Source organism: Armatimonadota bacterium (assembly GCA_029907255.1).
Lineage (GTDB): Bacteria > Armatimonadota > UBA5829 > DTJY01 > DTJY01 > JAIMAU01.
This window is the reverse complement of sequence record JARYMF010000001.1, coordinates 57,672-288,357: the sequence shown is the minus strand read 5'-3', so window position 1 is coordinate 288,357 and position 230,686 is coordinate 57,672. Positions and strand designations below refer to the sequence as shown.

The window sequence follows — 230,686 nt, the reverse complement described above, 5'->3', positions numbered from 1 at the left end:
AGTTCTCCCATGTACGCCTACCATGTTACTGGATTATTCCTTAACTAACTGCTGAGGCGATATTGTAACGCAGAAGACTTTTCGGCCAACCGCGAAAAACACCAGAAACTAGCTCAGCATTAAATAGCGTTGATATTGTATTTTAAGGGTTCTTGCTTGTCAAGGTTGCTAAATGCCTCTACACGGCGACCGCCCAGCTGCTAAACATCTTGTTAATCGAAGATTAAACCAATTAGCATTATTCGCTAAGAGCCCAAAATACGCTCTTGTCGCACTTTTTCATAAACTAGGATTCCAAAAGAAACACTGACGTTCAATGAAGACACCATTCCAACCATAGGGATATTTACAACATAATCACACCGTCTCATAAATTCTTCGGACAACCCCTTACCTTCGCTTCCAAGGCATAATGTAACTGCCCCTTTCATATTAACCTCAAAGTATGGAATTTTCCCCGATGCATCGGCCCCAATAATTGAAATTCCATGGGTCTTAAGCATCTTTATGGCAGAGTATGTGCTCATTCTTATAACTGGAGTAAAGAAGTTTGCTGCCATAGAAATCCTAGTAACTTCCGGAGAAAAAACAGATTCTGTTCCCCTAGATAACACAATCGCATGGACACCAGCAGCATTTGCGGTTCGTATAATAGCACCAAGATTTTGCCTATGCTGGATTTCCGGTATTAAAACAAGGAATGGGTCTACTTTTTTCCTATCGCATTCCTCTATGACGTCAATTAGCCTTGTGGGAAGCTGTGGAGCATTTGCAGAGGCAATTATGCCCATGTGCTCACCTGTAAATGACAGCTCATCAAGAGCACGCCGAGGTTTCTTTATTACTCGAACTCCTTGTTGTTCGGCAAGTTCAAATATGCGCCCCAGCCTCTTATCAATACGGGCATTTTCATCCACCAGGATTTCCCTGACAAGGCCTCCTTGCTTTAAAAGCTCAAGTACAGCATTCCGTCCCTCAACTTGGACCTTTGTCATCTCAAGAACACCAACCTTAACATATCGGCAAAATTAGGTTTATCAGGTAAATTTGAGCACATTATAATACATCCATCGCCAAGCCTGCGAACTTTGATTGCTTTTAATTCAATCTCAAAGCGATAGTAGTGTTCTTAATTGATTAACAATACCTGCCCCTGATGCGCATTGCTTACATTTTATTAAAACTTTACAAAATCTTGCTGACCTCAAAGCCTTGGCGGTATAATGCACGCTAAGTTAGAGCTCCGCCAAACAATTTCAGCAGTATACTATGGGGAAAAACAGGAAAGAAATCGCGAATACTATCTATTGCACCGATTCACCAACTTACAGCTCAGTCGAAGGTCGCCCAATAGAAGTACTTATTTTCGGCGCTGGTCCAAATACCATTCTGCTAATGGCAGGGGTACACGGTGACGAGAAGTCCGGCGTCCGATTGGTTAGACAAATAATCAGAAAAATCAAGAAACGTGACCCATGTTCTCTGACCAATCGCATCGTCGTAATGCCGCTAGTTAATCCCGATGGCTATAAAGTAGGGACCCGCAGAAATGCAAGAGGAATAGACATCAACCGCAACTTTCCTACTAGCGACTTTAGCGGCGGAGAAGGTGCCCCTGGTGGAACAAAACCTGCATCTGAACCCGAAACCAAGGCAATAATTGACGTTGTATCTCGCTTCAAGCCAAGCCTTATTATTACGCTCCACAGTTCACTTAATTGCATTAATTATAACGGCGACTCGGCAATTGAAATCGCTAACCAGATGTCGGAAATCTGCGGGCTTGAAGTTAAAGGTGACATTGGCTACCCATGCCCAGGGTCCATGGGAACTTACTATGGTTGGGAACGCGAACTGCCTGTAATTACCCTCGAACTTCCACCCGATGGCTCAGATTTAAAGCCAATCGAGCAAGCAATACTTAATGTGCTCGAACTATAGGGAAACACTAATTATCACTTTCTCTTGATTCGAGAACATAACGCTTAGTTGACCCTGCTTCTGCACATAGTTACAATAAATCTGCAAAACATAAAATTGTTTTCCATGTAAATACTTCCAACAGGAGTGCGAAGTTGAGTATTCTCCAATGGGATAAGCAATATGAAGATTTCCTCCACGACGAATCCAGACTTATAGGAGTCGCCGATTCAATTTCATTTCCCAAAACTGAGGCCGAGGTCATTGAAATTGTTCGTGCAATTTTCTCGCAAAAAGGGTTCATCACAATACAAGGTGCTCGTACGGGCATAGTTGCAGGAGCTGTGCCTCAAGGCGGCCACATCTTGAATCTAAGCCGCATGAATGAAATCGGCTCAGTCAAACGCACTAAGGATGGTGGAACTCTAACTGTTCAGCCTGGCGCAATCCTCGAAGAAATCCGAAAGGTAGTCGAAAAAGAAAGCCTCTTCTTCCCACCTGACCCCACCGAGACAACATGTTCAATTGGTGGGATGGTTTCATGCAATGCATCCGGAGCCCTCACTTTTCATTATGGACCAACCCGCAAATGGGTCGAGGCAATTCGAGTGGTCATGAGCGACGGCGACACAATTTGGCTGCGTAGAGGAGAATGCAAAGCTCAGGGGCGCTTGTTTTCACTAACAACAGAGAGCGGTCGAGTAATCAAAGGACAACTACCCTCATACTCTCTGCCTAATGTAAAGTCAGCAGCAGGCTACTATGTTAATGATAATATGGATATGCTTGACCTTTTTATTGGAATGGAAGGCACTTTGGGTGTAATCACTGAAATTGAACTGAGATTGATTCCCAAACCCAAAGCTATTAATGGCCTCACAATCTTTTTGCCGAATGAAGAGTCTGCCATAAAATTAGTCAATGTACTTAGGAATAGCTCAATACGTCCAGTAGCCATCGAGTTTTTTGATGCTAATTCGCTAAATCTATTGAGAAGCATAAAATCTGAATCATCTGCTTTTGAGAAAATCCCTGCTCTCAAACCACACTATCATTCAGCGATATATCTCGAATTTCACGCAGACAACCAGGATATTATTGACGAAGCCGTAATGCAGGCAATGGAGGCAATCATCGAACTTGGCGGAACCGATGAGGATACTTGGTATGCAACAAACGAACGTGAACTAGAACACCTTAAGGCATTTCGTCACGCCACGCCCGAGGCAGTGAATCTCCTTATAGATAAAAGAAAGAAAGAATGCCCAGAGCTGACCAAGCTTGGCACTGACATGTCAGTTCCTGATGAACGCCTTGAAGAAGCAATAGCGATGTATCAAGCTGGAGTTTTAGAGCATGAGCTTGAATCAGTAATGTTCGGGCACATCGGCAATAACCACATTCACGTGAACATTCTTCCACATAATAAGGAAGATTACGAAAGAGGCAAATTACTTTATCTCTCCTGGGCAAAGCAAGTGGTCAAATGGGGTGGTTCAGTCTCCGCTGAGCATGGGATTGGCAAACTCAAGGTGCCTTTTCTTGAGCTTATGTACGGAGCCAAAGGAATTGCCGAAATGCGCAGCCTCAAAGCTGTTTTCGATCCTAATTGCGTGTTCAATCCTGGAAACTTATTTAAACAGGCTTGAACTTTCAACACCAAATTCACTTTCAAGTTTTGTTGTACTTTTATTCGCGTACAGTTGAACAAATCAATAACCTCTTTCGTCTATTTGGAATGCAGCGAAAAAAAATACAATCATGCAAATTCCAGAAAGAAGGGAGAAAGGAATGCCGAGAAAAAGAATACTGATATCACTTATAACCTTCATAAGCGTTTTTATTTTGCTGATACTTGCGTTCGCGGCATCGGCGGAAAACACAAAAGAAGCAACAAAAATAGATCGGGTCTGCGGATTCGAAAAGCTTGCTCAGCGTTTAAACCTCACCGAGGCTCAAAAAACCGCCCTTAAATCTATCCAAGAAGATCGTCGCTCCAAAATAAAGGCAATCCTAAGCGACAAAAATCTCTCAAAAGAGCAAAAAAGGGAGAAGATTCGCCAAGTCTTGGAAGAGAGCCGTGCCCGGATTAAAAGTCTGCTTACACCGGAACAAGAGCAAAGATTAAAAGCCAATTTTCTTCTCTTGGACGCAAGATCAAAGCAATTGATGGGGCGCGCTTTTGACCCCAGAAAATCAGATGCTTTGAAGAAAAGAGCTTTGCTTTTCCACAACAAAGCTCGCCATGCAACGACCAGAATAGCAGATGCTTTGAAATTAACAGAAAAACAAAAAGAGCAGATTCGTGCGATAATGCAAAAAAATCGCGAGAAAATAAAAGCAATAATGCAAGACCAGAATCTCCCTGCGGAACAAAAGAAAGCCAAAATTCGTTCCATACGGGAAGAGTCAAAAGCTGAGATAAATAAGATTCTCACTCCTGAGCAACAAGAAAAGTTGGCAAAGTTAAAGCAAAATGCAAAAAACAAACTTCTAAAGCATAGGCTTTCAAAGAGATCGAAAGCATAGGATTCGTTATCAACAAAGCAGGCTAAAGCAAGCAGAAGTCTAAATTAACAATGCTTTAGCCTGCTTTTATTTTCAATGACCTAACAATTTGGTGCGAGGTACATTAGCTAAAATAGGTCCAATACTCCCTGCCCTGCCGCTTCTGCTTTCTTTATCCGGCTTCTTATACTAGGCTTGGGAAACAACAAGTCGAAATCATCCCCGAACGCTTCACGAAGGCGGCAAGCAAATTTGTAAAGTTTTTCAAGAAGGCGTTGGCGATCCTCATCCCCCTGATACTCTTCAATAAGGCCAAGGGAGCCATCGTTCCTTTCATATACTGTTACATAATCGCCAATTTGAATTCCCTGCGCAACAGCGGCCATTCGCTTCCTCTGCGCACTATTGAAAGTCTTCTCAGTCACGCGCTCTCGTCGTGCAAATTGCTCTACCGAAAGCAAGCCATTCTCTATTCTATGAATTAATTCTTTATAGATAAGGCTCACCCCACGCTTGTCATCGCGCAAAAGGAGATCTACGGCTTTAGAAATAAACTCCCGCCCAAACAATTCGTCAGCTCTAGAACGAACTGACGCCCCTCGAAAAATTTTCTTTCCTTCGTAGTCCACTAGGATGTAATTTTTCACCTTAAGAGATAACATTGCCGCATAGCGGCCGTCATGTACAAGATTAATACCTGGCGGAAGACTGCGTCCTATTTCTTCAACAAGCTCCTTCTCCATATCCTCGTTGGTAATTGATGGAGGCACCTGGAAATAAACGCCATCGGTGTCTATTTCAATGACGCTTCCTCCTGCTTTCTCAATTGACTCAGCTATTTGCTTTACAATCGCCTGGCCGGATGTGGTGATTTTTTCTGCAGCATCATAGTCATTGAAATTAAAAGGTGCCCCTAGGTAGCCATAAAATGAATTTATCAGTACCTTGAATGAAGCTTGCAAACCATCCCAATATGCTCTCTCACTTTCTGAGGATGATTTTGCCTTCGACTTTGCTTCAATGCGACGTTTGGTAAGCTCTGCAAGCGCCGGAAGGAATACGTCAAGCACATCGGACGCTGGTTTGATTCCTTGACTCAGCATTATGCTAGGATAAAGACTCTCGACGTCACATTTAACAACATTGCGAATAAGCCCTGCTCTCCGAAGCTCGGTATACCCACCGGGAATATCCTTAGGCGGCTTGGGTTTAGGAATTGCGCACCCACAGCGGAGGTACTCCCTAATCAAAATCGAGTTTATCTTCTCCCCCGTACCAGTAGTGGCAACTGACTGGTAAGTATCTGGAGTCATTTGTGTTAGGTAAAATTCAGGCGGACAAACAAGTGCTGCCAATCTTTGAGTTTCGCGCACGTCATGACGTGCATAAAGCTTTACTGTTTCTGGGTCGGTGGTCCATAAATCAGCAATACCATCGCCAGGGAGATAGACCCTATTTGGCTCAGAAAGACCCAATGTGATGGCACAATCTTTCAGCCCATGGCGCTCGAGGATACCTCGCGAGATGTCATACCGCTGTACAGAGAACATTGTATCTATGATGTGGCGCCCCTTGATAAACGCCGGGGTGAAAGGACGAGTATGTCCACCAATGCTACAATTTCTCTCGGGGCCAAATGTCAATTCTGTCCCATCTCTGCCAATTGCAAGTGATATACCGTACCTCCTGCACCTCGCCGATATAAATGGGAGATCAAAACCAAAAATATTATGCCCCTCTATTACATCTGGATCAATTTCATAAATCAGCCGAACAAGTTCCCTCAAGATTTCGGGTTCTTCACCCTCTATGATTTCCTCAAAACCACGGTTGTCGGATACAGCGACAATGAGAATCCTACTCGCTTCAGGCTCGGAAGAAAGACCGGCAGTCTCTATATCCACCTGCATTCGATGGACATCATTGAAAGTCATACCCTTGAACAGCGTTTTGCCGCTTAAAACAAGGAACTGTTTCTCTGCTGAAGGATATGCAAGATGGTCCACACCCTGCATGCGAAGCAAGTTACGTGCATTATTGAACTGCTCCCAGCTTGGAAATTTTACGAGGAATCTGTATCCCTCTCCCGATAACTCTACAACTTCACCCCCATTGGGAATATCCTCTTTGTTGCACACAATAAGCCATGGTGAAAATGGTTCGGTATACTTTTCGACAACGCCATGCCGCCGAATATAAAGCTCAACTTCTGTTTCGCCTGCTTCGACTGCAACAATGCCTTCTGTAGAATCAGAGCCAAACAAAATTGTTTGCGTATCTACCATCTTTAAAACTTTCAGCGCTTTTCTCGAAATTTATCAAACTTTCCTCAAGTGCGCAGCGCAAATCGATTTAAGCACTTGCAAAGACAATGTTCTAATCACATTTTAACACAACTTCAAAACACTTAGTAACCAAGGAACTAAGGCTGGAATTTGCTTCAACCCATTTTTGAAAAATAAGATTAGGGTTAAATGGCTAAGTTTATTATTGATAATAAACCCAGCCAAAGCAAGTTTATTTTCCCCCATATCTAGGGTGTTAAAGAATGCTCTAGCTCTAGACCATTTGTGGAAGCGATAACTTTGAGCTAGGAGGAATTTTTAGTTTCATGTTGAATGACCATATAAGAAACATTAGAAAGGAAGCTAACTGTGGAAACCACAGAAGCGCTTTCTCCAATTCTACGATATGGGCTAATATTTCTTTTTCTTACATACTATATCGCCAGCTGGATACTCTCTACTCTTATTGGTGAATGCGAGGTTCGCCGCCGCATATTACGTTGGGCATACATTCCACTACTGATTGTTGGAGCTATATGTGGTGCTTGTCTCTACTTTAAATGCGCCCAAGGACCGCTGGTGTTAAAAGCCTTCCTCATAACTGTCGGACTCAGTATAGGTGGTGCAATTCTTTTTAGCATATGGCTACAACGTGGCGGCGGCAAAGAAATGCTTTATGTACCAATAGCTTTTGCAAGATTTGGAATCGATAACCCCGGTGAAGTAACTTATGCAGTTTCAGATTTGGCATCTGGAAAACCTGATTTTAGGCGTGATTTCGTACTCTCTCTACTACCTGCGCTATTCGCCATAATGACCATTATTCTTCTAATTTGGGAAACCTCGAGGCCGTTGAGCAGTTAAGCAAAAGCAAAGTTGATTTTTAAAAACTATGGATTTGGCTGCATTTCTTGATAACTTTCGCAAATCCCACAGCTATCAAGGCCAGATAGTACATATTCACCGCGTTCCAAAACGAGAAGCTGTCTACTGTGAGCTTTCCAATCCTCTGCCTGATGAACTTGCCTCCGCATTGAGGAAAATAGGAATCTCAAAGCTTTACTCTCACCAAGTCAATGCGATTGAGAATGTCCGTAATGGAAAAAGCATAGTTGTCGTAACAGGCACTGCAAGTGGAAAGACACTTTGTTATAACATTCCGGTGCTCGAGACATTACTTAACGAGCCTACCGCAAAGGCGTTTTATATTTTTCCTACCAAAGCTCTCGCCCAAGACCAGCTTCGTGGACTAAGAAGATGGGCAGAGCTCGAACCGACTCTTGCTCAAATTATGAAGACTGGCACTTATGATGGTGATACGCCGCCGACAACTCGTCGAAAACTTCGAGACGAGGCAAGCATCATCCTCACTAACCCCGATATGCTTCACCAAGGAATCCTTCCATATCACACAAGATGGAACCGTTTCTTTGCCGACTTACGCTACATAATCATCGACGAAATTCACGCATATCGCGGTGTATTTGGTTCGAATGTCGCCAACGTTATCAGGCGGCTAAATCGAGTTTGCGATTTTTACGGCTCAAAACCCCAATTTATATGCTGTTCGGCGACAATCGCCAATCCGACAGAACTTGCGCAGAAACTAACGGGCGTCTCAATGAAGCTTATTGACAATGATGGCTCGCCACGGGGAGAAAAGCTATTTGTATTTTGGAACCCACCAGTAATTGACGTGGGGGCAATGGAACGACGAAGTTCCAACATTGAAGCACAACTTTTAATGACAGAGCTTATTAAAAGCGGCATTCAAACAATTACATTTGGCAGAGCACGCATTGTCGCCGAATTAATGTACAGATATGTGCGAGATTCTTTGAAGCGAAAAAAGCCCGAACTCGCAGACAAGGTTAGGCCATACCGAGGCGGTTACCTGCCTGAAGAACGCCGCAAGATTGAGCAGCAATTATTTTCCGGCGAACTATTGGGGGTAACGAGCACAAATGCTCTGGAGCTTGGCATAGATATCGGTAGCCTAGATGCTTCAATAATTGTCGGCTTTCCAGGAACGATTGCCAGCACATGGCAACAAGCAGGACGAGCAGGTCGCGGTTCAGAAGAATCGCTTGCTGTATTTATAGCTTACAACGACCCAATAGACCAATACCTTGTAAAACACCCAGATTACTTCTTTGGTCAATCGCCCGAAAGTGCCATAATTGACCCGCAAAATCCTTATATTCTTGCCAATCATCTGCGATGTGCCGCTTTCGAACTACCGCTCAAGCAAAATGATTCGCTCTATTTTGGCACCCAAATGCATGCGATTGCTGAAGCCATCGAAGAAGAAGGAAATCTAAAGAAGATTGATGGTGCTTGGTATTACGCCAGTACCGAATTTCCTGCAAAAGATGTAAATCTCCGCACAATATCTGAAAACACCTTCACCATTGTAGAGCTACCCACTGCAATTCAAAGTAAGAGATTGGACGATGTAGAGTTCACAACATCCGGCATATATCCTAGTTCATCCCAAACCCCCGAACAGCCTCGCGTTATTGGCGAAGTAGACTCGATTAGCGCTCCAGAAATCCTTTACCCTGAAGCAGTATATATGCATGAAGGCGAAACGTACTTGGTGGATGAGCTAGATTTGCAGGGCAAGGTCGCCTATGTGCGCCGCGCTGAAGTTGACTACTATACTCAAGCTATTCTCGATTCCAGCATTAGAATAAATAATACGACAAGTGAATCACTTGATTCCTTTCCTCTTAAAAAGGAATGGTCCAAATGCCTGGTATATTATGGCCCAGCAATTGTTACTTGGGCAACGACCGGCTTCAAGAAGATTAAGTTCTACAGTCTTGACAGCATTGGATACGGTAAAGTAAACCTGCCTCCCCAGCACTTGGAGACAATGGCACTTTGGATAATACCGCCTAAAGATTTGCTTGATGAAATTCAAACCAGGGGACTTAAACCAGTTGAGGGCCTTGTTGGAATACGAAATCTTGCTGTGCATGTCCTACCTCTTTTTGCCATGTGTGACAAGCAAGACATCGGTGGTATAGTGGACAGTTCGAATACCGGATTACCGACAATTTTCATCTACGACCGATATCCTGGAGGGCTTGGATTCGCCGAGAAAGGATACAAAACAATAGAAGATTTAATGTATTCCTGCCTGGAAGTAATTAATGGGTGCGAATGTGAGGAAGGTTGTCCTTCGTGCGTTGGCATTCCAATTCTCCGCCCACCAATTCATACTGACCCAGATATATTTGGCGCCTCGCCAATTCCTAATAAAGAAGCTGCGAAGGTGATTTTAGAGAACCTGTGCAATTCTTGAAAGCAAAACTAAAATCAATTATGAAAACTGAATTCATTTCGAGGACGCCGTCTAGGATAAAAGCAGGAAAAGAGTTCTGCTTTAGCGAAAAGGGAGCAATAACTATGAGGAATCTATTCGTGATACTAGCAATGATTCTTTACTTAGCCCTTACTCCGAGCCATGCGCAAGTTTCTGCGACCACCAAAGCGAAGCCTAGGCGACCAATAGTTGTAGCGAACTACTACACCTGGTACACAACCCCATGGGGCGCAGGTGGCCAATGGGGTCATTGGGCATGCAACAAGCCAAGTGAGATACTCCCCAGAGCTAGCGATCCGAATATACTTTTATTTCCGCCGGCAATCCGTGAGATATGCTCTGCTGTTTACCCGCTTGTCGGTCCTTATGATAGCATGAACAAGGATATCGTTCGCTGGCACATTCGTCTTGCCAAAGCCGCAGGAATCGACGCATTCATGGTGGATTGGTGGGGACCAGCAACCTGGCAAAAACCATCCGGATGGACACATGACGTTTTCGTTAAAACAATTTTACCGATTGCAGAGGAAGAAAATTTCAAGGTTTTCCTTTTTGATGAAACGCCTCAATTCGTCGATGATTTTGAAACTATCAAAAAGTGGACAGCACAATATCTCAAACAATTCAAAAACAGCCCTGCCTGGTTTCATATTGACAACAAGCCAGTTTGGGCAGTTTATCAGCTTTGGGAAGGGAAGCTCACTGCAGCGCAAGGAAAAGAACTAATAGAGCACGTGGAGAAAGAAGTTGGCCCAGTTTACTGGATAGTGGACAAAATGCGCGGTCGCATGGGAGAGAATGGCTTCGAACTTTTTACACCAAACGACTGGCTGGCAATTCCACAAATCGACTGCATCATGGGATATGCAATGTTCTCAACCTGGCGCATGCACGAATATAAAGAAATTGCACCAGTTTACAAGAAATATGCTGAAACGATTCATAATGCCGGCAAAAAAGTCATGCTTCCAGTTCATCCAGGCCATGATAACCGAAAAATAGCTGAAAAATCCTACGTAATGCCAAGGAGAAATGGACAGACGCTCAAAGATTTCTGGAGAGCAGCTTTGGAGGCAGGCGCTGACTTTATAGAGATTACGTCATGGAATGAATGGCCTGAGTCCACGGTTGTGGAGCCAGCGCTCACATGGGCAGACCCGTACTTATATCTAAAAATTATCTCCGCTTTTCAAGGTAAGAAGTTCAAAGCTCCACCTCTGCCGCCGTTTGAATCGCTTGACCCAGCAATGCAAGAATACCTACAGGCAAAAGACATCCGTAACCAGTAATAATACCTGATTTGAGCAAAAAATTATTCACAAACTGATAAGTCGGAAGTATAATAGATAAAATATAAATAGAGTCCTTGCCAGCTCGATACCTATGTACCCCACAGCAACCCAAAATTGGCAGAACTCCTGCAATTAATCTTATGGGGGGTGCTTATACATGAAACGCCTAGGACTGCATGCACTCACTATCCTACTCGCAATAGCCGTTCCCCTAGCGTGCGTTGGCTCGCCAAAATTTGACGATGACACCAAGGGCCATCCTGATTTCGATAGAATGGCAACGCAAAGAGGCGGTCGTTGGCAGCGGCCACTGATGCCGCTATTCGAAGAAGCAGCTGCACGCCATGATGTCCCCTTGCCTTTGTTGCTGACCCTAGGATACTTCGGCAGTGCATTCGAAAACCGCGGAGATGCTCCGACTATCGAGGGAGGTTACGGAGTAATGGCACTCCGCGAAAACAAAACAGGCGGAAAATCACTTGCCGAGGGAGAAGAACTCACCAAGACTCCAAAGGAAAAGCTAAAAGTAGACCCCAAAGAAAATATTAACGCAGCAGCGGCAGTATTAGCCCACTACGCAAAAAAACAAGGGATTGATAAAAGCAAAGGTCTGGAAGCCTGGCTCGGACCAGTAATTGAATACGCAGGCTTGGAAGAAGAATTCAGCCGCCTGTTTGCGATGGAAATATTCCAGAAGCTTCAAAGTGGGCTGGATTGGACCAACTCGTCTGGAGAGCGATTCTACTTCCCTCCTCAGGACATCGGTGCAGTTGACCTAAATTCACTCATACCTAGAGAAGCGGTTCGGATAACGAACATAAGTGATGCTACACCAGCAGCAGAATTAGGCGGCGATATCCCCCCAATTGTTGGTTCGAGCGATTATCCGCCGGCCATATGGTACCCAGCCGCAAGTTGCAATTACTCCGCATACTATACCGCAAAAGACACTATCGTTGTCCATACCATCGAAGGAACTGCAGCAGGTTGTCTTTCATGGTTTAGGAATTGCAACGCCCAAGTTTCCGCTCACTATGTGGTCTCAGAAGCTGGCACAGTTTGGCAATGCGTCGACGAAGACTACGTAGCATGGCACGTAAGCTGCTACAATTCGCGCTCTATTGGAATCGAACACGAAGGCTATGCAGCATCACCAAGCCATCCAAAAAGTCTCTATGACGCATCAGGATTGCTTGCCCGCGATATTTGCAATGATTGGGGCATTCCTAAAGAAAAACGAACAGTTGGACCAGGAATTCTTGGCCACATTGACGTCACTCGATGTTGTTGCGGCACGCATACCGACCCAGGCAACGGCTGGGACTGGAATTACTACATTAGCGTAGTGCAAGGCGTACCAACCTGGGCTGCTAGTTTCCACGCGCAATCTTACCCATCTACTATGACTGCAGGCAGCACCGCAATTGCTTGGGTCGAGTTTGTAAACACCGGCACGGGTGCATGGCATCACAGCGAAACCTATTTAGGAACATCGAGTCCCCGAGACCGAATTAGCCCCTTCTGCAACCCAAGCAACTGGCCTTCTTGCAATCGTCCGACCGACGTAGACCAATGGGAGGTAACTCAAGGTAATATCGGACGTTTCACATTTATATTAAAAGCACCAACAACCCCAGGCACATATGTTGAAAAATTCCAGCTAGTTCGAGAAGGCATAACCTGGTTTGGCCCGGAGATTACATGGACAATTACTGTAACCCCAGCAAAAGGTAACCTAACAGGCACAGTCCGCAACGCCGCAAATGGACAGCCAATTTCAGGTGCAACTGTTGCCATATCCGGAGGACCATCAACTACCACCAACAGTTCGGGTGTATATACCTTTAATGATCTTGACCCTGCAACATACACATTAAATGTTTCAAAGGCCGGCTTCAACCCCGCCAGCGATACAGCCATTGTGACTGCTGGTCAAACAACCACAAAAGACTTCAACTTAGTCTCAACGGATACCACTCCGCCCTCCGCGCCAACAGGGCTGACAGCAACCAGTATATCTCCGTCCCAAATCAACCTATCATGGAATGCTTCAACAGACTCTGGCGGCGCTGGGCTAGCAGGATATATAATCTTCCGCAACAATGCAGAGGTTGGCAGAACATCAGCCACCACTTACCAAGACAATGGCTTAACGCAGAATACAACCTACAGCTATTATGTCAAGGCATACGACAACGCCAACAATGTTTCTGGTCCATCAAACACCGCTGTCGCATCAACTCAACCTGGCACGGTTGCTATTTTCCAAGATGGTTTTGCAACAATAGATCCAAATCTTTGGACAGCTATCGTCCAAAGCCCAATGCCCGGACCATACCCTCCTGTTTGGGATGGAAGTGTTAACCACGGTACATTCCCTGGCAGCGGTTCGATAAAAACGCTAAGCTCTAGCGACCCTAATCAAGGCTGTCTGCTAGGGCACACTTTCAACCCGCCTTTCCAAGCAGCAAAATTTGAAAGCTGGTTTTATGATACCTCGGCAAACAACAACAGCCGTCAAGGCCTTGAAATACGATGCCACGATAACTCCGGCGGAATCAAAGCGATTTATTACCTAGGGACATACTCTGCTTCGCCGGGCTCGTTCAGCACATACAGCGCTGGATACTACAAGGTGTGCGGAACGGGATGCACAGGTTGGTATTGGCCAGGAGCCGCCTGCAAACCACGATCGGTCGGCTGGCATAAGTTCACAATTGAATTCCTGCCGTATACGGGCAGCGGCGATGTTAAATATTATATCGACGACACTTTGGTCTGCACCACGGACCGTACATTAGACACTCAAACATATGGCTTGACAATGGTCGCATATGGATACCACTACCGTGTAAACCAAGAAGGCTGGTTTGACGACTGCGCTATGTATGCGTCAGCTCCATATGCTCCAACTATGGGCACTCCTGTCGCCCTTTCCACCAATTCAATAAGATGGGTATTGACTGATAATTCTAATAATGAAACAGGATTCCTGATAGTCGATTCAGCACAGACAGTTAAAGCATCAGCACCTGTTCAAAATGGCACTGGCGGAACAGTCAATATCACAGAAGGTGGCCTATCTCCAAATACTCCATACACACGATACGCCAAGGCATACAACGGCACGCTAAACAGCGTTTCTTCAGCGCCAGCGACACGATGGACCCTTTCCAACCCACCAACACCTGCCAATGTCGTGTGCAACCGTACAATTGGAACATGGTACAATACGCCAACATTTAGCTTCACAGCTGTTGGAGGGTTTGGTCAAGGAACTGTAAGCGAATATAGATATGCCTGGGACACTAGTCCCACTCATACGTGGACCGGCTCTGAACCAGTATGGAATTCCGGCAACCTAATTCTCACAGCGTCAACACCTGGCAGTTACTACTTGCACATAAAAGGCTTCAACGGCGAGGGAGTGGCAAATGGTACACTCGACCTTGGACCGTTCATGTTTGACGATAATCCGCCGTCTAATCCAATATCAGCTTCGGAAACACACGGCGCACAAAATGGAACATGGCAATCAACGATTGCTGACCCAGCGTTCACATGGACCGGTGCAGAGGATAGCGATTCTGGCATAGCTGGCTATTTCGTCTACTTCGGCACTTCCGAACTTGGAACATCCGACACCATAGTCAGTGAAGCATCTTTCGATCCACCTGCCGTTGATACCGGAACATATTATCTCAGGATTCGCGCTAAGGACTTCGCTGGAAATACTGCGGATGAATGGAAAACGCTTTTCATATTTAAATATGACTCCAATCCTCCAAACACACCTATCGTTGAAGATGATGGACAATATAGTGGATCAAGAACGAAGCTCCATGCAACCTGGAGGTCCACTGATGCTCACTCCGGCATAGCTGAATATATGTATGCTGTTGGTACTTCGCCAGGCGATACCAGCATCGTTAATTGGACTTCGGCTGGTGCAAGCGATGAAGCCATCATCACCATTCCCAGCCCTGGTCTGAGTATCGGCACCACATATTATATTTCTGTCAAAGCGAAAGATTCAGCAGGCAACTGGAGTAACATAGGATCATCTGATGGAATTCAAGTTGTTGCTGAATCTCCCACAATTGCATATGCTAAAGGATTAGCCAATGCTACACCTGTAGCGCTAACAAACAAGATAGTGACCGCAACATTTGCAAACGGCTTCTATATCGAAGAAGCTGACCGATCATCTGGCATTCTTGTTCTCGGCCCCGGTCCGAATCCAGGAGCTCTTGTGACAGTGGGCGGAACGCTTGGGACAAATGCGTCAGGCGAGCGGGCAATAGTGGACGCAGCGACAATAGTGGAAGCCGAGCCCGATCCAAACCGCATTCCCAAACCACTCTTTATGATTGGCAATGCTCTTGGCGGCGATTGGTTCAACGCCGAAACGCCCGGCGTAACAGGGTCAATCGCCCTCAATAACATTGGGCTGCTAGTGACTATCTGCGGCAGGGTTGAATCCATTGGCGAACAAGAGTTCCTAATAAATGACGGCTCCACTGCGTCTCCAATAAAGGCAATAGCGTCAGGGATTAATGTAGGCAGCCTAATCGCTGAAGATGATTTCGTTGTTGTCACTGGAATCTCATCTCTCGAACTCGATGACGGCGTCTTCAAGCCGCTGCTTCGCGTTCGGACTGCGGAGGATATAGAAAAGAAAAATTAAACGTAAATACCAAGCAGTACGATAAATTGACAAGAACCTAAAGGCTAGATAGTCTAACCACTTCGCCGGTTTCGATAGAACGAAGAGCCGCAATGCTCACGGCAAGAGCAATCCGGCCATCCTTACCGGTGACTTCAGGCTCTCTGCCCTCACGTACTGCATCTACCATGTCATTTATGCGCACAGTTGAACCTGGGGGATTTGGCGGCAGATCGCAGGTATTCTTTTCTGAGCCCGAGATTATCTCTAGCTTACTGCCCAGCGGGCGCACGGCAAGATTTGGACCAACCAAAAGCTCACTTCCCAAGCTAGTAAATCCTTCTGGCATTCCCCAGTTTACAAGGACATTCAATACATGACCACCGCTCATCTCTACAATAATGTCAGCCGTGTCTATTGCTAGGTCATCAATCCCCAACAAGCGCTCTTTACCTTTACCAAAGATATGTCCGCGTGCAAAAACACTAACTGGTTCCTCTCTTGTAATCCACCGCATCAAATCGAAAAAATGTCCAGCCATATCTATTATTGGTCCGCCGTTCATTGAGCACCTATGCATTGCAATCTTAGGTCGTACTTCGCGAATATCTTCAAATCGAGCAAAAATAGGCCCACCAAATGCACCCTGCTGGAAAATTTCTTTGTATCGAATATTTTTTGCTAATCCACGATATTGGAACGAGGTGGATAAAAATACATTGTTCTTTTTTGCAATGCGAATCATTTCATCCGCCTGCTCAAGCGTCAAAGCAAGTGGCTTCTCGCAAAGAATGTGTCTACCGAATTTTGCAGCAAAGCATGCAATTTCCGAGTGAAAGCATACTGGCGTGCAGATTGAAACAATATTCACGCCTTCATGAAGAATTGCATCTTGATAATTTTCATAGGCAACAGCGCCAGTCTTTTGAGCAAGCGAATTTCTCCTCTCCTCGATTGGGTCGCAGACGGAAACAACTCTCACATCGCCGCGGCTCACCCACCCAGCCGCATGTTGATTCCCCATTTGCCCACATCCTACGATGCATACCTTTATTTCCATAACTCACTCCTTACCGAAAATGCCCTTTAAATATGCTGCATTGCTTTTAGCTGCCTCACTAGGAGGGATATCTGCACGGTCTTGCTCAGCTATAATCCATATATCTTGTGTGTTCTTTTTAATCCAATCTGCGGCTTCTGCTAGAGGAGCAATGCCCGTACCCAATATTACTGTGTCGCATTCTGAGCTTCTAGTGGCAAAGTCTTTGAAATGAACCGCACCAATCCTTCCCTTAGTCCGATTAAGGAATTCGAGGATATTCCATCCACCTTTCATCACCCATCCAATGTCCGGACAGAATCCCAGTGCATCACTACTTTTGCTTAGAAGGGCTTGAATCACACGACCGTCATCCGCAAACTCCCAGTTGTGATTATGATAAAGGAATCGAACACCTTGGGACTGACACTTTTCAGCGGTCCGATTTAGGATATCAAAATCACGGTCGAATTGACCGTCAGATACATATCGAAGACCTGAATAAATAATTAACGAGCATCCTACAGCATTAAGGTAATCGAGTACCTCATCTATAATGCGACGTTCTGAATCTGCCTGAGCCGGGTCTAGAAGACTGCCACCAATGTGTATGGCAGCCAAACGAAGCCCTCGATTATCAAGCATTTTCCTCAGTTCATTCGCCGCTTTTCCCCGCACGTGACGAAAGCCTATTTCTACCCCTTCATATCCTGCTGCTACGACATCGTCAAAGACCTGTGAGAACCGCTCACGCTGATTTTCTCCCCATGTGATTGTCTGACAACCAATATGAAAGCCCATTATGATTTCACTCCCATCTACTTTTAACCTAATGCATCACAATAAAATACTATCTCATATAAGATAATTCCTCTATTTTGCAATAAAGCTTTTGGCTTAATGGCGCTGTTGTATTGGAGAAATGAGCGGCAATACTAAATAAAAATAAAGCCGAAGTTGTACACTCCGGCTTCACTTTTGCAGAGAGGGCTTTATTTAGCAAGCCCGCATATTCCAAACTTGCTTTAGTTCATTTTCGCACAAAGGAGGTTACACCTCCTTAACAAATTGCGCCACCATATCACCAACTTCACTTGTCGTGTAACCCATCTTTCCCGCCGCCAATGATTTGAGTTTTTCACCGGTAACTTTTGCAATGGCTTTGTCTACTAACTCGGCAGCCTTCTGTTCACCAAGGTTCTCCAACATCATCTGGAGCGCACCTATTGCCGCAAGTGGATTGATTACATTCTTTCCTGTGTATTTTGGAGCTGAGCCCCCAATCGGCTCGAACATTGAAACGCCTTCTGGGTTAATATTTCCCCCGGCGGCAATTCCCATTCCGCCCTGCGTCATTGCGCCAAGGTCGGTGATTATGTCGCCGAACATATTGTCAGTAACAATTACGTCGAACCACTCTGGATTCTTAATCATCCACATAGTGGTTGCATCCACGTGCGCATAATCCGTGGTTATATCTGGGTACTCTTCCCCTACTTCGTAGAAAGTTCTCTCCCAGAGGTCAAATGCATATGTCAACACATTTGTTTTTCCAACTAACGTTAGCCGCTTCGCTTTATTGCGCTTCCGACAGTATTCGAAGGCATACCGGATGCACCGCTCAACGCCCTTCCTTGTATTAATTGATTCCTGAATAGCAACTTCGTCTGGGGTGCCCTTTTTCAAAACGCCACCTGCCCCAGCATAAAGACCCTCTGTGTTTTCGCGAACTACAACATAGTCAATGTCCTCCGGCTTCTTGTCCTTTAGCGGTGTATCCACCCCTGGGTAAAGTTTGACTGGCCTAAGGTTAATATATTGGTCAAGGCCAAATCTTAGTGCCAGTAAGATGCCTTTCTCTAGAATTCCAGGCTTAACATCAGGATGGCCTATTGCACCCAGGTAAATCGCGTCATACTTCTTCATTTCCTCGATTGCGTTCTCAGGGAGCACCTCACCAGTCCTGAGATACCTATCGCCGCCCCAGTCATATTCCGTCGTTTCGTATTGGAACCCTGCAACTTCCGATACAGACTTTAAAACTTTTAATCCCTCGCGGACGACTTCGGGCCCTGTGCCATCGCCAGGGATAACTGCTATTTTGTAGGTCTTCAACAGTGCGTCATCCTCCTTACAACGGTTATCCGAAACAAACTAGAGTATAGGAGATTCGGCCCTGAAATGCAAGTAGCAAAGCGGAAACAAAGCCAGATAGCATCCATGATGCTCTATCACGAGTTTGCAAGCCGCAATTCTACAAATACACTAATATACCAAATGAGTGTTACTTCGGCTGCTTAACCCACGTATGCCAATCAGGACCTAAATCACCACGTTGCTTATAGCGATCCATAAGGTGCGCACAGCCGCAACTGCGTTCTTCCCCTGCCAATATGCCGGCTATTGCAGAAATGATCTCAGGAAACTTGTCAACTGCACTTTCAACTAAGCTTTTCTCCTCCTCCGAGATCAATCCTTCAAACAGTTCACCAGGCGAAAACTTTGCTTCTCTAACCCCTTCTGCGTAGTTTGTTATATAGCAAATGGGTGCGTAGCACATCTCGAGTTCTTTGGCTAAAAAGACTTCGGGCACAAGGGTCATTCCCACCATATCAGCGCCAAAAACCTTGAACTTCTTGATTTCAGCTGGAGTCTCCAATCGAGGTCCCTCTGTGCAGACATACGTACCGCCAAGGCGAACATCAAGCCCTAGTTTAACCATTGCTTTGAGAGCTATGTTTTGCAAATTTGGACAAAATACAGGATTCTGCCGCACAAAACCTACTCCCATTCCCTCAAAAAATGTATAGGTGCGCCGCTTTGTTTCATCAATAACATCATCGGGGAGTACAAACTGCCCCAATCTCAAGTTCGTATTTATTGCCCCAGGGCCCGACCATGCTATAACCCTAGTGGCTCCCAACTCCTTCAAAGCCCATATGTTCGCACAATAATTAACAAACGACGCCGAGATGCGATAGCCCTCCTCACCATGTCTTGATAGAAACAGGTAATAGGCGTCTCCAGCCAAGATTTTATATATTGGTTGAGAATCTCCAAAAGGCGTTCGAACAGGGCCAAGCTTCTCACCAAAGATGCGGCCAGTTTTAATTAAAGTATATGCCTGGCTTCCACCTATAACAGCAAGTATTTCCTCCATGCAACCCCTCTCCCACCGAGTGTTTTAGAAAAACAACGACAAAAGACCATCACAACGCTTTGAACAGCCCCAAGCGATCATAAGCACATCAAGCAATAATAAACGAGCTACATAGACAGCGCTCCAGCAACAATAGTTAAAATGAATTATCTGCAAATTAAAAAAGTAGTTTATAGCATATCCCAATGGGTAAAAACACTCTAAATACACACGAGCAAAGAAACTAATTTAAACGTTTAATGGGCTGACGAGTCCGCCCACTCATCAGCCCTGCTAACGACAAATGCCCATGAGTACGGTCATCGGTCGCCAGCAATTTCAATTATACCACATACGACTGAAGCAGTCAGCACTAATGTGCGCTTGCCAAGCGATCGTTTCCCTCATTATGGTTTCTTTCCAGCAGTGGAGGAATAATCAATGGATATCTGGACAGTTTACCGCATACTAATGAAGCACAAATGGGCTATCATTTTATCTACCGCTATCACGGTTGGAGTAGCTCTATTCGCATACTCCCTTTTACCTATTTACTATGAAGCAACCGCCACCATGATGCCATCTGATAGAGTATTGATGCACCCTACTACAATTGGCACCGCCATTGCCCCCTTAAGTGATGAACAACGCGATGAACGTGTATCAACCTTGGCAGCAATGGCTCAAAGCCGCACAATATGCGCCATTGCCTGCAAAAAGCTGAACCTAAAAATTTCTCCATCTGAGCTTCAAAGCAAACTTACAGTAAATCGAGTTATTGATAACCAAGATGGCCGACAGACAAATTTGCTTAAACTAAAAGTCCTAATGGATGAGCCCGAAAAGGCTGTCATAGTCGCCAATACGCTGGCGGAAAGCTTCTGTGATTTCTACGACAAAGTCAGCCATAAAGAAGCCACAGAAAACCGTAAGTTCCTTGAAGAACAACTGCAGGAAGCACGCCGCAAGCTTGATCTCGCAGACGAACGCCTGCGAAGTTTTCGAGGGCACGCTCGCATTGCGAATCTAAACACTCAAATTGAGGCTGATTTGAAAGTCTTAGCAGATCTTAAATCACAACGAGACTCTGCAATGGCACAGCTGTCGGAAGTTACTGGGAACCTAGCGGCCGTATCTAGACAAATTGCTCAGATGAGTAGTTCTAAGACCACAGTTGAAATGACCTCTGAGGGTAGCGCAACTGCAGACCTGAAAGCACGAATCGCTCAAATGGAGAAAGACCTAGCACTTCTTAGAAGCCGTTATACTCCTAAACATCCAAAGATTATTCAGCTTGAGACAACTTTAGCACGTGCGCGCGATGAACTAAATCGCACATCGAACCAAATGACGCAAAGAATTGTAGTCACCGCAAATCCTGAATATGAAGCACTCCAATCACAGAAAAGAGATCTCGAGGCTAAGCAGGCAGCAGGACAAGCTAGGGTCGCCGCTTTAGACCGTGCTATTCGCGAGCGAGAAAAACAACTCTCAAAATACCCTAGCACTGACGTTGAACTTAGTAGACGAGCACTGGAAAGCAAGACAGCACAGGAAGCTTACAGCTCGATTCTTGCCCGCTGGAATCAAGCAAGGATTGACGAAAGTCTTACAACTGAAACCGGTGCAATCCAAATAATTGACCATGCTGAAAAGGCAAGCGGACCAATTCGAAAGGGACCTGACCGAATTCAACTTATTATCGCTTCGATTTTGTTCGGCATCGCCATTGGCGCAGGTTACTCTCTATTAACAGAAAAGCTGGATGTATCCATCCGTACCGTAGAAGACGCACGCTCGCTAATTGACCTGCCAGTTGTAGGAGTTATTCCAACACTTGAACCCGCAGTTTCGGCGACTGATGCGCCTAGGCTTACGGATTTAAACCCCGTTTCACCTTACGCGGAGTCTTATCGGTTCTTAGGAACAGATTTACTCCTTTCGGCAGAGCAAGATGGAATCAAAAGCATAATGATTGCCACTGCAAAACCTCATCAAGGCGGGACTGTAACAATTTGCAATCTTGCGATTACTCTTGCGCAAGCAGGCAAGCAAGTGATACTTGTCGATGCAGACTTCCGCCGGCCCCAGCTTCATCGTGTATTTACGGTCGCCAACAAACCTGGCCTGAGTGACGCATTGTCTAATGGCATGCCAATTTCAGAAGCTCTGCACCAAACCCACATTCCAAATTTGAAACTTATTCCATCGGGAACAAATCCAGATAACCCTTGGAAATTACTTAGGTCACAGAGATTTGTCGAAATCATGGACGAGCTTAAGGCTATGAGCGATTTTGTACTGTTTGATTCTCCAAGCGCAATGGTCTTCGCAGACGCAATTACCATTTCCTCACTAGTTGATGGAGTAATAGTTGTAATTCGTGCTAATCAACCTCCGAGGGGCAACGAGCTTCAACTTAAACACTTACTAAATAAAGCAAATGCTAATATCATCGGAGTGGTGCTAAACGCAGTTTCCCCACATTTAACAGATAGTATTTGCTTTCATGATTATTATTACTCGTCTCCTAGCCAAGGAAAATCAAGGCTCGCCATTAGCGGCAGTCAAGGCACAAAAAATACTACGGCAATCATACCAAAAGATGAAGACAAACAGGCTTGATATAGCACCAAGGACATTACTTAAAAGGTAGCAGGATGAAAAGCATTGTCGGTTCGCCAGCAATATCTGAATTAAAAACACAACCTTTGAAAACTTCTCGCAGCCTGGTGAATCTCAGTTTAGTTTCGGCATTAGCGGGGCTTCTTCTTGTATTTGCCCGCCCAGGAGCATTAATGCGAATATCGGCAGCAATTGCATGCGCATGGATTACCCTAACTTTTCCCTTCGCAGGATTGATACTTTATCTACTCGTTGAATATATGCGCCCTGGTGATGTAATGCCAAGCATTGCTAGCTGGCGGCCTGCACTTATTGTAGCGGCACTAACAATGATTGGATTGGTTATCGCAAAGTCAAAAGACCGCTCGCAAGAGATAGTATGGAGCAAGCAAAGCTGGATGCTAGCGGGCTTTATATCAACCATGCTGGTATCAATAATCACAGCGATTTGGAAATCCCAAGCGCTTCAAGTAACTATCGACGCAGCGAAGATTTGGATAGTCTTCCTAATTATGACAAATTTGATAACCACTACTCACCGCTTAAAGCAGTTCATTTGGGTTATGGTCTTGCTAGGCTTCTATCTTGCAAGCCGGTCTGTATTTATGTATCAACGGACGGGTGACTTCGCAACGGGGCCGGGAGAAGGCTTCCTGGGGGACCGCAACGACCTTGCAATGGCAATGCTTGTCATACTCCCAATAGCAGGCTCTTTGTTTCAAGCCTCCGAGAAAACACTTGAAAAGACAATAGCTGGAGCTACATTTGTTGCTCTTATAGCAGGAATCATCTCAACATTTTCGCGCGGTGGATTTGTAGGACTCTTATGCGTCCTCTTAGGAATGAGCTTGCTTGCGAAGCGACGGACAATCGCGTTTTTAACACTTTCGGCGCTTTTAGTTATAGCTTGGTATGTATCACCTGATTCCTACAAAGAACGTATTATCTCAATTTCTCACTACCAACAGGACGAATCGGCTCAAAACCGCCTTTATGCTTGGAAAGCAGCACGGGCAATGTTTCACGATCGTCCGTTCTTTGGCGTTGGACCAGGGAATTTCGAAACAGCATACGGAAGGATATATCGCCCTCCAGGCGCACCCGGGATTTGGCGTGCACCCCACAGTATATACTTTGAATGCATCGCGGAATTAGGAATCGTAGGATGTATATTCTTTGGCTTGCTAGTAAGTCTGACGTACCTTGATTGCCTAAAAATATACTTATCTCGCACAGTTGCGCCACCTACCAATTGGGAACGCCGAATGGCTGCAGGATTTATGCTAGGCATGACTGGGTATCTGGCTAGTGCTACATTTCTATCTGCATTACTTTACTCTCATCCATATTATCTCGCCGCGCTTACCGTAAGCATGGCAAACATAATAAACTCAAGGCAACCAAAAACCGGAGGTGAATCAGTATGAGAATACTTCAAGTCGTCCCCACCTCCGGCGCAGGCGGAGCAGAACAAATAGTACTCTCGCTTGCTAAATCGCTTAAAGAAAACGGTTCAGATATTGCCGTGGCGAGTCCAGGCAGCGACCCCTACCTATTCCAAAAGCTCAAAGAATCAGATATTAAGGCTTTTCCGTTGGCTACACAAGATAGAAAATGGCAGATATTCGAAATCGCAAAAGTAATCAAAACTTTCCGCCCGGACATCATCCACAGCCATATGTTTGATGCAAACTTACCATCCACATTGGCAAGTTTAATTTCACACACGCCAATAATTCTCACCATTCATTCAACAGTGTATGAGTTGGAAACATGGAAGCGAAAACTCATCAATGCACTTTTAAGTCGATGCGTCTCTCAAATTGTGGCTGTATCAAAAGCAGTCGCACTTAAGCTTAATAGCGCAGGTGTGCCAGCAAACAAGATTATATGCATATACAACGGAGTGGATGTCTCACAATTTATGGGAGATTCCAAGAATAAGTTTCGACAAGAACTTTGCATTCCGGATGACTCGCGTCTAATGGGTATGGTGGCAAACCTCCGGCCGGCAAAAGACCATGAGGTGGCAATTAGAGCAGCAGCAATGGTGATAAAAAAAGTTCCCAAGACCCATTTTATGATGGTTGGCGATGGTGTAGATAAAACCGCACAAGCACTCATGAGGCTAAGAGAATACTTAGGCGTAAGCAGAAATGTGCATTTTCTTGGATTCAGAGAAGATATTCCAAACGTACTTAAATCTCTCGATTTATTCGTGCTGGCAAGCAAAGTTGAAGGTCTCCCGGTAAGCGTTATTGAAGCTATGGCGGCAGGATTGCCAGTCGTCGCAAGCAATGTGGGAGGAATTGCAGAACTGATCGAAGAGGGCATCACGGGGTTTCTCGTTCCGCCAGGCGATTATAATCGCCTTGCAGAAAAAATTGAAGTTATTCTCCAAAACCCAACCTTGGCTAAAAGTATGGGAATCGAGGGCAGAAAAAAAATTTTAAACAACTTCAGCCTTGAAGCAATGAAAAATGCATATTACAGCCTTTATTTAAAGTTTGGCAGGGTACAACAATAAAGCATATCAAATGAAGCTGGGGGCTCGACGGGTGGTATTTTTAACGTTCCAGACAAAAGAGGTAGGAAAATATGGAAGCGATTTTCTGGATCAGTTTTGCATTGCTTTTCTACACCTACGTCGGCTACCCATTTTCGCTGATGATTATAGGCTGTTTTCGCAGAAAACCTGTATATCGCAAGCGAATACATCCAAAATTAAGCATCATAATAGCTGCTCATAATGAGCAAGCAGGCGTTAGATTGAAACTTGCAAATACCCTATCATTGCATTATCCTAAAGACCGGTTAGAGATCATCCTAGTATCAGACGGCTCTACGGATCGCACTGCAGAGATTGCTTCAGAGTTTGAAGCAGCTGGCGTGCGATGTCTAGTGATAAACGAATGGGTGGGTAAATCAATAGCCCTAAATCATGCAGTTCGGTTTGCAAAGGGTGAGATACTAGTATTTACGGATATTGGCGCACTAGCTGAGCCAAATTGTCTAGAAGAGCTTGTATCAAATTTTGCAGACCCAACGGTTGGATGTGTCTCTGCTGAGAATCACGTTCTCGCACAAGGAAGCGGTGCGAGCGAAGGTACATACATGAAGTATTTGATGTGGCTAAGACGGCTAGAAAGCAGGATTGGCTCTTGCACGTGTGTGTGCGGTTCATTTTATGCAATTCGCAGGGAACTTTGCCCAATATTCATACCTCATGCTGCAACAGACCTACTCTCTGTTCTTGAGACGGTCAAGCGGGGGTACAGGACAATAAGCGACCCCCTTGCCCATGCCAACATAGGCGCAGTTCGCACCCAGCGTGAGGAATTTCAAAGAAAATTCCGTACTGTTTTGCTTGGAGTCGCTTGCCTGCCCTACATGCTTCCCCTGCTGAACCCAATTCGCTCTGGACTTTTTTCTCTCGAGCTTTTGAGTCACAAAATTCTGCGCTGGAGTGGCGCAGTATTTCTGGTATCTTTGCTGAGCGCGAATGCGTTCATTTATGGAATATCTGATTTGTACAAGGTTGCATTAGGGATTCAACTCATTTTTTACACTTTGGCATTTCTTGGCGCCATATCTGAGGGACTCGCTGCCAAATTAGCAATTGTTCGCATCCCATACTTCTTGATACACACGCATTTCTCCGCTCTTGTAGCATGTTGGAAATATGCCCGTGGTGAGCGCATATCAGTTTGGCAGCCATCAAAGCGCCCGCTTGAAGGAATATCAACATGAGCGCCGTGCGGCTTCTGATGATTCGAAGTACGAAATCTTATGGAGGCCCAGAGCGCCAGATTGTTGGATTTGCTCGACGGCTTAACCCTAAGCTGTTTTGTCCAATAATCTGTACATTTAGCGATATGTTGGGCTGGAAAAACCCCTTACTTGAAGTTGCCGCGAGCTTTGGGCTTAAAACTTGCTTGATTCCGACTGAACGAGCTTTTGACAAAAAAGGCGTGTACGCGCTGAAGCAAATAATAGAAGAACACAAGATAGATATGCTTTGCCCGCAAGACTATAGGGCAAACGTTTATGCTTTCCTTGCTACTAGAGGCCTCAACATTCCGCTAGGGGCAACCGTGCATGGATATGCTGGCAATACTAATAAGGTGCGTTTATACGAGTTTCTTGACCGGATTGTCCTAAGAGCAATGCACAAAATTGTTTGCGTCTCGGATGCACTCAGAACTCGACTGCGTCGATATGGATTATCCGATAGAAAGCTCAACCGAGTATACAATTCCATCGATCCCGAAGAGATATTACCTGTAGCTTCAAACGGCGGTGGGAAGTCGAAGAGTCATATAGTTTGTAGCGTTGGAAGGCTAAGCGTCGAGAAAGGACATCGCTTTCTTTTGAATGCTTGGCGTTATGTCGTGGAGCACTTGAAAAATGCCCAGCTTGTATTAGTAGGCGACGGCCCAGAAATGCCTAAGTTGTTGAGGCAAGCACAGGCCTTGGGTATTGAATCGTCAGTCAGGTTCATAGGTCATACTAGCAGACCGCTTGACTACCTAAGGGAATGCGATGTTTTTGTTCTTCCCTCACTTACCGAAGGCCTACCCATTGCACTCTTGGAAGCGTGCGCGATTGGCAAGCCAGTCATCGCATCCAACGTTGGAGGCGTCGGCGAGGTAGTGATTCCAGGATACAATGGGTTGCTTGTTCGCTCCAAGCAACCCATGGAAATAGCCAGCGCCATTATAGACATTCTCACACATGCTGAAGTCGCAGTGGCAATGGGCGCACATGGAAGGCAACTCATCGAGGAAAAATTTTCATTTAAAAGAAACGTGCCTCTACTAGAGGAAGTTTATCTTTCTTGCATTGGAGATTCAGTAACAGAAGAACTGCTTGCTGCGTGATTTATTTACTAAAATGAAAATCTTAGTGATAACAACACGAATGCCGTTTCCACTCGATAACGGCGGAAAACTGCGAACATATAACCTGCTTCGACGGCTTTCGGAGAAGCACTGGATTACATTAGTAACTTTCGAGCCGGAGGAAACTCCTCCGCAAGCGTTCATACAGTCGATTTGTCGAAAATTGATAACAGTCCCAGAACCTAATAACAATACAATGGCTTCTTTTTGTTTCAATCTCCTATCCGCACCGTTCTGTAGCGACCCATTAACAGTAAGGAAATACACATCTGATCTTTTAGCAAAAGCAATTCGCGACCATCTAAGCCGCGAAACGTATGACATAATCCACTGTGAGTCAACGCCATTAGCACGAACAGCTCTACAAGCAGCAGGCAGTCCTGATTGCGTTGGCACGCAAAACGTCGAAGCTCAAATCTGGCTGAGATACGCTGAAACATCGGTTAATCCGTTAAAACGGTTTTTTATGTTTAACCAATATCGAAAGATGTTTAAGTACGAATCGGAGACATACCGATATTTTGCCAGGGTTTTGGTTGTTTCCAATGATGACCGGCGATTAATGGTAGATTGGTATAGACTCGGCTCGGTGGTGGTGCCTAATGGAGTAGACACCGAATATTTCCAACCAGGACTCTCCGAGCGAGACCCTTCAAACATCGCTTACGTTGGAGCAATGGACTGGCGGCCAAACCAAGATGCCGTACTTTATTTCTTGCACGAAATCTGGCCAATCGTGAAAGCCAAAGTACCCAAAGTGACATTCTCAATTGTTGGCCGGAAGCCACCAAAGAGCATTCTTAAAGTAGCCGCGCTGGATAAAAGTATCGAAGTAACCGGCACCGTCAAAGATGTGCGGCCCAATCTATGCCGCGCCTCCGTATGCGTTGTCCCTCTTCGAATCGGAGGAGGTAGCAGGTTAAAAATCTTAGAGGCGCTTGCCACGTGCACACCTGTAGTCTCTACAACCGTGGGTGCTGAAGGACTAAAAGGCATCGAGCCTTGGGTGGCAATAGAAGATAACCCTAGGGCATTCGCCGAACGAGTAATTCATTTGTTGAAATCGCCAACTCCAAAAGAAAAAATGCAAGAAGCAAGAAAGTTTGTCGCTGAACAGTACAGTTGGAAGGCGTCGGCAGAACGCATTGAAAGTGTTTGGAATGATTTGCTAAAAACTTCGCGCCCGGAGTTGTTTCAACATGCGGCTTAGACTTTGCTTATTAAATATTGCATATTCGGGAGCAAATCCGCATCTCATACGCGAACTATCGCGTCGCGTTGATTTGGATGTTGTGGATGTACCGTTTCCTAAGCTTACTGACTTAACGCTCAAGCTGAAAACATTCCATCCACGACTAGCCGTGTGGAAGCGTCGTTATTCGCGGGCTTTGAACCAAGCATTCAAAAGCTATCAAGTTTTCAAAGCCCGCAGCCGACTAGCAGCTCAGGGAATTTCGAAACTTCCAAAAAAGCCTGATGCAATACTGCAAATCGGCGGGCTTTTCTCGCCAGGCCGCACTGATATCCCTTATGCAACATACAATGACTTCACTACAGCACTTGCTTCGAGGGAGTATCCCCCATGGGCGGATTTCAAGAACATAAAATCTGCTAATCGTTGGTATGAACTTGAGACAAAACTCTATCAGCAAGCTGGAAGGGTTCTTACCCTAAGTGACTATACTCGAAAGTCCATCATCGTCGATTATGGGGTGTCTGAATCGAAAACAAGAACTGTGAGAGCAGGCATTAACTTCTCGTCTATCCAAGAGCGCACTGATGGCTATGACTGCAGAACAATCTTGTTTGTCGGTTATGACTTTGTGCGAAAGGGTGGTCCGACGTTGCTTGATGCCTTTACGCTTGTGCGAGAAGAGCGTCCAGATGCCCAACTCATCATAGTCGGCCCACAAATTAACGAACAACCTGGGGTAAAATGCTTGGGCCAGATTACTGACAGAAAGCAATTAATAGATCTTTACCATAAAGCCTCTCTGTTTGTAATGCCTAGCATTTGTGAACCGTTCGGTTTTGTCTTCTTGGAAGCCATGGCTTCCAAGCTCCCATGTATTGGCACTACCTGCGATGCGATGCCCGAGATTATAGAAAACGGACGAACAGGATTTGTTGTACCGCCTGGAGATCAGAAGGCCCTTGCGGAGGCAATCCTGAAACTACTTGGCTCACGTGAGCTTCTCACCACGATGGGTGAGCGCGGTAGAGAAAGGGTCAGTAAGCTTTTTACATGGGAACAAACTGCTAAACATATAGTGGAGGAGGTAGAAGCAATGCTATAAAGACGTTTGCAAATCAGAAACAAAAATTCATTTCTATTCGAAAAACATTCAAAAAATTAACAATCGGCCAATAGGCCAACGAAAAGAAAGGGGTTTTATGAACTTTGGGGCACAGTAAGGTACACGTATTAAAATTGGCGTTTGTTATCATTCTCATCGCTTGCGCTGTAGAATGCGTGACTGCACCTGTCAAAACATCAGATTATCCTTGGATTAATACAAATGCAATTGAATACCTCCAGCCAACAGATGCGGTTGCTGTGCTGGATGCTCAACACTTTGACTCGGCACTTAGTCCAGAACGATTTAATAAGGTAAAAACCGAGCGCCCAGGGAAACTATGCTTGAAGTACCAAATTTGGCGCGATACATATGTCAATGAATGGGCTGCATTTGAGCGCCAAAAGCAAGAAACTTGGGCACGGAATAATGGTAAGAATGCGGAAGACTTTTGGTGCCATTATGCAAATGACGTCACTGTTTCTTTATCAACTGGCAAAAAGGTAATTCCTGGCTGGAATCCAGCCAATGACGCCAACCGCGATGACATTCGAGACTACAAGAGTGATTATGGGACAGCCACTGCAGTAGGAAATGGCTATCTACAAGATACAACAAAAAACTGGACTCCCAATGAATGGGCAGGCCATATTCTCGTTGACCGCTTAGGAAACCAGTTCACTATAATAAGCAACACTGCCACTCAGATTAATGTTTCAGGAACTCCGGCATCTGGGCGATATGGTCTATCACATGTAAACTCGGCAGACCACAAAGCGACCGCCAGGACACGAGCCGAGGCGCGCGTCAGGGTCCATGCATGGGGAGATGCTTCATACCCCGATGCGTGGGTGCAAAACTACTCATCTCAAGACTATTGGGCATATCGAAGATATGATGTACAACAACTGATAGTCGAGGGCAACACAAGCTGGGACCCAGGCGCCGATACCCGTTGGGACGGCATCTTCGTGGATTCTACCCTGCCCTACTATGATTGGCCAACCGTTGTTGATGGTCAGGACCGCGTTCTCGAATATCCAAATAGAGACCCTGCAATATACAAGCAACACACCATCAACTTGATAGCTTACGTTAAGGCTGGAATTGGCAACAAATTAATATGCCCAAATACATGCGGTTTATTCCCTGAAGCCGGAGACGCTGGCGGCGCGGTGTACGAGGAAAATACCATCAGCTTCACTGGAGCTCAAGGCCCATCAAAGTGGGAACAGTGGCGCACACGAAATGCAAAAGGTGTCTACTGCTTCACCGGCTACTTCTTTAGCTACTCTGACCGAGCGCGCGAGCAAATTCACTTCTTGGCTCATCATTATATCGCGCAGGAACCTTATATCTACTTTGGAATATACGGCTTTGGATATACACCGGTTCAGTGGTTTGCAGCAATGGAAAAGGATGTAGGCACTCCAACTGAACCTTACTCAGTCTGGAAGAGCGGCACAGACCCAGTCGGCCAATCCTACGTCATTTACAAGAGACAATATACAAAGGCTCTCATTCTTTGTCGCCCAATGAACCCTGCAGGGCAAAGCAATTTCGGCGACGCATCAAGAGTGACATTTACGCTTCCATCATATACTACCTCTGATGGAGGAACATCAAATCGCTACTACAGCCTGCGAGCCGATGGAACTCTCTCAGAAGCAATCACATCAATAGGTCTTCGAAACGTGGAGAGTGCCATACTTTTCCCTGCAGATACAGCTAGTCAACCTCAAACTGATACTACGCCACCTGTCATTTCAGGTGTATCAGTCACTAACATAGGTCCAAACAGCGCAACCGTAACTTGGACAACCAATGAAAACGCCACCTCAGTGGTGGAATATGGTACGACAACTTCTTACGGCACCACTGTTTCCAACGAAACAGTCCTATCTACTTCTCATAGCATTACGCTAACAGGTCTTCAGCCTTCGACAACCTATCATTACCGTGTACAATCCAGAGACTCAGCAGGAAACAACGCAGTCAGTGCCGATTATACGTTTACTACTTCAGCAGATGTAACAGCGACTGCGCCATTTATTAGATCATGGCTAGTATTGGGGCCGTTTAATAATACGAATAGAGATGGGTATAATCTAAATTTAATTGGTGAAACGGATGTTTCACCAACATCCGGAGACGTAGCCGGCGGGTTGACATGGACTCCACATCAATCTACAAGCGATCTCATTGACTTTGCATCCATCTTCAATCCGAACGTCGACACCGTTGCTTACGCACACATTTACGTGAAATCTCCATCGGCTCAGAACTGCCAGCTGTGGCTAGGCTCGGATGACGGCATCAAGGTGTGGATAAACGGCACCCTGGTACATGATAACTTCGCGTACCGCCCTGCAGTAAAAGACCAAGACAAGGTTTCAATTAGCCTTCAAGCTGGTTGGAACAAGATGCTAATAAAGGTAGACCAAGTTGCGGGAGGCTGGGGCTTTTATGCACGCATATGTGATTCGAGTGGAAAAGAAATACCCGGACTAGAGTATGCGCTTGACAATCCGCAGAGCCCTCCACCAGATACAACGCCACCAGTAATATCTGCCGTGTCTGCAACCATAACATCTTTCAACCAGGCTGCGATTACCTGGGAGACTGATGAGCCAAGTACTTCTGTGGTTGAGTATGGCCCAACAGCCGCATATGGCAGTAATGTATCAGATACAACATTGGCAACCCAACACTCAATTATATTAACCGGATTATTGCCGGGCACCACATACCACTACAGAGTGAAATCTGCAGATGCATCGGGCAACCTTGCGATTAGCGCAGACCTAGTGTTTATCACGCCAACGCCACCCGATACTACTCCGCCAACAATTTCGGGAATCTCAGCTCAATCGGGGGCAACTGATGCAGTAATCAGCTGGCAGACCAATGAAGCAGCAACTTCAACGGTTGAATACGGCACGTCAACATCATATGGTTATGAAACAACCGACCCAACGCTGGTAACACAGCATACTGTGAGGCTAACATCGCTCTCGCCAGACACACTATACCATTACCGTGTCTGCTCAACTGATGCATCGGGTAATGAGGCAGTAAGCCAAGACTACACGTTTGCTACCCTGCCAATGACTACCACCGGGCCGGCACCCTACATTCGAGAATGGCTGGTAATTGGCCCGTTTAACAATACAAATCGTGCTGGATTATCAACCGACTATATTGGCGAGGCTACAATTACGCCATCAGCAAACAACATCTCCAACGGTTTGACGTGGTGGGCGTACAAATCGCCTATTGATGTCATTGATTTGAGCGCCATACTGTATCCAACTGATTATTCCGTGGCGTATGCCCATCTATACATCAATTCACCTTCCAAGCAAGCGTGCGAACTTCGCCTTGGATCCGATGATGGCGTGAAAGTATGGTTGAATGGCACGCTTATCCACGAGAACGCCGCCTGGAGACCCGTTATCAAAGACCAAGATAAAGTTCCTATTACGCTAAAACAAGGCTGGAACAGACTTTTAATTAAGGTCGACAACCTCACAGCTGGCTGGGGATTCGCAGCTCGAATCTGCGACACAGCCGGCAATGAAGTGCCAGGCCTTGTCTATCAATTGGATAATCCCCTTGCAAAAGACACGATTCCGCCAAGGGTAGTCTCCGCTAAGGCAATAGACCGCTATACAATAATTGTATACTTTGACGAGCCAGTTACAGCCGAGACTGCGAATGTTATCGCAAACTACAGTACTACTGCTAAGGTGAAGTTCCAAAGTGCTAAACTTCAAGCAGATGGCATGAGTGTTCTATTGAAAACAACTCGTCACCTCCGAGGAACTTACACCTTGAAGGTCATCAACGTATCTGACCTTGCTGGCAACAAAATACCATCGGTGGGAGCAGTTAATAACACTGCAACCTACACTGTATACTAACATGCAGGTTGAGTCCAGCTAAGTTGATACGTTAATAAAGGGGTGCCATAGGGAATTTCAATAATCGTTAATTCTCATGGCACCCCTAATTTTAAATTTCCCACTGGAACCAACATCCGCCAAAATTAACTTTCCACAGCATGCGCTCCATAAAAGGGTTAAAGCAACGTAAATTAGGTTATAAAGTCATTAAGAAAGCTAGCAGAGTCTATCGAAAAAAACCTGTTGCGGTGAGCAATTTTGAACAGATTCCCACGTAAATTACTTTTAATTATAACCCTCAGCGTAGTACTCATCGCCATTGGTCATTCTATTGTCATCCAGCGGAAACCTGATGGATTATCTCCCTGGACACGCTTGACGCCTGATGCGCTTCAATATATATCTATGGCAAGTGGGTCAATGTCTTCGCCTCCGTTTTCGTACAGAGTTCTCGTGCCATATCTAGCCTCACTTCTGCCGATGCCTCCAGACCTAGCGCTTAGATTAATTACTTACTTATGTCTTGGCACATTATATTTTTCGAGTTTATTTAGCCTTACTCGGCTTGGGTTTGCTTTTCCAATTAAACTAGCTAGCATTCTTTGTCTTTTCGCCTCAACTGGGCATCTTTATATGTACTCGAATCCATACCTGACAGATGCTTTTGGGCTAATGAGCCTTTCCATTATGCTTTATGCCCTCTTTGTTGGAAATTCCACACTTTTCGCAATCACAACCGGAATAGGAGTCCTAGCGCGAGAAACCACGCTTTTTCTCGTACCCGCGTTTCTCATTACCAAACAATGGCGAACTTTTATTGTTATTGTTTTTATTTCCTTCGCTGCTTTTATAACGCCAAGATTACTTATAATTGACGATGGTAGCCATCAGAGTTTTGTATTCCCATCAAATTTGACTTACTTCGTACAGATATATTTGACATTCGGGGTGCTCTGGATACCAATGTTCTTGGGACTAGCCATGTGCAATAGAAACGCTTTTCCCGCCATCAGTACATCCTTTGCTTGCCTGTTACTCGGTGCTTTACTTACAAGCACGTTAGCTACAGACACCATACGGATGTTTGCCATTATGCTGCCGATTGGAGCACTATGTTGGGCTTATTATTTTGAAGGATTATGGCATCGGTGTCGTGGATTGGCTCTTATACTCTTAATATTCGTTCTTACAGGCATTCCGCTAGCACTGCCAACTTCTTTTCTTCCAAAAATTGCAAATGAAATTATCAGTTGGGAAGATTTCTACTTTCGACTGAAATATCCTGTTGCGATATTCCATGCTATTGGCTTTACACTAGCCATAGCAAGTGCTTTTATTCTAAAACAAGAGCTCGCAGCTGGCACTCATGAAAAGCTTGACTTGCTTTGGTCATCTCTTTGTATAAAATCAACCAAAAAGCTGCGGCTTGGCAAAAGGTTGAGCAACAAACGCCCATAAGAACACGAACCAAGCATGTTTTGCCGCCAACTCCCAAGGGAATACTAATTTGTCAGCTCTTTGCGCAGGAGGTCTGCCATGCTGAAAAATATCTTATGTCTGACACTCATCGTTCTCCTTTGTACATGCTCATTCGCCGCAGAGACACAAAATGAACACAAGCTTGGGCGAGGTGACCATATTAGGATAAACGTCTTGGACGAGCCAGAAGTTACGAAAGAGACCGTCATTGGCGACGATGGATACATCTCGCTTGCGCTTATAGATAGAATTAAACTCGAGGGGATGACCTGCGCCGAAGCAGCCGAAGCAATTCGAAATGCTCTTAAAGAGTACATCGTCCAACCGGAAGTTTCGGTGGAGCTAATCGCTGTTGGAAAGAAACGCGTATTTGTCGCTGGCGAGGTACAAAAGCGCGGTGTGCTAATGCTTGAGCCAAATGCAAGACTTATGGAAGCTCTGGCAGGAGCTGAATATCTAAATACCGCAGACCTTTCAAATATAACCATCCAAAGAAAATCACAGATAATAAACACCGATCTTACGCTCTTCCTTTCTGGCAAAGACCTTACACCAAACATACTTCTTGAAGATGGAGACACGATAATTGTGCCACGTCAGAACTTAGCCGACGCAGTACTTGTCCTGGGTGCGGTGAACAAAGCAGGCACAACGGCCCTGAAGCCTGGGATGACAATTCGAGAAGCGATTGCTGCAGCTGGGGGCGTCACTCCGGATGCAGATACCTCAAAGATAACTCTTAAGCACGACGCAAGCCAGGAAGCAATCCCCATAGATTATGAACGAGCAATGGCTGGAGATCCAACCGCTGACTTAACTGTCAGTGCAGGCGATACGATCTTTGTTCCAAAACTTGATGACGCATATTTTGTCATACAGGGCGGCGTCAAAAATCCCGGGCGTTATTCGCTAAAAGGTAGAATGACGATTGAAGAGGCAACAGCAGAAGCCGGAGGACTGACTAAAGACGCCAAAATTGATCAAATTGAAGTTGTACATACGTCGGGCGGCATCGTCAGGTCAGAAAAGGTTAACCTTGACAAAATAAGAAAGGGCCAAAGCCCAGTTGTTGTCATCCAACCCGGTGACAGCATCATTATTCCAACTAGGCGAACCTCCCCTGATTTCCTGCAGATTTTAAGTGTTCTGGGAAGTCTAGGCTGGATTCTGGTGCGCTAAAAACATAAGCGCCACATCACCAAGAGGCAAACACTAAGCGCAGTGCTAATTTGCAAGTGATAAGGCTCTTTCAAGTATCGGATATAGTTGTTCCCAATCAAAGGTCTGTTTCCCGTAATCGAAAGACTCCTGTGCAAGCTTTTGCCCCAACTCAGGCGACCGGAGTAACTCCACGCATCTTTCAGCAAGCATTTCAGGTGTGTCTCCAATGAGAAGATGGACGCCGTCTTTAGCGCCAAGACCTTCACAACCAATTGAAGTTGAGACAACCGGCAGCCCCTTTGCCCATGCTTCAAGTATCTTGATTCTAGTGCCGCCAGCAATCCGCAAAGGAACAACGAGAAACGCTGACTTTTGGATAAATGGCTCTAGATTCTCTACAAAACCATGCATTGTAACGCCTTGCACTTTGCTAAGTCTAGCCAGCTCATCTGGATAGCTCCCAACAATATCCAATCGAGTATCGGCATCCATTTTTATAATCTTAGGCCAGACGGAGTCGCAAAACCAAGCAATACCATCGGCACAAGGACCGTAGGTCATACACCCAAAGAAGAGTATACGCTTCTCTTGGCGGTAGCGAATATTTGGAGCTTTAAAATCGAATCCATTTGGCAAGACAATAACCGAGGACTTTGCCTTCCCATCGAGAACAGACAAATCATTAGGGTTAGACACCAACACAACATTTGCGCGCCTGAGCATCGCCCATTCATCTCTTGCAAAAGGTATAGTGTCCAAGGTTATCACAAATCGCATCCAAAGCTGGCTATGCCGAGCTAACTGAGAATACTTGCGGGACTCGAAGTCATCCATATCATAGACGCGCGGAATATCATTAACACAACCGGCCATCCACAGCGGCGTCGCTTGATAATACCAGGTAACATCAGGCTGAACTTTGTCTATAAGCTTGAGCAGCGATTCCCTGAAAACATCCTTATGTGCAGGATGCATCACCATTCGATATCTTGTCCACAGTCTGCTCAATAAGGACCGACTGAAGGTTGTCGCTTTGCGATTAAGCATTCGCAAGCGACATTTAGGCCATTGGTCAGACTCAGGCTCTTCGCCTTCGGCTGGGTTATCCGTTACAAGGGCAATGGTTACATCGTGGTTACGTGCAAGACCTTTGATTACGTGGTAGCTTCTTATTCTCGAACCGACAGTTAGAGGCCATGGACGCTGAGTTGCGACGTACATTATTTTCATTGCCGTGCATCCACGTCCTTTGTTAAACTTGCAAGTAGGCTCTCACCGGATGCAAACTCCAGCCTGAGATGCTCCATCAATCCAACTATTGCCAACCACCTCGAAAACATTGCTGACCAGCGAAAAGTCAAACCTAACCAAAGCCATTCTGCAAAGTGCTTAATAATATTCTTTCCTACCCAGCAATTACGTCTCAACAATCTCCAGAATGGCTCGGAATTACGAGAATATTCCTGAGGATTCCAAAGGCGAATACTTGAGCGGTATATTTTTGCCCAATTTACATAATACTTCTTGCTCGCACGGTTGCCGTGGACCCTGTGGTACAACAAAGCTTTCGGAAGATATACAACTATGTGGCCTTCTTTTTGAAGCCTTTGAACTAAAACCGTTTCTTCGCCGCAAACGATTGAATCCCCATTTCGGCCCATCTCAGTTGGAAAACCCGGGGTTTTGCTCAGGACTTCTGTGCGAAAAGCCATGTTGCATCCAAATGGACATAGCGACATTGGCCCTTCGGGGAGGTCTGGTTCAAAATGTGAAATCATTCCACGCATTGTGTAGGGCCCATGATCAACAAACCACCGAGGTTTCGGAAAATCCCAATGCGCCACTGCTTTGCCCCCAAAAATTGACGCATTCGCCCAACGATTTGCCCCTTCCCACAATTCTTTCAACCAGTAGGGGGAAAACAATACATCATCATCTGCATATGCTATGATTTCCCCCTTGGCTTCCAAAATAGCCCGATTTCTGGCATTGGAAAGCCCCTGACGCTCTTCAAAAACATATCGAACACCTGGGCGACTTGAAAAAAATTTAGCTACTTCCGGCGTGTCATCGGTGGAGCCATTATCAACCAGTAGCAATTCGTATGGTATGCTTTCTAGATGCTCCTGTTTAAAAAAGCTGTCAAGAGCATCCTTCAACATATCACCCCGGTTGTATGTACAAATTGCAATAGTAATCATAATAAACCCAAGTTCAGGCAACCATGGCAGCACGGTTTCCAAGCACTTCGTGGTAAACCGCCTCCAAAGAGTCAATAGATCGTTCCCAAGTAAAGTTCTTCTCCACATAGTGCCTGCCGAGCATGCCTAGCGTTTTTCGACGCTTACTATCACGCATAAGGCAAACTATTGCCTCCGCCATTCCATTAGGGTCCGACGTAACAATAACTCCGTTCTCCTCGCAAGCCCCAATTCCGCCATTCGCGGCCGGCGTCATTACCACCGGAACACCCATTGCCAAAGACTGAAGCACTTTATTCTGCATTCCAGAAGCAAATCTCAAAGGAGCAACCGTTGTAGCACACCGCCAGATATAAGGACGGACATCATCTACAGTGCCGGTAACGACAATGCCGTTCCGACCGTGAAGTTTCTGAACCACAGGCAAAGGATTCTTCCCAACAATGTAAGCCTTTGCAGATGGGGACACTTCGCGCACTAATGGCCATACCTTACTTGCAAAATATACAGCGGCATCTACGTTAGGAAGGTAATCCATTGCACCTACAAAGCACACCATATGCCTGTCATACATTTTCTCACATGGTTGGTAATATTCCAGGTCAACACCATTTGGCACAACGGCTATTTTTCTACGAGGGCAGTTAATCGCCGCTGCATCTCGCTCAGAAATTACCAACACCTTATCTGCAAACGAACCAATGAATACCTCCATCTCCCGATAGCCCTTCAGCCACCACCGTGACCTTAGCCAACCACCATGTAAAGGCGACTGAAGCGACACTGCGTCGCAGATGTCAACCACCATAGGGATTCCCTTAATTCTAAAACAGTGCCTCGCAGTGGGCATATTAGCATGTATAACGTCCGGCTGGAAATTTTCGATTGAACGTATTAATGCCTTTTCAAAATCATAATCAAGCCACCAAGGTTCCACATTAAACGACAAAGACCAAAGCATTCGATTCGTAAACCTAGTTACTTTTGAAGCACATGGCGGCTTCAACTGGATGACCTCGATTCCGTTAACGAAATCCTCAAGTCGCCGAATATCCTCGCTTGTCCAAGTAATTTGGCTCGTACACACTAATAGCCGCACCAAATTTTTTCTGGCTAATCCCTTTAGAAAGCGGTAGTGCCTTAGGTCTCCAGTTGTCTCCGAAACAGGCAGAATATGGCTTAAATACAAGATTCTCATGACATTGCACTCCGCAGAGCCTTTATAAAGCCATATACTCCTGGCATGTAAAGGCGAAAAAGATGCTTCAATATATTCTCTTCACCATCGTTGAATGATCTAGTTGCCAATCTATAAAGAGCATACTTCTTGGCTTTGGATAGGTTGCCAATCTTCTCAAAATGGGTTGATAACAAATAGTATCTTCTTGAAACTGCGGGCCGAATTATGGACCTATATCTGCCGTGAAAATAGTTATCCAGTAACCTATAGATTTTCAGCTCACCTTGAAGAAATAGCTCACCCTTGGGACCGAACTTTGCCGCGCCACCTGCTGTGGCCGCCTCAGTTCGTCTGCGATAAGCACCCATAGTCTGATTGATGTAGCCAATTTTTCCAAATTGAGAGAGAATGATAAAAAATGGCCAATCACCAAACGGCAGGTCACAATACCAGTCTGGGAATTGCCGAATGAAGCCATTCCTAAAAACTACGGATGACGTGGGGATGAAATTGTCCTTTAAAATATCCTCGATATCCATCGTCTCAGGTCGCTCGTTTTGGATATAAACTGGGGAACCGGTACAATCCTCAAAAATGTTCTCAACATCATGAAAGCACATGATATACTCCGGATGGCTATCTAAGTAATCAACCTGAGTTTGCAGTTTTCTAGGCGACGTCCAGTAGTCATCGCCATCCAATAAAGCTATATATTGACCTCTGCAAATTACCAAAGAACGAGTAAAGTTCCTGTTTGCACCGATATTTCGCTCGGCACAAGGCGCCACCATTTTGTTGGGATACCTTTGGATGTATTCATTGATTATTTCTCGCGTCCCATCGGTTGAGCAATCATCGCCAACTACAATTTCAAAGTCGAAATTTGTCTCTTGAGAAAGCACGCTATCAATTGCCTTCCTGATGTATTTCGCATGATTATAAGTAATCATTAAAACGCTTAAACGCATATCAACACCAAAGTTGTAATTTCCGCCTCGTATCAGGCAGCCATGACAAATTCCCCTAACAAACGCTCCTTAATCTCTCCCCCGTTTATTACAGCAGTCTGGATGATCTCGCATACCTTGGCAATCTCTTTTGGCCCAACAGCAGTTCCAGTTGGGAGAAGAAGCACTCTCCGGCATAATTTTTCCGTCTCTGGCAGCACAAGTCCAGCGTGCGGGAAATACGACTTATAAGGCTCCATTCGGTGGCAACCAGGATAAAAGTAGCGGCGTGCGATGACGTTTTCCGCATGTAAAATTCTCACAAGAAGGTCTCTATCTATTCCTGCTTGTCCCTCGTTGATTTCCAGCACGATGTACTGGTAATTGCATTTTTCCGACTCATCATAGGTAACCATGGTTACTCCAGGAATTCCAGCAAGCTGTCGCTGATACAACAAATAATTACGCTTATTAATAGCTATAACTTCTTCCATACTCTCAAGCGATGTTAAGCCCATAGCTGCCGATATTTCGCTCATCTTGCCATTCGTGCCAATATAAATCACATTATCATACCCAGCAAACCCGAAATTTTTCATAAGTCGAATTTTATTAGCAAGTTCGTCGTTGTTAGTAGTAACCGCACCACCCTCAAAGGTATTCAAAAACTTGGTGGCATGAAAACTGAATACTTCTGCTTCTCCGAAGTTGCCAATCATCGTGCCATTGTATGAGCAAGCGAATGCATGGGCGGCATCGAAAATTAACCTGAGGTTATGTTTGTCGGCTATGCTCTGAAGGGCCTCAATATCACAAGGCCTACCCCAAATGTGAACTCCAATGATGCCTGTTGTACGAGGCGTGATCATATCCTCTACCCTATTCGGATTAATGTTATGGGTCAGCGGGTCAATGTCACAAAAGACGGGGGAAATCTCTTGCCACTGAAGCGCGTGCGCAGTAGCTATAAATGTAAAAGCAGGTACAATTACCTCTCCCTTCAAGCCAAGCGCCTTGATAACTATCTCTAAGGCAACCGTGGCATTACACATCGCTATGCAGTGCCTTGCGCCTGTCAATTCCGCAATCTTTTGCTCGAATTCCTCAACGTAGGGTCCATGATTGGTTAACCATCGTCTATCTAGCATTTCTCCTATGCGTTCTAGTAGGCGCTCACGATTGCCAATATTAGGCCGACCAACATGAAGCTTTTCGCTAAATGCCGGGACACCGCTAAAAATCGCCAAAGAGTCAACCCGCGACTTCATTTGCGCCTCCTTACCCTTTCCTCAAAGCCCAATCATTAGAGCATATTCCCATAACAACGACGTCTTTGAATGCACCGCCCTTGAACGCATGTTGTCGAAGCCTGCCTTCTACTGCAAACCCGCATTTTTCATATGTCCTGATTGCAGGCTTATTGTCTGCCAAAACGAACAAGTAAACCCTATGGAGTCCTAGATCTTGAAACGCGTGCTGGAGCACCTGATTAACTGCTGCAGTTCCATACCCATTTGAGCGTTCGTTCGGTTCACCAATAAAAATATGAAGCTCAGCCCTACGTGAAACCCAGTCAATATTTCTGAGGTAGACATTGCCAATATGTCTACCGCCATTAGTCAAGCAAATTGCCAGATTTACCTCGTTAGCAGAATAAGACGATGCTTTTCGAAGCCACTCTTCCTCACTAGCTCTGCTAACATACCTAAACACGCCGCCCAAAGACTCATATAGCTTAGGGTCATTGTGCCACTTATAAGTCCTCTCCAGATCATCAGGCTCAAGGCATCTTAGGTAAACGGACACATCGCTCACCTTAATTAGAGTTTTTTTATTTTGTTTTCTACCCAAATTCACCAAGACGATAAGCAGGAAAGTAATCTGTGTGTGCGATGCCTTTTGCATCAACAATCTGCCTATATTTAATGGGAGCCAAAATAGCTCCACAAAAATAAGCCATTCGCGTACCAGATGCCCAACCTCGCTTGAAAGCAGCAAGTCCCTCTGACGCACCATCACAAACGCCTGGAACGCCCCCCATATCAACCCATCGGATTTTTTCCTTGGACAGATGCTCAAAGGAAGCCCAAGTCATTGCATAGGAGGCTCTGGTCTTATAGCCTATTTCGCTCATTGACATCAAATGACCATAAGCAATATCCCCATGCACATAGTAAGTCTGAAGGCCAACTGTAATACCTTGATATACCGCCCGAAACATTTTGAATCCTGGAACTCTAAATTGGTCTGCAAATGACTTCTTGGAAAATGCTTTTATACCCGTCAGCCTCTCACGCTCAACAAGACCCCCATAGAGTTTCACCCATTCATCCAAATGCTTAAGCGGGTCCTCACACAACTCCACTTTAATCTCTCTGAGTGCCCGCCTTGCCCAGTAGCGGTGCTTCTCTGCAACAAAACTGGCTAATGGCTGGCTTAGGTCTGCAATAAAGTGCTCCTTAAAAGGCTTAACAATGTCAAAGCATTCTTGGAGGTAGGAGATATCATAATCACCAAATGGGTCTGCTACGAGTGCTATGCTAACCAAGTCATTCCTTAGGTTCTCAATATCCTTTTTTAAGCTTGACCAATCACGACATTGGAAAATCGGATAACAACCCATAGCGTCTCTCTCGGATGTGCCAGGAATCTGCCGCTCTAGAACCCATGCGCCACATTCTGGAAGCTCGCGCGGAACCCCGAACTCCGAAAGTGATTTTGCATAATCCGGATGGAGGTAACCAGTCACCGGTAAACTTCCTTTCTAATTATGCTAGCGACACGATTCATATCATCAGCGCTGTATCTTTGATCGCATGGTATCATCATAATATCGCCAGCTAGTCGGTGGCTCTCCCGAAATTCTTGCGGAACAATACCCGCTATTGGCCAGTGAACAGGCGGATATATATTCTCAGCAAAAAGAGCTTCCCTAAGGCTGTCGCGATTTCTGACCCTTATCGGAAACCCAAGTGGCACGATGCCTTTTGCGAGATTTGGAAACATAGCAATCTCACCAAGATACTCAGCAAGCACATGATAGTTTTCAATTCGCCGTCTGGCGATTTCTTGGTAGTTGAAAGCATGCATCAACAGAACTCTCGAAAGTTCGCTCATCGAATAGCGTGCGGCTTTATTCTCAGCTTCCACCTCTTTATAAAGTTCGTACCATTCGCGAGAACCACCGCAAATGTCAAACTGCCATCTAAGTATTAGGGAGGTTACTGACTTCATCCACCAATCTGCAGGCGGGCGCTCAAGTTGAATATCAGAAACACTTATCTCCTGTGTATTGATGTTTAAAATTCCACCGTCGGGTATACCTAAGAACTTTCTTGGACTAAACACTACGAAGTCCGCCAGCTTTCCGACACCATTTGTTAGCAACGCCTGGCAGGCATCCTCTAAAACCCATGCTCCCCTACTCTTAGCACGAACTATATATTCTGTGCTGAAATGCCATCCAAAGTAATCAATAAAAATAACCAAATCGCCTTCTTTTACTTCATCTATCCAGCCATCATGGTCGGGTTGTAAGTCGTAGTTCACAGGAAAGAATCGAACTTTCTGCATTTTTATCCCACTTAGGATAGTGTGGCATAAATACGATGGCACCCAAATATTAGCTGGCAATAATAAATCAGCTAACAGCGCTATGCATGACCGCGCGTTTGACATAAGAATGCTGTCATCCTTCATGAAAGGAGGGAGACAACTTCGTTCTTGAGCAAGTGGGAAACTAAACATACCTCCAATTATGCTCATATCAGCCCAAAATCCCTGGAAATGAAATCACAATCTTATACAATCGAAGCAGCATCGCGAGATGGCAACCCTGGAATCACTAAATCCGTTGTCCAGTCGAGTTTAGGGCGCACTACTCCTTCGACCTTGCCCCGCCATTCACCTCGAGTCTCTGGGTCATCAAAAATATCGAAAGCTAATATATCCTCATGAGTGTAGATTACCTTCCCACCATCTTTTACAACCATGAGGTTAACGCGATACGTGTTGTCGTTCATTAGGTCACCGGGTATACAGCAGATGGTGCGGAAAAGACCTACCGGGAACGGCCGCCCATGCCAAACCGGCTCATTGACGGGCGCTGGATTTATCACCAGGACCCCTTGTGCATTATAGATATGCAGACAAAGGTGAATACGTGCATCAGGTTCGAGGTTCCAGTAATCAAACTCAAGTCTGAAAGGCGTATGAACGGTTATTTGTCCGCCTCCGTTCTCAGCCCGCACACAAGCACGGCAAATTCGCACCTTGTCATTTCCTGGGGCAGTCGAAATATCATCCCAAACCTGTTCGGTTAGGAAAGTTGCATCTGCTTGGAGGTAATCTGCCACGACTTTTGACGCCTCTCCAATTTCAGCTATTCGGCCGTGGTCCAACCAAATGGCTCTTCCACAGAGGCTCTGCACTGCTGCCATGTTGTGACTCACGAAGATTACTGTACGTCCACTTGTTGTCACTTCACCCATTTTGCCCAGGCATTTCTTCTGGAAGGCAATATCACCAACCGCTAAGACCTCATCCACAAGCAGGATTTCTGGGTCAAGGTGAGCAGCAACGGCAAACGCAAGGCGAACGTACATTCCTGAGGAGTATCTTTTGACTGGTGTATCAAGGAACCTTTCGATTTCAGAAAATTCAACAATGTCATCAAATTTTCGCTTTATCTCGGCCCTGCCCATGCCGAGAATTGCTCCGTTGAGAAAGATATTTTCCCGACCAGTTAGTTCAGGATGAAAGCCAGTGCCAACCTCCAATAAGCTTGCAACTCGCCCATGTATTGTAATCTTCCCAGTGGTAGGGCGAGTGATTCGACTGACGATTTTGAGTAGGGTGGATTTACCGGCACCATTTCGTCCGACAACCCCAAGCCTCTCACCCTGCCCGACTTCAAAATTGACATCTTTAAGTGCCCATAATTCATTCGAAAGCCCATCTTGCTTTGGGGTGCGTCCATTTAAACGGCAAAGCGCCTTCCGTGCCGCATCCCAAATGATATCGCGAAGGGTGTCGTAACTTTCCCTGTCCGGCATCCGGCGGCCTAAAACATATTTCTTTCCAAGTCCTTCTACTTTTACGATGCTATCCATAATTTTCAAATGATATCTGCAAAATCTCGTTCCATTTTTCTAAAATGACGAAGCCCGGTAAACAAAACAAGTAATGTCAAAGCCACAGAAAGTACAAAACCTGGCCAGTAAAGATTAACATCACCCCCAATGATTGCCCATCGGAAACCATCTATTACTCCAACCATAGGGTTGGCTGAATACAGCAGTCTCCATTTTTCAGGAATGATATTGCTGCTGAAGCCAACAGGTGAAATATATAAACCCATCTGCGTAAGGAATGGGACAATGTACCGAAAATCACGGTACTTCACATTTAGAGCCGACGCCCACAATCCAACACCAAAGGCTGAGAGCACCGCCAGAGCTAGGAAAGCTGGCAGAACAATTATTCGCCAACTAGGAATAAAATGGTAGAAAACCATTAAAAAGCAAAGAATCACGAATGAAAGAAAGAAATCGATAAGGTTTACAATTACTGTGCTTGCAGGAATTATTACACGCGGAAAGTAAACTTTTGTGATTAAGCCAGCACTCGCAACTACACTCCCGCTGCAATCATTGAGTGAACCAGCAAACAACTGCCATGGTAGCATGGCGGTAAAAACGAGAATTGGATATGGCACGCCCCCGGAAGGCAGTTTAGCAAGTTTCCCAAAAATTATAGAGAAAACAACCATTGTCAAAACTGGTCTAAGTACACTCCAAGCAACTCCTATTACCGTTTGCTTGTACCTAACAAGAACATCTCGCCACGATAAAAAAAAGAAAAGCTCCCGGTAGCGCCATAGGTCAGCCCAATAATGGTGCTCTTCACGTCCCGCCTCAATTACCAGTGTATGCTGGAACTTATGAGTCAAAGTTTACTCCAACCGAATTAGAACTTTGCTTGCAATGGCCTTGCGGTAACAAACAATGCCCAGAGAAGTACGCTTGGTGTGCTTATAAACCTTTACCCCTAGCCTTTACTACACAAAACATATATTGCAAAGCGAATTTTAAATGTTTTCTATCCATTAACTGCTACTTTTAAAACAAATGGGTAAGCATTTTGATTGGAGCCTAACAACAACCAAAAGGCGTCAATTACTTGCTTATTCAATGTTTCCCTATTTTTCAATGTGGGAATATCAATTGAAAATTAAACCAGCGGGAGGCCTAGTCTGAGTAGGTACTATAATCGGAAATTAGCAAGTCTTGTATTACTCCTCATTTTATGTAGCCTAACTCCAATCGCGCTTAATGCACAGCGAGTATTGGTAGTTACAACGGAGCAATATTTGCCCGAGCAATGGGCATCACCAATTTATAATGGCGAATTCATAATAGCCGACCTTGTCGGAGCAGGATTACCATTTGATGTAGTCACATATGGCAGATTTGTAAATATGGATTTAGGCGACCATGACATAATCTTCCTCAGCGGTCATACATCACCCACAACAGTCAGCGAAGTTTATGCAAAATGCCAAGCTGCATTATCCGAAGGTCGAAAGATATTTATAAACGGCGAACTGCCGTACATGCGTTTTTCAACGGAAGGAGTACTTCGGGAATACATAAGATTTGGCTTAAATCTTTTCGACGTGCAAGATGGTGGCCTTCAATCGCTATCTGGTACACCTACTGTGCCACCGATGATAGAGAAAGACCCAGTCGTTACTGCGGTCTCTCTGCCGCCTACTCAATTCAACACATTTCTTTTTACTACCCAACCCGATATGACCGTAAAGTTTGGGGAACATGCAGTTGGATTCCTTTACCCACAAGGAGGAGCCATAGATGGTTATAGTGACCATACCTTGCATTTGTTAGACTATGGGAAGATTGCAAACTATCTTCGTTATGGAAATCGTCCTCCAATAGGATTTGCAAATGACCGTATAGAAGGCACTCCAATCGTATCCATTGAAATCCATGCTGATCTCACAAACAATCTGCCCGCAATTGATGCTTTGGAACAAATAGCAACCCAGTACAATATAAAAATGACAGCGCTACTTGTTTATAATTTTCTAACCCCTGAATCAATCGAGAAATGGAATAACATTAGTCCACTTTTCAGCATTGGCTCACATTCCAGATCGCACCATTGGGATTGGACGCCGCGCGATATTTATGTCGAAGTCATAAGCGCCGTTGCCGACCAACGAACACTAATTCCTAGAACGATTGACTACTTTAATTTTTCAGGAATGATGAATCCTACTTTACAACAGATTGAACAGCTCTACCCCACAGGTATACTTTTTGGAGCCCGCGGTGCCGACCCCAGGAACTGCAAGCTCCCCTCTGGCGAAGACATGATTCTTCAGGGAATTCCAATCAAAAGGCATTGGTTTCAAACTCTCGCGCAATCCACTACTGTACCGTTTTGCCTATCACAAACGATGCCAGACGACATCACACTTTGGCTATATGGATACAACTACTATGACGAACTGAGAAAAGTTTACCAAGCAAACCTAAAATACGGCTTATACACATACGGCTTTATCCACGATTTAGAGTTCGCACCAGACAGCAACTACTACACTGATGGCGTCCCTCTAGCGGATCTCGTTAGAGCCGGTATTGCATATATGGTTGACCAAGGCGCGAAGTTTATACCCACAGAAGACCTTGTCCGCAGGCTTCGGGACTTCATTGGGGGACGCATTTTCTATACCTCTAACCCCGATGGAAGCGTAACAGTTACCGCAATCAGGCCGGAAGGAGTTTTAAATGAGATAAAGGTAGGCGTTAATGGTGACCGAATACCTTATGCCTACGGAGAATCTGTAGTGTCTCAGCATCAAACAGAAGAGCGAGTTTATATTACTCTAAAACCAGAGACTACCAGTACAATAACTATCCGATGGTTAAAACCTGGCACACCGCCGCCCCCCGTTGTTACCGCTCCCAAAGGATATATATCTAATGCGTCTGTTGCAGAGTGGGAAGGAGACGAGAAACTAGGTGCAATTGATGAATACCAATATGCCGTTGGAACTCAACCTGGCAGCACAGATGCGCTTGAATGGACTTCTGCCGGAACCTCAAATTCCGCCGTGCTGACCGACGCAAATTTAACCCATGGCGAAACTTATTATATATCTGTAAGAGCTCGGTATTCAGAGGGTAACTGGAGCGACCCTGGATCTTCAGAAGCCCTTATAGCTGACCTAACACCACCGCCACCACCTTCAGTCACCGACGATGGCGTAGAACAAATCTCCACTTCTCGTCTTCGTGCAACCTGGACAGCTTCCGATTCTGAATCCGGAATATCATGCTATCAATATGCTGTTGGCACTTCGCCAGGCTCGACAGATATAAGAGACTGGACACTGACCGAAGAAACCCAAATTGAACTAACTGATTTAAACCTTACGCCAGGTGAGACATATTACATTTCCGTCAAGGCATGCAATGGCTCAAACCTCTGGGGATTGCCTGGAGTTTCTGATGGAATATACATTCTACCTTGTGAATCCGTAACAATTGGCACTGCTCGACGATCGCCAGATGGAAGACCGGTACATCTTTCAAATGGCATCGTTACAGCAGTATTCCAAGATGAATTTTACATTGAGGATTCCGATAGGGCTGCAGGAATAAAAATACAGTCCAATGCGCCTGTAAGCGTAGGTGATATTGTAGAAGTCAGAGGGAAAGTAGCAGGAAATGAAGTGGAACGGTTCATAACTAACGCCGAAGTAACACCTATTGGCGCTGGTGCCGTCATCGAACCAATTTTTATGTGCAACTATTCAGTGGCGGGAGCCGCCGGTGAAATAGTCCCCGGTGCAACTGGCAGCATAAGTCTGAATAATGTTGGCTTATTGATAACAACTACAGGGCGAATTAAAGCAATAGCTTCGGACCATATTTATATTTCCGACGGTTCCGTTCCCAGGGAAGGAGCAACGCGGTCAGGAATAAAGGTACTAGTATCTAATACAACCAACTTGGAGATAGGAATGCTAGTAGCAGTTACAGGCATTAGTAATCTTGAAAAAGAAGGCGAAACCTTAAAGCGAGTAGTTCGTGCCCGTGCGCCTACAGATATAGCTATCCTTGCACCCTAAGCGTTTTTATGAAGAATATTCGGTGGTTTTTCGAGAAGACGATAATACGTATCTCTTTTGCAAGGTATAAAGCCAGCTTCTTGAATTGCCGACCGAATCTCATCCTCGGTTACCCGAAAGTTAACACCTGCCGCAGCCACAACATTTTCTTCAATCATGGTGCCACCAAGATCATTTGCACCGAAAAACAGTGCAACTTGTCCAATTTTTAACCCTTGCGTAACCCATGACGCTTGAATGTTAATAAAATTATCCAAAAACAGACGAGAAATTGCGAGGGTCCGAAGATAGTCATGACCACCTACACCTGAGCCATTCAAGGCGGTGTTCAATGGTTGAAATGTCCACGGAATAAATGCTGTAAAACCGCCAGTTCGGTCTTGCAAATTGCGGATTTTTGCCAAATGCTCGATTCGGTTGGCATATGTCTCGATATGGCCAAACATCATTGTAGCTGTCGTAGGCATGCCAAGCAGCTGGGCTGTTTCCATCACCTTAATCCACTCATCAGCAGTGCACTTATTGGGGCTTACCAAAGCTCTGGGACAATCCGCTAGTATTTCAGCCCCGCCGCCTGGAAGCGAATCTAAGCCAGCATCCTTAAGGCGGCGAATGGTTTCTTCAATGCTTATATCCGAAATCCGCGCTATGTGCACAATCTCTGGTGGAGAAAAGGAATGCAAGTGGATATTGAATCGCTCCTTTATCCTGCGGACGAGCGACTCGTAGTATTCAATCTTTAGCGCTGGGTGCAATCCACCTTGCATAAGGATTTGGGTCGCACCTAGTTCAACTGCCTCCGCAATTTTTCTGTGGATTTCATCTTCGGAGAGCAAATAAGAATCTGGTGAATCAGCACCCCGAAAAAAAGCGCAAAACTTGCATTTCGATACACAAATATTTGTGTAATTGATGTTTCGATCGCAAACATAAGTCCTGTATGGTTCCGGATGCATTCGCCTGCAAACCGCATCGGCAGCTAAACCCAGTTCTGCAAGAGAAGCCTTCTCAAAAAGAAGATTTCCCTCTTCGCAGCTAATTCTGTTTCCCTCAACTGCCTTATCCAAAATTGCTAGAACAGCCTTCATATGGTTAGAGCTCCGTTGCGTCACCAAAAAGCTTTATTGGAACTGAGGTAATATTCACTCCCAGCTGGCGAATTTTCCCCCGGAAAACCTCTAAAGACTCCAGATGTTCCCTAGTAAGATTATAATCCATAATCTCACTGAGGTAATGATAGCATTGCTCATAAGACAGCCCTAGTCTCCGAGATTCCGATTCAGCGATTGTGCTCAGTGCATCAAGCCCATTCCGCTTAGCTCTCTGCAGGATTTTTGTTAGCTCTGATGACGCCATTTCAGGATTGACAGCCCAAACAGCAAATACAAAAGGGAGACGGGTTAGCGAAAACCATTCTGAACCCAAGTCTATCTCAGCCCAACGTCCTGGCGGAACTTTCATCGTTGTATCGCCAATGACTACTGCCGCATCACAAACACTCAGCATTTCATCCACCTGTGGCCGCATTGGTATAAATTGGGGCGTCAGATTATATCGTTCACGTAGTATAACCTTCGCAAGCAAGACAGATGTAAGCGAGCTTGTGTCGAGTGCAACCTTCCTGGCTTTCTCGATTTTATTCTTGTAGAAAATCTTGACACTTTCTGCTATTCCGCGACATGAAATACTTATTTGAGGTACGATTTGCAGGTTTGGATTCATAAAGCAAGCAACCGATGACACCAATCCCGCAGCAATTTCATGTTCCCTGAGCATATCTGCCAACCTGGATGGAACATCAACAACAAGTTCAATCTTCGATTCAAAATCCAAACCATTTGTAAGAGGTTTGCCATTTAAATATGGAATTGTTCCTAGCCTAAATTTCAATGCCTTACCTCATTGTAAAGCGTATCACGCTCCACAGGAACCGTGTCTGTCTCGGAGATTAGCCGCGTAATTTCGGCCACCGACAGTCCCTCAGGGGTTTCAGCGCCAGCCGAATGAGTGATTTTTTCCTCAACAACAGTGCCGTCGAAGTCATCAGCTCCGAAGCTCAGAGCAACTTGGGCAAGTTTTAACCCAAACATAATCCAGAAAACCTTAATATGCGGGAAGTTATCGAGCATCAAGCGCGACACTGCTATGATTTTTAGGTCCTCAACGCCCGACGACCGCTTGCTTTGATGCTCAAGCTCAGTACCTTTTGGATGGAATGAAAGAGGTATAAATGCCAGAAATCCAGAGGTCTCGTCTTGAAGTTCTCGAAGGCGCATCAAATGGTCGATTGTTTCTTCTGGTGTTTCAACATGATGATAAAGCATGGTTGCATTGCTTTTAATTCCTAGTTCATGCGCAGTTCGCATTACACCAAGCCATCCCTCTGCGGGCAGCTTCTCAGCACATAACTGAGCCCGCACACGTGGCGAAAACACCTCGGCCCCACCCCCAGGAAGCGACCCAAGCCCAGCATTACGAAGTTTTATTAGAACATCCCTTACACTCAATCCAGATATACGCGAGAAATGCTCAACCTCAACTGCAGTAAATGCTTGCAGATGAACATCCGGCATTCGCTTTTTTAGCTCAGAAAGCATCGTCAGGTAGTAATCAAAAGGCAAGCTGGGATGGAGGCCACCAACTATGTGCAATTCAGTAAAATCAACTTCGCGTTTGGCAACCTCAGCCTTTTCTATTACCTCCTCAATTGTAAGTGTATATGCTCCGGGCTCGCTTTCGCTTTTCGAGAATGCACAGAAGCGGCAGCGGTTCTTGCAAACATTCGTGTAATTGATATGGCGATTGACAACATAGTAGGTTCGATTTCCGTTTAGCCGCCGCCGCACGATATCTGCCATCCAGCCGATTACAGGAAGATTGCTAGATTTTAGTAACCGCACACCGTCGTCGAAGCTGAGGCGCACCCCCTGCTCTACTTTTTCAACAATGTCGCCAATGTCAGATTTAAGTGCCAATCTTCTCACAGCATGCCCTTTCTAATTAGGAGATCAAGCACTGTGAATATCAGAAGTCCAATGCTAACCAAACCATTAGTATTGAAGAAAGCTATATTAACTTTGCTGATATCATGCGGTTTTACAAGGCTCTGCTCATATATTAATAACGCTGCTGCCGCTGCAGTCCCGACATAATACGCCTCCCCAAGAGACATTACGGCACCAAATACAACAAGCAATGTAATTGCAGCAAAATGGAAAAGTCTTGACACCATGAGCGACCGACGAATACCCAAAAAGCGTGGAATTGAAAATAATCCTTGTGCCCGATCAAATTCAATATCCTGCAGAGCATAAATTATGTCAAAGCCTGCGGTCCAAAACATTACTGCTGCAGAAAGCACGATTGGCGCAAGATTAAACTGACCTCTAACAGCAATCCATGCGCCAACAGGAGCAATTCCAAGCGCTAAACCAAGTACAAGATGCGTAAGCGAAGTAAAACGCTTTGTATATGAATATCCTAGGATTACGATAAGAGCGACCGGAGAAAGTGCAAATGCAAGCGGATTCAGCATATACGCAGCAAAGACGAACGCCGCGGCTGAAAAAAGCGTGAACAACCATACTTCGCTAAGAGTCAAAACACCTCTTGGAAGCGCTCTATCCGCGGTGCGTGGGTTCAACCTATCGTATGTAATATCAGCAATGCGATTGAATGCCATTGCTGAACTACGCGCTCCAACCATTGCTACCAGTATCCAGAAAATAACCCTGCCTTCAGGCAAGCCATCAGCTGCAAGCACCATGCTTATTAAGGCAAAAGGGAGGGCAAAAACTGTATGTTCAAATTTTATCATCTCTAGGATTGTCTTTAACTTTCGCAATCCTCGAAATGCGAGGGACTTCATTTGCTTGCTCTCTCCCACTCAGGAAGCGCCACGTGTGTGATTCCCAATTGACGCATCACGCGGCAGACAACAAAAGAAACTAGGTCTTCAATTGTCTTTGGATTGTGGTAGAATCCCGGAGCCGCAGGAAGTATGGTAGCCCCAGCTTCCGCAAGCGCGGTGAGGTTTCTCAGGTGAATTAGGTTAAGCGGGGTTTCGCGAATCACAAGGATAAGCGGCCTCCGTTCTTTCAGACACACATCCGCCGCGCGCGTTACCAAATCATTTGAAACACCGCTAGCAATTCGCCCTACAGTGCCCATCGAACATGGAATAATTACCATGCCTTCGTGTTTTACCGACCCACTGCAAGGAGGAGCGGCAAGGTCAGTTGGAGAAAAGATTTCGACTTTCTTGTAATATCCACCTAATAGCGATTGAGCATCTACTTTATCGGTCGGAAAATCAATTCCAAGTTCAGTTTTAATAACAGCAGCAGCATTCTCGGTCAATGTAAGGTAAATCTTCTCATAATATTCTAAAACTGCTTCAAGAAAACGAACAGCGTAGATGCTACCACTTGCACCCGTTATCGCCATCACTAATTTTCGCTCGTTTTCGTTTGCCATGGTTACAATCCCAATTGGTCCCATAAGTTGTTTATTTTTGCAACTACCTGTGGGTCCATTTGTATTTCATCTGGCCACTCACGATCAAACCCTTCGCCAGGGAGCTTCTTCGTAGCATCTATACCCATCTTGCTTCCATAACCCAAAAGCCTAGATGCATGGTCGAGAATGTCAACTGGGCCCATTACAAACTCAATATCTCTTTGAGGATCGATATTATTCCCTACCCGCCAAAGTACTTCGTTGAGGTCGTGAACATTTACGTTGTCATCCACAACTATTATTATCTTTGTTAACGCCATTTGCCCTATTCCCCAGAGCGCATGCATAACCTTTCTGGCTTGCCCGGGATATTGCTTGCGGATTGAGACGACCGCCAAGTTGTGGAATACGCCTTCGATTGGGAGATTCATATCAACAATTTCTGGAACTTGGAGACGAATTAGCGGAAGGAATATGCGCTCTGTTGCCTTTGCCATGAAACAATCTTCTTTGGGCGGCTTACCAACTATTGTTGCTGGGTATATAGCGTTTTTCCGTCGCGTGATGCACGTTACATGAAAAACTGGAAACTCAGCCTGGAGAGAGTAGTAGCCAGTGTGATCTCCAAACGGCCCTTCCATTCTTCTTTCGCCTGGTTCTACGTAGCCTTCTATAATTATTTCAGCATCTGCCGGAACTTGGATGTTAACTGTTTTGCATTGGACCATTTCCACTGCCTTCTTGCGAAGGAAACCTGCAAAGAGCATTTCATCAAAATTATCTGGAAGCGGTGCTGTTGCTGCATAAGTAAGCGCCGGGTCGCCGCCAAGCGCCACGGCTATTTCCATGCGTCGTCCCAGCCGTTCATACTCCGCATAGTGCTTTGCGCCCACTTTGTTTGGATGCCAGTGCATCCCAGTTGTTCGCTCGTCATAGACATGCATGCGATACATTCCGACATTGCGAACACCAGTATATGGGTCAACCGAAAAAACCATGGGAAGGGTGATAAAACGCCCTCCATCGCCTGGCCAACATTTTAAAATTGGCAGCTCATATAAGGAAGCATCGTCCGTTTGCACCACTTCTTGGCAAATGCCTGACTTTACAATTTTTGGTGCATAGGATGCGAGCTTGCCATATTTAGGAATCATCATTAACTTTCCGAGGAGGGTTTCAGGAACTTCTGGCTGAAGAAGGTCGGCAATCTCATATCCTATATCATCCAAGTTTGCTACACCCAAAGCAGCGCACATTCGCTGCTCCGTTCCAAAAGCATTAATGAGCACGGGGATATCGTAACCCAGAGGCTTCTCAAAAATTAACGCCGGGCCACCCTCACACATTACACGGTCGGCGACCTCCGTAATTTCAAGGTCGGTACTTATCGGAACGAGGATGCGCCTTAACTGACCTATCTTTTGCAGGTGTTCAACGAAATCATGCAGGTCCTTATATGCCATCGAAGTTACCAATCCACATGCATTTTTGAAGATTAAGCACATGTGGAATGCGGCTGTATCGAACAACTCTAATTTAGAATATTGCTACAAGATTATTCCTTCCGCCGGGCAAAGATGGTGTTTGCTTCTTCTTCGAATTGTTCAATCTGTTCCTGAGAATCCAATACGCCAATTTCTAGGTGATACTCACGCACTTCGCCCGGCTGGAGGAACTGAAGGGTTCCGCGCTCACGCTCTTTCGCACGCCCCTCCACTGCGCAGTTTGCTGGTTCAAGCCCCACGACATACGTATCTTCGGCATTCATTTTCCATTCAGCAAACCTTGGGAGTTCACGCTTAAAGTATCTAACATAAACGCCAAACCCACGTCCTCCATCAAAGTTTGGATTAACCAAAGCAACACCAACAGTTCCGTCAGCTCCCTCAGCTATATCAAGGTAGTATACCCGCTCCTTGAAACCTGGAGTGGGAGGAGGAAAACTTGCGTAAAGTTCTTTCTCCACCTCTGCATCAGCATCTCTAGGTTGGTAACTTATAACTGGTGCAATCAACTTGCTACCCGCGTCAACAACGGGGAAACCAAGGTTTATATGATAAAGCATCATGTGTTCAGTCTTTTGATGGCCAAGATTACGCACCATATCATGGATTCTGAGCCTAGATTCGCCCAAAACAGCTGATATTCGGCGCATCATTTCGATATTTTCGCCAAACACCGAAGTTTCACGAACTCGGCCTTGAACCCACATAATATAATCATCACCATTCCATTCGCCGTCGGCGTATACATTAGATGCCGGAATATTTGATACGCGGCCATGGAGACCAAGCGGCTTACCCTTGTCAACGCAAGGAGCACCCGCGTATGTTAACCCACACGTGACAACCAAACCACCATAGAAACTTCTAAGCCACCCGAAGCCAGGCTCTTCAAAGTAGGCTGGTGAAGTGTCCCCCGTGGACGATCTCCACGCAAGAGGCCTCCCTTTGTACTCGGCAGTTGAGATATCCAATCCCCTGTCTACAAGCACGTTGAAGTTGAATCCTGTGCCAGTGCGAAACTCAACCGCTCGAACGCCACGTTCGGCACCATCATTTAGCATGATAGAGCGCACTCCACCAATTTGTGAGATATCACCAACTCTTGCAAGCAACTGCTCACGGGTATATTCGGTTCCAAAGAGCTTTGCCATTCCTAATACCTCCTGCCTCTTAAGGTTATTAATAGCCTACTTCTTTGAGCCAGACTTAGGCGCAGCTTTAGGTTGTGCCTTAACCTCTATGATTTTCGTCCCCTTGGGCAGCGTGAACTTATCGTCTGAGACGCTTGCGTTTAGTCTGATTGTCTTTATTTCTCGAACTTCTGAATAACCATTTGCCGCCGTTACGCTCTGCTTCAAGACGATTGGAAGTCTAGGGTCGACACACATCCAAGCTTTCCCAGTGGCTTTTTTGTCTGGAGAAGTCAAGGTGTAGACCTCGCACTTATATCCCCTAATTGTTTCCGTTCCTGTTTTTTTCGCCCCTTTAACTTTCTTCATTCTGTCCGCTTGCTGAACCAGAATCTCAATTATACTTGGTGTGTTCACTTTACTTTTTGCGGCTTTCTTTTCAAGAGGTGAATATGTGTATATTGCATCGCCGGTACCAATAGTTATCATCAATCTGTCACCAACCAGCGTTTCCATCCGCCACCTCTTGTCCTTCCAATAGAGCTTGCTATTTTGAGACTTAGAGACCCCAGCGTTTGTAATAGTCCCTGTTTGCTCCATATAGCCAGACTTCGCATACGTAGCCGCCTCTGCAGTTTGCAATACCAGCACTAGCAGCCCAGCCAAAACCACCAGCAGTCTTACTGTTTTCATTTACTCTTCCTCCTCTAAAATCTTTGAGCCACTTTCATATGCCTCAAGAACCTTCTTTGCTCTTTCCGCCTCCTCTTCCGGCACTAAAATATCGCCCCAAAAGCCTTCTGCAGGTTTCATAATGCTATCCATCCAAGGTACCTGGTGCGAATGGATGATTACGTCAATATCTTCTGCTTCAAGAATGCCCTTAATCAAATTCGCCGTCAATTCGTCTGGTGCTTGGAAAACAGAAACATAACCTTCGTGATTCATGAATTTCTCCTTTGATAATTTAAACTTCAAGCATTCGAGCCTCAGCTACCGCTATCACATCGCCCGAGCTGTTTCGCGCCTCCGCCGAGCACTCCAGCAAACGGCCCTTTTTAGAATTTATCCGGCCGGTTACAATAAGCTCTTCGCCAGTTGGCGCCGGCTTTCGAAGCTTAATGCTAATCTCAGCGGTTACCGCCCTATACCCCTTAACATATACGTATCGTGCCATCACCTCGTCGAGCACTGTTGAGATTATACCGCCATGGGTAATTCCAACAAAACCTTGATGCTCCTGGCTTGGGGTGAAGCGAGTAATGTATTCTCCATCCTTTTCGGCAAATTGAAGCTTAAGTCCTATGGGATTCAAAGGTCCGCATGCAAAACATCTTCCGTCGTCACGCAGTTCCAACTGACTCCTCCCATTGTAGACGCCTATTTCCATACTCACATATTGGAAGCAAACAACAAGTCCAACACATGGGACTTTGTGCCTTGCAGACTTTTCTACCATGCGTCACCATATTAACGTGGAATGAGTAGACGTCCTCGTTTTTCAGCATTCCTTGCAAAATCTTGTGTGCCGCTTCTGCGCTTACGTCGGAGCCTATGAGTCCCAAGCGCTTCGAAATCCGATGAATATGTGTGTCAACTGGAAGCACCGGACGGCAAAGGGAAAACATGAGGACACAAGATGCTGTCTTTATTCCAATTCCCTCAAACTTCATTAAACAATTGAGTGCTTCTTCATCGGTCATATTCGCCAGAAAATCTAATGATAATTCACCGTAAATATCACAGATTTCGTTTAGAATTTTCTTAATGCGCGCTGCTTTTATCTTCGATAAACCACCAATGCGGATTGCGTCTTCGATATCTGCCACCGGAGCTTTACGCACGTCATCCCAGGACTTGAACTTCTCTTTTAGATTGTTGAATGCCTTAGTATAATTTGCCGCTGATGTGTTCTGGGAAAGTATTGTAAATATTAGCTCCTCAAGTGGGTCGCGCCTAGGTTTGCACTCGGGTCTCCCGTAGGTTTTCTCAAGTAATGTACAAATTTGTCTAATCTTTTCCATTAGCCAAGAAAAAGTATATCACAGTAAGAGAGCACCCGCAATGCGAAGACACTATTGGCTCACGATAAATAACCAAACGAAGTTATTAATATTTCATAGAACACCATAAATCTCAGTTAATAACGGTGCGACGTACCCTACAAGAGCATAAAATGCCAGAGAAAGCATGCAAATAATGACGAAACCAGGCGCGAATTTTCTAACGCCTGATGGAAAAACTTGCCGAATGCCAAGAACCCAAAACAGCGATATTGGTATCAGAGCGGGGTATAAGTATCTTCCTTGTGCCTGAAAGTATTTGAAATTGAATGTAATGAAAGCAACTAATACAAGCACCAGTGTAGCACCATAGAGCATTAAAGAATATTTAATTACCTGCGACGTCCTAACTTCTTCCCGTCCTTTTATACAATAGGAAATGGCTGGTGCAAGCGCAATACCTGATGCCAACGTTGCCAAACCTAAGAGAAAATAGATCCAGGTTGCCATAAAAACCCTCATATGGCCGAAAACGCCCCAAAAGCTCGCAAAAGTCCAACCACAAACAAGCAAAACATAATTCCCAAGAGACAGCCCTCGCTCGTGGAGCCAATACTGCGGACGGGCAGTTTGCTCAAATGCTTTTGCAAACTCTGATACACCAAAAAAATCGCCATAAAGGAGCTTATTCCGAAGAAGCCACCAGCCTCCAATTATAAGACTAACGCCAAATATGCCAGCCAATTGCCACATGATATGAGAATCTTTCTCGAGACGCCAGGCAAAGATATATGTAAGAACCGCAAGCGGAAAGAGAATAACACATGTTGTTTTGGTCAACAAACCTAGTCCCAGCACACACCCAAGCAGGAACATGTTTCGTGATGTCGAGCCTGCCGTTAATATGCGTGTCATTAAAAGCAGCCCAACACCAAACAACAATTCCGTCAGCATATCGTTGCTCACTGAGACACTCAATGTTAAATGCATTGGGAGAAACGCAACAAATCCAGCGCATGCGATTGAAAGCCCTTCATCTTCGGGAAATAGCATTTTCACAACTCTGTAGGTTACCAAAATTGAAAGAGCACCTAGAATAAGTGATAATAGGCGGACCGCCTCAATAGGATTCTCGCTTCCAAATGACTTTGCTGTCTGATAAAATAGCACGCCAAGCAAATAGTACAAAGGCGGTTGATGTGCTTCATAATTTTCCCGGTCAGCCGCACTAAAAACAGGCAGCCTACGCTCAGCAACTATGCTGTGAATGTAAGCGCCATGCGCCTTTTCGTCAGGAGAAGCTCCAAAAGGCGTGTAATACCAATACAACGATCCTAGAACAATGTGAAGTATGATTATACCACCGAGGTATAAATGCCGTTTGCCTCTTCTAGTCGAATTCGCCCCTAAAGTTCTTTTGTTGCGTTGCTCTTGCCCTCTCATTTTATCTCATAGACGCTGACGCCATTTGAGCAATAGACCTCAGCTAAACGACCAGATCCAATCGCTTGCAATATAAGTTTTTGGTAACCCGCCTTCGAACCCAAGGAGGAAAACCGCCAATTAATGAGAGCATGCGTGAAGCCTTGTCTACGTAGCCAATCAACAAGCTGGTCTCCCGTTTTGAAAGTTCTATAGGGAATCATCTCGTGGTGACCAGGATTGCCCCAAATATACGGCCGGTCAAGGTAGAAACCCCGAACCTCGTCATATAGTATGATCTTTGAATTCTTCGGCGTTGAAGTATTGATGAAGTTTTCCGCATCATATACGTCAAGACTTCGAGATAGGTATTCTTCAAAAGGTTCTAATCCAAAAACCACAGGACCACACCAATAACCCATGACAGCAGCCGGATATAAGCCTATCAATATGCACCCTGCAACAAACATATTGACAATATGTTTGGTCATCTTCCAATCGCTGTTTGCTTTTGCTACTGCAGCACCAGCAGCAACGCTCAAAAGCGGAAGTATGCCTATCATGTACCGTGCACTTTGCATCAGGAAAAACCATGCAATTATAAACGCCCCCGCAACAAGCTGTAGTTTGATTGCAACTTTGCTTATGTTTCTTTGAAATACTTGAACACCAAGTATTCCCAGAAATGCTGGACCGATAATTCCAAAGAACACAGGGGCACCCTTATCATAGAACTTACTTCCATGCATTGTGATATTCCAAGGGAGAAGAACAAAATCAAGTAGACCGCGCCCCATTCCAAACTCAAGCTGTGCCTGCCGATAGCTTCGAGCCGCCTCCGCACTCCAGTATTTCCCACCAAAAATGTTGTAGAGAAATGGATAGACCGGATTGCCAGTATATATGAAAGTCTTGACGTACCATGGCGCAGCTATTAAAAGCAAAATTGCGCCTAAAATAGATGCTGATTTTATTCCTTCGGATATCCCTTTCATTCTAAATGCAGATACGAACACCCAAATACATAATGCAAGAACCGGCACCGCCGCCAAGACTTTAGTACCTAAGGCAAATCCGCCCATAATTCCACCCAGAATCAGCCACCCGCGTTCAAATTTCGCTTCCCAATTCACCACGCAATAGGTTGCCAAGAGCACATATAGCGCAGTCGAGATGTCAGAATATGCAATCCCCGCTTCCCAAATGCAGAGAGGCACGCTCATGAACACCAATGCCCCAACGATACCAGCCACCGAATTGATATGTTTGCGTCCCAGCGAGAATATCCCAAGGGCTGTTATAATATACATGGCAAAGTGGAAAAGCTTTGCAACACCTATGCTTCCTAATGCTAAACCAATTGTATAGAGCATCTCGATAAGAAACGGGAAGTTCGAGTGGGAAATGAACGGAATATAGTAGATCTTGTGTGCCTTAAGGTACATTTTGGGAACAGCAAGATGATAAGCTAAGCCATCCCAATCACTGAAGGCTGGCGGTGCCAAAGCTGAGATTAGCACAAAACCCCCCATGAGAACAGCAGCAGTTAGAATGAGTACATATAGGGCGCTTATTCTCTTCCTCGACATTCGCAAGTGGTTATAAATGACGCATACAAATGCTCCTATTTCTTTTAGGGAGGCGACTGCTAATATCAGAAGCAAAGTAACTAGCACCCAGGCATACAAAATATTTGCAAGGCCAACTGCCAACACTAGATATGCCAAAACTCCCAACCCCAAACCAGTAGCGAAAATAGAACACTCTAGGTCATCAGAAGCCTTAATGCCCAAATGTTTTAGAAGCATTCGACCAAACGAGATGGCGATTAATAAAATTACAATTGATACTGGGAGTGCAGTCAACGAAATCTTAAACTCCACTAGATAGGCGCCTCCTTAGCTTCTTAGGTCAACCAGCGTATTTGATATCTCAATCCCTTTTCGCCCAATTATCAACTCAGCTTTGCCAAGATACTGACCCCACCATCCTGAATGGAGAATTTTCGTGTTTCCAATGACAATCGGCTCAGTTGACGCAATATGCGTGTGGCCGCCGATTATAAGGTCAATGCCCTGCGTCTCCAGAGCAATTTCCTTATCAACCTTGATTCCAACATGTGTTAGCGCAATCACGACATCAGCTTTTGCTCGAAGAATAGGCACTATCTCCATGCTTACTTTTACGGGGTCTTCAAACCAATATGGACTAACTAACCTAACTAACATCTGGCGAGTAATCATTGGCACGGTTAAACCGAATATTGCCACTTTTACCCCTGCAGACTCCAAGATGGCACTGGGGAGAATCATTGGCTTACACAAACTACCTTTGCACCTGAGATTAGCACTGAGAATGGGAAACTGAGCAAGCGATACTTTCGACTTAAAGCCATACTGAAGAAAATGGAACTCGCGGTTTCCTAGCGCCATTGCATCATATCCGATTTCACTCATTCTAGCCAAAATAGGTTCGCCACCAGGTCGCCAATAGATATTACCTGAGGGAACAGCATCACCTGCGTCGAAGAGGAGGCAGTTGCCGCATGCGGCCTTCTCCGCTTTTATCCGCTCAGCCACATTCGGACGGAGCTTGCCATGAAGGTCACCTGTGTAAAGGATAGTGAGATTTGGCATTTAAGCCTTTCCGGCACTCTCAAGCTCACGAAGATAGCATTCGACCGCAGAGGACCATTTACCCTGAGCCTTCAGGATCATCTCGATTACCTCGCGGATGGCACCATTTCCACCTGAGCAATTTGTAATTATATCAGCATGTGCTTTTAAATCATCAGATGCATTCGAAACCGCAATTCTCAACCCGCTTTCCCGAAAAGCCGGAATATCGTTAATATCATCCCCAACGAAGGCGATTTCATCAGCTGAAAGGCTGAATTTAGAACGCAAGTTTCGAATGGCGGTGCCTTTGTCTTGGCACCCATCACACAATGCGGTTACTTTGAGTTCCTTCGCTCTACGGGCAACCGCACCGGATTTCCTACCGGTAACAAATGCTGTAAGAAGACCAGCATGCCCTGCAACTGTGATTCCGAGACCATCCATGATGTTGAAGACTTTGTATTCGGCGCCGTCGTCTTCATAAATAACGTCACCTTTTGTTAGAACCCCATCAACATCCATTGCCAATAGCTTTATTCGAAGCAATCTTTCTTCAACCATTATACTATACCAGCCTTAAATAAGTCCTTTAACATCAGCATACCGATTGGCCTATTCTCGTCATCAAGTACTGGCAACTCACCTATCTTGAAAACTTCCAGGATATGCATTCCTTCGGTAGCAAGTTGATTGGGTCTTACAAATTTCGGGTTTACCGTCATAATCTCAGACGCTCGCTTGTAAAGGCAGCGTTCATCTGCAAGCATATGCCTGCGCACGTCACCATCAGTTATGATTCCGACTAACCGACGCTCGCCGTCTACAACTGCTGCCGCACCTGCCCCTGCGCGAGTAATCGCAAACAGGACATCACGAACCAGATCATCCTCTGAAACTATAGCCACACGGTCGTCGGTGCGCATGACATCGCAAACGCGAAGCGTAAGCCTGCGCCCAAGCGTTCCACCTGGATGAAAGAGAGCATAATCCTCCGCCGTGAATTTTCGCGCTTCCATTGCAGCCAGTGCAATTGCATCTCCAAGAGCTAGCATAGCGGTAGTGCTTGCAGTTGGCGCTAAACCCAACGGACATGCTTCGCGCTCGACCGAGGCGTCAAGCACGACATCGCTATTTGCTGCCAGTGCCGAGTCTTTTTTACCCACTATGCTGATTAGCTTTGCGCCAATTCGCTTGATTATGGGAACTATAGACATAATTTCTTCAGTTTCGCCGCTGTTGGAGAAAGCGATTACTACATCCTGACCAGTAACCATACCTAAATCGCCGTGGACTCCCTCAGCAGGATGTAGAAACAATGCTGGGCTTCCTGTGCTTGAAAGCGTTCCGGCGACTTTTCTTGCAATTGCGCCAGATTTTCCCATACCTGTAACGACAACTCGACCTTTACACTTCAGAATCAACTCGACAGCATCAACAAAACTTTTGTCCAGTCTGTCTCTTAACGCAAGGATTGCGTTTGCCTCAATCTCAAGAACATTCTTTGCTCGCTCTAGCATTCGAGCCTCCATTACTAGCCCTTGTCCTTTCTAGCTGTTAGAATTATACCAGTGCGGCGCATTACCCGCAACAAACATTGGACTCTATCCTGAGCAAACTTTTAAATAGCTAGAAAAGGGTTTACCAAGTGTTTGGTTTAATATTTCAAATGTTAGGAATTTCAGAGGAGGTAGTTATGTCACCAGTATTTGAGAAAAATGCAATTGTTCTTTTTCAAGGCGACAGCATTACGGATGCTGGGCGCAACCGCGAAGTAGGCGAGGACCTAGGCCGTGGTTATGCAATGATAGCGGCAGCATGGTTTTCGGCAATGTATCCAGAGCTTGGTGTTCGTTTCCTAAACCGCGGTATTAGTGGCAACACGGTCATGGACCTCAAAGGAAGATGGAAAGCAGACTGCCTCGACCTAAAGCCAACATGGATTTCTATAATGATAGGAATAAACGAAGCTGCAAGACGTTACACCCAAAACAACCCAATGCCGCATGAGGTCTATGAAAACACATATCGTGAAATCCTCACCGAGGCAAAGGAACAGCTCAATGCAAAGTTTATCTTGCTAGAACCTTTCGTTCTCCCAATCCCCGAAGACCGAATTCTATGGCGTGAGGATCTTAACCCAAAGATTGAGATAGTACGAAATCTTGCAAGGGAATTTGGAGCAATACTCGTTCCAACCGATGGCATCTTTGCTCAAGCATCGGCGCGCAGGGAGCTAGCATTCTGGGCACCCGATGGCGTTCATCCCACTCCTGCAGGGCATGCACTTATGGCACGCGCATGGCTTCAAGCAGTCAACGCGTTGTGATGGTTAGCTATGAAGGAAACGGAAAAATACGCCTTCATATGGACCAAGTTCAAGCTGGATGCCTTTAGCTGAATCTAAAAGCTTGATTTCGCCCGTAGTGGGATTCCAAAGCTCACCCTTTCTGGCAATCGAAAAATTAATCGTGCCATTCCAAGGCTTTTCGCCGTCGTTAATCAGGAAGTAAACATCAAAGCCGTTGATTAGTCGATGTGCAAACCTAATCGGTGAATTTGCTGGAACTTCCACGTCGGGTTTCGTGGTCGAGCGAAGAATATCTAGAAGTTTTTCTTCGGCTCCAGCATCTAGAAATATTGTTTTGCCATTTGGTGTGTTAGACTGCGCAAACAAAGTTTTCGCCAATTCTCTAACTTTGGGAGACGGGAATTCCTTTTCGCTATTGGTTGGGAGCGCTCCTATCTCGATAATGACGCCGCCGTTCCTGTAAAAGCTAACTAAATTCTCCCATGCCTTCATCGGTAGTGTGTCTACACAAGGCAGAATGACCACTTTCCAACGAAGTTTACCATGCACAAGAGCGCCTCCTTCTACGCGCGCCCTCGATAGAGCCTGACCATCTATATAAGTAAAATCTCGGCTAGACTCCCACAACAACTGGCTTACCTTGTTGAAAACATCTTCGATTCGTTTAGCATCCTGTGAGTCTGTTGCATATTGATGTGCAGGAACAAATTTAGGCCACATGCTCTCAATTGGATAGACCACTGCGATATCTGCCACTTGGTGGCCGCCCTTGAGCATTGTACAGCATCTACCAATGTACGTGTTTAAGTTCCTCAACTGGTCATTTGATAGGCCAGAGAATGAGTAATAGCTTGTAATGGTAGTAATTCCATTTAACATCAGGCGGTTACATGTGCCCCTTATCTCCGCCTCGGTAACATCGCGAATAGGCCTGGCATCTCCCTGAGGTCGGTAGCGCTGGATAAAATCGGATGTCTCACACATAGTCAGTGATCTTTCCTCAAGTTCGGCAACACTGCTGACAAGACGGGCTATCTGCCATGGAACTTCCGACGGTATGCTTGTCAGGCAGTCTATGCTTGGGGCATCCAGTCGCCGAATGCATCGAAAGAAATCGCCATAAAACGAAACATGAGCTGCTAGTGATTCTTCCATCAGGAGATGGCCGCCGGATGGTATGTTATGTTTGCGACAGTATGTTTGAATCTGACCGAAAAAGTTTTCTGAAACAAGCTCGCCAATTGTAAGCCAAAAATCATAGCGAACCTTCTGTCCTTTTTCACCAGCATCACCAACAAGCATAGGTACAACCGGCTTTAGCGCATATCCTCGGCGTTTCTCGAACTCTACAGGCAAGTTGGGCGACCAAGGTATTACACGATAGGGCATCTGATTGAACCAAAAACTCATTAATGATGGTTCATCGGTAAACGTTGCAATGAACCACTTGCCAAGATTAGTACCAAGATGCTTTGCGTAAGCACCGTAGGTAACGTCAAGAAAACGAGCGGTCGGCTCTGGCATCAAGAGGTTTATGTAGTGTAGTTTATCTGCAAGGCTAATTTGAGCATGCGTAGATTCATAAAGGAAATCCTCTGTTACTGCAAATACATGCCAAACACCTTCAGGCACATTCCAGCTAAGTGTTCTCTCATGAATATATGCAGACAAATCTACCGCATTATCTGGTATCATTCGCCCTTGTACTATTGGATATGCAACCGCCATAAATAACTTGCCAGGTGGGAGGTCGATATTAACTAAACCACTCTCACAAATCTTTTCAGCAATTAGAAGTCCGCGCGCTTCCCACTCCGGATTACCACGCATCGTGATACCGCCGGCAGTACCTGAGGGGTAACCCTTCTCGTCGTAAAGCCATAGTGACATTCCCGCCTTTTTCGCCGCCTTTACCGCGCGAACAAAGGCAGCCCATTTTTCCTCACTCTCTAGGTATTGGTCGAACGAGACATTACACACCACTCCGCCAAAACCGGAATTGATTAGCTTTGAGATTAAGTCGTCTTGGGCATTTGGGTCGTCTGGCCAAGAATGGATAATTTTTATTATGCGCGATTCGGCAGGTGGATTCATAAACCGTTCTGAAAGTGAACGGTCAGATTGTGGAAGTTTCACCGAAGCCTCCGTTTTGTTGATAATAAGAAAACAGGCAAGTAGTAAATATAGCATTTTCACGCCTAAACGTACTCCGCCAAAGTTCTGCCAAGTTTCCTGCTTTGATTTTCTACATCGCCTCCTGGAGCGCCCTGACAAACAACTGCAGGAGCGATAATCTCCAAATTAATTGCCCGAGCTAGGTTTTCAAGGCTAGCGATGCCCTTCCCACCGCCTCCATGGGTCATAAATAGCACGCATGGCTTGCCTTTGACGTGTTTTCCAGCAAGAGCAGCGATATAAAGGTCATCAAAAAACTGCTTTATTCCACCCGCGACATATGAGTAGTAATCTGGACTACCTATCGCATAGGCATCGGCCTGCTCGGCAGTGTTCATATCAACTCGCGACTCGTTTGTGTTTACCAGCATGACTTCTACATCTGGAACTTGGCGGCAACCTTCCGCCACCATTTCCGCCATTCTTCTAGTATTGCCGTATTCTTGCGAATGATAGACAATCAAAATACGTTTCATAACGCCTCCTCCTTACCCTTAATTAGAACCTCTTACCACCAATTTAGAGCTGGCGCAGCTCCTTCAACAATTCGCTGGTTGTGAAACGGAATATATCGCCACTGCTGTGACCATTCATCAATCTGCTGAAGGTCTTCCGGAGCAATCTCAAGATCTAAGACGCTATAAATGGGTTCGAAGTGTTCTGGTTTGCTTCCACCCATAAGAACCGTCGTTACATATGGCTTTGAAACAAGCCATGCAATTGCTAGTTGGTTCATGCCTATATTGTATTTCTTGCACAATACCTCAAGCTTCTCAAGCAAATCGAAAGTAGCATCAGTAATCTTTGCCTGATAGTTCTTCAGTCTTGCAAGACGCGAACCAGGAATCGGCTGATCGCCCCGATGATAATCACCAGAAAGTATACCACCGCTGAGGCCGCCATAAATCATTGTCGCTATATTGAACCGCTGGACAAAGTGTACTATCTCATTTTCGATAGCGCGGTCGATTATGTTGTAGCGGCACTGCACAGAAATAAGCGGCTCCCAGTTATGCAAGGCGCTTACTCCAAGCATATGTGCCATCTGCCAAGCATAATGATTTGAAACACCATAATAGCGAATCTTCCCTTGCTTAATCAGATTGTCGAGTGTGGAAATTGTTTCTTCAACTGGAGTATTGCTGTCAGGATGATGAAGCTGGTAAAGGTCAATCCAATCAGTCTGAAGTCGTCGCAAGCTGTCTTCCAAAGCGTTTATTATATGTACCCTTGAGCAACCCCGGCCATTGGGACGATCATACATCTTTGCCCAGAACTTGGTAGCAAGGATTACCCTATCCCGTTTGCCCTTAAGTATGCGTCCAAGTACTTCTTCTGCACGGCCTTTTTCATATGTGTCAGCGGTATCGAGGAGATTCACTCCGTGATCCAGTGCAGTATCAAGCACCCGCTGGGCTTCCGATTCATCAAGTCTTGTGGGAAAATCCATGCACCCCAAGGCAAGCTTGGACACTTCGATGCCAGCGTTTCCAAATTTCACATACTTCATACTTACCACCTATATCTCGAAATAATTGATTAATAAAAATGCTCACAAGCCGTTTGTTGTGAGCCACTCCCGCACAAAATCATCATCGTTCAGGTGCGGATAGCTTTTATATACTCTATCAATTTCTTCACTTTGCCCAGGGCTGAGACATTCCTTTGGGTCAAGGCACCAAATGCCCTCTAGCAATCCCTGCCGGCGAAGCACTTCATGAATGCCAGCAATGCACCCTGCAAAACCATTTGCGACATCAAAGAACGCCGCGTTAACATCTGTCCATTCCACCGCAAGACGCATCATTTCAGCTGGCACATCTCCGCCCTTGGAAACAACTTCATGGCATTTCTCAAGTAACTGTACTGCGCTACGAGTCCATACCGACCATTGGCCTAGCAGTCCGCCTACAATTCGGCGTTCAACTTTCTTGCCGTTTACGGAAAAGCGATAAGGCGTAAGCAAGTCGAGCACAATGTTATCATCATTTCCAGTATAGAGTGCAATGTCATCACGGCCCGACTCAGCTATTGCACGAATTACGTCAATTGTTTGGTAGCGATTGAAAGGAGCAATTTTAATAGCCACAACATTCTCAATTTCAGCAAATCGCCGCCAGAAACTATATGGAAGTATTCGACCGCCAACTGCGCGTTGAAGGTAAAAACCAACAAGAGGAATTACCTCAGCAACAGTTTTGCAGTGAGCAATAAGTTCGTCTTCATTAGCGTCGCTTAGCGCAGCCAAGCTCAATAATCCTGCATGGTAGCCAAGCTCACGTGCAAGGCAAGCTTCCGCTACTGCCTGCTCCGTCTTTCCACACACACCAGCTATCCGCACAAAAGGCTTTTTGATGTGTTTCATCTCCTCGGCGCCCAGCTCGAGAAGCGGTCTGAAAAGACCAACCTCTGGCTTCCGAATAGCAAATTGGGTTGTATGAACCCCTATTGCCAAACCACCTGCTCCTGCAGCTATGTAGTACCGCCAAAGTAATCTTTGCCGGCGCTCGTCAAGCTTCCGCTCAGCTGTCAACGCTAGCGGGCTTGCGGGAATGACCACTCCCTCATCTAGGATTTTCTTGATGCTGTTCTCCATAGCGCACACAAATTTACAATACTCTTTCTAGGTATTAGATTCTTCTGACTTCTCGCTGTGCAAGTAAAATCTTATCTTTAATGCTATTAAAACTTGCCATCTCTTGTTTCAAAATGCGTAGGCTTTCCAAGAGTTTCTCCCCCGCGCATAACCCAATCAGCAATCCATCGTATCATTTGTTGTACTGGAACCCTCGGATACCCAAAGAGACGATGTCCTAGCTGTCCATTGCTAAGCAGCGCATCGGGTGATTCCGCACCGGAAAATTCAACTAGTTTATCCATTAATCCGGCAAAATCCCATGCAATTCGCCGAACGCTTAGGATTTCCGGACCGGTTATGTTTATTACAAAAGGTGGACTAGCCACATAGTCAAACGACTGCAAAGCCATTGCGATGGCATCGCCCTGCCAGATTACGTTCACATTTCCCATTGTAAGGTCAATTTCCTCGCCCGACCATACCTTTTGGGCTATGTCAACTAGAACACCATATCGCATCTCGACCGCATAGTTAAGCCTGATAATTGCTATGGGAATGCCGAAATTAAGGCTGAAATGCTCAAAAATGCGTTCGCGCCCTAGAGCGCTTGTTGCATACTCGCCCTCAGGATTAGGCGGCGCTGTTTCTACTGAACCACCCAGAGTCACAGGCGAAAGACCATAGACATTTCCTGTTGAAAATACAATCATCCGGCTGTTCTTATACTTCTGGCATACCATGCCAGGCAAAAATGCATTGACAGCCCAAGTTAACGCCTCTTGGCCGGTCGTGCCAAATTTCATGCCAACCATGAAGACAACATTAGAAGCATCGGGGAGTTTAGCCAAATCATCGGGGTCAAGCAAGTTGCACTTTATTGTTTCGATACCAACCTCACGAAGCTTCGATTCCTGCTCAGATGATGGAAAAATGTCTACACCGATTATCCGACGGCTCACCCCAGCAGCATCCGAAGCACGCTTTACCATTCGCGCAAGGCTTGGGCCCATCTTGCCGCCAACTCCAAGGATGAGAACGTCCCCCTCCAGCCTTGCAAGTGTTTTAATCACTCCTTCAGTTGGCTCGCTAAGCATATCTTCGAGCTGCTGAAGGCTTTCAATTCTATCAATCAACAAAAATTTGTTGCCTTCTGTGCACATAATGGCTATCCTTTCCGAAAATAATTAATACTATCTTGTTTAATTTTGTCCTTCGTGATTTAAAGTTCAACACAATTTGGGGAATTGCCTTCGCGATAATTGAAGAATTGTCCTCGTAAGGCAAAGATGCAGGAAAAAGTTTCTAAAGATTTGCAAGCAACTAGATTATCCGCCCAATTCCGTACATCGACAGCCAGAAATCCGTGCGCTTGTAATATTTGTACAAATCATGTTAAACTTTTCACACCAAATAAGTAGCAGATATCCTTTCTATAACGAGGCAAACAATGAAAAGGGCTGTACTAATTATTATATGCATCGTCCTTTTCGCTGGGCTTATAGCCTACTCCGCATTGAAAGCTCGATATAATGTTGATGGAGAGCTTTTAGGCGAGCCGGCTGTAACAGAACTAAGCGAAACCCATAGCGTGGAACGCGGAAAAGACGGGAAGCTTACTAAACCTGGTAAAGAAAAGAAAGAAACACAACCAGGCAAAGGAAAAGCCTGCCCCACTTGAATTTGGTAGACTAAAGATTATGGGTTCCATAATCAAAAAAATAAGCAAAACAAGGCTAATTACCCAAATTTCTTTCCTGGTTGTGCTAAACATCCCTTCCATTGGGTTGCGCTCAATATGCGCACCAGTATTAAATTGCCACTCATGCCCTCTGGCAGCAATGGCATGCCCTATTGGAATCCTTGTTAACTTTAGCACTCTTCGGCTGATTCCATTCATCACAATTGGGATTTTGGGATTTTTCGGCACACTTGGCGGCAGATTGGTCTGCGGCTGGATTTGCCCTTTTGGTTTACTTCAAGACATCCTACATAAAATCCCAACGCGGAAGATTACCCTACCACGCCAGCTTAACTTCGTGAAATATGTTCTCCTTATCGGATTGGTATTCGCCATACCATTCTTTTTGCCAGGGCAGCCATATACCTACTGCAATTTTTGCCCAGCTGGGACGCTTGAATCGGCAATTCCTTGGGCTTTTATGGGCATAAGCACGGGATCATGGTGGAGTTTCGCCACTAGGATTACCATACTAGTAGGCGTGCTAATTTTTGCTATAGTGGCATCAAGAAGTTTTTGTCGCGTTCTTTGTCCACTTGGTGCATTATTCGCCTTATTCAATCGTTTTTCGCTATTCCGACTGAGGATTACCACCGAGGCTTGTAACGGATGCGGACTCTGCCGCAAGAAATGCCCAGTTGAGATTGACCCTGTTAAGGAGATAAACACTGCAGAGTGCATTCGCTGTCTTGAATGCACAACCACAGACCACTTAAAGCTGGGAACCAGCTAGTTTTCCTTTAATCTCCCATGCCGGAACGTTTAAAGAGATCCTCGAGGCGCTTCCGCTGGCGGTATTCCTTATACCATTTGAGAGGATTGAATGTCCGACTTCGGCTATATCTAGGACGAATGCGGATGACATTATCCTGGACGCGATGGCGAGATGTGCCAAAATGAAATTCGGTACCACTTTTAGCATACCAATAGGCAGCTCCACAGCCTGCAAGCGCAAACACCCCAAGGATTAGATTTCGTGAGCCATACTCGATAAATACTATCCCTACACTAATTAGGGCTACCCATTTTAATCTAAGAGGTATAAAAAACATAAACAATATTTGCTGTTCAGGGTTCAGCATGGCCCACGCAACAGTCACTGCCGCAATTGGAAGCCATAATCCGGCGGCACTAGCCGAAGTGCCAATCAGCATGCTTCCCACATACAAGCCAAACGCTGTCAGGGCAGAAGTAATAAAGAAGAATGCGGCATACGTCCGGCTTCCCCATGACCGCTCTAGACTCCCGCCTGCAAGCCACAGCCAGTAGATAGCAAAAAGCATATAAATAATGCCACCAAATATCCCCACAAGTGGATAGGTTACTACAGTCCAAGGTTTTGCAAGCAATTGGGAAGTATTGAAAACAAAGTATTCCTCAATTATTCGCATTCGAAATAGAACCATAGCGAGGAAAGTTACAATGTTAGCTATGATTACTAATTTTGTCACTGGTATACCATCATGGAATATCCAACGTTCTATTTTGTATTGCAAGTCATCAGCTCTCATATATGTCCTCCGTTGCTCCAAAAACCAATTCTCCCACAACCTGTAGATTCTAACACCTAATATCACAAGTGTCGAGTGGGGAATATGCATTAAGAATTTGCAAAACCAAGATATTCAGAAACCCCGGAATTTTGCTGTTATCTAATAAAAATACTCCAGTAATCCCCGCTATGCACCGATAATTTGAGTAGAAAGCACCATCTTTTTCTCCTTTCCGGTCTTGCCCCGGTCTGCCGACAACCGGGGTATTTTTTTATGCCCACTTTTTAAAAACGCCCATCTTAATTGACACCACAAGCGTATTATGGTATACCAATTCCAAATGCGCTTGTGGATAACGCGACACTGGAAAGGAGAATAACCGTATGGCGGATAGGATAGACGTAGAGGAACTTTTAAACAAAACTGTAGATTTGAACGCCTCCGATATGCACATGCTCGTAGGAGAGCCTCCCACACTTAGAATCCACGGCAGGCTTCACAGACTCGAGGAATATGGTCCACTCAAGCCAGAGCAAACAGAGCAATTTCTGCAAGATATAGCTACGCCCAGAGCACTAGCTGAGATGGAGGAAGTACAAGGAGCAGACTTTGGTTACACATTCGCCAGAGCTCGCTTTAGAGTCGCAGCCTTTATGCAAAAAGGGACCGTTGCCATCAACATGCGCCTTATTCCATACAAACTACTAACGTTCGAGGAGATTGGGCTTGATACTCGCATTCAGAGGCTACTCTATGCACCACGAGGGTTGATATTGGTAACTGGGCCAACAGGATCTGGTAAAACTACCACGTTGGCAACGATGATAGACTTCATAAACCAACACCGAGACTGCCATATAATAACTATTGAAGACCCAATTGAATATTACCACGAGCCCAAAAAGTCCATTATCTCACAGCGAGAGGTTGGAAACGACGTCCCAAGTTTTGCCGTGGGGGTTGTCAAGGCTCTGCGACAAGACCCAGATGTTATCCTTGTGGGTGAAATGCGAGACCTTGCGACTATTTCAGCAGCGGTTACTGCCGCTGAAACTGGCCACCTTGTATTTTCAACCTTACATACAACCGGAGCAGCTAGAACAGTTGACCGAATTGTAGACGTATTCCCATTTGACCAGCAAGAACAAATCCGAACACAGCTCAGCGGCAACCTCATTGCAGTTATATCGCAACTTCTCCTACCTAGAAAAGACGGCAATGGCCGAGTAGCAGTATTCGAAATCATGATTGCTACTCCGGCAATTCAGCACCTAATCAGAGAGAAAAAGACATATGCCATATTCTCCGCTATCCAAACCGGCCAGCAGCTTGGGATGAAAACACTTGATCATTCGCTCTTCGAGCTTTACTCGAGAGGACTAATAGACAGAAACGAAATGCTTCGTGCTGCTGAAAAACCAGAGGAAATCCTCGAAAAGCTCGGCGAAAGGAAAGCAACAAGGGAAATACAATAGCTGGTAGAATGCCCTTTTAGATTCAAGTGCCTGGCGAGAGTTGAATTGCCAGGCACTTAAATATTTGCACAGCATTCTATGGTGGCGGAATTATAAGCTCGAGGCAGTTGCCATACGACTGCAGCCAGTAACCCCGCCATGGCTCAAATTGAGTTGAGTCTGGCCAATCGTCTGGCAAACCAGCGGTCTTCAGCGAACAGGTTGCAGAGTCCCACCACCACAAAGTAGCTGAAATCCATCCCTCTGATATTGCCTCTTCTATGGAACGCGTCTTGGGCTCAACCGCGTTCGGATTGAATACTTCACAATTGCTTATATCCTGAGGGGTCGTCCACGGATATCCAATGATAGTCCATGGGGACTCTAAAGGAGCCGCTTGCGCCAGCTTAATGTGACGAGCAACCGTAGGCTGAGCACCCATGCATCTGATTGTAGTAGGTTCAGTTGCGTAGTAGAAATACCCTTCGTCAGCGCTGATATTCCCAAACGCCCCAGGATCCCAAGAGCTATACACAACCCATGTAGCTGTGTCCTTATCCCATCGGAAAAGTTTTGAATCTATGTCCTGGTGACGGAAGACTATATGAGGACTTGGATTAGCCGGCTCAAGAGGAATTGAAATCAAATTCCAACCAGGGTTAATTGTACCCTCTGGACTTACTACTTCTTCGGGTGCAATGATTTCCGGCACTGTGACTAATTCGTAACCCCTATTTCTTAGTTCGCTAATGATTGTAGGCATAGCAGCTTCGGTATTGGCCACAGTGCAATGATAAAGCATAATGCACCCATTGGTTGCCGCATTCAGCGTACGATTAATAATCTCCTCCGTTGACGCATTCCATGATGCATCACCACAATCTTCTGTCCAATATATGCTTCTAAAGCCTGCATTAGCCGCTGCAGCCAGAACATGCGAATTGGTATATCCATAAGGTGCTCTAAAATACGAATGCGTATGATGACCCGTAATGCCATACAAGATGTCATCAGTAACGCTCAATTGCCACGCAATCTGTTCGTCGGTACAGTCACGCAAATCCGGATGGTCGTATGTATGATTGCCAATGTGATTACCGTTTGCAGCAATCTGGGCTACTTGCGAGGGTTGTGTTTGAGCAACTAGACCAGTGATAAAGAAAGTGCAGAAAACCTTTTGGTCTTTTAGGAATTGGATTAGACTAGAACGAATTGATGCCGTGCCTGCGTCGAATGTCAGAGCCATTTGGCGGCGAGAAGTATTGCCAATAGATACTTCTGTGAAGTCCTTACCTGGTGTAAGTGCCCAGTCCTCATTTGACGGCGTGGAAACTCGAGTGGCATCATAAGCCCGTACACGATAATAATAGTTTGTCGCCGGGTTCACACTTACATCAGAATAAGTAGTTACCCCTGCATTAACTATGGCTATCTGCTGGAAGAGGCCATTCGGCCCTACCATTCGTTCAATCCTAAAGCCTAATTCATCCGGTGACCTATCAGTCCAAGTAAGGTCGACGCGAGTTTCTGAAATGGGCGTCGCAACAAGGTCGGTTGGTGCTGCAAGGCCAGGAGTCGTAACCAACGCCTCATTCGAATAAGCAGAGTTTCCAGCTTCTTGATAGGCACATACACGGTAGTAGTAAGTTTGACCTGAGCTGAGCCCAGAATCAGTATAGGTTGTCACACCCTCACCAACATTTGCAATAAAAGCGTAAGCACCTCCAGCGATCTTGCGTTCAATACGGAAGCCATATTCATCGTTTGAATTATCCTGCCATTGCAGTTGAACCTGAGTCTCCGACAAGGCAGTTGCCACAAGATTACTCGGTGGATTTGCAGCAGGAGGTGTACCTCTCAAATTGCCATAAACATATCCGTCAAAAGAACCAATAACAACACTTCCATCAGCAGCAATTGCTGGGGATGAGTAACCACTTCCTCTCATTAAGAAGTGCCATTTTTTCGTGCCATTCGAGTTTAAAGCCCAGACATAGCCATCAAATGTACTAAAAATGATCGTGCCATCGGCGGTAACCGCCGGCGAAGATCGAATGTCCGAACCCGTTTCGAAATGCCAGATTTCCGCCCCGGTTGCTTGGTCAAGTGCATACAGCGTGCCATAATTCGAACCTACGTAGACTGTGCCATCAGGACCAATGGCTGGTGAGGAGGTAGTACTGCCATTCTTATAGCCTGCCAAGAACTTCCATATAAGGCTACCATCCGAAGCGTTGATAGCGTAACAATAACCATCATATGCACCAAAAAATATTTTGGAGCCATCTGAACTAATAGCTGGCGAACTAAGAATGCCATCGCCCGCGGAATAATTCCACAAAATGCTGCCATTAGTTGGATTTACTGCATACAATTTCGAATTACTGCTACCAACATATATTTTTCCATCTGGGCCTACCGCCGGCGAAGACATATGCATGTCGCCCAATGTACAGGACCACTTTCTTGTACCGTTTGGATTAAGAGCATAAAGTTTTCCATCCCTCGAGCCAATATATATCGTGCCATCGGGGGCAATAGCAGGAGAACCTGTAATGTCGCCTCCCGTTAAATAGCTCCATTTCAATGTCCCATTTGAATTAAAAGCATACAGCCTATCGCTGTTGCTTCCAATGTAGATTGTTCCGTCGGATGCTATCGCTGGAGATGAACGTGTAGAGGACCCTATGGACGCCGACCATTTAAATGTTCCATTGCTGTTTAGAGCATAAAGCGATGAGGTGCCGCCGATATATATTGTGCCGTCTGGACCTATTGCCGGCGATGAAAGCCCACCACCAACACTATATTTCCAGTAAGTACCACCCGGAGCAGGATCATGGCTCGGGCTCGCACCCGTATGACGAAGGTCATGGCGAAACATCGGCCAAGGGGAGTTTGCCAGCTGTGCCATTGCGCTAGCCGAACAAACAACCAATATTGCAACTAAAAATATCTTAATAGGTTTTACAAAACTTGCTTTTACCATCTTCAAACCATCCCTTTTTCAAAAAATGCAAATACTCTTATGGCTTTGGGATTATAAGATCCAAGCCATTTGTGAAAGATTGAACCCAATATCCACGCCAGGGCTCTAGCTGCGTTGTGTCAGGCCAATCATCCGGCAAACCTACTGTTCGAAGAGAACCACAGGCCGAGTCCCACCACCAAAAAGTGCTCGAAATCCAGCCAGCCGCCGCAGCCTCTGCAATTGGCAGTTCTTTGGGGTCCGTAGCATTTGGATTATTCACCCTGCAGTTGCTTATTGGCTGAGCTATTGAAAACGGATAGCCTATTACCGTCCATTTGACAGGAGATGGCGATGTCTGGGCAAGTTTTATGTGTCGAGCAGCTGAGGGTTGGGCACCGGCGCACTTTATTGTTACCGGCGCGGTGGTATAGAGCCAGTAGCCTTCGTCTGGACTAACGGTACCGAATGTTTCAACATCCCATGAGTCAAAGGAAAAGTAGCTCACAAAATCCTTATCCCACCGGTATAAATTACCGTCAATTTCCACGTTACGAAAAACGACAAGAGGATTGGGGTTGGCAGGCTCGGTAGGAATCGAAATCAGATTCCAGCCAGGGTTTATCAAGCCATTTGGACTTGTGACGACTTCTGGTGCAAGTATCTCAGGAACGGTAACAAGCTCATAGCCTCTATTTCTCAGCTCAGTAATTATAGTTGGCATGGCGATTTCCGTGTTTTCCGGGCTACAATGGTATAACATAATGCAACCATTTCTTGCGTTGCTAAGCGTATTGTTGATAATTTGCTCCACAGTCCAGCCACTATAATCTCCCCCACCCGCTGTGCATGCGATATCTCGATAACCCACGCTTTGCGCAAGCGCAAGTACCCGCGCGTCTCTCTTGAGACTTGGCGCTCTGAAATATGGCCTAGCATGGTGGCCACATATCGAATATAACACGTCATCTGTTTTCGTAAGTTGATAGATAACTTCCTCGTCGCTACAGGTGGTGAGGTCGGGATGGGTGTACGTGTGATTGCCGATGTAGTGCCCATCAACCGCAGCCTGGACAACATTCCATGGCTCAGCTTCGGCCACTTTGCCAGTGATGAAAAATGTACTATAGACTTTATACTGCCTCAAGATATTAAGCAAACCTGGACGGATTGGCGTTACCCCAGCATCAAACGTCAGCGCCATCTGCTTCCTTGAGGTATTGCCCAAAGTTACGTCGGAGAAATCCATACCATGAGTTTGCGCCCATGCTTCGTTAGAGTATATAGAATATCTTACCGCGTCAAAACTCCGTATGCGATAGTAATATGTTTCTGCGCGAGCAAGGCCCGCGTCGGTATAGGACGTCACGTTAGGACCAACAACTGCAATTTGGCGAAAATGTCCGTTTGGACCCGTCATTCGCTCAATCGCAAAGCCCAGCTCGGTTGCAGACCAATCTCTCCAAGTTAGACTTACCTCTGATTCTGATATACCAACTGCTACCAAATCAGTTGGGGCGGCCAATCCAGGCATAGTGACGCACGCTTCGTTTGTGTAGCCAGAGTTGCCGCCCTCCTGATAGGCGCATACCCGATAGCAGTATGTCAAACCACTACCCACGCCAGAATCATCATAAGAGGTAACGCCAGCTCCAACTACTGCTACCAAAGTAAAGTTAAGGTAAGGTGCAAGCCGCCGCTCAATCCTAAAGCCATATTCATTGTTGGAGTTATCTTGCCATTGAAGATGAACCTGGGTTTCAGAAATTACGGTAGCAGTAAGGTTGCTCGGCGGATTGGTGGCGGGAGGTGTTCCCCTCAAACCGCCATACACATAACCATCAGTTGCGCTAACGACAACAGTACCATCTGCAGAAATTGCCGGGGAAGCATATATACCACTTTTGGCAAGAAACCGCCATTTTAGAGTGCCGTTTGGATTGAGAGCATACAGGTAGCCATCCCATGTCCCAAAATATATCGTACCATCCGCACTAACTGCAGGCGACGAGCGAATATCTGACCCTGTTTCAAATCGCCAAATTTCAGTCCCAACCGAAGAAATTGCATGGAGCGTTCCGTAATTCGACCCTATATAGATTGTGCCGTCAGGGGCGATAGCAGGAGAAGACGAAGTGCTTCCAGATTTAAGGGCAATAGGAAATGTCCAAAGCAGTGTGCCGTTTTTGTTAACTGCATAGAGCTTTCGGTCCCACGAAGAAAAATATATAGTGTTTCCATCTGCTGTAATTGCTGGCGAGCTCAAGACTTCGGCACCGGTAGGAAAACGCCATTTTTCAGAACCATCTGGATTGATAGCGTAAAGGTTTTTGTCATAACTGCCTACGTAAATTGTCCCATCAGGCCCGACTGCCGGCGATGAAGTATGTACACTAGTGCCGCACTGCGCCGCCCATTTTAGCGTTCCATTGGGATTTATTGCATACAACTTGCCATCCCTTGAACCAACATAAACAGTTCCATCTGGCCCGATTGCCGGAGAACTTGTTACATCGCCCCCAGTTAGATAACTCCATTTTACGGTGCCGTTGGGATTGACAGCATAGAGCATGTCATTGGTTGAGCCAACATATACTGTTCCGTCTGCCGCTATTGCTGGACTTGAGCGATCTACGGTGCCAATTAAGCATTTCCACTTTAGCCTGCCATCTGGGTACAAAGCATTTAGATACGAACCAGCGGCAATGTAAATAGTGCCATCAGAGCCGACTGCACAAGAGCTGTAACCCCCGCCCGTATAATATTTCCAGAAGGTTGAAGCCATAGGAGGATCATGGATTGGACTTGCACCCGTGTGTCGAAGGTCATGGCGAAACATCGGCCAAGGGGAGTTTGCTAACTGTGAATAGGCAAAATTAGCGAAAAACAACAATAACATGCAACTAACCAGGAAGGGGAGCAACATCTTAGCGTGGTAATATCTTTTGCACATCGCCTAGCTCCTTTTCTTTGAAGGAATTGCTACCCTGCGCCAAGCCTTCCGCGGTATGGTCGAGGGGCACAATAGAAGAAATTGTTTATATATTATTAAACATTTTCTCAGTTTTGTCAAGAGCCGTTGCATGCTTAAACCACTGAGTCATAGTCAAAGCATGCTTGAACGTTTAGTAATAAAAATGGGGCAGAAGCCAAGGCTTCTGCCCTCAAATATTCTGCGACCGCTTTATTCAAAAACAACTGCAAAATCCTCTTATGCCGCCATCCTGTTATCTGCTTTCCTTCTGTCTAATATATTAATGAACAGCTCCACTAGATTCGGGTCGAATTGTGTGCCTGCACACCGCCGCAGCTCTTCCTTTGCTTCATCAGGTGTCATCTTTTTGCCATGCACTCTGTCCGTCATCATTGCATGGTAAGCATCAACAATTGCAATTATGCGAGCTATCAGGGGAATCTCTTCACCCTTTAAACAGTTTGGATAACCGCTACCATCCCAAGCTTCGTGATGATAAAGAATTCCAGGAAGCATTGACTTCAGATGAGGCGACTTTTGAACAATAGCATAGCCTAAGGCCGGATGACTTCTAATGACTCGCTTTTCTTCCTCGGTCAGATCCCCATTCTTCCTCAAAATAGAAGCGGAGATGCCAAGCTTGCCGATGTCATGCAACAAGCTTGCAATCTTTACATCATTTCGTTCTTGTTCCGATAAGCCAAGCGCTTCTGCAAGGGCAACAGCATCTTGCATCACAGCACATGACGTACCAGGTTCTCTCTGCTCCTTTGCATCTACTGCTGCGGCTATGGCCTCGATTGTACTAATATCAGTAGCATGAAGCAGTAGATAAAGTCGGTATGGGTCAGCAGACTTGTCCGTTGAAAAGTCACTACTAAACGCAACTACGCGGTTTCTGCCCATAGACTTCGCCTGGTACATGGCTAAATCAGCAGCCATTATCAAGCCTTCGCGCTCAGTACTGTGGATAGGGTACTGCGCCACCCCCAAGCTGATGGTAACGGGGATGCTTTGACCATCTTTACCAATGAAGCAATGCCTCCTTACAGCTGACCTGAGCCTTTCTGCAACGGCAACAGCCTCAGACGCCTGGGATTCTGGAAGTATAATAGCGAACTCTTCGCCACCATAGCGGCTGACTACGTCAATATCCCGTACCGAGCTAACAAGCAATTTTGCAACTTCTTGGAGCACAACATCACCGAAAGGATGCCCATGCGTATCATTCAGCGCCTTGAAGTGGTCAATATCCAACATAATGATGGAAAGTGGTCGGCCATAACGCTCAGCCCGACTTAACTCCTTTCCTAAGCGCTCCTGAAAATAACGGTGATTATAAAGATCCGTAAGTCCATCAGTGTTAGCACGCTCAATTAGGCGATCTCTGCTTTCTTTAAGAGCCACAACCATATGGTTGAACGCTCCCGCAAGCTCCCCAATTTCATCAGCAGATTTTATAGGTATTGTAACATCTAAATTACCAGAAGAAACAGCTCGAGCCGCTGCGGTAAGCTGCCTTATTGGCCTGCTAATTGCCCTCGCCAATGAGATTGTTCCTACCAACCCGACAAGAAAAGCTACAGCAAAAACGCATAACAATCGCGCTTGCAAACCCTCAATAATCATATCAACCGTCTGAGTGCCAAAACCGACTCCAATCGTGCCCATTTCCCCAGGCTTAATCATTGTCGGAATGTTCACAATTTGGAAGTTTTTACCTCCTGAAAGATCAAGTGTACGCAGGAAGCGTAGAAGGTTTGAAGACTGACGACCAAATAGGTTTTTCTGATTGTAATCCTTAGACAGTCGGCTTTGGGCAAATAGAGTCTTCCCACTTGATTCGCTTATAACTACAAACAAAATGTCAGCATCCGCCTTCATAAATCTCTCAGCAAATGCCCTGTATTTGTTCATATCGCCTACTTCAGTTATAGGAGAAAACGAAAGAGCAAGAATTCTTGAAAGTACTTGGTATTTATCGGTTTTTTGGTCATTGAGAGCTTTTGATTGTTCCGAGATAACTAAATGCCCCACAGCAAGGAGTAATGCAAAAAGCAATCCTGAAGTCAAGATACACAATCTTGACTCAAGATTGCCTTTTAGTTTTAACTTCCTCATACTACCCCCACCAAAACTTACTTGCTTTGCAAAAGCTGATAATCTTTGAACTGTTTAAATTAATTATTGGATTTCTTGGCGAGATTCCTAGGGTGAAACAAGACTAAAAGAAATTGGTTTCCGCTTGTTTTTTCAATATTTGGTGAATATAATGACTAAAAGTCAGCCTCAAAGGGAGGTACTTAGAAATGACAAAACAACCAGTTGTTACATCACGTGCCCCTGCTGCAATTGGTCCTTATTCACAAGCAATTCGAGCCGGCGAGTTTCTATTTATCTCCGGTCAATTAGGGGTCGACCCAGCTACGGGCAGATTTGTAGAGGGAGACACAGCAGCCCAGACAGACCGGGCTTTGCGAAATATTATGAACATTCTCGAGGATTCTGGAGCAACGCTTAACGACGTGGTAAAAACAACAATTTATCTAGCTGATTTGAATGATTTTGCAATCGTAAATGAAGTATATGGTAGATATTTTGATACCGAGCCCCCGGCACGAGCCACCGTTGAAGTCTCCAGATTGCCAAAAGATGCCAAAGTTGAAATCGAAGCGATTGCCTGGTTAGGTCAATAACAAGGAGGGTAATATGCCAGTAATTCGCACGTCTGAAAAGCCAATGGGTGAGGGAAACAGACCTGAGTGGTGCAAAGTTACAAGTGCCGGGATATTCGGCGTCCCTCGAGAAAATGGAAGATTTGATTGCCACTTTCATGACTGCGATGAATATTGGCTTATATTTCAGGGTAAGGCAAAAGTAATGTCCGAAGGGCATGAGTATTATGTCAAACCTGGAGATATTGTTTGCACTCGTGCCGGCGACGAACACGACGTTATAGAAGTTTACGAAGATTTGTGGGCATTTTGGTTTGAGGACGCCACTCCGAAAGGAGGGCGCATTGGCCACCTTCATAAGGATGAAGAAAAAAGCAAAGGCCACCCAGTGCCTGCCAAACCATTGCCAAGTGACTTTCCAACATAAAAAGCGAGAGGTTAAGGAAGAATGGTTTATCAATCTGAGATAAACATCAACACTCGTGAAAGCCACGAAATGCATGATATCACAAGCCAAATTGCAGCAATTGTCCGCGAATCAGGAGTAATCAAGGGCATCGTCAATGTTTTTAATATTGGGAGCACTGGAGCTGTCGGCACGATTGAGTTTGAACCAGGGCTTACCAAAGATTTGCCAGCAATTCTCAACAGGCTGATCCCGCCGAGCCGCGATTACGCCCATGAAAAAACCTGGCACGATGGAAACGGCCACTCGCATCTTCAAGCTACGATTCTCGGACCTTCGCTAACTGTACCAATTGCGGATGGAAAGCTGGTCCTCGGAGCTTGGCAACAGATATTCTTTCTCGAATGCGATATCAAGCCCCGTCGCCGCACAATTTTTGTGACGGTATATGGAGAATAGAGAACCAAATGTCAGTTTACAGACAAAACACTTCAAAGGGGAGCCAGCGGTGCGCATAGCGCTTCTTTTTGGTGTACTTTGTATTATGATGTCCTCACTTGCATCAGGGAACAACGATATCCAAAAGCCCAAAAAATTCATTGGAATGCTTCAAAATGGGAAGCCTTTCATTGCCACCATGTATTACGAACGATATTACAATTTTCCAGATGAATACTACCTAATGGACCGCGACCTAGAGGACATAAAGGCAAGGGGTTGGACAATCGCATTCACCGATTATACCCATCTGTCTTTGAGTGAGGTATGGGACCATTATTACGAAAAAGCAAAAAGCCTGGGTATTTATGTCATGCCAGATCAATGGAATGCTTGCTTCCACGCCGGCGGCCCATTTTTCTCGCGTGTCAAGCTCCCAATAACTGAAACAGGAGGCCCACCCACGGGATTCGCTATTGGCGCTCAGGTGCGGTTCTGCGACCAATCGTTCATTGATGCTATGGTCGAATACCAATCCCAAGTGCTTTCGCGATACATTAACCATCCCGCCTTTCCTCGAATCCTAGGACCGGATGGCAAACATCATCCAGTGATGCTAGTTATATATGAAACCGGCATGGCAGACTATGATGGCCATTGGATAGATTATTCACCAGATACTGCGGAGCAGTTTGTCGAATACCAAAAGAACCGCATTGGCAAAGTCCTCGTTTCCAAGCCACCCATGCCGTCTGAAACAAACAAACAAGAAGCCCTAGTGCTATGGAACGATTTCCGAGCAGAATATCTCTCGAACGGCTGGCGTGCAGTTGCTCGGGGATTAAAAGCAAAGTTTCCAGGACTTTATGCAATGGTCTGCTTTCGCCAACATGGCTTGCTAGAGGGAAGCAAAAGCGGCGTCAACCAAGGAGGCATCGGTAGAAGAGCAATCCGTCCAGAGCTTTGGAGGGACTTTGATATAGTATGCAGCGAACACGACGGCGACGATGGCATCGAATATCTACTTGCAGATGCAGACTTAATAAAATCAGCAGCTGCGGGACGAATTGGCGCTATTGAGTATTATCTCGACTCAGGATACAAAGCCTGGAGTGCACGTCCTGTCGAATTTCACCGCCCGTGGGGACAAGCGGAAATGCTGGGAATAGCATCGCTTCGCTGTCTGCTGCCCCTTCACTATGGATATAATGAACGAGATGATCGTGCAGGTATAGCCAGCATTGGCCGCAGAGAAAAGGATGCCCCACTCTGGCAAGAAAAGACGTGTGCTGAGGCAGCCGAAGCCAACGCAATATTCCAGGAAGTCGCCCCTTACATATACGCTGCTAAGCCAGCTCCTGCCAAAGCAGCTATTGTGATGCCTTATGAAGCATACGCACTCTCCAACGATGACGAACTCTCCCTCGACCGCTGGCTTGTAAAGTTACACAATCTCTTTATTAAGAACGATATTACGGTAGATTGGGTTTTCACAAGTGCAAGGGAAATTGGGCAATACCGTTTTCTTGTTGTTCCAAATGCTCCTTACTCAAAAGATTTTGAGAAAGCAATTAGTCAGGCAGAGAAAAAGGGAACAAAAGTCATCCGGGTGCAATTGAAAGACAACTCATGCCTGAGCAAACTTGAAAAGCAGATAGTATCAAGAATCAGCGAACTGCGAATTTCGCGACTACCTAGACATATGAATGTTGAAACAGGATTATTAATTGGTAATGGGTATGAAATTGATATAGCGGTCAATCATGGACATATTCCTGTTCACTATTCGGAAGTGAGCAATGCGCTCGTGTTTCCAAAAGAAAAGCGCAGGACAAATGTAATAGTACTTCGCCCCCACAGCGCGATATGGATAGTAAGGTCTGCACGCCATTGACAAACCTTATGGCGTATGTTACAGTTGACGCGCTACGATGCTTTTGGCAGGCGGCGTACTTTACGCCCAGAGTCAAACCAACCTGCATGTCTGTTGAAAGGAGTTCACAAGCAGATGCGAGTAACCGTCAAAGGGAAAAACATGGAAGTGACGGACGCCCTGCAGAGGTATGCGGAAAAAAAGATAGAAAAGCTTGGCAAATATTTCAGCGAAATTAAAGAAGCAATCGTCACACAAAGCGTGCAACGCAACTGGCACATCGTCGAGGTTATGCTCGAGGGTGATGGCATAGTTCTCCGAGGCGAAGAGCGCTCAGACAACATGTACGCATCAATAGACCAAGTTGTTGAAAAACTAGAGAAGCAAATCAAGCGATTCAAAGGCAAGCTTTACGACCGTGTGCATGAAGAACCCCCAAAGGAAATAATCAAGCCAGTTGCTGAAGAGGAAGAAGAGGAAGAAATCCTGGAAGAAGAGGAAGAAGAGGCGCCAGAGATTGTGCGAACGAAGAAGTTCGCGCTCAAACCAATGCTTCCCGAGGAAGCCGCGCTACAAATGGAGCTATTAAACCATGATTTCTTCGTGTTTCTCAACGCCGATACAAATGCAATCAACGTCTTGTATAAGCGAAAAGACGGACACTATGGTTTAATTGAACCTGAAGTTTGACATGTAAGAAATTAGGTAGAAGCTTAGCGATAAAGAGCTTTTTATTAAAGAAAACAAATTTACCGCTTCATCCCTATCATGCCTGACGTTGTCTGCCTTGGCGAAGCATTAATAGATTTCATTCCGCTTGAGAGCGGAGTGCCACTAATGGAAGTCACAGCCTTCAAAAAGGCACCCGGTGGCGCCCCCGCCAATGTAGCTGCAGGGCTTTCAAAGCTAGGCAATCCCAGTGCATTCGTAGGCAAAGTTGGCGATGACCCTTTTGGCCACTTCCTTGAAAAAACATTCCGAGAGAATGGCGTTGATACTAGCCGACTGATTTTTGATAAGACAGCGCTTACTGGCCTTGCTTTCGTTGCTCTAAGCGCAGAAGGCGTCCCAGAGTTCATGTTCTACCGCAACCCCAGCGCCGATATGCTGCTTAGACAAGATGAGCTTGACATGCAATTCATCAAATCCGCCAAGGCTTTCCATTTCGGCTCCATAACTCTCATATCCGAACCGTGCAAATCTGCAACCGAAGCAGCAATAAAATGCTCAGTTGAAAGCAACCTTTTAATCTCATACGACCCCAACCTAAGAAAACCCCTTTGGCCAAGTCTAGACCAAGCCAAGAAGCAAATGCTAGCGGCAATGATTTATCCACATGTAGTTAAAGTAAGCGAAGAAGAATTAGCATTTTTGACCAACAAGTCCGACGTATCCGAAGGGGCAAAAGAATTAATTAGCAGTTATCCGAACATTGCCCTCCTAGCGATTACCCTTGGCGCTGAAGGTTGCTATTTCAGAACCACGCGACTTGAAGGATATGAGGCTGCTTTAAAGGTCAAAGTAGTTGACACCACGGGCGCTGGTGACGGTTTCGTTGCTGGAATGCTATCTTGTCTCTTGGCGTTAACCACAAATCCAAACGAGATAGCTAGTCTTGAAAAAGATGAAATCCATAAAATATTTAAGTTTGCAAATGCTGTAGCCGGAATAACAACGACCAAACACGGAGCAATAACTGCGCTCCCCACTCGCGCTGAGGTCGAAGCAATCATTAAACAATATTGTTTATAAGAAGGTTGCCATAGACCTATATTTGATAGTCTAATTGCATCTGGCAGAACACTTTTGCAAAAGTAATTTCTTCATAACGAGAACAATACTTGCCAAAAATCGGATATATCCGCTAAACTATTTAGGAACTAATTATCCGCTTCCAACTCAGAGCAAACGAACTTAAGAAGCTCTGAGTAAAACTAAGCTATAAGGAGTTAAGGTAAATTATGATTGTCACAACAAAAGAACTTTTCCAACACGCATATGGCAAGTATGCCCTTGGCGCCTACAACATCAACAACGCTGAGCAGACGATGGGCCTTTTTAGGGGCAACATAAACTCCAAAGCCCCGTTCATTATTCAAATTTCGAAGGGCGCAAGGTCATACACCCACAAGCTCTTGCTTGAAGCCATGATTCGTGCAGCAAACGAAATCTTCCCTGAGGCAATTTTTGCAGTTCATCTTGATCACGGCGATGAAGAGACATGCTATGATTGCATAGAATCTGGCTTCTACTCTTCGGTAATGATTGATGCAAGCCACCTACCATTCGAAGATAATGTAGCTGTCACCAAGCGAGTTGTAGAAGCAGCCCACGCAAAGGGCATCAGCGTTGAGGCTGAGCTCGGCCAATTGGGTGGAGTAGAAGAAGACATCAGTGTTGACGAAGCGAAAGCCCATTTAACCGACCCGAAGCAAGCAGCCGAATTTATCGAGCGGACTGGCTGCGATAGCCTAGCATGCGCAATTGGCACAAGCCATGGAGCCTTTAAGTTCTCGGGCACCCAAAGGCTCCACTTCGAGGTCATCGAAGCAATACAGAAGCTAGTTCCCGGCTTCCCATTGGTTTTACATGGTTCATCCTCTGTACCTCAGGAAGAAGTAGAGCGAATCAACGCAGCTGGTGGAGCGTTAAAAGGAGCAAAAGGCGTAGACCCAAGCCAATATTTACCAGCAGCCAAGCTAGGCGTATGTAAGATTAACATTGACACTGACGGCCGACTGGTATGGACAAGGGTGCACCGGGAGTTCTTCCGCGACCATCCTGAGGTCTTCGACTTTCGCCCAATTGGCAAGATTTTCATGGAAGAGTACGCCAAATTCATAGCTAGCCGAAACGAGCTTCTGGGCTCTGCTGGCCAGCTGGAAGCCGTACGCGAAGCTTTGAAAAAGTAAACTCATGGCTCAGAGAGATTACGGGGAGAGGGAAATGGAACTCCTGGGCGAGGTTATTCGCTCAGGACAGCTTGGAGCGCTGAATGGGCCTTTTACCACGCGCTTTGAAGCCGAATTCGCCGCGATGATTGGCGCGAAGTTTGGCGTAGCAATGAACTGCGCCATGAGTGTGCTACACGCGTCGGTCATATGTGCAGATGCAGGAGCAGGAACCGAAGTAATCTGTGACCCTGTGTTTATATTTGGGGCGCTAGCTAGTCTTTATAACAACGCAATCCCCAAATTTGTTGACATAGACCCGGACAGACATACTCTCGATCCATCGAAGCTGGAAGAGGCAATCAACGAGCGAACAAGAGCTGTTATTGTGACACATGCCTGGGGCCTCCCAGCGGACATGGACCCAATCATGGAAATTGCGCGCCGGCATAATCTTCTTGTGATTGAAGACATTGCCCACGCTATTCTAGCAAAATACAAAGGCCGGTACACGGGAACACTTGGAGATATAGGCTCATTCAGCTTCCAAGCAAGCAAGCAGATGTCGCTTGGCGATGGCGGAATGGCAACAACAAACAATGAGGAGCTAGCCAAGAAGCTTGATCTCCACGCCGGCGCGCCAACGTTTTATTCGGTCGCATACGGCTTGCATTATAACTATCGAATGAATGAGCTGACATCTGCTGTTGGAATTGCGCAGTTAGAGAAACTCCCCAAACTCATAGAAGGTCTAAAGGCAAACGCAAAGTACTTCGACCAAGCTATCGCTGATTGCAAATGGCTTTCGCCACAATGCGCACCGAACGCCGAGTCCACATACCATTTCTGGGCAGCTAATTTTAGGGGCGAAGAGTATGGCCTCAGCCTGGAAGAATTCCGCAAGGCAATTGAGGAGTCAAAATGCGGAATAAATTTGGGTTATACAGGGATGCCAGCATATAAACATCCAGTAATAAAAGACCGCCTTGCCCATGCGTTTCACTGTGGTAGCGTGAAGGAAAAGGTCGAGTACCCAGATGGCCTCTGCCCAATTGCAGAAAAGGTTATACCACGAATGGTTTTAGCCTACACCCTAGTACCTGAGGACACTGCCAAAGCCTCGGCTGAAAAGTTACATACTGTAATCGAGAAACTACAAGGCTAAGCAATCACTCCTGCGCCAATGACTTGGAGAAAGGCAGAATGGACCTCCTAAAAGCCGCTTATGTTATTGACGAGGCACAATGGGAGAAAACAAACGGTGAAGGCAAAACCTACTGGTGGGCCTATATCGAAGAGATACTAGATCGCATAGGACTAACTGCCGAAAAAGTCCATGCTGCCGACCTTCCAACAAAACTCCATGACTTCAGCACACTTTTCATAGGCAACATTGATGCTAGCAGCCTAGCTTCTAATCTTGATGCGTGGGTTCGCAATGGCGGGACACTTTTTGCATGTGGAACCAGTGGGCTGGATGGCATATGCGGAAACAGATTCATTAGGCAAATTCCACAGTCGAACGACGAATTCTCAATAACTGGTGAACTTCACTTAACCAAAGGCATACATAAAGAAATTCGCTTTCCAATATATGTCGGAAAGCCCCTTCTTCTTGCTGGTGCAATTCGTCTAGTCAATGCTGAGAGCTCCACTGTGATTGCCACCACCCAAAATCACGCCGTCATAACAAGCCAAAAATACGGAGATGGTTGGGCTTTTTATTTTGGATTTGACCTTGCAAAAACGTTCTGGGTGATTCAACAAGGGAGACCGGTGGATTCGGATTACGACGGTGATGGATATCTTCGCACCGGAGATGCATTGGTTACTGGAGATTATGAACCAGAAATCCCATATACAGATGAACTGATGATTCTCCTTGAGCGTTTTGTAGGGTTATCAGGCATTCCTCTTATCCACCGTCTTCCGCCCGTTAACGATAAAATCCCCGATGTTTTGTTATTTTATGGTGGGGATGATGAAGGTAGTACCGGCGTTCAAATTCCAGCTGCCGAGTTTATGGCAAGTCGGAAACTTCCATATCATATCAATTGTATGCTCCTCGACGGAAAATACGGCTTGAATCCTGGCGAAATTCGTCGCCTCGACGAATTGGGCACCGAGCTTGCTCCTCACTTTGACTTCATTAATGGCTTCGCTCACCCAACTGGATTTTCTCGTGAGGACGTTCTAACACAAACAAAAGCCTTCATTAAGCATTTTAACAGACAGCCTTTTACATCAAACTGCCACTGGTGCCGATGGACAAGTTACCATGAACCAGCTCTTTGGTTAAGCGAAGCAGGCATACGAGGCGACAACTCATTCGTTCATAGGCGACTTGATGTACTCAACCCAACAAACACTATTGGCTTTGCGTTCGGCACGGCGTTTCCTTTCAATATATATGCCAATCATGCCTATGGCAACCGACGAACTGGTGTAGTTGAGCTCCCAATTACTGCCTATGAAGTTGGATACACCGCTGGCGGCACCGACTTTCCAACGCTTGAACGAGCACTAAAACTTGCCATCCACTATGGCTCTACAATGAACTTCTTTTATCATCCCGTATATATTTCCCAGCAAAAAACTTGTCGCAATGCAATCGACAGGCTGCTCTCATTGATTAAAGAATGGGGAATCACGCCGGTGCATTCTACACCCGATGCACTTGCGAAATGGTGGATAGACCGCAACGACAGCCAGATCAAAGACATCAGGAAAACAGACGGCAAGGAAACATTTACCATTCAAACGCCTTCCGAGTTGGGATGTATTGTAAAACTAAGATATTTCGGAGCTCCACCTAGTATCTCTCTTCCTTATCGCACTATCAAGCTGGATAAACAATCTAGCTGGCTAATGATTGCTGTCCCCCCAGGCGAAACAAGGGTTGAAATTAAATTTGAATAATAACTTCGATTAGGAGTAGTTTATGCAAGTCATTCTAGAAAAAGAACCCTTTGAAAACAACAGCGCACACTGGATGAGGCGTGGCGATTGGCCCGCCAAGTGGATAAGCCACCCAGCAGTACGAGGCACAGAACCATCCGTCACCGCTTTTCGCAAAGAGTTCAATTTAACAAAAAGGACAAAACTTCGCATTCATGTGAGCGCCGACGAAAGATATGAGCTATTCCTTGATGGCAGGCATATTGGGCGTGGACCACAGCGCGGTGACCGCGAAAATTGGTTCTATGAAACCTATGATCTTGATATCCCAGCTGGCAAACACATGGTTGTTGCCAAAACGTGGTGGCTTGGTCCAAATGGACCTTCCCCATATGCCCAGCACACAGTTCGGCCTGGTTTTCTGCTCGCCGCTGAAGGTGTGGATGAGAAACTTATAAACACAGGCTTAGCACGTTGGGAATGCAAAAGGCTTGGTGGACACAAGTTTATTAATCCCGGCATGGCATGGGGCACTGGTGCAAAGTTAAATATCGTCGGCTCAGACTTCCCATGGGGCTTTGAAAAGGGTGAAGGAGATGACTGGACCCAAGCTGAGGTCGTTGGCGAAGCAGCGAACGCCTCAACGGCAAATGAATTTCCACCCATTTGGATGCTTCGACCTGCTATGCTTCCAGCAATGCTCGAAGAGTATATAACGGTGGGAGTTGTGCGCCATATCGAAGCAGTTGCCACTGAAGATACGCGCCCAATTCAAGTGAAGGCGGATAAACACCTTGTGCATGAAGCAGAAGGATGGAATCGGCTTCTAGAAGGAAAAATGACGCTCACAATTGCCCCAAATAGTATGCGGCGCATAATTATTGACCTTGGCAATTACTACTGCGCATACCCTGTCTTGGTCACCACAGGCGGCAAAGGTTCAAAAGTTCGAATCCTATGGGCAGAAGCACTTTATGAAAAGCCCGAAGGCGGACCAAAAGGGAACCGAGATGTCGTGGAAAACAAGTATTTCATCGGCGTCGGCGACATATTCGAACCAGACGGCGGCTCGAAACGCGAGTTTTCAACGCTTTGGTGGGAAGCCGGCAGATATCTCGAAGTGCTTGTTTCCACAGCAGATGAACCATTGACTATCGAGAAATTAGGCATCCGCGAAACCCATTACCCCTATGAAATGCAAATGGAGTTTGCATCTGCCGACCCACGCCTAGAAGAAGTTGTCCCCATTGCCCGACGAGCACTCGAAATGTGCTCACATGAAACATATATGGATTGCCCCTACTATGAACAACTTCAGTATGTTGGCGATGTCCGTCTTCAAGTCCTAGCCACATACACATTTACACGGGATGACCGCCTTCCAAGAAAGGCAATTTTGCAATTTGATCAATCACGAAAAATTTCAGGAATTACTCAATCCCGTTATCCAAGCCGCATAATGCAAATTATACCGCCATTCTCTCTGTGGTGGATTGGCATGGTCCATGACTATGCCATGTGGCGGGATGACATTGAATTTGTCCGCGACCGCATGCCAGGTGTCCGTGCGGTGCTCGATGCTTTTAGACGCTGGGTAAACAATGACAACCTTTTGGAGGCACCGAATGGATGGAACTTCATGGACTGGGTGCCTAGCTGGGGAAATGGAATACCTCCCGATGGCGACAAAGGCGTGAGCGGCGTTATAAATTGGCAATTCATTCTCATTCTCGGCCTTGCGGCAGAACTCGAAGAAATGCTTGGTGAAACAGAGCTTGCCAAGCGAAATCAAAAACTTGCATATCAGGTTAGGAAATCTGCCGAAGAGGCATTCTGGCACCAAGACCGAGGAATTTTTGCAGATAATTTGGCAAAAACTCGGTTTAGTGAGCACACCCAATGCTTGGCTCTTCTATCGGGAAATATTGACGAATCAAAACGCAATAGTGTTATCCATGGGCTACTTCACGACCCCGATCTCGAGCGCACAACGATATACTTCACTCATTATTTGTTCGAGACTTACCGTCTTATTCGCCGCATGGACCGATTTTTTGAACGCATGAGCCTATGGTTCGACTTAAAACGTCTAGGTTTTAAAACAACTTTTGAGCATCCTGAGCCAAGCCGTTCTGACTGCCACGCCTGGGGTGCTCACCCAATATATCATTATTTCGCTTCGGTGCTTGGAATTCGTCCTGCGGAATCAGGCTTTAGGAAAGTAAGGATTGAGCCACAAATTTGGCCACTTACCTGGGCAAAGGGCAAATTACCTCATCCAAAGGGCTTTATTTCGGTTGACCTCACAATAAAAGACAACAAACTTTATGGCTCAATTGAATTGCCAGAGGACACATTTGGAACGCTTACATATAGCGGCATGACTTTGGATCTCAAACCTGGGAAGCAGGAGATTTAGTGCCGCTTAAAATCATTCTTCCGAATGCAATGGTAATACTCTTTGCCAACAAACCTTGACCACCTGCGCCGATTCTGCTAGACTCTGCCGAGTAAACAGCCATAAGGGAGTTATGATGTCCATAGAAAATTGGATACGTTTGGCAAAAATAGAAAATCCAAAGAAAGCTCTTGCCCTTGTAGAACATTTCGGCGGTCCCGATGAATTGTTCCACGCTAGTGCTAAAGAACTCATGCATGTTGGCGATATTCACCCTAGGACTGTCGAGCGCATACAACAAGTAGCTGTGGAACCGGTAGACAAAGAACTTGCCAGCCTAGAAAAGGTTGGCGGCAAGATTATCACCTATTGGGATGAAAACTACCCAGCGAACCTCAGGCAAATATTCGATCCGCCGCCCGTTCTATTTGTTCTTGGCGAATTACGTGAGGAAGACAGGTTTGCAATAGCGGTCGTCGGAACCCGCCGCCCCACAGAATATGGCCATTCGATGGCAACAAAACTCAGCCGCGACCTCGCACGCAGGGGATTAACGGTTGTAAGTGGCTTAGCGCGAGGGATAGACACAATTGCACACACTGCAGCAATCCAAGCTGGCAGAACAATTGCTGTTCTTGGAAGTGGAATTGACGTGCCCTACCCTTACGAAAACCGAGGTCTAATGAAGAAAATTAGCGAAAACGGAGCCATAATCTCGGAATTTGCACCCGGCACCCAACCAGAGTCTTGGCGGTTCCCTGTACGCAACCGCCTTGTTAGTGGTCTAGCGCTTGGAGTAGTAGTTATTGAAAGCGGCGTTGAGGGAGGCGCTATGATTACCGCAACGCTTGCGGCTGACCAGGGTCGTGATGTCTGGGCTGTACCTGGACCTACAGACAGCGCCACAAGCCAAGGAACCCATAAACTTATCAAAGAAGGAGCAAAGCTCATCGAGCATGCTGAAGACGTTTTAGAAGACCTTGGAATTGAAGCCGAAAGCACAGGGCGAGACCGGCAAGGCATACCTAGCAACCTAACAACCGAACAGAAGGCTATTCTCCAAGTTCTCAATCTTCATCCAAAACATGTTGATGAGATTATCGGAGAATGTAAGCTAACGGCAGCTACTGCTAATAGCGCCCTTACTATTCTGGAAATGCTTGGCCTTATTCGTCGAGTGCCAGGAAACGCATATGTTAGAGCGGTCTAATTTCGATTACTGAGCCAACGCTCATCGTTGCACAACAATCATATTTATGATTAAATGTTTTGCTTTAAGCAATGCGAGGTCGAAACCGAATATCTATATAGGAATTGACACAACAGATTAGCGACATTATAATTCTTTTCTCGTAAGTAGCAGGGAATAATATTTGGAACTTTCGGGAGCGAAATCTGGTCTTAAGTTACTGACCACCGCTCCCGATAATCGTGTCAGCAAAGTAATATCACTGGGGGTGGGAATAAGCAAACGCGCAAACTAAAATCCAGCGTTTGCAACTCAATTAACCGCCTCGTTTGATAACAAAAAATTTTGGCTATAATTAAGTGCCAACATAGGGAAGTATTATCGCTTGGTTAGACCAATTAGAAATTTTTCGCCTAATTGGCAGGTTTTAAAATAAGATGTCAAAAGCACTTATCATTGTTGAATCACCAGCAAAAACTAAAACTTTAAAGAACTTCCTTGAGGATGAGTTTAACGTCGAAGCTTCGATGGGCCACGTCCGCGACCTTCCTGAGAAGGAACTCGGAGTAGACATCGAGCATGGGTTCAAACCCAAGTACGTTATAATTCCGGAACGGAAGAAAGTTCTTGCTCATCTAAAGGAGCAAGCAAAAAGAGCGGGGCAAGTTTATCTAGCCACTGACCCTGACCGTGAGGGCGAGGCAATCGCATGGCACCTTGTTCAGGTCCTTGACCTTAAAAATGCCAAGCGCATTGCCTTCAACGAAATCACTCGCAACGCCGTCCGTGATGCACTAGCTCATCCTCAGGAGGTAAACGAGCGCCTTGTAGATGCCCAGCAAGCACGCAGAGTTCTAGATAGGCTTGTTGGATATAAGCTAAGTCCACTCCTTTGGCACAAGGTAAAGAGACACCTAAGCGCCGGCCGAGTACAATCAGTCGCTGTGCGCCTCATATGTGACCGAGAGCGCGAAATTCAGGCATTCGTCCCAGAGGAATACTGGTCTCTAACTGCATTACTCACAAAGCTTAACGATGAAAAGCAATTTTCAGCAAAGCTTGTCGAAAAAAATGGCGAGAAGATCAAACTAAAGAATGAATCTGAGGCAAAACAGGTCCTCAGTGACCTTGAAGGCGCAAAATACATAGTTGTTAGCGTCAAGGAACGTGAGCAGAAACGGAATCCTTCACCGCCGTTTATCACAAGCACACTCCAACAAGATGCATCGCGTAAGCTTGGTTTTTCTAGCAAAAAGACAATGCTTATAGCCCAAGAACTCTACGAAGGTATAGAGCTTGGGCCGGAAGGCTCCGTCGGCTTAATTACATACATGCGAACAGACTCCACCCGAGTTGCATCTGAGGCAATAGCCCAGGCACGTAGTTTTATAGAGTCGGAGTTTGGCAAGGAGTATCTGCCTGCAGACGCAAGACAATACAAATCAAAGAAAACGGCCCAAGACGCACATGAGGCTATACGCCCTACCCTTGTCTCACGACGGCCCGAAGATGTAAAAAAGTATTTGACCGCAGACCAATTTCGCCTTTATCAACTTATCTGGCAGCGTTTCTTGGCAAGCCAAATGGAATCTGCCGTGCTAAAAATCACTACTGTCGATATTTCGGCAAAGGACTATTTGTTTAGAGCAAACGGCTCAACAGTAAAATTCCCAGGTTTCACCATACTTTATACCGAAGGCAAGGACAACGGAAAAGATGAGGAAGAAGACCAAATTCTGCCAAGACTAGCGAAAGACGAAACCTTGCGCCTAGTCAAGATGATTCCAAAACAACATTTCACCGAGCCGCCGCCGAGGTACACTGAAGCAACGCTCGTAAAAGCGCTTGAGGAAAAAGGAATTGGCCGCCCAAGCACATATGCGACAATCATTTCGACAATTCAGGAAAGGAAATATGTTCTACTAGAGGACAGGAAGTTTGTGCCGACTGAGTTAGGATTCGTCGTAAATGACCTTTTAGTAAAACACTTCCCAGATATCATTGACGTGGAGTTTACCGCTGGTGTCGAATCGAAACTTGATGAAATCGAAGAGGGCGAGCTCAACTGGGTCGACGTACTAAATGAGTTCTGGAACCCGTTCAAAAGCGCATTGGAAAACGCAGAAAAAAACATGGAAAAAGTGAAGATTTTCCCAAAGGAAACAAATGAAAAATGTCCGAATTGCGGACTTCCGCTATTTATTTGGGAAAGCAAATTTGGACGATTGTTCTTGGGATGCTCAGGCTACCCTACATGCAAAACAGTCGTTTCTAAAGGAATCGGCGAACCATGCCCAGTTCCAGGATGTGGTGGAACAATTGTTGAAGCCAGCGCTGGAAGTGGAAAATACAGATGCAGTAATTATCCAAAGTGCACATACACTTCCCACGCAGAGAACAACACGAACGGCAATGGTGGTGAGGAAGTCACAGACCAAAATTGTCCGCAGTGTGGAAAACCGCTTGTAAAGCGCACAAGCAAGTATGGAAAGTTCCTTGGCTGTTCTGGATATCCAAAATGCAAATACATTGAAAACATTCCACAACCTGTTGGAGTCGCATGCCCAGTCGAAGGATGCACAGGCGAAATCGTAGAGAAACAAACTCGAAGGGGAAAAACATTTTATGGCTGCAATCGGTATCCCGAATGCACTTTTGTATCATGGGATAAGCCGATTGGTCGCAAATGCCCAAAGTGTGGTTCGATGTTGGTTGAAAAACAATGGAACGGTAATCCTCGAAGCATTGAATGTATAGCAGAAGAATGTGATTATAAGGAATCCGTAACGGAAGAACCTAAAGAAGAGGTAATTGTCTCTCAAGTTTAAAAGCTCCTGCTGATGACAAACAAGCCGGTTTGGGGTAGAATGCTTTTGAAGCATGCCCAAGCCGGCTATTTATTTTTGGAATTATTTTAAAATCGGAGGAAAATATGGCAATACGAATTGCGTTTATAGGATTCCGCCATTCTCATATTTTTGACCTTTACTCGCGCGCCAATGCGTCCGCCGACTTCGAAGTAGTTGCGGCATGCGAGGAAGACGACGAAACGAGAAAACAACTCAACGAAAGCATGAGGGCGCGGATTACCCATGATAACCTCGACAAAATGCTTGACGAAGTTGAATGTGATGCAGTAGCAGTCGGCGACTATTACGGAAAACGGGGGAGCATAATCATCAGAGCACTTGAAAGTGGTAAACATGTTATTTCCGACAAGCCAATCTGCACAAGCTTTGATGAGCTCGACAAAATCAACATGCTCTCCATCGAAAAGCAACTCAAAGTAGGTTGCATGCTCGACTTGCGTGATAAAGGGCAATTCATCCGCGCTCACGAACTTATCCATACGGGCGCAATTGGCGAAGTTCATGGCGTTATTGTTTATGGCCAGCATCCGCTACTGTTCGGCACACGACCAGCCTGGTACTTTGAAGAGGGAAAACACGGCGGGACTATCAACGACATTGGAATACACGCCTTTGACCTGATTCCCTGGGCAACCGGGCTCGAGTGGTCACAAATTGTTGCCGCCAGAAGTTGGAACGCCTTCGCAACTCAGACGCCACATTTCCGCGATGCCGGACAGTTTATGCTCAAGTTGTCCAATGACGGAGGAGTAATCGGCGATGTTTCATATTTCATGCCGAATTCGCTAGGCTACACACTCGACTTTTATTGGCGAATGACTTTCTTTGGGCGCGAAGGCATAATTGAAACATCCAGCGCTGCTAAATCAATAATGCTTGCGAAAGATGGGAATAAAGAACCCGAGATGCTCCCACCTGCAAAAGACAACCCAGGTGGATATCTTAGGTCCTTCGCAGAAGAGGTCTTACATGGAAAAACTGAAGGGCTTTCAACAGAGGATGTGCTCCGGGCTAGCTATGTAGCACTTTTGACACAGCGCGCAGGCGACGAAGGGTTATTTGGCATAGAGATATGATTTAATCTGAAAAGCACTGAGGCCTTTATCAAATTTCTAAGAATTATCAAGCATATGCCTAATAATGGTGAATTGACAATAATCGGAGGGGGACTAGCAGGAGCAGAAGCCGCTTGGCAGGCAGCACAACGCGGCATAAAAGTTTGTCTATATGAAATGCGCCCCAAAAAGCAAACACCCGCGCATAAGACCGGTCTCCTTGCCGAGCTTGTATGTAGTAACTCCCTTAAATCAAACCTCCTCACAACAGCCTCTGGGCTCCTGAAGGAGGAGATGCGCATCCTAAATTCAGTTGTCATTGCCTGCGCGGACGATAATCGCGTTCCAGCTGGGGAAGCTCTAGCAGTTGACCGTGAGAAGTTTGCCGAGTGTGTTACCGAGCGCGTGTTATCTTTATCAAATGTTACTTTAATTCGAAAAGAGATTACCAAAATTCCCCGAGAAGGCACAATAATCATTGCTTCAGGACCTCTGACATCTGATGCCCTAGCTCGGGAAATCAGTAAGCTCACTGGGCGAGAGCACCTCTATTTTTATGACGCAGTCGCCCCCACTGTCACCGCAGATTCCATTAACTATGACAAAGCTTTCCGCGCTTCGCGATACGGCAAAGGAGAAGCAGCTTATCTTAATTGTCCGATGACTGAAGAAGAATACAATGCCTTTTGGGAAGCTTTGGTATCCGCTGAGCGGGTACCCCTTGCTGAATTTGAACCCTTGAAGCTTTTTGAAGGCTGTATGCCTATTGAGGAACTGGCATCAAGGGGAAAACAAACGCTCCTCTTTGGACCGTTGAAACCAGTAGGTCTAATAGACCCCAGAACAGGCAAGCGCCCCTTTGCTGTTGTTCAACTTCGGCAAGAGAACATAGAAGGCACACTTTATGGCCTTGTGGGCTTCCAGACCCGGCTAAAGTGGGGAGCGCAAGAACGGGTTTTCCGCATGATTCCGTGCCTTGAACATGCAGAATTTGTTCGGTTTGGCGTAATGCACCGAAATACTTATATAGACTCGCCACGCCTCTTGCAACCCACCATGAAGTTCGATCCCCAAAAAACTACCCACCAGCCTCAGGCAAAGAATACTCAATCTGCGTTAAACGTGTTTTTTGCCGGGCAAATTACAGGCGTCGAAGGCTATGTGGAATCGGCAGCAATGGGGTTGGTTGCTGGTATTAATGCATCGCGACTCCTAAAAGGCGAGGAACTTCTTACCTTTCCCCGCGAGAGCATGATTGGCTCACTAGCAAACTATATCTCTTCACCCGCGATAACTAATTTTCAGCCAATGAACGCAAACTTTGGCATTCTTCCAAAACCGGAGCCGCCAATTCGAAACAAGCGAGAGCGTCAACGCCGCCAAGTCGAGGTTGCAATTGAGTCAATTCGAAAGATGGCCCTTGTGCTGCAACAACATGTTTGTTAGAATCGAATTATCAACGCTATTCCTTTTCGCATAAAGGACAGTTAATTTTAATTAGCCTTGACTTCCATTTTGTTGGTGGCAAATAATGCTTTCGCCTGATTTGCGACGCAAGCTATCGAAATTTAATCTAGAGCGCAATGAAACAGAAAACCTGGAATACCACATCACTCCTTTAGCAACGACACTTGAAAGCGTCATCCCTGGCCGCGTTCATGTACATGAGTATGGCGAATTGTACATAGTCGAACGCTCGGCTAGTGATTTCGGCATCCTGCCCCAAGAGGAGCTTATTAGTAGACTGACCGTACTCACTACTTTAGGCTATACACCTGAGGAGGCACTGTTCCTGGACATCGAAACCTGCGGCATAGCTAGTCGTCCTCTTTTTTTAATAGGAATTATGCGAGTGTGTGACGGCGAATTGAAAATAGAACAGTTCTTCGCAAGAAACTATGCCGAAGAAAAAAGCATCCTCGCCCATGCCGCCGACACTATCGCTAAACATAAAATGCTAGCAACGTTTAACGGCAAAGCCTATGATATTCCATATATACGCGACCGCATGCTATACCACAAGCTAGAGGCAAAGTTTGACGTCGAGCACCTCGACCTCCTGCATCATGCGCGGCGAAAGTGGCGTCGAATACTTCCAAACTGCCAACTTAAGACCTTGGAAGAGAATATTTGCGGTCGTAGGAGATTTGGTGATATTCCCAGCGAAATCATCCCTGAGCTTTACCATGCATTTGTGCGCACCGGAAATGCCGAGCCCATCGAGATCATCTTTCGCCACAATGCCCTCGATTTGATAGCGATGGCAGAACTCCTGCCCCATATCGGGTTATAAGGCTGGAAAGTTATTTACAACCCCCTAGCGACTCAAAATTATCAAAACAACCCTGTTATTTTACCTATCAGAGCTTTATCCCAGCTTATTTGGCATTCTTCTTGCATTATCCCCCATTGAACCCCGTAAGGGGTAAGGTGGGACTTGCAAAACCATCCAATCGATGGCAAGAGCAAAAAAATTAAAATCCAAAGTTCGATTGGCATGATAATTGCAGGTACCTCTATTGGAGTGAAGAGCAAAGCACGCCACTGATGAAAGAGAGAGAAATCTCTAAAGCAGGTTAATAGCTCTCACTCTCAAAGAACGGGATTTAAAATCCGCGGAAGATGTGATTGGAGCTGAATGGCGGCCAGCTGCAATCAACAAAGCCGCGAAATTTTCTGAAAGGAGTAAAGAAAAATGAAGAAGGTTCTGATTCTCTCTGTGGCTGTCCTGATGGTGTTCGCTATATCCGTAACCGCACAGGCAGCCGAAAACAACTGGCGGTTTAAAATCACCGCCGACTTCGGCACAGGTGAATACATGAGCTCCACTCAATTGGGTATGTACCCGACGTCTTTGGACGGCTATGACAGCCAGGATGGCGCGGCTCAGTTCCTCCCTGACCCGTATGGCATGACGTATGCGGCTTGGCTTACCACCATAATCCCAGGCAGAACTGAGGCAATGATGAAGGATATCAAGGCTCCGTTTGCTACCAATGATTTGTCGCTTACCAAGACTTGGGATGTTCGAGTGTTTGGATTGAGAGATGCTCCTGCTCAGTTCAATACTATTAGATTGCGCTTCTATCCATTGGGTTCGGCTGTCGCGCCACCTAGCACATTCAATGGAAAGCAGTATGGCACAGACTGGATTTACTACATCAAGATGATAAATAACCGCGGTGTAGCGGGTGCGCCAGCAAACGGCACAGAGTGGCAGATTCCAATTCCAACCACTCCGGCAATAACAACTGTTGAGTTCTTCACGCTTACTCTACCTATAATAAGACTAACCGCTAGCACGCCGGCAAATGCGGAATCAGAGGGCTATGTAATGGAATATGGAATTAAGCCCTTGCAACCAATACCCGAGCCTAGCAGCCTACTGGCGTTGGCTACCGGATTGAGCGGACTCGCTGGATTCGTGATTCGGAGAAGGATGTCGTAAAGACACTAGATAAATGACTCGTTACTGGTGTGCGATTTAGCCGCCAGATTAGTAAAGATACTAATCAAAAAGCACACCAAATCGAGGGCCATCCCAAGAAACAATAAGGATGGCCCTCTTACATTATAAAGAGAGCATCCAGCTAACTTGGCTTGCAAGGCCATCATGAAGCGAAACTTTAGGGCTATAACCTAAACTCTTCCTTGCCGCAGAGATATCCGACAGCGTATGCCGCATATCCCCCAATTGGTCTTCAACATGCCGAACATTCAAGCTGCGCCCAACAAGTTCGCCGATAGCTTCAACGACTTTATTTAGGTCAACATGCGACCCACCACCAATGTTGAAAACCTCACCCTCAACCTCTTTCGCCTGGGCCGCCAAAAGGTTGGCATCGCATACATCGCTTACATAAGTAAAATCGCGAGTCTGCTTGCCGTTGCCGTAGATAATCAATTCTTCGCCCTTGATTGCTGCCCTTATGAAGCGGTGGAAAGCCATATCAGGACGCTGGCGCGGTCCATATACAGTGAAATAGCGGAGGGAGACCACGGGAAGACCGTAATTTACAAAATAAAGGTGGCAAAGGTTCTCTGCAGCAAGTTTTGTGACTCCATAGGGCGATACAGGCTGTGGCTTAGCCGATTCCCTGAGTGGAAGTTCGGGCGAGTTGCCGTATACCGAAGATGAGGAAGCATAAACCAAGCGTCGAATATTCGTGCCGACCGCTGATTCCAGCAACCTTTGCGTAGCAAGAATGTTGTTGCGCACATATATGTCAAAGTTCGCACCCCAACTCATGCGCACACCCGGCTGGGCGGCTTCGTGGAAGACCCAATCAACCTCCGATAAAAGGGGCTTTAAATCAAGGGCAAGCAAGTCGCCCTCAATGAATCGAAACCTTGGGTGGCTAAGAACAATGCTGAGGTTTAAAAGCTTGATGTCTTTTGAATAATAATCGGTGAAACTATCTATTCCGACAACGTTGCATCCAAGTGAGAGAAGCTTCTCTGAAAGCGTTGAGCCTATGAATCCTGCGCAACCCGTTACGAGGCAGTTCATCTCGTTTGTTTAACTCCTCCGTTGTACCCTTTATTGAGAAACATAACAAAACTGGGGGCAGCGCGTCGTTTTCTCGCGCACACCGCCCCCTAAAACTTGCTGTGCGTAACTAGTTTTACTTTCCAATCCTGTACATCGTCGTGCCGCAGGTAGGGCAAGTACCCTTGGTCGCCGGCTTCTTATTCTTCATAGTCGTTGCAACTGGGTTCTTCATTTCTTTCTTTGCTTTGCACTTGACGCAGTATGCCTCCATTTATCTCACCTCCTCTGCCTTTGGCCTCGGCGCTTGAATTTGACTGCTTTCTACTTCTCAGAATTCGCTCTCCCCTTGCGTGAGAGCTCCTCAAGCGCAGAAAAACTTGCAATTCCAGCTTATATATTCTACTACTTAGCGAAAAAATCCTTCAAACACAAGCAATTTTTCATGCTTTAGCAAGTTTCTGCAAAGCCTCAAGCTGCTTTGGGGTACCAAGGACAACAAGGACATCGCCCTCTCTGATTTCGACATCTGGAGACGGACTTGGGGTTAAAGCACCTTCTTTAGTTTTCAGTGCTATTACGTTTGCACCGGATTTCTCGCGGATGCCCGACTCGCGCAAAGTCTTGCCAACAAACTCAGAATCAGCCGAAACAGTAACTTCGCTTATCTCAAGCTCGTATTCCTCGCTATATAAAGCGTTTTCCAGAAAATCCACTACCGTTGGCCGAAGAGCGGCCCAAGCCATTCTCTTTCCTCCTAGGATATAGGGTGACATAACCCTATCCGCGCCAGCCCTTCGAAGCTTTGGCTCATCTTCGACCTTAATAGACCTAGCAACGGTGTATAGGTTAGGATTCAATCCCTTTGCCGTCAAGACTATGAAGGTATTGTCGGCATCGGTAGGAGCGACTGAAATGAGTCCTCTAGCCCGTTCAACTCCCGCGGCGAGAAGCACCTTTTCATCGGTGGCGTCGCCTTCTACGAAAAGCGCTCTCTCAGCAACGAGCTTGGGTAACTGCTCTGGGTTATTTTCAACAACCACAAATGGTATATTTCGCCGTCGAAACTCAGACGCAATGGCTTGACCCATCCGCCCATATCCACAAACTATATAGTGATCCTTTACGGAGTTAATCGATTTTTGCATCCTTCTCCTCCAGAAAAGATGTTGCATTCTTTCAGTTGCAGCAAACTCTATTGCATTGCTTATCGTCCAAAACACTACTGTGAAAAGAGTTGAAACGCCGGCAAGAATTAAGACAATGGTAAAAATTTTCCCATCTTGCGAGAGGGGATGCACTTCACGATAACCAACGGTTGTAATGGTTATCACGGTCATGTAAAGAGCATCCAACAGCGGCATGTTCTCTATATACGAGTAGCCAAACGTACCCAGAGCAATAAGGGCAAACACGACCAAAACAGCGAACTTAAGCTGTCTAATTGGGTCCATAGGATATTTCCAAAAACATAATTGCACTAATATGTATTTTGGATTAATTACACGGCGAGCGTACTAACTCCTGCTTTTTCAGCTGCAAACCTGTGAGCCACCCGAATGGGTTCTGGAAGCCTATGCCTAGGCGCACAATCCAAAACAATCTTTACTGCAGAATCAAAGCTAATCTTATGTCCTGGTGAAACGAATACCGGCTTTACGCTGGTGCGCGTGCGGACAACGTTTCCAATCCGTCTGCCATCCAAATCAAACAAGGGCGTGCTGGAACCTCGCTCAGGTCCTGGTTCCTCATACACCCCATAAAGGTGAGACTTCGCGCAACCAATGGTTGGTATGTCAAGCAAAACACCAAGATGAGAAGCTATTCCGAACCCCCGTGGATGAGCGATTCCATGACCATCCACTATAACCACATCGGGAATGTGCTCAATTGCTAAAAACGCCTGAAGAATTACCGGACTTTCTCGAAAGGAGAGAAAACCAGGAACATAAGGAAACTGCAGTATGCGAGTAGCCTGACGGACTTCAACCAAGTTTAAATCTGGAAAAGAAAGGACAACCACAGCAGCATGGCCCTGGTGGCTCGCCTTTGAAATACTCATATCCACACCAGCAATTAAGTTTAGGTCGCGAAACCCATCCTCCAACGACACTCGGCTTTTGAGGGTGCGCTGAATTTCAGCTGCTTCTGCAACCGAAACTTCCCATTTGTGAAGTTCAATGAACTTCATACTCCTCCTTAACAAGCGGCTCGCTGGCGATGGTATCCAAATCTAAACCATCAATTTCGCCTCTCAGCAGATGGTAATAACCTGCACATGCAATCATAGCAGCGTTGTCGGTGCACAATCTAGGAGGAGGATACGTTAGCCCAATTCCCCGTTTTGCTGCCTCTTCGCGCATCCTCCTCTGAAGACCAGAGTTCGCCGCTACTCCGCCTGCGAGCGCTATATGCCGGACGCCAGTAAGTTCAGCGGCTTTCATTGTGTTCTCAACAAGCATGTCTACTACTGCCGCTTGAAAGCTAGCAGCTATATCTTCTATCCGAAAATCTGAGCCATGTTCCCTAAAGAACCGAATGACCGCGGTCTTCAAGCCGCTAAAGCTGAAATCAAGCGTTCCCTCAAGCTTGGCACGCGGGAAGTGAATAGCCTCCGGATTGCCTTCTTTTGCCAATCTATCAATGACTGGACCGCCTGGATACCCCAAACCTAGAACCCGAGCTGACTTATCGAATGCTTCTCCAGCGGCGTCATCCCGTGTTCGCCCCAGCATTTTGTAGTCTCCGTGCCCCTTGACCAGCACTAAATCAGAATGTCCGCCAGACACTACTAGGCACACGAACGGAAACTCTAACTCGGGATTGACCAGGAAATTTGCATAAATATGTCCTTCGAGATGGTGAACGCCCATCAGTGGAATTTCCATAGCGGCGGAAACAGCCTTTGCGGCAGATACGCCAATTAGAAGCGCCCCAAGAAGTCCTGGGCGGTTTGTTACAGCGACCGCGTTTAAATCTGAGAAGCAGACATGTGCAGTATCAAGCGCTTCTTTTATTACTGGATTTAATAGCTCGAGGTGCTTGCGAGAGGCAATCTCTGGCACTACTCCACCAAACTTTGCATGCAGGTCGACCTGAGAAGCTATTATGTCGGAGAGTATCTCCCGTCCATCGCGAACAACAGATGCCGCTGTTTCGTCACAGCTAGTCTCAATACCAAGTATTACCATTCGGCTTCTCTTAGTTTCTCCCTGTTGATGCGCAGATTGCGAAGAAAATTTTCATCCCACAAATCATCAATCCACATAACTAGTGCGTTTTCATTATTGTCGGTGTAGTAACCTCGGCGAATCGCTGCAACGTAGAAACCATACTTGCGATAAAGATTCTGGGCTATTAAATTGTGCTCGCGAACTTCCAATGTTGCCCGCCTAGCGCCACGGTGTATCGCCTCATCGAGTAAATTTACCAGCATGCGCTCGCCTATCTTCATGCCTCTAAAATCAGGATCAACACCTATAGTAGTTATGTGAGCCTCCTCCATCACCAACCACATTCCCGCATATCCCACTATCTTACTGTTGTGTCTAGCTACAATGTAGTAGGCGTTGGGGTTGTGAACTTCGGTTGAATAGGCGCTGACAGACCAAGGCGTAGGAAAGCATTTAGTATCTAGCTCTGCTACTGCCTCTATGTCTTCGGGCTTCATCTGCTCAATTGTAATTTGGATTTGCTTATCGGCGGATTTCTTCGCAATCATAGTGTTATCTCCACGGCAGTCTAACATAAATATTTTTGGAGTGTCAAACATAATCCGAAGAAAACATACCCCCTGAACCCAAATGTAAAAACTAGCGCGTGCCCTCAAACCGATTACTTTCACCAATCCAGGCTCAAAAAACTCTCTAATTATAGAGAATATTGAAGGAAAAAGTCTTACCTGCAACGAAACTTGAAAGAAATCCAATTTGAGAGAGGTGATAAACTTGTTTTACTATTCGCTTTTCGCTGGGATTATCCTTGCGTCTCTGATGTCGCTTTCCTTCTCTGAAAGCTCATTTGCTGCAGTAATCCCATCTGAGCCAAAATACGTGCAATCGCTCGATGGTATATGGCGCTTCAAACTCGAACAAGGTGCGGTTAAAAACAAAGGGCAAAAGCGAAAACTCAACGCAAAGGACCCAATCACAACACCAGCGACATTCGAACCATTTTACGAACTGGACTACAAGGAAGACAAAGCTTGGCATGACCTTGTTGTACCCGGCAACTGGGAAATGGCTGGCTTCTCACCCGCAACTTATGACCAGCCAGACAATGCATCAGGATTCTACCGCAAGTGGTTTGAGGTACCAGCTTCTTGGAAAGGCCGGTTGGTATTTGTAAATTTTGACGGCGTGCAGAATGGCGCCGAAATATGGCTAAATGGGCACCCTGTTAACGTTAGCGAGCCGAGTTGGAACCGTCCAAATTATCACGAAAGCGGCTGGACCGCCTGGCAGGCTGATCTTACTCCTCACATTAGGTTTGGCGAACGTAATCTTTTAGCCCTACGAGTGACCAAGAACACAAAATCGGCAGACCTTGACTCGGGCGATTATTTCTTCCTGGGCGGCATCCATCGGCCTGTAACTTTATTCTCTGTTCCGCAGGTATACATTAAAGATATTACAGTACAAACGAGACTCCTTGAGGGAGGAAACGCAGAAGTTAAAGTTCTAATCGCCATTGGTGGAGAGCAATCTGACAATGCAATTGCCTGCATGCACCTCAGTGAACTCAAGGAGAAAATAGAATCGCGAGTTATGGGAGGAAAAGCAGAACTTGTGCAAATCGTTTCAAACCCGAAACTTTGGTCAGCCGAACATCCAAATCTCTACAACTTAACAATAGAGATTAAGGACACAAATGGAAAATCAATTGAGAAGGTCGTCCGCCGCATCGGCATTAGGGAAATATCAATAAAGGATGGAGTTTTCTTGGTCAATGGGGTCCCTGTAAAACTTGTCGGAATATGCAGACATGATGTCTATCCATCGAAGGGTACCGCAATTGATGAAGAGGTCTGGCGCAAAGACTTAACCCTAATGAAAGCCGCAAATTTCAATGCTATTCGTACTTCACATTATCCGTATGGCTCTAAGTTTTATGATCTTTGTGATGAAATGGGTTTCTACGTGGTAGATGAGCTCCCATACTGCTGGTGCCCAACTGATGACCCTGAAATGACTCCCGCATGGCTTCAGAGGGCTAGGGAAACCATTGCTCGCGATAAAAATCATCCATGTGTGGTAATCTGGGCAATCGGAAACGAAAACAAGGAGGGACGAAACCAGAAGATTACTGCGGACCTAGTAAAGCAGCTAGACCCTACACGGCCAAGGCTAAACTCCTGCCGCCCTGCAGACGAGAATAATGTGGAGTTCGACGACCACCATTACACCCGGCCAGAAGTAATAGCTTCACATGCAGCCAATAAAGAGCGGAGGGCGAAATGGCCCCTCATCTATACGGAAAACCCAAACGTCTGGGATGTACGAAATGGCGCAGATTATGGCTGCCTTGACCTCTGGGCCGCTGTCCACAAACGCACATGGGAAGTAATATGGAACTCCGAGGTTATTGCAGGAAATTTCCTTTGGGAATGGCAAGACAGAGCTGTATCCGACAAATATCCTCTCAAATACTATGAATACGACCCAATAACCGGCATACATTACGTTAAAACAAAAGGGGTAGTGGATGGCTGGCGTAATATTCGACCTGAGTATTACCACATTAAAATGGTTCAAACGCCGGTGCTCCTCGATTCCCAAGCCGACCTTGAAACAAAGCCTGGGTTTGCCGTCATAAACGTAACTAATCGATACTCATTTACTGACCTTTCAGAGCTCAAGACGACATACCATCTCCTTAGAAAAGGCAAAGAGATTGCATCCGGCGCTATCAAACCCAGTCTCGCCCCTATGACCTCGGGCAAGATTGAAATCCCTCTGCAAAAGGATGCTGATACTTTGCGTGTAGAATTCAACCATCCTGGCGGTTGGAACGTAATCAGCTATCAATTTAATATTGCAAAGCAAGAACAACCTCATCTGCCCACGGTAAACGTGAAGCCACCAAATGAACTTACATTCCCAAAGCTCAACCTCATTAGAAACATCACAGGGAATAACCCATACCGCTGGAAAGTGTGCAAAAGATACCGAGGCAAGCTGGTAAATATAGTCTCGACGCCAGCTGTACCAGACATTTATTCGACTCCACTAAGTAAAATAAAATCTATAGATGCTGATATAGTATTAGAACATATACCAAAGACGGTTGTAGGCCACCTTCATGCAGAATACGAAAACGGCCTGTTTAGCTACCGAATAGAATGGAAATGGCAAAAAGCCGATATCCAAGAACTCGGTTGGACTTTTGAGATGCCCCATGAATACAATCGGTTTTCATGGAAACGGCAGGCACTTTGGTCGGTCTATCCGGAGACACACATCGGCCGTCCGAGTGGAACAGCCTTACCCGATAGCGCAAATGTGCACCTAACAAATATCAGCAGACCTGACGCTTTTGACTTCAACTCGACGAAGTATAACTGCGATTGGGCATCACTTACGAATTCGCAAGGTCACGGCTTAAAAGTTGAGTTTGCACCTGACCAGCGACATCATTGCAAAGGCGGTTTCGGCGAGAATGGAACATACCAACTCATCGTGAACAAACAATGCAGTCCGCCAAGGGATATTAGCTCAAATGTGGTGCCAGATTTTTACCTTGAGCTGTCGAAAGGCAACGTTATCGAAGGAAGCTTTTGGGTAGGCGCAGCGAAGACGACTAATAAATAAACTAACTTAAGTGCGAATTCTAAAACCTGTTTGAATGCCAAAGATGCCGGTAATTAACGCAAGCGGCAGGTATTCTACCTGCCGCTTGTCTTCCTTTATCGAAGTTTCTAGCACTAGATCTCACATCAGTGATTTCTTGCCTTCCTCGATTAGCCTTTTTACCTTTTGACCGCCCTTGCGACCTATTTCCTCATAAAAGCTGTGGCCATACTTCTTGGCAGTTACTTCACCACCTTTTTCGCCACCCTTTTTTCCTGCCTCACTGACAGTCATCTCGCCTTTCTTTTGAGGAGTCACAATGACACCTCCTCTCGATTATTCTCAGCAAACCCATTAAACATATTCTACTAAGGTAAGCAACCTCACAAGGCAAATGTAATACAAGCACTTCCTACCTAGTCAAATGATTTTAACTATAATTCCCCAAGGGCTTTCTTTCCAGCCTCGATTAGCTGCTTGACCTTTGGACCGCCTTTAATGCCTCCCTTATGGCCGATGCTCTGATAGAATTCATGGCCATGAGTTTGCGAGGTCCGCAGGCCGCCCTTTCGACCAGCCTCTCTGACAGTCATTGGATTTCCCTCGCGCTTTCGCATGGCAGTCCACCTCCTTTTTGTGATTCTCTCTTTGGAAATTCCCAAGCGGCGAATCCTTTAAACCCACTCCAGGGTTTTCGTCTTTTTATGCGTTCAATACCTGTCGGCATACAAAATATGGGTTTATGCACTTCTTCGGGGATAATTTGTGTTACTTGAAAGAAAAGAAATATTAAAAGGGTGGCAAAAATTACCTTAGATTCCCAGATACACATTTCGCCAGAGTATTCCAATCATCGCCGCTGAGTTTGTCTGCAGGCACAAATAACCACCCATCTGCGCCGCCTTTTATAGCTGCCTGGGCAAGTTCCATAAGCTCATCGGCAGGCACATCTTGTGGCGGAGGACTGCCCAGCCCGCAGTTGAGCAAAGCTACCACTTTAGACTTTTCTGGGACGCGGCGTTTCCAACTCTGGCAAGCTCTGGTTATCTCCTCATAAGATTCAAGTGTTCCTGCGACTCTTGAGCCAAACAACGCAGGCGCGTGAATATCAAATATCGCACCACAATACTCCGGTTCGGTGCCAGCTCGCCCAGCGCACTGTCCAACCCAGAAATTTCTTTTATTTTTCGAGGCAACTTCTCGTGCAAACTTGACGAGTTCTTCGGCAATGTTGGTGCGAATTTTCATTTTTCTGTCCCACCATGCCGAGACAATGCTTTCGTCATAAAGAATCTTAATAGCAAGTTCGTCTCTAGTGAACTTCTTTCCAATTGAATCGCAGAACTCCCGAACGCAAGTATCGCAAAAACAAATCCTATCATTTTCGGTGCCCCAATCAAAAAAGTTCAGCAAGACGCCATCAAAGCCTAACTGAATTCCTTTCTCGATGCACCGCTTAATCTGAGGCACACGGGTTGCGCGGCTTGCTGCCATACAAAAGTATTCCTCGCCATAAGGATTTCCTTTGCAGTCCCGCCAAGCAAGTTCCTTATTTCGCTTTTGCTTATCAAGAAACGTATTAATGCAATAACTAACGGTCAAACCTTTTTCGTGTAGTTTGGAGACAAGCGCTTCTATTCGAGAATCTACGTCGGAGTCATAAAAGAGGAGTGGACCAACAAGATTAACATGATTCAAGCCAGCTTCCCTGCAACGGTCTGCTATCTCGAGTGCGGCTTCTAATTCCCCCGCTTTCGCCAGAGGATGGTTCTCAGGATAAACTGAGACATAGCCAACCCCATAAATTGGCTCTTTCGGCGCACCTGTGGCAAATTGGGAAAGCAAACCCAAAAGAACAAATAACAGTAGGACTAACCTCATGCTAGTTGAATATTCTATGCATTTTGGCTAAATCCTGCAAACAACCGAAAATAAAGAGGAAGTACCCGGGCTTAAGATGAACTAATTAAAATGTCAATTACTTTCAGTAACGAGGCACGAAAAATGATTAAACGAACACTGATACTCTTTTCGCTCATCATCCTATTAGCAACAACTATCATTCCTGCTTGCTCAGCTCAAGCGCCGAAGAATATCATTCTCATGATTGGCGATGGGATGGGAATTGCCCAGATAGCTTTAACTAGAATGACATTGGAACGCGAACATACCGCACTGAAAATGGACTCTATGGCGCACACAGCACTAGTTAAAACCCATTCGGCAAACTCCACCGTAACCGACTCTGCTGCCGCGGGCACCGCATTGGCAACTGGCTTCAAAACAAACAACGGAATGGTTGGAGTTCTTCCAAACGGCAAAGTGGTGCAAAATATACGTGAGGCAGCAGCAAAACTAGGCAAAGCCACAGGATTGGTAACGACCACAACTATCACTCATGCAACCCCAGCATGCTTTGGCGCTCATATTGCAAAAAGAGGCGAGGAAGCTGACATTGCACCCCAACTCATTGAGAACCGCATAGATGTTCTCCTTGGTGGCGGGCGCCAGGTTTTCATCCCACGGTCCGCTGCCGGAAGCAAACGCAAGGACGAACGCGACCTCATCGCAGAAGCAAAGTCCGCAGGGTATGCCGTTGTTGAGAATAGAAAAGATTTGCTTGCTATAAATGCAGGAAAGCTACTCGGCTTGTTCCAAATGGGGGCTCTAACTACGGAACCACCAGAGCCAAGCCTTGCTGAGATGACTGCTAAAGCAATTGAAATCCTCTCGAAAGATAAGGACGGCTTTTTCCTCATGGTCGAGGGTGGCCAAATTGATTGGAAATGCCATGCGAACGATACTCAGGGCATGATAAAGCAACTGCTCGACTTCGATGCTGCGGTAGGAAAAGCGCTAGAGTTCGCCCGCAAATACAAAGATACCCTGGTAGTAGTCACTGCCGACCATGAAACCGGCGGTCTCTCAATCCTAGGTTCAGAAGAAGGCAGTTTGAATTTTACCGCCAATTGGGCGACAAAAAGCCATACGGGTGTGAACGTTTTGCTTCTTGCCGACGGACCCGGTGCTGCGTCCTTCCGTGGTTTATTAGATAATACTGACGTTCCAAAGATTCTTGCAAAGCAATGGGGAATTAAAGGATTCGCAATAACTCGGTAGTTGGCTAGCTTTTACCTTTACGCTATTGACCAGCAAATATGAGCCAATGCAGCAACTATATCTCTGGCTTAGCATGCAATTCATCTTGAAGGTCGCTGAACAATCCTTCAATTAGGTCCCTGAAACCATCCTCTGGTGATGATATCGCCAGTGATTTTTCCGCCATTAGCAAGGCTTCTTGGTTTCTTCCAAGCATTTGGAATGTCTTAGCCAGTGTAAAATATATTGCAGGTGCGTTGGGATCAATCTTTGCTGCACGCTTTAGGTACGGAAGAGCTTGCAATGGGTTATCAAGGGCAATGTAAGCATTGCCAAGTGAGAAAAGCGCATCTACATCAGCATCATCACGTGAAATGGCTTCTTTCAGAAGCTGGAGCATTTGCTGTTCTCTTTCTTGAGCCAGCTCCCTGTGGTGAAGATAGCTTCCAAATGCAGCCTGTCCTAGCGCAGTAAAAAGACCAGGATAGTTTGGGTCTTGTGCAGCAACGGCTAAAAGTTCCTCCATCGCAGTATCACATTGATTATTGAGAGAATACGCAATCCCAAGATTAAAGCGAGCTGTCAGGTGATTTGGATTCAAATTTAGACAGTCACTGAACAACACAATGGACTCCTCAAGATTGCCAGCATCGAAAGCCGCCATTCCCGCCTTGAAGTAGCGGTCCGAATCGGTTTCCAGCGGCCGTCCACAAATTGCACAAATCGTCGTATCATAGTTAAAGTCTATTGAGCAAGCAAAGCAGCGCATTGAAACCGACCTCCTCAGTCTCCCCCAACTCAAAAGGCAAGAATAAAACTTAAACCGTGTTATGGGAGAATACTCAATTTTTGTATACCCTTGCTAGTTTAATTCTAGAATGGCGCTCGTAATATGTCATATCGCCACATGAGAATTTTTGAAAAAAGATAGAATATAATTGCTTCGGGAAGTAAGTCTTGACACATTAGCAAGCTACGCATACCATTTAAGACTGAAGCGCTCCACATCCGAGGTATGAAAAACTATGGAAGCTTATAGCATTGAAAAGTTTCTAGACTGGCTGAACAGCTACTTGTGGGGACCTCCAATGCTGATTCTCCTAATTGGCACCCACTTGTACTTAACTTTCCGCCTTAAAATCATCCAGAGGTTCACTCCGCTAGCAATCAAACTATCTTTATGCAAGTCGCGAGAAGGCGAGGGAGACGTGAGTCAATTTGGTGCGCTAACAACTGCACTTGCGGCCACTATTGGCACAGGAAATATCGTTGGCGTCGCAACAGCAGTTGCCTTGGGCGGTCCAGGAGCCATTCTTTGGACCTGGTTGACTGGCGTGTTCGGCATCGCAACAAAGTACTCAGAGGCTCTGCTTGCTGTTAAATATCGCGTTCGGACCCCTGATGGAAGGATGATTGGCGGCCCAATGTACGCTCTGGAACGCGGTTTGGGAATGAAATGGGCTGCAGTGCTCTTTTCCATATTTACAGCAATCGCAGCCTTTGGAATCGGAAATATGGTCCAATCTAACTCGATATCACATATGGCTAATGAGGTCGCGGGAATACCATTTTGGATTACCGGAATGATTCTAACAATTCTGACAGGAACTGTAATTTTGGGGGGCATAAAATCAATTGCCCGCGTATGCGAAGCACTTGTACCATTCATGGTAATCTTTTATGTACTTGGCTGCATAATTATTCTAGGGATAGGTTATTCTAATATACCTAGCTCAATCGCATTAATAATCAAATCGGCATTTACGGGAAAAGCGGCGGCAGGAGGATTTGCAGGGGCTACCGTAATGATGGCAGCAAGATATGGTGTCGCGCGGGGCCTTTTCTCAAACGAATCTGGGCTTGGCTCCGCACCAATAGTGGCGGCCGCGGCACAAACAAAGAACCCTGTGCGACAGGCTCTTGTCTCTTCCACTGGTACGTTTTGGGACACGGTCGTCGTATGTTTGATGACAGGCTTGGTACTCGTAAACACAGGAGTTTGGCAAACTGGGCTCCAGGGTGCAGCACTCACAAAGCAATCCTTCCATCACATCCCTATAGTCGGACCAATTGTATTGACTGTTGGCCTATTTGTTTTCGTATTCTCGACGATTCTTGGGTGGTCATACTATGGAGAGAAAGCCGTGGAATATCTTTTTGGCAGCCGAGCAATTTTACCGTATAGAACATTATGGGTTGGAGCCGTAATGCTAGGATCGGTAACAACACTCAAGGTTGTATGGAGTTTTGCAGACGCGGCAAACGCCCTAATGGCAATTCCAAATCTTGCTGCTCTTATTCTCTTAAGCGGTGTGGTGGTTGCTGAGACACGGAAGTATTTATGGGAGAGAAACCTAGAATTAGTTGCTGAGGATGAACCTGCAGTATCGTTAGCCGAAATCAGTGCAAATAGTTAAGGCGCCAATAGTGGGTCATTGACTCCAGCCTCACGAAATCCCTCGGCACGCAGGAGGCAAGAATCGCACCTGCCACAAGGCTTTTCCTGGCCCAGATAGCAACTCCAAGTTAGCGAATAGTCAACCCCAAGCTCAACACCACGTCTTATTATTTCGCCCTTCGTCATATGAAGAAGAGGAGCATAAATGCGAAACCGATGGCCCTCTCTGCCCGCTTTCGTCGCTAGGTTCGCCATCTCCTCAAACTTCCGCAGATAGTCCTCTCTACAATCTGGATAACCGCTATAATCAAGCTGATTAACACCAATTACAATTGTATCTGCCCCAACTACTTCGGCATAACTCAAAGCGAAAGACAAAAATATTGTATTTCGCGCCGGAACATAGGTAATAGGAATCTCTGACAACATTTCAGGTTTTTGACGGTCGAGTGGAACCTCAATATCATCTGTTAGGGCACTTCCACCCCATTGGCGCAAGTCGAATTCTATTGTGATGTGGCGAACGCAACCAAGTGACTCGCCGACTTTCTTTGCACTTATAATCTCCTTCGAGTGGCGCTGGCCATACGCGAAAGTTATGCCAAAAAGTTCATAACCCTCCGCTTTTGCAATCGCCGCTGCTGTTGCGCTATCCAAACCACCTGAAATGAGAACCACTGCCTTGGGATTCTGGAAATTGTTTGGGCTCATGTTAGATTTATTTTAGCCGAAATTGTGGTTACAAATCTAGACGCGCTTTTGGCAAATCATTCCAACCAAACTGCGTCGTTGCCAACAATTTGTCGAATTTCGGTGAGTAGTTTGGGGGTGGGTTCAACTTTGTTTTTGAGGAAATATTTTTTTATTCCGCCGTTTGCCTTGATGTGGAAAAAGACCGGGTTCTCGCCTGGAGACTTTTGCAATAATTCCTGGAGCATTCTTAGGCTCTGTCTATCTAAATCGGCAATCTCCACAATGACCGATTTAGGTAGTTTGCCATTATTATTACCATTTATTCCATCAGATAAGGGAGTGATGCTATCACAGATGACTCCGACCTGCTCCGAAGAAGTTTCCTCATCTTCCCTAATACGTTCCCTGCGATTTGCCTTGCCTTTCACTACAACAATTCCATCGTTTACTAGCCATTTCTTATACTCTTCGTATACCGACGGAAATACAGTAACATCAATTGCTCCAGCAAAATCTTCTATAGTAACAAAAGCCATTGGTTCATTCTTTTTCGTTCGAACTTTCCGAATGCGGGTAATAACTCCGCCGACAACTACTTCTTCTTTTTCGGATTTTTCCTTTAATTGCTCGCTACTGACAACACCAAGCTTCTTAAACTTCTCCTGAAATTGCAGCAATGGATGGTCGGACAGATACAAACCAAGAAGCTCCTTCTCCCATGCAAGTATGTCATTCTTGGTAGCCTCTTTTACCTGTGGAAGCATAGCCGGCTCCATAAAGGACGTTTCCTCATGTACTGCGTCGGAGCCAAAGAGTGAAACCTGACCAATTCGCTTATCTCTTTGGGCTTTAGCTGCCACCATAAGGGCATCCTCTAAGATGAAAAGCAACTGCGCTCTGTTCTTGTTGATAGAATCGAAAGCACCAATCTTAATTAGGCACTCAATAGCGCTTCGTGTCACTGTAGAATCGCAAACACGACGGCAAAACTCATGCAGTGAAACGAATGGTCCTCCCCTCTCCCTTTCAGCGATGATTACGTCTATCACACCACGGCCCACGTTTTTTACAGCTCCCAAACCAAAACGGATTGCTCCATTCTCTACTTCAAACTCGACACCGCTTGCGTTAATATCTGGGGGCAAAATTTCGATACCAAGCCGCTTGCAATCCTCTATATATACAGCCAGACTATCCTTGTCGTCCATGTTTGCCGAAATAAGCGCCGCATAGTATTCCACGGGATAGTTTGCTTTCATGTATGCAGTTCTATATGCGACAAAGGCATAGCATACGGCGTGGGCTTTGTTGAAAGCATAGCCGGCAAATGGCTCAATCTGGTCATAAATTTTTGCTGCTATCTCCGCATCAATTCCATTGTTCTTGGCGCCCTCAATGAACCGTTCGCGTTGTTTGTCGAGAATCGTGCGATTCTTGCTTGACATCGCTTTTCTGAGCACATCAGCTTGACCAAGAGTAAAACCAGCTATGGCCCGAGCTATATTCAGAACTTGCTCCTGATAGCAGATGACGCCATAGGTTTCTTTTAAGATTGGCTCAAGAAGTGGGTGAAGATATTCAATTGGCTGTTGGCCAAACTTCGACCTAATAAATTTGGATATCTCTCCCATTGGGCCTGGGCGATATAGGGCAACAATGGCAGCCAGCTCTCTAACAGAGTTTGGTTTGAGTTCCATAACATTTCGCCGCATACCAGTACCTTCTAGCTGAAAGACTCCATTTGTATCGCCCCTGGCCAGCATTTCGAAGGTTTTTTGGTCGTCGAGCGGTATTTTCAAAATATCTATATCAATACCCCGATGGCGCTTGACGTTCTTTACGGCATTTGCCAGTATTGTAAGGTTCGCCAAGCCTAGGAAATCCATCTTTAAAAGGCCAACCTTGGCTATATCTTTCTTTGCCAGCTGAGCGACTACTTCACCTTTACTGCCATAGTGGACAGGCACGTGATTTGTAAGCGGCTCATCAGAAATTAGTATTCCAGCTGCATGAATACCAACATTGCGGTTAATGCCTTCCAGCGTGCGCGCAGTATCTAACAAGCGAGCTACTTCCCGATTATTCTGATACTCCTCTGCAAGCTCTGGATTTTCCTCGAGCGCCATGTCAATGGTCATGCCAACTGGGACAGTGGGGATCATTTTCGCTATTCGGTCAACCTCATGTGGGTCCATACCGAGTACGCGTCCACAATCACGAACGGCCGCTCGAGCCTTGAGGCTGCCAAAGGTGGCTATTTGGCCTACTCTGTCCTTGCCATACTTATTTATCACATATTGAATCAACTCTTCTCGACGGTCATCTTGAATATCAAGGTCAACATCGGGCATCTCAGCCCGCTCAGGATTTAGAAATCGCTCGAACGTTAGACCGTATTCGATAGGGTCTACATCCGTAATTCCGAGGGCATAGCAAACCAAGCTTCCTGCTGCTGAACCACGAATTCCAACGTAAATACCTTGCTCGCGTGCAAAGTTGGTGAAGTCGCGAACAATCATCATATACTTCGCAAAGCCACACTGCTTAATGACATCACACTCATACCTAAAGCGTTTTTCGTAGTCTTCGGGTACTTTACCGCCAAACTTTGCAAGCAAGCCAGCGCGCGCTTCAGCTTCCATGTATTCTCCTGGGTCAACCCCCGCGGGAATACCAGGGTCTGGAAGATTAAGTTGGCTGAAATCAAAACTGCAGTTGCACCGTTCGGCTATTTCTAGGGTATTTTTGAGCGCATCCGGCAGATGGCCAAAAACACTAGCCATTTCCTCAGGGCTCTTTAAGTAAAATTCTTCCGACCCAAACCTTAAGCGATTTGGGTCGTCAAGCGTAGAACCAGTTTGGATACACAGCAGGACGTCGTGCGGCACTGCATCTTCTTTGGCGATATAATGAACGTCATTCGTGGCAACGACCTTGAGGTTCATGCGAGCAGCCATCTCAACTAGTGCCCGATTGACAGGCTCCTGCTCGGAAAGACCATGGTCCATCAGCTCCAGGTAAACATTCTCTCTACCGAAAATGTCTACGTAATCTCCAAGGGACTTCTCTGCTTGAACAATATCTCCTTGTAGTATGTGGTATGGAACTTCGCCTGCTAAGCATGCAGTCAATGCAATTAGGTCGCCGCTGTATTGGCTTAAGAGCTCTTTATCAACGCGTGGTTTGTAGTAGAATCCCTCAGAATGGGCAAGGCTTACCAGCTTAATGAGGTTCTTATAACCTTTTTCTGACTGCGCTAGAAGCACGAGGTGATGTTGGTCTTTATCCAGCCTTGGGTCGCGACGCGTCCTTGATTCCTTTGCAACATAAACCTCGCATCCTAAAATAGGCTTGATACCTGCATCCTTTGCCTCGCAATAGAAGCTTATGTTGCCATACATGACGCCATGGTCGGTAATAGCAATAGCCTGCATGTTCATTTCTAATGCTCGTTCGATTAGCCCTTGGATGCGACAAGCACCGTCTAGCAGGCTGTATTCAGAATGAACATGCAGATGCACAAACTCAGGAGTTGACATTGCCGGCTTCCAAGTAAAAAAACTTTCAATGTTTGAGTTCAATACCGAACCATATGTTACCTGCAGAAATACTAACTTTTCATACAAATGACTGCTTGGCAAGCAGACTGGATGTAATTTTCAGGATGGTTGTGTTAGAATGTTGAGGATAATGTGCATTCCCTTTGCCATTAAATTCTACCCTAGCTGCCAATCAAATGTCGAAGAAAAAAATTCTAAATCTTATACCCTCATTTGTCACAATTCATCAATTACTTAACATTTCGGTATCCAGCCCAAACCTAATTTTTGATCGCTATAGAATGACATAAAACCGGCTTATCCTTTTAAAATTGAAGGAGTAAGCCTTGCAATCAGCGAAAAGAAAGAAAGGTTCACACTAGTTTAATGTAAGGTTTAATGAAGGCAAACATTCTCTTTCTACCAATTGTATTTATACAGGTGCTTACATCCACAGTATTACTTGTTCCCAAAGGGAATCCCGCTGTTGAAAATCTCCCAGATGCTGGTGGATGGATCAACTGGGAACGCCTAATTATCAAAGCCATTGGCGTTTGCAACCTCCCCGGCGACGTTGAGAGCGAAGCTGAGGCATTGGAGATAGCTCGCGCCGCTGCAATCGCACGTGCCTATCGAAATCTTGCTCTAGTAACAAACTCTGTGCGCGTTTCAGGAAATACATACGTCAAAGATCTCGCTAGCAACTCTGAAGAGATACGGCTAAAACTCGAAGATTTTGTGAAGAATGGACAGATAATAAGTGGAAAGCAACTTTGCGACCGCTCTTATGAGATAATTATTCAGGCAACCCTGTGGGGCAAAGACGGCATTGCAACTATTATATCTCCCAAAACGCCCAATGAAAGAGTAGCTAACTTAAACAATAAGCTGCCGCCAGGATTAGTTATAGACGCACGTGGCATTGACTTGAAGCCGTGCCTGTTTCCTGTAATATTCAATCCTGAAGGTCAAAAAATTTTAGACACGGCAGAAATGGGCATAGTAGCCTACTCAAACGACGCTAAGCAAGCTTTAAACCCGAAAAAAAACAGGGCTCATCCAATTGTTATAAGAGCATTAGGAAAGAATAAGAAATCGCCAACCGACATAATGGTTAATACTGAAGATTCTGCCCGTATTCTGGAAGCAAAGCGCCAAACTGGTATTCTCTCGAATTCCCGTATTTTGGTTCTTATAGGTTCTCCAAAGTAACATTCAAACACATAAGGCAAGCAACACTTTACAATCACATCGCTCAGGTGTTACAATGGTTGTGCGCATATATAGAACAAATGTACGATTTCAGAACGAAGGATAGACCAATTGGCAGCCCAAAGTAACGAAAGTCTTCGCATACTGGGAGTTGATCCCGGGCTAAACGTTACCGGATATGGAATTATTGAAGTCATCGGCGATAAGCCGGCGCTCGTTGAAGGAGGCGTAATCCGCATATCTCAAAAACTACCTTTAGAGAAACGACTGTCTACAATCTTCTACGGAATTGAGGAATTGATAAAAGACTTCAGTCCCCAAGCACTTGCGCTGGAAGAGATTTATACGCACTATGATAGACCTAGAGTCGCAGTTATGATGGGACATGCGCGAGGTGTTATATGTTTAGCGTCGTCTTTGAACCAGATCCCTGTCTTCAGCTATGCCTCGACTCACATAAAGGGATCTCTGACGGGCAATGGGCGAGCAAGCAAAGAACAAGTTCAGCGCATGGTCCAGGCACAACTTAACCTAAAAACTCCACCGGAGCCGCTTGATGTGAGTGATGCGCTTGCGGCAGCGCTTTGTCATTTCGTTAGGCGAGGCAAAAATCAAGACCCGATTCAGGGACTTTGACAAGGAATAAAAAAATGATCTCGTATATCCGAGGAACTCTGATTCCAAAAAGCGAATCGGAAGTTATAATATGGTCAAATGGCATAGGCTATGAAGTTATGGTTCCCTCGCCTGTGATGAAGGGACTACTCAAAAAGACCGATGAGGAACGGAAAGATATCACGCTTGTAACTTATCACTACTTCGAAAACAACCAGTCAAAGCTCATTCCTCGTCTAGTTGGTTTTAACAATGAGATAGAGCGCGAGTTCTTTGAGCTTTTTATTACGGTTACGAACATGGGGCCAAAAACCGCCGTCCGAGCACTATCTCGTTCGTTTCATGAAGTAGCAGAAGCTATTGAGAATGGCGACCACAAAGGGCTTGCAACACTACCTGGAATTGGTGAAAAAAAAGCACGTCAGATTATCGCAACCCTTCAAGGAAAAGCCGGCAAATTCGCATTGATAAGAGACGAAGCCCTTGCTGCTGAACCGCTGCCGAAGGAAGACATCCAAGCCGAAGCAGTAGAAGTGCTTCTTCAACTAGGCTACAAACGCTCTGAAGCACAGCAAATGGTGGAACAGGCAATTGAGACATCGCCCTCAAAGCCGAAGACCTGCGAGGAACTAATTCAGCAAATTTATGAATTAAAGCTGATGAGATAGCAACTACCATGGCACGACAGAAAACGATAAGCGCGAAGGATAGCGCAGAATCGCAACAAAAAGCAAGCATGCAAAATCTGGGGGAAGAGGACCGCAGTTTATGGAACCTGCGGCCACGCACGCTGGACGAGTATATAGGCCAAACTGCAGTGGTAGATAATATGAGGATTGCAATCACCGCTGCACGGAATAGGCGAGAGCCATTGGACCACGTACTTCTTCATGGTGCGCCTGGTCTCGGCAAAACAACCCTAGCACACATAATCGCCGCCGAGATGGGAGCCAGCATTATCGCCACGTCCGGTCCAGCACTTGAAAAGCCAAAGGATGTTATGGGTATACTTTCAAGCCTAGAGGTCGGCGACGTACTTTTCATCGATGAAGTCCACCGTCTGTCACGCGTAGTCGAAGAATTCCTTTATTCCGCAATGGAAGACTTTCAAGTTGATTTTGTTTTAGACAAAGGTGCTTATGCTAAGACAATAAAAATTCCGCTAAAGCGGTTCACCCTAGTGGGAGCAACAACTCGAGCAGGCATGCTGTCTGCGCCATTGCGAGATAGGTTCGGCATATTTGCGCATATGGACTACTACTCGCCCGAGGAACTGACTAGGGTTGTTCAGCGGTCAGCGAAGCTCTTGGGTGTAAGGGTCGAGCCAGATGGTGCTGAGGAGATTGCCCGCCGCTCGCGGGGTACTCCCAGAATCGCCAACAGGCTCCTCCGACGCGTACGGGATTATGCCGAAGTCGAAGGCGACGGCATCATAACACGCGAAATCGCTGACATAGCCCTAACAAGAGAAATGGTTGATGCAATCGGACTAGATAAACTCGACCGAAGCTATCTCCGAACGATAATCGAGTACTACAATGGTGGACCCGTCGGAATCGAAGCGCTTTCGGCAACCCTAAATGAAGAAACTGATACACTAGTTGATATGGTTGAGCCTTACCTTCTCAAAATAGGTTTTCTAAATCGCACTCCTAGCGGAAGGAAGGCAACCCACCTTGCATATGAACATTTGGGAATCCCATTCAAAGGACCCGAAGCTAACGGACCCCAACTCAAACTCACACCCTAAGTACGCGAGCAAATTCTGCACTTAAAATCGATAAACGGCATCAAGCAATTAATCTAGCATGAGTTTTTGCTCTAAAAAGTTTGGGGCGGGAGCTATGCCCCCACCCCAAAAACATCTCTCAATATCTTAATTTTACTATTGTATTGTGAAAGCACCCATTTGATCCCAGCCGTCGCGTGTGTTTGCATCATCGTATACAAGCATCCAAGCCTTACAGCTTTTGTTTGCCATTGTTGACTTAAATTCAATTCGCCAATTTACGTCTAGGTATGTCTCTCTGCGAACAATAGTGGTTTCAGAACAATAAAGCCTACAATAGCTATTTTCAAGCACAACTGACGAGCCGGGAGCCGCACCCTCTCCCCAAGTGGTGTTCGCATCATCCTTCACGTATAGTTTGTTTGTATTTGCATCGTACCTGACAAATACTGCATTTGCCTGGCTAAGCGTTGTGTTTAGCAACAGATAGCAATTAGCCAAGTTTCCATAGCCATCTGCATCTGAATATCGGCTCACCAGCGTTTGCTTTGTTCTTATCGCAAGCGTGCCTGTTGATGGAGACAAGCTCACATTTACAGGCGCACGACTTACCATAAAGCTGCCCATTTGATCATAACCATCGCGCAAGCCGCTATCATCATAACAAAGCATCCAAGCTTTAACAGTCTTGCCATTCATTGAAGGCTTCAGCTCTATTTTCCAGTTAACAATCACCGTAGCGCCGGCAAATGATATTGTTGTTTCTTTACAATAAAGCTTGCAGTAACTGTTTTCGAGAACAACCGACGAACCGGGAGCCGCCCCCTCTACCCACGTGGTGTTCGCATCATCCTTCACATACAGTTTGTTTGCATTTGCATCGTACCTGACAAATACTGCATTTACCTGGCTAAGTGTTGTGTTTAGCAACAAGTAACAATTAGCAAGATTAGCATAACCCTCATTGTCCGAGTATTTACTTGTGAAGGTAGTCTTGACACCAACCGCAATGCCGCCGCTGCTTGGCGTCAGACTGAGGTTCTCTGGAGCAAGCGGCCTGTATTCGTCAGCTCCAATGTCGACAGTTTCTCCGCTAATGCGCGCTTGATTATCTAGATCCTTCCATCCGTCGCCAACAACGCCATTGCTACCAGCGTTTACGCACGGTGATGTTGGAATTATGTGATAGTTGCCGCCAACTCTATCCACTAGCAATGGATCCACTAGAATATCTCTCACTGGGTTAGTAATCCCCGAGTAGTCATATGCTCCATTCGAATAGAGACAGTTCGTCTGCATATACACTGATGAATTGTATGAATATACACCCGACGAACAGAATGCAATAATATTATTCACAATGCTCGCGCCGCTTCTTTCGACGCAACCGATGCCTCCGCCATCGCTGGATGCAGTGTTTCCAACGATGGTATTGTTTGCGATAATCGGGCTTGAACCGAAGTAGCAGTAAATACTACCTCCAAACTTAGAAGCAGTATTATCAGCAATAACGTTGTTCATAATATTCGGTAATGAGTCAACCTCGCATGCAATGCCACCGCCGCTAATCTTCGCGCTGTTCTTTTTGATTGTGTTGTTCGAAATAGTTGGCGAACATCGATAGCAGCTTATACCGCCACCATCTGTAGATGTCGCCTTATTCGCAGTTAGCGTATTGCCAGAAATCACTGCATCTGAGGTATAGCAAAAAACTGCTCCTCCTTGATAGGCGGAGTTCTCCGCCATTGTGTTCCCTCTAATTGTTGCTGCGGACGAATAGTAACAGCCAATAGCCCCGCCGCCGTTAGTAGCTGTGTTACCATTAATCTTGTTGCCAGTAATAGTAGGCGTGGACGAGTAATAGCAACCAATGCCTCCGCCGCCATGAAGTGCAGTATTGTTAGTGATTGTATTTCCAGTGATGGTTGGCGATGCTTGATACTGGCAGTGGATTCCACCGCCTCCATAGGAAGACGTGTTACCAGTAATGACATTATTAGCTATCACTGGCGAGGCGTAGTAACAAAAGATTCCGCCGCCCCCAACCGTGGAACTGCCGTTCCTAATGGTAAATCCATCTATACGGCCGTTCTCGCCAACGCCGGGCAAGAAGGTAACCACACTGCCCTCTTTGCCGCCATCTATGATTGTTATATTTGTGCTGGGTTTCCTTTGTGCGAGCGAAGTCTCGGTACCCGCAAATCCACCATATAATTTAATGCCGGCCCTAATCGTAAGACGTTCCTGATAGGTTCCAGCGGCAACCCAAACTTGGTCGCCATCTATGCATTTGCTAAGCGCATCATTGATAGTGAGAAATGCCTTTTCCCAAGTCGTGCCGTCATGCACTGTTCCAGGCGCATTGTATTTGACGCGGAAAATTGTCGGCTGACGAATAACAAAATATGCTGAACTAATCTCACTCGGCTCGTAATTGCCTTTCCAAGCCTTTGCCTTAAGGGTCAATGTCCTATCAACAACTATTGGCCCTTCGTAAACTGTGCCATTAGTCAGCGTTGGGTCAGTTCCATCCGTAGTATAGCGTATCGTAGCACCCGCTGTGCCACAAGTTATAGTAACATTCTGCGGCGTACTGTAAGTACCCCCGTTAGGAATAATTACAGGAGTTTCGACTTTGCCAAATCTTACTGTAAAACTGATTGTGCTTCCGGCGCTTCCGATGTTGCTTATCTTTAAGCCACCTGGACTACCATCCGCTAGAAAACTCGAGGGGTCAGTGGTATCATCAATTTGAATTCTGCCTTCTTCTAAGGAGAAAGCAGCGTCATCAGGGTTTCCATTTTCTTCGATGGTGCCTCCAGGTCGATAAATATATACTTCATCAGGTGGTCCGAAAGCATTTCCCATTCCATCGCATTCGGTGTTAATTCGATAGACAAGCAATCCTGACCCGGGCAGCATGCTTTCAAACGTCGGTCTGTTATTGTTGCGGTACTCCACGACAAAATATTGTGTATCAGAATAAGGCGAAGCTATTTTGTAGCAGTTATTTGTTGGAGAAGTTATTGGTTGAATAGAATAAGTGCCAGCTTGAACGATTTCTGGGATTTCTTCAATCCACCTGGTATACCGCCACTTCATATAAGCGCCCATGTGTTGCGGCGGATCGGTGTTATATTCCATAATATCCCAGAGCCATACAGGATAAAGCCCGTCGAATTCGTAATGATAAAGGTCCGGCATGCCAAGCGAGTGATTCATCTCGTGGCAAAGCACGCCGACTCCTCCCGATTCGAGAAGATAACTCTGCAATTGGAAATTATAGGTTCCCACGGTCTTCCCATTGATTTCTGGCGGAGTGACACCATCGAACTCAGGGGTAAACGTCCACATATGTGGCCACAGGAGGTCACTCCAAGCGCCCGGCGAACCGTAGACAATAAAGCATACGTTATCTACATATCCATCGCCATCTGAATCAACAACCAAGTCGGAAGGAATATATCTTTTTACTGTGTTTATAGCGCTTTTCAAGAGGATATGCTCTCTTGTAGCCATATCCAAACCATCATCTTCATAAGGGTCAGTATAGCCAATAGGATTTGATTCGCTCTTGGGCTGGTAGTAGGCTCTAGGATTGTAGTCCTGGTATGAGACAACGGTTTCTCCTGGAGGCGGATAAAAAGTTGTGCTTACCGACAGTTTATTATATGAAACTTCGGTGTAGTAATTACGCATCGAGTTTGCCAGAGGAGCTGTGAGATTGAACATATTGTCATAGGTAGAAATCTTGTCTGTAAACTCGTTTTCGTCTGAAAATCTAATAAAAATGACAATATTATTGACGGTCCCAGTGCTGGGTGCTGGCCGAACAGGCCGAATCCTACTCGGCATGAACAATGCATATGGCTTTCGCATGCCCCGCAAGTTCGGCATTACTCCCCTTTTCAATCCTACGGCAGCTGGGTTAACCTTCCCGGCTACATAGCGTGATGGTAGAAGCTTGCCACCTGTCTCAAAAGCGTACGTATAGAAGCCAGTTTTGGGGTCGCGGACGATAACGTATCCATCCGCATCATGTAGCCACCTGTAACGCTCATCCCCACTGCAAAAGCATTTGAGCACTTCTCCGTTTGGCTGCACCAGGGTTTGCGGCACATTTCTCAGAAAAGCACTGCAAGCAAATGAACTAATCAAAATTGTCAATGGAATTGATAGTGCAACCGCCGCAAGCCAGAGAGGTAAACGTCTTTTTTGGTCTTTCATAACTTTTCCTCTTTCTGCATAATGAATGTATAAATCAGGAAGACCCCTTGCAATATTCGCCGGTGGTCAAAGGTTCGGGGGATATCTCATTGTTTGACCTAAGTACACTCTACACTTGTTCCCATTGAAATTGAACTAACTCAAAAGGTTTTATCACTGAGTTTTGTAACTCAATAAAACCTAGGATATTCTAACCTAGAGAGAGTTTGATGTCAACCATTTGGAGTAATACCGCATATTTTCAAATAGAAAGAAGTGAAAAGCGCTTATTCTATGCACAACAAGCACTTATTGCGTTGTGCAGCTATTGAAGTTTTTGTAATTGCTTTGCCATATTAGATTTACCCCGAATCGTCCGCATAACTTTTAATAAAACCCCATTTCTCAAGCAAACCTTTCAATCGAATATAAGCAGGTTTTGGAGAGCAGTCGCCCCTCAGCAATCCACCATATGGCCAAAATGAAACAGCATCCGCCAAATCCCACCAACAAATTGCCTTTATATAGGGTTTCGAATAGCAAATTGTATAAATAGCTTCTACCCATTCTGCCTGCATTTCCTCTGTCCAATCTCCATGCCAGCCTGCTGAAGCTCTCTTCCTTTGGCTATTCGGGTCAATTCCTGGCGATGAAGAACAACCCATCTCAGTAATGTGGATCGGCTTTCCTAACTTTGCATAACGGTCAAGAAGGCGGTCAATCTCAAAAAGGTCGTACTCAGGATAGTACATTTGCAAACCGATTATTTCAAAATCAACACCATATCTAATACAATCTCGGAGGTACGCATAGGGTGATCGCTTAGGTGGACCCGTTTTAGGTGGCTTTGCCGCATATTCGCCCCAAAGGTGACAACAATTAATTATGCGCTGGACATTTGGGTCACCTTCGCGTGCGGCTTTGGAACACACCTTAGCTAGATTCGTCAGTTCCTCTGGCTTGAGTCGCAGGGAATTTGAATAATCATGCGCCTCATTCATTATCTCGCAAAACTGAACCTTCCCAGCATATCTTGCACAAACTTGTTTCACAAGATTGTATGCGGCCCGTCGGGTATGAGAATATGGCTTGTTCTTCAGCCACTCTGGAGTCACACTAGCCGCAAGGTAAAAAGGTGGGCACAATTTTATTGCCATGCCCATTGAGCTTAACCAATTGACCTCTAAATCCGTCCTATCAAAATTACGTACAGTCTCCGTGGGCGCATAATGACTAAGGTAAAGGTGTGCTATACCAAAGTTGAAAATTTCCTTGAATCTCTTATCATATTCATATCCCCTCGCCGGATGTCCAAATGAGTTGCACCCAAAATAGAAACCTCTTCGATGAACACCCATTTTCTCTATTCTGTGCTTAGAAACGGCAAGTGTGAGTTCCTCACCAGCAGCAAGCGTTACTGCCAAAGATTTGTATGGTGGTGCCTTCTCCGCGTCAGCCAACTTACGGTAAAACTCATTTGGCATTCGAATGCCCTCATGTTCAGCACGCTTAAGAGCTTCTCTTACCCGCATCAATCGAGTAGCAGCGGCTTCCTCTACAAAGTCTATGTCACCTGGCTTTGAGTATCCCTTGCCCTTACCATCCGCATAGATAGTAACCTCTCCAAAACCAGGAATTTTAATCAAAGCACAAACTTGGATGGGTTTATCCGGAAGCACCACAGTCGCATATCCATCATGAACATAAGTGCGCGTTGGACATGGCTCGTCCGACAAGTCTCTGCAATGGAAGCGCTGTATAAAATCCTTTGACAACCTTTCGCCTTGGACATCGCGAAAATGTACACGTAATTTTCGGACCTCATCAGCTAACAAGCCGTTGATATGGGTAAGATTAATCAAACATAGAAAGAAAATTATTAGCTTTCTCATGTCTCCCCCCATGGTTTGTTAAAAATTATATAACCACTTGTAATGTTTTGGAAATAGAAGATGAACCATAGTGCCCAAAATCATATTGTTCATGGCATGCCAGGGGTACGTCCTGTGTCCGACAGGCACGCAGCGCATAATATAGAATTGCTCAGGCGCAAGTTCTGGATTGCGCTTATTTTAACTATTCCTGTGTTGGTTTATTCTAAAGATGTCCAAGAGCTAATTGGCTTCCGCCCACCAGCATCCCACTGGTCGGAATATATATCGTTCTTTTTTGGAACAATCATTTTCTTCTATGGAGGAATCTTTTTTCTTAATGGAGCAGTTGGTGAACTAAAAACTCGCCAACCAGGGATGATGACGCTTGTTTCTATTGCCATTACGGTTGCATTCGTGTATAGCGCCCTCACAACCTTTCGTCTTGTACTAGGCAAGGCACTTTATTGGGAGCTCTCCACATTGGTTACAGTAATGTTGCTTGGCCACTGGATGGAAATGCAGGCAGTAGGAAAAGCAAGAGGTGCGCTTCAAGAATTAGCAAGACTTATGCCCGACGAAGCTGAACGAATTAAAGATGACACAATAGAACGCATTTCGGTAGGCGATATTCAGAAAGGTGATTTGCTACTAGTTCGCCCTGGTGCAAAAGTTCCAGCAGATGGTGAAGTTGTGAGCGGAGAATCCAGCGTTAATGAGGCAATGATTACTGGTGAATCCACGCCTGTGCGCAAATCTCCAGGGTCGAAAGTCATCGCTGGAACAGTGAATGGCAATGGTTCGCTAAGGGTGCGGGTGACAAAAGTTGGAGAGGAAACTATGCTTGCGGGAATCATGCGTCTAGTTGCGGAAGCTCAAAGCTCACGCTCGATGGCTCAAAACCTTGCCGACCGCGCAGCATACTGGTTAACAATAATCGCTATCAGCGCTGGAGTACTTACGTTGACCTTCTGGACCCTCTCGTCACCTCCTCAGCCATTCGCAAACGAGCCACGAGGTACCTTCGCGATTGTCCGGGCAGTAACTGTCCTTGTTATTGCCTGCCCACATGCACTTGGTCTGGCAATTCCACTTGTTATTGCCATTTCAACCTCACTAGCGGCGCGTAATGGGCTACTGATTCGTGACCGTCTTGCTCTTGAACAAGCAAGAAATCTTGATGTGGTTGTTTTTGACAAAACCGGCACGCTTACCAAGGGTGAGTATGGAGTTGTCGCTATCTATCACGTTGCAGGCTTAGACGAGAATGAGGTTCTAGCAAAAGCTGCAGCAGTGGAAAAGGACTCAGAACATATACTCGCGCAAGCAGTGGTGCGCTCAGCCCAGGCGCGTAATCTTAGTATTCCTGATGCTGTGGACTTCAAGGCGCTACCTGGGCTTGGCGTTGAGGCCAAGGTAGGAGGACGAACCATCCGGGTTGGCGGGCTTCGCCTGCTAGAATCACTTGGTCTCAATATCCCAGAAGAACTAAAACATTCAATTGACCAATCCCGCAGAGCTGGTCAGACTTTAGTGTTTGTCTTAAATGAAGATGAAATACAAGCGGCAATTGCCCTAGCGGATGTAATACGCAACGAGTCTCAAGAGGCGGTGAGGGGGCTCAAAAGGATGGGTTTGCAAGTCGCCATGATGACCGGCGACAGCTGGGACGTCGCCAGATGGGTTGCTGAGGAGCTTGGAATTGATGAATACTACGCCAATTTGCTGCCTGAAGACAAGGCGAAACGCATACAACAAATACGCCAAGAAGGACGACGTGTGGCAATGGTGGGCGATGGCATTAATGATGCTCCAGCACTTGTTTTGGCAAACATCGGAATAGCAATTGGCGCAGGCACAGACGTTACCATTGAATCCGGTGACATCATACTCGTTCGCAACGACCCTAGAGATATCATAAAGATTATCCGCCTAAGCCAAGCAAGCTATCGAAAGATGGTTGAGAACCTCTTTTGGGCTACTGGTTACAATGTTGTTGCTATGCCGCTAGCTGCTGGCGTTTTTGCCAATAAAGGAATCATCTTTTCACCAGCACTTGGGGCGCTATTTATGTCTATTAGCACAATAATTGTAGCTGTGAATGCGCAGCTACTAAGAAGGCTAAAATTAGGAAGTCTGCGATAGAAGTATCCGCGTTGATATTTAATTAATCAAAGAAACTTTCGCACGACGCTATGTATTTTGCCTAGCTTCCAACTCCATTCTAACCATCCAAATTAAAGGAAACGCCATGTATAAAAAGGTTGTCGTCGCCATCACGATTCCCGAATCATTCGTAGCCATCCCTACCACTGCTCCTGCAAGCATCCCAGCAAACGCAGCATTCATAATTGGGTGTTTGAGAAGTGTTCGCTTAAGGATGCCCACAGGTCTAATGAACAGGATAACCATTCCCACGATTAGGCAGAAAAACATGTAGGTCCAGAATGAGTATTTAATCAATCTTAGGTTCATTGCCCATTTCCTTAATGCTAACTCTGCCAGTATGTGGGGACCTAAAACCTTTGATTGAGTTATTGCCCTTCCAATGTGTGTTTTATGTTCAGAGTCAACCATTACGTTTGCAATTATGACACCCACAAACAATATGATAGCAACCGCAACAACCAAAATAACCATTCTAAGCCTGGAACGAGAACTATATGCTCGGAATATCGAAAAGCCAAAGCCAGCGAGCATCGCGAGCGTTCCACCAAAGTTCGTACCAAAGTTGGGTGCACCTACCACCAATACTACTGCCATAAAAAGCAATGCTATTGGCACTATATACTTCCAGTCCACAAACTTTCGGCGGTCAAGAAAGGAGAAAATACCCAAAATAAGCGCACCCATAAGTACGCCAACGGATTCATTGCCAATGCCGTAGAATCTGAGGCCTATAATAGGGTCATAACCAAAGATCGAATGCTTCGATAACGGTGACTTTGCCAGCATATCGAACATGAAAACTGCGGCCACCCCTACCCCAGTAACTCCAAAGACGGTACGAGAATCTCTAATTAGGCTTAATACCAATGCCAAAATGAGAGAAGATACCACAAAATAGACTAAAACAACTGAAAATTTGAAAAGATGAAATGCAGGCGCAAGCAGCAGAATTGCTGGAGAAATTAGACAAGCAAGCATGAGAAATCTCAATCGCAAAGGATGAAGTATTGACCGCAATATTGGCAATCCGGGATTCTGCCAAATGACTCCTAGTATACCCATCGCCGTCACGATAATGACAATAGCTATATAGGTAAGAAGTACTGGCCTTCGACCATTAAAAACTTGCGTTGTCTCTTCATTTAGCTGTTTAACTTGCCCAATGGAATCAGCAATAGGCATTGAAACTATTGGCTGTCCAAGCATACTAGGGTGCGGTTTTATACCAAAAAACTTTAGAACTGTGGGAGCTATATCGAGATTCGTTATCAAACCTTCTCTTTTTGTAACGCTTGAAGTAACAACTCCGGGTGCCACGTCTGTGCCAACCATAATTATTGGAGTCAAACGGTTACCATTTGCATATGCGTCCATATTAGGCGCTGGCACAATAAAAATAAGAAGGTAACGCTCTGTGGAGGCCTTTAGATACTTGTTTAAATCAACGAGGAAATGGGCGCATTCAGCCGCTGCCAATCGCTTGTAGTACTCAAACCTGCTAGGCATGAGGTCCGCGCCTGCTGCTTCAACTCGCCCTCCATCACCAGCCTCGACAACTACGAACTTATTTCCGTTAAGCTCCCGAACACGACTTAAAATATACGCATAGTTCGTACGCATTCCAAACGGCCAATGCCCATCACGGCTGGTTACTTTTTTGCTGACGTCCCCAGTTGAAACCACACCTCGCTTGTTCATGGCAATCATTACGCTTGGGCGGAATGGAGATGAGCCTCGGTCGGAGTTGCCGTAAACAGCCGTTTTCACACCTGCGCTATAGAGAAGTTCGCCGAGAATGCCGGGAATTACATCATAATTGAGACCAGAATTGGCGGCAATAACAGCAGCTATTTTAGTTTGGAGTACTGCTGCAGGCTCTTTGAGGCTAAAGCCAGTGTTCCTTTGCCAAATTGTCGCGGCAGTTTCGCCACCCAGTTTTTCATCTGCATTTGCTGCGTACTTTGAAAAGGCATCAATCGTTGGACGCTCGAAACCCATTCCACGTGTGCCTGCCCCAATGGTGACAGCGTTATCCTCGAAGTTTTGACACGCCGCTGTTTTATTATTCATCAGCCCAATGGCGCCAATGCGAATCAACTGCCTAAACTCTGGAATATCCCATCGGAGCATGTCGTTTAAAGACAGTCCTTCGAACGTAACAAGGACGACAGCTTTCCCCTCTGATTGTGCTGGGTGCACACTTGCAAATAGCAATATAATTGATAACCAAACTAGCCTTTTCATAGGATTTCCATATACAATTTCTGCGTTTCTTTGATCATAACCTCGCTACTGAACCGTTCACGCACCAGCCTTGACCCCGTTTCGGCAAGTTGGCGTGCTAGGTTGGGGTCTGCAAGCAGACGACAAACTTGATTTGCAATTTCATGAGGATTCCCTGGCTCAGCAAGAAGTCCGCTAATCTCATTATCAACAATCTCCACGATACCACCCGTCCGAGAAGCAACAACAGGGATTTCTTGAGACAGTGCCTCGACCAAGGTCAGACCAAAGCTCTCCCGTGTAGAAGCTAGGACAAAGACATCGAATGTTCGCACGATATCAAGCGCATCTCTGCGGAAACCAAGAAATTCAATCTTATCCCGTATGCGAAGTGACTCTGCAAGCAACTCGAGAGACTGTCGTTGAGGCCCGTCCCCTACTATACAGAACCTTGCCTCCGGAAACTGTTTGGCAATCAACGCTGCCGCATGGATAAAGTAGTCAACACCTTTTTGAGGTGCAAGCCGTGATACTGTGCCCACAAGCATTCCATTCTTTATTTTGCGTTCGACAGGGGCAAATGTGACGCCATTGTAAATTGTTACAATCTTGGAAGGTTCAATCTTCTGTTGGGAAATCAACTCATTCCTCAGCGCATTTGAAACGGTGATGATTTTATTAGTGAAGCGGGAAAAGAACCACCCCATGCCACCAATCAAAGCTCGTTTGAGATTTGTGGTACGCTCGTCAAATATGAAAGCATGCTCCGTTAGAATGAGTTTCGGACGCCGGGCGATAGAAAGCGCAGCTAATCGGCCGATTAGGCCTGCTTTAAAGCTATGCATGTGAAGAATATCTGGCCTTAGATCTCGGAGAATCCGCCTAAGTTTTATTATTGCAAAAAAATCCTTCGATATGCTTATCTCTCCGATTATGTCCAATGGTATCGCTGGGATTCCTTTCTCTTGTACTTCTGCAAAAAGGGAAATTCTAGGTGGACAAATAACAATTGGTTCAAACTTCGACCTATCGAGCCCCGATAAGAGTGTTAAAAGATGTACCTTAATTCCGCCCTCAGTCGGTCTGACAAGATAGGCTATTCGGATTTTTCTTCCACCCATGAGCTCTCCGTTTCCCATAGCTTTCTCTATTATATCAGGTATTACCCTTTGTCTTTCATGAATAAGCTTAACCTTTAAGATAGCTCGATTTCCTGGGGAGAGTTTTGTGAGGAATTTAGAACCTATTCAGCAGAAAGGTAGTTATCAAATAAAGCAGTTGAACTTATTGAGAGTGGCAGTTTGCCCAATAATTCGGAATATTAGCCATAGCTGGTTGATGTTCGGAAGGTCGGAGGCTCATCTCAACAGCAACCGTGGTCCCGCCGTGGCCAGTAGCCAAATATACTTTGTCTGCAACAGTTAGAACAGCTTTATAGCCCATTCCCAACGTCCCAGCAGTTGAGTATCCTTTTACCAGCGCTACTTCAGGGAGAACTAATGCTTCTATGCCGGGGCCACGATCAGCGACCACAAACATTAGCCTATCATCTAACCTATGGAGCGATGCTGTACCTGAACCCGCATGTTTGAGGGCATTGGTTGTCAACTCACCCACACAAAGAACAAAGTCATAAATTCGAGATTGGTCCATCCCCTCAGTCTCAGCCAATTTGGCCACTTCATGTCTAATTATTCCTAAATCCTTACCACTTTTTATTTCCCACGATGCAATTGGTTTTCCAGCAATCTTTTCAATCTCTTCCTTTTCCGAGATTACAAGTTTTCCTTGGGTTGCTGCCAAAATAGTTTTGCGGTAGAACTCCCTCTTCTGCCTCTCCAATTCAAGCCGTCGCTCCTCTGCCTTTACACGCTCGGTAATATCAAGCAAGGTGCCGATAATCGCAGGCTTTCCTTTAAATGTGGTACGCGTCCCATATACTTCAACATCTATGATACTCCCGTCTTTTTTTAGGCCTTTAAATGTGTAGTGGATGCTTTTCACTTCGCCTCTTATTCGCTTGCTTATGTTTTCTGCAACGAGAGCCCTACTCTCTGGAGCCGTTAGGTCCAAAGCGGTTTTCTTTTCAATAACTTCATCAGGGGTATAACCAAATATTTCTGCAGCCCTTGGATTTACATATATTAACTTTCCGTTTTGGATTATGTAAACTCCAACTAGCGATTCTTCAACCAAACTCCTATACTTTGACTCGGCTTCCATAAGTGCTTCCTCGGTCTTTTTCCGATCGAGCGCATTTGCCAGTATTTCGCCCAAAATTTTAAGAAGCACAACCGAGTCCTCAGACCATGTCTTTTCCTCCTTAACAGTCTCAAAACCTAGAAAACCAATGCTTACACCTTGAGATATCATGGGTAAGGCAATAAATGACTTGACATCTTCTGATTCGAACACTTCCCTTTCTTTCGCATACTCTGGTGGCATTTCGCTAACGCGTGGTATAATGACCGGCTCATACCCTGCCAATCCTTTTTTCATAAGTGGGTAATCCTCAATCCTCATATTCTGAAAAAGATGAATTGTAGGCTCTACCCCTTCAGCACACCACTCATACACATTGCTTACAGTCTTGCCATCCTCGCTTATCAAGAATACAAAACTGCGGTCAGCACCAATAAAACTACCAATTACTCCCAAAGCTCGGTTGATACCTGCGTCAATCTCCTCAGGCGGAAGGTTTATGAACTTCGTGGATAACTCTACAATGACACGTTCAAGCTCCATCCTATATTTCAGTTGCTCTTCGACTTTCTTCCGCTCCGTCATAGCTCGGGAAATTCCACGCAACCCAATTACTTTGCCATTTTCATCAAACATTGGCCTAGCATTCGTCTCAAGAAAGCGAATCGACCCATCTTTATGAAGAAATCTTGTTTGAACGCTTGTAATTTCTCTATTTTCTCGAATGGCTGATAGAAAAATTTGCTCAACATGTTCCCGGTCAGCAGGAATAACAAAGTCAAAACCAACGCGCCCTATTATTTCATTTGGCTTGTAACCTAATATTTGTTCCACAGCGGGATTGGTAAACTTGATTCGTCCATCGACGTCGATTTCCCATACCCAATCTGAAACACCTTCGACGACTTCGCGATATTGGGCTTCGGAGACTTCAAGAGACTTTGTCGCCCGCCAGGTTGAAGTGTAATCTTCATGTTGGACTACAACATTGCAAACCTTATCTTCGGCATCCTTAATGGCAAAAACAAACATTCGGAGAATTTTGCGGCCTGGGTGAACAGGAGAAATGTGTCGAACCCTAGCAAGGTCGTATTCTATTATAAACTCAATGGACCCACCATCTTCAAAGACTTGCCTAATTTTAGACGCAAAGCCCTGTCTAATGATCTCATTGTCTTTGAAAATGTTGTATTTTCCAACGACTTCTTCATCGCTTTCAATTCCTAAAAGTCGCCTGCAAGCCTTATTTTCAAAGATTAGCGTACCTTCTTTGTCCAGTATCCAAATGCTTATCGGGCTGTTGATTAAAACTTCAGAACAAATATTCTTAATGACGTCACCTACATTGGCTAGTTTGCACTTGTTACTTTTCTCGCTCATAAGGGAACAACTCGATTTCAGAATGTCTGCGCAGGCGGACTTTATAATTAAATATACCCAATTTTGACACCATAAATGCTTGATTTGTCCGCTGAGATGAACCGAAAGCCCTAAGGACGACATGACTAATATTTGCTATAATTTATGGGCAGCTAAGAAAGCTCAAATGAACACCCAGAGTACAAATCCGCAAATGCAGAGGCTCAGAATTACTGTAAAGGGTATCGTCCAAGGGGTTGGATTTCGACCATTTATATATCATCTTGCGCGCAAGCATGGCTTAGCCGGTTGGGTTTGCAATACGAATGACGGCGTTTTAATTGAAGCAGAAGGCAACGAAGACAACCTCCGAGGATTTATGGAATCGGTCAAAACCAACGCCCCACCGCTTGCCTTAATTACAGATGTTTCTGCCGAACCTCTGCAACCTATTGGTGAATGCGAATTCATTATTCGCCACAGCCTGAGCAACTCCGAACCCCAAACAACCATCCCACCAGACGTTGCTACATGTGCAGATTGCCTTGCAGACATCTCAAACCATGCTAACCGAAGATACCACTACCCTTTTACGAATTGCACAAACTGCGGCCCTCGTTTCACAATAATTGAACGAATACCCTACGACCGGCAAAATACAACAATGGCGGCTTTCGACATGTGCCCAGACTGCCTGGCCGAGTATGAGAACCCCAGCGAACGGCGATTTCACGCCCAGCCAAATGCCTGTCCTGTGTGCGGACCCCACCTTATCATAGACGGTCATAAATATACCAACGACTCAGAAGCCATCTCCAAAGCAGCCGAGATACTTCGCCGTGGAGAAATCCTTGCAATCAAGGGTCTTGGAGGATTCCATTTGGCTTGCGATGCCAGAAATACCAAAGCGGTCGGCATGCTGAGAAAACGCAAGGGAAGAGCAAAGAAACCATTTGCAGTAATGTGCGTTGATATCGATGAAGTCCGCCGAATTTGCGAAGTAGACCCAATTTCCGAAAAGCTACTTTTGTCGTTTGAACGGCCAATTGTAATCATGCAAGCGCGCACAAATAACGGGATATCACCCGAAGTTGCACCAGGAAATAATACGCTTGGTGTGATGCTTCCATACACTCCACTCCACCATCTTCTACTCGCACAAAGCCCCCCAACGCTAGTAATGACTAGTGGAAACTTAAGCGAGGAACCAATAGCTTACAAGGATGAGGATGCCAACCTCAGACTGGGTCATATCGCCGACCATATCCTAATGCATAACCGTCCCATCCACATGGCTTGCGATGATTCGGTGGCGCGAGCATTTTGTGATAAACCTATGCTGCTCCGCCGTGCAAGAGGTTACGTTCCTCAACCTATTAAAATAAACTTTAAAACGCCAATGATATTAGCATGTGGAGGTGACCTCAAAAGCACATTTTGTCTCACAAAAGGGGAACTTGCAATTCTAAGCCAGCACCTTGGCGATTTGGAAAACGCGCAGACAATCGAACACTATGATTCAGTCGTCAAGCACTTTTGTGAGTTTTTTGATGTCAAACCAGAGATAATAGCTCACGATTTACATCCTGACTATCACTCTACAAGATTTGCCGAGTCGCTTCGATGCGGAAAAAAGATAGCGGTTCAGCATCACCACGCTCACATTGCAAGCTGTATGGCGGAAAATAATATATCTGGCAAAGTAATTGGAGTCGCTTTCGACGGCACAGGATACGGAACGGATGGCCAGATATGGGGAAGCGAATTCCTAATTGCAGATTTCAAAAATTTTCAGCGGGCGGCTCATTTGGCATATATACCCATTCCGGGCGGCGAGGCAGCAATCAAAAAACCTTGCAGGATGGCGGCTGCATACCTTTTAAAAACCTTTGGTGATAGCGGCGAAAAAGTGGCTACCACAATAATGCCGTCATTCACATGTAAAGAAGCGCAAGTTGTTAAAATGCAAATAGATAGAAATCTCAACGCACCGCTTACCTCAAGCATGGGAAGGCTTTTCGATGCAGTCTCGGCCCTTCTAGGAATATGCACGGAGGTTACTTACGAAGGCCAGGCGGCTATTGAGCTTGAGGCAACGGCTAGCCCTAATAGCGAACCGTATAACTTTGAGCTTATAATTGGTAATGAGGACACCATTGAAATTGATGTTCGGCAAATGCTTAAACAGATAGTATTTGAAATAGAAAAAGGAACGCCATCTAGCATAATATCTAGTCGTTTTCATGCAACTATCGCTGAAATCATAAGCACAGTTTGCACTAAACTGCGTGACTGCACAAATCTAAACCGCGTTGTTTTAAGTGGTGGAGTCTTCCAAAATATGGTGCTACTTGGACTTTCAACAAAGAAACTCGAAAAACAAGGATTCGATGTATTTTGCCATGCGCTTGTCCCACCCAATGATGGGGGCATCTCGCTTGGACAGGCTGTTGTAGCAGCCGAAAGGTGGAATTGCCAATGTGCTTAGCAGTACCAATGAGAATTACCGAGATAAGCGGAAACACGGCAGTGGTCGAGCAAGAAGGAGTGTCTCGCAGAGTAAGAATTGACTTTATACCCAATCTTCAAGTAGGCGACTACGTCCTAATACACGCTGGAATTGCGATAGAGCGACTAAAAGCAGAGGAAGCCGAAGAAACACTCAAGGTAATTAGGACGTTGAACAAATGAGATACGTTGACGAATTTCGGGATTTTACATTAGCTCGAACTATAGTAGAAAACATCAACAGAATTGCCATAAGGCCTCTAACGCTTATGGAAGTCTGCGGCACCCATACAATGGCAATCGCCAGGTTTGGAATTAGAAATCTCTTACCTCCGAATATTAAACTGATTTCCGGTCCTGGATGCCCCGTGTGCGTTACTCCGCAAGCACTAATCGACTGCTTCATCGAGCTAGGTCGTGCCCCCAATGTTATCTTGGCAACCTTTGGGGACATGATTAAAGTTCCGGGTAGCCGAACAACGCTTGAAGCTGAGCGCGCACGTGGAATTGATGTTCGAGTAGTATATTCTCCGCTCGATTCTGTCATAATTGCCCGCGAGAATCCCGAAAAGCAAGTGGTATTCTTTGGTGTTGGCTTCGAGACGACAATCCCTGCAGTAGCACTTGCTGTTCTGGAAGCTAAGGAACTTAGACTGAACAACTTTAGCATCCTATCAGCGCATAAGTTGATACCGCCAGCAATGGTGGCTCTCGCATGCGACCCAGAAGTTGCTATCGATGGATTCATTTGTCCGGGTCATGTGAGTGCAATCATCGGAAGTGCAGCCTACGAACCCATCACCAGCAAATATGGCATTCCATGCGTAATCTCTGGCTTCGAACCGCTCGATATCCTTCAGTCAATTTTCATGTTGACAAGGCAAATAATTGAGGGACAAGCTGAGGTGGAAGTTCAATACTCAAGAGTAGTAACGCAAGAGGGCAACCCAGCGGCGATTAAGTGTCTCAGAGAAGTTTTCGAGCCGGACGATTCTGAATGGCGAGGATTGGGGATTATTCCTGAAAGCGGCCTTCAACTCCGAGATGAGTTTTCAGAGTTCGATGCATCAAGGTTTATCAATAATCAAATCCCCCAGCCTATAGAAAACAAAGCCTGCGAGTGCGGCTCAATACTTAAAGGATTGAAAACCCCTTCCGAATGCCAAGCATTCGGCAAGAAATGTACACCAGAGCACCCTCTAGGCCCTTGCATGGTCTCAACTGAGGGCGCATGCTCAGCGGAATATAGGTACGCAACAAGATGAACGACAACATGATTCTTTTAGCCCACGGGGCAGGTGGCAAAAAAAGCGCAGAACTTATTCAAAGTTTGTTTCTCCAATACTTTGATAACCCGGTGCTCAATAACCTAGGCGACTCGGCAATCTTAAATGCAAGGCCAGGCCAACTTGCGTTTACAACCGATTCTTTTGTAGTTGACCCTCTTTTCTTTCCTGGCGGTGACATTGGGAAGCTAGCCGTTTGCGGCACCGTAAATGATCTTGCGGCAGTAGGAGCGCGCCCCATAGCCTTGAGCACCGCCTTCATTCTCGAGGAAGGTCTGAAGTTGGAAACTTTGGAGCAAGTTGTGGCCTCAATGGGGGCAGTGGCGGGCGAACTCGGCATCCCAATAGTTGCAGGCGATACAAAAGTTGTACCTCACGGCTCGGCAGACAAGATGTTTATAACCACATCGGGCATCGGTTATCTGTCAGCAAACCAAAAACCTCCAGCGCCCAACCGCGCAAAACCAGGCGACATAGTTCTAATCAGTGGAACAATCGGCGAACATGGCATGGCTGTAATGCTGGCAAGAGAGGGAATCGAGTTTTCTACAAACATCCAGAGCGATTGTGCGCCACTCTGGGGGTTGGTGTCTTCCATGCTAGAAACAGCGCCTGACATCCACTGTCTTCGCGACCCAACACGTGGCGGACTGGCGGCTGCCCTAAATGAACTTGCTGTTCAGTCGGGTGTTTGTATCGAAATCGAGGAATCGGCAATTCCGATAAACGAAGACGTTCGGGTAGCTTGTGAGCTTCTCGGGATTGATCCCCTACATGTTGCGAACGAAGGCAAAATTGTTGCTATTGTCCCTGAAAATGATGCAGAGGCAGTATTAAAAACGATGAAAGCCCACCCTCATGGCAAGCATGCTAAAATCATCGGCTGCGTTAAATCTTCCCCAACCGGGCGTGTCCACCTTCGAACCCCAATGGGAACTCTACGCATCCTCGACATTCCCTCGGGAGACATCTTACCAAGAATTTGTTGACAGTCAGCAATAATATTAGGCTGCGCAGCAAAGTCAGCCATTTATTAGCCGCAGTAATTACCGGCTTAAACAGCAATCAATTATCGAAAATCCACCTTATATCTTTTAACAGCAGAAGAAAGCTTAGGGCGCGGTACGGCTGTGGGTACTTGTAATACCTAGCGCCTCCGACATATGAAATATATCGCCTGGGGCAGGATGATTGATATCCACGGCCGCTTTAATCTGGTCCCGCTTCTCCCAATATGCCTGGATAAGCTGGGAATCCAACATATTTTCAAACACGCTAGCAAACTCGTTTTGCGTCTGCGATTTGAAACAAGTAAAATAATCACATAACGCCAGGGTCAAGAGATACTCATCCGGGGATGATTCAACCTGGGGAGATGCTCGCTGACTACACAGTGCTTCAACTAGACGAGCAAATGCACTGTCGCAGGTCCGATATAAGCTTGGATTTACTTGCTGAATTGCCTCAAACACATCGTCAAAACTGGTATACAAGCCGTGATTGTATAGGATTAAAGCAATAATTCTCTCATTTTGCTTAATTATATCTGCAGGTAGACTTCTAATCCTGAATATCCCATAGGTGCTAGCCACGCTTGAACCATATAACTTTTTAAAGTACTCAAAATCTGCCCCGCTAGTTATCTCAGGTACGCCAGCTTGCTTCAACATAGAATACAAAAACAGGTTGGATGAATAACCAGGTGGGACAGTCTTTTCGACTATTATAAACCCATTTCTAGTGAACCATGAAATCGCTTGCTCAGCCCACCTACCATAAAAATAGAAGCCAACCATATTTGCTATGCCTTCTTTGTAGGTCATTGACATGTCGGGGATAGCTTCGATGAAATAATGATTTTCATCTGCACCATAATAGTAGTTGCCATACATATGTGTGCGATCTTCCGACAAATCCTGAGCATGCATCAATTCATGGCAAAAAGTCGCAAGAATCGAGTTAAAGTCCGGAAATTGCGAGGTGTCATTTAACCAATATGAACCGAAAGTTATGCTGGCTGGGGTGGTATCCGTGCCTGCATACGAACAAGGCCAAGCATGACCACTATCCAGGCAAGCATCATACCATGTGGGGCTTGTGTTTGTAATCGAAGTATTCAAATCGTCAATGAAATAAATGGTAACAGTCTTTTCCGTAATACGCAGAAGCCTCTCGATAATATTCCTAAAATGATTGCAATCCGCCCCTGGCACGGTGCCTCCGCAAGCCGCTTTTATTATTTTCCTAAACTTATCACAAGATTGGCCAGTATAAGGTGCGCCCGATCCGCTTCCATCCAACACCTGCTGAACGTTGATACGCTGCGCAGTCCCCGTAGTTGAATTCGGGTTTGCAACAAAACGGAAATCGAGTTTGCTCTTTATGTATTCCACATCAGCAGCCTGCACACCATTCGCAAATACCACAATTAAGCAGGCGGCGAAAAGAACCCTTGAAACTGTTGGCATGTGTTTTTTCATGATATGCCTCCACTCCTTTGTGCAGCTGCTTGGGTGGGCAATTCATCGCAGAATATAAAGTCGTCGGTAGCGCTCTTGCGGCCTGAAGTTATCGTTTGGCCACCCCTAAGCCGCCAAGTTATCTCATAGCTATACTGAAGCTGGTCCGCGGGGCGAATGTATTCGAGAGTTTGCGAAAGCTGGCCACTCGCCGGATTAAGCGTTGCTTGCTTTACTTGTTCGACATCGCCAAGCTTATAGAACAACTTGACTGTGATTAGCCTAACCCCTGTCTGTTGAATTATATTTGGGTCTGCTTCCAAATGTATCGTCCGCTTAAGATAAGGAGGTGTAACTGTAATGGCAAAATTACTGGACTTTCGCCACCCCATGTCTACCTCCTTGCCCCCGTGGAAACTCCAAACTGTGTTATACTCATAATCCATCCACTTGTCGCGGTCCTTGTCGTCCTTCCAACCATACATGAGCCTAAAGTAATTGCCATTCTGGTTGAAATTTGTGCGGTCAATGCGAATCTCGTCGTTAGTCTGAGCGCCTCCTTCGTGGATTTTTCGCAACCTCACAGCAACATAATTTACATAATTTGCGAAATCGGAGGCGTTTTGGCCATCCAAATAGACGCTTATCTCACGCTGCTTAAAGACAGGATCGTCAAGGTTTACTTCAAAAAAATGTTTGCGGTCATTCATAAGTTTGGAAAGGTTCCCAATGTTTTCGTCAAATCTAAGCTGTAGAGTATCGGACATGTATTTTTTAAAACTCATTTGGAACTTGCCAGTTCTGCGAACCTTCTTCATAGTATAGGAGGCAATCAACGAGAAAGAAGGCTCACTTTGTTGTGAGCTTCGCGCTGACTGACCGTTTTGCGTCTCCCTATCTGATACTGGCACAGGTCGCTTTCCCCTTAGGTCTTGGCTTTGGTGTGGCCTAAACGGCCCTGGTGGACGAGCGGGCTCTTGCTCATCGGAAGAAGTTGCAGTAGAAGTAGCTTGCTCACTTGCAGAACCTGCTTCAGACGTTTCTGAAGACACTTGTTCACTCTCGGGAGACGACTGGCCCTGTTGCGAACGTTGCCCACCTTCATCTCCAATGCCGTTCCACTTGTCCGCCCTAGCAGCAATCATTGTTCGAATCCAATCAATTTTATTGGGAAGCAGATTTGCGCCCGAACTCCGAGACTGTTGCCGTTGAGTTCTGAGAAATTCTGAAGCCTTGTCAAGCAATCTGGTCGCACTCCCCTGCTCCGATGCGCTTTCTTGAATCTTGTCGAACATTGCCTCACAAATCTTACCGTAAGCCATTCCGACTAGCGTATCCATCCTAGCATCTTCGCCTTTGACCACAAGTTTGATAGCACCAGTATCCCTTAATTCGTCAAAGGCATCGCGGATTTGAAAGCCTAGGTAACTGCTAGCGAAGGCTGCTGAGAACTCTCTGTGGCTATATATTTTCTCCCATTCAGCCTCCAGTGTTGCGTCGTAAGGATTCCGGTAGCCTGCCAACTCCATCTCAAAGGTAAAGCTAATGTCTGGAGTAGCCGTTTTGAAACTTTCCCAGAGCAATGTTGCCCCCAGTTTGGTAAGCCTAATACTGACTGCCGCTTTTTCACCATCAAGTATGGGTGCGTTGCCTAGCCCAAGTACCTTGGTTGTCCAATCCCCATTTTCTTGTTGAAAGCTTGAGACTATGCCAAACTTTCCGGACTTGAATATGACCGGTCCTGCTATATTGGCGCCTGGGATTTTACGCCTTAGCTCGGCTTTTGCCTCTGCAAGCTGCTCCTCGGTTGCCCCAAGTTGTACCAAGCAGTGAAGAATTCCACCGCCTTCACCTTCTTCTGCTTCAGTTCCGCCGGGAATGCCTGCAACGTTTTTTACAAACTTAATAAAGCTAAACTGCGGCTTGCCATCGTCGCCCACAGCCAAACGCGCTTTGTCCGGTACATAGTAATAGGTTTTAGGATCGTTGAAATCCTGAAATAAGGTCAACTGACCTGCTTTCACGCTCTTATCTAGGAGAATCTCCTGCCCACAGCCAAACCCAAAAGCCCCAAATACGCCAACTAGAATTGGAACAATACGAAATATTACTCTCATATACCTCAACTCCTTCCAGGTTCCCAGGGGGACATTCTTACATTCCAAGCTTCTCTAAAACTCGCTCAATTGCCCCTGTAACAAGACTTTCTGCTCTCTTTTTGTAAAGCTCCGTGATTAACAGGTCATCCGGTATTGTGGCATAGATATACTCATCACTGACGTTTGCCACCCATGGGCACACTAGCTTTCCGGCTGTCTTGTGGTTGAAGATAAGCCTATAAGCGTAGTTTTTCTTGTCGCGGTCCATGAATATCTTCGCAGAAACCAGTGGCTCTTTCTTTGCCGGCGATAAATGGATGTTGGTTTCAACTTCTTTACCAAATTGATAATAGTGCAATTGAGCCGTACACCTGGTAATATCTTTCTCCTTCAATGCATCCAAATCGCCCTCGAACTCAATAGTTATAGGGCGGACAGGCGGCGTGAGAGTAACACCTTCCCAGCTTCCTTGCACCCATTGTGGGTTTGCAGGATAGATGTTGCCGCCCTTGAGACTCCATTGCGCTTGGTATTCGTATACATCGGGATTGGAATCATCCCCACGGGCGTATGTAACAGAAGCTGTTACACCATTGTTTTTAAGATAATTTGCATCAATGGTTACATGGTCTTCAAAGTCCCGACCGCTTGTTCTCTTTTTCCGAACATTAACGGTCACATAATTAACAGCCTCATCAAAAATCTCTTTGGCATCAAGGTCGAGAATGAATTTTATGTCTCTGTGCGTGAAGAAAGGATCGTTCAAGTTTACTGCAGCAACACACTTTGGATTATTCCTAACGCCGTCATACCACTCAGCAAGATTTGCCGTCAGCTGCAAAGTTTCACGATAAGGAAGGCTGTATTTAAGGTACCAGAAGCGGTCCTTCATTTGTTCCGATTTTGCAAACTTGTAATGACTCATCCTATAGCTGTCACCGCGTACCGCTGGTGCTTTCGGGTCACTGTCGCCCGACTTGTCTCTATCCTCTTCATTCAGCATTTCTTCTGGGCTTACTTGCTCACTTTCTGCAAAGCTGTTGAGGAAAAATTGGAAGAACGCATCGCGGATTTTTGCCGTACGCTCATCGGAGATCTTTTCCTTGAAATTCATGACTATAATTTCTTTTTCGCATAAAAAATCAAACATTTGGCGGGTTTCATTGTAAGTATATTTATGATTGCTATCACTGCACCAAAATAGGAAACACTTTCGCTTGTATTTGTGCTCGTATTCAACCGCGAGACTGTCTGCTTGTTGCTGGAGCTTTGACCAATGGAAATAGATTGTCCCTTCAACAGCAGGCATCATGGTATAGTATGCTAGGTTGAATGAAAGCGATATGTCGGTTATACTTCGCGATTTTTGGAATGTTGCATCTAGCAATTGCGCGCCATTTGCGGTGAGCCTCGCTGCCGCAGCCACCCTCTGCCCAGGCATAAGTGGCGCTTTGCCCGATGTTATGAGAGATTTCGTCAAACCCTGATCTGTCAGTGTTGCAGATGTAATCTGAAAAGTACTTGTTTCACCATCAGGCACAACAGGTGCCGCACCTAGTATTTCCGCCTTTGGTTCTTTCTCCCTAACAAGCCTCAAGAGCTCTGCTTCCTGGTCTTTCGTAAGGCCAAATTCCATTAGGAAGTGTAGAAGCCCGCCGCTTATTCCCCCTGCTTCCTCCCTTTGTTCTGTTGTAAACTTTAAAAATAGAAATTGGGGCGTGCCATCTTCCTTTGTTGCAAGATGCAAGTTCGTTGGCAAGTAGTAGTACTGCGGTTTCATTTGAGTTGAAGACTCCGATTGTAGCAGTGTTACCGCTGTTCCGTCCGAAAGGGTTACAGTTTTTCGCCCTTCGTACATCATCCCTGCGGAACACTGCAATGCAACAATCAAAATAACCAAAACTGTAATAAGCCCTGCAAACAGAATCTTTGTTTTGCTCATTGTTTTCCATCCTTTCCTTGTGGACTATATCAGAGCAATCGCTCTATTTCGGCAACTCGTCTACAAATATAATGCCGCTAGTATCGGCTGTCAGTGGCTTTGTTACTTCACTTCCGTCGTTTAACCCCCACCTAACCTCATAATCATAGCGATATTCCCCTTTAGGTTGGATTACCGCAATCCTTTCCTCAATCGGCTCGTTCTTGACCCTAATTAACAGTTGCCTACTCTTCGGTTTGCCAAAAAAGTCGTATATCAACTTAACTACACAGTACTTAACCCCTGTGTCCCTCATTGCTTGCACATCGCCTTCAATTAATATCTCACGCCTTTCATAAGGAGGCACGACATTTATCATAGGAGAACTTGTTTTGCGCCATTCATCTTCCAGCGTTGCGCCATCACGAAAACTCCACTTTACGCGATACTGGTATTCAAGCCACTTAGCTCTATCATTATCGCCGTTCCAGCCGTATACAACCGAGAATTTGTTTGCCTTCTGTGCGAATGTATTCCTATCTACTACTACCTCCCCCACCGTAGAGTTGCCGTTTTCATGTTGCTTCTCGATTGTCACAGTAACGTTGTTAATATACTTGTCAAAGTCATCAAGGAGGCTACCATCAACGCTAACAAACACCTCTCTCTGGGAAAACATTGGGTCGGCTAGATTGACTGCTTTGAAGTATTTTTCATTCCCGCCGTATTTCTTGTAGAGATCACCTATGTTAAAACTAATCAGCGCTGTTCGCTTTGACACTGCTTGGTGGCTGAAATTGAGCACAGTATGACCGCTTGAAGATATCTCTTTCAGCCTGTATGAACCTGTTAGCGAGAAATAAGAAGAACCACTGCTTGACCCACCTGTGATTAGCTTCATCAACGAATCAAGAGCATTTTCCTGTTGAGAAGGCGGAGGCGGCTCTTCGACTCTTGTAAAAAGTAGATCAAGCAGTTTGCTGTAAACAGTATTCAGTAGTGCCTCAGTTGGGGCATGTTCTCCTTTGCTAATCAACTTAATTGCATTGTTTCGCATCAGACGCTGGAAAGCGAGGTCTACTTCGGCACCAATACAATAGACTTTCGCTCCCGCTTTGAATTGCTGATCCTTCTGCACCTCGCTCCAATCAATATCAACCGTGGCGTCATATGCGTCGCTGAGACCCTCAAATTGCATTTCAAAAACAACTGAAACATCGGGGTTAGCCATCTGAAAGCTGTTGTAGAGTATTTGAGCACTTTGCTTATCCAAGTTGAACGAAACCGCTATTTTGTTCCCCTCAAGAACTGGAGCGTTTCCTGTTGCAATCATTTTCCGCTTTGCGTTATTTTCGCCATCCGGCACATCAACCATTGCTAAAGAAGAAATTATTGCGTATCGGCCGGAGGTGAATATTACCGGTCCTCTCAGCCTGACTTCTTCATCATCAAGAAGCTTCCTAAGCTCAGCCTCCGCTTTCAAAACTTGTTCTTTTGAAGTTCCGTATTCTGCAAGGAAATGAAGAACGCCGCCGCCTGCTGCTTCGGTGATTGTGGTTGAGTCCTCTGAACCCGACTTTACGTTTTCGACATAGCGCATGAAGCTAAATTCCGGTCCACCATTGGTGTCAGTGCTTAAGCGACCATCGGCTGGGATATAAAGATATTCCTTCGGATTCGTAACGAGTGGAAAGCACCATAATCCAGCTACTCGAACCGCCCTATCAATTAGTATTTGCTGGGCATGGCATGCGGTTGTAGTAATTGCAAAAATAACAACCAGATAAACCAATAAAAAAAGGCGTCTAAAAACATAATTGGAAGTGCCGAAAACTTTAACTTTTCCCATATTCTAACTTTGGGCCTCCTGCGAAGGCGGAATAAGCACAAAGTAGGTTTCTTTTGTTTCGCCGAGATCCTGCACAACCTTCCCACCATCTTTGAAGTACCAGGTTACTTTGGCCTTGACTTTTGACCCCTGATCCAAATACAGGGTGACTTGCGAAGTACTCTCGGTATCTCTTGCTCGAAGAGTAACCCTTGTTCTCTTTGGCTCGCCAAGAACAAGATATTCGAAAACCAGATTCGCGCTAATAACGCCTTTATCGTTGAATAAACCGCGGTCGGCATCTACTTCGATAAGTTGCTTATCGAATGGTGGTACCAAGCTAATTGCCGGGTCGTTGGCTTTTAACCACTTAGTTGGATCAGATGGAATGCTTATGGTATCGCGATTTCGCACACTCCACATAACTTGATATTCATAATCAAGCCAGCTTGCATCTTTTTCCCCTAACCGAGGATATGTTACCTCTTGCACTAGCTTTCCATCCTTAACGTTTTCATGACTAAAACGCAAAGTGCTTGTAAACTCAGGATTGTCACCTAGTTTCTTTCTTACATTCACCGCAACAAAATTGATGGCGTCACTGAAACTACTTGCATAGTCGCCATCAACCTGAAAGTAAATTGTTCGGAACTCGAAAGCTGGGTCTCCGAGGTTTATAACGCGGAAATACCGGGGGTCGTCTTTTAATGCATCATAGAGTCCTCTAATATTGCCGGCTGTATTGACGGGCACTTTCACAGTGGAGTTCTTTGTAAGGATTACTGAAAAGGTATTTTGACGAATATCCTCACGTTTCTTCATCACATATTGATTGTCCGTATAATATTTCTGGTCACCCGTTCCTGTGAAAAGCCTTGCAAGCCACCCCTTCGATTGACGACCTGCAATTTGGCTCTGCTCTACAGCAACTTCACGCGGCGGATCTGCCGAGAATCCAGTTTTTGCATCAAACATTAGTTCAATAATTTTGTTTGTAATCGTATCAACTAACGCCTGAAGATCCCCAGCCTTAAGGTCCAAAGCCTTTGTCCTATCAAGCACCTCAACTTTTATGGTGCCGTTCCGTCGAAGTTCATCAACAATATCGCGAATTTGCCGCCGGGTGTAATCTTGCTGGACGTTGATTACCTTGGAGAAGTGGTTATAGACGGTAGTAACGTCAGCTGTAACACGAGCGTCAAAGCCTACTACTGCCGCCTCGTAGTATGCATTAATGCCAATCGAGACATCTGATGTGGGGCCGGATAAAGAATCCCACAAAAGAGTGGCACCTTGCTGATTTAAAACTGCCGCTACAGCCGCACGGCTGCCAGGCGTGATGGGAGCTTTTCCACTTGTAACTACCTTTCGAGTAAAACCGCCTACATCGCTCAACACCGCCGATACCACTTCGAAGCTACCTGGTTCATCCTCTCCCTCAGCAGGTTCTGCCTGCATTAGCGGGACAGGACCCACAATTCTCGCGTCCGGGATGTTTTTCTTCAGCTCTTTATCGAGTTCAGCGACCACTTCGGCCGGCAGGGTAAACTCGACCAATGCATGAAAAAGGCCGCCCCCTGTCTTGCCTGCCGGGTCAACATACTTTAGACACAGAAAGGCTAGCGTCCCATCCTCATTCACGGCAATTCGGGGATAAGTAGGCACATAATAGTATGACTTTGGATCGGCATAGTCCTGAAGTAATTGAACCCCATTAATCATCATTCTGCCTTCGTCCATTTTTACCAAGGCATAACCAGAACTACTAACAATCACTAATACAGCTACCACAAGGCAAAGTGTATGGATTTTTGTCATTGTTCGTCTCCTAAACTTGAACTCTCGGAAGGCTTTGGTAGTTCTTCCGAAGGCGTCGTAACGTCTAACATCTGTGACCATGGCTTGCCAGGTTGCCAAGGTTTGATTTTCTCTTCGCCGCTCATTGTAATCTCGCGAATCCTGTAGGCATAAGGTTCCTTTAGGGAAACAGCAAATTTAAAGCGAACTGTGGCAGAATATATATCTGGAGTTGATTTTGAGAAAGTTACCGTAGCGGTTAACGGCTTTCCTGTAATAGATTTCGCTTGGATTTCAACTATTTTCTCAAAGAGGTCAGGGCGAAGCGAATTATTGAAATCATAGCAATAAACAGAGAGTGCTGCATAATTAGCTGGCACGCTTTCGTTGATATCAATCTGCTTGAATATGTTTGGGTATTTCACAGCGTCAATGGTTACCGACACCGTATCTGCTAAAACTACGTAGGGGTTGGGCTTTGGCTTCTCAGCCTCCCTTGATTCTTCATCGTGATTAATGTCAACATTTCCCTCAACCTGCGCGGTTTCTTGTTCCGAAGCGATGCCTTCAGCATAAAAAGCATAAGACAGGCTCAGTATCACTCTTCCCGCCTGCAATGCATCCCCAAGGGCTTGGCTAGTCAAATCATCAGGAGCTATTGTAAAAAAGCGCTCGCTCCAATAACCCTCCCTAGGAGCCGTGCCTTCGACATTTTCCAACGAACCAGCCCCAATAACTGAGGGTTTAGAATCTGAAGCAAGCTCTTCGCGAGGTTGGTCAACTAAACGAGTATAGTTTAGCAGGGTTTCTACTTTGCGAATTGGCAGTGGTCGAAGATTTGGCACAGAAGCGCCTTGAGTTCTTAGCTTTGCCTTCACCAACGCAATTCTTTTTGCTTCGATTGACGCCATCTTGACTCGAAAGCTGAGAATGCTTTGGGTGCGGAACTCCCCTTTGTCGCCCGAAACACTAGTGCCCATATACCGCATTTGCAGAAAGCTAATCTCGGGTGCTCCATTCGCATCAACGGGTATTAACAACTTCCCCGGCGCATAATAAAAGATTGAGGGATTCACACTATCTGGGTAGATTCGAACTCCCTCAATTTCTTGCGGCCTCCCAAGAAGTGGAACTGCCACCGAACAGGCATCCGAGATCAGCAAAAGAAGAATGGCTAAGAATGCACTTAGGCGTCTTATTATCCTGGGGTAGCTGGTTGCTCGGCAGGCGCAGGCGATTCGGGCGTCGTTGGCACTCCTATAATTGAACGAAGCTGTGCCGAACCCACATAAATCGTTAGGTTGTTCGATTCCGTCCACGTTGTACCTTCCTTTGTGGTGCCATCGGGATTGACAACCGTCAGCTTATATTTAAACAATGGATCTCCTGGTTTTTCTTCGCCAGGTTGTCGGTTTACCAGGTAAACTGGGCCAACTTTGAAGCTTGCTCCATCTTGGGTCAATTCAAGAGTCTTCACTATTTCACCCGATGCATTCGGGTCAAAATACTTAGAAGATACGCTAACAAGCACTAGCGCTACCCCAGTGTCAGCCAACGGAGTCAAAGTGCGGAAAGTAATCTCAGACTGAGCAATGGAAGTCACGCCGCCAGTTACAGCCTCAATTGCTTTTGCGATAGCATCCTGGTCGTCTGCAACCAAGGAATAATCCACCCACATTTTGAGCGCCGATGTATCCAGCCACGATGGCACTTTGTGAGCCTCAATAGTAGCGCTTGCCCTGCTGGGAACAATTGTGTCCGCCAGTTCATAACTGTAAACAGTGGGTGACTCTCCTGGCACAAGAACGTTGAGATACTTTATTTTTGCAGGAAAGAAAGACGCATTCTTAAACTTCACACCACGAGCGAACTGCCTAGCTCCAAAAGAATGTTTATCTGCAAACTTTATGAGAACTGGAATGGTAACCTCAAGTGAACCACTGCCTGAGCTTGACGCCGATTGATATGTTACCGTTCCGCTTATCCCAAGGCCTTGGGTTAAAACCATTTGCAAGTTTTCTTTTGTGACTGGGTCTGTGGTCATGGAGATATCAATCATACCGGCAATATCACTAATTCCAGTTACGCTTATTCGCTCTGGTGGAATATTATACTGCCCCAAATCGCCTTTCAACGAGACTGACATACTGCTGAAGGGGAATGGTTTAAGATCCCTAAACTTTCGTGAAGTGCTTTCGCAATACTTCTGAAGCAATTTTCGAACAAGAGCAATATCCATTGGGTCCACGCCCGATGTGATGCGCGCGGCTATTGACACAACATTTGCATTGGACTCACCGGTTGATACTCCGTAAAGCATGCGGAGTGCGTATCCTGTGTCTTCATCCCAATAAAGATAGTAACCACGTGGAAGATAATAGAAATAACCCGAATCGGGATTCGCATCCTCGTAAATATTGGGGTGTAAGTCCATTATATCCTCAGCAGTTAGCCCAATGTCGGAAGATAAAGTATCAAAAAGACGTATAGCATTGGTGCTTGGGCCTTGCCCATTGTTGTCTTTTACATCTTTCGGCAATCCCATAACCAAGTTTGCTGCTTTCAATCCAACAAGGGAAGGGGTTATCTTTATTACTGATGTGGTGCTCTCAATACCACCAATATTTGATGGTAGACGCGGAGTCACATCTTTAGAGATTGTTTGTACCACAGGTTGAAGCTTGTCGACTGTAATTTTGGGACCTGACGAGCGCCCATCGCCAACCGGTTTGAGCACCGGGTTTGCTGTTACAAAAACCTTTGGATTGAGTACAAGGCTCGGTCCGCTTCCAGCAGTAAGCGATTTGCTTTTCCCAATCGGCTCTGCGACTACCTTGATTATCATCTCTTCGGGTGCAAGGCTCTTCTCCCATTTTTTATTGCACTGGAAAACCTTGATAGCAGCTTTCTTAAAATCACCTTCCTTGCCTATCAAGACCACGAGAAACGATTGATCAAATTGTGTTCCCCGGGCAACGTTTGCCCCTATTTCCAGCCTTACTGTAATTTCTCCTTCAGTTGCGGTTAGAGCTGTTTTCGACGTGTCTACTTCTTTTATAGTCCTTCGTTTGCCATCTTCAGCGTTGACTATTAGAAACATAGCCTCAGTGGTTTCTAAGTCTTTGTAGGCTACTCTCACTACTAATGATTCTGCTCGGTCTTCAATAACTTGGACGCCCTCAATTTTCGCTTTCTTTGTTGAAAGAAGTTCACGCGCAAGGTCCGGAAGCGCTGTGCTTTCCTTTAGAGTTACTCCTTTCAACCCACTGAAGTTGTCAGGGGGAGCACAAGAAACCCTGGAGCCCAAAAGCGCAAAAATGATTCCTAGGAAAACACAGGGAGCTGGGGAACGGAAATACGACGGCATTGGGCTATACCTCCTTGCTTAGCATGCCATACTCTCAACGGTAACGGCTCACTCACCCAAGTGGTGTCTATGAAACCCAATTTGCGCTAATCCAATAGTGGCAAGTCCCAACACCGCCGAGAGAGGGTTTTACCTTGCAAGAATAATTATAGGTTGGTGAAAAATAAATGTCAATTAATTTTTAAATAGCCAACCTGGTTATCTATCAACAAGACCCTAGACTCAACAGACAGACTATGTTAGGATTGGTTAACCAATTGTTGTTAGGGAGGATTCATAGATGCCGGTACATGGGCAAGAATTGCCTAAGACAATGAAGGCCGTTGTTACTTACGGCCCGGAGGACTATCGTCTAGAGGAGCTTCCGGTTCCTCAAGCAGGCCCTGGCGAAATAATCATAAAAATTGACCATGCTGGAGTTTGCGCAAGCGATACCAAATGTTACTTCGGCGCTATTCATTTCTGGGGCGATGGGAAGGTTGAAGGTTACTGTAAGCCTCCTTGCATTGCCGGTCATGAATTTGCGGGCACAGTAGTCCAACTAGGCGAAGGAGCGGCTGAACAACATGGGCTTGATATCGGAGATATGGTTGTTTCCGAGCAAATCGTCCCTTGCGGAAAATGTCGCTATTGTACAACAGGTCGCTACTGGCTTTGCGCTGTGCACGACATCTATGGCTTCAGGAGATGGATGCCTGGTGCATGGGCAGAATATATGAAACTCCCAGCAAATTCGCGCAACTACAAACTTCCTAAGGAAATGCCTAGAAACCACGCAGCGGTTGTCGAACCACTCGCGTGCTCTATTCATGCCGTCAAACGAGCACAAATCCAGCTTGGCGACGTAGTTGTCATTGCAGGCGCAGGTCCGCTTGGGTTAGGCATGGTTGGGGTTGCACGCCTACTAAATCCATCGCTTCTAATTTCAATTGACCCTCGAGATTACCGCCTCAAAGTAGCAAAAGAGCTTGGGGCTGATCTTACAATGAATCCTGATAAAGAGGACGTTGTAGCTCGTGTATTGGATCTCACCGACGGCTATGGATGCGATGTTTATATTAATGCAACAGGATATCCTGAATCTATTTTCCCCGGCTTGATGATGCTCAGAAAGCTTGGCACTTTTGTAGAGTATGGCGTTTTTCTGGCGCCTGCAACAATTGACTGGACGATTATAGGCGACAAGAAAAACCTAAACATCCTTGGAGCTCACCTTGCACCGTATACTTTTCCTCTTGCAATTGATTACATAAACCGTGGGCTAGTTGACGTCTCACCAATAGTCACTCATGAGCTACCGTTGGAAGATTTTAAAAAGGCCCTGCATATGGTTCGAGAGGCAAAGGAATCAATCAAAGTTCTCCTGAAGCCTTAGTCTTGCATTAGGTATTCTTGCCAGTTTTTCTTATTTAAAGTTGACAATCCATCCCCTGATGCTAAAAATGGAAGCGTATTAAGAAGGTGTCTCCAATGCTCCGCGGGCTAATGGTGTGTCTTCTCATAACCGTTCTTTTTTCAACCCTTTCGTTCGCCCAGCCCAATGATTTTCGTTCGATATTAGTAGACGCTTGGTACTGGGGCTCTGGATATGCAATCATAAGCCCTGAAGCAGTCCAAGAAACCGTAAATCGCATCAAGTCGTGGAACTGCAATGCTATACTAATGCAGGTCCGAAAAAGATGTGATGCGTATTACAACTCTTCATTAGAACCATTAGGTACAGACCCCTCGCCAAACCCCGGATTCGACCCATTGGCCGATATGGTGAGCAAAGCTCATCAAGCCGGCTTGGAAGTTCACACGTGGGTTGTGCCATACCGAGTATGGACCTTGCCTACCCCTCCACCCCACAGCATGCCAGAGCATATCTACTACCTCCACCCCGAATGGTTCAGCAAGTATGCAAACGGCGACAAGCTTTGGGATGGACGCTACACAAGCCTTGATCCAGGACTACCGGAAGTGGAGAACTACCTAATTCAGGTATTTTTAGACATAGTAAGTAGGTATGACATAGATGGTTTTCTATTGGATTACATTCGTTATTACGACATTGGCTGGGGTTACAACCCTGCCGCGGTTGCGAGGTTCAATTCTGAATATGGGCGCACGGGGCTACCCTCAAGCATGGACCCTCTATGGCAAGAGTGGCGGCGCAATCAGGTATCCAACCTTGTCAAGCGCACATATCTGGAAATTAAAGCGATAAAGCCCCATGTTAAAGTAGGAGCTCTTGTCTGGCGCACAGCGGCTTCCGGACGCGCAGAAGTTCTCCAGGATTGGGACAGATGGATGGCAAATCACTGGTTGGATTATGCATCCCCTATGAATTACACAACAGACAACCAAACGTTTTATACTAATGCCCTTGACAGTTTGAGCCGCAGTTACGGGCATCACATCTACATGGGCATAGCCGGAGAAATGAATAGTATCTCAAACAGCATTTGGCAAATAGAGAATGCACGCAACGCAGGTTTCCCGGGGATGCATTTATATAGCTATGCTCACCCAAACGCTGGCGAACCCAACCAAGATGGTTTCAAAGCTGCCTTACTTGCAGGTCCATACCCAACGCCAGCGACCGTGCCTGCAATGCCGTGGCTTAATAATCCAACTAAAGGCTACCTCAAGGGATTCATTCGCAACGAGGCAGGCAATGCTGTTTACCCAGCGACTGCAAAAATCCTGGAGCTTGGACTGAGTGATAAGAACTCCGGCACCGGGTTCTATGGCTTTTCTGAAATCACACCTGGAACATATACCATTTGCGTAGAAGCACCTGGATACACTGCCATCCAAAAAACAACCACAATTTTGGCCGGTCAGGTCGCCTGCCTAGATTTCACTCTTCAACACGAGACAAGCCCGCCTACGATATCTAATGTTCGTGCCGAAAATATCCATGCCACGCATGTACAAATCAAATGGGACACGAACGAGCCTGCTACTAGCATGGTGGAATACGGCATTAGCCCAACCTATGAAAACTCTTCCGCGGAAGACATGGCGCAAGTAACATCCCACACCGTTCAGCTTTCCGGCCTGAAGCCGCTTACTACGTATCATTTTTCGCGTGAAATCATGGGATGCGGCAAGAAACATGGCTTGTTCCTCAGATTATATTTTCACAACTGCCGCCAACGACGAACCATACGAAATAATTATCGATAACCTTGATGCTGGATGCTGTGCTTATGGAGATTGGTGGACGGGAACAATTGTAAGCCAAAAATATGGCGCCAATTACTTCTACACCACAACCGCCGACCCTCGAAGATTTGCTATTTTTAGGCCCGAGATTTTGATTCCTGGATTGTATGATATCTATATTTGGTACACCACAGGAACAAACCGCAGCACAAAAGCTAAATGGCGAGTTTATTATGACGGCGGGGTGGAGGAATTAAGAGTTAATGAGCAGATTAATGGTGGAAAATGGAATCTTCTAGTTGCCGGCAAGCCATTTGCCAGGGGAAACTCCGGCTACGTTGCAACTTACAGCGACACCGGCGACACTTCCACGATGGTAATCATAGCAGACGCTGTTAAGTTCGTGCCATCTGCTATTACAACAGCAGACGCAAAGAACCGCCCTGATGGCATGCCGGTTGTGCTCGCCGGCAAAGTTGTGAGTGCTGGGTTTGGCGACCATTTCTATATATGCGAGAGCAAAGAAGAGCAGGTGTCAGGTATTCGCGTAAACGGCATTTCGCCAGCAGAAGGAAGCTACGTAAACGTTTCGGGCACATTGGATACGATAAATGGCGAGCGCGTAATTATGCTATGGAACATAAACTCGTATCCGGGCCCAGGAACACCAAACCCCTTGTTAATGCTGACCAAATGCGTGGGAGGCGCAAGATTGAACCAATACACCCCAGGCGTAAGTGGAGGCATCGGCACAAATAACATAGGATTACTTATCACTATTGCAGGCCGAGTTGTTCGAACGGCGGACGGTTTCAAAGTTGACGACGGTTCAGGCACCCCACTCGAAGTTGATTGCTCAAACCTAACAAGTTTGCCAGATGAGGGAAGCTTTGTCCTAGTTACTGGGATAAGCGGAACAAAACAAACTGAAGACAAAATACTTCCACTCATAAAGCCCAGGCGCGACTCAGATATTATTAAACCCTAGCCCCGAAAGAGATTCCCCATAATCTACTTTTTTCCTCTTCCTGCAAAAAGCACCTCACCCAGGTTGTGCTATGTTGACTCAAAAGCGCTCAATGGAATATTATCTATTCGACTAAAATGATATTCTTATAGGAGTGAAACGATGATTGACGGAAAAGACCTGTATCTTGCGCCTATGCCGAAAAAGATAAGCCGCAGCAGCGGCGTCTTTAATATAGAAGGAAAACGTTACATTGTCTTAGACGCCAAAAACCCGCAGTCGCTGATTCCTGCTGCGAAGATGACAGGACTTGACCTGGAGATCACAGCTAGCCCAAGAGTCCCAAAACAACTCATAGGGGCAGTAATTCGCTTAGATGACATATCGCTGGCAAAGATAGTCACTCACGCAGGCAAAACCGCCCCCGAAGGATATAAGCTAACCATAAGCCCAAAAGGGATAGAAATTACCGCGCGCACACCCGCAGGCGCATTTTACGGCGCTTGCACGCTAGCTCAAATTCTTCGCCAATCTCAGGGTGAAAATTCTAAGGCTCATAATCAAAAATCAAAACCTAAAAATGCAATTCTACGATGCCTTTCTATCTCAGACTGGCCCGACTTTCCAGCCCGCGGCGTAATGCTCGACATAAGCCGTGACAAGGTGCCGACGATGGAAACCCTATATCATATCGTGGATTTGCTGTCTGAGTGGAAGATTAACCAGCTGCAACTCTACACCGAGCATACATTCGCATATCCTGCGCATCCCACAGTCTGGGAAAAAGCAAGCCCAGTGACTGGCGAAGAAATCATGGCTCTTGACGCATACTGCCGCGAGCGATTCATTGAACTAGTGCCAAACCAAAATTCATTCGGGCATATGGAGAGGTGGTTAAAACATGCAAAATATCGGCCAATGGCCGAAGCTCCACGGGGATGCGATACCGAATGGGGACATTTTGATTACCCGTTTAGCCTCTGTCCGAGTGATAAACGAACTATTCCATTCATTAAAGGACTCTATGAGGAACTCTTACCGCACTTTACCAGCAAAATGTTCAATGTTGGTCTAGATGAAACCATAGATCTCGGCTGTGGCAGAAGTAAAACCTTATGTCAGGAGCGCGGAACGGGGCGAGTATATCTGGACTTCGTCTTGGAAATATACCGGTTGGTCAAGGAACACGGCCGAACAATGCAGTTCTGGGGGGACATAATCCTTAAATACCCTGAGCTTATCCCTGAACTACCAAAGGACATAATCGCACTTGAATGGGGCTATGAAGCCGACCATCCATTTGCCGAGCATGGAGCAAGATTCCGCGATTCGGGCATCCCATTCTATGTATGTCCTGGAACATCAAGCTGGAACGCTCTGGCGGGCCGCACAACAAATGCAATCGAAAATATTGTAAACGCGGCAACTAATGGCAAGAGACTAGAAGCAATTGGGCTTCTAAATACAGATTGGGGCGACAACGGCCACTGGCAACCGCTTTCAGTGTCGTATCTTGGTTTTTTGGCGGGAGCAATGGTTTCATGGAACTCAACAGTTGACCCAAAGAAAACAATAGTAGAAAACCTTTCTATTCATGCCTTCGGAGACCGCACTGGGAAAATGGGGCGGGCATTCTATGACCTTGGTGACATTTACCGCTGCTTCAAGAAGAGAACGTTCAACTCAACCGTACCTTGGCAAATGCTATTCAGAGATATGAACGATCCCAAATTCGAAGAGAATCTATCACTCGAAGAATTCGTAGAAATGGAGCGGCGACTAAAGGAAATAGCAGACGCCGCAAGGGGAGATGATATGCATGCTGTAGATGCGGAGATTGTGCGCGAAGAGTTTGCTCAGGTTATAAAGATGCTCCAACTAGCTGCAGACGTTGGAAGAATCAGGCTCGGCACACCAAAACCAAGAAACCTTGCCTCACGGATAGCCGAGCTCAAAAAGAATCAAGAGCGAGTTTGGCTTCTTCGCAATAGGCCGGGAGGATTGCAAGATAGTTTGTCTAAGATTAAAATAGGATAAGAAACCACCATATTTAGCGAGCGTTAGTTGGATATATCCTAGCATGGTATCCGATAATCACGCGCACGGTGGATTCCGCTTATAAAACAAAATAACAAAAGGCTCAATGGTGAGCTGAAGAAACTACTCCAAAGGAGGAGAACAGTTCATGGACGAAACACGTCTGGCGTTGACGCCCAACAAGATCGCTCGTTTTCTTAACAAACCCCCCGCAGAATTTACAAAACAAGACCTCATAGCCTTTATAGAATCCAACAACATCGAGATGGTAAATTTCCGTTATGTTGGCGGGGATGGGCGCCTCAAGACACTTAATTTCGTAATCAGTAGCCCAGAGCACCTCGACCAGTTGCTTTCGGTTGGAGAAAGGGTTGATGGCTCAAGTTTGTTCCCATATATTGATACGGGTTCAAGCGACCTCTATGTGGTGCCCAAATATAAAACTGCCTATGTAAACCCATTCGCACCCATTCCAACCGTAGATATCCTCTGCTCCTACTATACAAGCGAAGGCGAACCTCTCGCTATTGCTCCAGAAAATATTGTCCGAAAAGCGCATGAGTCGCTGAAGCGCGCCACTGGACTAAGCCTTGACGCATTAGGTGAGCTGGAATATTACGTCCTTTTCGAAAAGCAACCCCTCTATCAAACCCAACCACAGAAAGGCTACCACGAATCACCTCCATTCACGAAATGGGAAAACCTGCGAGTTGAGGCAATGCAAGCAATAGCACAGGCTGGCGGCAAAATCAAATATGGGCACTCGGAGGTTGGGAACATCCACGATGAAGACTTAGAAATGGAACAAGCCGAGATTGAGATGACACCAGCTCCCATTGAGGATGCAGCTGACCAACTCGTAATAGCTAAATGGATTCTCCGAATGATAGGCTACAAATATGGAGTAACAGTTACGTTTGCGCCAAAAATCATGGTTGGCCATGCGGGCAGCGGACTCCACGTTCACATGCGGTTATTAGATAATGGTAAGAATGCGATGGTCCAAGATAACAAACTAAGCGATGCCTGTCGTAAAGCTATTGCTGGTTGCCTCAAGATGGCACGCTCACTAACAGCATTTGGTAATACTGTACCTACATCTTATCTAAGGCTTGTCCCACACCAAGAAGCACCAACAAACATATGCTGGGGCGACCGAAACCGGTCGGTTTTAATCCGCGTACCTCTTGGATGGCTTAATGTAAAGAACATGATTAGAGATGCCAATCCGCAAGACGAAACTTGCGAAACAAAATGTGTTGACGCACAAACCATAGAGTTCAGAGCCGGCGATGGATCGGCAAACATTCATCATCTGCTAGCTGGCTTAGCAGTAGCCGTGCGACATGGCTTTGAAATGAAAGACGCCTTGGAGCTTGCCAATAAACTTTATGTGGATGTAAACATATTTGCGGAGGAACACAAAAAGATTCAAGAGAAGCTTCCTCAGCTTCCAGCTTCTTGCTGGGAATCAGCCAACTGCCTAATAGAAGATAGAGCCATCTACGAAAAAGATGGCGTCTTCTCGCCATTAGTGATAGATGGTATTGCTAAGGCCCTCAAATCCTATGACGATAAGGACCTAAGCGAGCGTCTCTATGGCAAAGATGAAGAAATCAGGAAACTCGTAGAAAAATACTTGCATTGCTAAGACAGCTGTTATGTTCAATAATTTTGGCTAGCTGATGCAAGCAAACTTGGCAGAGATTCTCCTGGCCGGAGAATCTCTGCCGCAAGTGAAACCTGAATGCCTAGGATACCTTAAGACGACTGTGCTTATTCATTTATTGATGAGTAACTTATCCGTATCTCCTATAAACTTTTGGGAATGGCAATATTGAAAGGCTAATAATAAATTCTTTGCTAATCGCAGAACTCTAAAGTGCAAATGCGGCTGGCACACAAAACAATTGGACTAAAAGCGCTTTGACGAATCCAGACTTTGGGTATCTTTGTATAGCAATATAAAAATGCCCCTTCAAAATGACTGCACGCGCCAATAGACAAAGCACCTAATTCCCCAACGTGGCAATACCCAGATTATACCTAAGGGCTTGCGTATTATCATATCAAACAAGATTCGCTCTTTAGCTAGTTGAAAACCTACTTTCGGTTCGGTTATAATACCAACAAACGACGCAGAAAGTTCGCAAACCCCCATTGCCGTCGTATTGTTGAGGAGGCAAACGTGACCAACGGGCTTGAATCAGCCACAGAAACTTCACGATGGGTGATGCTGAAACAGCTCACCGGCTTCTTCAACTTTATTGGCGAGGCAACCATAATCGGCCTTACTTCGATTCGCCGCATAATTGCGGGAGATATCAACATCAGCGATACAATCAATCAGATGGCTCTAATTGGTTTCAATTCACTTCCTATTGTTATAGTAACTACTGCTTTTTCAGGAGCCGTTCTCGCACTATACACTTCGCAGTTGATGGTTCAGTGGGGCGTTGGGAGTCTAGTTGGCGGAGGAGTTTCAATTTCAGTCGTACGCGAACTTGCCCCTGTTCTAACTGCAATCGTGGTTGCCGCCCGTGCGGGGTCAGCCATCGCCGCCGAAATTGGCACTATGAAAGTTACCGAACAAGTAGATGCGCTACGTTCATTAGGAACAAGTCCAATCCAATACTTGGCTGTACCTAGATTCCTTGCGCTGGTGCTCATGCTACCAGTACTCACCATGCTAGGTGATATTGTTGGAAGCTTCGGTGGCTATGTTGTAGCAATGGCAAATGGCGTTTCATCAGCATCATATCTGAACTCGGCACGGACATGGCTTACCATTGAAGACATTACTAAGGGACTCTTTAAAACCATCTTCTTTGGTGCCTTTATTGCCATTGTGGGCGTCCAACAAGGATTGTCAACAACCGGTGGAGCAGCCGGCGTTGGCCGCAGCACTATGAATGCAGTTGTCATTTCGATGATACTTATCTACATTTCGAATTATTTTTTGGCGGCCATCCTTTTCGGCGGCCGAACACCAGGATTCTGATACGGACGTGATAACTGCGCGGCAGGTTAACTACAAGATAGGGAACAAAAATATCCTACGGGATGTGAATTTTCATATCCCCCAGGGAGACACGGTTTCTATCATGGGGGTGTCGGGCTCTGGCAAGACAACTCTGCTAAAAATTTTGGCAGGATTGATTCGGCCGTCATCGGGCCAAGTATTCATTAACGGTACAGATATCACAAAACTTTCTGAAGATGAGCTAAATCGTATTCGGCATAAAATAGGCGTAGTGTTTCAATATGGAGCGCTATTCGACTCGCTGACCGTTTTCGAAAACGTCGCATTCGCACTTATAAGGCATACTAGTTTAACTCGCAAAGAAATAGAAAATATAGTAGAAGAAAAATTGGCACTTGTCGGCTTGCCAGGGACTCAAAACCTAATGCCCGCCCAATTGAGCGGCGGCATGCAAAAAAGAGTCAGCCTTGCACGAGCCATAGCTATGAACCCAGAAATTCTCTTTTATGACGAACCGACAAGCGGTTTAGATCCGATAATGGCTAATGTCATAAACAATCTTATTACTGAAATGCGAAACCGCCTAGGGGTAACCTCTGTGGTTGTCTCGCATGACATTGACAGCATATTTCGAATATCCAATCGTGTGGCTATGATTCATGACCATACAATCATCGCATATGGTACTGCCGATGAAATTCGACAATCAGACGACCCTAGAGTAAGGCAATTCATTGAAGGCAAAGCTGAGGGCCCTATTCAACCTGGCATAACCGAATAAATAAAAAGTACGCCTGGAGTTACAACATGACGTATAGTCCAGCCTTAAAAGTAGGAATTTTGGTTTTTCTCGCAGCTCTGGCTTTCGTCCTAGTTTTCTGGTTTCTCGAATATTATCAACTTCACCGAGAAATGTACTACATTAGTGTTATATTCACTAATTCCCTTGGTATAATGGAAGGCGACCCAGTGCGGATGGCGGGCGTTCCCATCGGCAGTGTGCGTAGCTTGAGTCTCACCAAGGATGCGAAAGCTAACGTGCTCCTTGGCATAAACCGGAAGTATCGCATTCCCAAAAGATCGCAGTTCATTATTAGGGTTGGCCTGCTTATAGGCGAAAGGTACATTGAAATCATACCGAATCGGAAAACAAAATACTATTTAGCTCAGACGCTGTCGCCCCCATACCCCACAATTACCGGTGAAGTTCCACCAAGAATCGAAGATTTGCTTCCCAACGCCCAGGCTCTTTTAAGCAATCTATCTGAGACCTCCCAAAGCTTGAAAGCGTTGCTCGGCGACAAAACGCTCCAATCAAACATCAAGGAAACAGTAGCGAGCATTAACAGGTCTGCCCAGAAGCTTGAAGCAACAATGGCTACTCTTCAAAACACTGTTGTAAGAAATCAAGACGACGTAGATGCCATAACAAAAAATATCAGCGATGCAACAGAAAACGTCAAGGAGATAACCTCAGAGCTAAACAACCTTGCCAAGAGTAACGAACTTAAGGGAGACATAACAGCAACCGTTCACACTGCAAGGGAGACCGTAGAAAGCCTAGATCGCACCGTTGCAAGCCTGGAAAAACTAGTGACCGCGCCTGAATTCCAAGAAGACATTAGGAAAACAGTTTCTGGAGCCCGCCAAGCAGTTGAAGAAGCAAGACAAGTCATCGACAAGGTGGGCAGGATATTTGGCGGCACGTCGAGATTAAAAAGCAAGATTTCAACACAAGCCTTAAATTTAGATATGCTATATAATCCCAAGGGTGACCACTTCCGCGCCGAGCTAACTGCAACAATACCCACAGGGAAAGAAAAATTCCTAGAGCTTGGCATGTACGACGCAGGTGCAGGTAGTAAGCTTATCCTTCAGCCAGGACAGGAGTTAAATCCGCAAACAAGACTCAGATATGGATTATATGCGTCGCGCCTGGGCTTGGGTCTAGACCATGCTTTTTCATCCAAGGCTTTTGGGAAACTTGATTTGTTTGATCCATATGAACCCAAGTTAAACATCCGAGCAGGCTACAGAGTAACTAGCGATTGGGCAGTTTTGTTAGGAATAGACAACCTTTTTGGCGAAAACCAAGCAGTTTTGGGAGTGAAATTAAACAAGTAGGAGGATACCAGCAAATGAAAGTAATTCTTACTCGGGAGGTAAAGAGTCTCGGGAAGGCGAACGACATAGTCAACGTAGCAGAGGGTTACGCACGCAACTATCTTTTCCCCAGAAAGCTGGCCGTCCCTGCTGATAAAGCACATCTCGCTGAGCTTGAAAAACGCAAGAAAGTCGAGGAAATAAGAGGCGAGAAGCTTCGCGAGGAAGCAAAAGACATAGCAGAGCGATTGAGCGAAATCCAGATAACTGTGACAGGAAAAGTTGGTAGTGGAACGAAGCTATATGGCTCAATTACGCATGCAGATATCGCCGACGCACTTGAGAAACAAACTGGAATTAAGATTGATAAACGCAAAATAGAGCTTGAAGAACCAATCAAGTCTCTGGGCACATACGATGTCCCTATACGCCTCCACAAGGATGCTGTTGCTCATGTAAAGGTGGAAGTCATAGGCGAACAGCAGCAATAAAAGCAATGGACGAATACTTTCATGTATAGCGGCGGAGACTTATATGGATAATCTCTCATTACTTAGCAAGGCTCCTCCACAAAATCTTGAGGCTGAGCAGTCAACTCTAGGCTCAATGATGATTGACCGCGGGGCTCTTGAAAAAGCCATAGATATACTCAAACCAGAAGACTTTTATCGTGAAGCCCACCAAATCATCTTTGAAGCATTAGTATCCCTTGCAATCCAAAACGAACCGGTAGATATAGTTACGGTCCAAGAAGAACTCCGAAGCAAAGGGAAGCTTGAAGCAGTCGGCGGTACAGAATATCTAATGGCACTCATAGACAGCGTGCCGACAGCGGCAAACATCGAGTACTATGCCAGAATTGTCGAGGACAAGGCGATCCTGCGCCGCCTAATAGATGCTTGCATGCAGATAATCAGCTGGACTAACGAATCTGGGGAAGATATAGACTCATTAGTAGATGACGCAGAAAGATTGCTTTTTACGGTATCTCAGCGGCGAATGGGACGCTTCTTTGTCCCACTTAAGGAGCTTGCGCACCAAGCATTCGAGCGAATTGAAAACCAATATAAAGAGAAGGCGCTGGTATCAGGGTTGCCTACTGGATTTCGAGATCTCGATATAATAACCTCGGGCCTCCAAGCTGGCGACCTCATCATCGTGGCAGGTAGGCCCTCAATGGGGAAAACTGCTTTTTGCCTTGATATCGCGAGGCACGTCGCCATCCATGAAAAGAAACCCGTTGCCATATTCAGCCTTGAAATGTCAAAAGAACAGCTCACCCTCAGACTAATCTGCTCACAATCGAGAGTAGACTCCCATCGCTTGCGAACTGGCTATATCCAAGCAAACGAATGGCCGAAGCTCGCCGAGGGAGTCGGGATGCTTTATAACGCACCAATCTTTATAGACGACAGCACTGATATGACACCGCTTCAGATGCGCACCAAATGTCGCAGACTCAAGGCGGAACATGGACTTTCACTTGTAATCATTGACTACCTCCAGCTCATGCAGGCGCATAGACGAGGAGATAACCGAAACCAAGAGATTGCAGAGATTGCCAGAATGCTTAAAAGTCTAGCACGAGAGCTAGACGTCCCAGTAGTCGCTCTATCTCAGCTGAGCCGTGCGGTAGAACAAAGACAAGATAAGCGGCCAATTCTCTCAGACCTGCGTGAAAGCGGTTCGATTGAAGCAGAAGCCGATTTAGTTGCTTTTCTCTACCGGCCCGACTACTACAAACACACACCAGCAATTGAGTCGGTGGATGACATGGATGATGAAAACCCAATGGTTCAATCAGGTGAAACCCTAGTGCATAAAACAGAAATTATAGTTGCGAAACAGCGAAATGGTCCAACGGGTACTATCCACCTTGCATTCCTGCCAAAATTCGCAAGCTTTGAAGACTTGGAGGAGGAAAGAACGGAGATCTAATGAGAGTACTAATCGTTGGCTCAGGAGGCAGAGAACATGCTCTGGCATGGAAAGTAGCCCAAAGCCCCTTGGTTACAAAACTTTATTGTGCCCCTGGAAATGCGGGCATGGCCATGTTAGGAGAATGCTTTAACATAAAGGCTACTGACATTCAAGGTTTGCTGGATTTTGCTAAAGAAAAGAAAATTGACCTTGCCATAATTGGACCTGAATCACCTCTTATCGCCGGAATAGCTGATGTCTTCCGTGAGGAAGGAATTCCAACTTTCGGCCCAAGCAAAACTGCCGCAACCATTGAGGGAAGCAAGGTTTTTACAAAAGATCTTCTTTCCAAGTATGGCATTCCAACTGGAGAATACCGCACTTTCTCCAGCTCCAAAGAAGCTAAAGCATTCATAGACCAAATTTCCAAAGGACAAGAAGAACTTCCAATTGTCATAAAAGCAGATGGAGAAGCCGCTGGAAAAGGTGTCTTTGTATGCGACAAGAAGACGCAGGCGATCAAAGCAATAGAAACTATTATGGATGAAAGGGCATTTGGTGCTTCTGGCGACAAAATCGTAATAGAAGAGCGCCTCGAAGGTCAGGAAGCCTCGCTTATGGTAATTACGGACGGTGAGGAAATCATTGCGCTACCACCAGCCCAGGATTATAAACGTGTTAACGATAATGACCAGGGGCCGAACACTGGCGGCATGGGATGCTATTCTCCTGTTCCTGCTGTAACTCCAGAAATCTATGATGAAGTATTAGAAACAGCAATTCGGCCTACAATCAAGGCAATGAAGGCGGAGGGCAGGCTTTACACGGGTTTGCTTTATGCCGGGATAATCCTTACTAAAAATGGACCTAAGATTTTGGAATTTAATGCGCGGTTTGGAGACCCAGAAACTCAAGTAGTCCTGCCGCTTCTAGAAAATGACCTCGTAGAAGTAATTCAAGCCTCGCTAGCTGGCTCCCTCGACTCTCTGGAGTTAAAATGCTATAATGGATGTGCGGTTTGTGTGGTCATCGCATCGGAAGGTTATCCTGGCAACTATGAGACTGGTAAACCAATCTCCGGTCTAGAGGCTGCTGGGAAGATGGAAAATGTGATAATTTTCCATGCAGGGACAAAACTTCAGGATGGAAAAGTCGTTACCAGCGGCGGTCGGGTGCTAGGAGTAACTGCTCTCGGCAAAACCTTCAAGGATGCGGTTGAAAGGGCATACTCCGCGGTAGGAAAGATTTACTTTGATGGAATGCACTACCGAAAAGACATTGGTGCTAGAGCAATAAAGAACAACTGAATTTGATTATTTCTATTTCTAATTTATTGCGAAGGAGGTTAACGTGGCCGCAAAAGTTGGCATTCTCATGGGAAGTGACTCCGACCTCCAAGTTATGCAAGAGGCAGCAAAGATACTGGATGACCTCGGCATAGAGCACGAGGTCAAAGTTATCTCGGCGCACCGCAGTCCTAGGCTGGCAATCAAATACGCAGAAAGCGCAGAAGACATGGGAATCGAAGTCATAATTGCCGGTGCTGGAGGAGCGGCACACCTTCCCGGTGTGCTCGCCGCACTTACCCCCATTCCCGTGATAGGCGTGCCAATTAAATCTGCAAGTCTTAATGGCTTGGATTCTCTACTTTCGATTGTGCAAATGCCCTCAGGTGTGCCGGTCGCAACAGTCTCAATAAACGGTGCAAAAAACGCTGGAATATTGGCTGCCCAGATTCTTTCGGTCAAATACCCAGAGATTAGAGAGAAGATCAAGGAATACAAGGCAAAGCTTGCCGCCGAAATCGAGGCAAAGAACATCAAGCCGTAAAATTTACTGCGCGCGCTGTATTTTAGAGCCACTTTGCAAAACAAAATAGGGAACAGAGGATGAAATGATAGACAGATATTCGCTCCCAAAAATGAAGGCCATTTGGGAACTAGAAAACAAGTACCAAAAATGGCTTGAAGTTGAGATAGCTGTAGCCGAAGCGTTAGCCGAATATGGCTATATTCCCAAGGATGCACCTTCAAAGATCAAAGCCAAGGCACGCTTTACAGTTGAGCGCTGTCTTGAAATCGAAGAAACTACTCAGCATGATGTAATGGCTTTCGTCAAATGTGTCGCAGAGAATGTAGGCGAAGAAGGCAAGTATGTTCACTACGGAATTACCTCATACGATGTTGTTGATACAGCTTTAGCGCTCCTCATGCGAGAGTCGGCAGATTTGATTCTCGAAGACCTCAAACGGCTAGCGGAGGTCGTGCGAGCCAGAGCACGCGAACATAAGTACACACTCATGATTGGCAGAACGCATGGCATACATGCTGAGCCAATCACATTTGGTTTTAAGCTTGCTGGTTGGTATGCTCAAATCCTTCGAGACATCGAACGCATGTCGAATGCCCGCGAAGCGATAAGCTACGGGAAGATATCTGGAGCTGTCGGTATTTATGCAAATATAGACCCACGAGTTGAACAATACGTTTGCAACGTTTTGGGATTGAAACCTGCCGAGCATTCTACTCAAATCATTGCTCGCGACCGCCATGCGCAATTTCAAACAACGCTTGCAATCATCGCCGGTTCACTAGAAAACTTTGCAACTGAGCTTAGGAACCTACAGCGCACCGAGATTTTGGAGGTCCAGGAATACTTCGCCAAGGGCCAGAAAGGGTCGTCAGCAATGCCACACAAGCGCAACCCAAGGCTTTCAGAACAGATTGCCGGCTTAGCCAGAGTGGTTCGCTCGAACACCATTCCAGCACTAGAGAATATCGTTACATGGCATGAGCGCGACCTAACCAACTCTTCGGTTGAGAGAATCATCATTCCAGATAATTGCATATTAATTGATTACCTGCTTAATACATTTACTCGCGTTGTAGAGCGGTTAGTGATTTATCCTGAAAACATGATGCGCAACTTAGAAAAAATGGGCGGCCTTGTGTTCTCCGAGCGAATAATGTTAAAGCTCATAGAGAAGGGTCTCTCGCGCGAAGACGCATATGTCATAGTGCAGGAAAACTCTGCGAAGGCATGGGAAGGTGAAAACTTCAAAGAAGCGCTTGAATCGGACCCACGAGTTACAGCTTTCTTAAGCAGGGACGAACTTGAAGAAATTTTCGACTACCACCACCATGTGCGCAACGTGGATGTTATATTCGAGAGATTGGGAATTTGACTCCAATGTATTCTAAAGAGGCTAAACAATTTACAAACAACGTCCTCTGTATGAAGTCACCAACAATAACTTCAAGCTATAAAATGGATTTGTACTATGTGTCAAAACTTTGATCGTCCACACGAAGAATGCGGCGTATTTGGCGTCTATGCAGAAGGTGAAGACGTTGCAAGGCTAACGTACTTCGGCCTATTTGGCTTACAGCATCGCGGCCAAGAAAGCGCTGGAATTGCAGTCTCGGATGGCTCAGTCATCCGCGTTCACAAGGACATGGGCCTTGTGAACCAAATTTTTACCGAATCAATCCTTGCAGAACTGCGTGGTCATATTGCTATTGGCCACAACCGATATTCCACTACTGGGTCATCCATCGTGCAAAATGCTCAGCCTATAGTTTGCGAATCAAAGTTTGGAACAATCGCGATTGGGCACAATGGAAATTTAATCAACGCTGCAGAACTCCGCTCCGAACTTGAAGCTGATGGCGAAACTTTCACTTCAACAAGCGACACCGAAATAATCGCCAAGCTAATCGCCCGCAGTGATGCCTCCTCAATCGAAGACGCAATCACCGAAACCATGCATAAGATTAGTGGCGCATACTCACTAGTTATTCTCACGCGCGATAAATTGTTGGGTGTTCGGGACCCATACGGGATACGTCCACTCTGCATTGGAAGATTCAACCACCAAAATTACATCCTTTCATCAGAAACGTGTGCCTTAAGCCTTGTGGGAGCAAAGTTTGTCAGCGAAATCGAACCCGGTGAGATAGCAATCATCGACAAGTCGGGTTTGCGTGAAGTTCAAGCTATACCAACGCGCAAACACGCCCTCTGTGTGTTTGAGTTTATCTACTTCGCCAGACCAGATAGCATGATGTATCACAAGACACTGCATCTTGTGCGCCAGAGGATGGGCCACGAGCTCGCGCAAGAGCACCCAGCACCCGATGCTCAAGTAGTTATCCCAATCCCCGATACCGGCACACCTGCAGCAATTGGATATGCAGCGGCATCGCGCATTCAATATGGCGAGGGCGTAATCAAGAATCGGTACATTCATCGAACGTTTATTGAACCCAATCAAAGGATGCGCGACCTAGGCGTGCGAATGAAATTCAACCCTGTAAAAGAAACATTAGCAGGCAAGAGAGTGGTAATGGTCGAAGACAGCATTGTTCGAGCAACAACCACAAGACCAACCGTCAAGATGCTTCGTGACGCTGGTGCAATAGCAGTTCACGTTCGAATTAGCTCACCGCCGATTAAATACCCATGTTTTTATGGAATCGATATGGCAAAACAATCCGAATTAATCGCTGCTAACATGTCGGTTGAAGAGATTCGCCAGCATATCGGTGCCGACAGCCTAGGTTATTTGAGCATCAAAGGGCTTGTTCAAGCAATCGGGCTTCGGCGTGATAAGTTCTGCCTAGCCTGCTTTGATGGCAAATATCCAATCGAAATTCCGCATCATATCAAGGTTTCCAAGTTTGCGTTTGAACCAGAAGAGGAAAAGAAGCGCGAGCACGAGATATTTGCAGGAAGGAGCGCGCGATGAAGGAAAGAACAACCTATAAAGCCGCTGGAGTGGACATTGATGCCGCTAATGAAGCGGTTCTCCGAATGAAGGAATATATAAGGTCAACCTTTACACCAGGCGTTCTGACTGACGTGGGTGCTTTTGGAAGCATGTATCAATTAGACCTGAAAGACACACAACAGCCTGTGCTTGTTTCTAGCATTGACAGCGTTGGCACTAAACTCAAAATTGCCTTCATGCTAAAAAAACATGATACAGTTGGCCACGATATCGTCAACCACTGTGTTAATGATATCCTTGTCCAAGGTGCGCGCCCTTTATTTTTCCTTGATTACTTTGGCACAAGCCAACTCAATCCCGAAGTAGTTGTTGAAGTCGTAAAAGGCACTGCAGAAGCGTGCAAGAACGCCGGGTGTGCGTTGATTGGCGGCGAGACGGCAGAACTCCCCGGATTCTACCTTCCTGACGAATACGACCTAGTGGGCTGTATTATTGGCTTGGTAGATAGAAACAAAATTGTTGATGGCTCAAAAGTGCTTCCAGGCGATGTATTGGTCGGAATAGCCTCTAGCGGATTACATACCAACGGATATTCTCTTGTCCGCCACATCTTCTTTGATATGGCAAAAATGCGAGTTGACCAAGACATCCCAGAGCTAGGAACAACCCTGGGCGAGGCTCTTCTAATTCCTCATAAAATCTATCTAAAACCCGTGCAAGTTTTGCTCTCAGAATTTGATATACACGGGATGGCACATATCACAGGAGGCGGATTCTACGACAACATTCCGCGGGCCCTTCCTGAGGACTGCCAAGCCATTGTATATCGGCAGGCATGGGAAGCACCGCCGATATTTAGGCTAATTCAGGAAATGGGGAACATTGCCGAACCCGAGATGTATCGCACATTTAACATGGGCATTGGCTATATTCTAATCGTCCCACGCGAACAAGCGATGAAAATTGTTGCCAGGCTTAAAGAACTAGGTGAAAATGCATATGCGATTGGAGAGGTGCGAAAAGGCAGTCGCGAAGTCCAGGTTATCTAAGCTTTCGCAGATGCAGATTATCCTCGTGAGGAATTGAGAGCAATAATCAAATGACAAACAACCCGAAAAGTATCAATATTGCGGTAATGGTTTCTGGTCACGGCCGGGGGAGCAACATGCAGGCAATAATTGATGCCTGCAAGGAAGGCAGAATAACTGGCAGGGTCGCCGTAGTAATCGGTGTAAAAGATGATGCACCTGCCATGGAGCGTGCTAGAAGTCAAGGCATTTTGGCGGTTGAGATTAAACCAAAAGCATACGAAAGCGACGAAGCATATGGCAAAGCCATTCTTGATGTTTTAGCTGAACACAAAATAGACCTCCTCTGTCTTGCCGGCTATATGAGAATACTTCCCGCCAATGTTGTAAGCGCCTACCGCTGGCGGATAATGAACATTCATCCTGCGCTCATCCCGATGTTTTGCGGGAAAGGAATGTTTGGCGAGCACGTTCACCGCGCCGCACTCGAATATGGAGTCAAATACTCCGGTTGCACAGTCCACTTCGTCGATGAGGAATACGATACCGGGCCAATAATACTCCAGAAAGTCGTGCCCGTCGAGGAAGGAGACACACCAGAAACGCTGGCAGCGCGGGTGCTAGTCCAGGAACACAAAGCATATCCTGAGGCAATCCAGCTTTTCGCAGAAGGTCGTCTCTCAATTGAAGGCCGTGTCGTGCATATCCGTCCTGCACAAGAACTGCAAAACGATGAAACTGTCCGAGAATAGCCAATTGCTAAAACCAGCCCACTTATTGCACTTCCAAAATAATTTTTTTATTCCCTGGCATTATCAATATGGCATTCGACTAGGAAGCTCTCTTTCTTCATTCAAAAGAATATTAAACAATTTCTTGTTTTGTGCTTGGAGATCTATTGACTCCACTTAAAGCGTTGCGGTAATCTTTTTGGGTATGGCTATGTCTATTGAAGATTCAAAGACGTTTACAATATCCGCAAAACCTATGCCAGCGTTAGAAATTGTGCGCATGCTTGAGGCTGGAGGACCTGCAATTGACCGATATCTAGGCGAAGAAATTTACGCAAACTCACAGCCCGACTACATTGCAGCGCAAAGGAAGCGGCTGGCAGAAGTTGCAAAGTTTCATGCAGAGCGAGTTGGCAACCGACCTACTTTCCTAATCCGTGCACCTGGACGACTAAATGCGTTCCTTGAGTATCTCGACATGTGTGCTGGAGACCACATGTCAACCACGATTGACGGTGATGTGCCCGCCTGTGTTTCACCAAGAGAAGATAACACACTAAACCTTGCGAACATTAATCCTCTTTTTCCTCCCGAAGAATTATCCATCTCGGCGGAGTTTAGACGCTTTGCAGATGAGCCTTTATGCCGACATGCAAGAATGGCTGATAATTGGGACAACAGAACACTGGTAATTCCACACTTCGGCAGACCACAAGGCAAATGGACGAACTACGTTATTAGTCCCTATCTTCGAGTGATGTGGGACTCGCCTTCGCTGGAACTAAAAGGTGCTGACATATCCTTCGGGCGTGCAACCGCACCATTCCGCGCGGGAACAAGCTCATCATCGGCAGTCGTTGTACTCTCATTCCTAGCGCTTTATCTCTCAAATCGTGACCGCCTGCCATCATGGGAAGTGCCAGAAATATGCAAAATGCTCGGCGAGGCAGAGTGGTATGTCGGCACACACGGCGGCGCAAATGACCAGACAACGATTTTGCGGAATATGCCAAATTGCGTACTCTACAACCGGCACTCACGGACACCGCTCGAATCCACTCCCCTGCCCTTCTTAAGGGGAGTCCACGTCGTGTTGGCAAACTCGCTGTGGGAGGTAAATAAGTCACTAACAGGCAACCAAAGCTTCAATATGAGAAAAGGTTGGATGGAACTGGGCGATGAATTAATGAAGCTGATTATAGCCGAGGTAAAGGACGCACGCAACCAGGGCAAAGCTCATGGTTCAGGCTGGCTGTCCAACCTAATTAAAAAGCGCTTTGGCTTCGAGGTTGAGAATGAACCCCATCTTTTGGAAACACATCCTGAATATTGGGACAAAATCGAGGCAAATTATCACAAATTCGGCAGCCTAGATGAAGACATCTTGGGCATTCCCAATGCAGCCATCGAGGAGCTAATTCTTCTCCTGCCAGTAAAAATCACCCCTGATGAGGCAGCACGTATCCTTGGGAAGGATAGAGAAACTATTGAACAACTTTATACCAAACCAAAAAGGTCCATCGGCGGGTATCACACGCGCACAACGGCAAGGTTTTTTTATAAGGAAAATATAATTGGCAGAAAATTGGAGAAAATATTCCTCGAAGCTGAGAATCGGTTGAAACGAGGCGAGCTCACTGTAGATTCGCCTGAATATGACCGATACCGCGTAATGGTGGGCGAGCTCGTGGAGCAACTTCAGCATATCCTTGCATTTGATTTCAGAGTTTCGAACTCCCAACTCGACCGACTGATAAACATTGCAAGGCGCGGGCCTGGATATCTTGGAAGCAAGCTTACAGGCGCAGGCAAAGGCGGATGCGTTTCAATTCTCGTACGTGAGAACCAATCCCAAGCAATGTGCGAATACCTTGATGAAGAGTACTACGGCAAACGCGAAAACTTCGAGGAATATCGCCAGATTCTTCAAGATGTCCTCCGATACTACGAACCGGACTCATTCGAACGCGCATCGGCCATCGAGCAATTGGAAAACCTAGAAAACGCCCTAGCATCCATAAAAGATCAGCGCCGTGTCGTTACCTTTAGCCGTGGAGCATGTGTGGTAGATTTGGAGGCATTGGGATAGCAAACCAAAAACGAAGACCTGAAGCAAAATGCCGTTTAACCAACATGGTTTTTGCTCATTGGTAAAGCTTTGAACCATCTGGTAGTCCAGCCCTCACCTGGGTGTTGGAATCAATACACCAGCCATTCGTGTTACGCCCAATAAAACATAGCGCCGGTATTTCATATTCCTGGCTTGGGGCAACATCATAAAAATAAGCCGTTATTCTTCCATCGCCGTTCTTATCCACAAACCCCGACTTGAGATTGGCCGCATCCTTGAGAATTATCTTGCCACCTTCAACGTCCGCAACGCGGTGCCATGACGAGAAATCCTCATTAATAAGCCATGAATCCTTGTAGCACCCCGAAGCCGAAAAGTATAAAAGATTCTTAGTTGTAAAAAATCCGCCTTTCTCATCAAACGAATCTAGAACAACTTTGCCAGTCCGAGGACTGTACTCGCCAAATCCAAGTATCAACTTTTTGGCTTTCCTATGTGCATACTCAATGCGATAGTTCGAGCGTCCAAAAAGGATTGTTTTTCCAATAAGACTGTTAGCCTCCAAATCAGCCTCAATAGTAATTTCGTTCTTTTCAAAATCAACCGACAGAACGCGACCCTTCTGCGACGGACCGGTTTCAACGGAGAGCAAACCTTGACAAATTTTGCCGCCGCCTGCTATAAAAATTGACTTTAGCTTATGCTGGGCATCCATTCTAAGCACAACACACGAACCGCTAACCAAAAGCCCACCAACCTTGACTTCTCTTACAGGATCCTCCGCAAGGTAAACATAATCAACACCATGCTCGCTTTTTATTCTTATGATGTCGCCTCCTTCAGTTTTGATTCGGCGAACTTCAAGCGGTTTGGGAAGCTTTTGTTGTACTTTGAATGGCTGAAGCACACAAATAAAGCGACTATGAAGGCACTCATTGCCTGAATTCCGAATAAGAACATACTTGAGCGACTCCGGACTACCTGGTCGTTTTGGAGGATTGCCATCAGCCACAACGACTTCGGAAACATCTTGCAACGGAAAAATAGCCCGAATGCCAACTTCATTATCAGCCCACGTCGCCGACCATGTACGCGATGGAATGCCGCGCTGGACATTATATAGGTAGGAATAGCCGCTTCCTTTATAAGAATGATAGGACCTGGTTTTGTCAGGCTCTTCCAATTCCAAATCGTCATAAAGAAATCCATAAGGCACATTTTCTCCTGCAAGTGTACCCTTAACTTGCGGTGCGGAAAGTTCTATGCCCTCGGTTGCAATTGAGTCTGTAAAGCCATGAATGCTGTAATCGTGAGACTTTCCTCCCTTGACGATAAAGAAATCAACAAAATATGGATTTTCATCTTTACTCCCGATTAAAAGTGTTACGCGCCGGTATTCGTCCAAATGCGGGTAGGCATCGGGTGCAGAGATATCGCTCATGCGAACTTCGGGCGTAACAGCAAATTGGTTTAAAATCCCTTTCTTTTGAGTTGCTTGACGGGATGCATCAACAGTCACGGTGTAGTGGCTGAGGGTATTTCGCTCCCAAGCAGGTGGATCCTTTGATTCTGCAGCGAATTGTGGATAGCCAAAGTCTGGAATTAGCTTTTTCCCATAGCCGTAAACTTCCATGAACAGTCTGTCAAAATGTGCGTGACCAGCGCATGCGGGACCGTAATATATTGCCGCACCCACGCCATCTCTTTTCTTGCCCACTTCTAATATAGCAAGGCCATATCCGCCTAGATTCCGACTGCCAGAATGCTTCTCTGCTGTTTTCTCAGCAATTTTTCTTAGCTCGTTCTCTTCCAAAGGCGGATATCGCAGGTCAAAGTAGCTTCCGAATGACTTTTCTCCGAAAACTCCTCTTTCCAGAAGGCTTCGAGCGAACTCTGGACTGCCAAAAAGCTGTAATCCTTTCCTAGCTATTTGTGTAGGCATCTCGATAGCGCCAGAACTGACGTCGCCCGAATCACCAATTGCAGGCGTAAACATACTAAGCACCTTGAGTTCGTTGTAGGCGGCAAACATACGCTTGAGTTTGGAATGGGAATAGATATTCACTCCAAGCCTGTCCAAATACTCCGCCACCCAATGCAAATTACTACACCAACCCAGACAGTAACCTGGTGCCGATTCGAATGCTATCCCTTCACGAAGTATGAAGTTATCTAACGCATAGCTGTATCCTTCATGAGCTAAACGACCGTCGTTGTTGTTCATGATGTAATCAGCCACACGCTGTTTTAGTTTTTCGTCTTGAAGTACAAGTGCTAGAATAAGGAGGGTGCGCTGGTGCATTCCATAGTTGCCCTGAATCTTACCAGCAAATACAGCTTGGACTGCCTCTCTGAGCAGGTTCTTTTCAATATTCTGACGAATTTCAGCGTTGGTTTTTCCGGTTAGCGGGGAATCGGAATCGTTAGCAACAAATTGTCCTTCAGCAGCAAGGATATCGAAAACATTGTCATAGGCTATAGCCAGCTGCGACACAACCCCAGTCTCCCATATGCAATTAAGAATTTTCCCTTGGTATTTAGGGTTAAACTCCGTAGCATACCTGGACTGCTTGTTGTGGTCCATAGAAGGGTAGAGTTCGGCAATCCTGTCAAGCATTAAGATTGCTTTCCGAGCATACTTTGCATCGCCAGTTATTTGATAAGCAAAACTAAGGTTTTGAACCGCGGGAATTATATATTTATACCAGAGCCAATGGCAGTAATAGCCTACGAACCAATGTTTATATTTATCGCCTGGTTTTCGCCAGCCCCAACCATCATCCGGGTAATCTCCGGTAAGCAAACTCCTATCTTTTGTTTTGTAATAAGCCCAAAAATCATTTGATGGATATTCCTCACCACCGACAGGACAAACAATCTTCCAAGGTTTGTTAAATGGGTCCATTTTCCAGGAGTAATTGCCAAATTTGAAGTACTCCTTTCCATGGACAGGGCATCCCTCAAAAGAAGAGTTAAAAGCACGTGGAATATCGGAAGGTGGAATCATCTCCCAAACATAGCGGTCTGATAATGCAACCCATTCATCAGCTGCCTTTAAAATTTGACTCGCAATTTCCTTAGCCCTTTGGTAATTCGCTATGTTTTCGCGAATTTGTCGAATTTCGGCTTCCGAGGTTAGCGACCGACTAGTCTTGCTTGGAATATCTGATTCTGCGCATAATTTATCAACCATGTTAAAAAGTCCAGCGATAACTAGCAATAGTAGTAGTAAAGCCTTACTTTTATGGTCCCACTGCCTCGTTCGCATTGAAGCTAGATATTGCTTTTTCAAGATTTGCAATCGCCTCTTTCTCCTTTTCGAGCGCCGCCCTCAACACCTCAATTTGTTTTGCACGCAGTTCTGCGGTCCATCTCACCTCGGATTCATTTTTGGAAGGATAAGGTACAGCTTCCCGTCCATCTTTAAGGAGCTTGACCTCTTCATCATATAGATTGGCAGCTTCGTTGAGGTGTTTTGCTGCATCACCCTTCAGTAGTTTGGCAGCCCACCTAAGATACGCCACGCCAGCTGTCCGGGCATCCACCAAACAGCTATAGAGCCATGCGTTGATGTGTTGAAGGATCTCAAGTTGCCTACCTGTAGTCTGTGCAAGTTCGGAGGACTGAAGCGCATCTGCCCAAGCATCAAATGCTTTTAACCCGGATTCAAACCTTGAATCCGATGGTCTTTTCTCGCCTTTGGCAAATTGAACAGCCAATTCGACCGAGCGCTTGAGCAATTCATCGGTACTTGGGGGCTCGCTTTTCTGGCCAAGAATAAGCATGGTTGGCGGAAGTTTCGCCGCCTTGGAGTAATCCGCTCCTTTGTCATGATAGGTGCGGCAAACCCAAATATCGCCACCCCTGGAGTATCCTACAATCAGCCCCCAATCCAAATAGTTAGCCAATTGCATAGCAACCACAGGGACACCTCTATCAATACTGTCTATTACCAACTGCTGGGCAGTCTGCATCCCTGAACCTATCCATTCATATGAATAACCAACAGCTTGTAAAGCAGCTTTTGTATGGTCTGGTACGACCGTTGGATCAGCAGATAACACAGACCAATCTTTTCGGAACCTGGTTGCGAATGCGGCCCCAGACACGCCCATTAGGTACTCATAAGTCACTTGCTCTCCCAGATGGCATAGGCAAGTACTTAGTGCACCAAAAAAGGTGCAGTCTCTCCCTTTTCCAAAGTGAAGTTCGGGGATACCATCTATCACCATTCCACTCGTTGCCAACTCTGCAGAAGCATTGCTTGTACTTTCTTCTGGTACTTCTTGAGCTGCTACTGAGGAAATGATTGCGCAAAGAACTAGAGGTAGCACTGCCACTATTAAAATTATGCGCATCCTTGCCCTCACTAAATAATTTTCGCTGTAACAAGAGTAGATTACACCCTTGGAAAGCAAGTGTCAACGGAACATATTGACTTTTTTATCAGTGAGTAATACTATTGTTGAGGTTTCCTTTCGAATTGTCCCAATAAAGGCTAGCAAGATAGTTCTAGTTTTAGAACCAACGGGCAACAAAAAGAAAACAAATTTAAGGAGCAAAAATATGGACGAAAGGCAATTCTTCTTAAATCCCAAGGACCTACCAAGGCAGTGGTATAACATTCAAGCTGACCTCGACGAGCCAGCGCCCCCACCCCTCCACCCGGCTACAAAACAGCCTGCCGGCCCGCAGGACCTGGCGCCAATTTTTCCGATGTCGCTAATTGAACAAGAAGTCAGCCAGCAGCGATGGATAGACATCCCTGAGGAAATTCTTGACGTCTTGAGCATATGGCGACCCACCCCACTAATTAGAGCAACCCGATGGGAAAAAGCACTCGGCACCCCCGCCAAGATTTTTTACAAATGGGAAGGAGTTAGCCCAGTTGGAAGTCACAAACCCAACACTGCAGTGGCTCAGGCATACTTCAACAAGAAAGAAGGCACAAAGAGAATCGCCACTGAAACAGGCGCTGGCCAATGGGGAAGTGCCCTTTCCATGGCATGCTGCTTTTTTGGCCTTGAATGCACCGTCTATATGGTTAAAGTAAGCTTCGAACAAAAGCCCTACCGAAAGTCTTTAATGCAAATGTACGGTGCAAAAATATACCCAAGTCCAAGCACACAAACCCAATTTGGCAGGAAAATCCTCGAACAAGACCCTAATTGCACAGGTAGCCTTGGAATAGCAATTAGTGAAGCCCTCGAGGACACTGTCACAAACGAGGGCGTGAAATATTCGCTAGGCAGTGTTCTAAACCACGTGCTTATGCACCAAACAGTGATTGGTCTCGAAGCAAAGAAACAAATGGAGATGGCTGGGTGCAATCCAGACGTTATCATTGGTTGCGTTGGTGGCGGAAGCAACTTTGCGGGTCTTGCATTCCCATTCATGCCCGATAAATTCAACGGCAAAAACATTAAGTTTCTTGCAATCGAGCCTACAGCATGCCCAACACTCACCACGGGTCAGTATATGTACGACTTCGGTGATACAGCAAAAATGACTCCACTTCTAATGATGCACACACTTGGCAGCGATTTCATCCCACCAAGCATTCATGCTGGTGGATTGCGCTATCATGGAATGGCTCCACTTGTGAGCTTCCTGGTCAAGAAAGGCCACATCGAACCAAGAGCATATCCACAGCTATCTGTGTTTGAGGCTGCCGTAGGATTCGCTCGAAGCGAGGGAATCATACCAGCTCCTGAAAGTGCGCATGCTATCAAAGCTGCTCTCGACGAAGCAATAAGCGCCAAGCAAGAAGGTAAGGAAAAAGTAATCCTATTCAATCTAAGCGGCCATGGTCTCTTAGATCTTGGTGCATACGATCAATTCTTTGCAGGCAAGCTTCAAAACGTGTAAAACACGCTAAATGTAGCTTAGAAAAACGCCGGCTTTATTTCCATAGCCGGCGTTTTTATTTAAAGCCCTTGGATAGTTTGACACTCTAACCAATGCAATTTTATAATCTCATAGCCCATAACGGTTAAGGAGTTGGTAACATGAAAACCATTTACCTCATATTAATTGCAACCCTGCTTATAATGCCAGCGCGGATTTACGCAAGCGGCGCTGCTGTCGTCTATGACTTTGCAAAGCACTTTGAAGATGCAAAAATATTCAATGCTCTATCTGCAGGCACAGGAGCAAAGGCATTTACTTCAGGCAAGGTAAGGAAATACTCAATAGCCCTTCACCCTACCTCGGGGGAGGCAACAGCCACCTATAACATTACATTACCGACGATTGGAAAAGGCGAGCGCCTAGTAATGATATTTAGCGCCGGAATGGCAGATGGCTTTGTTACTAATGACCCAGACCATCCCTCGGATGGTGTAAAGTTTATACTCCGCATTGACGGCCTTGAAGTTTTCACTAGAGACCTAACTACCACAGGTTGGTCTTACGGAGCAGCTGATTTAACAGAAAAAGCCGGCAAGAAAGTTAATATTGTATTTGTCACAGATGCAAAATCAAACTCCAACTATGACTGGGCGGCTTGGGGAGAACCGCAAATTTTGCGCCTAGGAGCAAACCAGCTAGGCAAAAATGGCCTTGCTACCGCATGCGCAGGCATTGTCACTGCCAAAGCATCTCAGGATGGAGTTTCACTGGAGCTAATACCTATCTCCAAATCTGGTTCGCCCAGCGGAAAGGGCATAAAAATTCCATTAACGCCAAAAAGCCTAACTGCCGTTGAATTTGACCTTTGTTCCTCGAAGCCCTCAGCAGTACAAGTAAAAACCGTTGGCGGAAAAGCAGAACAAATTGGAATCTTCGCCTTTGAACCCCAACTCCAAATACTATCTTTTAGTCCCCCAAATGCTCTTATCTTCGGCGATAAGCCCCTGGAAATGCGATGTGTGGTGAAAAACGCTGGTAAAGGACTGTTAGGCCAAAGTGCCAATGTCAAAGCTCAACTAACAATAAGAAGTATTTCTGCCTTAGCAAGCGCAAAGACTAAAAGCATTTCAAAAGCTTACGCAGTTCAATCTGTCGGGCCCCTCTATCCTGGAGAACAAAAAACCATCGTTTGGCGTAACATAAGCGTACCTAAGGCGGACATTATCGCAGCTACAGTCAAAATACTTGAGAATGGTAATCCCATAGCAGACAAGACAATCGAACGAGCTATTTCAGTTCGCCCTACCATCTCAATTCCTGAACCAAAGAAAGCCGAATGCAAAAAATTGCAAGACGGAACAATAGTGCTCCAAAACCCATTCGTCCGAATGACTTTTGTAAAGAACAATGCGGGGTACACGGGATGGATGCTCAGCGTTCCGCGGGAAAAAGGATGGACACAGGTAGCATCTGGCGCGCCATTAGGCTTTGTGCAGTTGCCGAATATGCCGTCGTCAAATGGCATAGCACTATATCCGAAGAATGCGCAAACCGAGATGCAAAATGGCAAGCCAACCGTGATATTCACAGCGACTCAGAATCTCGGTACATCCCCTTGCAAGTTCCGATGGAGTTTCACCCTCGATACCCTCAAACCGATTATAAACGTCTCGCACTCCATGACAGCAGAAAAGAACATTGATATTGCATGCTTCCTCGGGCCAACGGTTTATGTCGGGGATGGCGGTTTCGGTAGCAAGAAAAGCGACGGGTTATTCCCTGGCCTAGAGTATCTTCTCACCGAGGCCTCATCGGGCACGGAAAATGTAAGCCCTCCGGCAAACCTCCGTATAGTTCCACACCCGAATAAAATTACAATTCCCTTTATGGCAATACGATATGGCAGTGTACTTGTAAGCCTCGAGTGGGATCCTTTACAAAAATGGGACGGCGTTTCAAATCGCCCAGCGGCTGTATTTGCCTCGCCAAACTTTATAGACGGACAAGAAAACCATAAAATTGGCCTTTTCGTTCCATCAGTTCCAGAATGGACCCAAGAAAACAAACTCACTGCTGATAAACCTTATAAACTAACTGCTGGAAATTCACTCACATTAAGTGCAGACATCATCGTGCGAACGAACAGCACTTCAATTATAGATGCAGTGGATGAGTGGATTAGCAGGCACGGCATTCCATCAATTACTCCAATAGAAAAGAAGCCCAGCGACGTTATGCTGCTTTGCGATAAGGCTTTTCTAGAGACTATCTGGGACCCCGAGGCAAAGGGGTGGAAGCACACTAATACAAGCCCACCTTCGTTTGATTCTCGAATTGCCAACTACCTGCTTCGAAAAACCATGTACGTTATGGACCCTCAAAGGAAAAAAGCCTACTCGGACGTAGTCCAAGCCGCAATCGAAAAAGCAGGCAGGGAGAATATGGATTTAGAAGTGGCCCTGCTAGCAGGTGAGGTTGAATCTGCCCTCAAAAGAATGGCTGAGCGTGCGAACTTTCTGATGTCAAAACAACGGCAAGATGGATCTTGGCCATTCGAACCGGATGAAAAGCATAGTGTCTTGGGCAAGGCTGGCGACACCTCATCGGGGTATTCAGCCGCTAATGCAGTCCAACTCCTCGAATATGCACTTATTACATGCGATGCCAAAGCTACGGAGGCCGGACTTAAGGCTATTAAATACCTAGATACACAGAAGCGGCCAGAGGGAGCCCAGACATGGGAACTTCAGCTTCATGTACCCGATATTTTAGCAGCAGCGCACCTTGTGCGAGCATATACCATAGCGTATCAAATAACAAATGACAAAAAGCATTTGGAAAGAGCAGTCTACTGGGCAAAAACTGGCCTCCCGTTCGTTTACCTGTGGAATGCGCCTGACAGACCTATTATGCGCTATGGCACCATTCCAGTTTTCGGAGCCACATGGTTTGACGGAATGCCATGGTTTGGCAACTGCGTCCAGTGGTGTGGCATGGTTTACGCTTATTCACTTGCACGACTGTCAGACTTTGACCAGACGCTACCTTGGCAAGAGATTGCAAAGGGTATATTCTTCTGCGGAGCCCAACAACAGGAGTACGCAACCCAAAAGTATCCTAACGAAGCTGGCATGTATCCGGACGCCTTCAGCGTTGTTACAGGCGAAGAGGCATATCACTGGAACTTGAATCCCGGCTTGATTGCAATGGGGATGGTTAGAATCTCAAACTTGGATTGCATGCCGTATACCTTCACTTGCAAAGGGCCCAAAAACGCCCGCATCGCTGTTACATTGCCAGCGCAAATAGGTAGCTTCGGCTTTGGCGAAGATTTCCTAAGAGGCAAGTTTAATTTTGCTTCTTTGAACACGGTTCACATTGTATTAGGCGGAACCTTCCCAGACTCGATTACCATCAATAGAGTTGGGATAGAAAGGGTTAAAGATGTAGACACAGTAGAAGCAGGATGGCAATATAACCTGGACACCAAAATAGCAATAATCAAAACAAAAACGCAGCGTGAAAACACAGTTGCTGTGGATTTGCTTTCACAAGTCCTAGGATATGATAAGCAACTTATGGAAGAAATGAGACAAAAAGAACAACAAGAAAACCAGAAGCAGTAAGTAAAATTTTCTTCTTACAAACTTGAGCCTGCATGCCGCTTTCTGCATGCAGGCTTTTCAATTTTGATATTACTGCGGCTTATCTACTTCGGGATGCAACGTTGCAAATCCCTTCATGCCCAAGTTGGCATGAAATTGCTAAATATTTACCAAAATACTTTTTCAAAACTGCTAAAGCTTAAAAAAGAAAAACGCGTTTCCCAATTGGCAACCGTTAAAGCCCCTTTCTTGCATTTTCGGTACCAAATTTGAAAACGCGTCTCAAAAAAGCGCAACTTTCGTTGCAATCCGCACAGCTACTTCGGATTACGATTAAATTACCATTAAACGACTGCTATGTCAATTAGGTAATTTTACTAGTTTTACGCATAACAAGAATGCTTGCCAACACCTATTACATTATAGACGTATCTTCAAAACGTTGTCGCTCCCTTCACGGAGGTGAAAACTGACTAATTTTGATTCTCCTTTAGCATTTGTCAAAGATACAGTGTATTTTCCGTAGAATCCACGGAAGCTGAAGGAGCCATCCTTAAAAGTCTCACCTTTTGCGATAGTGTGCCATTCTTTATTAATCAGGCGGTCGAGCACCAAATATACAGGCTTTGGGCTCATATCCTTTCTTACCAATCCAGCAGCTAGTCCTTGCCAAGCTTTCGCGTCGGAGAAATCCCACCAGGTAATCGCCCTTACTGCCGGGTGACTAAAGCATACCCTATAGAACTGTTCCACATACTCTGCTTGTTTTTTCTCGCCCTCAGGGGTCGTCTCATTGCCACCAGAAAGAACGGTCGTTTCCGTAAAATGAATTGGCTTCCCTAGAGTAGCATACCTATCAAGCGTATCCAAAATTTCGGCAAGAGAAAAAGGACCCCGGTGCATATGAGTTTGAATACCAATAACATCAAATGGCACTTTCTTTTCCTTCATTTCTCGCAACAAGTTGTAAAACTTATCATCGCCACCCCTTGGGCCTACCACTCCAAATTCGTTGACGATAAGAGTGGCGCTAGGATTTGCTTTTCTCGCCCAATAGAAAGGCAAAGCAGTATAATCGAACATCGAGAGCCCTGCGAAGGTGCGCGTATGCGTAGATTCGTTTACGACATCCCAAATATCAATCTGTCCTTTGTAGCGCGAGACAATGGCAGTCACTCGATGTTCAAGAAGTTGCTTAACCTCAGTTGGATTGCTTTCATCAAGCCAAGCTGGAACACCTGCTTGATGAGTCCAAACGAGCGGATGTCCCTTTGTCGTGATGTTATTCTCTTTGCACCATTTGACAATGTGGTCAGTGCGTGCATAACCAGGTTTGCCCTGCTCAGGCTCAAATCCACGCCAGTAAAATGGCACTGTGGCATAGTTTAAAAGGCGTTTGAAAAGCTCTTTGTATTTCTCGTTCAAATTCGCATCCGGAAGCGCATCGAGAGCATAAATATTGCAACCAAAAAGGAAGTCATGGCTGACCTGTTCGGCTTTCACTAATACGCCTTCGATGGGTCTGCCCTTGTTATCGAACACAACAATTTTGGCATTCCCCTTGCGGTATTTCTCCGTGTCCCGCTGGATGCGCATAACTAGTTCCTTGGACAACATAGTTGTTCCCTCGCTTTGATTTGCAACCAGAGCAACTCCGATGAAAATCAAGGCAAGTCCTAAAAACATTGACCGCGGCATAAGAACCTCCTTTCAGAAACAAAGTATTTGGACCCAAATCATAGCAAACGGAATCAAAATTAGTAGCTGTTTGGCGAAATTCCGATTAAAAATTCGGCGAGATATGCTATTTCTTCCTCTAAATCTTTCCGCGTATAAAATTCCTCCTAGCTTGGAAATACAAAAATTGTTTGACAGATGGCAGCTATTGTGGTACAATTACTTCAAAACAAAATGTTTGCGCCCTAAGCACTGATTTCTTCGATTCGAAGCAATCAGTGCTTATTATATTAAACGTTAAAAGGAGAAAGCTCGTGACAGTAGAAAAAGAACTAATCCTCACCCCAGAAGGGCTCAAAAAAATAGAAGAAGAGCTCGAGCATCTTCGAACTGTACATCGGAAAGCTGTTGCCGAGCGTATAAGAGAATCAAAACAGTTTGGAGAGCTATCTGAAAACGCCGAATACGAAGAAGCTAAGAATGAACAAGCTTTCGTTGAGGGCCGAATTCTCGAGCTAAAGCGAATTCTCCAAAATGCTCACGTTATTGAAGCTGATGAGGTTCACACCGACGAAGTTGGCATTGGATCCAAGGTTACTGTGCGCGACCTAGACAGCAATGAAGAGTGGGTGTATACTATTGTTGGGTCGGTAGAAGCAGACCCGGGTGAGGACCGCATCTCCGACGAGTCACCAGTTGGCCAAGCACTTATCGGCAAAAAGGTTGGAGACGTTGTGACCGTCGAGATACCGGCCGGCGCGGCAAGATACGAAATAGTTAAGATTACAAAGTAAAAGCTCGCCGCACAGTTTCAAACCGGCTTTAAGCAAACAGCGTATAGCGTTGTTGGCGAATAAAGCGCCCGGGCTATACGCTTTTGCACGTATTAGAATATTTCAAACGAGGAGCAGAGAGTTGGCTGAGGACCAAGAACTTAGAGAACACAGACTAAAAAAACTCCAATCCCTCCGTGAAAAAGGTATAGATCCATTTGCAATAGAGCGATATGAGCGCACACATACTGCGCAGCAAATAATATCAGACTTCGAAAAGCTTGAGGAAAAGGAAGTATCCATCGCGGGCAGAATTGTTTCCCTTCGAATAATGGGGAAAGCAACATTCGCCCACATCCAAGACGAATCGGGAAGAATCCAGATTTACATTAGGTTGGATGCTGTAGGTCCGGAGCAGTATTCCTTGATAGAATACATCGATATAGGCGACTTTCTCGGCATTAAAGGAAAAGTCGGGAAGACGCGAATGGGCGAAATTACAGTATTTACCGACAAAATGCAAATTTTGGCAAAGTCGCTGCGCCCAATCCCTATCGGCAAACAAAAAGGAGAAGAACAATGGTATTCCCTTCAAGATATAGAACAAAGATATCGCCAACGGTATCTTGACCTTATCATCAACCCCGATGTAAGAGATGTAATGCTCAAGCGCACCATCATCATCAAAGCAATCCGCGATTTCTTGGGCAACGAAGGGTTTATTGAAGTAGAGACTCCCGTTCTCCAAGCCATAGCGGGAGGCGCTGCTGCAAGGCCATTTAAGACCCACTACAATGCCCTAGACTGCGACTTCTTTCTTAGGATATCGCTGGAACTCTACTTAAAGCGCGTAATCATTGGCGGCTTTGAAAAAGTCTACGAGATGGGACGTGTATTTCGCAATGAAGGCCTTTCTACGCGCCATAATCCTGAATTTACCCTTTTGGAACTTTATCAGGCTTATGCGAACCTAGAAGATATCATGGATCTTGTGGAGCGAATGTTCTGTTATATATCAGAGCAGCTGTACGGTGGCTTAACTTTCACCTACCAGGGAAACACAATCAATTTGGCACGCCCATGGAGGCGGCTACCACTGCTAGAAGGAATCCGCCAATATGCGGGAATTGAGCCAGAAGAGCTAGAAAGCTTCGAATCCGCCAAACGAGCTGGGGAAAGGCTTGGACTTCAATTAGATAAAGAGGAAAATCTTGGTGGAATAATCGAAAAGATCCACGAAAAGTTCGTGCAACCCAACCTTATTCAGCCAACGTTCATAACCGATTATCCCATAGAAACATCCCCATTGGCCAAGAAACGACAAGATAATCCAAGGCTTGCACGGCGCTTTGAACCGTATATAGGAACTCAAGAATGCGGAAATGCCTTTTCCGAGATAAATGACCCGCTAGACCAGCGTGAGAGATTTCTATACCAAGCAAAGATGCGGGCGGCAGGCGATGAGGAAGCTCACCCAATGGATGAGGATTTTCTGCTTGCGATGGAATACGGAATGCCACCAACGGGTGGGCTTGGTATCGGAATAGATCGCTTGACAATGCTATTCACAGATTCACCATCGATACGAGATGTGATTCTATTTCCACAACTGAGACCACAGAAGTAGACAAACCATGCTATAAGTTCAAAAGATATTGGATGTTGACATAATAGTTGGCCCTCATGACGAATTTTGAAATTAGTAATCCTTTAACGCCAACTTGTTCCCTAATTAAAAAGAACGCCAATTAGACACTTCTCCTCAATTAATAACAATTTAGCTAAAAGGAATATTCCCTTAGTTTGGCTAACATTTCTGCGTGTCATAAGTTTATCAATTCTCAAGCCAACAGGAGTAAGAAACAATGAAGCGAATCTTATTAATCTGCATTTTTGCTTTGGTAGCTTGCAATTTGGCTTATACAGGCCAGACCCTAACCTACTTAGATCTCGTTAGCAGACTAACTGACCTTGAACACCTTGCAACCTTGCCTCTACCTGGCGAGAAGTGCGCCCAATGGTCTAGCTATGACCGTGCAAGTTATTACGATGAAAAAACTGGTAAATATGTTGGTTGGGATGCAAATGGCGACGGCAATGGCGTCATTCGCGTTGAGGACGACCACTTTGTTGTAGCAGAAATTGAGGGCCCTGGGTGCATCTGGCGCATATGGTCAGCGCTTGCAGGTCAAGGCCATGTGAAGATATACCTCGATGGTGCCACCGACCCAACGGTAGACCTGCCATTTATTGGTTTCTTTGACCTAAAAAATGAGCCTTTTGTTTACCCAGCGCTAGTACACCAGGTTGCAAAGGGATTTAATTGCTATGTACCAATTCCTTTCCAAAAGTCCTGCAAAATCACGATGGAAAAAGACTGGGGCGCATATTACCATTTCACATACTCAACTTTCCCTAAAGATACCCAGATACCGACATTTAGTCGCAACCTTACGCGTGAAGAGAAAGAAGCTCTCGCCAAAGTAGATAGATTTCTACGCAAGGGTCTTGGAACTGATCCAGCCGGACACAGGGCGGGCGAAGAAACAGTTATTAAGAGAATCAGCATATCACCCGGACAAAAGGAAACCGTTTTAAAACTCACAGGTTCACGGGCAATCACAGGAATATGGGTGAAGGTAAGCCTATCCAATCCCGACGACCCAGACCGCATATTACGCAATACAATCCTGCAAATCAAGTGGGACGGCGAAAAAAGCCCTAGCGTATGGGCACCAATAGGCGACTTCTTTGGTTCAGGGCCTGGGATGAATAAATACAAATCTCTGCCTCTTGGCGTGACCGATGATGGGATGTACTGCTACTGGTACATGCCGTTCTCGAAAAGCGCCGAGATAGAGATTATCAATGAAGGCAGGAAACCATTCTCAGGCGAATTCATAATCACTCATTCTCCGATTACAAAACCTATTCAAGAACTCGCACGATTCCACGCGAAGTGGCACCGCGACGCCTTTCTACCAAAGGAGCCCGAGCGCTGGATTGACTGGCCAATGCTAGTAACCCAAGGCAAGGGACGCTACTGCGGAGTAGCATTGGAAGTTTGGAATCCGCGCGGAGGCTGGTGGGGCGAAGGTGACGAGAAATTTTTTGTAGACGGCGAGAAGTTCCCATCAACCATTGGCACAGGTTCGGAGGATTACTTTGGCTATGCTTGGTGCACGCCTGAATTATTCCAAAACGCTTATCACAATCAGACAAAGGTGTTCCAAAACATTGGCCATGTAGCTGTAAATCGGTGGCATATTGCAGATAACGTGCCATTCCAGACATCGTTTGAAGGCTGTATTGAAAAGTATTTTCTAAACGACCGGCCAACACTATACGCATCAACGGTATATTGGTATCTTGCGCCAGGCGGAATTGACCCATACAAGCCAGTGCCACCAAAAGAGAGGATTTTTTACATTACTGCTGAGCCCCCGCGGGTGCCAGGAGCCATCGAAGGCGAAAATATGAAAATACTTAGCAAGACAGGAGGCAACCCACAGATACAGCAACTTGGAGAAAGATGGAGTGGCGAAGCCCACCTATGGTGGATAAACGCAAAGCCAGGTGACAAGCTCGACCTAGAGTTGCCCATAAAGGGAACAGGCAAGTACGAGCTTGTTGCGGCGTTGACCAAAGCTGTTGACTACGGTATCGTGCAATTCTACCTCGATGGACAGAGAATTGGCAATCCGATTGACCTATATAACAACGGTGTTGTGCCAACCGGCGAGATTTCCTTAGGAACATTCAATCTGTCAAAAGGTTCGCACAAATTAACAATAGAGATTATTGGTGCAAATGAAAAGGCAATCAAGTCATTTATGTTCGGCCTAGATTACATAAAACTAAAGAAAGCAAAGAGGTAACACAGAATCATGTCTTCGCTATACATCGTGCCATTAGCCATTCTTTTAACAGCCACAGCTGCAAAAATTGAGCCTCTTGGCCAGCCATGTCGTGCCAAGAACATCCTTTCAACCTTAATGATTACTGACCGCGAAACTGGGCGAGAAACGCTCGTTCTCGGCAATACAAATGAAGCCACGCATATGGAGTTGATATTCCTCGACTTCGAGAACGACAAAGCAAAGGCATACACTGCTCCTGCTGGGTCTGGTGCTTGGGCACTAATCGAAGTTCCTGGCGATAGACTGATAGTTGGCACGCATTACGACGGAATGTTCATGGTCTTTGATCTTAAGAAGAAGGAATTCGTGAAGACTGTCAAGTTTCCAGGAGAAAGCTATATTTGGAACTTTGCAATTGGGAGTGATGGGCGTGTCTATGGCGGCACCTATCCTGGCGGGAAACTTGGAGCATTTGACCTTGAAACACACGAAGTCGAAGATTGCGGTGCTCCTGCCCAACCAAACCTCTACCTCCGAAATGTATCTTCTTTGCCTGATGGACGAATTCTCTGCAGCTTTGGACAAGAGAAACCAACCACAATGGTTTACGACCCTAAAGCTAAAAAGTGGGAACCGACTCCTAAGCAACTTGAAGGCATAACGCAAGGAATTTGCTGGAACGGATACTTCATATCGGGCAGCTCTATATTCGACAGCTCGCTACAACCCATCAAACCGCCCTTCCCTACACCGCCCGCTGATAAAGGTCCTTGGTATGTTGACCTCCGCTTGACTAGGGGCGATGTGCTGTACATACGCCAAGGGCGTGCTATCTACCGGTACAACAAGGGAGAAAATGCGCTTTCTCTAGTAACTGATGTTTACCTTCACGGTGGGGGCATAGTTGCTGCAAGCAAGAAAGGCCTCCTAATAGGTATTAAGGGACAAGATTATTTTGTCATCAAGCCTGGAGACGCAACAATACGTCTTAAACCAATACCCACTGAATCACAACCCCGCCCTACCCTTTTCCTCAAAGCAGACACTCGCGGGAGGTTATGGGGTGGCCCTCACTTTGGCCAAACATTGTTCTACCTAGATACAAAAACAAAACATGCAGTAAACACAAGCAACGTAAGCGACCACGGAGGCGAAGTCTACGATGTCGCTTTCTATGAAAATAGTGTTTATGCTGTTTCATATGCTTGGGGCGAAATAATAAAATTCGATCCTGACAAGCCCTGGGACCAATGGAACCATAAGAATCCGCGGACAATTGCGGCACTCAATCCAAAGGGCTACATTCGTCCTATTGGTGGCATCACCCTGGGTCCAGATAACAAACTCTATTCAGGCTGGATGGCACAATATGGTGCCTACGGAGGCGCCATCGCTATTACAGACCCAAAGACAGAACAGACTGAACTCATCGAAAACCCTCTTGGTGAGCAGGCAATCCGAGCTGTCGTACCCGCAGAGCGCTACCTATATGTTGGCACTTCTCTAGCTGGAAACGGCCTGGCGAATAAAAAAGGTGAACCGCCAAAGCTCGGGATAATTGCACTATCGACAAAAAAAGTTGTATGGTCAAAAGATATTGATGGCGTTGGCTATATTCGCCCATTTGCCTATGACCCTGAAAGCCGCCGCCTGGCTGTCTCCATTGGTGGAAAAGTTCAGCTCTTCGATACAACAAAGCGTGAGCTTATCGCTGATGGAGAAGACATCCCACAGCTTAATAGCAACTCAACCTCAGAGGTGATTAACGGCATTGTATATTACGGCAGTGAGAATGCAGTAATTGCATTAAACCTACGAACCGGCAAAGCCAATCGCATTGTTGAGGCTCCATCGAACATCTCCTGCGTCACAGCCGACTCCGAAGGAAGAATCTACTTCGCATGTGGAACGGATGTGTATGTAGTCAAGGAGGATGGCGATGATTGATTGCCATGTCCACCTTAATAACATCGGCGGCGAAGAAGAGCTAGAACACACACGCAAATACGTCGGTTTAGACCGTATGAACATTGTGTGTGGCATCAGCCGCGAGAATATCAATGCCAACCCTCAGGCATTCCTTGCAAAAATAAAATTCCCTCAGAACTTTTATATTTTCCCCAGCCTTGACCATGCCAACTATTTTTCGGGTGGGAAGCTTTCCACTCCTTCCCTTGCTGAGCAGGTTGACCGTCTTGTCGCTATTGGGGCAGATGGCATCAAAATGCTTGAGAATAAGCCAACGCATAGAAAGTTAGTAGACAAACCAGTAGATGGCGAATATTTTCAAGATTACTTTGCCCGCGTTGAAGAAATTGGCATACCAATACTCTGGCATGTAGCAGACCCGGAGGAATTCTGGGACCCGGCGCTCACACCAAAATGGGCAAAGAGCCGTGGATGGGGTTATGACAAAACATTTGTCTCCAAGGAACAACTCTACACAGAAGTGGAAAATATTCTGCACCGCAATCCACGGCTGAAGATTATCTTTGCGCACTTTTATTTTCTATCTGCCAACCTGCCTAGATTATCATCGCTCTTCGACCGCTTCGAGGGAGTTCATGTTGACCTCGCCCCTGGAATTGAGCTATTGTATAATTTGTCAAAAGACCCCGAAACAACACGCAATTTCTTTATCCGATATTCCGACCGTATTCTCTTTGGTACCGACATCTCGAACCACCAAACCCCCGAGGAAAATCGAATACGCGCCGGCATAGTTATACGCTGGTTGGAGACGGAAGATGTGTATCGCGTGCCAGAAGGCGCCGATTTCCTTCTTGGCCCGCCGGAAGACGGTATAATCAGAGGACTCAAGCTTCCAGAAAACGTCCTCCAAAAGATTTACAACCTTAACTTTGAACGCCTCGCGGGGCCCAAACCACGCCCACTCGATTGCGACTTTGCCGCTGAGGAATGCGAACGCCTGGCGTATGAGATTTCAATCCTAAATGACATCCCCGCCAATGAAACCATTGCAAGCCGTACCGCAGAGATTCTAAAAAAGATGGCAAAGGAAGCCAGAGGATAATCATAAATAACTGTCTAGTGGCTCAAAAATGTTCGGCAAGTAATCCCTTCTCCCATCCGCAAGCTGGCGAATGAGAGAAGGGATTTTGAAATTAGAACAATTAATTATCAGTCCTAAATGGCGAGGCAGGCAGGCCGGCGCCATTGAAAAGATTAACATCCGGACAGTCGGACCAGCCGTACCTAACCGCAACAGGCTTTTGAACCTCAGGACTATAGACAACTACATTTTCGCCAACAATTTCCGCCTTGGCGGGCACAAAATTATGGTCTTCACCAGCAACCGTGAATCCTTTAAGGTCGCCACCCTTTGAATGAAGTCCTTTAGCCCAATCGAAGCTAAGAATTGCTTTGTTGCCTTCAATTTTCATCGACCTGTAAATTGGGCCTGAGTAGACGATTTTCTCGCCATAGGCGATTCCTCGAGCAAGAAGGCCTAAGCGTTCTCCAACCGGTTTCTTTTGTTTTGGATGGATGTCTTCACAATCGCCATAGTCGGTTATCACAACAATGCCAGTGTTGGGAACGGTCTGCGCAGTGAAAAGTTGCACTTCTCTGAGCTCAGGCCATGTATCGGGCTTGCTTGTCCTTCCATACGGAGCAAGTTGAACAATCAGGAATGGAAAATCACCTTGAGCCCATGCGTTTCTCCAACATTTAATCATCGTTGGAAGGAGAATGCGATATTCCTGCGCACGTGAAGCATTCGACTCGCCTTGATACCAAATAACACCCTTGATTGCATATGGTACAAGCGGCTGTATCATGGCGCGATAGAGATAAGCTACTGGCCGCCCGCCATCTTTTCCAACCAAATCACGCAATTCTGGCACGGCAAGCAATGCCCTAGTGCTTGTCCATGATTCGGCAGGTGTGCCCCCGACTGATGAATCAATCAACCCCACTGGCACCTTTAGAGCCTTGCGAAGATGCTGACCGAAATAGTAACCAACAGCCGAGAAATTGGCAACACTCTCCGGGGTACACTCCTTCCAGGCTTGTGGAAGCGGCGCGGGATCTTTTGTCTTCGGCACAAGATAAAGCCTAAGCATTGGATCATTCGCAGTTTTGATTTCGGCTTCGGCGTTCTCAACGCGGCTCATTGGCCAAGCCATGTTCGACTGGCCGCTGCATAACCAGACCTCGCCGACGAGGATATTCTTGATTTCGAGGTCGTTAATCCACATGGTAAAAGGACCGCCAGGCTTAAGTGGATTCAACCATACAATCCAATTACCATTATGAGCAGTCGTAGTGACTTGTTGATTCTGAAACTTTACAGTCACTTTCTCACCAGAATCTGCAGTACCCCAAATTGGAACGCGCATCCCCTGCTGAAGGACCGCATTATCGGAAATTAGACCATTAGGCTTAACCTCTGCAAATACTGCCAAAGAGACAAGACCAAGAATCAAAACCGAACATAAGCAAACAAGAATAATTCCTCTCTTCAAAGCGCACCTCCAAACATTACTGCGAAAAGTGTACAAGCAGGCTTGCCGATATGTCAAGGACGATTGCTTGCTCAAGGCTCCGCGGGTTTGACATTGGCGTTTTTTCATGTTAGATTGTAGCGAACCAGTGTGCGCTAATAGAAACTGGTTCGTTTTATAATTAAATCAATGCCTTTTGAGGGATTAAGAAGATATGCTTTTTGGAACGCAAAAAATAAATTCAAAAGGCCACCTAGAAATCGGTGGTTGCGATACCGTAGAACTGGCTGAGAAATTTGGAACGCCGCTCTATGTGATGGACGAGGCACACCTACGGCAGAACTGTCGAGATTATTTAAACAGCTTCCGAACGCGCTATCCAAACACCGAGATTGCGTTTGCTGGCAAAGCATTTTTGCCAATGGCAATGTGCCGTATAGTTGACCAAGAAGGCCTCTTTCTCGATGTTGCGTCTGGAGGCGAACTTTATACAGCACTTAAAGCTGGCTTCCCGCCCGAACGAATTTTGCTTCACGGCAATTGCAAGACCACGGATGAACTGCAAATGGCGCTTGATAACGGTGTTGGACGGATAGTCGTTGACAATCTTACGGAATTAGAGAAGCTTAACGCTCTCGCTGTGGAACGAAAACAAAAAGCACAAATCCTTTTCCGCGTCACGCCAGGTGTTGATCCACATACCCATCGCCTAATAAGCACTGGCCAAGAAGACACTAAGTTTGGATTCAACATAAAAAGTGGGGCAGCAATGGATGCTGTCCGAAAAGCCCTCGATTATCCAGGCATTGAATTGCGAGGAATACATTGTCATGTGGGTTCGCAATTGCTCGACGCAGAAGCGCATACCGCAGCCATGGATGTAATGGTGGGGTTCGCCAAAGAAATCCTCGATGAAACCGGCTTTCTAATTGAAGATATTGACACAGGTGGCGGACTAGGTATTAGATACGTCGAGGGCCAAAACCCGCCGACGATTGACCAATTTGCCGATGCTGTAGTTAGCGCACTAAAGCGCTCATTGGACAAGCACTGTTTCCCAAAACCCCGCCTAATTCAAGAGCCTGGGCGCTCAATCGTCGGGACGGCAGGCATAACGCTCTACCATGTCGGAGCCGTAAAAAAAGTTCCAATACCCCAAAAGCCAGGGTATAAAACCTACATAATTGTGGATGGCGGGATGAGTGACAATCCGCGGCCACTGCTTTATGGAGCACTTTACGAAGCAATTATAGCGAACCGGGCAAACGAACCTGCTACCCAAATAGCAACTATATCAGGCAAGCATTGTGAGACCGACACACTCATACCCGAGGCAAGGATTGCTGAAACTCAACCTGGCGATGTGCTTGCTGTGTTCTGTACCGGCGCATACACTTTTGACATGGCTAGCAACTACAACCGTTTTTGCAGACCTGCGGTTGTACTCGTCTTGGATGGACAAGCCGACGTGATTGTCGAGCGTGAGAGCCTCGAAGATCTTATCAGACGAGAAATAATTCCACCCCGTCTTAGGTAGCAAAGGAATATTCAAATGCTTAACATACAAGAAATTGCCATGTATGTGGTGGCATTTCTGATTGCCGTAACGGTGCATGAGTATGCCCATGCGCGCGCCGCTGTATCCGCAGGCGATGAGACACCAAAACTAAACGGCAGAGTTTCTCTTAACCCAATTGACCATCTTGACCCAGTCGGCACGCTAATGTTTGTGTTTACACTTCTATATGGATTCGGCATCGCATGGGGGAAACCTGTACCTGTTAATCCGTACAATTTTCGAAGCCCTCGCTGGGACCAGCTAAAAGTTTCAATGTGGGGGCCCCTATCAAATATCATAGTGGCATTTGTATTATCAATGGTTTATCGGTTCAACCTTGTTCCCGTTTCAGGAGCTTTCCACAAACTTTTCTTCATCCTGATATTGTTCAACTTGAGAATTGCTTTCTTCAACCTAATACCGGTCCCGCCGCTAGATGGCTCACATATACTTTCAAGCCTACTTCCAATCAACCAAGCACGAACCTACGACCTGTTGGTGGCCCGTTACGGCATGCTCCTACTAATCCTACTCATCTTCACAGGAATCGCGGGTATGATTATTAATGTGCCAACCAATCTATTCGTACGCTTATTCTTGGGAACATAAAAACAAGAATAGCAAAATTGGAGACGCGCATGGCAAAACCTCGCGCAGTAAGTGGAATGCAGCCAACAGGAATGCTTCACTTAGGAAACTTGGAAGGCGCCTTGTGCAACTGGGTGCGTCTTCAAGATAAATACGACCTTTTTGCATTCGTTGCCGACTGGCATGCTTTAACAACCCTTTATGCCAAACCAGAATTAATTGCTAAGTACACAAAGGAACTAGTAATAGATTATATTGCCTCAGGCCTTAATCCCGAAAAAACCACCATTTTCAGGCAATCTGATGTAAAAGACCATGCGGAACTTCATCTTCTTTTATCTATGATAACACCAGTATCATGGCTTGAGCGTGTGCCTACGTATAAAGAAAAACGTCAAGAGCTACGACCTGAAAGTCCATCATATGGGCTTCTCGGCTATCCCGTTCTCCAAGCGGCAGACATCTTGATTTACAATGCGGAAGGTGTTCCGGTTGGGCGCGACCAACTGCCTCATCTTGAGGTTACGAGGGAGATTGCTCGAAGATTCAACTCACTTTATGGGCTTATTTTTAAAGAACCGCATGCCATATTAACCGAGACACCCGTAGTCATTGGCCTGGATGGGAGGAAAATGAGCAAATCACATGAGAACACCATCCTGATTTCCGACCCTCCAGAAGTTGTTGAGGAAAAGATAAGAACTATGTATACGGACCCTCTTAAGATATACAGAACAGACATCGGCCATCCAGAGACCTGTCCTGTTTTTCAGCTTCGCCTCATCTATGCTAAGGAGGAAGCACCACAAGTCGAACGCAAATGCAAAACTGGGGAAATTGGCTGCGTGCAAGACAAACAAGAGCTAGCAAAGGCAATCAACCAAAGGCTCGAACCAATCAGAAAACGAAGACGAGAATTGGAGCAACATCCGGAATTAATTGACCAAATACTCGTAGATGGCGCCGGACGCGCCAGAGCCGTCGCGCAAGAAACAATGGAAAAAGTGCGGGAATCAATGGCATTTAACAGCCAAACTCTGATAAGCTATAATATAATGAAAAAATAGAAGCTTTGGCAAGCATTGGCTGCCACAAAAACAGCTTTGACAAACGACGGAGAAGTTCAATGCCAGTTGAGTCAACAACCCAAACCGGTTGTACAATCAAGTTGCCGATATTTGAAGGGCCACTTGATTTACTCCTTCACCTCATTAGAGAACACAAACTCAACATTTATGATATTCCAATCGTGGAAGTGACTGAACAGTATTTGCGTTATCTTTGGTTGATGGAGTCGCTTGACCTAAATATCGCAGGCGAGTTTTTTGTAATGGCAGCCACATTACTCGAAATTAAGTCCCGAATGCTACTTCCCAGCCCAGTCAAAGAGCAAGAAGGCGAAGATGAAATTGACCCACGCGCCGAGCTGGTCGAACGCCTTCTGGAATACGAAAGATATAAGAAAGCAGCGGAGACTCTTCGAACCTTTGAAGATAATCGTCAGAAGGTTTTTTGGAGGCTCACGGATGAACTTGAAAGCTATGATGCTCCGCTGATTCCGCTTAACCTCGAGGCAATGGACCTCATTCTTGCACTAAAGCAGATGCTCGCCGAAATAGGCGAGGGTTCTGAGGAGGTCACCAGTCTCGAACGGCAGAAAATTACACTTCGGATGAAGATGAGTGAAGTCCTAAGGAGAGTTCGAAGCAACCCGGAAGGCATAAACTTTCGTGAACTATTTGTTTCCAGACCGACGCGAGTGGAGATTATTATCACATTTCTGGCGTTGCTGGAATTGCTTAGATTAGGAAAGGTAAAAATTCACCAAAAGCAAGTGCTTGGGGACATTACCATTCGCGCACTCGATGAACAAGCATCATAAAATGATGGATCATGAAAGCATAATTCCAAACGGAAAGTTAAAAAATATACTAGAATGCATGCTTTTTGTCTCGCCTCAACCTCTAATTGTTAGGCAAGTAGCCCAATCTCTTGAAATCGACGAAGGAGAGGTCGAGAGGGCTATTCACGAATTAAGGTTAGATTACAATGGACGGGGGTTGCAGATTGTCCGCATTGCTGGCGGGTATCAGATGTGCACCCGCCCAGAGTACGCCGACTACATTGCAAAGCTGTTAAAACCCGAACGCGTCAGGCTTTCCAGGGCAGCTCTCGAAACCGTTGCAATTATTGCTTACCGACAGCCAATTACAGCACCTGAAATTGAAGCAATTCGCGGCGTAAATTCCGATGGCGTGCTTCACACGCTCTTAGAACGCGGACTTATAAAGCAAGTTGGGCGAAAGGAAACGGTCGGACGACCCATTCTCTACGCTACTACAGAAGAATTCCTGAACCACTTTGGATTGAACGATTTATCGGAGCTACCAGAGCTTGAGGAAGTCGAGTTGCCCGAGTCTAACATAGAGAAGTCAAATGAAGAATCATAAGACTGCAATACTATGTTTGCTAATAATAACTTCGCTCCAGGCGGCTGCACTGGGAGCGCCAATGCCTCCCAAAGTAACGGCTGAATCAGCCCTGCTTGTAGACGCAGTGTCTGGCAAAGTACTCTATGAAAAGCGTTGCCGCGTTCGCCGGCCGCCTGCAAGCCTGACAAAAATAATGACAGCCATACTAATACTCGAGCACGGCAACCTGGACGACGTTGTAACCGCTTCAAAGCATGCATGTAATACACCCTACGGGTCTCTCCATCTTAAGCCTGGCGAGAAGCTCACCCTCCGCGACCTGCTACGTGCAATTCTCATGAGATCGGCAAACGACGGGGCAGTTTGTGCAGCCGAACATATCGCAGGTTCGGAGAGTAAATTCGTTGCCATGATGAACAAGAAAGCCAAAGAGATTGGAGCAATAAACACACACTTTGCCAACCCTCACGGCCTCCATGATCCAAGCCATTATTCTACTGCGTATGACATTGCGCTAATCGCAAGGCATGCAATCCGTTACCCAGAATTTAATGCTATTGTCCAAAAGAAACAAGCTAGAATCGAAAGGTCAATAAACTCCTTAGACGTTACCCTTAGGAACACAGCAAAGTTTCTATCAAAGTTTGAAGGGGCTGACGGAATTAAGACTGGCTATACAAAAGAAGCTGGCCACTGCTTTGTAGGGTCAGCCACAAGAAACGATTGGCGGCTAATCGCCGTCGTGCTAAAAAGCAAAGATACCTGGACAGACACAGCAGTGTTGCTAAACTATGGGTTCAAATACTTCCGACAGCTCGCCTTTGCCAAAGAAAATGAAGTTGTTACTACTGTTGCCGTATCAGGTGGAAAACAGGAGAAGGTTGACCTAGTTGCTAGCGCCCCACTTACCATGGTGGTAAAAAAGTCAGACAAGGTAGAGTCAAAGGTTGACTTGGATGCACCAAAGAAAGTTTCTGCACCAGTCAAAAAAGGCGAAAAAATAGGCACAATAACTGCTTGGGTCAATGGCAAGAAGCTTGGCTCTGTGGACTTGTGTGCCGCCACGGAGGTTGAACGAACCCTATGGGCAACAGCGTGGCTATGGATAAAGACACTTATAACAAGTACACTAATCTTCTCATTAGGAATTATAGCGTATGGAACAGCGGTTGCAAAAATTGCTCGCCGCCGCAGGCGTCGCCTCGCGGCGCGAAGCTGAAAATTTGATACTGGCCGGGCGGGTAGCAGTCAACGGCAAAGTAATTACCCAACTTGGCGCAAAAGCCGATCCAGATAAAGATAAAATTACCGTTGACGAAAAGCTCGTAGACCTGCATCCTCAAAAAGTCTATGTCCTTCTAAATAAGCCCCGGGGATACACTTGCACTCGGCGAGATCCACATGCAGCCAAGGTCATCACCGACTTGGTAAAGGGCGTTGGCGTGCCGTTATACCCAGTTGGCAGACTCGATGTTGAGACCGAAGGCCTTATAATCCTAACAAATGACGGCGACTTTGCTTACAAAATCACCCATCCAAAGTTCAAAGTGCCAAAGACATATCATGCAGAGGTCAAAGGACTAATAACACAGGATGCTATTCGTCAGCTTAGACATGGCGTTAGACTCGACGATGGAATCACTCAACCTGCTTTGATAAAAAAAGTGGCATTAAATACTGCTAGGTACACTAGCAGCGTTGATATAGTCATATATGAAGGAAGAAAACGACAAGTACGTCGAATGTTCGACGCAATAGGCTATCCTGTGATTAAGCTAACTCGCACAAAAATAGGAGGGCTCGAAATTCGCGGTCTCCGTCCTGGCGAATGGCGATTTCTCACCCCAGAGGAGGTCGGCAACCTTCTCGCCGTAGCATCATGATTATGCGCAGACTTGCGATAATTTTTGCACTTTTCTACTTTGCCTCTGGACTTGCCTATTCAACACACTACCCACTTAGGGTAAAAGACTCCAGAGGAAAGACAATCACCATCACAAGAGAACCAAAGCGCATAGTTTCCCTTGCTCCTAACAACACTGAGATACTATTCGCTCTTGGCATAGGCAATCGTGTAGTTGGCGTAACTAAATACTGCAATTACCCGCCCGCTGCCCGAAAAAAGCCCAAAGTTGGCGACCGAATTACAAGCGTTGAGAAAGTTATAGCCCTCAAACCCGACCTTGTATTAGCACACGGATTTCTTAATGATGAAGCAATTCGCTCAATCGAACGCCACAACATAAAGGTTTTTGCACTTGACCCAAAAACTATTGGCGAAGTAGTAAGGGACATTCGGCTTGTTGGTATAATTACCAATCGTGAGCGAGAAGCAGAAAAAGTCATAAACAAAATAAGTAGCGCAAAGCGATTGGTTGCAAGACAAACTGCAAATATAAAATCAAAACCTAGAGTGCTTGTCGCTGTGCAAGCCGACCCACTTTGGGTGGCGGGGCCAAAGACTTTTGTTGACGAGATGATTGCCACTGCAGGCGGTGTCAATATTGCACACGATGCCAAGCCTGGCTTCAATCAATTCTCCATCGAGGTAGCGGTGAGCCGAGACCCTGAGATAATTATAGGAACCACAAAAGGTGACAAAGAGATATTTTCGCGCGGGGTATGGAAAACCACAAGTGCGGTACGAAAGCAACGCGTATACGAAATTGACCCAGACCTTCTTTTTCGACCTGGGCCAAGGCTTGCACAAGGCATCCTAGCCATTGCTAAGATAATACATACCAAAACAAACAGATGATAATATTCGCCATGCCGATGTCCACATCTGACAAGGAAAATATTCGCCTAAATCTTCCTCTCAGGCTAGCAGGTTTAACAGTAATCCTGCTTGTGTTGCTGACGGCAGCAGCTATCCTAAGTTCTAGCCTTGGAGCAATCTATGTACCACCAGGACAGGTGGCAAAAGTAGTCGCCAACCATCTAATGGGAGAAACCTATTTCGACGTCCCAAGGGAAACTGACCAGATTATCTGGCAGATTCACATTCCTCGGATGATTCTTGGAGCACTAGTAGGAATGTCGCTTGCCATGGCAGGAGCAGTGCTTCAAGGGCTCCTGCTGAACCCACTTGCCGACCCCTATATAATTGGGGTATCAGCCGGAGCAGCAGTTGGCGCGGGAATCGCCATGTTATCTGGTCTTTCGGGATTGTTCCTTGGCTTTGGAGTGCCCCTGCTAGCATTTTTCTTCGCTCTTTCGGCGGTCATAACAGTCTACATGCTTGCACGCAAAAGCGGTAGGGTTTCCATCCTTTCGTTTATATTGGCCGGCATTGTGGTAGGTTCATTCATGTGGGCTATGTTGACATTAATTTTGGTCGCCGCACCTAATCAGGGCCTTGAACGCATAATATTCTGGACAATGGGTAGCCTTGCAGGGTCAGATCCATGGGCAAGGGTAATTGTGCTGACGCCATTTGCCCTTCTTGGCTTCTTTGGTCTCTATGCATTCGCTCGAGATTTAAACCTCTTCGCGATTGGCGAAGAATCAGCCAGATATTTAGGAGTGGAGGTTGAATCACTCAAGCGCATATTGATTGCGATTGTTGCCCTTGTTACAGCAGCTGCAGTATCAGTTAGTGGAACAATTGGGTTTGTAGGGCTGATGATACCACACATCACCAGAAGGCTTGTTGGAGCCGACCACCGTGTACTCATACCTTGTTCAGCGCTGGTTGGGGCTGTGTTTATGATAATAGCAGATGCAGCAGCTCGGTCAATTATGGCGCCAACAGAAATACCAGTGGGCGCGATTACTGCGTTGTTCGGAGCGCCGTTTTTCCTGTATTTACTGAGGAAAACAGGATAGGCAAGCAACTTTCTATGGTTGCATCAAACAAAACCATATATCAAATTATCTGATTGCCAATCTCTTGTTAGCTCAAATGAAAACAAGTCGCAAAAATGAATAAAAAGAAAACAATCCGACCTTTAAGCATTGTAATCATACTAATCATTCTCGGCGCGATAATCTATCTCGCACTTCCTCGACCCACATTAGTTGATGCTGTCAGGGTTCGGCGAGGTGATTTAATGGCCGAGCTTTCTACCACGGGAGTGGTAGAGTCGGAAATGTCCGACATCGCTCCTAAAATCATTGCACGCGTATCCGAGCTTTATGTTCAAGAAGACCAACTTGTCAGGCGTGGGCAAGTGCTTGCTGTTCTTGATAGGTCGGAACTAGAAGCTCAAGTTAAAGAAGCTCGCTCGGCACTTTCAGCATCGCTGGAAGATCTCTCACGCTCTGAAAAAGCAGTCCGCCTGCAGTTGCAACAATCCTCAGCTTCCATTGCAAGAGCAAAAGCAGCTCTACATGCAGCTGAGGCTCAACTCGCCGACATAGCAAAAGGACCGCGTCCGCAAGAAATCGAGCAAGCGCAGAACAATGTCAACCAAGCCCGTGCCGAAGCCGAAAGGGCAAAGGCAGATCTTGAGCGAGCAGAAAAGCTGGTAAAGCGAGGTGCAATTGCTCCTCAACAACTCGATGCCGCGCAAACTGCCGCTAAGGTAGCAAATGCCAGACTTGCAGCTGCTGAGGCTCAGCTTGAATTGCTTAAGCAGGGTTCAAGGCCAGATGAAGTTCGCGCAGCCAGAGCGCAGGTGTCTGCCGCCCGAGCAGGGCTTTTGGAAGCAAAAGCGTCTGCAGAAACAGTTGCCATTCGCAAAAGCGAAGCCGCAATCGCCCGCTCGAATGCCGAGCGTGCCAAAGCAGCTCTTCAAGCAGCTCAGGCTCAACTAGGCTACGCTGTTATTCGCTGTCCGTTTGACGGAATTGTTGCCCGAAAGCATCTTGAGAAGGGCGAAATAGCAGGACCTCAAATACCAATCTATACCATAGCTGACATTCGCAAAATATGGGTCACCGCGGAAGTAGACGAAGAGGACATGGCTTCCATTGCACTTGGACAGCGGGTAGTCATAAGCACCGATGCTTTCCCAGGAAAGGTTGCTCGAGGAACCGTCGTTCGCATTTCACCAATAGCCGAGCCAAAAGCAGTTGGCCGAGTAAGAGCAAAGATTGTGCGTGCAAAAATAATTGTCAATTACTCAGAATTTCTGCTTAAACCTGGGATGGAAGTGGACATAAGCGGCAGCGTTCTAATTGGGCGTAATCAACTACTTGTTCCAAACGACGCACTTCTGCAAGTCGGGAAGGAATACCAAGTCTTCGTCATAGAGGGCGGTCGGGCATATCCAAGAACAGTGACCCCTGGCTTGTCAAACTATGAATATACTGCAATCTCGAGGGGCCTTAGGCCTGGCGAGCTTGTCATTGTATCACGGCCGGAGCAACTTAAACCTGGTTGGCTTGTTCGAGTACGGAGGCAAACAAGTGCAACAAAGTGACGGTCCCCTGGTAGAACTGGACGGTGCTGCAAAGACCTACACAATGGGTAAAGTAATCGTCCAAGCGCTCAAGCCAACGTGGCTGAAAATCGAACGCGGGGAGTTTATTGTCATACTAGGGCCAAGTGGGTCTGGAAAAACCACTGTGCTGAACTTAATTGGCGGAATTGACAGACCTACCGAAGGCCGCGTACTGTTTGAAGGCCGGGACCTAACCAAAATGACCGAAGATGAAATTACCGAATACAGACGCAAATGCGTTGGTTTTGTTTTTCAATTTTTCAATCTTATACCAACTTTGACTGCAAGAGAGAACGTTGAGTTTGTAGCCGAACTAGTAGAAAACCCAGCCGACGTAATGGAAGTACTAAGCGAAGTTGGTCTTGCTGACCGTGCCGATCATTTTCCTAGCGAGCTATCGGGCGGCGAACAGCAGAGGGTTGCAATTGCAAGGGCGCTTGTAAAAAACCCTCCTCTTCTCCTAGCGGACGAACCCACAGGAAATCTTGACTACGAAACAGGCAAACACATACTAGCATTGATGCGCAAGATTAACCAATCCAGGGGAATTACTGTAGTGATTGTTACACACAATTCAGCAGTAGCTGAAATAGCCGACCGTGCGGTATTTCTTAGAAGTGGCGAGATAGTCAAAACCAAAGTGAATGAACATCCCTTGGACCCAGAAGAACTGAAATGGTAATTAGCAAACTCACCTTAAAACTAATTCGCGACATACGCTTCTCTCCATGGCTTTTTCTGGGAATTATGGTTATGGTCGCTTCAGGAGTTGCCCTCTACGATGCAACATACCTTTCATACTACAACCTAGGTCGCTCGTATAATCTCTCCTATGAAAAGCTAAACCTGGCTGACTTCACTGTTGATGTTCAATCTGCACCCCAAGAAATTACTAACCAAATTAAACGCATTCCAGGTGTGATGCGCGTAGAGGGACGTTTTATCGAAGAATTGGGAATTGAACAAAAGCTATCTGCAAAGCGTGTAATCGGGCGAATCGTGTCAATTCCAGACAAAGGTCAACCCTCGGTCAATACTCTCAAAATTATCAGAGGACACATGCCCGCGCCTGGCAATAAGAGGGAACTACTGCTCGAAGCAGGGTTTGCAAAATATCATGGGTACAAGCCTGGCGACGTAATTTATCCAATTGTGGATGGCGATAAAGTAAAGTTCCGCATATCTGGAATTGCTATGAGCCCTGAATATATCGTCGTCGTTCGAAGCAGGGACAATCCAATACCAATGCCCGAACAATTTGGAGTAATGTTTATACGAAAGGAGATTGTAGACCGTCTGTTTGGGAGCTCTGGAACTATAAACCAAGTGGCTGTCAAAATTTTCCCCGGTGCTAATAGGTCCAGAATCATGCGGCAAGTTGAGCAGGTTCTCCAACCTTATGGGGCCGAGGAACCGCTTCCTAAGGAAAATCAACCAAGCTACGAAATGCTTAACCTCGACCTTCGTGCTCTCCGTAACCTAGCCATATTCTTTCCGGTGCTCTTCCTTGGGATGGCAAGCCTTAGCATATACAATTTGCTCAGCCGGATGGTTTACGCGCAAAGGCCGCAAATTGGATTTATGCGAGCAACAGGATACTCAAGAAAAGCTGTGCTTAGGCATTACGTTGCTTTTTCATTATTAATTGGCATTCTTGGTTCATTATTCGGTAGTTTATTAGGCTACCGTATGGGCGAATATATTACAAACCTTGATGTGTCACAGCTTAGTGTACCATATGTTGATACCCAGCCGCGCTTCGAAGTAATGATGGTTGGATTTTTGATATCTATCATAGTAACTTTTCTTGCTGGGCTAGTTCCAGCCCTCACGGCATCGCGAATGACACCCGCTGAAGCCATTCGCCCCGAAATTCCAATGGCTGGCAGAGTACCCATTATCGAAAACCTCCTACCAGCACTCAAGCAGCTTTCCTATACCTGGCGCCTGCCATTACGCAATCTCCTAAGAAGACCAAAGCGCACAATATCAACGATTCTGGGTGTTGCTTCATCAATTACACTTATCCTTGTGACTTTGGGATTAATAGATTCTTCCAAAGCACTGGTAAGCTTCTACTTTGACCGCTTGCTAAAGTACAACTTGCTAGTCGGTTTTGTCACCATACAAACTGAGTCTCCGCTGGGTTTAGTTCGAACATGGAAAGGTGTTGAGCGAGCAGAACCATTTTTGCAAGTGCCGGTTAAATTCATACACAATGGCAATCAGAAGTTCGGACTCATCTTTGGGGTTGATCCAAATACCCGCCTGCTGAATCCCATATCTTTTGAAGGAAACAAGCGAATATCTGTGCCAAAGAAAGGCATACTCATAGGGGACTTGCTTGCAATGAAATTGAATTTAACACCTGGCCAATACGTAACCATTACACTTCCAAAGAAGACCACCCCCCAGCTGCCAATTTCAGAAGACGGCGGGGCGCAGGTATCAAGATTTCGTGATGAGGTATTTTCTCGGAGCCGGGGTTTGCAAGAGATAACTTTTAAAACACTAGTTCCCGTTGTCAATCGATCGTTCCAACCGATTGGCAACATCGCGATAATGTCAATTTTCGAAACGCGCCATATTTTTGGGAAAGAACTTGAGCTTCCTCCGCATGCAATAAATGCAATACTCATAAAGGCAGACGACCGATATGTTTCTGCAATCCAACGACGGCTTTATGACCTGCCAGACGCAGCCTCTGTTGCTAACCTCAAGGACATGAGGTATGAGATTAACGAAATGATGAAAACTCTAAACATATTTACAGATGTAATGCTCACATTTGCAATTGCCCTTGCGTCAATTATTATATTCAACGCCACGACTATGAACATCCTGGAACGTACTAGGGAATTTGCTTCAATGAGGGCACTGGGCGTAGGGAGCTGGAAAATTGCGGCTATGGTAACAATTGAAAATTTAAGCACTTGGGTTGCAGGAACAATCATTGGCTTGCCAATTGGTCGCCAATTGGCAGATTACTTTGTAAAATTATATACTAGCGAAGCCTTCCATATGCAAACTGTAATCTTTAGTAGAACCTATGCATGGACCCTGGTCGGGATTCTCGCCGCTGTCTTAATTTCACAAATCCCTGGAATACGCTACCTCATGACTCTCGACCTCGCCTCAGCAACCAAAGAAGTCAGCGGCTAAAACAACTTAATTAGAAACCTATTTCTATGGATGCTTGCGGACTATTCGGACAATATCCGCTACAAACTTGCCGATATAAGGAACTACTTCAAGGCGGCTGAGAATCCATAAAATTAACGCTAATATCAATGTCGCTCCTATGGCTCCGCCAAGGCCTCCGAGAACTCCATTAACAAAACTAAGCATCGCCATCCTTCGAGGGTTTAAAAGATACTGAATGTATTGCTGTAAATTAAGCTTCTCTATCAAATTAGTTAGGCGGTTGATCTCTCGTATTAGCAAGCTAATTTTGTCATCTAACCGTTTAATCTCATCCAAAAGGTCTTTAAAATCTTGCCCAGACACTACCCGATTCTCCCTTGCAGGTATCAATTTCATCTTGCTTTTTATATCGGGACTTGACTTAGTATTCCCAATTTGAAGGTAAAATTCCAAAAGGATGTCTGCAGCATTCGGCTCATGTGCATCAAAACAATCATGTAGCTAAAAAAACGCAATAATTGAAGGACTCGAGAGAAAATGGAAGAAGAACAAGGACGACTTGTCTATCTACCTGAGTATCAACACTGGCGTACAAGCCCATGGTGGAAAGTAATGCTCATAGGGCTGGCGCTATACGGAGTTGGCATTACAATACTTGCGCTAACCAAAAATTTTAAGCTTTTGCCAGCCGTTGTGCTTCTTGGAACCTTCATTATGCCTGTTACATATGTTACCTTTTTCTATAATCATCGCGTGTTAAGCCAGATAACAATACTAACGCTGGGTCTTACTTTCTTTTATGGTGGAATTCTTGGCATTTTTGCTGCTGCCCTATTGGAACCTTTATTTATTCGGCAACTTAATTTCTATTCGTCATTTAAAGTTGGTCTAATTGAAGAATTTGCAAAAATACTTGGAGTACTGGCTATTGCTCGCCATCGGCGCCATGATTCAGAAATGGACGGATTGATTCTTGGTGCAGCAGCAGGAATGGGCTTTGCTTCACTCGAAAGCGCAGGATATGCATTTGTGGCTTTCCTACACAGTCAAGGCAATCTATCAGTTATGACCGCTGTTACTCTCATCCGAGGAGTACTAACGCCACTCGGGCACGGAACATGGACAGCTATTCTCGCTGGGGTGCTGTTTCGGGAGAGTACCGAGCGAAAATTCATTATTGATTGGCAAGTTATAGGGACTTATCTTTTTGTTTCGGTTCTGCATGGCCTATGGGATGGATTGCCATTTGCAATGGCTTCTCTAAACCAAGTAGGCATTGAGTTCTTTATTGGCGAGCTTGTTGTTGGGGGAATTGGAATTTTCGTTCTAGCTCGCATGTGGCGCGAGGCCCGACGACTACAAATAACCCGCTATCTGGAAGCTGGAGCAATCAACCAACGACGTGCAGCCTAGGAAAGCTAGAGGACATATATTTTACCTGTCGTTAATTCTCCTGTGGGAAAGTTCCCGCCAATGCAGGAAAACAACTTCCAATCGAACCTACCGCTCCGTTATCTTTCGAAGTAATTCAATATAGAATTTGTAGTTTTCAAACGGAACATCTGGGGGCACAGAATGGTCAATCGCCGGGATATAACCGCCGTCATCTATCAATCGTGGGACTTTTCGCAATAACTCATGCTCAATCTCCGCCTTTCCTTTGGCTAGAACTCGCTTGTCTATGCCACCCCACAAAACTAGCTTGCGCCCATATTTCTCGCGGATTGGAATCGGCTCCATGCCCGCTGCAATTTCCAAAGGAAAGAAGACATTCACTCCAGCCTCGATGAACAAGTCGAGAAGCGGCCGATTGTCACCATCCGAATCAACAATTATATTGGTTACCCCTTTTGAGCGTATGGAAGCGATAACTTCTTTATAATACGGAAGCATAAACTCTCTGAATATATTTGGGCCGATGAGTGGACCATTTTTAAAAGCCATATCTTCCCAAATGTAAACAAAGTCTAACTCGACATTCGGAAGGGTACGGTCGAATATACCGATGTAGAAATTTGCCCAATGCTCCATTATGTCATGTACCAGTGCAGGATCATCATAATAAACATAGGCAAGCTTTTCTTCGCCAAAGAGGTTTCGCGGGAAACCATATCCTCCACATATTGCCATACCAACAGGATTTGACCTATTCGCAATCTTCTTTCTGAGCTCATCCCAATTCGGATAACGTTCTGGGTCACAAGGGTTGAGACGCCACTTTAGATTCTCCCAATCCTTTCTCTCGGAGACTGGGAACTCGATAAACTGTGACATTGAGAGCTCTGCGTTATCTTTCCGGTCGCGCTTTACTATCCCCTGTCCGTCTCGGTAAGTAATGGTAAATTCGTCTTCTTCCAGCACCTGATGCTCAAACGGGGGTCTGTAGGGGTTATGAGTAAAGCCAGCATCCACTGGGATAAATTCCCAAGCATCCATCTCAAAATACTGCTCTGGCCGCATTCCCTTTGGCAAACCCTCTTGCCACCACCGCTGGACCGTAGAATTCCAAAAACCGAGACAATCCCATCGCGGCGGATGGTCTACTTGTTCAAAGTTACATATCTTTAAAAAGCGTTCGCGTGCGTTCAAGCCCCTCTCCTCATGTGAGTTTCTACTTTCTTGCAAGATTCAAACTTACCTCCGCAACTTTACGGCGCAAGTCATCAAGATATTTTGACAACGTGGCGGTAGAAACGTGCTTGTCTGCAATTGACTGCAAGTTGGAAAATGCGTTCCTAGCTTCCTCCAACACCAACTTCGCACTAGAAGTATCCTTACCATACTTCTCTGCTTCCGATACAAGCCGGCCGAGAAGGTGAAGAGCTCGGAAGTCTTCGTGTCCTTTCCAAAAAGCCTCCCAACGACGTGAAGGAACAGGGCCGTGTAGACCAGGGTAAACAGTTGAGAATGTAGCTAGACGCTCATTTTTTGTATTTGCTGACTCCCAAGGTATTTCCCCCCACCACATATGAGCAAAGTATCCCCAGCCTGTAAGGCCATGGCGGAATGATTGCCAGGCAAGCGAACGGTAATAACCTACTGGATCTAGACGTTTAGAGTCGCCACTACATACATAAAGCCATATTTCCTTGCTGGTGTTCCTCATAAAATTGCGAGCGTCTTCATCCTCTATCACAGGACCGCGGGGCACCCAAATATCAACCACATCTTTTATTTGCTTCAGGCGCTCAACCTCGGTAAAGTTTGCCGTAACCAATATCCTTGCCTTTGGGTCGGCCTCACGGACCAAGCGGCCAATATCTGCATGTATTTTGAGCTTCGCCTGTGATGACGGCTCATCAACGAGCTCGAATGCAAAATCATTGTAATCTAAGCCAAGAGATTTCAAATGGCCAACCCAATCCCGAAACCAGTTAATGAAACCCCTTCTGTATTCGGGACCCATATATTCGAAGCCAGCCTTCTTAGCCACATTGTCGTAGAATAATCCAATGCTATATATGCCGGCAATCATTCCATATGGTTTATATGCGGCAACCAACTCGTCATGCCTTGTATAGTCTATTGGCTTTGCAAGGTTGCCTTCTTTGTCAAAAGTTGGCATCACGAGATTTGGACTGATAAGGAAGACATTCACACCATGCTCAACAGCATCCCTGAGATACGCCTGAGGATTTGCCTGCGCCCAAGATATTTTCAATATGTCACCCCACGTGCAAATCCATGGCTTCGGCTCGCGAGGTAGATCCAACGGATAGATTGTAAAGCTTACCTTCACCTTTTGTTCAGGTCCTCCCGTCAACGGCTTGACGCTTAGAAAACCTGTGTAATCTCCTGCCTCCAAACCATCGGTTTTGACCACAAGGAACACTTGGCTAGTCTGCTCCGAAGGAATTGTCAATCTGCCTGCTTCGTCTATAAGCGGGAGCGCATCGCCGACAAGGGTTTCGGCCTCGGCATCTTCTTTAACAAACGCGCATGTTCGAATTTGCACATGGTCCGCTGGAATATTTCCTGTAGATTGGTCAATGACTATTCGGAAATCAAGTGTTGAGTCGCTTAAATTTGTAATATTGAAAGCCATGTACACCTTCTCGCCGCGGTATGCTATGGCACGAACCTCAGGAGATGGTTGGATATCTTTCGGAATATCGTAGGGTTTCAACTGTGTCCAAGGGTCAGCAGGCCATATGGCAAACTCACGGTCTGGTTCGACGGCAATTTTTAGTTTCTTGATTTTGGCGTGGAATTCTGTGATAGATAAACAACGCTCAAGTTCGTCAAGAGACTTTGACATCCCTGCAAGCTGGCCGGAAGTCGCCTCTGGGATGTATTGCACAGACTTGGATACGGCATCGCGTCGTGCTTTGAGCGCTTCAAAGCTGGCTGTTAGACTATCCGCCATGTCTTTTGGCATTCCTCTTAAATACAACTCTAGGGTTCTCAATCTTGCAGAAATCTCCGCAAGCCTTGTTCTAATAAGAGGAACATCATAAGGCCGTAAAATCCTATAGAATGGCTTGCCACCGACCGAAGCTTCGAGAACAGCCGTAAGCCTACCTTCTTCTCTAAACTCATCAACAAGGTGGAACTTTTGAGAGGAATGAGGTTCTATTGAAAGCGTAATCTCTCGTATTGTTTTTGGAAGAGCTTCCATTAAATAAGTTTCCATGCGCACTTGGAGCGACTTACTAGTAGTATTCGCCACCTCCCCACTGCGTTCAACAACACCGTTAGGTGAAGCTAGAAATTGCTTGATGTTCATGACGGGAACATCGGTACCGAAAACAAGCATTCCAAAGTTCTCCGGCTCGTGGAAGCCTGCTTTCACCGGCGACCAAGAACTAAACTCGCCGCTCGACCTACTCTCACGACTAAAGTTGACTTTCCAGCACGTACCAGGCTCTGGCGCAGAACCAAAAACGGAAAAGGGTATTCCTATTTCAGCAGACCAGCCATCCCTTCGCAGAGAAACCGCCGCCTTCCAATCAGCGTTCCAAGAGCTATCAGTTTGCGTTGGCTTAGGCTTTTTTGCGTCATACATCGTCCCTAAAATACCCACGGCGAAGTGATAATAGGATTGCGTTTCACGCTCGGATTGGACGAAAACCTCAACACAATCGGCACGAAAGATGTCGCTATCCCGCTCTTCAAGCTTGCCAACGACTCTAGGCATTTTCTTCTCGTGGCAATCGAAGGCTACATAAAGCATGTGCTCAGAATAACAGACATAAATTTGTGTATTTTGAGTTGGCATGCGCCAAGTACGCAGTAAGAGGGTGTAAGGTACTTTCGTTGCCAATCCCCACTCACCATCACTTAGCCGGCCGTCAATCGTTATCGGTCGAGTAATCTTAGGGATGGTTAGCAACGGCGATGATGATTTGGCTTCCTCCGCATTTATTGGGATTTGAGCAAGAACAATATTGGCAAATACAATTAGTGAAATGGTTTTCAGCACAATCCTTCGTGCACCCATCTATGTTACCTTTCAGCCTTTTATGCCCGTCATTGTTATTCCTTGAATGAAGGTTCGCTGTGTGAAAAAGAAGAGTATGACAATGGGAATAGTTACTACTGTTGACACAGCCATGAGCATCCCCCAATAGGAACCGTACTGGCTTGAAAACATCGCCAATCCAAGTGAAAGTGTATATTTCGACTGATCAAAGAGGTAGATGAGGGGGCCGAGATAGTCATTCCACGCACCCATAAAGCTAAACAGTGCTACTGTCGCCAGCGCCGGTTTCGAAAGGGGCACTATCACTCCTCGGTATATCTGAAGTTCCGAACAGCCATCGATTCTGGCGGCGTCGGTCAGGTCTTTAGGAATAGACATAAAGAATTGCCGGAGGAGGAAAATTAGAAATGCGTTACCAAGAAACGACGGCACTATTAGTGGGAGAAATGTATCTATCCAGCCAAGCTTGGTAAAAATGGTAAACAATGGAACCATCACTACCTGATAGGGAAGCATCATAGTGCTGAGTAGAAGGAAAAAAACGAAATCTCTTCCTCGCCAGGGTATTATTGCAAGCCCATATGCTACAAGTGAACAAGAGAGCAATGCGCCAATAACGTTGGATACCGAAATAATTAGCGTATTCCTCAAATAGGTAAAAAACGGCACAAAAGTTAAACCCTCGGTATAGTTCGACCACTTAAGTGGATGCGGAATCCACACCGGCGGTATTCGGAAAATTTGGTCCTCAGTCTTAAGAGACGTTGTTATCAACCAGTAAAATGGCAGAAAGAAAGCCACGCTGAAGATAATCAGCGCACAATAGGTTGCAATTCGCAATACTTTGCTTTCCTTCGCCATAGCCTAGCGTCCTCCGTAGTAAACATATCGTGCCGATGTTTTAAAAATTAGCAAGGTAGCTACCATAATAAGCACAAAAAGCAGCCAAGCCATTGCACAAGCGTACCCCATTTTGAAAAACTGAAATGCATTTTGGAACAAATACATAGAAAACATCATCGTCGAGTTTACAGGACCGCCCGTTCCGCGAGTCATAACCCATGCCTGGGTGAAATATTGCAGGCTACCTATGACACCCATAACAGCAGTAAAGAAAATGTATGGACTCATAAAAGGTATTGTTACGTGACGCGTTTTCTGCCAGCTGGTTGCCCCATCGAGACTTGCCGCCTCATAAAGCTCATGAGGCACGTCTTGAAGCCCCGCAAGATAGATTACAACCCATGCGCCCACTCCCCAGACGCTCATTAAAATCAGAGCAGGTTTTGACCAATGCGGATCGGCAAGCCATCCTGGACCGTTAATTTGTGGGAGGCCAACTGCTGCGAGAATCTTGCCAAACCCTTCTATTATTGCGTTTACTAGGCCATTCTCTGGATTTAGAATCCATAGCCAGAGTACCGAGCTTGCAACCACAGGGACTATCGACGGGAGGTAGAAAATAGTGCGGAAGAACGCGAGCCCCCGCACTTTCGCATTCAAGAGAACAGCTAGTGCAAATGCGGTGATTATCCCAAGTGGCACAGCAAACACTGTATAGTAAACAGTGTTCCAAAGTGCCTCGCGCAAGAGGCGGTCATGAAGCATAAATTCGTAATTTCCAATCCCTATCCACACAGGCGGCTTGAGTCCTGTGTATCGGCAGAAGGAATAATACAGGGATGCGGCCATAGGATATAGTGTGAACCCAACAAGCCCAAGCAATGCGGGAAGCGTAAAAAGCAACCCATTCCGCATATTTATCCTTTCAATTCGGCTTGCTTTTTTTAATCTTTTCATGCTTTGAAGCCACGCCTCTAATTATTACTTGCTACTTCCCGATATATCTCCACTACACGTCGTGCAGTTGAATCCCAATTGAATGCCTTTGCGCGCTTTAAACCCCGAGCAGATAATTCGGACCTTAGCGACATGTTTGATAGCACCTCTGCCATCGCATCCGCCAGTGCTTCCGGTGTTGGGTCAACAGCTAATCCTGCATCGCCAATGACTTCCGGCAGAGCCGAGAGATTGCTTGTAATAACGGGCACCCCGCACGCCATTGCCTCCAACGCGGGGAGACCAAATCCTTCATATACCGAAGGATAGACGCTGAGATCGGCCGCATTGTAGAAATGTGGCAAATCCTCATTGGTCACGACACCTGTCAGGACCACGTCTCCCGAGATTCCAATGGAATCAGCCAACCTTAGTAGCTGGCGGTCCTGACCACGGTGATTTCCCAATATGACAAGTTTGTGCTTTATTGGCAAGATTCCTTTTAGAATCCCAAAAGCACGAATAAGGGAATGGATATTCTTCCTTGCAGGAACCACCCCAACGGTAATAATAAACGGCTGGCTTATAGAATACCTCTCTTGAATAACCTTCTTCGAACAAGCTTTATCGAGTGGCTGGAATTGTTCTTCTACCCCTGGATAGACAACCTCGATTTTCTCCGGCGGCACGCGATACAATTCTATCATCTCACTCCTCGTGAAATTCGAAAGCACAAGTATTTTTGCTGCTCGATGCGCTCCAATTCTCATGCCTAGGTCAAGGAGAAACCGGTCTTTGAATGAAAAGAATTGTGGACACCGCCGGAATGATACATCATGAACAGAGGTAATTATTGGACACGGAGCATATGGAGGCATTGAGTACTGAACATGTGCAACTTGTACCCCATCTTTTCCTAGCATACGCGGGAATGACCACAAGCACCAATCCCGGCCAGTCAATGCATTTAGCTGACGAACTGCGAAACCACCAGTTTCTGACGGATTGGGTGGCGGAAGCTTTGAAAATGTATAAAGGAGATATTCATCGTGATGGACCGCATTAATTCTGGCAATGCCTCCAATTAAACCGCGCCAATACGTCCGGTCGCCGCAGAATCCACCCTGGATGAGGCGAGCATCAATCCCTATTTTCATTTTTCGACCACCGGACGGGGCATCTTGCAATGCGCAAGATAGGAATCAATGACTTTTTCCACGCCGTCATCCAAACGAATCTCCCCAGCATCAAGCCAAATTGCGCGGCTCGCCACTTCACGCACCGCTTTCATATCGTGAGATACAAAAATAATTGTCTTGCCTTTGTTTTGAAACTCGCATACTTTTTCGTAGCATTTTTGCTGGAATGCCTCATCACCAACCGCCAAGACCTCGTCAACTAGGAGTATGTCTGGGTCCACTTGCACTGCTATTGAGAACCCCAGGCGCATTACCATGCCAGAAGAATACGTACGAAGTGGCGCATCAATGAACCGCTCCAATTCAGCAAACTTGACTATCTCGTCCATCCGACGACGGACCTCCTTGCGGGGGAGACCCAAGATGGATGCATTTAGATATATATTCTCAATCCCGGTCAAATCGGGATGGAAACCTGCCCCAAGCTCAAGCAGCGCAGAAACTCGTCCTTTTACTTCAACTAAGCCGGATGTAGGCTTATAAACAGACCCTATAATCCCTAGAAGAGTGCTCTTGCCTGAACCATTTTCTCCAATTACCGCAAGCGTCTCACCAGATTGAACTGAAAAGCTAATCCCTTTGAGGGCATAAATGACCTCATATTTTGGTCTGCGGAACGAGAGCACTAGCGATTTAAGAGTGCCAAATCTATCATGGTATAGACGAAATGTTTTCGTAAGGTTTTCGACACGTATAATTTCCATATTTATAGCAACTCGGCAAACAGCCACTTCTTGCGGTTGAAAAAGGTATAGCCAGCAACAAAAATTAAAAGCGAGGTTACCGCCGCAAGTCCAAGGTATGTGTAATTCATCCCTAGGTCTCTTATTTCACCAACGTTGAATGGAGGTAGAAGAAGCTTTCGATACGCAATCATTAACATTGAGAGCGGATTTAGATAGAAAAACTTCAGCACAAGCCCCTGGTATGCTGCTGGTATTCTATCCGAATAGTAAATCTGCTCAACAAGAAAAATGATTGGAGTACCATAAAATACCACTGTAAGAAGCACGGTCATCATGTATTTGATATCTTCATAAAATACATTCAGGCATGATATAAACAGGGATATCCCAAGCGTTAGTATAAGCTGGATGAGCACAATGACCGGCAGTAGTAACCAGGTTAGCAAGATGGGAGTCCCCAACACTAGTAAGTAAATGAAGAAAAGGCCAAGTGCCAAAATAAAATGCACTAGATTTGACAAAACAATTGAAACAGGAAGCGCCTCTCGCGGAAAGTATGTCTTCTTTACCAAGTCACCATGCATTAAAACTGACATGCTCGAATCGAGAAGCGACATTTGAAAGAAAGTCCACGGCAGAAAGGCACAGAGCAGATACGCAGAATAGTTTGGAATCTTTACATTCATTATAAATTTGAACACTATGGTAATTGTCGCTACCTGGAGGAGTGGATTAGCAAGCGACCAGAAAAATCCTAAAACTGAGTTCTTATACCTGACCCGTATGTCACGTATAACAAGATTTAACACTAGCTCTCGGTATTTCCAAAGTTCTGCGAGCTCTTTAATCATCCGCTGGCCTCCTATCGGCCTCCTCGCGGACAGGCACAAGTAACTTCATCAGCTCCGCGCCAGGAATCAAAACCTTTCGCTTTCCTGCAACACGGTAGGCATTAACCTTTCCCTGGCGAATATACGAGCGAATAGATGATTGACTCACCTTAAGGTAATTTGCGGCTTGCTCGATGGTGTAGAGATCAGGGAATTCGTCTGCCATATTGCCCTCACAGATACTAGCATGCGGCAACCAGCTGTTGGTTCAGAAACTAAATATGGTTACCACCCCGTAGTATAGCGTTATTGATATTAGTTGTCAAATCTTGATGGATTAAAGCAGCAAATTAGCACAAATGACATATGGAAGTTTTAGTCAGCCTTTGATTTCCTTGCAAAGAGTATATAGGCAAGAATGCATGCTTTATCTAAAGCCAAAGTTCTTTGACAAAGGCTACGGTTTTTGAATCTGCTCAACCTCGCGAATGATTGCAGATAACGCTGAAACGCATTCCTCAGCAACTTTTTTGCCAAGTTCAGCGCTTGCACCTGTGAAGTCTCCCATCACGCCAACTTTGACTCTTGGATCTTGGACTACCCTCGGCACTACGAACCGGGCATCAATATTCTTTAGCTTCTGTGCGTAGGCATCCGGGTCTTTGCGCATAACCTCAAGTATTTCTGAATCGTCATAACACGCTTGGTCCATCTTCACAAGTTCGGGTTTCCAATACATCATTAGCGACGTCTCCATGAGGGCTGCATGGTAGTCACCTTTGGCAAAGTAATACAAGTAAGTTTCCGAAAGCTCCCAGAAAGGCACTAGAAGCACGTTTACACCGGACATTTCTGGGCGAAGCCGCTGAAACTGCAAGGCGGCATCCCTAGCTGCTGCGCAACTTTCTGTTCCACCATGGCCAAGGAGTATGATAAGGTTTTTAAAACCCTGCATTACTAAACTCTGAAGGATGTCCATAAGAAGGAGGGAAAACACTTGCGGGCTGATGTTAATTGTCCCTGGAAGAGTTCCACCCGAAAAGTTGTAATGAACGGGCGGTGTTACAAAACAACCAGTTTTCTCGGAAGTCAGCCGAGCTATCTCTGCAGCGTTGTGAATGTCCACGCTTGTTGGCAAATGATAACCATGTTGCTCAACAACTCCCACGGGGATTATTACAGTCTGCGTTTCCTTGAGACCCTCAGCTATTTCTTTGACGGTCATATTATACATCAGCCGAGCACCGGTCATTTAGCCCTCCTGACTGGGTCAACCCACCGAAATAACACGCTTCTCTTTAACAGCCTTATAGATTGCTTCAACGAGCTTTACCGAATGCCTGCCATCTTCCAAAGTAACCGGCGGCTCCTTATCCTCAATTATGCTCTCATTCATGGCATTTATCATTTGCCCATACAGGCTGACTCCCTGCAAGTGGTACTCTTCCCTTGCGGCTTCAATATTTCTCACCTGGTTGGCATCATATCCGGTTTCCTCCGGTTGGATGATGCTGAACATCTTGCCGGTCGGGTCCTGCCCGATTGTTCCCTGCCCAATAATCGAACCCTTCGTGCCATGTAGTTCGAGAGTATTCTGGGCAGCCGCATCTGGTAGGTTAAAGTAATTATCAACTATACCGTGCGCACCATTGCTAAATCGAACAACAATAGTGGAAGTATCCTCAACTTTGGTGGGATATGAGTGAACAAGCAAATCTTGGAAACCTGTTACCTCCACAATTTTCGCGTTCATGATCCACTCAAGCAAATCGAGGCAATGAGTTCCCATATCTATGAGCGACCCACCGTGGCTTTTCGAGATATCCTGCCGCCAGGCTCCTGGGATGGGCGGATACCAGCAGGTCAACTGAGCACGACCCATTACCATCCTGCCAAGAGCACCAGATTGTACAAGTTCGCGTGCTTTCCGGTTGTAAACGTTGTTTCTCATACAAAAGCCAAGCATGAATTTCACGCCAGCTTTTTTCACGGCTGCCTCCATCATATCTACCTCTTCGGAGGTGGCGGCCATTGGCTTTTCACACAGGATATGTTTTCCTGCCTCTGCAGCTTGGATAACCTGCTTGCAATGAACATCAAGCGGAGTAGCGATGTAAACAGCGTCTATGTCTTGTGCTAGCAGTTCTTCCTCCGAATTGCAGTAATGAGGCACATTGAATTTTTCTGCCACCGCCCTAGCCCGTTCCTTATCGATATCCATGACGGAAACCAATTCCATAGTATCACACATCGAAAGTGCTTCTGGTATCGTCCTACGAAGGGCAATGCCTCCAGCCCCAATCACACCCCATCTGACTTTCAACTTTATAACCCCCTATGCAAAATAGTAATTGCCAGAGCGCAGAGCAAATAGCTCTCCAACCCACTAGAATTTATTTCACAAAGCAAGTTCGGCGTCCTCTTTATATTTCGCCGTTGGGCAAAATTTGGCCTCTCCTTTTCTTGACACAACTCAAGCGCCACGGTTATGATAGTTTATCTCTGAGAAAAAGGCCGTGCGAGGTTTTCCACAGAAGGTTGCTAATTAACCTTTTAGATGCAAAAAACTCATTCAAACAATTAGCACAGGAGTTATTGCAAAAGCGCAGGTAATAACTCGAAAAACAAGAAGGAGATTTCAATGGCACTTATTAAGCCTTTCAACGGAATACGCTATAATCAAGCAAAGGTCGGCGACCTCAGTGCCGTTGTTACCCCTCCCTATGATGTTATCTCACCGGAGGAAGAGGAGTTTTACCTGCAGCAACACCCAAACAATATTGTGCGATTAATCCTCCCGCGGAAAAACTCAAGCGCCGATAATTACTCTCATGCAGCAGAATTACTAAGATCCTGGTTAAATTCAGGAGTGCTAATACAAGAAGAAAAGCCGTGCATTTACGCGTGCATACAAGAATTCGAACTCGATGGCAAGATAAGACAACGTTTGGGAATAACATGCTTAGTTCGGCTTGAGGATTTTGAAAGCAAGACTATCCTGCCACATGAGAATATCATGACAAAGCCTCTGGAGGACCGCTTGAACCTAATACGGGCAACACGCGCAAATTTTGATTCTGTATTTGGTTTGCATCCCGATGGACATATAGGAGAAATCCTTAAGCCATTTCTGGCACGGCCGCCGGACGCCTCGGCACGCGACAAAGACGGGGTGAAGTGCGATTTATATTGCATCTCCGACCATGAGGCAATCAAGGCAATATCGGAAACGCTTGCACAAAAATCAATCCTAATAGCTGACGGACACCACCGTTACTCAGCAGCGCTTGCTTATCGCAATGAAATGCGAACGCTCTACGGCGGCTGCGCCTCAGATGCTCCATATGAGTTCATCATGATGACGCTTGTATCGCTGGAGGATAAAGGATTGGTTATCCTGCCAACACACAGGCTTGTACGCAATGTCAAAGGCTTCAACCCTGAATCGTTCCTGTCTCGACTAAGCGAGCTTTTCGAGGTAACAAAAACGCCACCCGAAGAGCTTGAGCAGACAGTTAGCGTCATCGGCAAAAATAAAACTGCATTTGGTTTATACCTTGGAAATGCCAACTCATATGCTATCCAAATAAAACCCGACGTACGCCCCGAAAAGTTAATTCAGTCATCTGGCTCGGATGCTCTCAAGCGCTTAGATGTGAGCATACTTCACTCGCTTATACTTGAAAAGATTCTTGGCATCGGAAATCAACAATTTGCAGCAGGAACAAACGTCTCGTATACAAGAGATATTCCTAACGCAATGCGGCTTGTAGACAATGGCGAGTACCAAGCATTCTTCCTGATAAATCCAACGAAAGTAGAGGAAGTTAAAGAAATCGCCAGCACTGGAGAACGCATGCCTCAAAAGTCAACTTTCTTCTATCCAAAACTTCTCACTGGAATGGTATTGAGGGTAATGGAGTAAGCTTCAAGCTACTTTACGACTGAGTAGTTACAGAAGAAAGGCGTCTATAGCAAGTATCAAATTTACAAGAAATCTACGCATATAATCTTCCCTTAGAAAAGGAGACCAAAATGGTCAAAATTGCTAATGATATAACAGAACTTATAGGAAAAACACCTCTGGTTAGGTTGAACAAGATTACCCGTGGGGCTTATGCCGAGGTTGTGGCAAAGCTTGAGTCGTTCAACCCAGCAGGAAGTGTTAAAGACAGAATTGGCGTCAGCATGATTCGCGATGCCATTGAAAAGGGCTTAATCACGAAAGATACCGTAATCATCGAACCGACAAGCGGCAACACAGGCATTGCGCTTGCATTCACTGCGGCTACCCTTGGATATAAGCTGATACTTACCATGCCTGAAACAATGAGCATAGAGCGACAAAAACTGCTTAAGGTATTTGGAGCCGAGCTAATCTTGACGCCGGGAAGTGAAGGAATGAAGGGTGCAATCCGCAAAGCAGAAGAATTAGCCAAGGAGATTCCGAACTCTTTCATTCCAATGCAGTTTAAAAATCCTGCTAACCCCAAGATACATCGAGAAACAACAGGGCCTGAGATTTGGAACGATACAGATGGTAAGGTTGACATTCTAGTCGCGGGCGTGGGGACGGGCGGAACAATTACAGGGGTGAGCGAATACATCAAGCCGCTAAAGCCCGAATTCAAAGCAATTGCAGTGGAGCCAGCAAGCTCGCCCGTGCTCTCTGGCGGTCAGCCTGGCCCTCACAAAATTCAAGGCATAGGCGCTGGCTTTGTGCCAGACGTCCTAAGGACTGATTTGATTGACGAGATAATTCAGGTCAAAGACGAGGACGCGATGGAAACAGGCAGGCGGCTAGCCCGCGAGGAAGGCATCCTGGCAGGCATTTCATCAGGCGCAGCAACATGGGCTGCGACACAAGTTGCCCATCGCAAGGAAAACAAGGGCAAAATGATAGTCGTCATCCTTCCCGACACAGGAGAAAGATACCTTAGCACCGCAATGTTTACAACCTAGCTACTAGAAACTGCCTATCAAGCTGGAGACATCAAGTGTTATAATTGGCATTGGCTCGCCTGCTCGAACTGACCCGCATACATGAAAAATCCAGTCATTGAAATCATATTGAGGCATATCATTGTCCCTATACCAATACGGCGGGTCGCCGAATCTTCCTACCATCAGTTGAATGGGTTTAGTTGAACCATTGCGTTGTAACGTTATTTTGAAAGCTTTCGTTGGATCCTCCTGCCTATAGAAATCTATGTGAGCTTGGTCGTTTTCATCCCAAACAAGCAACGGAAAATTATAAGGTAGAACTGTGGGTATCCACTCTGTTCCCAGGTAGTTTACCCTGTTGGGAGCATAGTGTTTATATGATAGACGTGGAAACTCGTTATTTGATCCACAAGGCGAATACTCAAATGGCATTTCACGGAAAAAGTTTTTGATCATTCCGAAGTTGTATTCAAACGACGCCAATGCGGCTGGCCCATTTCCACAAACTGCATAATCCGGAGGAACAGATGGCTCCATGTCTATCTTATCGTAATCTCGATAGAAAGTGTACTTTGTACGTATCACCCGCCAATAGTTGGCACAGCTTTGATATAGTAAATAAGCTTTATTACGCTGAGTGGTTCTAACGGAAGTATCAACACCTATGGAAAACTTGCTACTATTAGACATTAAGCTTCCGTCTAGTACTATCAAGTTTGTCCCTGGGGTTAAAACTATTGAATCCAGGTCAATATAATTCCATGCATCACCCTGAAAACTAGGACCATCACCCAAACGCGGACCTTGATGGGTATACACTAATCTATCTGAGCGGCGGTATCTGGCAAAATGATATCCTGGGTATTTGTTGTACCTGCACGAAGGAAAAACCCATACACTAAGCACTGGCGAGCCGGTAACAGGTCCCTTAATATAGAAATACAACCGCAGAGAATCACCCCGAATAGCATTTTGCTCTTTCGGACCATCATATTGAATTACTTTGCCTACGAGCCCCCTCTGGCCAAGCGGTCGTAGATCACATGCCTCGCTAATATTTTCATTAACGCCGCTATCATTTCGAAAAATTGGATGTCCTTCTGAGTCGGCAAGGTAAATGGCTGCAGTCTTATTTTCACTACAAACAAACTGGGCATCATTCTGGGTGCCATCAGCCCCGCCACAGCCAACCCACCGGCTGAAATAGAGAACTAGCTTATCATCCAAAGGTGAAAGCGAGTCAGGGTCAATTTCTATACCATTCCCATTCCTAAAGCCTAATTCCGTAAGACATGACCAACATCTTGATCCATATCTTCCATGATATGGCGTAAAAGGAGAATTAGCCTGAGAGTTATCCGGGTGTGCATAGTCCAAACCGAGAGCGATAACTGGAATGCGACGGATTGTTACTTGGTTATGACTATTTGCCCAGGTTGAACCATAACCTGTCTCAAATAGAAAACCAATAACACCATTTGTAATGTGAGTCCACTCAACGGTCTCACCTATGGCATCAACTGTGAAATATCTTTCAACGCGAAGGCGACGCTGATTGCCAACCTTATCCCAACGCAAAAGACCTCCCTGACCAGGTCCAGAGTGGTCATGCTCTGAAATATCAACACCATCTACTTTCTTGCCTGGCGCAACAGTAACATCTTCGTTAAATGTAACAAGTTTGCCAAAGGTAGCAACGCCATCAACTTCAAACGCTGGCGACCCCTCTGTATTCTTGCTTATTTGCACCCTTCCAACAAATTCGCCTGCAATTGCATCGCCTGCCGCCACTGCCTTGATAGCTCCGCCTGCTCCTGTGTTTGTCACCGTAAACGCAGGCTTATCACTATTGGCAACTCCAGAAAAAGGCAGAGCAATCTCGGCAGAACGAATGGCGTATGGCACTGAGCTAAGTTTAACCCGTGGTAAGAGTGCCTTTCCCTCAATAATTACCTCTAGCCACACATCTGGATTCGAAAATACCTCTATCGGCACATCATCAATTCTTGTGGTAAAAAAGCCGCCGGTTGTATTGACGTTAGAAGTAGCGGATGTCCAAACGGGAGTAGTACCATCTTCGGAGGTATAAAGTTTAAATTGCACTTGGTAAGTTCCATCAGGAACAGGGACACCTAGCGGACTTACTAGCTTTCCCTGATAGCTTATTTGATTTGGAACGCCCTCGGTAGCATTTAAGGGCATACCAATACTAGCGATTAGGAAAAGAAATGAAACTAGACAAAGTTTTGACCGCACGTTTTTGCTCCTTTCTCCACACTTAACTCTATAAAATACTTTTATAAGTGAACCGTGAAAATAATGCTGGCTTTATATTATAAGCTATTGTCTGCTATTAATTATAGGCAGAAACAATTAATTTGTCAATACCTTATTTTTTAAGGGGTGAGTTTTTGAGGGCTTATCGAGCAGCTTTTTCGCAATATTCGCGAAGGAGTCGCATCCAGAGGTTGTAATCCTCGAGCGATACTTCAGGTGGCGTTTGGTGGTCAACCGATGGCACAAAACCACCCTGGCGCATCACCGGCAGCAGGCGTTCAAATTCTTGTCTTATGCGTTCCTCACCCAGGTGCATCACGGTCTTATCAAAAGCGCCAATCATTCTGAGATTTGGGTGGTCTTTGCGTAGAGCGTTCACATCAACGCCAGCCATTCGCTCAAGAGGAAGGAAGCCCACTATGCCTACTTCCTCATACCAACCCACAGGTTTGGTTACATCGCCGTCCGTATCAACGAATGGAATTATGCCCATCTTGTGGAGTTGTGGAGTAATTTGTTGGTAATATGGAGCAAGAAACTCGTCAAACTGCGCCTTCGAAAGCATTGGCCCATGATTATATGACATATCCTCAGCAAAGGTCATGAAGTCCGGAATGCAGATTTTGCAAAATTGCTCAATAGTGCGCAAATGAAAAGCAAGTAGGTCCTCGTTTATTTCTTTTATTAGTTCGGGTTGGTCATAAAAGGCAAATAGATGCCTTTCAATACCCAAAAGTGTCCGAGGAAACCAAAAAAATCCATCAAGTGAAATCCATACAATCGTTTCGCCGCGTGCCTGCTCTTCTGCCCATGCTTCAACTGTCGCCACGTCGAGAGCTGGGTCGGGATAGAGATGTTCTTTAATCGCAAGATAATCTTTTCTGTCGACGATTATTCCTAGCCCATGACCTGGTGGATGTGGGCAACTAGGTTTTCGAGGCGAAATCCAATATTGTCGGTGTGCATCCTGACCGAAGTAGCTTCTAATTGCAAAACCATCTTTCAAATCGCGTGGAAGCCCTTCTTCATACCAACGCTCTATTGTTTTGTTCCACCAAGGCGCCCATTCAAAAATCGGCAGTCTATCAACCGGCTCGAAGTTCATTACTCGTCGAAATCTTTCTCTATTTGTCATCACTGCCCTCGGAGTACGTCTATCATTGCTGCCATGTTTTCTGCAGGAACATCCACAGGAATGTCATGCGACGGTGAAGCGATGTATCCCCCGCCTTTACCGAGCACGTCAAGCAGTCGCCGAGTCTCACGCCGAATCTCATCAGGCGTCCCAAGCGGGAGGAGGCGTTGGACGCTTATGCCGCCGAAAAACGAAAGTTGCCCATAATATCGCTTCTTGGTCTCAAATATATCCATCACTTCCGGCTGAAAAGGGTTAAAAATATTCAAACCACATTCAATTAAATCTGGAAGGATAGCTTTAACATCGCCGCAACAGTGAATCATAACGTATTTGCCAGCATCTCGAACTCGCTTGTACATTTTTGCAATCCGTGGTTTGATGAACTCTCGCCACAATGCTGGGCCCATGATAAGTCCATTCTGGCTCCCCCAATCGTCACCAAACCGAACACAGTCAATGTCGTGCTTGAGAGCAAAGTCAATCTGCGCCAAATTAAACTCTGTAATTTTATCGAGAAGCTCATGAACAAACTGGGGTAATTCAATCATATCTACAAGCAACTGTTCGAACCCCCGAAGAGTCCATGCCCTTTCAAAGAGTGAAAACCCTATGCTGGCAACACGAAACTTGTCCGCATTGGCTTCAATAAAAGTTGGATAGGTTTCAGCAAGAAGTGGGTAGACTGGGTCAGGAGGCTGCCAGCCACGCAGTGAAGGTTCTGAGAGCACTTGGTTGTCAACACAACCAATATCTTTATCTATTGTTCGGTTCCAAATTACTCCCCACCTGTCTTTGAAGTAGCCTGGCTTGACCTCCTCTCGTGGCCATAAGCCGTCATGCGAGATCATAGCCAAATGATTTCCTAATCGCGCCTCGAATTCGGAATCACTGTAAAATTCAGCTAGCTTTCTTCGGGCACCAGCGGTAAAGGTGACATGATAGGGGATAATATCAGTTTCACAGAACTCAATTGAGCGGATGACTCGTTCCCTGGGCGTCATGTCGTTTGGAACCTCGCATCCAGCATAACGCCCAGGGAAGAGTCTGTCAAGGGCCTTAGAAGCAATTTAGGGTAGTGAATAGATTGTCTTGTCTCCGTCGTTTCTTGGCCTAACAACAGGTATCAAAACGCCTCCGTCCACCATTGTGGAGCTTATACCGCGAATTATCATGTAGTCGCCATAGTTGAACGGACCAGTTAAGTTTGTTGTTTCCACTCTAAGACCCGAGTGGCCGGTGCCGTCGTTTTGTACTGAGCCATCATTAATGTAGACAAACCCTGAACCCACAAACGAGATTATGCCGGAGGTTTTGATTAGCAAGCCAACGTTGTGGATATCCCAACGACCGGGCAGACCTGGGGTCCATGTATTCAGCGAACCGCCGCCAACGCAACGGTTAACCATAAACGGCGCATCGGGTACTATTCCGGCAGAACCCGGAATCACATTCGCTTCGGCAATTCTGCGCTCACCATCCTGAAGCCTAATTACCCCCGATACCGTAACCAGCGTTCCGACCGCTGGACCTGAACCATCCACACGGATGCCAGCCGATTGGTCGCTTCTCGGCGTCCCGTTCTCTTGGATGTAGAAGAACGATCCGAAGTTTCCTGTCACCACCTTGTTCGCAAGTGAGACCGGTGTATCATTTGGAAGCGCTTTTGCATCGGAAATCGTAGATACCGTCGGAGCATATTTGAATGGGCCGAGATCAAGAGTGCCATTCTCGACGTTCGCACCGTTATAACCTTTGATATGCAGATACCAGCTACCTGGTTCAGACGCTGTTAGCGTCAAATCACCATAATTCCATTGTGGCTCAACACCCGTCCAAGTATGCGTGCTGTTTTTATTCCAAGCATAGCGGTAATACTGAACTTTGCCAGCGCCAAAGCCTCCAACCGCGGTAAAGGTAAAACTTGGCGTAGAGTACCATG

Annotated in this window: 174 protein-coding genes (2 of these 174 only partly in view); 89 read left to right on the top strand and 85 right to left on the bottom strand. The window is 45.9% G+C overall.

What is annotated here, in order from left to right:
• Positions 1-11 carry the 5' portion of a methylenetetrahydrofolate reductase gene (locus tag QHH26_01125; protein MDH7480560.1) on the bottom strand. 937 nt of this gene lie to the left of the window's left edge, so only the first 11 of its 948 coding nucleotides appear in the window; the start codon lies at positions 9-11; its stop codon lies off the left edge, out of view.
• A 234-nt stretch (positions 12-245) separates the two neighbouring features.
• On the bottom strand, positions 246-995 hold the full coding sequence (gene rlmB / locus QHH26_01120) for a 23S rRNA (guanosine(2251)-2'-O)-methyltransferase RlmB (GenBank protein MDH7480559.1): 750 nt from the start codon (positions 993-995) through the stop codon (positions 246-248).
• Positions 996-1,269: 274 nt separating this feature from the next.
• Between rlmB and QHH26_01115 the strand changes: the two genes are divergently transcribed.
• From QHH26_01115 to QHH26_01105, 3 genes are all read left to right on the top strand, one after another.
• Positions 1,270-1,941 carry a M14 family zinc carboxypeptidase gene (locus QHH26_01115; GenBank protein ID MDH7480558.1) on the top strand — a complete coding sequence of 224 codons (672 nt, stop codon included), beginning with the start codon at positions 1,270-1,272 and terminating at the stop codon, positions 1,939-1,941.
• 134 nt (positions 1,942-2,075) lie between these two features.
• Complete coding sequence (locus QHH26_01110) at positions 2,076-3,569, top strand: FAD-binding oxidoreductase (GenBank protein MDH7480557.1); 1,494 nt, start codon at positions 2,076-2,078, stop codon at positions 3,567-3,569.
• Positions 3,570-3,711: 142 nt separating this feature from the next.
• Positions 3,712-4,449: a hypothetical protein gene (locus tag QHH26_01105; protein MDH7480556.1), complete on the top strand. Its 738-nt coding sequence runs from the start codon at positions 3,712-3,714 to the stop codon at positions 4,447-4,449.
• A gap of 107 nt (positions 4,450-4,556) precedes the next feature.
• Here QHH26_01105 and QHH26_01100 read toward each other — a convergent pair whose 3' ends face one another.
• A complete protein-coding gene (locus QHH26_01100) occupies positions 4,557-6,713 on the bottom strand; it encodes a DNA polymerase domain-containing protein (GenBank protein MDH7480555.1) in 2,157 nt (718 codons plus the stop codon).
• 369 nt (positions 6,714-7,082) lie between these two features.
• Between QHH26_01100 and QHH26_01095 the strand changes: the two genes are divergently transcribed.
• The 4 genes from QHH26_01095 to QHH26_01080 all read left to right on the top strand — a co-directional run bounded on the left by QHH26_01095 (position 7,083) and on the right by QHH26_01080 (position 16,023).
• The gene (locus QHH26_01095; GenBank protein MDH7480554.1) at positions 7,083-7,577 is read left to right on the top strand and encodes a hypothetical protein; all 495 of its coding nucleotides are present in this window, start codon (positions 7,083-7,085) and stop codon (positions 7,575-7,577) included.
• A gap of 28 nt (positions 7,578-7,605) precedes the next feature.
• Positions 7,606-10,023: a DEAD/DEAH box helicase gene (locus QHH26_01090; protein ID MDH7480553.1), complete on the top strand. Its 2,418-nt coding sequence runs from the start codon at positions 7,606-7,608 to the stop codon at positions 10,021-10,023.
• Between the two features lie 104 nt (positions 10,024-10,127).
• Complete coding sequence (locus QHH26_01085; GenBank protein ID MDH7480552.1) at positions 10,128-11,333, top strand: endo-1,3-alpha-glucanase family glycosylhydrolase; 1,206 nt, start codon at positions 10,128-10,130, stop codon at positions 11,331-11,333.
• A gap of 160 nt (positions 11,334-11,493) precedes the next feature.
• Positions 11,494-16,023 (top strand): N-acetylmuramoyl-L-alanine amidase, encoded by a 4,530-nt coding sequence (locus QHH26_01080; protein MDH7480551.1) that lies wholly within the window; start codon positions 11,494-11,496, stop codon positions 16,021-16,023.
• 37 nt (positions 16,024-16,060) lie between these two features.
• Here QHH26_01080 and QHH26_01075 read toward each other — a convergent pair whose 3' ends face one another.
• The 4 genes from QHH26_01075 to QHH26_01060 form a co-directional block, all read right to left on the bottom strand.
• The gene (locus tag QHH26_01075) at positions 16,061-17,062 is read right to left on the bottom strand and encodes a Gfo/Idh/MocA family oxidoreductase (GenBank protein MDH7480550.1); all 1,002 of its coding nucleotides are present in this window, start codon (positions 17,060-17,062) and stop codon (positions 16,061-16,063) included.
• A 3-nt stretch (positions 17,063-17,065) separates the two neighbouring features.
• Positions 17,066-17,842, bottom strand: a complete 777-nt coding sequence (locus tag QHH26_01070; GenBank protein MDH7480549.1) for a sugar phosphate isomerase/epimerase — start codon at positions 17,840-17,842, stop codon at positions 17,066-17,068.
• Positions 17,843-18,091: 249 nt separating this feature from the next.
• The gene (locus QHH26_01065; protein MDH7480548.1) at positions 18,092-19,159 is read right to left on the bottom strand and encodes a 3-isopropylmalate dehydrogenase; all 1,068 of its coding nucleotides are present in this window, start codon (positions 19,157-19,159) and stop codon (positions 18,092-18,094) included.
• A 166-nt stretch (positions 19,160-19,325) separates the two neighbouring features.
• Positions 19,326-20,201 carry an MTAP family purine nucleoside phosphorylase gene (locus QHH26_01060; protein ID MDH7480547.1) on the bottom strand — a complete coding sequence of 292 codons (876 nt, stop codon included), beginning with the start codon at positions 20,199-20,201 and terminating at the stop codon, positions 19,326-19,328.
• 420 nt (positions 20,202-20,621) lie between these two features.
• On the opposite strand from QHH26_01060, the gene QHH26_01055 reads away from it, so the two are divergent.
• The 10 genes from QHH26_01055 (at position 20,622) to QHH26_01010 (ending at position 36,566) form a co-directional block, all read left to right on the top strand.
• Positions 20,622-22,805 (top strand): polysaccharide biosynthesis tyrosine autokinase, encoded by a 2,184-nt coding sequence (locus QHH26_01055; GenBank protein MDH7480546.1) that lies wholly within the window; start codon positions 20,622-20,624, stop codon positions 22,803-22,805.
• Between the two features lie 35 nt (positions 22,806-22,840).
• Entirely contained in the window at positions 22,841-24,232 is a 1,392-nt protein-coding gene (locus QHH26_01050) for a putative O-glycosylation ligase, exosortase A system-associated (GenBank protein MDH7480545.1), read from the top strand.
• On the top strand, positions 24,229-25,332 hold the full coding sequence (locus tag QHH26_01045) for a glycosyltransferase (GenBank protein MDH7480544.1): 1,104 nt from the start codon (positions 24,229-24,231) through the stop codon (positions 25,330-25,332). The genes QHH26_01050 and QHH26_01045 overlap by 4 nt, the downstream gene beginning before the upstream one ends.
• 71 nt (positions 25,333-25,403) lie before the next feature.
• The gene (locus tag QHH26_01040) at positions 25,404-26,555 is read left to right on the top strand and encodes a glycosyltransferase (protein MDH7480543.1); all 1,152 of its coding nucleotides are present in this window, start codon (positions 25,404-25,406) and stop codon (positions 26,553-26,555) included.
• Positions 26,552-27,685 carry a glycosyltransferase family 4 protein gene (locus QHH26_01035; GenBank protein MDH7480542.1) on the top strand — a complete coding sequence of 378 codons (1,134 nt, stop codon included), beginning with the start codon at positions 26,552-26,554 and terminating at the stop codon, positions 27,683-27,685. The genes QHH26_01040 and QHH26_01035 overlap by 4 nt, the downstream gene beginning before the upstream one ends.
• Positions 27,686-27,698: 13 nt before the next feature.
• The gene (locus tag QHH26_01030; protein ID MDH7480541.1) at positions 27,699-28,916 is read left to right on the top strand and encodes a glycosyltransferase family 4 protein; all 1,218 of its coding nucleotides are present in this window, start codon (positions 27,699-27,701) and stop codon (positions 28,914-28,916) included.
• Positions 28,906-30,003, top strand: a complete 1,098-nt coding sequence (locus QHH26_01025; GenBank protein MDH7480540.1) for a glycosyltransferase family 4 protein — start codon at positions 28,906-28,908, stop codon at positions 30,001-30,003. The genes QHH26_01030 and QHH26_01025 overlap by 11 nt, the downstream gene beginning before the upstream one ends.
• Positions 30,004-30,107: 104 nt before the next feature.
• Entirely contained in the window at positions 30,108-33,926 is a 3,819-nt protein-coding gene (locus tag QHH26_01020) for a fibronectin type III domain-containing protein (GenBank protein MDH7480539.1), read from the top strand.
• Positions 33,927-34,166: 240 nt separating this feature from the next.
• Positions 34,167-35,366, top strand: a complete 1,200-nt coding sequence (locus tag QHH26_01015; GenBank protein MDH7480538.1) for a hypothetical protein — start codon at positions 34,167-34,169, stop codon at positions 35,364-35,366.
• A 78-nt stretch (positions 35,367-35,444) separates the two neighbouring features.
• The gene (locus QHH26_01010) at positions 35,445-36,566 is read left to right on the top strand and encodes an SLBB domain-containing protein (protein MDH7480537.1); all 1,122 of its coding nucleotides are present in this window, start codon (positions 35,445-35,447) and stop codon (positions 36,564-36,566) included.
• A 45-nt stretch (positions 36,567-36,611) separates the two neighbouring features.
• Here QHH26_01010 and QHH26_01005 read toward each other — a convergent pair whose 3' ends face one another.
• Genes QHH26_01005 through QHH26_00960 form a run of 10 tightly spaced genes read right to left on the bottom strand, consistent with a single transcriptional unit; the run spans position 36,612 to position 46,826 of the window.
• Positions 36,612-37,778: a glycosyltransferase family 4 protein gene (locus tag QHH26_01005; protein MDH7480536.1), complete on the bottom strand. Its 1,167-nt coding sequence runs from the start codon at positions 37,776-37,778 to the stop codon at positions 36,612-36,614.
• Positions 37,775-38,749 carry a glycosyltransferase family 2 protein gene (locus QHH26_01000; protein MDH7480535.1) on the bottom strand — a complete coding sequence of 325 codons (975 nt, stop codon included), beginning with the start codon at positions 38,747-38,749 and terminating at the stop codon, positions 37,775-37,777. The genes QHH26_01005 and QHH26_01000 overlap by 4 nt, the downstream gene beginning before the upstream one ends.
• A gap of 13 nt (positions 38,750-38,762) precedes the next feature.
• Entirely contained in the window at positions 38,763-39,947 is a 1,185-nt protein-coding gene (locus QHH26_00995; GenBank protein MDH7480534.1) for a glycosyltransferase, read from the bottom strand.
• Positions 39,944-40,897: a glycosyltransferase gene (locus QHH26_00990; protein MDH7480533.1), complete on the bottom strand. Its 954-nt coding sequence runs from the start codon at positions 40,895-40,897 to the stop codon at positions 39,944-39,946. Before QHH26_00990 ends, QHH26_00995 begins: the two co-directional genes overlap by 4 nt.
• 32 nt (positions 40,898-40,929) lie before the next feature.
• Positions 40,930-42,144, bottom strand: coding sequence for an aminotransferase class I/II-fold pyridoxal phosphate-dependent enzyme (locus tag QHH26_00985; GenBank protein ID MDH7480532.1), 1,215 nt, complete (start codon positions 42,142-42,144; stop codon positions 40,930-40,932).
• A 10-nt stretch (positions 42,145-42,154) separates the two neighbouring features.
• Positions 42,155-42,682 (bottom strand): GNAT family protein, encoded by a 528-nt coding sequence (locus tag QHH26_00980; GenBank protein MDH7480531.1) that lies wholly within the window; start codon positions 42,680-42,682, stop codon positions 42,155-42,157.
• 37 nt (positions 42,683-42,719) lie between these two features.
• On the bottom strand, positions 42,720-43,625 hold the full coding sequence (locus QHH26_00975; protein MDH7480530.1) for a peptidoglycan bridge formation glycyltransferase FemA/FemB family protein: 906 nt from the start codon (positions 43,623-43,625) through the stop codon (positions 42,720-42,722).
• Entirely contained in the window at positions 43,622-44,641 is a 1,020-nt protein-coding gene (locus QHH26_00970) for a DegT/DnrJ/EryC1/StrS family aminotransferase (protein MDH7480529.1), read from the bottom strand. Before QHH26_00970 ends, QHH26_00975 begins: the two co-directional genes overlap by 4 nt.
• A 35-nt stretch (positions 44,642-44,676) precedes the next feature.
• On the bottom strand, positions 44,677-45,987 hold the full coding sequence (locus QHH26_00965; protein ID MDH7480528.1) for an ABC transporter ATP-binding protein: 1,311 nt from the start codon (positions 45,985-45,987) through the stop codon (positions 44,677-44,679).
• Between the two features lie 5 nt (positions 45,988-45,992).
• The gene (locus QHH26_00960) at positions 45,993-46,826 is read right to left on the bottom strand and encodes an ABC transporter permease (GenBank protein MDH7480527.1); all 834 of its coding nucleotides are present in this window, start codon (positions 46,824-46,826) and stop codon (positions 45,993-45,995) included.
• A 420-nt stretch (positions 46,827-47,246) separates the two neighbouring features.
• On the opposite strand from QHH26_00960, the gene QHH26_00955 reads away from it, so the two are divergent.
• Positions 47,247-50,036 carry a hypothetical protein gene (locus tag QHH26_00955; GenBank protein MDH7480526.1) on the top strand — a complete coding sequence of 930 codons (2,790 nt, stop codon included), beginning with the start codon at positions 47,247-47,249 and terminating at the stop codon, positions 50,034-50,036.
• On the opposite strand, the gene mqnC is transcribed toward QHH26_00955, so the two are convergent.
• The 16 genes from mqnC to QHH26_00875 form a co-directional block, all read right to left on the bottom strand.
• A complete protein-coding gene (gene mqnC / locus QHH26_00950; protein MDH7480525.1) occupies positions 50,033-51,124 on the bottom strand; it encodes a cyclic dehypoxanthinyl futalosine synthase in 1,092 nt (363 codons plus the stop codon). The two genes, QHH26_00955 and mqnC, sit on opposite strands and share 4 nt — an antisense overlap.
• A gap of 4 nt (positions 51,125-51,128) precedes the next feature.
• Complete coding sequence (locus QHH26_00945; protein ID MDH7480524.1) at positions 51,129-51,926, bottom strand: menaquinone biosynthesis protein; 798 nt, start codon at positions 51,924-51,926, stop codon at positions 51,129-51,131.
• Positions 51,923-53,020, bottom strand: a complete 1,098-nt coding sequence (mqnE, locus tag QHH26_00940) for an aminofutalosine synthase MqnE (GenBank protein MDH7480523.1) — start codon at positions 53,018-53,020, stop codon at positions 51,923-51,925. Before mqnE ends, QHH26_00945 begins: the two co-directional genes overlap by 4 nt.
• Positions 53,017-53,904, bottom strand: coding sequence for a UbiA-like polyprenyltransferase (locus tag QHH26_00935; GenBank protein ID MDH7480522.1), 888 nt, complete (start codon positions 53,902-53,904; stop codon positions 53,017-53,019). The genes mqnE and QHH26_00935 overlap by 4 nt, the downstream gene beginning before the upstream one ends.
• A complete protein-coding gene (locus QHH26_00930) occupies positions 53,901-54,512 on the bottom strand; it encodes a flavin prenyltransferase UbiX (protein ID MDH7480521.1) in 612 nt (203 codons plus the stop codon). Before QHH26_00930 ends, QHH26_00935 begins: the two co-directional genes overlap by 4 nt.
• Before the next feature lie 2 nt (positions 54,513-54,514).
• Positions 54,515-55,957, bottom strand: a complete 1,443-nt coding sequence (locus QHH26_00925) for a menaquinone biosynthesis decarboxylase (GenBank protein MDH7480520.1) — start codon at positions 55,955-55,957, stop codon at positions 54,515-54,517.
• Between the two features lie 92 nt (positions 55,958-56,049).
• On the bottom strand, positions 56,050-57,150 hold the full coding sequence (locus QHH26_00920) for an aldose 1-epimerase family protein (GenBank protein ID MDH7480519.1): 1,101 nt from the start codon (positions 57,148-57,150) through the stop codon (positions 56,050-56,052).
• A 36-nt stretch (positions 57,151-57,186) separates the two neighbouring features.
• A complete protein-coding gene (locus tag QHH26_00915; protein MDH7480518.1) occupies positions 57,187-57,822 on the bottom strand; it encodes a DUF4412 domain-containing protein in 636 nt (211 codons plus the stop codon).
• Positions 57,823-58,077 carry a DUF2007 domain-containing protein gene (locus tag QHH26_00910; protein MDH7480517.1) on the bottom strand — a complete coding sequence of 85 codons (255 nt, stop codon included), beginning with the start codon at positions 58,075-58,077 and terminating at the stop codon, positions 57,823-57,825. It lies immediately after the preceding gene.
• Positions 58,078-58,096: 19 nt separating this feature from the next.
• Entirely contained in the window at positions 58,097-58,486 is a 390-nt protein-coding gene (locus QHH26_00905; GenBank protein ID MDH7480516.1) for a PaaI family thioesterase, read from the bottom strand.
• Positions 58,473-59,153, bottom strand: a complete 681-nt coding sequence (locus QHH26_00900; GenBank protein MDH7480515.1) for an endonuclease III — start codon at positions 59,151-59,153, stop codon at positions 58,473-58,475. The genes QHH26_00905 and QHH26_00900 overlap by 14 nt, the downstream gene beginning before the upstream one ends.
• 93 nt (positions 59,154-59,246) lie before the next feature.
• Entirely contained in the window at positions 59,247-60,575 is a 1,329-nt protein-coding gene (locus tag QHH26_00895; protein MDH7480514.1) for a glycosyltransferase family 39 protein, read from the bottom strand.
• On the bottom strand, positions 60,572-62,437 hold the full coding sequence (locus QHH26_00890; GenBank protein MDH7480513.1) for a glycosyltransferase family 39 protein: 1,866 nt from the start codon (positions 62,435-62,437) through the stop codon (positions 60,572-60,574). Before QHH26_00890 ends, QHH26_00895 begins: the two co-directional genes overlap by 4 nt.
• 15 nt (positions 62,438-62,452) lie before the next feature.
• On the bottom strand, positions 62,453-63,190 hold the full coding sequence (locus QHH26_00885) for a metallophosphatase (GenBank protein MDH7480512.1): 738 nt from the start codon (positions 63,188-63,190) through the stop codon (positions 62,453-62,455).
• The gene (locus tag QHH26_00880; GenBank protein ID MDH7480511.1) at positions 63,191-63,733 is read right to left on the bottom strand and encodes an HAD hydrolase family protein; all 543 of its coding nucleotides are present in this window, start codon (positions 63,731-63,733) and stop codon (positions 63,191-63,193) included.
• A complete protein-coding gene (locus QHH26_00875; GenBank protein MDH7480510.1) occupies positions 63,733-64,689 on the bottom strand; it encodes a KpsF/GutQ family sugar-phosphate isomerase in 957 nt (318 codons plus the stop codon). The genes QHH26_00880 and QHH26_00875 overlap by 1 nt, the downstream gene beginning before the upstream one ends.
• A gap of 176 nt (positions 64,690-64,865) precedes the next feature.
• Here QHH26_00875 and QHH26_00870 point away from each other — a divergent pair, with 176 nt between their 5' ends.
• Positions 64,866-65,498, top strand: coding sequence for an SGNH/GDSL hydrolase family protein (locus QHH26_00870; GenBank protein ID MDH7480509.1), 633 nt, complete (start codon positions 64,866-64,868; stop codon positions 65,496-65,498).
• Positions 65,499-65,501: 3 nt separating this feature from the next.
• On the opposite strand, the gene QHH26_00865 is transcribed toward QHH26_00870, so the two are convergent.
• The 5 genes from QHH26_00865 to QHH26_00845 form a co-directional block, all read right to left on the bottom strand.
• The gene (locus tag QHH26_00865) at positions 65,502-67,616 is read right to left on the bottom strand and encodes a glycosyl hydrolase (GenBank protein MDH7480508.1); all 2,115 of its coding nucleotides are present in this window, start codon (positions 67,614-67,616) and stop codon (positions 65,502-65,504) included.
• Positions 67,617-67,678: 62 nt separating this feature from the next.
• Positions 67,679-68,131, bottom strand: a complete 453-nt coding sequence (locus tag QHH26_00860; protein MDH7480507.1) for an NAD(P)H-dependent oxidoreductase — start codon at positions 68,129-68,131, stop codon at positions 67,679-67,681.
• A 32-nt stretch (positions 68,132-68,163) separates the two neighbouring features.
• The gene (locus tag QHH26_00855) at positions 68,164-69,165 is read right to left on the bottom strand and encodes an aldo/keto reductase (GenBank protein ID MDH7480506.1); all 1,002 of its coding nucleotides are present in this window, start codon (positions 69,163-69,165) and stop codon (positions 68,164-68,166) included.
• 42 nt (positions 69,166-69,207) lie between these two features.
• A complete protein-coding gene (locus QHH26_00850) occupies positions 69,208-70,251 on the bottom strand; it encodes a dihydrodipicolinate synthase family protein (protein ID MDH7480505.1) in 1,044 nt (347 codons plus the stop codon).
• 86 nt (positions 70,252-70,337) lie between these two features.
• On the bottom strand, positions 70,338-71,366 hold the full coding sequence (locus tag QHH26_00845; GenBank protein ID MDH7480504.1) for an NAD(P)-dependent oxidoreductase: 1,029 nt from the start codon (positions 71,364-71,366) through the stop codon (positions 70,338-70,340).
• 314 nt (positions 71,367-71,680) lie between these two features.
• Between QHH26_00845 and QHH26_00840 the strand changes: the two genes are divergently transcribed.
• The gene (locus QHH26_00840) at positions 71,681-71,911 is read left to right on the top strand and encodes a hypothetical protein (GenBank protein ID MDH7480503.1); all 231 of its coding nucleotides are present in this window, start codon (positions 71,681-71,683) and stop codon (positions 71,909-71,911) included.
• A gap of 160 nt (positions 71,912-72,071) precedes the next feature.
• Positions 72,072-72,704: a 4Fe-4S binding protein gene (locus tag QHH26_00835; protein ID MDH7480502.1), complete on the top strand. Its 633-nt coding sequence runs from the start codon at positions 72,072-72,074 to the stop codon at positions 72,702-72,704.
• A gap of 7 nt (positions 72,705-72,711) precedes the next feature.
• On the opposite strand, the gene QHH26_00830 is transcribed toward QHH26_00835, so the two are convergent.
• On the bottom strand, positions 72,712-73,482 hold the full coding sequence (locus QHH26_00830; GenBank protein ID MDH7480501.1) for a rhomboid family intramembrane serine protease: 771 nt from the start codon (positions 73,480-73,482) through the stop codon (positions 72,712-72,714).
• Positions 73,483-73,847: 365 nt separating this feature from the next.
• Between QHH26_00830 and QHH26_00825 the strand changes: the two genes are divergently transcribed.
• The gene (locus QHH26_00825; protein ID MDH7480500.1) at positions 73,848-74,939 is read left to right on the top strand and encodes a type IV pilus twitching motility protein PilT; all 1,092 of its coding nucleotides are present in this window, start codon (positions 73,848-73,850) and stop codon (positions 74,937-74,939) included.
• A gap of 76 nt (positions 74,940-75,015) precedes the next feature.
• Here QHH26_00825 and QHH26_00820 read toward each other — a convergent pair whose 3' ends face one another.
• The 3 genes from QHH26_00820 to QHH26_00810 all read right to left on the bottom strand — a co-directional run bounded on the left by QHH26_00820 (position 75,016) and on the right by QHH26_00810 (position 82,981).
• A complete protein-coding gene (locus QHH26_00820) occupies positions 75,016-77,907 on the bottom strand; it encodes a PQQ-binding-like beta-propeller repeat protein (GenBank protein ID MDH7480499.1) in 2,892 nt (963 codons plus the stop codon).
• A 37-nt stretch (positions 77,908-77,944) separates the two neighbouring features.
• The gene (locus QHH26_00815; protein MDH7480498.1) at positions 77,945-80,725 is read right to left on the bottom strand and encodes a PQQ-binding-like beta-propeller repeat protein; all 2,781 of its coding nucleotides are present in this window, start codon (positions 80,723-80,725) and stop codon (positions 77,945-77,947) included.
• Positions 80,726-81,097: 372 nt separating this feature from the next.
• A complete protein-coding gene (locus tag QHH26_00810; GenBank protein MDH7480497.1) occupies positions 81,098-82,981 on the bottom strand; it encodes a diguanylate cyclase in 1,884 nt (627 codons plus the stop codon).
• Between the two features lie 188 nt (positions 82,982-83,169).
• On the opposite strand from QHH26_00810, the gene QHH26_00805 reads away from it, so the two are divergent.
• The 16 genes from QHH26_00805 to QHH26_00730 all read left to right on the top strand — a co-directional run bounded on the left by QHH26_00805 (position 83,170) and on the right by QHH26_00730 (position 103,001).
• On the top strand, positions 83,170-83,556 hold the full coding sequence (locus QHH26_00805) for a RidA family protein (protein ID MDH7480496.1): 387 nt from the start codon (positions 83,170-83,172) through the stop codon (positions 83,554-83,556).
• 13 nt (positions 83,557-83,569) lie between these two features.
• A complete protein-coding gene (locus QHH26_00800; protein MDH7480495.1) occupies positions 83,570-83,962 on the top strand; it encodes a cupin domain-containing protein in 393 nt (130 codons plus the stop codon).
• 21 nt (positions 83,963-83,983) lie between these two features.
• Positions 83,984-84,400, top strand: a complete 417-nt coding sequence (locus tag QHH26_00795; protein MDH7480494.1) for a secondary thiamine-phosphate synthase enzyme YjbQ — start codon at positions 83,984-83,986, stop codon at positions 84,398-84,400.
• Positions 84,401-84,449: 49 nt separating this feature from the next.
• Positions 84,450-86,273, top strand: a complete 1,824-nt coding sequence (locus tag QHH26_00790; GenBank protein ID MDH7480493.1) for a hypothetical protein — start codon at positions 84,450-84,452, stop codon at positions 86,271-86,273.
• Between the two features lie 114 nt (positions 86,274-86,387).
• Positions 86,388-86,942: a ribosome-associated translation inhibitor RaiA gene (gene raiA, locus QHH26_00785; GenBank protein ID MDH7480492.1), complete on the top strand. Its 555-nt coding sequence runs from the start codon at positions 86,388-86,390 to the stop codon at positions 86,940-86,942.
• A 78-nt stretch (positions 86,943-87,020) separates the two neighbouring features.
• Entirely contained in the window at positions 87,021-88,004 is a 984-nt protein-coding gene (locus QHH26_00780) for a PfkB family carbohydrate kinase (protein ID MDH7480491.1), read from the top strand.
• Between the two features lie 209 nt (positions 88,005-88,213).
• Positions 88,214-89,164, top strand: a complete 951-nt coding sequence (locus tag QHH26_00775) for a ketose-bisphosphate aldolase (GenBank protein MDH7480490.1) — start codon at positions 88,214-88,216, stop codon at positions 89,162-89,164.
• A gap of 34 nt (positions 89,165-89,198) precedes the next feature.
• A complete protein-coding gene (locus tag QHH26_00770; GenBank protein ID MDH7480489.1) occupies positions 89,199-90,308 on the top strand; it encodes a DegT/DnrJ/EryC1/StrS family aminotransferase in 1,110 nt (369 codons plus the stop codon).
• 38 nt (positions 90,309-90,346) lie between these two features.
• Positions 90,347-92,062 carry a hypothetical protein gene (locus QHH26_00765; GenBank protein ID MDH7480488.1) on the top strand — a complete coding sequence of 572 codons (1,716 nt, stop codon included), beginning with the start codon at positions 90,347-90,349 and terminating at the stop codon, positions 92,060-92,062.
• A 22-nt stretch (positions 92,063-92,084) separates the two neighbouring features.
• Positions 92,085-94,460 (top strand): alpha-L-rhamnosidase C-terminal domain-containing protein, encoded by a 2,376-nt coding sequence (locus QHH26_00760; protein ID MDH7480487.1) that lies wholly within the window; start codon positions 92,085-92,087, stop codon positions 94,458-94,460.
• Positions 94,461-94,572: 112 nt separating this feature from the next.
• A complete protein-coding gene (dprA, locus tag QHH26_00755) occupies positions 94,573-95,649 on the top strand; it encodes a DNA-processing protein DprA (GenBank protein ID MDH7480486.1) in 1,077 nt (358 codons plus the stop codon).
• 416 nt (positions 95,650-96,065) lie between these two features.
• Positions 96,066-98,456, top strand: coding sequence for a type I DNA topoisomerase (gene topA, locus QHH26_00750; protein MDH7480485.1), 2,391 nt, complete (start codon positions 96,066-96,068; stop codon positions 98,454-98,456).
• Between the two features lie 104 nt (positions 98,457-98,560).
• The gene (locus QHH26_00745; protein MDH7480484.1) at positions 98,561-99,574 is read left to right on the top strand and encodes a Gfo/Idh/MocA family oxidoreductase; all 1,014 of its coding nucleotides are present in this window, start codon (positions 98,561-98,563) and stop codon (positions 99,572-99,574) included.
• A 54-nt stretch (positions 99,575-99,628) separates the two neighbouring features.
• Complete coding sequence (gene trmFO, locus QHH26_00740; GenBank protein MDH7480483.1) at positions 99,629-100,999, top strand: FADH(2)-oxidizing methylenetetrahydrofolate--tRNA-(uracil(54)-C(5))-methyltransferase TrmFO; 1,371 nt, start codon at positions 99,629-99,631, stop codon at positions 100,997-100,999.
• A gap of 85 nt (positions 101,000-101,084) precedes the next feature.
• Positions 101,085-101,846 carry a ribonuclease H-like domain-containing protein gene (locus QHH26_00735; GenBank protein ID MDH7480482.1) on the top strand — a complete coding sequence of 254 codons (762 nt, stop codon included), beginning with the start codon at positions 101,085-101,087 and terminating at the stop codon, positions 101,844-101,846.
• A gap of 402 nt (positions 101,847-102,248) precedes the next feature.
• Positions 102,249-103,001, top strand: a complete 753-nt coding sequence (locus QHH26_00730) for a PEP-CTERM sorting domain-containing protein (protein ID MDH7480481.1) — start codon at positions 102,249-102,251, stop codon at positions 102,999-103,001.
• 123 nt (positions 103,002-103,124) lie between these two features.
• Here the strand turns inward: QHH26_00730 and QHH26_00725 are convergent, their stop codons facing one another.
• From QHH26_00725 to rimI, 6 genes are all read right to left on the bottom strand, one after another.
• On the bottom strand, positions 103,125-104,063 hold the full coding sequence (locus tag QHH26_00725) for an NAD-dependent epimerase/dehydratase family protein (GenBank protein ID MDH7480480.1): 939 nt from the start codon (positions 104,061-104,063) through the stop codon (positions 103,125-103,127).
• A 115-nt stretch (positions 104,064-104,178) separates the two neighbouring features.
• Positions 104,179-104,316, bottom strand: a complete 138-nt coding sequence (locus QHH26_00720) for a DUF5679 domain-containing protein (protein MDH7480479.1) — start codon at positions 104,314-104,316, stop codon at positions 104,179-104,181.
• Between the two features lie 169 nt (positions 104,317-104,485).
• Positions 104,486-105,496 (bottom strand): potassium channel protein, encoded by a 1,011-nt coding sequence (locus QHH26_00715; GenBank protein MDH7480478.1) that lies wholly within the window; start codon positions 105,494-105,496, stop codon positions 104,486-104,488.
• A gap of 47 nt (positions 105,497-105,543) precedes the next feature.
• Positions 105,544-106,233, bottom strand: a complete 690-nt coding sequence (gene nfi / locus QHH26_00710) for a deoxyribonuclease V (GenBank protein ID MDH7480477.1) — start codon at positions 106,231-106,233, stop codon at positions 105,544-105,546.
• Entirely contained in the window at positions 106,220-107,233 is a 1,014-nt protein-coding gene (gene tsaD, locus QHH26_00705; GenBank protein ID MDH7480476.1) for a tRNA (adenosine(37)-N6)-threonylcarbamoyltransferase complex transferase subunit TsaD, read from the bottom strand. Before tsaD ends, nfi begins: the two co-directional genes overlap by 14 nt.
• Complete coding sequence (rimI, locus tag QHH26_00700; GenBank protein ID MDH7480475.1) at positions 107,227-107,763, bottom strand: ribosomal protein S18-alanine N-acetyltransferase; 537 nt, start codon at positions 107,761-107,763, stop codon at positions 107,227-107,229. The genes tsaD and rimI overlap by 7 nt, the downstream gene beginning before the upstream one ends.
• Positions 107,764-107,989: 226 nt before the next feature.
• Between rimI and QHH26_00695 the strand changes: the two genes are divergently transcribed.
• Positions 107,990-110,851: a glycoside hydrolase family 2 TIM barrel-domain containing protein gene (locus QHH26_00695; GenBank protein MDH7480474.1), complete on the top strand. Its 2,862-nt coding sequence runs from the start codon at positions 107,990-107,992 to the stop codon at positions 110,849-110,851.
• A gap of 120 nt (positions 110,852-110,971) precedes the next feature.
• Here the strand turns inward: QHH26_00695 and QHH26_00690 are convergent, their stop codons facing one another.
• The 3 genes from QHH26_00690 to QHH26_00680 all read right to left on the bottom strand — a co-directional run bounded on the left by QHH26_00690 (position 110,972) and on the right by QHH26_00680 (position 112,711).
• Positions 110,972-111,148 carry an Em GEA1 (EM1) gene (locus QHH26_00690; protein MDH7480473.1) on the bottom strand — a complete coding sequence of 59 codons (177 nt, stop codon included), beginning with the start codon at positions 111,146-111,148 and terminating at the stop codon, positions 110,972-110,974.
• Between the two features lie 116 nt (positions 111,149-111,264).
• Positions 111,265-111,447: an Em GEA1 (EM1) gene (locus QHH26_00685; protein ID MDH7480472.1), complete on the bottom strand. Its 183-nt coding sequence runs from the start codon at positions 111,445-111,447 to the stop codon at positions 111,265-111,267.
• A 190-nt stretch (positions 111,448-111,637) separates the two neighbouring features.
• Positions 111,638-112,711 carry a hypothetical protein gene (locus QHH26_00680; protein MDH7480471.1) on the bottom strand — a complete coding sequence of 358 codons (1,074 nt, stop codon included), beginning with the start codon at positions 112,709-112,711 and terminating at the stop codon, positions 111,638-111,640.
• 123 nt (positions 112,712-112,834) lie between these two features.
• Here QHH26_00680 and QHH26_00675 point away from each other — a divergent pair, with 123 nt between their 5' ends.
• On the top strand, positions 112,835-113,950 hold the full coding sequence (locus tag QHH26_00675; GenBank protein MDH7480470.1) for an alkaline phosphatase: 1,116 nt from the start codon (positions 112,835-112,837) through the stop codon (positions 113,948-113,950).
• Positions 113,951-114,005: 55 nt separating this feature from the next.
• Here the strand turns inward: QHH26_00675 and QHH26_00670 are convergent, their stop codons facing one another.
• A complete protein-coding gene (locus QHH26_00670) occupies positions 114,006-114,698 on the bottom strand; it encodes a tetratricopeptide repeat protein (GenBank protein ID MDH7480469.1) in 693 nt (230 codons plus the stop codon).
• A gap of 256 nt (positions 114,699-114,954) precedes the next feature.
• On the opposite strand from QHH26_00670, the gene QHH26_00665 reads away from it, so the two are divergent.
• On the top strand, positions 114,955-116,346 hold the full coding sequence (locus QHH26_00665; protein ID MDH7480468.1) for a sodium:alanine symporter family protein: 1,392 nt from the start codon (positions 114,955-114,957) through the stop codon (positions 116,344-116,346).
• On the opposite strand, the gene queC is transcribed toward QHH26_00665, so the two are convergent.
• Together queC and QHH26_00655 are read right to left on the bottom strand one after the other, a co-directional pair.
• The gene (gene queC, locus QHH26_00660) at positions 116,343-117,038 is read right to left on the bottom strand and encodes a 7-cyano-7-deazaguanine synthase QueC (protein MDH7480467.1); all 696 of its coding nucleotides are present in this window, start codon (positions 117,036-117,038) and stop codon (positions 116,343-116,345) included. The genes QHH26_00665 and queC overlap by 4 nt on opposite strands.
• A 56-nt stretch (positions 117,039-117,094) precedes the next feature.
• Positions 117,095-120,559, bottom strand: coding sequence for a DNA polymerase III subunit alpha (locus QHH26_00655; protein ID MDH7480466.1), 3,465 nt, complete (start codon positions 120,557-120,559; stop codon positions 117,095-117,097).
• Positions 120,560-120,958: 399 nt separating this feature from the next.
• Here QHH26_00655 and QHH26_00650 point away from each other — a divergent pair, with 399 nt between their 5' ends.
• The 4 genes from QHH26_00650 to ruvB all read left to right on the top strand — a co-directional run bounded on the left by QHH26_00650 (position 120,959) and on the right by ruvB (position 124,136).
• Complete coding sequence (locus tag QHH26_00650; GenBank protein MDH7480465.1) at positions 120,959-121,771, top strand: hypothetical protein; 813 nt, start codon at positions 120,959-120,961, stop codon at positions 121,769-121,771.
• 111 nt (positions 121,772-121,882) lie between these two features.
• Positions 121,883-122,407 (top strand): crossover junction endodeoxyribonuclease RuvC, encoded by a 525-nt coding sequence (gene ruvC / locus QHH26_00645; GenBank protein MDH7480464.1) that lies wholly within the window; start codon positions 121,883-121,885, stop codon positions 122,405-122,407.
• A 14-nt stretch (positions 122,408-122,421) separates the two neighbouring features.
• Positions 122,422-123,054 (top strand): Holliday junction ATP-dependent DNA helicase RuvA, encoded by a 633-nt coding sequence (locus tag QHH26_00640; GenBank protein ID MDH7480463.1) that lies wholly within the window; start codon positions 122,422-122,424, stop codon positions 123,052-123,054.
• Between the two features lie 68 nt (positions 123,055-123,122).
• On the top strand, positions 123,123-124,136 hold the full coding sequence (gene ruvB, locus QHH26_00635; protein MDH7480462.1) for a Holliday junction branch migration DNA helicase RuvB: 1,014 nt from the start codon (positions 123,123-123,125) through the stop codon (positions 124,134-124,136).
• A gap of 135 nt (positions 124,137-124,271) precedes the next feature.
• Here the strand turns inward: ruvB and QHH26_00630 are convergent, their stop codons facing one another.
• Both QHH26_00630 and QHH26_00625 read right to left on the bottom strand, forming a co-directional pair.
• Positions 124,272-128,342, bottom strand: coding sequence for a M6 family metalloprotease domain-containing protein (locus tag QHH26_00630; GenBank protein MDH7480461.1), 4,071 nt, complete (start codon positions 128,340-128,342; stop codon positions 124,272-124,274).
• Between the two features lie 341 nt (positions 128,343-128,683).
• Positions 128,684-130,213: an endo-1,4-beta-xylanase gene (locus QHH26_00625; protein ID MDH7480460.1), complete on the bottom strand. Its 1,530-nt coding sequence runs from the start codon at positions 130,211-130,213 to the stop codon at positions 128,684-128,686.
• 60 nt (positions 130,214-130,273) lie between these two features.
• On the opposite strand from QHH26_00625, the gene QHH26_00620 reads away from it, so the two are divergent.
• Positions 130,274-132,337 (top strand): heavy metal translocating P-type ATPase, encoded by a 2,064-nt coding sequence (locus QHH26_00620; protein MDH7480459.1) that lies wholly within the window; start codon positions 130,274-130,276, stop codon positions 132,335-132,337.
• A 48-nt stretch (positions 132,338-132,385) separates the two neighbouring features.
• Here the strand turns inward: QHH26_00620 and QHH26_00615 are convergent, their stop codons facing one another.
• From QHH26_00615 to QHH26_00605, 3 genes are all read right to left on the bottom strand, one after another.
• On the bottom strand, positions 132,386-134,605 hold the full coding sequence (locus tag QHH26_00615; GenBank protein ID MDH7480458.1) for a hypothetical protein: 2,220 nt from the start codon (positions 134,603-134,605) through the stop codon (positions 132,386-132,388).
• Positions 134,602-135,723: a glycosyltransferase family 4 protein gene (locus tag QHH26_00610; protein MDH7480457.1), complete on the bottom strand. Its 1,122-nt coding sequence runs from the start codon at positions 135,721-135,723 to the stop codon at positions 134,602-134,604. The genes QHH26_00615 and QHH26_00610 overlap by 4 nt, the downstream gene beginning before the upstream one ends.
• 145 nt (positions 135,724-135,868) lie before the next feature.
• Positions 135,869-138,166: a PAS domain S-box protein gene (locus tag QHH26_00605; protein ID MDH7480456.1), complete on the bottom strand. Its 2,298-nt coding sequence runs from the start codon at positions 138,164-138,166 to the stop codon at positions 135,869-135,871.
• A gap of 166 nt (positions 138,167-138,332) precedes the next feature.
• Here QHH26_00605 and hypF point away from each other — a divergent pair, with 166 nt between their 5' ends.
• Genes hypF through hypE form a run of 4 tightly spaced genes read left to right on the top strand, consistent with a single transcriptional unit; the run spans position 138,333 to position 142,928 of the window.
• The gene (hypF, locus tag QHH26_00600) at positions 138,333-140,633 is read left to right on the top strand and encodes a carbamoyltransferase HypF (protein ID MDH7480455.1); all 2,301 of its coding nucleotides are present in this window, start codon (positions 138,333-138,335) and stop codon (positions 140,631-140,633) included.
• The gene (locus QHH26_00595; GenBank protein ID MDH7480454.1) at positions 140,624-140,836 is read left to right on the top strand and encodes a HypC/HybG/HupF family hydrogenase formation chaperone; all 213 of its coding nucleotides are present in this window, start codon (positions 140,624-140,626) and stop codon (positions 140,834-140,836) included. Before hypF ends, QHH26_00595 begins: the two co-directional genes overlap by 10 nt.
• Positions 140,833-141,918 (top strand): hydrogenase formation protein HypD, encoded by a 1,086-nt coding sequence (gene hypD, locus QHH26_00590; GenBank protein ID MDH7480453.1) that lies wholly within the window; start codon positions 140,833-140,835, stop codon positions 141,916-141,918. Before QHH26_00595 ends, hypD begins: the two co-directional genes overlap by 4 nt.
• Positions 141,915-142,928: a hydrogenase expression/formation protein HypE gene (hypE, locus tag QHH26_00585; protein ID MDH7480452.1), complete on the top strand. Its 1,014-nt coding sequence runs from the start codon at positions 141,915-141,917 to the stop codon at positions 142,926-142,928. Before hypD ends, hypE begins: the two co-directional genes overlap by 4 nt.
• 123 nt (positions 142,929-143,051) lie before the next feature.
• Here hypE and QHH26_00580 read toward each other — a convergent pair whose 3' ends face one another.
• From QHH26_00580 to QHH26_00550, 7 genes are read right to left on the bottom strand one after another with little or no spacing between them, the layout of a single operon-like run.
• Positions 143,052-144,419 carry a hypothetical protein gene (locus QHH26_00580; GenBank protein MDH7480451.1) on the bottom strand — a complete coding sequence of 456 codons (1,368 nt, stop codon included), beginning with the start codon at positions 144,417-144,419 and terminating at the stop codon, positions 143,052-143,054.
• On the bottom strand, positions 144,416-146,515 hold the full coding sequence (locus tag QHH26_00575) for a hypothetical protein (GenBank protein MDH7480450.1): 2,100 nt from the start codon (positions 146,513-146,515) through the stop codon (positions 144,416-144,418). Before QHH26_00575 ends, QHH26_00580 begins: the two co-directional genes overlap by 4 nt.
• Before the next feature lie 37 nt (positions 146,516-146,552).
• Positions 146,553-148,439: a hypothetical protein gene (locus QHH26_00570; GenBank protein MDH7480449.1), complete on the bottom strand. Its 1,887-nt coding sequence runs from the start codon at positions 148,437-148,439 to the stop codon at positions 146,553-146,555.
• A gap of 43 nt (positions 148,440-148,482) precedes the next feature.
• Entirely contained in the window at positions 148,483-150,267 is a 1,785-nt protein-coding gene (locus tag QHH26_00565; GenBank protein MDH7480448.1) for a hypothetical protein, read from the bottom strand.
• A gap of 3 nt (positions 150,268-150,270) precedes the next feature.
• Positions 150,271-152,064, bottom strand: a complete 1,794-nt coding sequence (locus tag QHH26_00560) for a hypothetical protein (protein MDH7480447.1) — start codon at positions 152,062-152,064, stop codon at positions 150,271-150,273.
• Positions 152,061-153,182, bottom strand: coding sequence for a hypothetical protein (locus QHH26_00555; protein ID MDH7480446.1), 1,122 nt, complete (start codon positions 153,180-153,182; stop codon positions 152,061-152,063). Before QHH26_00555 ends, QHH26_00560 begins: the two co-directional genes overlap by 4 nt.
• A gap of 59 nt (positions 153,183-153,241) precedes the next feature.
• A complete protein-coding gene (locus QHH26_00550) occupies positions 153,242-155,410 on the bottom strand; it encodes a hypothetical protein (protein MDH7480445.1) in 2,169 nt (722 codons plus the stop codon).
• Between the two features lie 280 nt (positions 155,411-155,690).
• On the opposite strand from QHH26_00550, the gene QHH26_00545 reads away from it, so the two are divergent.
• The 17 genes from QHH26_00545 to QHH26_00465 all read left to right on the top strand — a co-directional run bounded on the left by QHH26_00545 (position 155,691) and on the right by QHH26_00465 (position 177,150).
• Complete coding sequence (locus QHH26_00545; GenBank protein MDH7480444.1) at positions 155,691-156,785, top strand: alcohol dehydrogenase catalytic domain-containing protein; 1,095 nt, start codon at positions 155,691-155,693, stop codon at positions 156,783-156,785.
• A gap of 95 nt (positions 156,786-156,880) precedes the next feature.
• A complete protein-coding gene (locus QHH26_00540) occupies positions 156,881-158,584 on the top strand; it encodes a family 10 glycosylhydrolase (GenBank protein MDH7480443.1) in 1,704 nt (567 codons plus the stop codon).
• On the top strand, positions 158,514-159,551 hold the full coding sequence (locus QHH26_00535) for a hypothetical protein (GenBank protein MDH7480442.1): 1,038 nt from the start codon (positions 158,514-158,516) through the stop codon (positions 159,549-159,551). Before QHH26_00540 ends, QHH26_00535 begins: the two co-directional genes overlap by 71 nt.
• 141 nt (positions 159,552-159,692) lie before the next feature.
• A complete protein-coding gene (locus QHH26_00530; protein MDH7480441.1) occupies positions 159,693-161,567 on the top strand; it encodes a family 20 glycosylhydrolase in 1,875 nt (624 codons plus the stop codon).
• A 148-nt stretch (positions 161,568-161,715) separates the two neighbouring features.
• Entirely contained in the window at positions 161,716-163,218 is a 1,503-nt protein-coding gene (locus QHH26_00525) for a glutamine synthetase family protein (GenBank protein ID MDH7480440.1), read from the top strand.
• Positions 163,219-163,755: 537 nt separating this feature from the next.
• The gene (locus QHH26_00520) at positions 163,756-164,568 is read left to right on the top strand and encodes an ABC transporter permease (protein MDH7480439.1); all 813 of its coding nucleotides are present in this window, start codon (positions 163,756-163,758) and stop codon (positions 164,566-164,568) included.
• Between the two features lie 7 nt (positions 164,569-164,575).
• Entirely contained in the window at positions 164,576-165,331 is a 756-nt protein-coding gene (locus tag QHH26_00515; GenBank protein ID MDH7480438.1) for an ABC transporter ATP-binding protein, read from the top strand.
• Positions 165,332-165,357: 26 nt separating this feature from the next.
• Positions 165,358-166,674, top strand: a complete 1,317-nt coding sequence (locus tag QHH26_00510) for an MlaD family protein (GenBank protein ID MDH7480437.1) — start codon at positions 165,358-165,360, stop codon at positions 166,672-166,674.
• A 14-nt stretch (positions 166,675-166,688) separates the two neighbouring features.
• A complete protein-coding gene (rplI, locus tag QHH26_00505; GenBank protein ID MDH7480436.1) occupies positions 166,689-167,144 on the top strand; it encodes a 50S ribosomal protein L9 in 456 nt (151 codons plus the stop codon).
• 43 nt (positions 167,145-167,187) lie between these two features.
• Positions 167,188-168,591, top strand: coding sequence for a replicative DNA helicase (gene dnaB, locus QHH26_00500; protein MDH7480435.1), 1,404 nt, complete (start codon positions 167,188-167,190; stop codon positions 168,589-168,591).
• Entirely contained in the window at positions 168,591-169,880 is a 1,290-nt protein-coding gene (purD, locus tag QHH26_00495; protein ID MDH7480434.1) for a phosphoribosylamine--glycine ligase, read from the top strand. Before dnaB ends, purD begins: the two co-directional genes overlap by 1 nt.
• Before the next feature lie 67 nt (positions 169,881-169,947).
• Positions 169,948-170,403, top strand: coding sequence for a 5-(carboxyamino)imidazole ribonucleotide mutase (gene purE, locus QHH26_00490; protein ID MDH7480433.1), 456 nt, complete (start codon positions 169,948-169,950; stop codon positions 170,401-170,403).
• Between the two features lie 64 nt (positions 170,404-170,467).
• Positions 170,468-171,757, top strand: coding sequence for an adenylosuccinate lyase (gene purB, locus QHH26_00485; GenBank protein ID MDH7480432.1), 1,290 nt, complete (start codon positions 170,468-170,470; stop codon positions 171,755-171,757).
• A gap of 96 nt (positions 171,758-171,853) precedes the next feature.
• A complete protein-coding gene (gene purF, locus QHH26_00480) occupies positions 171,854-173,320 on the top strand; it encodes an amidophosphoribosyltransferase (GenBank protein MDH7480431.1) in 1,467 nt (488 codons plus the stop codon).
• Entirely contained in the window at positions 173,317-174,351 is a 1,035-nt protein-coding gene (gene purM / locus QHH26_00475) for a phosphoribosylformylglycinamidine cyclo-ligase (protein MDH7480430.1), read from the top strand. Before purF ends, purM begins: the two co-directional genes overlap by 4 nt.
• 50 nt (positions 174,352-174,401) lie before the next feature.
• On the top strand, positions 174,402-175,082 hold the full coding sequence (gene purN, locus QHH26_00470) for a phosphoribosylglycinamide formyltransferase (GenBank protein ID MDH7480429.1): 681 nt from the start codon (positions 174,402-174,404) through the stop codon (positions 175,080-175,082).
• Between the two features lie 190 nt (positions 175,083-175,272).
• Positions 175,273-177,150 (top strand): hypothetical protein, encoded by a 1,878-nt coding sequence (locus QHH26_00465; GenBank protein ID MDH7480428.1) that lies wholly within the window; start codon positions 175,273-175,275, stop codon positions 177,148-177,150.
• A gap of 55 nt (positions 177,151-177,205) precedes the next feature.
• Here the strand turns inward: QHH26_00465 and QHH26_00460 are convergent, their stop codons facing one another.
• Both QHH26_00460 and QHH26_00455 read right to left on the bottom strand, forming a co-directional pair.
• Entirely contained in the window at positions 177,206-180,325 is a 3,120-nt protein-coding gene (locus QHH26_00460) for a heparinase II/III family protein (protein MDH7480427.1), read from the bottom strand.
• Positions 180,326-180,374: 49 nt separating this feature from the next.
• On the bottom strand, positions 180,375-181,490 hold the full coding sequence (locus QHH26_00455; GenBank protein MDH7480426.1) for a hypothetical protein: 1,116 nt from the start codon (positions 181,488-181,490) through the stop codon (positions 180,375-180,377).
• 208 nt (positions 181,491-181,698) lie between these two features.
• Between QHH26_00455 and QHH26_00450 the strand changes: the two genes are divergently transcribed.
• Positions 181,699-183,000, top strand: coding sequence for a TrpB-like pyridoxal phosphate-dependent enzyme (locus tag QHH26_00450; GenBank protein ID MDH7480425.1), 1,302 nt, complete (start codon positions 181,699-181,701; stop codon positions 182,998-183,000).
• Positions 183,001-183,140: 140 nt separating this feature from the next.
• Entirely contained in the window at positions 183,141-186,608 is a 3,468-nt protein-coding gene (locus QHH26_00445; GenBank protein MDH7480424.1) for a hypothetical protein, read from the top strand.
• 399 nt (positions 186,609-187,007) lie between these two features.
• Here QHH26_00445 and QHH26_00440 read toward each other — a convergent pair whose 3' ends face one another.
• Positions 187,008-188,285: an endo-1,4-beta-xylanase gene (locus tag QHH26_00440; GenBank protein MDH7480423.1), complete on the bottom strand. Its 1,278-nt coding sequence runs from the start codon at positions 188,283-188,285 to the stop codon at positions 187,008-187,010.
• A gap of 293 nt (positions 188,286-188,578) precedes the next feature.
• On the opposite strand from QHH26_00440, the gene greA reads away from it, so the two are divergent.
• The 5 genes from greA to QHH26_00415 all read left to right on the top strand — a co-directional run bounded on the left by greA (position 188,579) and on the right by QHH26_00415 (position 195,931).
• Positions 188,579-189,058 (top strand): transcription elongation factor GreA, encoded by a 480-nt coding sequence (gene greA / locus QHH26_00435; GenBank protein ID MDH7480422.1) that lies wholly within the window; start codon positions 188,579-188,581, stop codon positions 189,056-189,058.
• Positions 189,059-189,179: 121 nt separating this feature from the next.
• Positions 189,180-190,664 carry a lysine--tRNA ligase gene (gene lysS, locus QHH26_00430; GenBank protein ID MDH7480421.1) on the top strand — a complete coding sequence of 495 codons (1,485 nt, stop codon included), beginning with the start codon at positions 189,180-189,182 and terminating at the stop codon, positions 190,662-190,664.
• Positions 190,665-190,902: 238 nt separating this feature from the next.
• Positions 190,903-192,915, top strand: a complete 2,013-nt coding sequence (locus tag QHH26_00425) for a DUF2961 domain-containing protein (protein ID MDH7480420.1) — start codon at positions 190,903-190,905, stop codon at positions 192,913-192,915.
• Positions 192,916-192,924: 9 nt separating this feature from the next.
• On the top strand, positions 192,925-194,844 hold the full coding sequence (locus QHH26_00420) for a WD40 repeat domain-containing protein (GenBank protein ID MDH7480419.1): 1,920 nt from the start codon (positions 192,925-192,927) through the stop codon (positions 194,842-194,844).
• A complete protein-coding gene (locus QHH26_00415) occupies positions 194,837-195,931 on the top strand; it encodes an amidohydrolase family protein (protein ID MDH7480418.1) in 1,095 nt (364 codons plus the stop codon). The genes QHH26_00420 and QHH26_00415 overlap by 8 nt, the downstream gene beginning before the upstream one ends.
• 100 nt (positions 195,932-196,031) lie before the next feature.
• Here QHH26_00415 and QHH26_00410 read toward each other — a convergent pair whose 3' ends face one another.
• Entirely contained in the window at positions 196,032-197,384 is a 1,353-nt protein-coding gene (locus QHH26_00410; protein ID MDH7480417.1) for a sialate O-acetylesterase, read from the bottom strand.
• Positions 197,385-197,577: 193 nt separating this feature from the next.
• Here QHH26_00410 and lysA point away from each other — a divergent pair, with 193 nt between their 5' ends.
• The 12 genes from lysA (at position 197,578) to QHH26_00350 (ending at position 210,490) form a co-directional block, all read left to right on the top strand.
• Positions 197,578-198,900 carry a diaminopimelate decarboxylase gene (lysA, locus tag QHH26_00405; GenBank protein MDH7480416.1) on the top strand — a complete coding sequence of 441 codons (1,323 nt, stop codon included), beginning with the start codon at positions 197,578-197,580 and terminating at the stop codon, positions 198,898-198,900.
• Positions 198,901-198,915: 15 nt separating this feature from the next.
• Positions 198,916-199,530 (top strand): site-2 protease family protein, encoded by a 615-nt coding sequence (locus QHH26_00400; protein MDH7480415.1) that lies wholly within the window; start codon positions 198,916-198,918, stop codon positions 199,528-199,530.
• A gap of 29 nt (positions 199,531-199,559) precedes the next feature.
• The gene (gene trpS / locus QHH26_00395) at positions 199,560-200,576 is read left to right on the top strand and encodes a tryptophan--tRNA ligase (protein ID MDH7480414.1); all 1,017 of its coding nucleotides are present in this window, start codon (positions 199,560-199,562) and stop codon (positions 200,574-200,576) included.
• 59 nt (positions 200,577-200,635) lie between these two features.
• Positions 200,636-201,391 carry a segregation/condensation protein A gene (locus QHH26_00390; protein MDH7480413.1) on the top strand — a complete coding sequence of 252 codons (756 nt, stop codon included), beginning with the start codon at positions 200,636-200,638 and terminating at the stop codon, positions 201,389-201,391.
• Between the two features lies 1 nt (position 201,392).
• The gene (gene scpB, locus QHH26_00385; protein MDH7480412.1) at positions 201,393-201,959 is read left to right on the top strand and encodes an SMC-Scp complex subunit ScpB; all 567 of its coding nucleotides are present in this window, start codon (positions 201,393-201,395) and stop codon (positions 201,957-201,959) included.
• Positions 201,946-203,160 (top strand): D-alanyl-D-alanine carboxypeptidase family protein, encoded by a 1,215-nt coding sequence (locus QHH26_00380; GenBank protein MDH7480411.1) that lies wholly within the window; start codon positions 201,946-201,948, stop codon positions 203,158-203,160. The genes scpB and QHH26_00380 overlap by 14 nt, the downstream gene beginning before the upstream one ends.
• Positions 203,099-203,824 carry a pseudouridine synthase gene (locus QHH26_00375; protein MDH7480410.1) on the top strand — a complete coding sequence of 242 codons (726 nt, stop codon included), beginning with the start codon at positions 203,099-203,101 and terminating at the stop codon, positions 203,822-203,824. The genes QHH26_00380 and QHH26_00375 overlap by 62 nt, the downstream gene beginning before the upstream one ends.
• Positions 203,821-204,699, top strand: a complete 879-nt coding sequence (locus tag QHH26_00370; GenBank protein MDH7480409.1) for a helical backbone metal receptor — start codon at positions 203,821-203,823, stop codon at positions 204,697-204,699. The genes QHH26_00375 and QHH26_00370 overlap by 4 nt, the downstream gene beginning before the upstream one ends.
• An 11-nt stretch (positions 204,700-204,710) precedes the next feature.
• Positions 204,711-205,769 carry an iron chelate uptake ABC transporter family permease subunit gene (locus QHH26_00365; protein MDH7480408.1) on the top strand — a complete coding sequence of 353 codons (1,059 nt, stop codon included), beginning with the start codon at positions 204,711-204,713 and terminating at the stop codon, positions 205,767-205,769.
• Between the two features lie 95 nt (positions 205,770-205,864).
• A complete protein-coding gene (locus QHH26_00360) occupies positions 205,865-207,307 on the top strand; it encodes an efflux RND transporter periplasmic adaptor subunit (protein MDH7480407.1) in 1,443 nt (480 codons plus the stop codon).
• Between the two features lie 43 nt (positions 207,308-207,350).
• Entirely contained in the window at positions 207,351-208,010 is a 660-nt protein-coding gene (locus QHH26_00355; protein MDH7480406.1) for an ABC transporter ATP-binding protein, read from the top strand.
• Positions 208,004-210,490: an FtsX-like permease family protein gene (locus QHH26_00350; GenBank protein ID MDH7480405.1), complete on the top strand. Its 2,487-nt coding sequence runs from the start codon at positions 208,004-208,006 to the stop codon at positions 210,488-210,490. The genes QHH26_00355 and QHH26_00350 overlap by 7 nt, the downstream gene beginning before the upstream one ends.
• 24 nt (positions 210,491-210,514) lie before the next feature.
• Here the strand turns inward: QHH26_00350 and QHH26_00345 are convergent, their stop codons facing one another.
• Positions 210,515-210,835: a DUF5665 domain-containing protein gene (locus tag QHH26_00345; protein ID MDH7480404.1), complete on the bottom strand. Its 321-nt coding sequence runs from the start codon at positions 210,833-210,835 to the stop codon at positions 210,515-210,517.
• A gap of 174 nt (positions 210,836-211,009) precedes the next feature.
• Here QHH26_00345 and QHH26_00340 point away from each other — a divergent pair, with 174 nt between their 5' ends.
• On the top strand, positions 211,010-211,885 hold the full coding sequence (locus tag QHH26_00340; protein MDH7480403.1) for a PrsW family intramembrane metalloprotease: 876 nt from the start codon (positions 211,010-211,012) through the stop codon (positions 211,883-211,885).
• 87 nt (positions 211,886-211,972) lie between these two features.
• On the opposite strand, the gene QHH26_00335 is transcribed toward QHH26_00340, so the two are convergent.
• From QHH26_00335 to QHH26_00290, 10 genes are all read right to left on the bottom strand, one after another.
• Positions 211,973-213,061: a uroporphyrinogen decarboxylase family protein gene (locus tag QHH26_00335; GenBank protein ID MDH7480402.1), complete on the bottom strand. Its 1,089-nt coding sequence runs from the start codon at positions 213,059-213,061 to the stop codon at positions 211,973-211,975.
• Between the two features lie 22 nt (positions 213,062-213,083).
• Positions 213,084-215,912 (bottom strand): carbohydrate-binding family 9-like protein, encoded by a 2,829-nt coding sequence (locus QHH26_00330; GenBank protein ID MDH7480401.1) that lies wholly within the window; start codon positions 215,910-215,912, stop codon positions 213,084-213,086.
• 12 nt (positions 215,913-215,924) lie between these two features.
• Positions 215,925-216,755 carry a carbohydrate ABC transporter permease gene (locus tag QHH26_00325; GenBank protein ID MDH7480400.1) on the bottom strand — a complete coding sequence of 277 codons (831 nt, stop codon included), beginning with the start codon at positions 216,753-216,755 and terminating at the stop codon, positions 215,925-215,927.
• A 3-nt stretch (positions 216,756-216,758) separates the two neighbouring features.
• Positions 216,759-217,694, bottom strand: coding sequence for a sugar ABC transporter permease (locus QHH26_00320; protein MDH7480399.1), 936 nt, complete (start codon positions 217,692-217,694; stop codon positions 216,759-216,761).
• A gap of 17 nt (positions 217,695-217,711) precedes the next feature.
• Positions 217,712-218,830, bottom strand: a complete 1,119-nt coding sequence (locus QHH26_00315) for a glycosyltransferase family 1 protein (GenBank protein MDH7480398.1) — start codon at positions 218,828-218,830, stop codon at positions 217,712-217,714.
• Entirely contained in the window at positions 218,827-219,576 is a 750-nt protein-coding gene (locus QHH26_00310) for an ABC transporter ATP-binding protein (protein MDH7480397.1), read from the bottom strand. The genes QHH26_00315 and QHH26_00310 overlap by 4 nt, the downstream gene beginning before the upstream one ends.
• A 2-nt stretch (positions 219,577-219,578) precedes the next feature.
• Positions 219,579-220,409 carry an ABC transporter permease gene (locus QHH26_00305; protein MDH7480396.1) on the bottom strand — a complete coding sequence of 277 codons (831 nt, stop codon included), beginning with the start codon at positions 220,407-220,409 and terminating at the stop codon, positions 219,579-219,581.
• On the bottom strand, positions 220,402-220,614 hold the full coding sequence (locus QHH26_00300) for a helix-turn-helix domain-containing protein (GenBank protein ID MDH7480395.1): 213 nt from the start codon (positions 220,612-220,614) through the stop codon (positions 220,402-220,404). The genes QHH26_00305 and QHH26_00300 overlap by 8 nt, the downstream gene beginning before the upstream one ends.
• A gap of 231 nt (positions 220,615-220,845) precedes the next feature.
• The gene (locus tag QHH26_00295; GenBank protein MDH7480394.1) at positions 220,846-221,640 is read right to left on the bottom strand and encodes a creatininase family protein; all 795 of its coding nucleotides are present in this window, start codon (positions 221,638-221,640) and stop codon (positions 220,846-220,848) included.
• Between the two features lie 18 nt (positions 221,641-221,658).
• On the bottom strand, positions 221,659-222,711 hold the full coding sequence (locus tag QHH26_00290) for a Gfo/Idh/MocA family oxidoreductase (protein ID MDH7480393.1): 1,053 nt from the start codon (positions 222,709-222,711) through the stop codon (positions 221,659-221,661).
• A 318-nt stretch (positions 222,712-223,029) separates the two neighbouring features.
• Between QHH26_00290 and QHH26_00285 the strand changes: the two genes are divergently transcribed.
• Entirely contained in the window at positions 223,030-224,313 is a 1,284-nt protein-coding gene (locus QHH26_00285) for a DUF1015 domain-containing protein (protein ID MDH7480392.1), read from the top strand.
• 110 nt (positions 224,314-224,423) lie between these two features.
• Positions 224,424-225,350 (top strand): cysteine synthase A, encoded by a 927-nt coding sequence (cysK, locus tag QHH26_00280; GenBank protein ID MDH7480391.1) that lies wholly within the window; start codon positions 224,424-224,426, stop codon positions 225,348-225,350.
• A 3-nt stretch (positions 225,351-225,353) separates the two neighbouring features.
• Here cysK and QHH26_00275 read toward each other — a convergent pair whose 3' ends face one another.
• The 4 genes from QHH26_00275 to QHH26_00260 all read right to left on the bottom strand — a co-directional run.
• Positions 225,354-227,588: a hypothetical protein gene (locus QHH26_00275; protein ID MDH7480390.1), complete on the bottom strand. Its 2,235-nt coding sequence runs from the start codon at positions 227,586-227,588 to the stop codon at positions 225,354-225,356.
• Positions 227,589-227,751: 163 nt separating this feature from the next.
• Complete coding sequence (locus QHH26_00270; GenBank protein ID MDH7480389.1) at positions 227,752-228,744, bottom strand: uroporphyrinogen decarboxylase family protein; 993 nt, start codon at positions 228,742-228,744, stop codon at positions 227,752-227,754.
• Positions 228,744-229,748 carry a uroporphyrinogen decarboxylase family protein gene (locus tag QHH26_00265; protein MDH7480388.1) on the bottom strand — a complete coding sequence of 335 codons (1,005 nt, stop codon included), beginning with the start codon at positions 229,746-229,748 and terminating at the stop codon, positions 228,744-228,746. Before QHH26_00265 ends, QHH26_00270 begins: the two co-directional genes overlap by 1 nt.
• A 66-nt stretch (positions 229,749-229,814) precedes the next feature.
• Positions 229,815-230,686: the 3' portion of an N-acetylmuramoyl-L-alanine amidase gene (locus tag QHH26_00260; protein MDH7480387.1), read on the bottom strand. Its footprint extends 2,800 nt past the window's final position; only the last 872 of its 3,672 coding nucleotides appear in the window; its start codon lies beyond the right edge, outside the window — the gene reads right to left on this strand; it ends in the stop codon at positions 229,815-229,817.

Coding starts and splice junctions, on each gene's coding strand:
- QHH26_00795 (MDH7480494.1), top strand. CDS start 83,984: ATGGTTTATCAATCTGAGATAAACATCAACACTCGTGAAAGCCACGAA.
- QHH26_00440 (MDH7480423.1), bottom strand. CDS start 188,285: ATGCCGCGGTCAATGTTTTTAGGACTTGCCTTGATTTTCATCGGAGTT.
- QHH26_00875 (MDH7480510.1), bottom strand. CDS start 64,689: ATGCTAGAGCGAGCAAAGAATGTTCTTGAGATTGAGGCAAACGCAATC.
- QHH26_00365 (MDH7480408.1), top strand. CDS start 204,711: ATGCCGATGTCCACATCTGACAAGGAAAATATTCGCCTAAATCTTCCT.
- QHH26_00735 (MDH7480482.1), top strand. CDS start 101,085: ATGCTTTCGCCTGATTTGCGACGCAAGCTATCGAAATTTAATCTAGAG.
- QHH26_00535 (MDH7480442.1), top strand. CDS start 158,514: ATGGCTTGTTCCTCAGATTATATTTTCACAACTGCCGCCAACGACGAA.
- QHH26_00370 (MDH7480409.1), top strand. CDS start 203,821: ATGATTATGCGCAGACTTGCGATAATTTTTGCACTTTTCTACTTTGCC.
- QHH26_00285 (MDH7480392.1), top strand. CDS start 223,030: ATGGCACTTATTAAGCCTTTCAACGGAATACGCTATAATCAAGCAAAG.
- dnaB (MDH7480435.1), top strand. CDS start 167,188: ATGGATAATCTCTCATTACTTAGCAAGGCTCCTCCACAAAATCTTGAG.
- QHH26_00270 (MDH7480389.1), bottom strand. CDS start 228,744: ATGACAAATAGAGAAAGATTTCGACGAGTAATGAACTTCGAGCCGGTT.
- QHH26_01075 (MDH7480550.1), bottom strand. CDS start 17,062: ATGGAAATAAAGGTATGCATCGTAGGATGTGGGCAAATGGGGAATCAA.
- QHH26_00595 (MDH7480454.1), top strand. CDS start 140,624: ATGTGCTTAGCAGTACCAATGAGAATTACCGAGATAAGCGGAAACACG.
- QHH26_01010 (MDH7480537.1), top strand. CDS start 35,445: ATGCTGAAAAATATCTTATGTCTGACACTCATCGTTCTCCTTTGTACA.
- QHH26_01025 (MDH7480540.1), top strand. CDS start 28,906: ATGCGGCTTAGACTTTGCTTATTAAATATTGCATATTCGGGAGCAAAT.
- raiA (MDH7480492.1), top strand. CDS start 86,388: ATGCGAGTAACCGTCAAAGGGAAAAACATGGAAGTGACGGACGCCCTG.
- QHH26_00760 (MDH7480487.1), top strand. CDS start 92,085: ATGCAAGTCATTCTAGAAAAAGAACCCTTTGAAAACAACAGCGCACAC.
- QHH26_00810 (MDH7480497.1), bottom strand. CDS start 82,981: ATGAGGAAGTTAAAACTAAAAGGCAATCTTGAGTCAAGATTGTGTATC.
- mqnC (MDH7480525.1), bottom strand. CDS start 51,124: ATGAAGGCTGTTCTAGCAATTTTGGATAAGGCAGTTGAGGGAAACAGA.
- QHH26_00510 (MDH7480437.1), top strand. CDS start 165,358: ATGACGTATAGTCCAGCCTTAAAAGTAGGAATTTTGGTTTTTCTCGCA.
- tsaD (MDH7480476.1), bottom strand. CDS start 107,233: ATGGTAATACTTGGTATTGAGACTAGCTGTGACGAAACAGCGGCATCT.
- QHH26_00390 (MDH7480413.1), top strand. CDS start 200,636: ATGCCAGTTGAGTCAACAACCCAAACCGGTTGTACAATCAAGTTGCCG.
- QHH26_01055 (MDH7480546.1), top strand. CDS start 20,622: ATGGATATCTGGACAGTTTACCGCATACTAATGAAGCACAAATGGGCT.
- QHH26_01070 (MDH7480549.1), bottom strand. CDS start 17,842: ATGGGCTTTCATATTGGTTGTCAGACAATCACATGGGGAGAAAATCAG.
- QHH26_01105 (MDH7480556.1), top strand. CDS start 3,712: ATGCCGAGAAAAAGAATACTGATATCACTTATAACCTTCATAAGCGTT.
- QHH26_00610 (MDH7480457.1), bottom strand. CDS start 135,723: ATGGGAAACGGAGAGCTCATGGGTGGAAGAAAAATCCGAATAGCCTAT.
- purD (MDH7480434.1), top strand. CDS start 168,591: ATGAGAGTACTAATCGTTGGCTCAGGAGGCAGAGAACATGCTCTGGCA.
- QHH26_00540 (MDH7480443.1), top strand. CDS start 156,881: ATGCTCCGCGGGCTAATGGTGTGTCTTCTCATAACCGTTCTTTTTTCA.
- cysK (MDH7480391.1), top strand. CDS start 224,424: ATGGTCAAAATTGCTAATGATATAACAGAACTTATAGGAAAAACACCT.
- lysA (MDH7480416.1), top strand. CDS start 197,578: ATGCTTTTTGGAACGCAAAAAATAAATTCAAAAGGCCACCTAGAAATC.
- QHH26_00765 (MDH7480488.1), top strand. CDS start 90,347: ATGGACCTCCTAAAAGCCGCTTATGTTATTGACGAGGCACAATGGGAG.
- purN (MDH7480429.1), top strand. CDS start 174,402: ATGACAAACAACCCGAAAAGTATCAATATTGCGGTAATGGTTTCTGGT.
- purF (MDH7480431.1), top strand. CDS start 171,854: ATGTGTCAAAACTTTGATCGTCCACACGAAGAATGCGGCGTATTTGGC.
- QHH26_00575 (MDH7480450.1), bottom strand. CDS start 146,515: ATGAGAGTAATATTTCGTATTGTTCCAATTCTAGTTGGCGTATTTGGG.
- purB (MDH7480432.1), top strand. CDS start 170,468: ATGATAGACAGATATTCGCTCCCAAAAATGAAGGCCATTTGGGAACTA.
- QHH26_00805 (MDH7480496.1), top strand. CDS start 83,170: ATGACAAAACAACCAGTTGTTACATCACGTGCCCCTGCTGCAATTGGT.
- QHH26_00295 (MDH7480394.1), bottom strand. CDS start 221,640: ATGACCGGTGCTCGGCTGATGTATAATATGACCGTCAAAGAAATAGCT.
- QHH26_00800 (MDH7480495.1), top strand. CDS start 83,570: ATGCCAGTAATTCGCACGTCTGAAAAGCCAATGGGTGAGGGAAACAGA.
- QHH26_00625 (MDH7480460.1), bottom strand. CDS start 130,213: ATGAGAAAGCTAATAATTTTCTTTCTATGTTTGATTAATCTTACCCAT.
- QHH26_00715 (MDH7480478.1), bottom strand. CDS start 105,496: ATGGACCCAATTAGACAGCTTAAGTTCGCTGTTTTGGTCGTGTTTGCC.
- QHH26_01090 (MDH7480553.1), top strand. CDS start 7,606: ATGGATTTGGCTGCATTTCTTGATAACTTTCGCAAATCCCACAGCTAT.
- QHH26_01030 (MDH7480541.1), top strand. CDS start 27,699: ATGAAAATCTTAGTGATAACAACACGAATGCCGTTTCCACTCGATAAC.
- QHH26_01035 (MDH7480542.1), top strand. CDS start 26,552: ATGAGCGCCGTGCGGCTTCTGATGATTCGAAGTACGAAATCTTATGGA.
- QHH26_00560 (MDH7480447.1), bottom strand. CDS start 152,064: ATGACAAAAATCCATACACTTTGCCTTGTGGTAGCTGTATTAGTGATT.
- QHH26_00455 (MDH7480426.1), bottom strand. CDS start 181,490: ATGCGCATAATTTTAATAGTGGCAGTGCTACCTCTAGTTCTTTGCGCA.
- QHH26_00840 (MDH7480503.1), top strand. CDS start 71,681: ATGAAAAGGGCTGTACTAATTATTATATGCATCGTCCTTTTCGCTGGG.
- QHH26_00655 (MDH7480466.1), bottom strand. CDS start 120,559: ATGTCAACTCCTGAGTTTGTGCATCTGCATGTTCATTCTGAATACAGC.
- QHH26_00425 (MDH7480420.1), top strand. CDS start 190,903: ATGAAGCGAATCTTATTAATCTGCATTTTTGCTTTGGTAGCTTGCAAT.
- QHH26_00605 (MDH7480456.1), bottom strand. CDS start 138,166: ATGAGCGAGAAAAGTAACAAGTGCAAACTAGCCAATGTAGGTGACGTC.
- trmFO (MDH7480483.1), top strand. CDS start 99,629: ATGCCTAATAATGGTGAATTGACAATAATCGGAGGGGGACTAGCAGGA.
- QHH26_00565 (MDH7480448.1), bottom strand. CDS start 150,267: ATGGGAAAAGTTAAAGTTTTCGGCACTTCCAATTATGTTTTTAGACGC.
- QHH26_00330 (MDH7480401.1), bottom strand. CDS start 215,912: ATGGGTGCACGAAGGATTGTGCTGAAAACCATTTCACTAATTGTATTT.
- QHH26_00450 (MDH7480425.1), top strand. CDS start 181,699: ATGGACGAAAGGCAATTCTTCTTAAATCCCAAGGACCTACCAAGGCAG.
- rlmB (MDH7480559.1), bottom strand. CDS start 995: ATGACAAAGGTCCAAGTTGAGGGACGGAATGCTGTACTTGAGCTTTTA.
- QHH26_00580 (MDH7480451.1), bottom strand. CDS start 144,419: ATGAAAAAACACATGCCAACAGTTTCAAGGGTTCTTTTCGCCGCCTGC.
- QHH26_00870 (MDH7480509.1), top strand. CDS start 64,866: ATGTCACCAGTATTTGAGAAAAATGCAATTGTTCTTTTTCAAGGCGAC.
- QHH26_00320 (MDH7480399.1), bottom strand. CDS start 217,694: ATGAAAAGATTAAAAAAAGCAAGCCGAATTGAAAGGATAAATATGCGG.
- QHH26_00770 (MDH7480489.1), top strand. CDS start 89,199: ATGGAACTCCTGGGCGAGGTTATTCGCTCAGGACAGCTTGGAGCGCTG.
- QHH26_00835 (MDH7480502.1), top strand. CDS start 72,072: ATGGCATGCCCTATTGGAATCCTTGTTAACTTTAGCACTCTTCGGCTG.
- QHH26_00850 (MDH7480505.1), bottom strand. CDS start 70,251: ATGGAGAACAGCATCAAGAAAATCCTAGATGAGGGAGTGGTCATTCCC.
- QHH26_00665 (MDH7480468.1), top strand. CDS start 114,955: ATGGAAGCTTATAGCATTGAAAAGTTTCTAGACTGGCTGAACAGCTAC.
- QHH26_00895 (MDH7480514.1), bottom strand. CDS start 60,575: ATGAGAGGGCAAGAGCAACGCAACAAAAGAACTTTAGGGGCGAATTCG.
- QHH26_00525 (MDH7480440.1), top strand. CDS start 161,716: ATGGACGAAACACGTCTGGCGTTGACGCCCAACAAGATCGCTCGTTTT.
- QHH26_01085 (MDH7480552.1), top strand. CDS start 10,128: ATGAGGAATCTATTCGTGATACTAGCAATGATTCTTTACTTAGCCCTT.
- QHH26_00855 (MDH7480506.1), bottom strand. CDS start 69,165: ATGAAGTATGTGAAATTTGGAAACGCTGGCATCGAAGTGTCCAAGCTT.
- QHH26_00310 (MDH7480397.1), bottom strand. CDS start 219,576: ATGGAAATTATACGTGTCGAAAACCTTACGAAAACATTTCGTCTATAC.
- ruvB (MDH7480462.1), top strand. CDS start 123,123: ATGCAAAATCTGGGGGAAGAGGACCGCAGTTTATGGAACCTGCGGCCA.
- QHH26_00675 (MDH7480470.1), top strand. CDS start 112,835: ATGATTAAACGAACACTGATACTCTTTTCGCTCATCATCCTATTAGCA.
- QHH26_00935 (MDH7480522.1), bottom strand. CDS start 53,904: ATGAAGTCCCTCGCATTTCGAGGATTGCGAAAGTTAAAGACAATCCTA.
- hypE (MDH7480452.1), top strand. CDS start 141,915: ATGAACGACAACATGATTCTTTTAGCCCACGGGGCAGGTGGCAAAAAA.
- QHH26_01045 (MDH7480544.1), top strand. CDS start 24,229: ATGAGAATACTTCAAGTCGTCCCCACCTCCGGCGCAGGCGGAGCAGAA.
- QHH26_00670 (MDH7480469.1), bottom strand. CDS start 114,698: ATGCGCTGCTTTGCTTGCTCAATAGACTTTAACTATGATACGACGATT.
- QHH26_00825 (MDH7480500.1), top strand. CDS start 73,848: ATGGCGGATAGGATAGACGTAGAGGAACTTTTAAACAAAACTGTAGAT.
- QHH26_00545 (MDH7480444.1), top strand. CDS start 155,691: ATGCCGGTACATGGGCAAGAATTGCCTAAGACAATGAAGGCCGTTGTT.
- QHH26_00775 (MDH7480490.1), top strand. CDS start 88,214: ATGATTGTCACAACAAAAGAACTTTTCCAACACGCATATGGCAAGTAT.
- purE (MDH7480433.1), top strand. CDS start 169,948: ATGGGAAGTGACTCCGACCTCCAAGTTATGCAAGAGGCAGCAAAGATA.
- QHH26_00570 (MDH7480449.1), bottom strand. CDS start 148,439: ATGAGCAAAACAAAGATTCTGTTTGCAGGGCTTATTACAGTTTTGGTT.
- QHH26_00880 (MDH7480511.1), bottom strand. CDS start 63,733: ATGGTTGAAGAAAGATTGCTTCGAATAAAGCTATTGGCAATGGATGTT.
- QHH26_00885 (MDH7480512.1), bottom strand. CDS start 63,190: ATGCCAAATCTCACTATCCTTTACACAGGTGACCTTCATGGCAAGCTC.
- purM (MDH7480430.1), top strand. CDS start 173,317: ATGAAGGAAAGAACAACCTATAAAGCCGCTGGAGTGGACATTGATGCC.
- QHH26_00860 (MDH7480507.1), bottom strand. CDS start 68,131: ATGAAACGTATTTTGATTGTCTATCATTCGCAAGAATACGGCAATACT.
- QHH26_00350 (MDH7480405.1), top strand. CDS start 208,004: ATGGTAATTAGCAAACTCACCTTAAAACTAATTCGCGACATACGCTTC.
- trpS (MDH7480414.1), top strand. CDS start 199,560: ATGGCAAAACCTCGCGCAGTAAGTGGAATGCAGCCAACAGGAATGCTT.
- dprA (MDH7480486.1), top strand. CDS start 94,573: ATGATGTCCATAGAAAATTGGATACGTTTGGCAAAAATAGAAAATCCA.
- QHH26_00445 (MDH7480424.1), top strand. CDS start 183,141: ATGAAAACCATTTACCTCATATTAATTGCAACCCTGCTTATAATGCCA.
- QHH26_00615 (MDH7480458.1), bottom strand. CDS start 134,605: ATGAAAAGGCTAGTTTGGTTATCAATTATATTGCTATTTGCAAGTGTG.
- QHH26_00910 (MDH7480517.1), bottom strand. CDS start 58,077: ATGAATCACGAAGGTTATGTTTCTGTTTTCCAAGCACCAGACGAATTG.
- QHH26_00780 (MDH7480491.1), top strand. CDS start 87,021: ATGCCTGACGTTGTCTGCCTTGGCGAAGCATTAATAGATTTCATTCCG.
- QHH26_00995 (MDH7480534.1), bottom strand. CDS start 39,947: ATGAGAATCTTGTATTTAAGCCATATTCTGCCTGTTTCGGAGACAACT.
- QHH26_00815 (MDH7480498.1), bottom strand. CDS start 80,725: ATGTTTCGCCATGACCTTCGACACACGGGTGCAAGTCCAATCCATGAT.
- hypD (MDH7480453.1), top strand. CDS start 140,833: ATGAGATACGTTGACGAATTTCGGGATTTTACATTAGCTCGAACTATA.
- QHH26_01080 (MDH7480551.1), top strand. CDS start 11,494: ATGAAACGCCTAGGACTGCATGCACTCACTATCCTACTCGCAATAGCC.
- QHH26_00725 (MDH7480480.1), bottom strand. CDS start 104,063: ATGAACTGCCTCGTAACGGGTTGCGCAGGATTCATAGGCTCAACGCTT.
- QHH26_00985 (MDH7480532.1), bottom strand. CDS start 42,144: ATGAAGTCGCGGGTTGACTCTTTGGCGATTTTTAGCGGTGTCCCGGCA.
- QHH26_00830 (MDH7480501.1), bottom strand. CDS start 73,482: ATGAGAGCTGATGACTTGCAATACAAAATAGAACGTTGGATATTCCAT.
- QHH26_00720 (MDH7480479.1), bottom strand. CDS start 104,316: ATGGAGGCATACTGCGTCAAGTGCAAAGCAAAGAAAGAAATGAAGAAC.
- QHH26_00925 (MDH7480520.1), bottom strand. CDS start 55,957: ATGGCATATAAGGACCTGCATGATTTCGTTGAACACCTGCAAAAGATA.
- QHH26_01005 (MDH7480536.1), bottom strand. CDS start 37,778: ATGAAAATAATGTACGTCGCAACTCAGCGTCCATGGCCTCTAACTGTC.
- queC (MDH7480467.1), bottom strand. CDS start 117,038: ATGAGCCCAAACAATTTCCAGAATCCCAAGGCAGTGGTTCTCATTTCA.
- QHH26_00420 (MDH7480419.1), top strand. CDS start 192,925: ATGTCTTCGCTATACATCGTGCCATTAGCCATTCTTTTAACAGCCACA.
- QHH26_00415 (MDH7480418.1), top strand. CDS start 194,837: ATGATTGATTGCCATGTCCACCTTAATAACATCGGCGGCGAAGAAGAG.
- QHH26_00640 (MDH7480463.1), top strand. CDS start 122,422: ATGATCTCGTATATCCGAGGAACTCTGATTCCAAAAAGCGAATCGGAA.
- QHH26_00685 (MDH7480472.1), bottom strand. CDS start 111,447: ATGCGAAAGCGCGAGGGAAATCCAATGACTGTCAGAGAGGCTGGTCGA.
- topA (MDH7480485.1), top strand. CDS start 96,066: ATGTCAAAAGCACTTATCATTGTTGAATCACCAGCAAAAACTAAAACT.
- QHH26_00900 (MDH7480515.1), bottom strand. CDS start 59,153: ATGGAAAAGATTAGACAAATTTGTACATTACTTGAGAAAACCTACGGG.
- QHH26_00305 (MDH7480396.1), bottom strand. CDS start 220,409: ATGATTAAAGAGCTCGCAGAACTTTGGAAATACCGAGAGCTAGTGTTA.
- QHH26_00530 (MDH7480441.1), top strand. CDS start 159,693: ATGATTGACGGAAAAGACCTGTATCTTGCGCCTATGCCGAAAAAGATA.
- QHH26_01100 (MDH7480555.1), bottom strand. CDS start 6,713: ATGGTAGATACGCAAACAATTTTGTTTGGCTCTGATTCTACAGAAGGC.
- QHH26_00465 (MDH7480428.1), top strand. CDS start 175,273: ATGTCTATTGAAGATTCAAAGACGTTTACAATATCCGCAAAACCTATG.
- hypF (MDH7480455.1), top strand. CDS start 138,333: ATGAACACCCAGAGTACAAATCCGCAAATGCAGAGGCTCAGAATTACT.
- QHH26_01000 (MDH7480535.1), bottom strand. CDS start 38,749: ATGATTACTATTGCAATTTGTACATACAACCGGGGTGATATGTTGAAG.
- QHH26_01060 (MDH7480547.1), bottom strand. CDS start 20,201: ATGGAGGAAATACTTGCTGTTATAGGTGGAAGCCAGGCATATACTTTA.
- rimI (MDH7480475.1), bottom strand. CDS start 107,763: ATGATTGCGAAGAAATCCGCCGATAAGCAAATCCAAATTACAATTGAG.
- QHH26_00620 (MDH7480459.1), top strand. CDS start 130,274: ATGAACCATAGTGCCCAAAATCATATTGTTCATGGCATGCCAGGGGTA.
- scpB (MDH7480412.1), top strand. CDS start 201,393: ATGATGGATCATGAAAGCATAATTCCAAACGGAAAGTTAAAAAATATA.
- QHH26_01050 (MDH7480545.1), top strand. CDS start 22,841: ATGAAAAGCATTGTCGGTTCGCCAGCAATATCTGAATTAAAAACACAA.
- QHH26_00650 (MDH7480465.1), top strand. CDS start 120,959: ATGAAGGCAAACATTCTCTTTCTACCAATTGTATTTATACAGGTGCTT.
- QHH26_00315 (MDH7480398.1), bottom strand. CDS start 218,830: ATGAAAATAGGGATTGATGCTCGCCTCATCCAGGGTGGATTCTGCGGC.
- QHH26_00265 (MDH7480388.1), bottom strand. CDS start 229,748: ATGACGCCCAGGGAACGAGTCATCCGCTCAATTGAGTTCTGTGAAACT.
- QHH26_00820 (MDH7480499.1), bottom strand. CDS start 77,907: ATGGTAAAAGCAAGTTTTGTAAAACCTATTAAGATATTTTTAGTTGCA.
- QHH26_00680 (MDH7480471.1), bottom strand. CDS start 112,711: ATGAGGTTAGTCCTACTGTTATTTGTTCTTTTGGGTTTGCTTTCCCAA.
- QHH26_00300 (MDH7480395.1), bottom strand. CDS start 220,614: ATGGCAGACGAATTCCCTGATCTCTACACCATCGAGCAAGCCGCAAAT.
- QHH26_00965 (MDH7480528.1), bottom strand. CDS start 45,987: ATGGATAGCATCGTAAAAGTAGAAGGACTTGGAAAGAAATATGTTTTA.
- QHH26_00730 (MDH7480481.1), top strand. CDS start 102,249: ATGAAGAAGGTTCTGATTCTCTCTGTGGCTGTCCTGATGGTGTTCGCT.
- rplI (MDH7480436.1), top strand. CDS start 166,689: ATGAAAGTAATTCTTACTCGGGAGGTAAAGAGTCTCGGGAAGGCGAAC.
- QHH26_00630 (MDH7480461.1), bottom strand. CDS start 128,342: ATGAAAGACCAAAAAAGACGTTTACCTCTCTGGCTTGCGGCGGTTGCA.
- QHH26_00550 (MDH7480445.1), bottom strand. CDS start 155,410: ATGCCGTCGTATTTCCGTTCCCCAGCTCCCTGTGTTTTCCTAGGAATC.
- QHH26_00745 (MDH7480484.1), top strand. CDS start 98,561: ATGGCAATACGAATTGCGTTTATAGGATTCCGCCATTCTCATATTTTT.
- QHH26_00380 (MDH7480411.1), top strand. CDS start 201,946: ATGAAGAATCATAAGACTGCAATACTATGTTTGCTAATAATAACTTCG.
- QHH26_00375 (MDH7480410.1), top strand. CDS start 203,099: ATGGAACAGCGGTTGCAAAAATTGCTCGCCGCCGCAGGCGTCGCCTCG.
- QHH26_00930 (MDH7480521.1), bottom strand. CDS start 54,512: ATGGCAAACGAAAACGAGCGAAAATTAGTGATGGCGATAACGGGTGCA.
- QHH26_00325 (MDH7480400.1), bottom strand. CDS start 216,755: ATGGCGAAGGAAAGCAAAGTATTGCGAATTGCAACCTATTGTGCGCTG.
- QHH26_00460 (MDH7480427.1), bottom strand. CDS start 180,325: ATGGTTGATAAATTATGCGCAGAATCAGATATTCCAAGCAAGACTAGT.
- QHH26_00990 (MDH7480533.1), bottom strand. CDS start 40,897: ATGCGTTTAAGCGTTTTAATGATTACTTATAATCATGCGAAATACATC.
- QHH26_01040 (MDH7480543.1), top strand. CDS start 25,404: ATGGAAGCGATTTTCTGGATCAGTTTTGCATTGCTTTTCTACACCTAC.
- QHH26_00970 (MDH7480529.1), bottom strand. CDS start 44,641: ATGAGCATAATTGGAGGTATGTTTAGTTTCCCACTTGCTCAAGAACGA.
- QHH26_00920 (MDH7480519.1), bottom strand. CDS start 57,150: ATGGCAAAGCTCTTTGGAACCGAATATACCCGTGAGCAGTTGCTTGCA.
- QHH26_00355 (MDH7480406.1), top strand. CDS start 207,351: ATGGGTAAAGTAATCGTCCAAGCGCTCAAGCCAACGTGGCTGAAAATC.
- nfi (MDH7480477.1), bottom strand. CDS start 106,233: ATGAAGTTCATTGAACTTCACAAATGGGAAGTTTCGGTTGCAGAAGCA.
- QHH26_00400 (MDH7480415.1), top strand. CDS start 198,916: ATGCTTAACATACAAGAAATTGCCATGTATGTGGTGGCATTTCTGATT.
- QHH26_00915 (MDH7480518.1), bottom strand. CDS start 57,822: ATGAAAACAGTAAGACTGCTGGTGGTTTTGGCTGGGCTGCTAGTGCTG.
- QHH26_01115 (MDH7480558.1), top strand. CDS start 1,270: ATGGGGAAAAACAGGAAAGAAATCGCGAATACTATCTATTGCACCGAT.
- QHH26_00360 (MDH7480407.1), top strand. CDS start 205,865: ATGAATAAAAAGAAAACAATCCGACCTTTAAGCATTGTAATCATACTA.
- QHH26_00340 (MDH7480403.1), top strand. CDS start 211,010: ATGGAAGAAGAACAAGGACGACTTGTCTATCTACCTGAGTATCAACAC.